The organism is Streptomyces sp. NPDC096079 (assembly GCF_040303145.1).
In the GTDB taxonomy this organism is placed as follows: domain Bacteria; phylum Actinomycetota; class Actinomycetes; order Streptomycetales; family Streptomycetaceae; genus Streptomyces.
This window is the reverse complement of sequence record NZ_JBEOST010000010.1, coordinates 1-224,243: the sequence shown is the minus strand read 5'-3', so window position 1 is coordinate 224,243 and position 224,243 is coordinate 1. Positions and strand designations below refer to the sequence as shown.

The window sequence follows — 224,243 nt, the reverse complement described above, 5'->3', positions numbered from 1 at the left end:
CACGAGCACCGCACCACGGCGCTGCGGATCAGCGGCCCCCGCGACGGACGCCAGCGGGTCTGGCTGGCGGGCACCGCCGTCCCCCTCCTCGTCGACCTCGTCGTCCTCACCGTCGGCCACCTCGACGCCGAGCCCGATCCGGAGCAGCGGGAGCTCACCGGCTTCGCCGCGCGCCACGGGCTGGTCCACCTCCCGCCCGACTTCACCGCCGACACCGACCTCGCCGCCCTGCCCGCCGGCGAGCCCGTCCTCGTCCGCGGCTTCGGCCTCGCCTTCGTCGACCTGATGGTGCTGCTCACCGAGGGCCGCGGCGGACGGTACGAAGGGGAGGGCGACGCGCTCGTGTACGTGCCCTCCGGCAAGGAGCCGGTGCTGCACGTCGGATCACGGCGCGGGGTCCCGTACCACTCGAAGATCGGCTACGTCCTCGACGGCGAACGGCCTCCGCTGCCCCGCTTCTTCGGCAGCGAGCAGACCGACGCCCTGCTCGCCCGCCCCGGGCCGGTCGACTTCCGGCGCGACGTGTGGCCGCTCATCGACAAGGAACTCGGCTGGGCCCACTACCACCGGCTGTTCTCCACCCACCCCGAGCGGACCGCGCTCGCCTGGAGCGACTTCGAGCGGGCCTACGAGCAGGCGCCGCCGCGCGGGGCCGAGCTCGCCGCGGTCGTCGCCGCCGCCGTCCCCGACCCCGCCGACCGGCTCGACCTCGACGCCCTCGACCACCCCCTGGACGGCATCCGCTACGCCTCCGCCGAAGCCCTCCAGCAGGGCCTGCGCGACTACATCACGGAGGACCTGAGCCGCCGTCACGACCCCGCCCACAGCCCCGACGCCGCCGTCTTCGCCGGTCTGCTCTCCGTCTACGGCCAGCTCCTGCGGCTGAGCCGACGACTGGACCCCGGCAGCTGGTGGCACGGCTTCTTCAGCTACCTCGCCTCCGGCCCGCCCGGACCCCGGCTGCGGCAGCTCCTCGCGCTCTCCCGCGCCGGGGTCGTCCGCTTCCTCGGCCCCCAGGTCACCGTCGAGGCCGACGAGGAACGGGGCGTCTTCCGGGCCGAGTCCGCCGCCGTACCGGGGGCGTGGACCGAGGCCCGCGCCCTGGTCGAGGCCCGGATCCCCGACCCCACCCTGGAGCTCACCGGCAGCCCGCTGCTGCGCGCCCTGTACGAGGAGGGGACCAGGGCCACCAACGGCGGCCTCCTCGTCGTCGACCCCGTCGACGGCCGGCTCCTGGAGCGCGACGGGCGTCCGCACCCGCGCCGTTTCGCCCTCGGCCCGCACACCACCGCCCGTACGGGAAGCGCCTTCACCCGGCCCCGCACCGGCGGGGTCGCCTTCGGGCAGAACGACGTCGCCGCGCGGGCCGCCCTGGCCTTCCTGCGCGACCGGGAGTGTCGCCTCCCGGCCCCGCTCAGCGCCTGAACGACCGCGCCCCCTTTCCGGCTTCGTGCCGTGCGCGCCCCCGTTCCCCCTCCCCGTGCCCCGTTCCCGAGGAACCGCCATGTCTCTCACCAGCGATCCGCCCGCCGCCGAAGCCGTCACGAAGGGCCCGGCCACCGCGCCGCCCGTCTCCGCCGCGCTCGTGGTCGTCCCCGTGCGCCACCCCTGGCGCTGGGTGGCCGTCGCCGCCACCGCCGTGCTGCTCGTCCAGTTCGTCCACGGGCTCGTCACCAATCCCGGCTGGGAATGGGACGTCTTCGCCGCCTTCTTCCGCACCGAGACGATCCTCCACGCCGTCTGGGTCACCCTCCAGCTCACCTTCTACGGCACCGCGCTCGGCTTCGCGATCGGCATCGTGCTCGCCTTCATGCGCCTGTCCGCCAGCCCCTTCCTGCGCTCGGTCGCCTTCGGCTACATCTGGGCCTTCCGCTCCATCCCCCTCATCGTCCAGCTGCTCTTCTGGTTCAACCTGGCCTACCTCTACAAGGAGCTGAGCATCGGCGTCCCCTTCGGGCCGAGCTTCCTCTCCTTCGACACGACGGGCCTCGTCGGCGAGATGGGGGCCGCCGTCCTCGGGCTCGCCCTGCACCAGGCGGCCTACGCGGCGGAGATCGTCCGGGGCGGGGTGCTCGCCGTGGACGAGGGCCAGGTGCAGGCAGCGGCCTCGCTCGGCATCCCCCGGCTCCGGCAGGTGCGGCGGATCGTGCTGCCGCAGGCGATGCGCTCGATCCTGCCCAACGCCGCCAACGAGATCATCTCGCTCTTCAAGGGCACCTCGATCGTCTCCGTCATGGCGATCGGCGAACTCTTCTACCAGGTCCAGGTCGTCTACGGCCGCAACGGACGCGTCGTCCCGCTCCTCATGGTCGCCACCGCCTGGTACGTCCTGCTCACCACCGCGCTCTCCGTCGTCCAGCACTACGTCGAACGCCACTACGCGAAGGGGAGCACCCGATGAGCTCCGTCACCGCCACCGCCAAGGTCGAGATCCGCGCCGTCCACAAGCGCTTCGGCGCCCTCCACGTCCTGCGCGGCATCGACCTCGACGTCCGGGCCGGCGAGGTCACCGTCGTCCTCGGCCCCTCGGGCTCCGGCAAGTCCACGCTGCTGCGGACCATCAACCACCTGGAGAAGGTCGACGGCGGCACCGTCGGCGTGGACGGCGTCCTCGTCGGCTACCGCCGCTCCGGGAACAAGCTGTACGAGCTGCGCGAGCGCGAGATCCTCAAGCAGCGCACCCGGATCGGCTTCGTCTTCCAGAACTTCCACCTCTTCCCGCACCTCACCGTCCTGGAGAACATCGTCGAGGCGCCCGTCTCGGCCCTGAAGCGCCCCCGCAAGGAGGCCGAGGCGGCCGCCCGGAAACTGCTCGAACGGGTCGGGCTCGCCGACAAGGCGCAGGCGTACCCCAAGCAGCTCTCCGGCGGACAGCAGCAGCGCGTCGCCATCGCCCGCGCGCTCGCCCTGGAACCGGGCCTGCTGCTTTTCGACGAGCCGACCTCCGCGCTCGACCCCGAGCTCGTCGGCGAGGTCCTCGACGTCATCAAGGACCTGGCCGCCTCCGGCACCACCATGATCGTCGTCACCCACGAGATCGGCTTCGCCCGCGAGGTCGCCGACACCGTGGTCTTCATGGACGAGGGCCGGATCGTCGAGCAGGGATCGCCGGCCGAGGTGCTCGACAGTCCGCGCCACGAGCGGACCCGCGCCTTCCTCTCCAAGGTCCTCTGAACCCCCACCCACCCACAGGAGTCGTACCGCCATGACGTCCCGTCGCACCCTGCTCACCGCCCTCGCCTCGCTCACCGCCCTCGGCGTCCTCACCGCCTGCGGCGCGGGCGACGCCGCCGTCGGAGAGATCAGGCCCGAGGGCCAGAAGGACACCGGCATCAACGTCGGCCCGGACCAGAACCGCGTCCACACCGCCAAGGTCGACGCGATCGCCGCCGAACTGCCGGAGGCCGTCCGCAAGAGAGGCACCCTGATCCTCGGCGTCTCCGCGAAGAGCAACCCGCCGCTCACCTTCCGCGCCACCGACGACACGACGCTCATCGGCGTCGAGCTCGACCTCGCCGTCCTGGTCGCCGACACCCTCGGCCTGAAGCCCGAGTTCAACCCGGTCTCCTGGGAGAACCTCTTCGTCGGCCTGGACAGCGGCAAGTACGACGGCGTCTTCTCCAACGTCACCGTCACCGAGGAGCGCAAGGACAAGTACGACTTCGCCACCTACCGCCTCGACGACCTCGCCTTCGAGGCGAAGAAGGGCTCCGGCTGGACGGTGAAGGGCCCGGAGGACGTCTCGGGCAAGCGGATCGCCGTCGGCAGCGGCACCAACCAGGAGAAGATCCTCGTCGACTGGTCCCGGCAGAACGAGAAGGCCGGCCGCAAGGGCGTCGACATCAAGTACTACGACAACACGACCGACTACTACCTGGCCCTCCAGTCCGGCCGGATCGACGGCTTCCTGGGCCCCAACCCCAGCGTCGCCTACCACGTGGCCGCCGCCGGACAGACCGAGGCCGTCGGGAAGTTCTCCGGGGCGGGCGCCGGACTCCAGGGCAAGATCGCGGCCACCACGAAGAAGGACAGCGGTCTGGTCGCCGCCTACGCGGCCGCGATCGACCACCTCATCGAGAACGGCACCTACGCCCAGGTCCTCAAGCGGTGGGGCCTCGGCGCCGAGGCGGTGCCGAAGTCCGAGATCAACCCGCCCGGCCTGCCCCGCACCGGGAACTGACCCGCGCCCCCTCCGCTCCGAGAGAGACCGCATGACCGACAGCACCCGTCCGCTCCACCTCGCCGCCGAGCTCGCGCCAGGGCCGGGACGGACCGATCCCGGTCCGGACACCACCGCCCGTACCGTCGCGCTCGCCCGGCTCGCCGAGGCCGCCGGACTCGACTTCCTCACCCACGACGACTCCTTCGCCGGGCCCGGCCTCGACGCGCTCGCCGTGCTCGCCCGGGTCGCCCCCGAGACCCGCTCCGTCGGTCTCGTGCCGACCGTGACCACCACCCACACCGAGCCGTTCCACGTCCAGGCCGCCGTCGCCACCCTCGACTGGGTGAGCCGGGGCCGGGCGGGCTGGCGGATCGCGGTCTCCCCGACCGGGGCCGAGGCGCGGCTCGTCGGCCGCCGTCCGGCTCCGCCCACCGCCGAACTCTGGCAGGAGGCGGCCGAGGTCGCCGAGGTCTCCAGGAAGCTGTGGGACAGCTGGGAGGACGACGCCGAGATACGGGACGTGGCGACCGGCCGGTTCGTCGACCGCCGCAAGCTGCACCACGTGAACTTCCAGGGGGCGACCTTCTCCGTCAAGGGCCCCTCGATCGTGCCCCGGCCCCCGCAGGGCAACCCGGTGACCGTCGTCGACGCCACCCGCCCGGCCGCCCGGGACACCGCGGCCCACCACGCCGACGTGGCCCTCGTCCGGGCCTCCTCGGCCGAGGAGGCCGCCGCTCTCCGCGCCGAGCTGCGCCGGGCGGCCCGCGCGCACGGCCGTGACCCCGGGCAGCTGCGCGTGCTGCTCTCGCTCACCGTCGGCCTCGACGCGTACGAGGGCGGACCGGGGGCGCTCGCCGAGCTGATCGCCGGCTGGCACGGGGGCGGCGCCGTCGACGGTTTCCACCTCGTGCCGGCCGTGCCGGAGCGGGACCTGGAGCGGTTCGCCGGGGAGACCGTGCCCCGGCTCCGGGAGCGCGGCCTGTTCCGTACGGCCTACGAGGGCGCCACCCTCCGCGACCGTCTGGGACTCGCCCGGCCGGTCAGCCAGTACGCGACGACGGGGGTGACCGCGTGAGCCGGAACAGGAGGCGGATCCATCTCGCCGCGCACTTCCCCGGCGTCAACTCCACCACCGTCTGGGCCGATCCGCGGTCCGGTTCGCAGATCGACTTCTCCTCGTTCGAGCATCTGGCGAGGACCGCCGAGCGGGGTCTCTTCGACTTCTTCTTCCTGGCCGAGGGGCTGCGGCTGCGCGAGCACGCGGGGCGGGTCCACGACCTGGACGTCGTCGGCCGGCCCGAGTCGATCACCGTCCTGAACGCCCTCGCGGCCGTCACCGACCGGCTCGGTCTGGCCGCCACGGTCAACGCCACCTTCAACGAGCCCTACGAACTGGCCCGGCGGCTCGCCTCGCTCGACCACCTCAGCGCGGGCCGGGCCGCGTGGAACGTGGTCACCTCGTCCGACGCCTTCACCGGCGAGAACTTCCGGCGCGGCGGCTACCTGGACCGCGCCGACCGGTACACCCGCGCCGCCGAGTTCCTCGGCGCCGTCCGGGAGCTGTGGGACTCCCGGATCCCGGACGGCGGGCGGCGGCCCTTCGCGCACAGCGGGCCGCAGTTCCGGATCGAGGGCGAGTTCCCCGTGCCGCGCTCCCCGCAGGGGCAGCCGGTCGTCATCCAGGCCGGGGACTCCGCCGAGGGGCGGGAGTTCGCCGCGTCGGCCGCCGACGTGATCTTCACCCGGCACTCCACCCTGGAGGCCGGCCGGGAGTTCTACGCCGACGTCAAGGGCAGGCTCGCGCGGTACGGGAGGGACCCCGGCGACCTGAAGATCATGCCGGGGGTGACGTACGTCCTCGGCGACACCGACGCCGACGCGCGCGAGCGGGCGGCCGGGATCCGACGGCAGCAGGTCTCCCCGCAGAACGCGATCCTCGCCCTCGAACAGGTCTGGGGCCGCGACCTGTCCGGCTACGACCCCGACGGCCCGCTGCCGGACGTCGACCCGGATCCGGAGTCCACGCTCGTGCAGGGCCGGGTGCGGGTCGCCGACCCCGTCGCCGTGGCCCGGAGATGGCGGGCGCTGTCCGAGGCGAAGGGACTCTCGATCCGTGAGACGGTCATCGAGTCGACGGGCCGGCAGTCCTTCGTGGGCTCCCCGGCGACGGTCGCGGCGGCCCTGGAGGAGTTCGTGACCGCGGACGCCGCCGACGGCTTCATCCTGGTGCCGCACCTCACCCCCGGCGGCCTCGACGACTTCGTCGACCGGGTCGTCCCGCTGCTCCAGGAACGCGGGGTCTTCCGTACGGAGTACGCGGGCACCACGCTGCGGTCGCATCTGGGGCTTCCCGAGCCCGTATGGAAGGGTGGGACACCATGACCACGGATCCCCAGCAGGACTGGCAGCACTGGCACGGGCAGCGCGAGGCGGCGGTCGCCTCCTCGTACGGCCCGCTCTCCCTCACGGGCACCCACTGGCTCGCGGACCTTCCCGAGGGCCGTGTCCCCGGCGTTCCCGGCGAGTGGCGGGAGGACGACGACGAGGTGGTCCTGACGGCCGCTGCCGAGGACGGGCTCACCGTCGACGGCAAGCCCTTCGCCGGTACGGTCCGGCTCACCGCCGACCACGGTCCGATCCACGAGTCCCGCGTCGAGTCGGCGGGCCGGCGGCTCGTGGTGCTGCGGCGCGAAGGGCTCTGGGCCGTGCGGGACTTCGACCCCGGCTCCGAGGCGCGGCGCGCCTTCCGGGGCATCGAGGCCACCCCGTACGACGAGCGCTGGGTGGTGCCCGGCGTGTTCCGTCCGTACGAGCGGGCGCGCAGCGTGCGGGTCGAGAACGCCGACGGCCGGGAGCGCGGCCTCGGTCTCTCGGGGGAGCTGGTCTTCGAGCTGCACGGCGGTGAGCACGTCCTCCAGGTGGCCGTCGAGGACGACGGTTCCCTGTGGGCGGTCTTCGCGGACGCCACCAGCGGGCGGGACAGCTACCGCTTCCGTTTCCTGCGGCCGGAGGCTCCGGCGGCGGACGGTTCGGTGACGGTCGACTTCAACCGCGCGCTGCTGCCGCCGTGTGCCTTCGCGGACCACTTCATCTGCCCCTTCCCGCCGCCCGGGAACACGCTGGACACGGCGGTGCCGGCCGGGGAGCGGCGATTGAAGGGGGTCTGACCAGGCCTTTCGCGGTACAGGTACGGATGACGGGCGCCCCCGGCCAGGACGGCCGGGGGCGCCCGTGCGTACGGCGGTCTTGTGCGTCCGCTCCGGGAGGGCCACTATCACAAGCGGCGCATGTCAGGGACACGTCACTTGACGGCGCCTCATGGGCCCACCACCCGGGGCCGCTCCGCTTCCCGGCAGGACGGGAGACCGCCGGCACCGAGGTGACCCGCACGGACACCCACTGATCCCCCCCACAGGAGGAACAAGAAGTGACCACCCCCACGAAGAAGTTCCGGCTGCTCGCCCTCGCTGCCGGCCTCGTCGCCGCCGCCGCGACGCTCGGCGTCCCCACCGCCAGCGCCGACTCCGCACGGACGTTCAGCGCCACCCGGCTCTCCGCCGCGAGCGACGCCGTCCTCGCCGCCGACGTGGCCGGCACCGCCTGGCGCGTCGACACCGTGACCGGCCAGGTCGTCGTCACCGCCGACTCCACCGTCTCCCCGGCCGAGATCGCCAAGATCAAGCGCCAGGCCGGAGCCGACGCCGGAGCGCTGCGCATCGAACGCACCCCCGGCACCTTCAACAAGCTGATCTCCGGCGGCGACGCCATCTACGCGAGCAGCTGGCGCTGCTCGCTCGGCTTCAACGTCAAGGACAGCGCGGGGAACTACTACTTCCTCACCGCCGGCCACTGCACGGACGGCGCGGGCACCTGGTGGTCCAACTCCTCGCACACCACCGTCCTCGGCACCACCGCCGGGTCGAGCTTCCCGACCAACGACTACGGCATCGTCCGCTACACCAACACCTCGGTGACCAAGTCCGGCGCGGTCGGCAGCGTCGACATCACCAGCGCCGCCAACGCCACCGTCGGCATGTCCGTCACCCGCCGCGGCTCCACCACCGGCATCCACAGCGGCACGGTCACCGGGCTGAACGCCACCGTGAACTACGGCGGCGGCGACATCGTCTACGGCATGATCCAGACCAACGTCTGCGCCGAGCCCGGCGACTCCGGCGGCCCGCTCTACTCGGGCAGCCGGGCGATCGGCCTCACCTCGGGCGGCAGCGGCAACTGCTCCTCGGGCGGGACGACCTTCTTCCAGCCCGTGACGGAGGCGCTGAGCGCCTACGGGGTCAACGTCTTCTGATCCCCGGCACCGAGAAGGCCCCCGCCGCCGGCGGGGGCCTTCCCGCCTTCCTCTACGCCTGGGGCTCGCCCACCTCCGAGGCGATCGGCTCCGCCTTCGGCGTCCGCTTCACCGAGGACAGCACCAGGGTGACGGCCGCGCCCACGATCGCCCAGACCGACAGGACCACCATCGAGGCGGTCATGCCGTTGCCCTTGAAGTACGCGATGGAGCGCGCCGCCCAGGTGCCCGCGCCCGGTGGCAGGTAGGGGCCGATCGCGCGCCAGAACGGCGGCAGCATGGGCAGCGGGAAGGCGCCGCCCGCGCTGGGGTTGCCGGCGATCACGATGAGCAGGATCGCCAGGCCGATGCCGACGATCCCGAAGACGGACTGGAGGGCGAGGGTGGCGGCGCCGACGGCGAAGACCACCAGGGTGCCCAGGCCCCACAGGGCCGCGATGCTGCCGGGCAGGGCGCCGAGGATCGGGCCGACGATGATCGCGCCGCCGAGTCCGCCGAGGGCCGAGTAGAGCGCCAGCACCCCGAGCCGGATGATCGCCCGCTCCCGGTTCGCGGGGCGGGAGCCCGCGCTGATCGCCAGGATCGCGGCGCAGATGTAGCCGCCGACGCACCAGCCGATGACCAGGTAGAAGGCGGAGAGCCCGTTGAAGTCCTGGGAGGAGGAGGGGGCCACGTCGACGGTCCGCACGAGACGCTCGTTGGCCGCCTCCAGCTTCGTGATCATCGCCTGCAGCGTCGCGGAGAGCACCTTCCCGCCGCCGGAGGCGACGAGCAGGGTGTCGGTGCGGCCCCGCGGGTCGACGATCAGGGCCCCGTCGATGTCACGGTCCAGGATCTGGTCCCGGGCCTCGGCCTCGTCCGCGACCACGCGCGGGTCGAGGGGGTCGCCGGGCAGCTGCTCCATCCGGTCCTTCAGGACGGTGGCGACCTGCTGCTGGGGGGCGACCACGCCGAAGGGGACGTCCGTGGGTTTCGGGTTGTGCAGGGCCCCGACGTACGAGGTGATGAACAGGAGCTGGAGGGCGAAGACGCCGACGACGAGCAGGGCGGCTCGGGGGGTCACGGCGCTTTTCAGTTCGTCGACGAGGCTCATGCCCCCCAGGCTCCGAGGCGGCGGGTGTTTCCGCAGGTGGGAGGCGCCCGAACGGGTTATCGTACGGATGTTCGAAAGTAGGCTACGCTGGTTCCGGGGGGTGGGAACACTTGTACGAATTCGATGCGGGAGTGCGGGAGGTGCACCGGCCGTGCCAGGTTTCACCCATCTGCACACCGCCTCGGGCTACTCCCTGCGCTACGGCGCCTCGCACCCCGAGCGCCTCGCCGCCCGCGCCGCCGAGCGCGGCATGGACGCCCTCGCCCTGACCGACCGCGACACCCTCTCCGGCGCCGTCCGCTTCGCCAAGGCGTGCGAGAAGGAAGGCGTCCGCCCCCTGTTCGGCGTGGACCTGGCGTACGAGACCGCCGTCCCCGAGCAGGCCCCCGCCGACCGGGGGTCCGCCCGCCGGGTGCCCGTCAGGGGCGGGGCCTTCGTCGACGAGTCCGCGCCCCGCGCCCTCTTCCTCGCCCGCTCCCGCACCGGCTGGGCCACCCTCTGCGCGATGATCACCGCCGCCCACGCCGGGGAGGCGGAGCGCCCCCTGCTGCCCGCGGCCGCCCTGGGCGGCGACGGCGTGTCCGTCCTGCTCGGTCCCGCCTCCGACGTGGGCCGCGCCCTCGCCGCCGGCCGCCCCGACCGGGCCGCCCGGCTGCTCGCCCCCTGGCGCGAGCGGTACGGCGACGGGCTCTGCCTGGAGGCCGTCCACCACGGGCGCCCGGGCACCGGGCCCGGCTCCCTGCGGCTCGCCGCCCGCACCGTCGGCTTCGCCGCCGAGCAGGGCGTCCGGCCCGTCCTCGGCAACGCCGTCCGCTACGCCGACCCCGGCCAGGGGCCGGTCGCCGACGTCCTCGACTCCGCCCGCCGCCTCGTCCCCGTCGACCCCCGCAAGGAGCTCGACAGCGGAGAGGCCTGGCTCAAGGGCGCCGACGACATGCGGGCCGCCGCCGAGCGGATCGTCGAGGCCGCGGGCTTCCGCCGGGACGCCGCCCACCGGCTGCTCGACCGGACCGCGGAGGTCGCCGCCGCGTGCCTGGTCGACCCCGAGGACGACCTCGGCATCGGATCCGCGCACTTCCCGGAGCCGTACCTCGTCGGCGCGGAGCACCGCACCGCCCAGCGCGTCCTCGCCTCCCGGGCCGCCGCCGGGATGGTCCTGAAGGGGTACGAGAAGCGGCGCGGCTACTGGGACCGGATGCACCGCGAGCTGGACGTCATCGCCCACCACGGCTTCGCCACCTACTTCCTGACGGTCGCCCAGGTCGTCGACGACGTCCGGTCCATGGGGATCCGGGTCGCCGCCCGCGGTTCCGGCGCCGGTTCCCTGGTGAACCACCTCCTCGGCATCGCCCACGCCGACCCGGTCGAGCACGGCCTGCTGATGGAACGGTTCCTCTCCAAGCGCCGCACCGCCCTGCCCGACATCGACATCGACGTGGAGTCCGCCCGCCGCCTGGAGGTCTACCGGGCGATCATCGACCGCTTCGGCACCGAACGGGTCGCCACCGTCTCCATGCCCGAGACCTACCGGGTCCGCCACGCGGTCCGGGACGTGGGCGCCGCCCTCTCCCTGGACCCGGCCGAGACCGACCGGATCGCCAAGGCCTTCCCGCACATCCGCGCCCGGGACGCGCTCGCCGCCCTCGACGAACTGCCCGAGCTGCGCGAACTCGCGGGCGAACGGGAGAAGTTCGGCCGGCTCTGGGAGCTGGTCGAGGCGCTCGACGCACTCCCGCGCGGCATCGCCATGCACCCCTGCGGAGTGCTGCTCTCGGACGCCTCGCTGCTCACCCGCACCCCCGTGGTCCCCACCAGCGGCGAGGGGTTCCCCATGTCCCAGTTCGACAAGGAGGACGTGGAGGACCTCGGGCTGCTCAAGCTCGACGTCCTCGGCGTGCGCATGCAGTCCGCGATGGCCCACGCCGTCACCGAGGTCGAGCGCGCCACCGGCACCCGGCCGGACATCGACGCGGTCCCGGAGGGCGACCCCGAGACGTACCGGCTGATCCGCTCCACCGAGACCCTCGGCTGCTTCCAGATCGAGTCCCCGGGCCAGCGCGACCTGGTCGGCCGGCTCCAGCCCGCGACCTTCCACGACCTGGTCGTCGACATCTCGCTCTTCCGGCCGGGCCCGGTCGCCGCCGACATGGTCCGGCCCTTCATCGAGGCCCGGCACGGCCGCGCCCCCGTCCGCTTCCCGCACCCCGACCTGGAGGAGGCCCTGAAGGAGACGTACGGCGTGGTCGTCTTCCACGAGCAGATCATCGAGATCGTACGGATCATGACCGGCTGCGACCGGGCCGAGGCCGACCAGGTCAGGCGCGGGCTCTCGGACCCCGGGTCGCAGGGCCGGATCAAGCTCTGGTTCGCCGGGCGGGCCTCGGCCCGGGGGTACGCCGACGAGGTCGTCGCCCGCACCTGGGAGATCGTCGAGGCCTTCGGCTCGTACGGCTTCTGCAAGGCGCACGCGGTGGCCTTCGCCGTGCCGACCTACCAGTCGGCCTGGCTCAAGGCCCACCACCCGGCCGCCTTCTACGCGGGACTGCTCACCCACGACCCCGGCATGTACCCCAAGCGGCTGCTGCTCGCGGACGCCCGGCGGCGCGGGGTGCCGGTGCTGCCGCTCGACGTGAACCGCTCGGCGGTCGCCCACCGTATCGAACTGGTGTCCGAGAAGCCCTCGGTGTGGGGCCTCCGGCTCGGCCTCGCCGACGTCCACGGCATCAGCGAGACCGAGAGCGCCCGCATCGAGGAAGGACAGCCCTACGCCTCCCTGCTCGACTTCTGGGAACGGGCCCGCCCGCGCACCCCCGTCGCCGAACGCCTCGCCCAGGTCGGCGCCCTCGACGCCTTCGGCGCCAACCGCCGCGACCTCCTGCTCCACCTCACCGAACTCCGCCGCATCCACCGCGGAGCCGCCTCACACGGCGGCCAACTCCCGCTCGCCCAGGGCGGGAAGACCGCCCCCGTCGGCCTGCCCGACCTCGACGACACCGAACGCCTCAGCGCCGAACTCGGCATCCTCGGCATGGACGCCTCCCGCCACCTCATGAGCGACCACCACGCCTTCCTGCGCGAACTCGGCGTCGTCTCCGCACAGCGACTGCGCTCCACCGCGCACGGACAGACCGTCCTCGTCGCGGGAGCCAAGGCCGCCACCCAGACCCCGCCCATCCGCTCCGGGAAACGCGTCATCTTCAGCACCCTCGACGACGGCACGGGCCTGGTCGACCTCGCCTTCTTCGACGACGCCCACGAGCGCTGCGCCCACACCGTCTTCCACTCCTGGCTGCTCCTCGTCCGGGGCGTGGTGCAGCGGCGCGGACCGCGCAGCCTCAGCGTCGTCGGCTCCGCCGCCTGGAACCTCGCCGAACTGGCCGAACTGCGGTCCACCGGCGGCCTGGACGCGGTGGGGGAGCGGCTGTCCGAGACGGCCCCCGCCGGCGGGAGCGCCGACACCGGCCGCCGGATCACGATGTCCACCGGCTACGAGATGAACCCCTGGGCCGACCTCAGACCGGCCGGGGAAGGCGCCGCGACGCCGTCGCGGAAGCTGTGGCACAGCAGCCCGGGGAGCGCGGGATGATCCTCTGCGTACGGTTCCGCCTGGAACCGGCGGACGAAGCGGTACTGCCCCGACTGGTCGACCTGCTCGGCGCGTTCACCCCCGTCGTCGAGGCCGCCCCGCCCTGCGAGGCGCTCGCCGACGTGCGCGGCGCGCTGCGCTACTTCGACCGGAGCCCCGCCGAACTCGCCTCGGTCATCCGGGTCCGCGCGCTCGCCCTGCACGGCGTCGACTGCGTCATCGGCGCCGGGCCCAACCCGATGCTGGCCCGGCTCGCGGCCCGCGAGGCCAGGCCAGGCGCCACCCTGGTCGTCGAGGACCCGGCGGCCTTCCTGCGCGACCGGCCGGTCGCCGTCCTCGACGGCGTCGGCCGCGCCACCGCCCGTACCCTCTGCGGCTACGGACTCGACTCCGCGGGCCGTGTCGCCGACGCGCCGCTCGCCGTGCTCCAGCGGCTCGTCGGCGCGAAGGCCGGCCGCGAGCTGTGGGAGAAGGCGCGGGGCATCGACCGCACCCCCGTCGTCCCGAACGCGGTCTCCCGGTCGATCGCCGCCGAACGCGCCTTCCCGCACGACGAGACCGACCGGACCGCGCAGCGCAGGGCCCTCCTCTCGCTCGCCGGGGAGCTGGGCGCCCGGCTGCGGACCGAGGCCCAGGTCTGCCGCTCGCTCGCGGTCACCGTGCGGTACGCCGACCGCAGCAGCACGACCCGGAGCCGCACCCTGCCCGAACCGACCGGCCACACGGCGGCGCTCACCGCCCTCGCGTACGCCGTCCACGACTCCCTCGGCCTCCAGCGGGCCCGGGTGCGGGGCATCGCGCTGCGCGCCGAGGGCCTGCGGGACGCCGAGGGCGCCGCGCACCAGCTCTCCCTGGACCCGGCGGACGAGAAGACCCGGCGGATCGAGGCGGTGGCGGACCGGGCACGGGCGAGGTTCGGCCCGCGGGCGATCCTCCCGGGCTCACTGGCGGCCTGAACGCGCCGGCGATCCTCCCGGGCTCACTGGCGGCCTGAACGCGCCCCCGTGACGACACCTCACTTTTTACCGACGCGTAACTTCCCAGCCGAGGCTACCCGTGCGTAATTTGGCTGGAGAGCATCCCCCACTTGTGGTCCGGACCGCAGGGCACAGCACCCCCACCTTCCCCTTGAGCCGCAAGGAGATCGCCCGATGCTGTCCGCGAAGTACTGGAAGCGCACGGTCAGAGCGCTGTCCGTCCTGCTCCTGACCGCCGCCGCCACCCTCGCCCCCACCGCCGCCGCCCAGGCCGCCGCCGCCCCCAGCCGCGGCTGGAACGACTTCTCCTGCAAGCCGTCCGCCGCGCACCCGCGCCCCGTCGTCCTCGTCCACGGCACCTTCGGGAACTCCGTCGACAACTGGCTGGCCCTCGCCCCCTACCTGGTCAACCGGGGCTACTGCGTCTTCTCCCTCGACTACGGCCAGCTGCCGGGCGTCCCCTTCTTCAACGGGCTCGGCCCCATCGCCGCGTCCGCCGGGCAGCTCGACACCTACGTCGACCGGGTCCTCGCCGCCACCGGAGCCCCCGAGGCCGACCTCGTCGGACACTCGCAGGGCGGCATGATGCCCCGCTGGTACCTCAAGTTCCTCGGCGGGGCCGAGAAGGTGAACACACTCGTCGGCATCGCCCCCGACAACCACGGCACCACCCTCCTCGGCCTCACCAAGCTCCTGCCGTACTTCCCCGGCGCCGAGGACCTCATCAGCTCCACTACCCCGGGCCTCGCCGACCAGATCGCCGGCTCGGCCTTCATCACGCAGCTCAACGAGGGCGGCGACACCGTGCCGGGGGTCCGCTACCACGTCATCGCGAGCCAGTACGACGAGGTCGTCACCCCGTACCGCTCCCAGTTCCTGAACGGCCCGAACGTCACCAACGTCCTCATCCAGGACAAGTGCGCGCTCGACCTCTCCGAGCACGTGGCGATCGGCACGGTGGACCGGGTCACCTTCCACGAGGTGGCCAACGCCCTCGACCCGGCCCACGCGACCCCGACGACCTGCCTCTCGGTGGTCGGCTAGCCGCGGGTCCGGCGCCGCCGGGCCGTCGAGAACAGCAGCGCCGCACCCAGCGCGAGCCCGGCGGCGCCGCCCACCGCGACGAACGGGGTGGCGGCGTCGCCACCCGTCTCCGCCAGCTCCACACCCGTGGCGGGGGCGGGCGCGCCGGACACCGGAGCGGGCGCGGAGGCGCCGGCCGTCGTCCCGTGCCCACCGTGCCCGCCGTGCTGGACCGTGGACTTGTCCGCACCGGCCTGGATCTGCTCGTCGGTGGGCGCGGAGGGGGTCGGGGCCGGCGCGGTCGAGGCGGGCGGGGCCGAGGCCGGCGCGGTCGTCGCGGGGGCCTTCGTCGCCGGGGGCGTACCGCCGCCGGTGTCCTTCCCGAACACCACGTCGGAGCAGGTGTAGAAGGCCTCGGGGGAGTCGGAGCGCTGCCAGATCGAGTAGATGAGGTGGCGGCCGGACTTCTTCGGCACGGTCCCCCGGAACACGTAGTCGCCGCTCTGCATCCCCGGGTCGGTCACCGTGACGAACGGCTTCGCCTCCAGGTCCGACCACCTCAACGGCTTCGACGGGTCGTACCCGTCCTTCGTGACGTACAGCTCGAACGAGCCCTTGTGCGGGGCGGTCCCCTTGTACCGGAAGGTGTGCGCACCGGCCGCCATCGGGCTCGCCGGCCAGTCGGCCCGCGCGAGGTCGAGCCCCCGGTACTTGTCGTTGCCCGCGCTGCACAGCTTGCCGTCCGGGATCAACTGCCGGTGCTGCCCGGCCGCGTTGGCGATGTTCACCGCGTTCCAGTCGTAGAACGCCTGCGTCCCGCTCGCCGCCACGGCCGCCTTGCACGCCGCCGACTTCGGCGCCTCGGGCCCCTCCGCGTAACAGGCCGCGACCCGGCTCACCGGATCGGTCATCGACCCGTGCGCGAACGCCCCGGGCGCCCCGGCGATACCGGACAGGACCAGAGCGGCGGTGACGACGGCCGTGGCCGTACGACGAGAGGTCATGGGGGGACAGCTCCTTCACGAGGGCGGTGTGGGGGGTTGTGAGGAAACTAGCCCCGGAAGAAGCACTGATGGCGGCCCTTAGGGCGGCGTTAAGGCGCAGGAAAGAGGCCCCTGAGGAACACCTACCCGAGCCGGCGGTAGCGGCGTTCCGGGCGGCCCGTGCCGCCGTAGCGGAGGGTGACTTCCGCGCGGCCCGTCTCCGCGAAGTACTCCAGGTAGCGGCGGGCGCTCACGCGGGAGAGGGAGCCCGCCTCCGCGCACTCCGTGGCCGACACGCCCTCCGGGTGGGCCCGGAGCACCGAGTCGACCAGGTCCGCCGTGTGCGCGGCGAGGCCCTTCGGGAGCTCGCGGGAGCCGCGGGGCCGGGCGCCGAAGATCTGGTCGACGTCCTCCTGGCGGGCCTCGTCGAGCTCGTCGAGGCGGCTGCGGAGGGAGGCGACGTGCCGCAGCTGCTCGTGCAGGGCGGCCTGGGTGAACGGCTTGATCAGATAGTGCAGGGCGCCCGCGCGCAGCGCCGAGCGGATCGTGCCGACGTCCCGGGCGGCGGTGATGAACAGCGCGTCCATGCCCAGGCCCGCCGCGCGCAGCTCCCGCAGCACCCGGACCCCGTCCATGTCGGGCAGGAACACGTCGAGCAGCACCAGGTCGGGGCGGAGCCGGTCGGCGGCGCGGAGCGCCTCGGCGCCGCTGTGCGCGACCCCGGACACGGTGAAGCCCGGCACCGCCGACACATAGCGGCAGTGCAGCCTGGCGACCATGAAGTCGTCGTCAACGACCAGCACCTTCGTCACGCCGACCCACGCTAGGTCCCGACCACAACGACCACAACGTCCGTTGATTGCGGAAGAGAGACAGCTTGTTCACGCGCGGGCAACATGTGGGCCACCTCACACCCCCTTCCCCTGCTATCAGAGAGGCGGCTGCACGTGCGGTTGCGCACCCCCTTCGCCCTCCTCGGGGCGGCCCTCCTGGTGCTCGTGGGCCCACCGCTGCTCAGCCCGGGCACCGGCTCCGACACCGGAACCGCCATACCCGGCCTGCGCTTCATGGTCCCCAACACCCCCGGCGGCGGCTACGACATCACCGCCCGCACCGCGGCGAAGAACGCCGAGGAAGCCGGTCTCACCGGCGACATCGAGGTCTTCAACCTGCCCGGCGCGGGCGGCACCGTCGGCCTCACCCGGCTCGTCGGCGAGCGCGGCGACGGCCGCCTCGCCATGTCCATGGGCCTCGGTGTCGTCGGCGCCGTCCACACCAACAAGACCCCCAGGACCCTCGCCGACACCACCCCGATCGCCCGGCTCACCGAGGAGCAGGACATCGTCGTGGTCGGCAAGGACTCCCCGTACAGGACGATCCAGGACCTGCTCGCCGCCTGGAGGAAGGACCCCGGCAAGCTGCCCGTCGGCGGCGGCTCCTCACCCGGCGGCCCCGACCACCTCGCCCCGATGCTGATGGCGCAGGCCGCCGGGATCCCGCCGAAGGACGTCAACTACGTGCCCTTCGACGGCGGCGGCGAACTCCTCGCCTCCCTCCTCGGCGACAAGGTCGGCTTCGGCGTCTCCGGCGTCGGCGAGTACCTCGACCAGATCAAGGCCGGGGAGCTGCGCCTCCTCGCCGTCACCGGCGCCCAGCGGGTCCCCGGCCTCGACGCCCCCACGCTCCGCGAGGCCGGGCTCGACACCGAGTTCACCAACTGGCGCGGCATCGTCGCCCCGCCCGGTCTCTCCGACGCCGAGCGCGACAGGCTCGTCGCCCTCGTGACCGAGCTGCGGGACTCCCCGCAGTGGCGCGAGTCGCTGCGGGCCCACGGCTGGAACGACGCCTTCCTGCCCGGCGCGGAGTTCGGCACCTTCCTCACCGAGCAGGACCGGCGGGTCGGCTCCGTCCTCAAGGAGCTCGGACTGTGACCACCGTGAAGAACGTGTTGCGCGGGAGGTCCGAACTCGGCGTCGGCGTCCTCCTGTTCCTCCTCGGCGTCCTCGTCCTCACCGACGCCCTCACCCTCGACGCCGACGTCGTCGGCCGCGGCCCGGTCGGCCCCGCGACCGTGCCCCTCGTCGTCGGCTGCGGCCTCCTCGTCGTCGCCGTCCTCCTCACCGTCGACGTACTGCGCGGCGGCCGCGGCGAGGCCGAGGGCGGCGAGGACGTCGACCTCTCCGAACCCGCGGACTGGCGCACCGTCCTGCTCCTGACCGGCGTGTTCCTCGCCTTCGCCGTCCTCATCGGCCCCCTCGGCTTCCCCGTCGCCGGCGCCCTCCTCTTCTGGGGCGCGGCCCACGCCCTCGGCAGCCGCCACCTCACCCGCGACCCGCTGATCGCGGCCGCCCTCTCGCTCCTCACCTACGCCGTCTTCGACAGGCTGCTCGGCGTCCCCCTGCCCGGCGGCCCGCTGATGGGAGTGATCTGACCCGTGGATTCCCTGAACTCCCTCATCGACGGCTTCGGCACCGCCCTCACCCCGATGAACCTGCTGTGGGCCGCGATCGGCGTGCTCCTCGGCACCGCCATCGGCGTCCTGCCGGGCATCGGCCCGGCCATGGCCGTCGCCCTGCTCCTCCCGGTGACCTACGGACTCGAACCGACCGGTGCGTTCATCATGTTCGCGGGCATCTACTACGGCGCCATGTTCGGCGGCTCCACCACCTCGATCCTCCTCAACACCCCCGGGGAGAGCGCGGCCGTCGTCGCCGCCATCGAGGGCAACCCCATGGCCAAGGCCGGGCGCGGCGCACAGGCCCTCGCGGCCGCCGCCATCGGCCACTTCGCCGGCGGCATGATCGGCACGATCCTGCTCGTCGTCCTCGCCCCGACCGTCGCCGCGCTCGCCGTCGACATCGGCGCCCCCGACTACCTGGCCCTCATGGTCCTCGCCTTCATCGCGGTGACCTCGGTGCTCGGTTCCTCGCGCGTCCGCGGCCTCGCCTCGCTGCTCATCGGCCTCACGATCGGTCTGGTGGGCCTCGACCAGATGACCGGGCAGCAGCGCCTCACGTTCGGCTCCCTCCAGCTCGCCGACGGCGTCGACGTCGTCATCGTCGCCGTCGGCCTGTTCGCGATCGGCGAGGCCCTCTGGGTCGCCGCGCACCTGCGCCGCACGGCCGGCGAGGCCATCCCGGTCGGCCGCCCCTGGCTCGGTCAGGACGACGTACGGCGCACCTGGAAGTCCTGGCTGCGCGGCCCCCTCATCGGCTTCCCCTTCGGCGCGATCCCGGCCGGCGGCGCGGAGATCCCGACCTTCCTCTCGTACGTGACGGAGAAGCGGCTCTCGAAGCACAGGGACCAGTTCGGCAAGGGCGCCATCGAGGGCGTCGCGGGACCCGAGTCCGCCGCCTCGGCCTCCGCCGCCGGCACGCTCGTCTCCATGCTGACCCTGGGCCTCCCCACCACCGCCGTCGCGGCCGTGATGCTGGCCGCGTTCCAGCAGTACGGCATCCAGCCCGGCCCGCTGCTCTTCGAGCGGGAACCCGAGCTGGTGTGGGGCCTGATCGCCTCGCTGTTCGTCGGCATGGTGCTGCTGCTCGCGCTCAACCTGCCGCTCGCGCCCGTCTGGGCCAAGCTGCTGCGCATCCCGCGCCCGTACCTGTACGCCGGCATCCTGTTCTTCGCCGCCGTCGGCGCGTACGCGGTGGGCGGCGAGGCGCTCGACCTGGTCGTGCTGCTCGTGATCGGCCTGATCGGCCTCGGCATGCGGCGCTACGGCCTGCCGGTGCTGCCGGCCGTCATCGGGGTCATCCTCGGCCCGGCCGCCGAACAGCAGCTGCGCCGCGCCCTCCAGATCAGCGACGGCTCCCTGACCGGCCTGGTGGACACCCCGTTCGCGGTCACCGTCTACTCGGTCGTCCTCGTGCTGCTCGCCTGGCCGCTGGTGAGGAAGGTGACCGCCCGGCGTGCCCCGCACTGATACGACGGTATGCGCGGTGGTGTCCAACTCGCCCCCGATGGGGTGAGATTCGGACAGGAGGCGACCGGATCCGGTATCCCTGGCGGGCAGCACCTTCCCCCCACCCCCGAAGGGACCCCCACCATGCGCGTCCGACTCGTCCTCGCCGCAGCAGTCCTGCTGACCGCCGCCGTCGCCCCTCTCGCCCACGCGCGAGGGGCCGACGGCCTCACCGTCGACGAGTACGGCACCCTCGCCGCCGACGCCACGGTCACCGTCTCCGGCACGTACCGCTGCCTCGACGACAGCGAAGGCCCCGTCTTCGTCAGCTCCACCCTCAAGCAGAGCAGCCGCTCCATCGGGATCGGCGGCACCCGCGCGGTCTGCGACGGGCACGTCCACACCTGGGCCAACAGCGCCGTCGTGAAGGACCCCGTCTACAAGCCGGGCGCCGCCCGCGTGGAAGCCACCCTCCTCCAGCTCGCGGCCGGCGAGTCGGGCCTGCCGCTGCCCGGCTTCCTCGCCGCCGAGCAGGCGGACGTCGAACTGCGCTAGGGGGTGTCTTGTCGATCAGGCCGGATCGGCAAGAAGTCCCTCAGGCGAGCAGCTCGACCAGGCCGGATCGGCAAGACATCCCTCAGGCGAGCAGCTCGATCAGGCCCTGCCGGCCCAGCGCCTCCAGCTCGTCGAGGGCCACCACGGCACGTTCCGCCGCCTCCGGATCGGAGGCGGCGAGCCCGCTCGCCGCGAACTCGTCCTCGTCGAGCCGCAGCACCTCGCTGCCGTCCGCCGACACCCACAGGTCCAGGTCGAGGTCCTCGACCAGCACCCCGGAGCCGTCGATCACGGCCGGCCTGGTGATGTCGCAGTACCAGCCCTTCAGGGCGCCCTCGGCCGACCACACCTCCTTGACCGTGAACCAGCGGTCGCTCCAGTAGTGCTCCACGAACACGTCACCCGGCTCGAACCGCACGAAGCCGAAGTCCCGCACCCCCTCGGCCGCCCACGGGGCGCGCACGGACAGCCGGGCACCCTCCTCCGCCAGCACCTCGGCCGGGTAACGGATCTTCGTCCGACCCGCCTTCGTCAGGGTGATCTCAACCGATCGTCCGGACATGCCGCACCTCCGTCGCGCCGATCTCGTAACCGAACCACTCGTTGATCGCCAGCATCGGGCCGTTGCCCGCGTCGTTGCTCGTGAAGGCCTCCACGCAGCCCGCGGCCCGCGCCCGGTGCAGCGAGGCGTTCTTGGCGAGCTTCGCGAGCCCCCGCCCCCGGAACGCGGGCGCGGTGCCGGTCATCCCCGAGGAGTACCGGCCCAGGCCGTCCGACTGCGCCGCGCTGAACGCCGCCGGCACCCCGTCGACCAGGACGACCGTCGTCAGCGCCCGGTCGAGCAGCGGATGGCCCCAGGTGGTCTCCAGCCAGTGGGCGTAGTCGTCCAGCTCCGCGCCCACGTCGCCCGGCTCGTCCGCCGTCGTCACCGCGTCCAGCTCGAACAGCGGCCGGGGATCGGCCGCGAAGTGCTCGGCCGTACGCAGCTCGACGCCGGCCGGCGGCTCCTCCAGCGGCGGCAGCGCGGCCGTCGTCAGGTCGAGCCGCAGGAAGTGCGCGCTGCGGCTGGGAGCGTACCCCCGCCGCTCGGCCCACGCCCGGCTCGCCGGCTCGTCCAGGACCCAGCTGTACAGCGTCCGCGCGCCCCGCTCGGCGAGGTGCTCCTCGGCGGCGCGCAGCAGCAGCGTCCCCGCGCCCAGGCCCAGGCGCTCGGGGTCCACGTACACGTTGACGGAACCGATCCCGGGCTCCGGGGCGTCGTGGGCGATCCTCAGCTGGACGGTCCCGATGACCTCGTCGTCCCCGGTCACGGCGACGAGGGGGCGGGCGTGGCTGTCGGGGTGGGCGTGTGCCCAGTCGAAGGCGAGTTGCTCGGCGGTCGCGAGCATGTAGGGCACCGCGGCCCGGCGGACCCGGGCGAAGCCCTCGGTGTCCCGGGGCCGTGCGTCACGGACGATCACAGTCATGTGGTGGCACGCTACGGGCGAGGGACGCACCGCCGCCTCCCCTTTTCGTGGGGGGTGGGGGCAGAATCGGCGGGGTGACACTCACCATCGCCGTGGACCACGGATCCACCACCGCTCCCTACGAACAACTGCGGGCCCAGATCTCGGAGCGGGCCCGGTCGGGCAGACTGCCGGTCGGATACAAGCTGCCGACGGTTCGGGGGCTCGCGGAGCAGCTCGGCCTCGCAGCGAACACGGTCGCCAAGGCGTACAAGGCACTGGAGGCGGACGGCGTCATCGAGACGCGCGGACGCCACGGCACCTTCGTCGCCGCCGCCGGTGACGCGGCGACCCGCAGGGCCGCCTCGGCCGCCGCCCAGTACGCCGAGGAGGCCCGCCGGTTGGGCCTCAGCCGCGAGGCCGCGGAGGCGGCCCTGAACGAGGCCCTCCGGGCGGCGTACGACGACTGAGGGCCGCTACAGGTAGAGCCCCGCCCCCGCGGTGCGGGGCTCGGGGAGGTCCGCCGGGGGCGTGCCGCGGCGCAGCGCGAACAGTTCCGCCAGCGTCGCGCCCTCGCGCGGCACGTCCTCCTCGCGGCCGAGCCACTCCACCGACTCGGCCCGGCTCAGCGGTCCGACCTCGATCCGGGCCAGGCAGCGGCCGGGCCGCACCACCGCGGGGTGCAGCCGCTCCAGGTCCTCGTTGGTGGTGACCCCGACCAGGACGTTGCGCCCCTGGCCGAGCAGTCCGTCCGTCAGGTTGAGCAGCCGCGAGAGGGCCTGCCCCGCCGTGTGCTTCGCCCCGCCCCGGATCAGCTCGTCGCAGTCCTCCAGGAGCAGCAGCCGCCACCGCTCCTTCGACGTCCCGTCGTCCTCGCCGATGGCGATGTCCATCAGGTACCCGATGTCGTTGAAGAGCCGCTCCGGGTCGAGCACGCAGTCCACCTGGCACCAGTCCTGCCACGACCGCGCCAGGGTCCGCAGCGCCGAGGTCTTGCCGGTGCCCGGCGGGCCGTGCAGCAGCAGGAGCCGTCCGGTGACGTCCTCCGGGGTGATCTTCATCAGCCGGTCCATCGAGTCGGCCACCGGCGCCGCGTAGTTGGGCCGCACCTCCTCCCAGGTCCCGGCGCTGATCCGGCGGGTCATCCGGCGCGGGCCGCGCTGCGGAGCCACGTACCAGAAGCCCATGGTCACGTCCTCGGGCTCCGGCTCGGGCTCGTCCTTCGCCCCCTCCGTGGCCTCGTCGAGGATCCGCTTCGCGAGCTCGGGGTCGGTGGCCGTGACGGTCACGTCCGCACGCCGGTTCCAGCGCGAGGAGAGGATCGTCCAGCCCTCGCCCTCGGCGAGCACCGAGCTGCGGTCGTCGTCCTTCGAGGCCCGCAGCACCCTCGCGCCCTCGGGGAGCAGCGTGGCGTCGGGTCTGGCCCGGTCGAGGGTGGTGCTGTGCGCGTGCGGCTGCTCCCCGGTCGCGAAGCGGTCGAGGAACAGCGCGTCCAGGACGTCCCCGGGCGAGTCGCTGTCGTCGAGGTTGACGATGACGGGCAGCGACGCGGCCGGCGGCTGCCGAAGTGCGGACGGTACGGCGGGGGTGTCAGACATGGCGCCCATGATCCGACACGGCACGGGGCCGCGCACCGGGTTTTGCGAGCCGGCCGTGAGCGGATGACCCGCCGCGTGAAGTGGCTGGATCTCGATGGTCCCTGACGGAGGATCGGGAGCTGTTCACCCCCAGTTTTGACATGAACACTTCCGGTCCGGTGGATCCGATGCTACTACCTGGTAACGCAGAGATCCTGCTACAGGGAGGTTCCATGAGACTGTCCCGTTTTGCCGCCCTTTCGTCCTCGCTCCTGCTCGGTGCCGTCCTCGCCCTCACCGGGGCGGGCGCGGCCCAGGCGGCCGAGAGCGCCGCACTCGACTACGTGGCCCTGGGGGACTCGTACTCCTCCGGTGTCGGCTCCGGGAGTTACGACAGCGCCAGCGGCGACTGCAAGCGCTCCACGAAGGCCTTCCCGGTCCTCTGGAAGAACGCGAACGCCCCCTCCTCCTTCGCGTTCACCGCCTGCTCGGGCGCCCGAACGGGTGATGTGACCGCGAATCAGCTCGGACCCCTCTCGGCCGCCACTGACCTGGTGTCCATCACGATCGGGGGAAATGACGCCGGTTTCGCCGACGTCATGACGACCTGTGTGCTCCAGTCCGAAGCCACCTGCATCAGCCGTGTGAATCAGGCCAAGGCCTATGTGGACAGCACGCTCCCCGGCAAGCTCGACTCCGTCTACAACGCCATCAGCGGCAAGGCGCCCTCGGCCCACGTCGTCGTCCTCGGCTACCCGCGCTTCTACCAGCTCGGCGGCAGCTGCGTCGCCGGCCTGAGCGAGAACGAGCGCAGCGCGATCAACGGCGCCTCCGACTACCTCAACGCCGCCGTCGCCAAGCGCGCGGCCGACCACGGCTTCACCTTCGCCAGTGTCGTCCCGGCCTTCACCGGACACGAGATCTGTTCGGGCTCCGCCTGGCTGCACAGCGTCAACTGGCTGAACATCGGCGAGTCGTACCACCCGACCGCCGCCGGACAGTCCGGCGGCTACCTGCCCTCCTTCAGGAGCGCGGCGTAGCCGTCCCGCCCCCGGCGCCCGAGGCGCCGGGCCGCGCCGGAGCGGTGCTCGCGCCACCGCCCGGCCCCGGCCCGGTGTCCGGTCCCTCGTCCCGCACCGCCTGATACGTCAGCACGCCCGCGATCAACAGCGCCCCGGCGATCCCGGCCGCAAGGACCGGCCCCCGTCGGGGCGCCGTCCGTCGCGGCGCCTTCCGCGGCGCCGGCGCCGGCGGCGTCCCGGCCCACGCCGCGCTACCGGTGTCCTCGCCCCGCCCCGTCCGGGCCGGGGTGGCGGAGGGCCCCGAAGGCGGCGTGGACCTCGGGGCGGCGCCCCCCGCCACCCGGCGCAGCTCGCGCTCCACCTGATCGGCCGTCATGGCGGGCTCCTCGCCCGTCAGCGCGTCGACCACGGCGCCCAGCGGGCCGGAGCGGTCGTCCGCCGCCGCGTCGAGGAGCACGCCGAGCGCACGCAGATCCGACTCCGGGCCGGTGTCCCCGGGGGCGCCGCCGAAGCCGGTCACGACGACCCGCCCGTCGTTCGCGAGGAGCACCTGTCCCGGCCGCACGCCCCGGTGCGGCGCGCCCGCCTCCCGGGCGGCCCGCAGCCCGGCCAGGACCTCGGCGCCCATCCGCGCGGCCTCGCGCGCGGGCAGCGGGCCGCCCGCGTCCAGGGTCTCGGCGAGGGAGAGGCCGCGGACCAGCTCGGTCACCACCCAGGGCCGGCCGTCCTCGGTGGCCACCCCGAGGACCCGTACGACGGAGGGGTGGGAGATCCGGGCGGCGGCCCGCGCCTCGCGCTCCCGGCGCGCGTACAGCAGGAGCGCCTCGTCGGCCGGAAGGCCGGCCGGGGCGCGGAGCTCCTTGACCGCCACCTCGTGCCGGTCGGTCTCGTCCAGGGCGCGCCAGACGGTGCCCGTCGCACCCTCCGCGAGGACGTCGAGAAGCCGGTAACGACCCGCGATCACCGTCATGGATCCACGGTAGCCGAGGGGAGCCCTCCCGGCCCCGCTCCTGCGAGGGCCGCCCGCCGCCGGCCCCGGACGATCTTGGTGGTGGAGATCACACCGGTCCTCGTGGCCATGGGCGGCGGTCCGGAGTGCAGGATGGTTCGTGACGGTTCGGCAGGTGTTCGAGCGCTGTCCAACTCGCCCTGGAATCAGATGGATTCGGACAGTCACCGTCAACCCCCGTACGAGTGCGGTGAATCCCGCCGCCGGGATACACGGGTGTCACGATGGGGCGATAGGGTTAACCTGCCCGGGCCGGGTGCCCTTGTACGGGTGGGGAGTGACATGGAACAGATAGCAATGCGCAGCAGGCCGCGAGTGCCTGCCATCACCTGCGGGAGCAGCGCGACCAGTTCGCGACTCGACCGCCATCTCGCGGTGCTCGGCGGTCCCGCCGTGCCCCAGCGCGAGGTGGCCGAGGCGACGCTGCTCATGAGGGAACTGACGGCGCGTACGCACGAGGCACCGGTGCACAGTCACCGCAGCCGCAGCGCGCGGGTCTCGCTCTTCGCCCCGCTCCGTCGCCTGCGCCGCTCGCTCTTCGGCACGCGCCACTAGCCGTACGGCCCGGCCAGCCCGTACGGCCCGCTTCCCGTACGACCCGGCCGCCCGTACGGCCCCGACCACGACCCCGCCGGACGTGTCCCCGCCCGTCCGGCGCTCCGTCGTGCCCCGGGGGCCGTACACCCCGCAATCGAGCCCGGAGGCGCGAGGCCGTACCTTCCCGCGCCCTCCCCGTCAGGCGATCACCCCCGCGCTCCGCAGCTCCTTCACCTCCGCCTCCGGCACCCCGAGTTCGGCGAGCACCTCGTCCGTGTCCTGGCCGAGGGCCGGGATCCGGTCCATCCGCGGCTCCGGCGCGTCCGGGAACACGATCGGCGGGAGCAGCGAGCGCAGCGGACCGGCCGGGGACTCCACGTCCCGCCAGCGGTCACGTGCCGTCAGCTGCGGATGGTCCGCGAGCTCCGCGACCGAGTTGAGCCGGGCGCAGGCGATGCCCGCCGCGTCCAGCCGGGCCAGCGCCTCGTCCGCCGTCAGCGGCGCCAGCGCCGCCGCGACCGCCGCGTCCGTCGCCGCGCGCCCCGCGACCCGTGCCGTGTTCGTCGCGAACTCCGGCGCCTCGGCGAGTTCGGGCCGGCCGAGGACCTGTTCGGCGAGCCGCCGCCACTCGCGGTCGTTCTGTACGGAGAGCAGGACCAGGCCGCCGTCCGCCGTCGGATAGGCGTCGTACGGCGCGATCACGGCGTGCGCGAGCCCCGTGCGCGCCGGGGCCGCGCTCCCGTGCGTCCCGTGGTGCAGCGGATGCCCCATCCACTCGGCCAGCGAGTCGAGCAGGGAGACCTCCACCGGGCCGCCCCGGCCGGTCGTGCCGCGCCGTACGAGGGCCGCGAGGACGCCGGAGAACGCGTACATCCCGGCCGCGATGTCGGCGGCCGGGATGCCGGACTTGACGGGCTGTTCGGGCGTGCCGGTCACCGACACCAGGCCGGCCTCGCACTGCACGAGCATGTCGTACGCGCGCCGGTGGGCGTACGGTCCCTCCGCCCCGTACCCCGAGACGTCCACCGCGATCAGCCAGGGGTGCGCGGCGCAGAGGGTGGCGGCGTCGAGGCCGAGACGGGCCGCCGCGCCCTGGGCCAGGTTCTGTACGAAGACGTCGGCGCCGGCGACCATCCTCCGGACGAGCGCCAGGCCCCGGGGGTCCTTGAGGTCGACCGCCACCGACTCCTTGCCGCGGTTGCACCACACGAAGTGGGAGGCGAGTCCGCGGGCGGCCGTGTCGTACCCCCGGGCGAAGTCGCCGCCGTCGGGGCGCTCGATCTTGACGACGCGGGCGCCGAGATCGGCGAGCTGGCGGGTGGCGAAGGGCGCGGCGACGGCCTGCTCGACGGCGACGACGGTGACCCCGGCGAGGGGGAGGGGCTGACCGCCGTGCGAGAGGGGCTGAGAGTTCATGAGCGTCTGCCTACCGCCCCCGTGTGCCTCCTGTCATCAGGGCCTGCGTCACGCGGGCCCCGTCAGCCCCGGGCGTAGCGCCGCACGGCGAGCGGGGCGACGACGGCGAGGAGGCCGAGGGACCAGAGCAGCGCGCCCGCGACCGGGTGGGCGACCGGCCAGGCCGCGTCCGCCGGGACCGCCGCGTTCCCGAAGAGCTGCCGCACCGCCGTGGTGACGGCCGAGATGGGGTTCCACTCGGCGACGGTCCGCAGCCAGCCGGGCATGCCGTCGGTGGGGATGTACGCGTTCGACAGCAGCGGCAGCATGAAGGTGGCGCTGCCCAGCTGCCCGGCAGCCTCCTCGCTCTTCGAGGCGAGGCCCAGCAGGATGCCGGCCCAGGTCGTGGCGAAGCGGAAGAGCAGCAGCAGGCCGATGGCGCCCAGGGCCTCCGGGAGCGTGCCCTCGATCCGCCAGCCCATGGCGAGGCCGACGAGGAGCAGCGGCACCGTGCCGACGGCGCTCGCGAGGAGGTCGGCGAGGGCCTGGCCGAGGGGGACGGCGGCCCGGCTCACGGGCATGGTCCGGAAGCGGTCCATGACGCCCCGGTGCGCGTCCTGCGCGGCCTGGAACATGCCGGTCATCAGGCCGCCCGCCGCCGTCGCCACGAGCATGCCGGGCACCAGGAAGGCCCGGTACTCGGCGCCGGGAGCGGCGAGCGCGCTGCCGAACACGTACCCGAAGAAGAGCAGGAACACGATCGGCATCGTCTGGGTCAGGACGGTGATCGCGGGCGCGTGCCGGATCCGCTGGAGGTGGCGGCCGAGGACGGCGGTCCCGTCGTGCACGAGGGCGCTCACGCGACGAGCTCCTTCCGGTCGGTGAGGCGCAGGAACACCTCGTCGAGGGTGGGCGGACGCAGGGAGGCGTCGATGATGTGGACCCCGGCCGCGTCGATCTCGCGGACGATCCGGGGGAGGGTGAGCGTGCTGTCCGTGGTCACCGCGCCGACCGTGCGCCGCTCGGCGTCCAGGACGGGGGCGGAGCCGGTCAGCTGGTCGAGGACGGCGGCGGCCGCTCCGAGGGAGGACGGGTCGGCGAGGACGACCTCGGCGTAGCTGCCGACGAGCGCCTTCAGTTCGGCCGGGGTGCCGTGCTGCGCCGCCCGCCCCTCGTCGACCAGCACGATGTCGTCGGCGAGCCGGTCGGCCTCCTCCAGGTACTGGGTGGTGAGCAGCACGGTCGTGCCGTCGTCGGCCAGCTCCCGGACGGCGTCCCAGATCCCGTTGCGGCTGTGCGGGTCGAGCCCGGTCGTGGGCTCGTCGAGGAAGAGCACCCGCGGCGGTACGAGGAGGCTCGCGGCCAGGTCGAGGCGGCGCCGCATGCCGCCGGAGTAGGTGCGGGCGGGCCGTCCGGCCGCCTCGGTCAGGCCGAACCGCTCCAGGAGCAGGTCGGCGCGCGAGCGCGGGGCGCGCAGCAGCCGGGCGAAGAGCCGCAGGTTCTCGGCGCCGGTGAGGTCGCCGTCGACGGAGGCGTACTGCCCGGTGACGGCGATCCGCTTCCGTACCCCCGCCGGATCGCGCACCACGTCGTGGCCCGCGACGAGGGCGCTGCCCCCGTCCGGCCTGACCAGGGTGGTCAGGACGCGGACGGCGGTGGTCTTCCCGGCGCCGTTGGGGCCGAGGACGCCGCAGACCGTCCCCTCGGGCACGGCGAGGTCGAGCCCGCTGAGGGCGTGGACGTCGCCGTAGCGCTTCCGCAGACCTTCACTAAGTACAGCGTACGTAGTCGTCATGGCGCGACCCTACCCCACTACGTACGGCGTACGTAACTACGATGGTGGGCGAGGTGATGATCCATGGCGGGCCGAGCGGCCGAACCGGAAGTGATCTGGGCGCGGCCCGAGCGCACGGGCCGAGGCCCGAAACCGGCCTACAGCCGGCGGGACATCGTGGACGCGGCCGTCCGCGTCGCCGACACGGACGGCATCGACGCCGTCTCCATGCGCCGCCTCGCCGCCGAACTCGGCTGCGGCACCATGTCGCTCTACAACTACGTCCCCCGCAAGGAGGACCTCCACGAGCTGATGGTCGACGCCGTCAGCGGCGAGTACGAACTCCCCGCGGAACCGAGCGGCGACTGGCGGGCCGACATGACCGCCATCGCCCACCAGAGCCGCGCGATCATGTACCGCCACCCCTGGCTGCCCCGGGTCATGACCACCGCCTACGGCTTCAGCCCCAACGCCCTGCGCTTCCTGGAGTGGTGCCTCGGCTGCCTCGCCCCCCTGGACGTGCCCGCCGGACTCAAGATGCAGCTGATCGCCATGGTCAACGGCACGGTCATGGCGACCGTCGCCAACGAACAGGCCATCGCCGAACGCGCCCGCGGACTGCCCTGGTCCGAGGCGGAAGAGCAGGCGGTACGCGGCGCCTACCTGCGGGGACAGGTGGCCACCGGTCGCTACCCGCACCTCGCCGGACTGCTCGCCGCCGCGCCCGCCGCGCCCGTCGACGCCGACGAGGTCTTCGCGATGACCATCGCCCGCCTGCTGGAGTCCTTCGCACCGGGCACCTGATCAGAGCAGCATGATCAGAGCAGCATGAACTGGCCCTCAGGGCCCTCCTCCTGATGGTCCAGTACGGACGCGGGACGCCGGGCCCGGTCCGGCGGCGGCAGCACCCCGGCCGCGCGCAGTTCGGCCCGGCCCGCCGTCCGCCCGGAGAAGGCCGCCCGCTCCGGCTCCCGCGCCCCGAGCAGCGCGAGCACGGTGACCAGGTCGAGCAGCTCCGAAGTCCACTCCTGCGGCCAGGCCGCCGGGCCGATCGCCTCCAGGGAGCCGGGCTCCGCCGGGGCCGTCCGGTGCGCGAACCACTGGTCCAGGACCCGCACCCCGCCGACCCGGTACTCCCAGGCCTCCGCCGGTACGGGGGAGACCACACCCCCGCCGACGTCGAGCACCTCCGCCTCGGCGTCGTACGCCAGCGCGGCCGGCCGCGCCGGGACGGCCGCCCGCACATAGGGCCGGCGCCCGCCCGGCAGCCGGGGCCGCGTCCCGCTCAGGGCGCCGCGCAGCTGTACGTCGGCGAGCTCCCGGCCGAGCGCCACGCCCGCCGCCCACACCTCCGGGTCCCCCGGGAGCGGCACACGGCAGCCGGCGGGGGAGGGGAGGGCCGCCGCCACCGTCCACGCCAGCCAGTCCCGGGCGTCGACCCGGCACCCGTACCGCTCCCCGAGGAACTCCAGGAGCCCGGGCGCCAGATTGGGCTCGCGGCCCCCGGGACGCCGGAACAACGGCCGGATGCGGCCCGGGCGGCCCGCCGGGGAACGCCCCTCCGGAAGCGCGGCCGTCACCAGGAGCGCCGGTCCCGCCGCCCCCGGCACGTACCCCTGCTCGACCGCGAACAGCTGCGGCTCCCCGGCGACCCGCCACAGCTCCGGGCGGGCGGTGTCGATCAGCCGGTGGTCCGGCAGCAGCCACTGCTCGTCGAACGGCCCCTGCGCCACCCGTACCGGCTCCGGGCACGGCCCCGACTCGCGCGCGAACCTCGCCGTGCCGGTCCGCTGCCCGGGCAGCGCGCCCACCGCGCTCGCCGGGGTCCGCGCCCGGCTGGGCCGGAACAAGGCCTCCCGCTCGGCGCCCTCGGCGGCCACCAGCCGGTCCCAGCGGGCCCGCAGCGTCCGCGCGTCCGGGGCGACGATCCAGGACCGCCCGAACCTCAACGGAGCCACGGACCACGGCATCAGCTCGTCGAGGAGGGGCGCGTCGTCGACAGCTCCCGGGGCTTCCGTCACGCCCCGCATGCTAACGACAGCCTTCAGTGCGCTTCCACCGTCACCGTGAAGGAGAAACGGTCGCCGCGGTAGCGGATGCGGGCGACGTCGACGACCCGGCCGTCCTCGTCGTAGGTCACGCCCGTGTAGTGCAGGATCGGGGAGAGCAGCGGGACCTGGAGCAGTCCCGCCGTCTCCGGGTCCGCGAGGCGGGCCTCGACCGTGTCCGTGATGCGGCTGATCCGCACCCCCACCACGTCCCGCAGCACCTTCGTCATCGGCCAGCGCTCCAGATCCGCCGGGTCGATCGCGGCGGCGAGCTCGGGCCGCACCGCGTTCTCCGCCCAGTTCGTCGGCTCCCCGCTCTCCCCGTCACTGCGCAGCCGCCGGTACGCCACGACCTCCGGCACGTCCGGGAAGAACTCCGCCAGCTCCCCGGGCACCGGCTCGGTGCCGTGCCCGAGGACCGTCGTCCGCTCACCCGACTGCTGCGCCACGATCGCGTCGATCGAGCCGAGCAGCCGGCGCGGGGTGGACCGCCGCGCCCCCGGCTCGATGAAGGTCCCGCGCCGCCGGTGCCGGCTGATCAGGCCCTCCTCCTCCAGCTCCTTGAGGGCCTGGCGCATGGTCAGCACGCTCACGCCGTAGTGGGCCGCGAGCTGCTCCTCGGTGGGCAGCCGCAGCGAGGCGTCGGGCGTGCGGCCCAGTATCGAGGCGCGCAGCGACTGCGAGACCTGATACCAGAGCGGCAGCTTGCGGTTCAGGACCAGCGAGTCGGGGGCGAAGGCGGTCACGGGTTCTCCGTACGAAGGCTACGGGCTTACGGCCGAGACACTACGGCCGGAAGTGGCGCTCAAGACCCTGCCATACGTCGTCGTATCCCTTCTGCAGATGGTCGGCGGCCGCCGCCTGCGGGGTCGCGGTCACCGGCCAGCGGGTCTCGAACATGAAGGCGAGGCCGTCGTCGATCTTCTGCGGCTTCAGCTCGGCGGCGCTCGCCCTGTCGAAGGTCTCCCGGTCCGGGCCGTGCGCGGACATCATGTTGTGCAGCGAGCCGCCGCCCGGCACGAAGCCTTCCGCCTTGGCGTCGTACGCGCCCTCGATGAGGCCCATGTACTCGCTCATCACGTTCCGGTGGAAGTACGGCGGGCGGAAGGTGTCCTCGCCGACCAGCCAGCGCGGGGCGAAGACCACGAAGTCGACGCCCGCGAGCCCCGGCGTGTCGGAGGGCGAGGTGAGGACCGTGAAGATCGACGGATCGGGGTGGTCGTACGAGATCGTCCCGATGACGTTGAAGCGGCGCAGGTCGTAGACGTACGGGGTGTGGTTGCCGTGCCAGGCGACGACGTCCAGCGGCGAGTGGCCGTACGTCGCCGACCAGAGGTTGCCGCAGTACTTGTTGACCACCTCGACCGGGCCCTCGACGTCCTCGTAGGCGGCGACCGGCGCGCGGAAGTCACGGGCGTTGGCGAGGCCGTTGGCGCCGATCGGGCCGAGGTCCGGGAGCTGGAACGGCGCGCCGTAGTTCTCGCAGACGTACCCCCGGGCCGTCTCGTCGAGGAGCTCGACGCGGAAGCGGACACCGCGGGGGATCAGCGCCACCTCGCCCGGATGCGCGGCGAGCAGGCCCAGCTCGGTGCGGAGGAGGAGGCCGCCGCGCTCCGGGACGATCAGCAGCTCGCCGTCGGCGTCGCCGAAGACCCGCTCCATGGAGGCGTTGGCGTGGTACAGGTGCACGGCCATGCCGGTGCGCTGCGTCGCGTCGCCGTTTCCGCCGAGGGTCCACAGGCCGGCCAGCCAGTCCGTGCCCGGGGCCGGCTCGGGCAGGGGGTTCCAGCGCAGCCGGTTGGGGTCGGGCACGGTCTCGGTGAAGGGCGCGCCGGCGAGCGCGCCGTTGTCGATCCGGGCGAAGGGCGGGTGGGCGGCCGAGGGGCGGATCCGGTAGAGCCAGGACCGGCGGTTGTGGGACCGGGGCTCGGTGAAGGCGCTGCCGCTGAGCTGCTCGGCGTAGAGGCCGAGGGGGGCGCGCTGCGGGGAGTTCCGGCCGTCCGGCAGTGCGCCGGGGACCGCCTCCGAGCTGTGCTCGTTGCCGAAACCGGTGCTGTACGTGAGCGCCTCGGCCGTCTTCCTGGCCTGCTCCGTGGTCATCGCCCGCTCCTGTCCTGAGGCCTTCGTGAGGCCCTGTCCTGAGGCCCTGCACTGAGTCCGCAAGGGAATCCTATGGATGACCGTAGGATTCCGCGCGTCCTACGTCAACGGGCACTCCTTCGCCGTGGTCGATCCGATGCGTGCACGACGGGGTCAGAAAGATGAACATTGCTCTACTCTCACGCGCATGTCGTGGACCCGAAGGTTCGTCTCCGTGCTCTCGGTCGTGCTCGTGGCGCTCGCCGCAGCCCTGTTCACCGCTCCCGGCGCCTACGCCCACGAGGAGCGGCCCGTCACCCTTCCCGACGGAACCGGCAGCGTGCCGACACTCCGCACCGGCGAACCCGACCTCCTCGTCTGCAAGACCGACCGGGCCGACTTCGAGCGCCGGATCTCCGGCTTCCCGGCCGCCCTCAAGGCCCGCAACCTCGCCCTCTTCGAACGCTGCGCCCGCACCGGCCACCGCCACCTCCAGCAGGCCGTCGACGCCGTCCGACGACCCGGCCTCACCATCGCGATCCTTCCCGGCCTCTACGAGGAGGAGCCCTCCCTGCCGCCGCCCACCGGCGCCTGCGCCACCCTCAAGGCCCCCAAGTCCGCGCTCGGCTACCAGATCCTCAGCTACGCGCAGCAGCTCCAGTGCCCGCACAACCAGAACCTGGTCGCGATCCTCGGCAAGAAGAACCTCCAGATCGAAGGCACCGGCGCCTCCCGCCTCGACGTCATCGTCGACGCCAAGTACCAGAAGCTCAACGCGATCCGCGCCGACGGCTCCGACGGCGTCTACTTCCGCAACTTCACCGCCCAGCGCACCACCTTCAACTCGCTGTACGTCCTCGCCGCCGACGGCTTCGTCATCGACGACGTCCTCACCCGCTGGAACGACGAGTACGGCTTCCTGACCTTCGCCTCCGACCACGGCCTCTACAAGAACTGCGAGTCCTACGGGAACGGTGACTCCGGCATCTACCCCGGCTCCGCCTCGAACATCAACGACGGCTTCGGCTACGACGTCCCCCGCTACTCCATCGAGATCACCGGCTGCCGCAGCCACCACAACATGGTCGGCTACTCCGGCACCGCCGGAGACTCCGTCTGGGTCCACGACAACGAGTTCGACCACAACATGGGCGGCGCCTCCATGGACTCCGCCTTCCCCGGCCACCCCGGCCTCCCGCAGAACCACGCCCGCTTCGAACGCAACCTGATCCACGACAACAACCAGAACTACTACCCCCACGTCGCCGACGGCACCTGCGCCAGACCGCCCGTCGACCGCGGCTACGAACAGGGCGTCGTCTGCCCCCAGATCTCCATGCCCCCCGGCACCGGCATCATCACCGCCGGCGGCAACTGGAACCTCTACGAGGACAACTGGGTCTACGGCCACCAGCGCACCGCCTTCTACCTCAGCGCCGTCCCCGCCTTCATCCGCGGCGAGTCCGCCTGGGGCAAGCAGACCGACACCTCCCACCACAACCGCTACGCCGGCAACCACCTCGGCGTCGACAAGGCCGGCAACGCCCGCCCCAACCGCACCGACGTCTGGTGGGACGGCCAGGGCGGCGGCAACTGCTGGCAGCCCGACGCCGGCGCCGCCACCCCCGGCGCCCCGCCCAGCTGCGGAACCCGCCGCGGCGAGGTCTCCGGCGGCACCGACCGCCTCATCGGCGAACCCGTCAAACTCGCCCAGCTCCTCGTCTGCGCCGACTACAACGTCCAGGCCCGCCGCCTCCCGGCCGGCTGCGACTGGTACGGCGCCCGCGGCCTCCAGCGCGTCGAGACCCAGCTCGCCCTCGGCAGCGCCCTCGTCCTCGCCCTCGCCGGCGGCGCCCTCTGGTGGCGCCGACTCCGCGGCAACCGCCTCGCCGGGGCGGCCACCCTCATCGGCTTCCTCGGCCTGGCCCTCGACGTCGCCGGCTCGACCCTCGCCCTCACCCCGACCCTCCTCCCCGCCGTCGCCCTGCTCCTCACCGGCGTCTGGTGGACCCTCATCGGCCTCGCCCTGCACCCCACCCGCCCCGTCCTCGCCTGGACCACCGCGGCCCTCGGAGCCCTCACCCTGCTCGACGCCTTCGACAAGGCGGTCCTCATGGTCCCCGGCATCCCCGTCAGCCCCGCCTGGCTCCGCCTCCTGCTCGGCACCGTCTGGGTGCTGTGGGCCGTGATCGCGGCCGGCACCCGCACCACCGCCCCTTCCCCCGCCGCCGGCACCCCCGAGCCCACACCGGAACCCCCGGCCGACCACACCCCGGAAGGAGCGACGGCATGAGGCCCCAAGGCCCCCCGCCCCCAGCCCCCGCCCCGCGCCGCGCCGGGCGCCGGAGGGCCGCCGTCCTGGCCGGGGTCGCCGACCCGGCCCCCGCCCCGCGCCGCGCCGGGCTCGGGAGGGCCGCCGTCCTGGCCGGGGTCGCCGACCCGGCCCCCGCCCCGCGCCGCGCCGGGCTCCGGAGGGCCGCCGTCCTGGCCGCCGCCGGGCTCCTCCTCGTCGGCTGCGGCGGCCGGGCCACCACCCACCACAAGCCCGGCACCAGTCACCAGGAGGCCACCGGGAGCAGCGGCACCCTGCTCCCGGTCCGTGACGAGAGCGGGCACCGGCTCCGTGAACTCCCCGCGGCCGACGCGCCGACCGTCAGGGCCGAGGCCGCCCCCGACTCCGAGGGCGGCTGGAACGTCCACCTCACGGTGGAGAGGTTCCGCTTCACCCCGGAGAGCACCGGCGGCGCGGCGCTCCAGGGCCGGGGGCACGCCCGCCTCCTGGTCGACGGCCGGGAGACCGCCCGCCTCTACGGCCCCTGGGGCTACGTGCCGCCCGGCGCGCACACCCTGACCGTCCGCCTCCACGCGGACGACCACACCGTCTGGGCCGTCGCCGGCACCCCCGTCCAGGCCACGGTCCGCCTCGCCGACACCCCCACCGCCTCCGGCACCACGTCCGGCACCACCTCCGGGTCCGCCTCCGCCCGGCCCTCCGTCTCCCCTCCGTCGCCGTCGGCCGCCCCGCCCGCCGACCCCGGGCGGACCGTCACCCTCACCATCACCGGAACGAGCGTCCAGCCGCCTCCCTCCCGCATCGAGCTGAAGAAGGGCGAGCGCCTCACCCTCCGTGTCACCAGCGACCGCGCCGACACCCTCCACGTGCACGGCTACGACCGTGAACTGCCCCTCTCTCCCGGCACGCCCGCGACCCTCACCCTCACCGCGGACCGCACGGGCCTCTTCGAGGTCGAGACGCACGAGTCCGGACTCGTGCTGACCCAACTCGTCGTCCGATGAGGGCCGTCCCCTTCGCGGCCCACGCCCACGCCGGTTCCCCAGGGCTTCCCCTCGCCCACGGCGTGGGCTCCCAGCACGACCTCCCCCTCTCTCCCTTCTACGCCTACGCCGGCGCCTTCACCGCCCTCCTCGTCTCCTTCCTCGCCCTCGGGCTGCTCTGGTCCTCCTCCCGCTTCCGCGGCGACCTCTCCGGCCGCCCGCTCCCCGCCGTCCTCCAGCGGACGGCCGACGCCCCGGCCACCCGTACCGCCCTCCGCCTCCTCGGCGCCGCCGGCGCCCTGGTCTTCCTGCTGCACCTCCTCCTCGGCCCCGACGACCCGGACCGGAACCCCGCACCGGGCGCCCTCTACGTCCTGCTCTGGGTCGGACTCGTCCCCGCCTCCCTCCTCCTCGGCCCCGTCTGGCGCCTCCTCAACCCCCTGCGCGCCCTCCACGCGCTCCGACCGCCACGGGACCCCCGCCCCCTGCCCGAGGCACAAGGCATCCGGCCGGCCGCCGCCGGACTGCTCCTCTTCACCTGGCTGGAGCTCGTCGCCCCCGACAACACCTCCTCCACGACCCTCCTCCTCGCCCTCGGCGTCCACACCGCCGCCCAACTCGCGGGCGCCGCCCGCTACGGCGACCGGTGGTTCGCCCACGCCGATCCCTTCGAGGTGTACTCCTCCCTTCTCGCCCGGCTGTCCCCCCTCGGCCGCCGCGCCGACGGCCGCCTGGTCCTGCGCTCCCCCTTCCACGGCCTCGACTCCACCCCGCAGACCCCCGGTCTCGTCGCCACCGTCTGCGTCCTCCTCGGCTCCACCGCCTACGACGGCCTCTCCGACAACCCCCGCTGGATCACCACCCTCCAGACCTCCTCCCTCGGTCCCGTCCCCACCGCCACGCTCGGCCTCCTCGCCTCCGTCGCCCTCGCCGCCGCCTGCTACGGCCTCTGCGCCGGCGCCCTGCGTCTGTTGAACCCCGGACTCGCCACTCCGCTCACCTCCTTCGCCCACTCGCTCCTGCCCATCGCCCTCGGCTATCTCGTGGCCCACTACTTCTCGCTCCTCGTGACGGAAGGACCACGCACAGTCATCTTGGCAGGGGGCACTGACAACGCCCCCTCGCCCGCCCCACCACTGGGCCCCGGGGGCCTCGCCACCCTCCAGGTCACCGCGATCGTCACCGGTCACGTCCTCGGAGTCGTCGCCGCGCACGACCGGTCCGTGCGCCTCTTCCCGCCCGCCCGGGCCGTGGCCGGCCAACTCCCGCTGTTCGTGCTGATGATCGCGTACACCCTCGGCGGCATCGGCCTGCTCATCGCCTGAAGCCGCGACCGCGATCGGCGGCCACCCCAGCCGTGTGCCCCACGTGATCGCCTCGACCGGACCGGAACGGCATCATGGACCCCGTGCCCCAGACCCGACCCCGAACCCAGCCCGCGCTCCGCCGCGCACCCGTGCAGCAGCGGAGCGCCGAGCGGCTGGCCCGGATCCTCGACGCCTGCGCCGTCCTCCTCGACGAGACCGGGTACGAGCAGTTGAGCACCCGCGCCGTCGCCGCCCGGGCCGGCGTCCCGATCGGCTCCGTCTACCGCTTCTTCGGGAACAAGCGGGCGATGGTCGCCGCCCTCGCCCACCGCAACCTCGACCGGTACGCCGAGCGGATCTCGGACCGCTTCGCGGCGGCGCCGATCCTCGACGCGCACGGCGCCATCGACGGTGTCCTCGACGAGTTCATCGAGATGAAGCGGACCGTCCCCGGCTTCGCGCTCGTCGACTTCGGCGTGCCCGCCGCCGCACCCGGGGAAGCCGTGGCGGAGCACCCGGGGGACGGCTCCGCGGAGGCCGCCGTCGAGGACCCCAACCGGCTCGTCGCCGAACGGATCTGCGCGCTCCTCGCCACCCATCTGGGCCGCACCGCCGACGCGGACCTGCACCGGAAGGTGCTCGTCGGGGTCGAGACCGCCGACGCCCTGGTGCGGCTCGCGTTCCGTGCCGATCCCGCGGGGGATCCGGCGCTCGTCGCCGAGACGCGGACGCTGCTCCACGCGTACCTGGCGCCCTCGCTGACGTGACCTCGCGCAGGGCCCTCCCGCCCGTGCCTACCGGTCGGTAGGCTCGGCGTCACCCGACGCACCCAGGGAGACGCCATGTCCACCGCCCTGCGCATCTGCCCCCTCTGCGAAGCGACCTGCGGACTGACCCTGACGCTCGACGGGAGCCGCGTCACCGGGGCGCGCGGCAACCGCGACGACGTCTTCAGCCGGGGGTTCATCTGCCCCAAGGGCGCCTCCTTCCCCGAGATCGACGCCGACCCCGACCGGCTCCGCACGCCCATGGTCCGCAAGGACGGCAGGCTCCAGGAGTCCACCTGGGCCGAGGCGTTCGACGTGATCGCCACCCGAATCCGACCTCTCGTCGAGGAGTACGGACCGGACTCGGTGGGTATCGTCCTGGGCAACCCCAATGCGCACACCGTCGCCGGCGCCCTCTACCCGCCCCTGCTGATCGGCGCGTTGCGCACGCGGAACGTCTTCACCGCCTCCACGCTCGACCAGATGCCCAAGCACGTCTCCAGCGGACTGCTCTTCGGGGATCCCTTCGCCGTCCCCGTGCCGGACCTGGACCGCACCGACCACCTGCTGATCCTCGGAGCCAACCCCCTGGACTCCAACGGCAGCCTGTGCACGGCCCCCGACTTCCCCGGCCGGCTCAAGGCGCTGCGCCGGCGCGGCGGCACCCTCACCGTCGTCGACCCCCGGCGCACCCGCACCGCACGCCTCGCCGACCGGCACGTCGCGATCCGCCCCGGCGCCGACGCGCTGCTCCTCGCCGCCCTCGTGCACACCCTCTTCGACGAGGACCTCACCGACCTCGGCACGCTCGCCGCCCATGTGGAAGGCGTCGAGGAGGTACGGGCCGCGGTGCGGGACTTCAGCCCCGAGGCCGTCGCGGCCGCCTGCGACGTGGACGCGGACACCGTCCGGGTCCTCGCCCGGGAGCTCGCCGCCGCGCCCACCGCCGCCGTCTACGGGCGGATGGGCAGCTCCACCGTGGCCTACGGCAGCCTCGCCAACTGGCTCGTCGACGTCCTCAACGTCCTCACCGGCAACCTCGACCGGCCCGGCGGCGCGCTGTTCCCGCTCTCCGCCACTGCACCCGCTCCGCGTCCCGCCGGGCCGGGCCGGGGCTTCGCCCTCGGGCGGCGGCACAGCCGGGTCTCGCACCACCCCGAGGCCAAGGGCGAGTTGCCGCTCGTCGCCCTCGCCGAGGAGATCGAGACGCCGGGGGAGGGGCGCATCCGCGCGGTGATCACCGTCGCCGCCAACCCCGTCCTCTCCGCGCCCGACGGGGACCGCCTCGACGCGGCCCTCGGTTCCCTCGACCTGATGGTCGCCGTCGACCCGTACCTCAACGAGACCACCCGCCACGCCGACGTCCTGCTGCCCCCGCCGCCGCCCTCGCGGAGCGCCCACTTCGACTTCGCCTTCAACGCCTTCGCCGTCCGCGACCAGGCCCGCTACACGCCGGCGGCCGTCCCCCTCGAAGCGGACCGCATGGACGAGTGCGAGATCCACGCCCGGCTGATCCTCGCCGTGTCCGGGATGCACGGCGCCCCGCCGTCCGCCGTCGACGACCTCGCCATCGGCACGACCCTCGCCAAGGCCGTGACGCAGGAGCACTCGCCGGCGTTCGGGGCGGATCCCGAGGAGTTCACCGCGCGGCTCAGCGGGGCCACCGGGGCCGAGCGGCGACTCGACCTGATGCTGCGGCTCGGACCGTACGGCCTCACCCTCGACGAGCTGAGGGCGCACCCCCACGGCATCGACCTCGGGCCGCTGAAGCCGCGCCTGCCGGCGCTCCTCAAGACCCGCAGCGGACGGATCGAACTGTTCCCGGCGCCCCTCGCCGCGGACCTGCCCCGGCTGCGGGCCGCCCTGGACGCCGTACCGGAACCCGGGACCCTCCAGCTCGTCGGACGCCGGCACCTGCGCTCGAACAACAGCTGGCTGCACAACACCCCGGCCCTGGGCGGGGGTTCGAACCGCTGCACCCTCCAGGTGCATCCCCGGGACGCCGAGCGGCTCCGGCTGGCCGACGGCGGGATGGCCAGGGTCAAGGGGGAGGGCGGTGAGGTGGAGGTGCCGGTGGAGGTCACCGACGGCGTCCGGCCGGGCGTCGTCAGCCTTCCGCACGGCTGGGGGCACGACCGGCCCGGCACCCGCCTCGCCGTCGCGGCGGCGCGCCCCGGAGTCAACGTCAACCAGCTGCTCGACGGGTCCCGGATCGACCCCCTGTCCGGCACCGCCGTTCTGAACGGCTTCCCCGTCGAGGTCTCGCCCCTGGAGCCTCTGGAGACCCTGGAGCTCGCGACCCCTTCGTGACCTGGGGTTTTGCTCGTATTGCTCACGCGTCAACGTCTTGTTAACGGCGGAAGGGGGCACCTACGGTCATCCGGACCGCCGCTCGGCGGCAGTTCAAGGGTGAACGTGAGGTGTCCTCCATGCTGACCGTCCTCGGCTTCGCCATGATCGCGACCTTCCTGGTGCTGATCATGCTGAAAAAGATGTCGCCGATCGCGGCGCTTGTCCTGATCCCCGCGCTGTTCTGCGTCGCGGTCGGGCAGGGGGCCCAGCTCGGCGACTACGTCATCGACGGCGTCGGCAAGCTGGCGCCGACGGCCGCGATGCTGATGTTCGCCATCGTCTACTTCGGCGTCATGATCGACGTGGGTCTCTTCGACCCGATCGTCCGGGGCATCCTGCGCTTCTGCAAGGCCGACCCCGTGCGGGTCGTCGTGGGGACCGCGGTGCTGGCGGCGATCGTCTCCCTGGACGGCGACGGCTCCACCACGTTCATGATCACCGTCTCGGCGATGTATCCGCTCTACAAGCGGCTCGGGATGAGCCTGGTCGTCATGACGGGCGTGGCCGCCACGGCCAACGGCGTCATGAACACCCTGCCGTGGGGCGGCCCCACCGCCCGCGCGGCGACCGCGCTCAAGCTGGACGCCGGTGACATCTTCGTGCCGATGATCCCCGCGCTCGGTGCGGGCCTGCTCTTCGTGTTCGTCCTGGCGTACGTGCTCGGGCGCCGCGAGCGCAAGCGCATCGGCTACCTCACCCTCGACGAGGCCCTGGTCCCGGACGGCGACGCGGTGCTGGTCACGGCGGGTGGCGGCGGCGACGCCACCCGCCGGGGCGAGGGCGCGGGCAAGGGCCGGATCGCGGGCACGGGCGCCGGAACGGGCACGGGGGCGGGCGCCGGCAAGGGCGGGAGCGCCGCCGCCGGGGAGACGGCCGGTGCGGTCGGTGGAGTCGGTGCGGCCGGTGTGGTCGGCGGGGCGGACGCGGGTGAGGGGGACGGGTTCCAGGGCCTCGACCCGAACCGTGCGACGCTGCGGCCCCGGCTGTACTGGTTCAACGCCGGCCTGACGGTCGCGCTGCTCGCCGCGATGATCCTCGAACTGCTGCCGATCCCGGTCCTGTTCCTCCTCGGGGCCGCCCTCGCGCTCACCGTCAACTACCCGAAGATGACCGAGCAGAAGGAGCGTCTCGCCGCCCACGCGGACAACGTCCTCAACGTCGCCGGCATGGTCTTCGCCGCCGCGGTCTTCACGGGCGTCCTCACCGGCACCGGCATGGTCAAGCACATGGCCGACTGGCTGGTCGGCGCCATCCCCGAGGGCATGGGTCCGCACATGGCCCTGGTCACCGGTGTGCTGAGCCTGCCGCTCACGTACTTCATGTCGAACGACGGCTTCTACTTCGGTGTGCTGCCGGTCCTCGCGGAGGCCGGCGCGGCGCACGGCGTGTCGCCCCTGGAGATCGCCCGGGCCTCGCTGGTCGGCCAGGCCCTGCACATGTCGAGCCCCCTGGTGCCCGCGGTGTACGTGCTCGTCGGCATGGCGAAGGTGGAGTTCGGCGACCACACCCGGTTCACGGTGAAGTGGGCCGCGCTGACCTCGCTGGTCGTGCTGGCCGCGGGGATCCTCTTCGGGATCATCTGACCGGTCGTCCGGACCCGGTCCGGACGCGCGCGGCGCCCTGGGGTGCGCCGGACGGGTGGAAGTCGGAGGGTGGTGCGGTCAGGTTGCCACCCTCTGTACCCATGTCGTGACAGATAGTCGGATTATCGCAGTAATGCCCGACGTGATCACGACTGGAGGACCTCCCCCATGGCGACACCCCCCACCCGTACCCTGCTCCGCGCGACGCTCGCCTCCCTGGCGCTCGGCGCCGTGACCCTCGCGGGTGCCCCGCAGGCACTCGCGGCGCCGGGCGACAACGGCGACGTGAAGGTCCACCGGCAGGGGACCCCCGACACCGACCAGAGCAACCAGCCGCAGGTCGGCTGTGTGTTCCGCTTCGCCGCCTTCAACTTCGACGGTCTGCAGAGCATCCAGTGGAACATCTACGAGCAGCCGGGCCAGCCAGGCAACCAAGACCCGTCGCTGAAGAACGGCAGCATCGCCGTCGACAGCAACGGTGACGGGCACACGGACGACATCACCGGCCTGCCGACCGGCATGTACAAGGTCGAGTGGACCTGGGTGGGCCAGAACGGCGCGGCGAAGTCGAAGGTGTTCCGCGTCGACTGCCCGCCGGACAACGGGAACGGCGGCAACGGGAACGGCGGGAACGGCAACGGGGGCAACGGCAACGGGGGCAACGGAAACGGCGGCAACGGAAACGGCGGCAACGGAAACGGCGGCAACGGAAACGGCGGGAACGGCAACGGCGGCAACGGCGGCCACGGCCACGGCAAGCCCCCGCACGGTCCGGTCGGTGCCGGCGGCGGCGGCAGCGCGCAGATCGCCGCCGAGGACTCCTCCGCCTTCGGCGTCGGGGCGGCCGTCGCCGCCGGCCTCGCCGGTACGGCCGGACTCGTCCTGATCCGCCGCTCGCGCCGCCGCGACAATGGCGCCGCGTAGGTCCCGCTTCACGCGCAGGCAGCGGCGTCTGCTCCGGCTCACCAGGACCGTGGCGGTGACCACGGTCCTGGTGACCGGGGGCGTCTGGTGGGCCGGTGACGGGGAGCCGGCCGGCCAGCCGATCGCCGCGGCCCCGGCCGCATCCGGCACGGCCGCCCCCGGCCGGGCCGGGCCGGCGGCCGGAGCGCACGCCGCCCGGGGCCCCGAGGCGGACCACAAGGCGAAGACCAGGACGCTGCCCAAGGCCGCGCCCGCGCCGCGGCCCGCGCCCGCCCCCGCGCCGCTGTCCCGCTCGCGCCCGGTCACGGTCGCCGTCCCCGCCATCACCATCGAGGCCCCCGTGATCGAGCTCGGCCTCGACGCCACCGGGCGTCTCGGCACCCCGCCCGTCGACGACCCCCGCGTCGTCGGCTGGTACGCCAAGGGGCCCGCCCCCGGCGAGCGCGGGACCGCCGTCGTCGTCGGCCACCGCGACACCCGCACCGGGCCCGCGGTCTTCCTCAACCTCAACTCGCTCAGCGCCGGCAACACCGTCCGGGTCGCCCGCGCCGACGGCAAGGTCGCCGTCTTCACGGTCGACCGCGTCCGGACGTACGCCAAGGACGACTTCCCCGACAAGGAGGTGTACGGAGACACCGGGCGGCCCGAACTCCGGCTGCTCACCTGTGGCGGGACCTTCGACCGGGGCAAGGGCTACGAGGCGAACATCGTCGTCTTCGCCCACCTCACCGAGATCGCCCAGAAGATCTGACGCGGCCGGAGCAGGCCCTCCGCTCCGGCACCCGCGCCCCGGCCGACGGAATCCAGCCGCTCCGTCGACCGGGGCGCGTCGCGTGTCCGCGTGCCCCGGCCCGGGAGGCAAGGGGGGTTCCGCCAGTTCCGGCGGCGTACGCCTGTGCGGGCCCGACGTGGACATTCCGCGGGCCGGGGCGGCACGATCGAGCGGCACCCCCCCGCCGGCTCCCGGGTGAGACCGGGGGCACTCCGGCGGACCCTGGCGCCGAAAAACTAACAGCGCTAGTTTGGGTCGGACGACGAACCGGCCGGTGGCGTGCCGGTCGGCAGGCAGGCAGGCACGTGAGGAGACAGCGGATGAAGGCCCACGACGCGATGTACATCGGCGGGGAGTGGCGCCCCGCCTCCTCCACGGACACCATCCCCGTGCTGAACCCGGCGGACGAGCAGGTCATCGGCCACGTCCCCGCGGGCACCGCCGAGGACGTCGACGCCGCCGTGCGCGCGGCCCGCGCCGCGCTCCCCGGCTGGGCCGCCACCCCGCCCGCCGAGCGCGCGGCCCGCATCGCCGCCCTCCGCGACGCGCTCGCCGCCCGCGCGGAGGAGATAGCCGCCACCGTCACCGCCGAACTCGGCGCCCCGCCGCAGCTCGCCGCCGCCGTCCACGCGGGGCTCCCGATCGCCGTCGCCGGCTCGTACGCCGAACTCGCCGCCACCCACCCCTTCGAGGAGAAGGTCGGCAACTCCACCGTCTACGCCGTGCCCGTCGGCGTCGTCGCCGCGATCACCCCCTGGAACTACCCGCTCCACCAGATCGTCGCCAAGGTCGCCCCGGCCCTCGCCGCAGGCTGCACGACCGTCCTCAAGCCCGCCGAGGACACCCCGCTCACCGCGCAGCTGTTCGCGGAGGCCGTCCACGAGGCCGGTCTGCCCGCCGGGGTCTTCAACCTGGTCACCGGCCTCGGCCCGGTCGCCGGGCAGGCCCTCGCGGAGCACCCCGACGTCGACCTCGTCTCCTTCACCGGCTCCACCGCCGTCGGCCGCCGCATCGGCGCCGTCGCGGGCGGGGCGGTCAAGCGGGTCGCCCTCGAACTCGGCGGCAAGTCCGCCAACGTGATCCTGCCGAGCGCCGACCTCCCCAAGGCCGTCGCCGTCGGCATCGCCAACGTCATGTCCAACTCCGGCCAGACGTGCAGCGCCTGGACCCGGATGCTGATCCCCGCCGACCGCTACGAGGAGGCGGTGGCGCTCGCCGCCGAGGCCGTCGCCAAGTACGTCCCCGGCGAGCGCGTCGGTCCGCTGGTCAACGCGAAGCAGCAGCAGCGCGTGCGCGGCTACATCGAGAAGGGGATCGAGGAGGGCGCCCGGCTGGTCGCCGGCGGCCCCGAGGCCCCGCGCGAGACCGGCTACTACGTCTCGCCGACCGTGTTCGCGGACGTCACCCCCGAGATGACCATCGCCCGGGAGGAGATCTTCGGCCCGGTCGTCTCGCTGCTCCGGTACGAGGACGAGGACGAGGCCCTCGCCCTCGCCAACGGCACCGTCTACGGCCTCGCCGGAGCCGTCTGGGGCGAGCCCGAGGCGGCCGTCGCCTTCGCCCGCCGCATGGAGACCGGCCAGGTCGACATCAACGGGGGCCGTTTCAACCCGCTGGCCCCCTTCGGCGGGTTCAAGCAGTCCGGCGTCGGGCGGGAACTCGGCGCGCACGGCCTCGCCGAGTACCTCACGACCAAGTCCCTGCAGTTCTAGGAATCCAGGAACAGAGGAGAGACGCGTGATCCGCGCCGCCGTCCTGCCCGCCGTCGGCTCTCCCCTGGAGATCACCGGCATCGAACTCCCCGAGCCCGGACCCGGCCAGGTCCGGGTCCGGCTCGCCGCCGCCGGGGTCTGCCACTCCGACCTCTCCCTCTCCAACGGCACCATGCGCGTCCCGGTCCCCGCCGTCCTCGGCCACGAGGGCGCCGGCACCGTCGTCTCCGTCGGCGAGGGCGTCACGCACGTCGCCCCCGGCGACGGAGTCGTCCTCAACTGGGCTCCTTCCTGCGGCGGCTGCCACCCGTGCTCGCTGGGCGAGGTCTGGCTCTGCGCGAACGCCCTGACCGGCGCGGCGAACGTCCACGCCCGCACCGAGGACGGCACCGAGCTCCACCCCGGGCTCAACGTCGCCGCCTTCGCCGAGGAGACGGTCGTCGCCGCGAACTGCGTCCTGCCCGTCCCCGACGGCGTGCCGCTCACCGACGCCGCCCTGCTCGGCTGCGCCGTGCTCACCGGCTGGGGCGCCGTGCACCACTCCGCCCGGGTCCGGGAGGGCGAGACCGTCGCCGTCTTCGGCGTCGGCGGAGTGGGCCTGGCGACCCTCCAGGCAGCCCGGATCGCCGGCGCGTCGACGATCGTCGCCGTGGACGTCTCCCCGGAGAAGGAGGCGCTCGCGCGGGCCGCCGGGGCCACCGAGTACGTCGTCGCCTCCGAGACCACCGCCAAGGAGATCCGGCGGCTGACCGGCGGTCAGGGCGTCGACGTGGCCGTCGAGTGCGTCGGCCGCGCGGTCACCATCAGGACCGCCTGGGAGTCCACCCGGCGCGGCGGCCGGACCACGGTCGTCGGCATCGGCGGCAAGGACCAGCAGGTCACCTTCAACGCCCTGGAGCTCTTCCACTGGGGCCGCACCCTGGCCGGCTGCGTCTACGGCAACTCGAACCCGGCCGAGGACCTCCCGGTGCTCGCCGGGCACATCCGGGCCGGCCGGCTCGACCTCGGCGCGCTCGTCACCGAGCGGATCGGCCTGGACGGCATCCCCGGCGCCTTCGAGAACCTGCTCGCGGGCAAGGGCGGTCGCGCCCTGGTCGTCTTCTGATCCACGGCACGCGGAAGCCCGTACCGGCGGGGGTGTCCGGTACGGGCTTCCGAGGTCCGACCCTCGGGAGCGGGTCAGAGATCGAGGACGAGCCGCTCGCCGCGCGAGCGGCCCACGCAGATCATCATCGTCGCCCCCGCAGCCTTCTCGTCCTCACCGAGGACGGTGTCGTGGTGCTCGGGCGTCCCGGCGATCACCTTCGTCTCACAGGTGCCGCACCAGCCCTCCTCGCAGGAGTACGCCACACCCGGCACCACCTCCCGCACGGTGTCGAGCAGGGTCCGGCCGGGCTCCACGCGCAGCGTCCGCCCGGTCCGCCGCAGCTCGACCTCGAAGCCCTCCTCACCGGACGGCGACGCGTCCGGCGCGGCCGCCGGCGCCGGGGCCGCGCCGAACCGCTCCAGGTGCAGCGGCCCGGCCCACTTGTCCTCGACCGCCCTCAGCAGCCCCTCCGGGCCGCAGCAGTACACGGCCGTGTCCGCCGGCAGCCCGGCGAGGACGCCGTCCAGGTCGGGCAGCCCCGCCGTGTCCTGCGGGACCAGCGTGACCCCGGGGAGGGCGGAGAGCTCCGCGCGGTACGCCATGGAGGCGAGGCTCCGGCCGCCGTACAGCAGGGACCACGACCCCGGCGGCAGGGAGCGCAGCATCGGCAGCAGCGGGGTGATGCCGATGCCGCCCGCGAGGAACAGGTACCGCTCGGCCGGCACCAGCGGGAACCGGTTGACGGGACCCCGGACCTCCAGGACCGTCCCCTCCCCGACGGAGGTGTGGATCTCCTCGGAGCCGCCCCGGCCCGCCGGCTCCCGCAGCACGCCGAGCCGGTACGTGCTCCGGTCCGCCGGGTCGCCGCAGAGCGAGTAGTGCCGGACCGCCCCGGACGGCAGCGTCACCTCCAGGTGCGCGCCGGGCTCCCAGGGCGCGAGGTCGGCGCCCGTGGGATCCGCCAGGAGCAGGCCCCGTACGCCTTCCGCCTCGTCGACGACGGACCGGACCGTCAACCGGACCGCTGGCTCAGACATGACATCACCTCGACGTTCGTGAAGGCGGCAGCAGGGGTTCCGGCCACACCCGGCACAGGGCCCCGTACAGCACGGCGGCGACCACGAAGGAAGCGGGCAGGCTCAGGTCGACCCCACCGGTGACGCCCGTCAACGGGCCGGTGTACAGCGGGTTGTCGACCCACAGGATCCCGACGGCCGCGCCGGCCACGAAGGCCGCGGCGGCCCTCGGGTTGACCCCGCCCGTGTACCAGTACCGGCCGCCGCCGCCCGTGGTGAACGAGCGCAGTGCCTCCGCGTCGTACCGGCCCCGGTGCAGCACGTACCCGACGGAGAGCACGGCCGCCCACGGGGCCACGACCGTGAGGAGCAGCGTCACGAACGCCGACATGGCGTCCATGGCGTCGTACACCACCGCCCCGAGGTACAGCACGGCCGCCGCGAGCAGCGCGACCACCGTGGTCACGGCGGCCCGCGAGGAGCGCCAGAACACCGAGTTGGCGGACAGACCGGCCGCGTACAGACACAGTCCGGCCTGCGGCAGCGTGCCCAGGAAGCCGAACACGACCACCGCCACGGCGAACCAGCCCGGCACCGCGTCCGTGAGCCCCTGCAGCCACGGCTCGTCCGGCACGGGGAAGAGCGTCGTCACGTACGCGCCGGTGAGCAGCGCCGCGAGACTGCTGAGGAACATCGAGACGCCGCTGGCCCGTACCACCCGGCCCGTGGGGGTTCCGGCCGGCATGTAGCGGGTGTAGTCGCCCTGGAAGGTGGCGTACGACAGGGGCACGGTCGCGGACGCGGTCGCCGCGAGCAGCCAGGTCTGCAGGGTGCTGTCCAGCGCCAGGCTCCCGCCGGCGTACCCGGCGTCGAACTTCGGCGCGAGCACGAGCGCGGTGCCGAGCAGGACCGCGCCGCCGGTCACGGCCGTGATCTTGTACGTGCGGACCAGCGTCTCGTGGCCGCGCACGGCGACCAGCGCGACCGCGGCCGCCGTCACGAACATCGCGAGGGTCAGCGCGCCCGGACCCGTCGGCGTGCCGAACAGCCGGTGGCCCGCGACCATCACGGCCGTGCCGCCCGTCCACACGGCGATCGCGAAGAACCCGAGTGCCGTGACCACCGTGATGACGTTGCCGACGACCCTGCCCCGCACTCCGAAGTGCGCCCCGCTCGACACCGGATCGTTGGTGCCGGTGCGGACGCCGAAGCGGGCGAGCGGCGCGAGCAGCGCCGTCCCGACGGCGACGCCGGCGGCGATCGCGCTCGCCGCCGCCCACCAGCCGAGGCCGAAGACCACGGGCAGCGCGCCGAGCACCACGGTGCCGAACGAGAACTGCGCGGAGGGCCAGATCCAGCCGAAGTCACCCGGCGTGGAGGTGCGCTCCGCCTCGGGCACCGGCGCGATGCCGTCGTGGTCGACCGCCGCACGGGGCGGCGTCACGCCGGACGCCGCCCCGGTCGGAGTGGTGGTCATGAGGCGCCCCCGGCGAGCTCTTCGGGACGGTCCTGACCGGGCAGCACGTCGACCACCCGGAGGGCGGCGCAGGCCGCCCCCGAGGTGCGCTCGCCGCTGGTCAGGTCGAAGGTCGTGTGGTGCAGGGGGCAGGTGATCCGCAGCCTGTCCCCGTCGACCCTGCCGTACTTCAGCCGGCCCCCGCGGTGGGGGCACAGGGCGGCCGCGAGGACCTTGCGGCCGCCGACCTCGACCAGGACCAGGTCCTCGGTCACCTGGCGGACGACGGGCTCGCCGGAGCTCCGCCGCCCGGCGGGCACGGCCGTCATGCGACGGTCTCCCGCGCCCGCGCGATCGCGGTCTCCTGGGCCTCGCCGACGATGTCGGAGGCCAGCCGCACGCCCGCCCAGATCTTCGCGAAGTCGGGCTCGTCGAGCGCCCGGATCGCCGTACGCATGTGGTTGCTGTGGTACGAGTCGATGTACAGGTGCTCGGTGTAGTAGGCGTCGTGGACGATGCCGAGCCGCCGCGCGGCCCGCGCGAAGGCCTGGAAGGCGTACAGGACGCTGGTCTCGAAGTAGGCGTACGCCCCGAGGAAGTACTGCGGGGACGACGCCCGGCTCGCCAGCCAGTGGAACATGTTGACGTACGCGTAGCACTCCGGCGACGTGTCGTCGAGGTAGTCGTCGAGCTCCAGGCTCATCCCCAGCTCGGTGAGCAGGTCCCGGTAGAGCTGGGAGTGCGCCTTCTCCTCGTTGCCGCAGCCGAGTTCGTCGATGAGGACGCGGAAGACCGCCATCGCCGAGCGGTACGGCAGCCGGGGGACGACCGGGAGCAGCGACTCGGACTCGGTGAGCCCGTCGAGCGCGAACTCCCGCACGATCACCTTGAACTGGTCGAGCGTCGCGTGCTCCGCGAGGAAGGTCGCGCTCTCCGGGAGCGCGGCCTCCTCCTCGGCGAGGAACTCCTTGAGCGCCTGGAGCAGTTCGCCGGCCGAGCCGAACTTCGGCGCGGAGGCCTCGTACGCCCGCGCCTTCGGCAGGATCCACCGCTCCTCGATCGCGGTCATCGAGCCGTAGTCGCCGAGGTTGGGCACCCGCCGGTAGAGGGCGTGCAGTTCGCGCTGCGCGGTCGCGGCCGGGGCCGCGATCGAGTGCGCGGCCACCGGGACGGAGGAGGCGGTGGGGGAGGCGGGGGTGGTGCTCATGCCGCCTCGACCTCCTCGTGCGTGGTGGGGGAGCTGATCACACCGCGCGCGTGCAGTTCCTTCTTGACCCAGCGGTACCAGTCGTCGCGGAAGACGCCGTACTTCTCGCAGACGGTGTTGATCTCCGCCTGGCGGTCCGGGGTCGGGTCGACGAGCATCGCGTTGCACAGGCTGGGCTCGAGGTTGGCCAGCGGGCCGATGAAGCCCTGGATGCCGCGGGCGTCGACGAGGAGGTTCTCCCAGCCCTCGAAGACGGGGATGCCCGTGCCGGCCTCGGCCATCCGGCGGGTGAAGGCGGCGTCGCCGCTCGACTCCTTGATCCCGACGATCCCGGGGATCTCCTTGCAGATCCGGATCAGGGTCTCGAACTCGATGCGATTGCCCGACAGCGCCTCCTCGTTGTAGAGGAAGATCGGTATGTCGAGGGCCGCGCGGATCGTCCGGTAGTGCTCGACGATCTGGTCCTGCGTGACGTCGGCGCCGAAGGGCGTGGTGACGACGACGGCGTCGGCGCCGATCTCGGCGGCCGTGCGGGCCCGGTCGACCACCGAGGCCGTGTCGGGGAGCTGGATCCCGGCGAGCACCGGGAGGCCGCCGGCGTGCTTGACGGTGTACGTGACGACGTCCTGCCACTGCCGGGCGTCGAGCTTCCAGCCCTCGCCGGAGGTCAGCGCCGGCATCAGGCCCGTGACCTCGGCCCGGATGTGGTCCAGGAGCCGGACGACGCTCTGCTCGTCGACGGTGCCGTGCTCGTCGAGAGGGGTGATCAGGGGGACGACGGTCCCGGAGTAGGACTCAGGCATGAGTGGAGTGCCCTTCGGAGATGTTCAGAGGGTGTCGGAGTCGACCGTCAGCACCAGCGAGCGCTGGTAGAGGTCCTCCAGGTACGCGGGGAACGAGGGCTCCGCGCCGGCGCCCAGTGGCACGACGGGCAGTCCGTCGGCCGCCTTCAGCAGCCGGGGACTCGCCGTGTGCAGTACGCCCCCGTGGCCGATGACCTGGGCGATCAGCAGGCGTTCGTGCGTGGGCAGTCCGTCGAGCTCGGGGGTGGTGAAGGCCCGCCGGAGGTCCTCCAGGTCGTACGGGACCCGGTCGATGGCCAGGTCGGTGTGGAGGACGTCCATGAACGGGTAGTAGTCGTCCTGCACGCCCCGCTCGTAGCCCCACACGAGGTCGTCGCAGCGGCCGACCTGCTCCCAGTTCATGACGACCCGGCCGGCGTCCCCGGCGGCGAGCCGGTCCGCGAAGAAGGCCTTGGCGGCGGTGCGGACCTGGTCGTCCCGGCTGTGCATGCCCATGAAGAGCGTGGCGTCGATGAACACCGTGGGGGCGTGCTCGGTCGCCTCGGGCGCGGTGGTGGTGGCGTCAGCCGGCATAGCGCTCGAGCACCTTCCGCATCCGCTCCATGGCGCCGGCGAACACCTCGGGCTCGCGGGCCAGGGCCAGGCGGACGAAGCGCTCGCCCTTCTCCTTGGTGTTCCAGTAGAAGAAGGTGCCGGGCAGGACGTACACCTCCTCGTCGAAGAGGACGGCCTGGAGCTGGGTGGCGGTGAGGTCCTCGGTCTTGATGCGGAACCAGGCGACGCTGGTGCCGACGACCGGCTCCTGGAACTCCAGGATGGTGCCGTTGAGGGCGGCGCGGGCGGCGTCGCCGTTGGTCTTGATGATGTCGCGGACCGAGGCGAAGCCGTCCTCGATGGAGTCCTCGATGTACTGCGTGACCATGTTGAGGACGAAGGGCGACACGTTCAGGAGGACGCTGGTGTGGAGGTTGTAGACCTCCTCCTGGATGTCCCGGCTGGCGGTGATCATGGCGCACTTGGCGTCCTGGATCGGCCAGGTCTTGCCGGTGTCCTCCATGACCATGTAGGTCACGCCGGACTCCTCCAGCAGCTTGTAGATGTCGACGCGGCCGATGCCCTCGTCGCAGAGCGCGAAGGAGGCGAAGCAGAAGTCCATCACCAGGACCTTGTTGTGGTCCACGCAGTAGCGGACGACCTCGGCGAAGCCCTCCAGCTTCTCGGCGAGCAGGGTGAAACCGGTCGGGTTGTTCGGGTCGACCAGGTAGATGGCGTCCGCGTCGATCGCCTCGACCAGACGCTCGTAGATGGCGCCCTTGTCGTGCAGCACGGACTCGTCGACCGGCCCCAGCGGCACCTGCATGTTGCGCAGCAGGTCGACCAGGTTGTCGAAGCAGGGCTCCACCAGCTGCACGGACATCCCGCGCTGCTTGAGGAACATGCCGGCCACCATCGTGGAGACGCTCGCGGAGTACGACAGCAGGGTCCGGTCCATCGCCCGGGCGGTGGGCTGCTGGTGCAGACGGAAGAAGGCGTCGACGAACTGGCGCTCGAAGTGGGCCTGCTGCTTGGACTCGGACTCGTGCCAGAGCTCGGGGAGCCGGGAGACGATCCGCTCCTGCGAGGCGGACTGGCGCTGGTGCGTGTGCGCGTCGGCCAGGTTGAACCGGGTCTTCAGAGCCTCGATCTCGTGCTGGGTGAGGTCGACGAAGGTGCTGACGTCTGCCTTGTCGGTCAACGACATGAAGAACTCCCGCTGTCGATACGAATCTCCGTCCGGAATTCCGGCGGCGTGAACGACTTTAAGAGCTTCGAGCGGCCTTGCGAATAACGGCCGGGTCACGCAATTAATAATCACCGCGATGTTCTGCGGAGGTGAAAAAAGGAACGACGGCCAGGCATTCCTGTCACAGGAATGCCTGGCCGTCGTTCCTTTTATGCGGCCGCTTTTGGCGGCTTGTTCGACTATTCAGTGGCGGCCCGCAGCAGGATGTCCTCGAACACCTTCGGGTCGTCCGAGGCGATGACCGGCCAGCCGATGCCGTACGCGCCCTCCCAGCCCACGTCGATGCCGGGGTTGGCGTGGTCGGAGCCGTCGGGCAGGAACAGGTGGGGGCTGCAGTTCACGCGGTCGCTCTTCGACAGCGCGGCCTGGTCGGAGAGGGTCCTGCGGGCCCGACCGTCGTCCAGCGCCTCGGTGAGGGCGTCGACGTCGACGGCGCCCGTCTCGGCGGCCACGTCCAGGATCACCTTGCGGTGGCTGATGCAGCGCGACTCGGCCCAGAAGGCCCGGCGCAGTCCGAGGTCCAGCTGCTCGGAGGCGTTGAGGCTCTGCTCCTTCGCGGCGAGCACCGCCTCCAGGGCGGGCAGCGTCGTCGACGGGTACAGCCAGTCCTTGGCCTGCCACAGCTGCCATCCGGCGGCCGGCTCCAGGCTGGCCATCCGGGCGACCTCGCTGTCCGTGCCGGGGCGCGGGCTCGGGGCGTCGTTCAGCAGCTCAAGGGGGAAGGCGCGCAGGTCGAAGGAGACCTGCTCCTCCAGGCCCAGGCGGGCCCGGGTGGCGTGCAGCCGGTGGATGGCGATGTGCGCGAACGAACACCAGATGTCGGAGAAGACGGTGACGACTCCGCGCGGCGGGGTCAGATCGGCGGTGGTCGGGTCGGACATGGTTCTCCTCTGTTCAGGTGTGCGGGCCGAGGGGGGCTCAGCCGGCGTCGGACTCATGGGCGTCCAGTGCCGCCTCGAGGTCGAGGTCGGCGTCCGGCAGCCAGGCGGGCAGGGACGGGATGCGGGCCATGGCGTCGAAGAGGCGGGGTACGGAGGCCTCCTCGACGGTCGGCCCGTGGGCGCTGAGCAGCCGCGTGGGGCGCAGTGCGGCCAGCTCGTGCACGGGGCGGAGGAACTTGGCCTCGTCGACCAGTGCGGTCCACGGGGCAATGGCACGGTTCAGGACCTCGAAGCCGTGGAAGAATTCCTCCTCGGAAAGGTCGGTGAAGTCCTGGCGAATTTCTTCGACGACGGTGCCGAAACTGTCGGAGCTGTAGAGCGTTCCATCGGAATGGTCGAACACTGCGAGAGTTCCGGGTGAATCGAAGGTGGGCGGCCGGTGAAAACTCAGCTCACGATCGCCGACTTTCACGCGACTTCCCGGGTTCGCGGTTACTACCCGTTCCTGCGGAATGCTGAACTCTTCCGATATTCGCGTCACTGATATCGCGTTGGCCAGCACCTTCGCCCGCGGCGCGGCCTCCAGGATCCGGGCCAGGGCGCCGGTGTGGTCGCGGTCGTCGTGGGTGACGACGACCCAGCGGAGGTCGGCCGGCTCGATGAGCGACCAGAGGGAGTCCAGGAAGCCCTCCCGGTCGACGGGCATGCCGGTGTCCACGAGGATCGGCTGTCCTGACCGGAGCAGGAAGGCGTTCACCGGCTGGTCGCCGAGGCCGGGGATGGGCAGGGCCGAGGGGAGGACGTGGATGTCCGGCCCGGCGGTGTAGGGCGTCTTCATGAGCAGCCTTTCGCGAGGCGCCGAGGGGCCGGGTCCCCCGGGCGGGGGCCCGGGGGAGGCGCCGGCCTCGGTCAGACGAGCTGGATGGTCAGGGATCCGGCGATCAGCAGGGCGAGGCCCAGGGCGCGCGGCTTGGTCAGGGAGCGCTGGGGGAGCTTGAACAGGCCCTTGTGGTCGATCAGTGCCGAGGTCAGCTGCTGTCCCGTCACGGTCAGGGCGATGGTCACGGCGGCGCCGATGGTGGGGATCAGCAGGAAGGTGCCGGTGACGTACGCGGCGGCGCAGGCGCCACCGAGCCAGCCCCACCAGGGCATCTTCTTCAGCGGGGCGATCTTGGGCTTCGGGGTCTTCCGGGTCGCGTAGAGCACGAGCAGGACGACGGCGATGGTGAAGGTCGCCACGGCGAAGCTGATCACGGCGACGGTGATGGGCTCCTTCAGCTGGGCGCGCAGCTGGGCGTTGACGGCGCCCTGGACCGGCAGCACACCGCCGGCCACGATGCCGAGGGCGAGCCAGCCGGCGCGGCCGGCGCTGGACATCTTGGGGGCGCCGGGAGGGGCCGCGGCCTTCATGCCCCGGATGATCACGACGATGCCCGCGAGGACGGCGAGGGCGCCGATGACGATGCCGGCGCTCAGGTCCTTCTGCTTCAGGCCGAGGAGGCCGAAGAGGTCGAGGGCGAGCGAGGCGAACATCTGGCCGGTGACGAAGAGTCCGACGGCGGCGAGGGCGCCGAGCCGTGGGAACAGCAGGATGCCGCTGGTGATGTAGAGGGGGCTGGCGAGTCCGCCGAGCAGCTGCCACCACTCCACGTCGGGCAGCTTGCCGAGTGCGCCGAGCGCGCCGGCGGCCACCGCGAGCACGACGAGCAGCGTGGTCGCCACGCCGAGCTGGATGGTCGAGGCGCCGTACGGGGTGCCGACGGCCGAGTTGAGCTGGAGGTTCACCGAGGCCTGGACGGCCAGGAGGCAGCCGACCAGCAGGGCCGCGGCGAGAAGCGCGGTGTGCATCTGGATCTCCCTGGGGCGGGATGGCGAGCGGGTAAGTGGACACTGAGTCCGTTTAGCATGCCATGCAACATGGCAAACGGACAAGGTGTCCACTTAGCCCCAGGGGAAGTAAGGTCTGGTCCATGAGCGAGGAAGAGCAGCGAGGTCGAGGAGCCGGCTCCGTGCACCGGGTCGGCGGACTCCTCGGTGATCTGCAGGCCGCGGACGACCAGCCGGTCGCCCCGCGCAGACGCGCGGACGCGGAGCGCAACCGTGCCCAGATCCTGGCCGCGGCCGAGCGGCTCTTCGCCGAGCAGGATCCCCGGTCGGTCACCATGGACCGGATCGCCAAGGCCGCGGGCGTGGGCCGCGCCACGCTCTACCGGAGCTTCCCCGATCCGTCCTCGGTGGCCGTGGCGCTGCTCGACGAGCACGAGCGCCGGCTCCAGGGGCAGCTCATCTACGGGCCGCCGCCGCTCGGCCCCGGCGCACCGGCGGGGGAGCGGCTCGCGGCGTTCTATCTGGCGATGCTCGACCTGCTGGAGCGGCACCTGCCGCTGGCGCTGGGGGCGGAGACCGGCCCCGCGCGGTTCCGGACGGGCGCGTACGGCTTCTGGCGCGTCCACGTCCGGACCCTGCTGGTGGACCACGGGATCGAGGACCCGGATCCGCTGATCGACATCGCGCTCAGTCCGCTGTCGCCGGAGCTCTTCCAGTTCCAGCGGCACGAACTCGGCCTGTCGGCCGAGCGCGTCGGGCGTTCGCTGACGGTCTTCGCGCGTCAGCTGCTGCAGTCAGGAGGCGGTCGCTGACGGTCTTCGCCCGTCAGCTGCTGCAGTCAGGAGGCGGTCGCCGACCGGCCGGGCGACGGCGCCTTCGACGGCTTCGGGCGCGCCGGGGCCGCCGGGTGGACCAGGCCCGGCAGGATCAACTCCCAGATGCGGCGCAGCCGTTCCTCGGCCGGGTCGTGCAGGGCGCCGCTCTCCGCGGCCCACAGGGCGTCGTCGGGGGCGCTCGGGTTGCGCATCTCCAGCTCGACCCCGGTGATCACGTAACCGATCAGTGCCGCGACCGCCGTCGCGTCCACGCCCGGCCGCAGGGCCTTCTCCGCGACCGCGTACCGGGCCAGCCGGCCCACCTCGCGCCGCCAGGGGCACTCCTGGCCCGGCCCGGGGCCGGGGGACTGCAGCTCGCGGGAGAGGCGCTCTCCGGCCCGCGCCACGTGATCGGTCTCGAAGAGCCGGATCAGCGCGTGCGTGGTGATCACCAGTTTGTCGATCGCGGTGCCGCCCACTCCCTCGGTGGATAAGCAGGCCGACTCGACCGTGACCCGGGTGGCCGCGCGGGCCCGCCCGCGCACCGCGGTCGCCAGGTCCGACTTGGTCGCGAAGTGGAAGACCAGGGCGCCGGTCGTCACCCGCGCCTCGCCGGCGATCCGGGCCAGCGAGGCCCGCTCGTAGCCCACCCTGTCGAACACCCGTGCGGCCGACGACAGGATCTCCTGTCTCGTGCGTTCCGCCCGCTGCTGAATCGCCATGAGCTCCCCCGTGGACTCGCGAGAAGGTGCCGGAGCGTTATCTTCCGGCCCGCGCCTGTGACCGACTCGAAACTATCCGGCCGGGGACCGGCGAAACGTGGCTTCTCCCGGCACCGGCCGGAACTGGGGCTTGACGCGGCTCTTCGTCCCAGGTCGCGGGCGCACGGCCCGCGCGGGCCGCCCGTGAACTGACCGGAACAAGGGGTATGGCCTGTCAGGTGGATTCAGCCGTTCCGGCGGCCACGGAGGCCCGTGCCCGGGAGCGGGATACGGCCACGCCCGCGAGGCACAGCGCACCCCCGGCGAGGGTGAGCGCACCCGGCAGCTCGCCCAGGAACCCCCACGCGAGGAGCACCACCAGGGCGGGCACGGCGTAGGTCGTCGCGCCCATCCGCCCCGCGGTCGTACGGGCCAGGGCGTAGGCCCAGGTCGTGAAGGCGAGCGCGGTCGGGAACACCCCCAGGTAGACCATGTTCAGGGTCGCCGGCAGCGGAGCCCGCCCGGCTTCCTCGACCAGCTGTCCGGCGAAGGGCAGACAGGCCGCCGCCCCCACCAGGCACCCGAAGGTCGTCACCTGGAGCGCGCTGCCGTGCGCGAGCGCCGGCTTCTGGGCGACGACCCCGCCCGCGTACGCGATCGCCGCGAGCAGACAGAGGAGCACCCCGAGCACCGAGGCGTGGCCGCCCCCGCCGCCGGACATCGACAGGCCGACGGTCACCGCGCCCGCGAAGGAGACCGCCATGCCGGCCAGCAGCCGGGGCGGCAGCGACTCCTTGAGGAACCGGGCGCCGAGCAGCGCGATCAGGATCGGTCCGATGTTCACGACCATCGCCGCCGTGCCCGCGTCCACCTCCTGCTCGCCCCAGTTCAGGACGACCATGTACACCCCGAACCAGAGCAGGCCCGAGACCGTGATCCCCGGCCAGGCGGCCCGCGGCGGCAGCCCCTCCCGCCGCACCAGGAGCACGGCCCCGAGGACCAGCGACCCGGCGAGCAGCCGGCCGAGCGCGAGCGCGCCGGGAGAGTAGGCCGCCCCGGCGCTGCGGATGGAGACGAAGGCGGAGGCCCACAGGACGACGGTGACGGCGGCGGCGCCCAGCGCGAGCCGGGAGGGTTGCTTCTGCATGGTCCGACGGTAGGGCGTGGACGCTTCGGCGCTCACCGCAATATCGGGGCGCTCAGCGCAGTGCGTCCGCCGTGATGCCCAGGTACGTCCGCAGGGCGGTCTCGCCCTCGGGCGTCACCTTCACCGCCCGCTCGGACCCGATCCGTACGCACCAGCCGGCGTCCAGCGCGTGCCGGCACAGCGCGGCACCGGCGATCCCCGCGAGGTGGGGGCGGCGCTCGGTCCAGTCGAGGCAGCCGCGCGCGACGGGCCGCCGCCCCTTCCGTTCGAGGGCGATGCCCTGTGCGTCGAACCAGGCCAGGCCCCGGTCCGTGAGCGCGAACCCGGTGTCCTGGCGCAGCAGTCCGCGCTCCGTCAGGGCATCGGTGATCGTGATGCCGAGCCGTCCCGCGAGGTGGTCGTAGCAGGTCCGGCCGCGCGCCATCGCCCGCCCGGCGCTCGCCGCCCGCAGCGAGCGCGGCGCCGGGGGCACCGCGGGCTCGGCCCGGGCGGCCAGGTCCTCGACGAGGTGCGCGATGCCGGGATCGGCCAGGCGGACGTACCGGTGCCGGCCCTGCCGCTCCTCCGCGAGCACCCCGCCCGCGACCAGTTTCCCGAGGTGCTCGCTGGCGGTGGAGGGGGCCACCCCGGCGTGCCGGGCGAGCTCCCCGGCGGTCCAGGCCCGCCCGTCGAGCAGGGCGAGGAGGAACGCGGCGCGGCTCTCGTCCGCGAAGAGCGCCGCGAGCGCGGCGAGGTCACTGGCTGCCATGGGTCAAGCCTGGCGCACTCACGCTTCGGCGGAGGCCGAACCGTGCGCCGCGCCGGGGCGGGCGGGGATCGCCTCGTACTGGAGGCGCAGACCGTCGAGCAGCGCCCGCAGACCCGTCTCGAAGGCGCCCTCGTCGACCTTCTGGCGGCGCTCCGCGAGGAGGTGGGCCTGGCCGAGGTGGGGGTAGTCGGCCGGGTCGTAGGCCGTCTCGTCGTCGACGAAGCCGCGGGCGAAGGAGCCGAGGGCGGAGCCGGTGACGAAGTACCGCATCAGCGCGCCGATGGAGGTGGCCTGCGCCGGGGGCCAGCCCGCGCGCACCATGGCGCCGAAGACCGCGTCGGCGACCCGCAGGCCGGCCGGGCGGCGGCCGGGGCCCTGGGCGAGCACGGGGACGATGTGCGGGTGGTCCGCGAGGGCGGCCCGGTAGGAGACCGCCCAGTCGTGGAGCGCGGTCCGCCAGTCCCGTCCGTCGTCCGCGGCGAACATCGACAGGTCGATCTTCGCGCTCACCGCGTCCGCGATCGCGTCGAGGATCTCGTCCTTGGTGCGGAAGTGGTTGTAGAGCGAGGGCCCGCTCACCCCGAGTTCGGCCGCGAGCCGCCGGGTGGACAGCGCCGCGAGGCCCTCCGCGTCCACGAGCGCGCCCGCCGTCTCGACGATGCGTTCTCGGCTGAGCAGGGGCTTGCGCGGTCGGGCCATGGCGCACATAGTAGGCCCGCGAAGATAAAACTAGCAGTGGTAATTAAATGGCCGAGTGGGGTGGCACCGCATGAATCTGGAACTGAGCGAGGAGCAGGAGGCCGTACGGCGGCTCGCCGAGGACTTCGTCGCACGTGAGGTCACCCCGCACGCCGTCGCGTGGGACCGCGCCGAGGAGGTGGACCGCGGCATCGTGAAGAAGCTCGGCGCCGTCGGCTTCCTCGGACTCACGATCCCGGAGGAGTACGGCGGTTCGGGCGGCGACCACCTCGCGTACTGCCTCGTCACCGAGGAGCTCGGCCGCGGTGACTCCTCCGTGCGCGGCATCGTGTCCGTCTCGCTCGGCCTGGTCGCCAAGACGATCGCCTCCTGGGGCACCGAGGAGCAGAAGCGGGAGTGGCTGCCCCGGCTCACCTCCGGCGAGGCGCTCGGCTGCTTCGGCCTCACCGAGCCCGGCACCGGCTCCGACGCCGGGAACCTCGCCACCCGCGCCGTCCGTGACGGCGACGCGTACGTCGTCAACGGCAGCAAGATGTTCATCACCAACGGCACCTGGGCCGACGTGGTGCTGCTCTTCGCCCGCACGAACGACACTCCCGGCCACAAGGGCGTCTCCGCCTTCCTCGTCCCCGCCGACACCCCCGGCCTCACCCGCCGCCCCGTCCACGGCAAGCTCGGCCTACGCGGCCAGGCCACCGCCGAACTGGTCCTGGAAGACGTCCGGGTCCCCGCCGCCGCCCTGCTCGGCCCCGAGGGCAAGGGCTTCGCCGTCGCCATGTCCGCCCTCGCCAAGGGGCGGATGTCGGTCGCCGCCGGCTGCGTCGGCATCGCCCAGGCCGCCCTCGACGCCGCCGTGCGCTACGCGGGGGAGCGCGAGCAGTTCGGCAAGCCCATCGCCTCGTACCAGCTGGTCCAGGAGCTCCTCAGCGACATCGCCGTCGACGTGGAGGCCGCCCGGCTGCTCACCTGGCGGGTCGCCGACCTGATCGACCGCGGCCGGGACTTCGCCACCGCCGCCTCCCAGGCCAAGCTGTACGCCTCCGAGGCCGCCGTCCGCGCCGCGAACAACGCCCTCCAGGTCTTCGGCGGCTACGGCTACATCGACGAGTACCCGGTCGGGAAGCTGGTGCGCGACGCCCGCGTGATGACCCTCTACGAGGGCACCAGCCAGATCCAGAAGCTGATCATCGGCCGGGCGCTGACCGGGGTCTCGGCCTTCTGAGTACCTCGCTGAGTACGCGGACGGATGTGGCCCGTGCCACATCCGTCCGATGCTGTGCGGCATGAGCGACACACCGGTCAAGCAGCAGAACACCGCCGCCTACTACGCCCAGGCCGTCCTCTCCTTCGGGATCGCGATCGCCGCCGTGGGCATCGGCGTCTACCAGCTCGACGCGAGCGCCTGGGTGCGGGCCTTCCTCGCCGTCTCGGTCCTCTACCTCACGACCTCCGCGTTCACGCTCGCCAAGGTCGTCCGCGACCGACAGGAGGCCGGCCAGATCGTCAGCCGGGTCGACCAGGCCCGACTGGAGAAGCTCCTCGCCGAGCACGACCCGTTCCAGAAGCTCGGATGAGCACCCGCGGGATCTAAGCGCTTGCTCACCCTCGTTGTATGGTGTTCGTCCTGACGGGGTCCGAGAAGGAGTGTGGGATGAGCGCGGCGGAGGAGACGCCCGTGGGCGAGGACATGCCCTGGGGCGAGGTCACGCCCGAGGCGGCCCGGCGGCTGCTCGTGGCCGCCGTCGAGGCGTTCGCCGAGCGCGGGTACCACGCCACCACCACCCGGGACATCGCGGGCCGCGCCGGGATGAGCCCCGCCGCGCTCTACATCCACTACAAGACCAAGGAAGAGCTGCTCCACCGGATCAGCCGCATCGGTCACGACAGGGCCCTGGAGATCCTCCGGGCCGCCGCCGACGGGGGCGGCACCCCCGCCGAGCGCCTCGCCGACGCCGTGCGCTCCTTCGTCCGCTGGCACGCCGAGCGGCACACGACCGCGCGCGTCGTCCAGTACGAGCTCGACGCCCTGGGCGCCGAGCACCGCGCCGAGATCGTGGAGCTGCGCCGCGAGTCCGAGGCGGTGATCCGCCGCATCATCAACGAGGGCGTGGCGGCGGGCGAGTTCGCGGTGCCGGACGTGCCCGGCACCACCGTCGCCGTGCTCTCCCTGTGCATCGACGTCTCGCGCTGGTTCAACACGCAGGGCCGCCGGACCGCCGACGAGGTCGGCGCGCTCTACGCCGACCTCGTCCTGCGGATGGCCGGAGCTCAGAAGTAGTAGCGGGAGACCGACTCGGCCACGCAGACCGGCTTCTCGGAGCCCTCGCGCTCCACGGTCACCGCCGCCGTCACCTGCACGCCGCCGCCCGCCTCCTCGACCTTCGTCAGGACGGCGGTGGCGCGCAGCCGCGAGCCGACCGGCACCGGGGCGGGGAAGCGCACCTTCTCCGTCCCGTAGTTGAGGCCCATCTTCATGCCCTCGACGCGCAGCACCTGCGGGACGAACAGCGGCAGCAGCGACAGCGTGAGGTAGCCGTGCGCGATCGTCGAGCCGAAGGGGCCGGTGGCGGCGCGCTCCGGGTCCACGTGGATCCACTGGTGGTCCCCGGTCGCCTCGGCGAAGAGGTCGATCCGCTTCTGGTCGATCTCCACCCAGTCGCTGTGCCCCAGCTGCTCGCCGACCCCCGCGCGCAGCTCCTCGGCGGAGGTGAAGATCCTCGGCTCGGCCATGTTCGCCCGTCCCTTCTCGTACGGCATACCTGATGGTCGGTATCTAAGCGCTTGCTCAGCATGTGGGGTGCGGGGGCCGCTGTCAACGGCCGCCGACCACGGACCAGTAGGGTTCCCCGGGTGCCGCAGATTCCAGAGAAGATCCACGAACTCACCGTCGGCCAGCTCTCCGCCCGCAGCGGGGCCGCCGTCTCCGCCCTGCACTTCTACGAGGCGAAGGGGCTCATCAGCAGCCGCCGCACCAGCGGCAACCAGCGCCGCTACGGCCGCGACACGCTCCGCCGGGTCGCTTTCGTCCGGGCCGCGCAGCGGGTCGGGATCCCCCTGGCGACCATCCGGGAGGCGCTCGCCCAGCTCCCCGAGGAGCGCACGCCCACGAACGAGGACTGGGCCCGGCTCTCCGGGGCCTGGCGCACCGAACTCGACGAGCGCATCAAGCAGCTGGGCCGGCTCCGCGACCACCTGACGGACTGCATCGGCTGCGGCTGCCTCTCCCTGGAGACCTGCGTCCTGTCCAACCCCGACGACCGCTTCGGCGAACGCATGGCGGGCTCCCGCCTCCTCCCGGTACGCCCCGCGTCGGACGAGGACACGGCCTGAGGCCGTGTCGGGAAAGTCCCGCCTGGCCCGCGACGCCTGGCACCCCCCAGGGGGTGTTTCGGAAGTCCCGCACAGCACCCGCGGCGCCCGGCACGCCCCCTCGCCCCACCGGCCAAAGACCCGAGCAGCTCCGCTACGAGGGCCTTCGTCCGGCACGCCGAGGGCACGCACCGGACACCGCGGGCACCGCACAGGACTTTCGAAACACCCCCTAGTCCGCCAGCGCCGCCGCGACCAGTTCGGCGTTGGAGCGCGCCCGGGTGCCGTCCGGCAGGAACACCGTGTCCTCCAGGCCGATCCGGGCTCCGGCGCCCAGCCGGCGGGCCAGCCGCAGCACCGGCCAGACGCCGTCCCCCTCGCCGTGCAGCAGCACCGGCACCCCCGCCGGGACGGCGAGGGACGCGAGCAGCGCGCGGGCGGTGGCCACGGGATCGCCGCCTCGGCCCGCGGCCTTCGCGAGGACCCGCTCCACCCGGGCGGCCGACGGCGAGCCCGCGAAGCGGTCGGCGCCGTCCGTGCCGGACCACAGCGCGGCCTCGACGCCGATCCCGCGCTCCAGGAGCGCGGCCGCCACCTCCTCGGCGCCCGGCTCGTGCCAGTCGACCGACACCAGGTCGGGGAGGTCCGTCCAGGAGCGGATCCGCTCCACGAGGCGGTCCGGATCGGGCTCGGCCGAGGCCGCCGTCGTGACCCGCACCGGGGTGTCGAGGGCCGAGCGGACCGCCGCCAGGACCGGCCCGAGCACCCGGGGCGACAGCGACGTCCGGCCGCACGGGGTGCGGGGATGCACCCGCACCTCCCGGGCCCCCGCCGCCACCGCACGCGCCGCCGACCGGGCCAGGGACTCCGGCGACATCGGGACCGCCGCCGAGTCCGCGGGACCCCGCGCGCCGTTGAGGCAGACCTGGAGCACCGGGGGCGACGCGCCCCTCACGCCACCGGGGCCGGCGGCGGGTGCCGTGCTCCTCACGCCGCCGAGGCCAGCGGCCGTCGCCGGTCCCCGCGGGCCCGGGCCAGTGCCCCCGAGGTCAGCACCGCCCGCGGGACGCCCACCCCGCAGTCCCCGCACACCGGGCCCAGCCACGGCTCGTACGGGTCGCCCGGTCCGGCCCATTCGATCCGGGGCCCCGAGCACACCGGGCACGCCTCGCCCGGGCCCCGCTCCAGGGCGCCGATCAGCCGCCGCAGCACCTCCGGCAGCGGGTCCGAGGGGTGCACCGCCGGGTCGCCGCAGCGGACCACGCCGTTCCCGCCCCAGACGCGCCGGTGCCAGTCGTCGAGCGCGCCGAGCCCGCGCAGGCCCTCGTGCTTCTCGCGCCGCCGCCGGGCGGCGAACCGTTCCTCGTACGCGAGCCACACGGCCCGCGCCTCCTCCAACTCGTCGAGCGCGGCCACGAGCCGCCCCGGGTCGAGCTCCCGGTCCTCGGGACCGAATCTGTGCCGCCGGCACAGATGGTCCCAGGTCGCGCGGTGCCCGTACGGCGCGAACCTCTCCAGACACTTGCGCAGGGAGTACCTGCGCAGCGCCGTGTCGCACGCCGGATCACGCACCTGTCTCGCGAGACTCCGGAAACCGGCCATCCCTCGCCACCTCCGCCGCTGGTCCTTCCGCGATATCAGAGGGACGAACGAGCGCCCCGCGGTGTTCCATCGAAATTCCGATGGGAGGCATCAGCGGGGCGGAAGAGGCACCCGTCACCCACCGGAACCAGCGCGTCCGGTGGGTTCTACCGGCCCGTCCGGGCCGCCGCGACCACCACCTCCGCCAGTTCGGACCGCCGGATGTCGCTGTGCGAGCGGACCACCTCGGCCGTGTCCACGCTCACACACCCCGAGGCCGGCACACCCGCGCGCAGGGCCTCCGCGAGGCTCAGCCGCGCCGCCCCCGGCACCGCCTGCACGCCGTCGTGCCCGATCGCGCCCCAGCGCGGATCGTCCGTGCCGAGGAGCTCCGCCGCGGCCCGGGTCAGCGAGTCGGAGTCGTTCGCCAGGCGGGACGCCAGCGGATACATCACCCCGAGCGCCGTGTCGTGCCGCGAGTGGCAGGCCACCACCGGCCCGCGCACCCGGTTCTGCAGGTCCCGCAGCGCACCGGAGCGCCCGGGATCGTGCGGCAGCCGCGCCGCGAACGCGTAGTGCGAGAAGGCGCCCTGGAGGAGCGTCACCGAGGCGACCGGACGCGCCCCGGCGGGCAGCCCCCGCAGCGCGTACGCGACGAGCCGGGCGCCCATGCTGTGCCCCACGAGGTGGACGCGGAGTCCGGGCGCGGCGCGCGCCACCTGGCCGAGCAGCGGCCCGAGCCCGTGCTCGCCGACCTGCCCGGCCCGCTTCTTCATCAGGTAGTACGTGGCCTGCCGCAGCGCCTCCCTGGCACCCTTCCAGTACCTCCCCAGGCCTCCGCCGAAGGCCTGGGCCGGGACACCGTCCACGCCCTCCGCGGCCGCGGTGAACAGGGCGCAGACGGCCAGCGGATCGGCGACCAGGAACTCCGGCACCGGCTCCCCGGCGGCCACGGACTCCCCGCGCACGTCCGTCAACTCCCGCAGCAGCGCCCCGAACTCGTCGAACGCCGCCTCCGTCGCGGGCGCCGCGTCCAGCAGATCCGTGAGGCTCCCGATGACCCGCTCCTTCTCCGGCAGGACCGTCACGAGGGCCCGGTAGTCGGGGACGGGCTCGTCCGTGAACATCATCGAAGGCCAGACCAGCCCCGCGTACCCCGCCTCGACCCCCGGAGCGAGCAGCCCCGGGAAGGGCGCGAAGAAGTCGGAGCAGAGGCGGGTGGCGCCGGACGGGGAGCTGTTCCACCCGTGGGCGAACACCACCAGGTCGCGGACGCCCCGCCGGGCGAGCGCGACGAGTTCCGAGGCCTGTCCCGGCGGCCCGTCGCCGTCCTTGTCGAAGGTGATCTCCCGGTACGGCTCCACACTCATCCCGGTCACGGCCAGACCGTCCCTCCACGTCGAGGGGGCCGCGACGCCGGGTGCGCCCCGTGCGCGGGCGGCGGCTCCTTGGCGAGCATGCCCGCGCACGGGCCCGTCCAGACGTCCGACGGACCGTCAGCGCAGCCGCGCCGCCGAGACCCGGGGGAAGTGGATCAGCAGGTCGTACGCGGTGGAGTAGCGCACGGCCGCGACGTCACCCGGCCACGGGTAGGCCGTCCCGATGTGCCGGGTCGGCCTGCGCACGGCCAGCCAGTCGCGCGCCGCCGGGGTCGTATGCCGCAGGTCGAGGGCGAAGGGCCCGGGCGCGACCCGGTCCAGGGTCTCGGCGCTGCTGCCGGGGCCGAGCGGGGCCACGGTGAAGGTCCGCAGCGGCTCGCCGGGAGCTCCGGTGTCGTGCGCGTTGAAGGAGCCCTGCCCGAAGGAGGCGCCCACGCTCACGTAGTCCCGGCCCAGGGCGTCCCGCAGGAACGCGCCCTGGGTCCGCGGGTACTGCTCCGGCGTCGTCGACTCGTACCCCACGTGCCCGTTGTGCGCGGAGAGCACCATCCGGTCGCCGGTCGTCCGCTGCCACCACACGGTGTTCTCGGCCATGATCCGGTCGCGGTAGAGCATCGCCGCGGCGACGCCCTCCGGTGTCGCCAGGTCGTGGGCGTACTCCGTGCCGACCTGGGCGATCGCGCGCGCGTGCTGCACCGCCCACAGGTGCGCCTCGCGCGCCCCGGGGCCCTTGCCGGGGCTCTGCCGCTCCAGGAGGGCGAGGGCGCGGTTCACGTCCCCGGCCATCCGCTGCCGCTCGGCGCGCGTGCGGTCCATGTACTCCTTCATCCAGTTCTCGACCGTGCCCGTGGGCCGCGAGTCCCGGTACAGCTCCCGGAAGCGGGGGAGCAGTTCCGGGTGGACGCGGGAGACGTACGAGGTGACGGCGTCGAAGACGTTCCGTCCGGCGTAGCCGAGGTCGTTCCCCATGAAGTGGACCGGGCGATCGGGGTGCAGCAGGTTGTACCCGCGCATCCACCGGAAGAGGTCGAGGTACTCCTCGGTGTTCCAGAGGCGGTACGACTCCTGGAACTCGTCGCGCATGATCGCCCGGATGTCGCCCCGGCCGGTGCGGACCCACGCGTCGACGAGGAGACCGGTGGACCAGGGGGCCTCCAGGGCGAAGGTGGTGAAGCCCCGCTCCTCCACGAGGTGTTCGAAGATCCGGTGCTTCGCGGTGAAGAAGTCGGCCGAGCTGTGGGTGGCCTCGCCGATGCCGACGACCTCCGCCGAGCCGATCATCCGGTCGAGCGGGCGCAGATCCGTCAGGGGCGCCGCGGAGCGGGCGAGTTCCCGCGCGGGATCGGGGGCGGGCGGGCTCGCGGTGGCGCTCGCGGCGGGTGCCAGGGAGCCCAGGCAGGCCGCGAGGAGGAGTCCGACGAGCGGAAGGCGGCGGCGTCGTAAGGAGTGGTTCACGGGACAAGCGTGATCGGCGGGACGCCCGGGGGACATCCCGCCGACCCCCGTGCCGTACGGGGGACAACCCCCGTCACCGGTAGAGGAGGTACTCCTCGCGCACCGACCGGAACGCCGCCAGGTCCGTCTCCCAGGCCCCGACGACGTCCTCGACGCCCGCGCCCGCGTCGATCAGGGTGCGCACCCGCGCCGAACCGGTCAGCTTGTCGATCCAGTGGTCGGCCCGCCAGGCGAAGCCGGACCACGAGCTCCGGGCGGTGACCAGGAGCCCGATGCCGGCCCGTACGGGGTCGAAGGCCTCCCGGTCGTGGACGTGCAGCTGCACCCCGCCGACCGTCTTCCCCTGGAACTTGGAGAACGTCGGGGCGAAGTACGCCTCGCGGAACCGGACCCCGGGCAGCCCGAGGGCGTTCGCCGCCTCCGCCCACCGCCGGTCGATCCCCTCGGCGCCGAGGAGCTCGAAGGGCCGGGTGGTGCCCCGTCCCTCGGAGAGGTTGGTGCCCTCGAAGAGACACGTGCCGGAGTAGACGAGCGCGGTGTCGGGCGTCGGCATGTTCGGGCTGGGCGGCACCCACGGAAGGCCGGTCGCGTCGAAGAACTCCGACCGCCGCCACCCCGTCATGCGGACGGCCTCCAGGGCGACGGGCGTCGTCAGGAACTCCCGGGCGAACAGACCGGCCAGCTCGGCGACCGTCATGCCGTGCGCCTGCGCGATGGGCTCCCGCCCGACGAACGTCGCGAACGCCCGGTCCAGGACGGGGCCGAGCGCCGCGCGCCCGGTCACCGGGTTCGGCCGGTCCAGGACCACGAACCGCTTCCCGGCGAGGGCGGCGGCCGCCATGCAGTCGTACAGCGTCCAGATGTACGTGTAGAAGCGGGCGCCGACGTCCTGGATGTCGAAGACGACCGTGTCCACCCCGGAGGCGGTGAAGACGTCCGCCAGCGGCTGCCCGCTCTTCAGGTACGTGTCGTAGACCGGCAGCCCGGTCGCGGGGTCGTCGTACCGTCCCTCGGAGCCGCCCGCCTGGGCGGTGCCCCGGAAGCCGTGCTCGGGGCCGAAGACGGCGACCAGGTCCACCCGCTCGTCGGCGTGCATCACGTCCACGACGTGGCGCGCGTCCGGGGTGACGCCGGTCGGGTTGGTGACGACGCCGACCCGTTCGCCCGCGAGGAGCGCGTACCCGTCGGCCGCGAGCCGCTCGAAGCCGGTCCGCACGCGGCCGTGGCCGCCGCGCCCCCCGGGGGCTGCGGAGGCGGGGCCGGCGGTGGCCGCGGCCGCCCCCAGCGCGCCGCCCGCGGCCAGCAGACTCCGTCGCGACAGGCTCATGCGGGACCTCCTCGCCAGTGACATGGGCACGCACGCTAGCGCTCCTGACCGCTCCGGGGAACGAGGCGTGCGGAACGGGTCTTCCGCCGTTCCATACCGACCGGTTAGTCTGTGCCGGTCCTCGCGGCGCGTCGCCGCGGCGCGTCGTCACAGCCGAGAGGTGGGTCCATGACCGCGGACACGAACGAGCTCCACGGCGCCGGTGTCGTCGTCACCGGGGCGGGCGGCGGCATCGGCGCCGCCCTCGCCCGCCGCTTCGCCGCCGAGGGCGCCCGGGTCGTCGTCAACGACCTCGACCCCGGACGCACCAAGGCCGTCGCCGAGGAGATCGGCGCGGTCGCCGTCCCCGGCGACGCCTCCGCCGTCGTCGCCGAGGCCCGCGAGGCCCTCGGCGGCACCGTCGACATCTGGTGCGCCAACGCCGGACTCTCCTCGCCCGGCGACGCCTTCGCCGACGAGGACGTCTGGGCCGCCGCCTGGGACGTCAACGTCATGGCCCACGTCCGCGCGGCCCGCGCGCTGCTCCCCGAGTGGCTGGAGCGCGGCAGCGGCCGGTTCGTCTCCACCGTCTCCGCCGCCGGACTCCTCACCATGATCGGCGCGGCGCCGTACAGCGTCTCCAAGCACGGCGCGTACGCCTTCGCCGAATGGCTCTCCCTCACCTACCGCCACCGCGGTCTCAAGGTCCACGCCATCTGCCCGCAGGGCGTCCGTACGGACATGCTGACCGCCGCCGGATCCGCCGGGGAACTCGTCCTCGCCCCCACGGCCATCGAGCCCGAGGACGTGGCCGACGCGCTCCTCGACGCCATCGCGGCCGACCGCTTCCTGGTCCTGCCCCACCCCGAGGTCGCCGGCTACTACCGCAACCGCGCCACCGACCCCGAGCGCTGGCTGAGCACCATGAACCACGTCCAGCGGACCTGGGAGACGGGCACCGGTCACCCGTAGGCCCCGGCGGATGGGAAGATCTCACGGCGGGAACACGTTCCCGTGACCGAAAACGATCAGCGAGGAAGGTGGCGGAGCATGGCCAGGACGACGGACGGGAGCGGCGCCCCCGTCCCCCAGCGACTCCTCGCCGCCGCCACCCGGCTCTTCGCCGAGCGGGGCTACGACCGCACCTCCGTGCAGGAGATCGTCGAGGCCGCCGGAGTCACCAAGGGCGCGCTCTACCACTACTTCGGCTCCAAGGAGGACCTCCTCCAGGAGGTCTACTCCCGCGTCCTGCGGCTCCAGCAGGAGCGGCTCGACGCCTTCGCGGACGCCGACGCCCCCGTCGAGGACCGGCTGCGCGAGGCCGCCGCCGACGTCGTGGTCACCACCATCGAGAACCTCGACGACGCCGCCATCTTCTTCCGCTCCATGCACCACCTGAGCCCCGAGAAGCACAAGCAGGTCCGCTCCGAGCGGCGCCGCTACCACGAGCGCTTCCGCGCCCTGATCGAAGAGGGCCAGCGGACCGGGGTGTTCTCGTCCGCGACCCCCGCCGACCTCGTGGTCGACTACCACTTCGGCTCGGTGCACCACCTGTCGACCTGGTACCGCCCGGACGGCCCGCTCACCCCGGAAGAGGTGGCGGGCCACCTGGCCGACCTGCTGCTGCGGGCCCTGCGCCCCTAGGGCCCGTCTTTCGGATCGTGCCGGGCTCGCGGGGCCCGGGGCCTGTCCGGCCAGGCCCCGGCGGCCTACAGGTACTTCTTCAGCTCCCGGCGGGCCAGCGACCGCTGGTGGACCTCGTCCGGGCCGTCCGCCAGCCGCAGCGTCCGCGCCGCCGCCCACAGCTCGGCCAGCGGGAAGTCCTGCGAGACGCCGCCCGCCCCGTACGCCTGCACGGCCTTGTCGATGATGTCGACGACCGCGCGCGGGGTCGCGATCTTGATGGCCTGGATCTCCGTGTGCGCGCCCCGGTTGCCGACGGTGTCCATCAGCCAGGCCGTCTTGAGCACGAGGAGCCGCAGCTGCTCGATCGTCACCCGCGCGTCGGCGATCCAGTTCTGCACGACGCCCTGCTGGGCGAGCGTCTTGCCGAAGGCCGTACGGGAGAGCACGCGCCGGCAGGTCAGCTCGACCGCACGCTCCGCCATGCCGATGAGCCGCATGCAGTGGTGGATGCGGCCGGGACCGAGCCGGGCCTGCGCGATGGCGAAACCGCCGCCCTCCTCGCCGACGATGTTCGCGGCCGGGACCCGGACCCCGTCGAAGACGACCTCGGCGTGGCCGCCGTGGTAGTGGTCCTCGTACCCGTACACCCGCATCGCGCGCCGGACCTCGACGCCCGGGGTGTCGCGCGGCACCAGGATCATCGACTGCCGGCGGCGGACGTCCGGCCCGTCCGGGTCGGTCTTGCCCATGACGATGAAGACCTTGCAGTCGGGGTTCATCGCCCCGGAGATGTACCACTTGCGTCCGTCGACGACGTACTCGTCGCCGTCGCGCCGGATCAGGGTCTCGATGTTCGTCGCGTCGGACGAGGCGACCCCGGGCTCGGTCATCGCGAACGCCGAGCGGATCTCGCCCGCGAGGAGCGGCTCCAGCCACTGCTTCTTCTGCGCCTCGTCGCCGAACTGGGCGAGCAGCTCCATGTTCCCGGTGTCCGGAGCGGCGCAGTTGAGGGCGGTGGGGGCGAGCTGCGGGCTGCGGCCCGTGATCTCGGCGAGCGGCGCGTACTGGAGGTTGGTCAGCCCGGCACCGTGCTCGGCGTCCGGGAGGAAGAGGTTCCACAGCCCCTGCCGCCTGGCCTCGGCCTTGAGGTCCTCCACGACCTGCGGGGTGTCCCACGGTGAGGCGAGCAGGGCGCGCTGCTCCTCGGCGACGGCCTCGGCCGGGTAGATGTGCTCGTCCATGAAGGCGAGGAGCTTCGCGCGCAGCTCCTCGGTGCGGGCGTCGTAGGAGAAGTCCATGGTGGTTCAGCCCTCCTGAAGGGTGGTCAGGCCGTGCTCGATGAAGAAGGGGACGAGTTCGCCGATGCGGTCGAAGCCGGCGCCGACGGTCTGCCCGAGGGTCCAGCGGTAGTGGATGCCCTCCAGGATCACGGCGAGCTTGAACCAGGCGAAGGCCGTGTACCAGGCGAGCGCGGAGGTGTCGCGGCCCGAGCGGGCCGCGTAGCGCTCGACCAGCTCGGCGGCGCTCGGGTGCCCCGGGGCCGTCGCGGTCGTGGAGATGGGGGAGTTCGGCAGGTCGAGCGGAGTGCTGTACATGACGAGCAGGCCGAGGTCGGTGAGCGGGTCGCCCAGGGTGGACATCTCCCAGTCGAGGACGGCCCGGATCCGGTCGTCCTCGCCGACCAGGACGTTGTCGAGCCGGTAGTCGCCGTGGATCACGGTGGGCGGGGGAGAGGCGGGCAGCGCGCGACCGAGGGCCGCGTGCAGCTCCTCGATCCCGGGCAGTTCGCGGCCGCGCGAGGCGTCGAGCTGCTTGCCCCAGCGGCGCAGCTGCCGGTCGAGGAAGCCCTCGGGACGCCCGAAGTCGCCGAGTCCGACGGCCTCCGGGTCGACGGCGTGCAGATCGACCAGCGTGTCGACCAGGCCGAGGACGGCGGCGCGGGTGCGCTCGGGGCCGAGCGGGGCGAGCTGGCGGGCCGAGCGGTACGGCGTGCCGTCGACGAACTCCATGACGTAGAACGGCGCGCCGAGCACGGACTCGTCCTCGCAGAGCAGCACGGTCCCGGGGACGGGCACGCCGGTCCCGGCCAGGGCGCTGATGACCCGGTGCTCGCGCCGCATGTCGTGGGCGGTGGCGAGGACGTGGCCGAGCGGGGGCCGGCGGACCACCCAGCGGCCGGTGCCGTCGCCCACGACGTACGTGAGGTTCGACCGGCCGCCCTCGATCAACCGGGCTTCGAGGGGGCCGGACACCAGGCCGGGCCGCTCGCGGTCGAGGAAGCGGCGCAGCTGCTCGGGGTCGAGGCCTGGCGGCGGGGCGGAACTCATAGGGGCGTACCTCCGGATCGGCTTCGGTCGGCGTTCATGATGACCGACCAGTCGGTATGTCGTCCAGGGGGAGGGGGTGAAAGCGTGTCCGGCCCTCTGGTGGCGGATCGCACTCCTGAATAGGGTTCACATATGGATGCGAAGCTGATCGTCGACGAAGTCCGGCTGACCCCGATCCTCATCTCCGACCCGCCCCTCCTCAACACCCAGGGCGTCCACCAGCCCTTCACCCCCCGACTCGTGGTGGAGGTGGTCACGAAGGGAGGGGTGAGCGGCCTCGGCGAGACCTACGGGGACACGGTCTACCTGGGCGCCGCGCGCGCCCTGGCGGAGGCGCTCCCGGGCCGCTCGGTCACAGATGTGAACGGTCTCTTCGTCCTGGCGACGGACACCGGCGGCACGCCGGAGCCGGCCCCGGCCGCGGGCGACGACGCGGAGGGCGACGCGGGCGTCGACGCGAGCGGCCTCCGTGGCGTCCGGACCGCCGAGAAGCTGTACCTCTCCGTCGTCTCCGCCTTCGAGACCGCCTGCCTCGACGCGCTCGGCAAGACCCTCGGCCTGCCCGTCCACGCCCTCCTCGGCGGCAAGGTCCGCGACGAGGTCGAGTACAGCGCGTACCTCTTCCACAAGCGGGCCGGCACGGACGGCTGGGGCGAGGCCCTCGACCCGGCGGGCATCGTCGCCCAGGCCCGCCGATTCGACCGGGAGTACGGCTTCCGCTCCTTCAAGCTCAAGGGCGGCGTGTTCGCACCCGAGCGGGAGATCGCCGCGATCCGGGCGCTCGCCGAGGAGTTCCCCGGCCGGCCGCTCCGCCTCGACCCCAACGGCGCCTGGTCCGTGGAGACCTCACTCGCCGTCGCCCGCGAGCTCAAGGACGTCCTGGAGTACCTGGAGGACCCGGCGAGCGGCACGGCCGCCATGGCCGAGATCGCCGCCCGCACCGACGTCCCCCTCGCCACCAACATGTGCGTGACCACCTTCGGCGAGGTCCCGGAGGCCTTCGCGGCGCACGCCGTACGGATCGTCCTCTGCGACCACCACTACTGGGGCGGACTCCGGCGCACCCGCGAACTCGCCGCGCTCTGCCGGACGTACGGCGTCGGGCTGTCCATGCACTCCAACACCCACCTGGGCATCAGCCTCGCCGCGATGACCCAGGTGGCCGCGACCCTGCCGGGGCTCCACCACGCCTGCGACACCCACTACCCGTGGCAGACGGAGGACGTCGTCACCCCCCGCCCCGTCTTCCGCGAGGGCCGCCTCACCGTCTCCGACGCCCCCGGCCTGGGCGTCGACCTGGACCGCGAGGCGCTGGCCGTCCTGCACCGCCGCTGGCGGGAGGACGACGGCACGTACCGCGACCGGGACGACGCGGCCGCGATGCGGGCGGTGGATCCGGACTGGACCCCGAGTCGCTGGTGAACGACGCCGTCGGGGGCAGACGGCGGGCCCGGGCCGGACCGGGTCCGACCTGGGCCTCCGAAGGTGTGCTCCTTCTCAGGGTGTTACTTCTTGCAGAGCGCCGACGCCAGGACGGCCGCCGCCCCCGCGTTGTAGCCCTTCTCGTAGTTCGGGTCCAGCGCGGCCACGCCCTGCTTGGGCGCGTCCTTCTTGCAGTCCGCCTTCGTGTCGGCGACACCCTGCCGGTAGCCCATCCGGTACTGCTCCTGGGCGTCCTTCTGTTCGGTCTCCTTCGCCGTGCCGCAGGTCGCCTCGGGGACGCCCGGCTGGAGTGCCGTGATCGTGGCACCCGCGGGGAAGAAGTCCGTGCTCGAGAACTCGCCGTTGGCATTCGTCTTCAGGGACGCGGTGTGGGTGTTGTTGGCTTCGAGGAAGACCGTCTTCCCGGGCTTCCAGCCCTTGCCCGAGACATCGAACTTCCCGGCCGTCTTGCTGTCCGTCACCGTGCAGGTGGCCGACGGCGCTGCCTGCGCCGAACTCATGGTGAGCGCCACGGACCCGAGCAGCAGCGAGGAGATCGTCAGCGGAGCCAGCACGGCCATGCGGATGTTTCTGTTCACTTCTCTTCCCTCCAGTGGCAGGCCCGCACCCTCGGGCACGGGCCGAGAGGTTGAATGCACGGAGGGGCACAGCGATGAACAGGCGTCCGCGTCTCTTCCACGCGAGCCCGGTAGGGGGCCGTCCACGGCCCCGTCCTCGTACGGCTGCCAATCCCGTCCGTGGCGGCCCTGGGGGACCTCAGCCCTTCCATCCTCTCGCGGCCCACCTGGCCTGTCGATTCGGGACCGGCCCGGCCCCTACGCGTGGCAGGCCACCGGTACCCCGCCGTTCATCGTCGCCATGTCCCCGAAGACCGCCACCGGATCCAGCGGCGACCCCTCCGGCAGCCCCTCCAGTTCCGCGTACGCCCGGTGCAGGTTCGCCACCAGCCGCTCGCTCTCCCGCCACGCGGCGAACTCGCCGAGCTCCGCCCCCCGCGCCGTCTCCAGGGGCGTCGCGCCCTTCGCGTACCCCTCGGCGGCCAGTTCGCCCACCCAGCGCAGGTACCGCTCCGTGGTGTCGTACGCCGAGGGGTCGGTGACCCGCCCGTGCCCCGGCACCACCGTGGGCGCGTCCAGGGAGCGCAGCAGGTCGAGCGCGCGCAGCGAGCCGGCGAGCGAGCCCATGGGAAGGAACGGCGTCCCGCCGTGGAAGACCAGGTCGCCGGTGAAGACGACGCCCTGCTCCGGCAGGTGGACGATCGAGTCGCCCGTCGTGTGCGCGGCCCCCGGGTGGAGCAGCCGCACCTCGATCCCGCCGACGTACAGGGTGAGCCGGTCGCTGTACGTGAGGGAGGGCGGCAGGATGTCGACTCGCCCGAAGTCGGTCCGGGGCCACAGCAGATGGAGCTGGTGTCCGGCCGCGAGCTGCTCGGCGCGGCAGTTCTCGTGGCCGACGATCCGCGCCTCCGGCTGGAACACGCCGTTGCCGTAGGTGTGGTCGCCGTGGTGGTGGGTGGAGACGATGGTCCGCGGCAGCGGCAGCCCCTCGGCGAGCACCGCCTCGCGCAGCAGCCGCGCCCGCCGCTCGGTGGCGGCGGTGTCGACGAGCAGCGACTCGTCCGTGTCGCCGATGAACCCGGCGTTGTTCAGGCACCAGCCGCCGTCGGGCTGGACGAAGGCGTGCACGTGCGGAGCGAGCGTGACCACATAGGGATCGGTGGCAGACAAAGGGATTCCCCCGGATGAGAGCCCGACTGGACAGAGGAAGAGTGCCAGCCGCCGCCCGCCGCTGAAAACCCGGAACGGATCACCCCGCTTCCTCCTCGTCCTCCCACCCCCGCACCGCCGCGAACGCGTCCCCGTACTCCGCCGACCACCGGCCCAGCGCCTCGATCGGCCCGAGCAGGGACCGCCCGAGCGGGGTCAGCGCGTACTCGACCCGGGGCGGTGTCTCCGCGAACGCCCGCCGCTCCACCAGCGCGTAGCCCTCCTGCCGCCGCAGCGTCTCCGTGACGCCGGCGGCCACGCCCGGCTTGCGGGCGGGCCCGGACGGGACGAGGGTCGGGAGCATGAAGGCGATCAGCTACAGCCGGTACGGCGGCCCCGAGGTCCTGGAGTACGGCGAGCTGCCCGAGCCCAAGATCGGCCCCGACGCGGTGCTGGTCGAGGTGCGGGCGGCCGCCGTCAACCCGGTCGACTGGAAGTGCCAGGCCGGGTACCTCGACGGCATGATGGACGCGGTCTTCCCGGTGGTGCCGGGCTGGGACGTGTCCGGCGTCGTCGTCCGGCTCGGCGTCTCCGTCCCCGAGTTCGCCGTGGGCGACGAGGTCATGGGGTACGTGCGGGAGGACTTCCTCTCCCGCGGCACCTTCGCCGAGTACGTCGCCGCCCCCGTCCGCACCCTCGCCCGCAAGCCCCGCACCTTCGACTTCGAGGAGGCCGCGGCCCTCCCGCTCGCCGGCCTCACGGCGTACCAGGCGCTCAAGGCCCAGGCACTCGCGGTCCGCCCCGGAGAGACCGTCCTCGTGCACGCGGCGGCCGGCGGGGTCGGCTCGATGGCCGTGCAGATCGCCCGGCACCTCGGCTGCCGGGTCATCGGCGCGGCCAGGGACGCCGGTCTCGAGCGGGTCGCGGAGCTCGGCGCCGAGCCCGTCCGCTACGACGAGGAGACCTTCGCCGACCAGGTCCGCGCCCTCGCCCCGCTGGGCGTGGACGCCGTCCTCGACACGATCGGCGGCCCGTTCCTGAAGCTCTCCGCCCGGCTCCTCTCCCCGCACGGACGCCTCGCCTCGATCGCGGACGGAGAGGTCCTCGCGCTGGGCGGGCGCTACTTCTGGGTCCGCCCCGACGCCGCCGACCTCGCGGACCTCGCCGACCTGGCCGACGCGGGCGTCCTCACCGTACGGGTGGCCAGGTCGTTCCCCCTGGAACAGGCGGCCGAGGCCCAGCGCGCCAACGCGGCCGGCGGCCTCAACGGCAAGGTCGTGGTGACCGTCCCGTAGGCCGGGCCGGCCCCGGGCCGCCTCACCAGATCACCGCCGCCCCGAAGACGGCGAGCGCGATCGTGCACGCCGCCGCGAGCAGCGCGCCCCGGTGCGAGAGCGGTTGCGGCCGGGCCGCTCCCAGGGCGTGGATCCGGCGGTGGGCCACGGCCAGGAACGCGACCCACACCAGGGAGGAGAGCGCGAGCCCGGTCAGCTCCTTCGCCGTGATCTCGTCGCTGACGGTCAGCTTCACCGCGAGCACCGCGACCACCGTGCACGACAGGGTCGTACGCCGCCACGCGAGCCGGGTCCGCTCCGGCTGGAGTCCAGGGTCCCGGGCCTCGGCGGCGGGGTTCACCGCCCGGCCCAGCCGAAGACGACGAGGACCACCATGGCGAGCGCCACCACGGCCACGGCGAGGCTGAGCACCGCGGGGAAGCGGGACACGGGCAGGTCCTCGCCGCGCCGCATCGCCCGCTCGCAGCGCACCCAGTGGTTCACCGCGCGCAGGGCGCACAGCACGCCGCCGACGAGCAGCGCCATCGCGAGTCCGACGCGCACGCCCCACCGCAGGTCCGGCAGGAACTGGTCGACGGCGAAACCACCGCCGACCAGGGCGAGCGCGGTCCGGATCCAGGCCAGGAAGGTCCGCTCGTTGGCCAGGGAGAAGCGGTAGTCGGGGGTCTCGCCCTCGTCCCGGATCCGCTGCGGCGCGAACCACAGCCGCAGGCTCTGCACGAAATCGCTCACCCGTGCACCCTAACGGCCGGGTGATCACCCCGCCGGGCGCGCGGCGCGCAGCAGCTCGTACGCGGCGCGGCCGTCCGGGACCCACTCCCAGGTGCCGAGGCGCTCCTCCAGCTCCCCGTCCGTGAGGAAGCCGTGCCAGGCGACCTCCTCGACCTGAGGGCTGACCGGCAGCTCGCAGCGGACCTCGTAGACCGCCGACCACCACTTCCCGGCGACGCCCCCGGAGTCGTACAGGAACCGCAGCACCGGTTCGGGCCGGGGCAGCCCGGACACCCCGAGCTCCTCCTCGGCCTCGCGCAGCGCGGCGTCGTCGTAGGACTCGCCCGCGCCGACGACCCCGCCGACGAACATGTCGTACCGGGAGGGGAAGACCAGCTTCGTCGGCGTCCTGCGGTGGACGAAGACCCGGCCCTCGCCGTCCCGGACCCGGACGAAGACGCAGCGATGGATCAGGCCCCGCGCGTACACCTCACCGCGCGGGGCCTGCCCGATCACCACGTCGTTCTCGTCGACGACGTCGAGGATCTCTTCAGAGGCGCTCATGCGCCCATGAAATCACTGACCCATGACGTACTTGACGGTCGGACCGGTCGTCCAGCCGCCGTCCACGGCGAGCTCCGCGCCCGTCACGTACGAGGCGGCGTCCGAGAGCAGGAAGACGACGGCGCCCGCGATCTCGTCGGCCTCGCCGACCCGGCCCATCGGCGTGTTCGGGTACTTGCCCTCGCCGCGCTCGATGCCGACGGACGCCGTCATCGGGGTGTAGGTCATGCCGGGGTGGACGGAGTTGACGCGGATCCGCGCCGTGCCGAGCTCCACCGCGCCGATCTTCGTCAGGCCGCGCACGCCCCACTTGGAGGCGCCGTATCCGGCGGTCAGGGCGAGGCCCATCAGGCCGGCGGCCGAGGAGATGTTGACGATCGAGCCGCCGCCGGCCTCCTTCATCGCGGGTATCGCGGCCTTCATGCCGATGAAGACACCGGTCAGGTTGATGTCGAGGACCTTGCGGAAGTGCTCGACGGACTCGGTCTCCAGGAGGGCGCCGGTGGAGATGCCCGCGTTGTTCACCAGGCCGTGCAGTCCGCCGAACTCCGCCACGGCGAAGGCGACGGCCGCCGCCCACTCCTCCTCGGAGGTCACGTCGTGGTGGAGGAAACGGGCCCGCTCGCCGAGCGCCTCCGCCGTGGCCTTGCCGTCCTCGTCGAGCACGTCGGTGATCACGACGTTCGCTCCGGCGGCCACGGCCAGCTTCGCGGCCTCGGCGCCCAGGCCGCGGGCGCCGCCGGTGATGAGCACGGTCTTGCCGGTGAGGTCGTTCATGAGGGGTCCCTTCGGGGGGTCTGCGGGGGTGGTGTTCAGACGCTCCGGGGCTGTGCGGCCCGGAGCAGCGCGGTGGTCGTCTCGACGAGGTCGGCCAGGAAGAGCGGCTCGTCCGTGAGGGGCTCGGTGCCGTCGAGGTACTGCCGGGCCCGGTCCGCCATGGCCGCGCCGACCACGGTCAGCGCCAGGTCGAGGCGCTCCAGGAGCAGCGGCTCGGGGAGCCCGTCGGCGGCCAGGCGGTCGGCGATCCGCTCGATGAGCCGCCAGTACGCCGTGCCGGCGAGCGTGGGGTGGGGGGTGCGGGTGCGGACACCGCTCTCGTGGCTGAGCTGCGCCGAGATCCGCAGGCAGCGGCGGCCCCGGTCGGTGCGCAGCTCGCCGGCCTCGGCGGTGACGAGCGCGGCGACCAGCTGCCGCGGGTCGTCGCCGGCGCCGTCGAGGAGGGAGGCGAGCACCTGTTCCGTACGGGCCTGGCGGCCGGCCATGACGGCGTCGCGCAGTCCGGTCCGCGAGCCGAAGTGGTACTGCACCGCGGAGGGGTTGGCCTGACCGGCCAGCGCCACGATGTCCCGGAGCTGTGCGCCGTCGACGCCCTGTGCGGCGAACAGTTCCTCCGCCGCGCGGATCAGTTTCTCCCGGGTCTCGGGTCCCGACGTCCTCGCCATACGTTCATATTAATGCTCGACATTAGAAAAGCGAAAGACCGGGAAAACAGGGCGGACGGTTGACTCGATACATCCGTGTATCCAAGATGCGGTCCATGTCCTACGACGCTGATGTGATCGTGATCGGGGCGGGCCTCGCCGGCCTCGTCGCCACCGCCGAGCTGGTCGACGCCGGCCGCACCGTGATCCTCCTCGACCAGGAACCCGAGCAGTCCCTCGGCGGTCAGGCCCACTGGTCCTTCGGCGGCCTGTTCCTCGTCGACTCGCCCGAGCAGCGCAGGATGCGCGTCAAGGACAGCCACGCCCTGGCCCTCCAGGACTGGTTCGGCACCGCCGGCTTCGACCGTGCCGAGGACCGCTGGCCGCGGAAGTGGGCCGAGGCGTACGTCGACTTCGCCGCCGGCGAGAAGCGCGCCTGGCTCCACGCACGCGGGGTGCGCTTCTTCCCCGTCGTCGGCTGGGCCGAGCGCGGCGGCTACGACGCGAACGGCCACGGCAACTCCGTACCCCGCTTCCACATCACCTGGGGCACCGGACCCGGCCTCGTCGCCCCCTTCGAGCGCAGGGTCCGCGCGGGCGCCGCACGCGGCCTCGTCGACCTCCGCTTCCGGCACCGCGTCACCGGCCTCGGCCGCACGGCCGGAGCCGTCGACACCGTCTCCGGCGAGATCCTGGCCCCGTCCACGGCCGCCCGCGGCACCGCGTCGGGCCGCGAGGTCACGGGCGCCTTCGAGCTCCGGGCCCAGGCCGTGATCGTCACCTCCGGCGGCATCGGTGGCAACCACGACCTCGTCCGCGCGCAGTGGCCCGCCCGGCTCGGCACCCCGCCCGCCAAGCTGCTCTCCGGAGTCCCCGCCCACGTCGACGGACTCATGCTCGGCATCGCCGAGAAGGCGGGCGCCCACCACATCAACCGCGACCGGATGTGGCACTACACCGAGGGCATCGAGAACTGGAACCCCCTCTGGGCCCGCCACGGCATCCGCATCCTGCCCGGCCCGTCCTCCCTCTGGTTCGACGCGACCGGCAAGCGCCTGCCCGTCCCGCTGTTCCCGGGCTTCGACACCCTGGGCACCCTCGAACACATCATGCGCACCGGCCACGACCACACCTGGTTCGTCCTCGACCAGCGGATCATCGGCAAGGAGTTCGCCCTCTCCGGCTCCGAGCAGAACCCCGACCTCACCGGCAAGTCCGTCCGCGACGTCCTCGGCCGCGCCCGCGCCGACGTACCGGCCCCGGTCCGGGCCTTCATGGACCACGGCGTCGACTTCGTCGTCGAGAACGACCTCTCCGCCCTGGTCCGCGGCATGAACGCGCTCACCGACGAGCCCCTCATCGACGAGGCCGACCTGCGCCGCGAGATCACCGCCCGCGACCGCGAGATCGCCAACCCCTTCACCAAGGACCTCCAGGTCACGGCGATCCGCGGCGCCCGCAGGTACCTGGGCGACAAGCTGATCCGCACGGCGGCCCCGCACCGGATCCTCGACCCGAAGGCGGGACCGCTGATCGCCGTCCGGCTCAACATCCTCACCCGCAAGTCCCTCGGCGGCCTGGAGACCGACCTCGACTCCCGCGTCCTGACGGAGGGCGGCGAGCCCCTGGACGGCGTGTACGCGGCGGGGGAGGCGGCCGGCTTCGGCGGAGGCGGGGTCCACGGCTACCGCTCCCTCGAAGGCACCTTCCTCGGCGGCTGCATCTTCTCGGGCCGCGCGGCGGGCCGGGCGGCGGCCAGGGCAGTGGGCTGAGGCGGTGACGCGAGGCGGTGGCTGGGGCCGTGGGCTGAGGCCGTGAGGCGAGGCGGTGGCTGGGGCCGTGGGCTGAGGCCGTGAGGCGAGGCGGTGGGCTGAGGCCGGTGGGCTGAGGCGGTGACGCGAGGCGGTGGGCTGAGGCGGTGGCTGGGGCCGTGGGCTGAGGGACCGCCCGGCCTGTGGCGCGGCTCACACGCGCACCCCTTCGTGTCGCGCGCCGCCCCGCTGTCCAGGATGAGGCCATGGAGATAGGCATCGCACTGCCCCAGTACGGCACCCACGCCCGAGCCGACCGCATCGCCGCCTTCGCGCGGGACGCCGAGGACGCCGGGTTCGACTCGTTCTGGGTCGGCGACCGCGCCCTGACCCCGGTCGCGCCCGGCGACGTCTACCCGGGCCACACGCCGGAGAACCCGTACCCCCACCAGTACAAGACCTTCCTCGACCCGCTGACCGTGCTCACCGTCGCCGCGGGCGCGACCTCCCGCGCCCGCCTCGGCACGAGCACCCTCAACGGCCCCTGGTACCCGCCGGCCCTGCTCGCCCGCTCCCTCACCTCGCTCGACCAGGTCAGCGGCGGACGCCTCGACGTCGGTCTCGGCATCGGCTGGCTGCGCGACGAGTACACCGCCGTCGGGGCCGACTTCGGCCGGCGCGGCGCCCTCCTCGACGAGCTGCTCGACGTCCTGCACGGCTTCTGGACCCAGGAGGAGTTCGGCCACGAGGGACCCCGCTGGACGATCCCCGTCGCGTACGTCGGCCTCCGCCCCGTCCGGCCCGCCGGACCGCCCGTCTACCTCGGCGGCTTCAGCCCGGCCGCCCTGCGCCGGGTCGGCCGCCGGGCCGACGGCTGGGTCGGCGCCGTCCTGCCGCCCGGGGCGGCCGAGGGCCTGTGGGACGTGGCCCGGCGCGCCGCCGAGGAGGCCGGCCGCGATCCGGACGCCCTGCGCCGGCAGGTCCGCTGCAACCCCGCCCCCGGAGCCACGGCGGACGCGATCGCCGGTGTGCTCTCCGGCGTGCGGGACACCGGCGCGGACGGCTGCTTCGTCGACCTCCAGCAGTCGGTCGAGTCGCCCGGCGAGGCCCTGGAGCTCGGGGTGAAGGTCCTGAGCCTGCTGCGGGGCTGAACACGACGGAGGGGCCCCGGAGATCCGGGGCCCCTCGTCGCGTACGGAATCGGCTACAGCACCAGCGACAGCAGCAGCACGAACACGATGCCGACGACCGAGATGATCGTCTCCATCACCGACCAGGTCTTGACCGTCTGACCGACGCTCATGCCGAAGTACTCCTTGACCAGCCAGAACCCTGCGTCGTTCACATGGCTGAAGAAGAGCGAACCGGCACCGATGGCGAGGACGAGCAGCGAGACCTCGCCGGTCGACATGCCTTCGGCGAGCGGAGCCACCAGGCCGGCGGCCGAGATCGTCGCCACCGTGGCCGAGCCGGTCGCCAGCCGGATCGCGACCGCGATCAGCCAGGCGAGCAGCAGGGCCGGGATCGACCAGTTCTTCGAGAAGTCGAGGATCATCTGGCCGACGCCGATGTCGATCAGCGTCTGCTTGAAGCCGCCGCCCGCGCCGACGATCAGCAGGATGCCGGCGATGGGAGCGAGGGACTTCTCGACGGTCGAGTTCAGCCGCGCCTTGGTGAAACCGGCCGCGCGGCCCAGCGTGAACATCCCGACTATGACGGCCGCGAGCAGGGCGATCAGCGGGGAGCCGATCACGTCCGTGACCTTCTGCACCCCGTTCTCGGGGTCGTCGACCACGATGTCGACGAGCGCCTTGACCAGCATCAGGACGACGGGCAGCAGGATGGTCGCGACCGTGGCGGCGAAGCCGGGGCGCTTCTCCAGGTCCTCGGAGGGGCGGGCCGGGATCATCGCCTCCGGGGCCTGGATGTCCACCCAGCGGGCGGCGTACCGGGAGAAGACCGGACCGGCGATGATCACGGTGGGGATCGCGACGACGAGGCCCAGCGCGAGCGTCACGCCCAGGTTGGCTCCGACCGCGTCGATCGCGACGAGCGGGCCGGGGTGCGGCGGGATGAGCCCGTGCATCACGGACAGACCGGCCAGGGCGGGGATCCCGATCCGCATGAGCGAGTAGTTGCCGCGCTTGGCGACCATGAGCACCACCGGGATCAGCAGCACGATCCCGACCTCGAAGAAGAGCGGCAGGCCGATCACGGAGGCGATCAGGACCATCGCCCACGGCATGGCCTTCTTGCCGGTCCGCGCCAGGATCGTGTCGACGATCTGGTCGGCGCCTCCGGAGTCGGCGAGCAGCTTGCCGAGGATGGCGCCGAGCGCGATGAGCACGCCCACACCGGCGACGGTGTTGCCGAGTCCGGTGCTGAAGGACTTGATGGTGTCCGCGAGCGGGGCACCCGCGAACGCGCCGAGGGCCAGCGACCCGATGGTCAGCGCCAGGAACGCGTGCAGCTTGAACTTGGTGATGAGCAGGACGATGACGGCGATGCCGGCGAGCACGGCGATCCCGAGCTGGGCGTTGCCTGCCGAGGTGATCGGTTCGGCGGCGTCCGCTGCCAGGGTCTCGACGCTGAGACTGGTCACGGTGGTGTCCTTCGTACGGGCAGGTGGGGGACGGGGGCGCGGGGGGTTGCGGGGAGGGTCAGCCGGCCAGGCCGCGCAGGGCGGCGACCGCGCGGCCGGTGATCTCCTCCGGGGTGCCGGAGACGTCGACGGCGACGCCGGCCTCGTCGTCCTGCAGCGGCTGCAGGGTGGCGAACTGCGAGTCGAGGAGCGCCGTGGGCATGAAGTGCCCCTTGCGCGCGGCCATCCGCCCCTCGATCAGCTCCCGGCCACCGGTCAGATGCAGGAAGACGACCCCGGGCGCGGCGGCGCGCAGCCGGTCCCGGTACCTCCGCTTGAGCGCGGAGCTGCTCACGACCCCGCCGAGCCCGGCCCGGCTGTGCGCCCACGCTCCGATCGCGTCGAGCCACGGCTCCCGGTCCGTGTCGTCCAGCGGCGTGCCGGCCGACATCTTGGCGACGTTGGCCGCCGGGTGGAAGTCGTCGCCCTCGGCGTACGGCAGGCCGAGCGCCTCCGCGACCAGCGGACCGATGGTGGTCTTGCCGGTCCCGGCGACGCCCATCACGACGACGACCGGGGGAGCGGAGAGGGGGGTGGTGCTCATGGGGGTGCCTCGCTGTCTTCTTCGACATCGATTCGGTGGATCCGTCGCGCTCATGAAACCCATTGGGTACGACGTATTCAAGAGCCTGTGACATAAAAGTCGTACTTTTAATTCCCGGGTGTGATCATCCGGGCCCGCGCGCATAGGCTGATCGCCATGACGACACCGGCCCAGGGACTCCACTCACACGTCCTGGCCACCCTGGGTCTCGCGATCACCGCGGGGGAGTACCCGCCGGGCACCGTGCTGCGCACCGACGAGCTCGCCCAGCGCTTCGACGTCTCCCGGACCGTGGTCCGCGAGGTCGTCCGCGTCCTGGAGTCCATGCACCTCGTCGAGTCCCGCCGCCGCGTCGGCGTGACCGTGCTCCCCACGGCCAGCTGGAACGTGTACGACCCCCAGGTCATCCGCTGGCGGCTGGCGGGCGCCGACCGCCCCCGCCAGCTCCGCTCGCTCACCGTGCTCCGCTCGGCCGTCGAACCGGTCGCGGCGGGCCTGGCCGCCCTGAACGCCACCCCCGAGCAGTGCCGCGAGCTCACCGAGCAGGCCCTCGGCATGGTCGCCACCTCGCGCGGCCGGCGCCTGGAGGACTACCTCGTCCACGACATCGCCTTCCACCGCGTCGTGCTCAACGCCTCGGGGAACGAGATGTTCGCCCGCCTCGGCGACGTCGTCGCCGAGGTCCTCACCGGCCGCACCCACCACCACGTGATGTTCGAGGACCCCGACCCCGCCGCCGTCACCCTCCACGTCCAGGTCGCCGAGGCCGTCCGGGAGCGGGACGCGGCCCGCGCCGAGGAGCTCACCCGCCAGATCGCGGTCGGTGCCCTCCGGGAACTGGACGTTCTCGCCCCCTAGGGGGCCATAAGCCCCCCGTAAAGCTCTGAACTAGCTCAAATATGGGCGTTCAGTGACATGCGCCACAGTCTGTGGGCGCCGTTTGCCGTGAGGATGTCCGCTGGCCGTGCCGGGGACACCCCCCAGCCAGGTACGGCCGGGCACCGCACAGCTCCCCTCACGAAGGCGAACAACTCCATGACTGACCGCGTCATCGCGGCCGAGCCGCTGTCCGCCGCACCGGCGAACCCGGCCGCATCCCCCCACGTCGACGCAGGCGACGCCGGATACCGCAAGGACCTCAAGTCCCGGCACATCAACATGATCGCCATCGGCGGAGCCATCGGCACCGGACTCTTCCTCGGCGCCGGCGGCCGCATGTCCCAGGCGGGCCCCTCCCTCTTCATCGCGTACGCCGTCTGCGGCGTCTTCGCCTTCTTCGTGGTGCGCGCGCTCGGCGAGCTGGTGCTCTACCGCCCGTCCTCCGGCGCCTTCGTCTCCTACGCCCGTGAGTTCATGGGCGAGAAGGGCGCCTACACGGCCGGCTGGCTGTACTTCCTCAACTGGTCGACCACGGCCGTCGCCGACATCACCGCGGCCGCCACCTACGCCCACTTCTGGGCCATGTTCAGCGACGTCCCGCAGTGGGTCCTCGCCCTGATCGCCCTCGCGGTCGTCCTCGCCGCCAACCTCATCTCCGTGAAGTACTTCGGCGAGATGGAGTTCTGGTTCGCGATCATCAAGGTCGCCGCCCTGGTCGCCTTCATGCTCGTCGGCATCTTCCTCGTGGTCACCTCCCACGACGTCGGCGGCCACACCCCCGGCCTCGCCAACATCACCGACAACGGCGGCATCTTCCCCAACGGCATGATGCCGATGCTGCTGCTCATCCAGGGCGTCGTCTTCGCCTACGCCTCCGTCGAGCTCTGCGGCGTCGCCGCCGGCGAGACCGAGAACCCCGAGAAGATCATGCCGAAGGCGATCAACTCGATCATGTGGCGCGTGGGCCTCTTCTACGTCGGCTCCGTCGTCCTGCTCGCGCTGATCCTCCCGTACACCGCGTACTCCGGCGACCAGAGCCCCTTCGTCACCGTCTTCGACAAGCTGGGCATCCCCGGCGCCGCCGGCGTGATGAACCTCGTCGTCCTCACCGCCGCCCTCTCCAGCCTCAACTCGGGCCTGTACTCCACCGGCCGCATCCTGCGCTCCATGTCGCTCTCGGGCTCCGCGCCCAAGTTCACCGGCGTCATGAACAAGGGCGGCGTGCCGTACGGCGGCATCCTGCTCACCGCGGGCTTCGGCGTCGCCGGTGTCTTCCTCAACTACGTCATGCCGGGCGAGGCCTTCGAGCTGGTCCTCAACTTCGCCTCCATCGGCATCATCGGCACCTGGGCCATGATCATGGTCTGCTCGCTGCTCTTCTGGCGCAGCGCCGAGCAGGGCAAGGTCACCCGCCCCGGCTACAACCTGCCCTGGGCCCCGTACACCCAGATCGTCACGCTGGGCTTCCTCGCCTCCGTCCTCGTCCTGATGTGGATGGACGGCGGCATCAGCCGCACCACCGTGAACTGCCTGCCGCTCATCGCGGCGGCCCTCACCGGCGGCTGGTTCCTGGTCCGCCGCCGCGTCCGCGCCACCTCCGCGGCACCGCAGGACTGAGACTCCCCCCACGGGAGACGGCGGGACCCCCACAGGCACGGCCTGCGGGGGTCTCGCCTTTTGTCAGGAGATAGTGGTACGCAAGAGCCTTACAAGATCCGGTCGGAGGAAGGGAAGTTCGCGATGCCGCAGCACGTCCAGGGGGTCATCGCCCCCGGCAGGAACGAACCGGTACGCGTCGAGACCATCGTGATCCCCGATCCGGGCCCCGGCGAGGCCGTCGTGAAGATCCAGGCCTGCGGCGTCTGTCACACCGATCTCCACTACAAGCAGGGCGCGATCAACGACGAGTTCCCCTTCCTGCTCGGCCACGAGGCCGCCGGAATCGTCGAGTCCGTCGGCGAGGGCGTCACCGACGTCACCCCCGGCGACTTCGTGATCCTCAACTGGCGTGCCGTCTGCGGCACCTGCCGCGCCTGTCTGCGCGGACGCCCCTGGTACTGCTTCGCCACCCACAACGCCAAGCAGAGGATGACCCTGCTCGACGGCACGGAGCTCTCCCCGGCCCTCGGCATCGGAGCCTTCGCCGAGAAGACCCTCGTCGCCGCCGGCCAGTGCACCAAGGTCGACCCGGCCGTCGCCCCCGAGGTCGCGGGCCTCCTCGGCTGCGGCGTGATGGCCGGCATCGGCGCGGCGATCAACACCGGGAACGTCGGCCGCGGCGACACCGTCGCCGTCATCGGCTGCGGCGGTGTCGGCGACGCGGCGGTCGTCGGCTCCCGCCTCGCCGGAGCCGCGAAGATCATCGCCGTCGACATCGACGACCGGAAACTGGCCAAGGCGACGGAGATGGGCGCCACCCACACCGTCAACTCCCGCACCGCCGACGCCGTCGAGGCGATCCGCGAGCTCACCGGCGGCTTCGGCGCCGACGTCGTCATCGAGGCCGTCGGCCGCCCCGAGACGTACGAGCAGGCCTTCTACGCCCGCGACCTCGCCGGCACCGTCGTCCTCGTCGGCGTCCCCAGCCCCGAGATGAAGCTCGAACTCCCGCTCCTCGACGTCTTCGGCCGCGGCGGCTCGCTCAAGTCCTCCTGGTACGGCGACTGCCTGCCGTCCCGCGACTTCCCGATGCTCATCGACCTGCACCAGCAGGGCCGCATCGACCTCGCCGCCTTCGTCACCGAGACCATCGGCCTCGGCGACGTCGAGAAGGCCTTCGCCCGCATGCACGAGGGCGACGTCCTGCGCTCGGTGGTGGTCCTCTGATGGCCGCCCGCATCGACCACCTCGTCACCTCCGGCACCTTCAGCCTCGACGGCGGCACCTGGGACGTCGACAACAACGTCTGGATCGTCGGCGACGACACCGAGGCCATCGTCATCGACGCCGCCCACGACGCCGACGCGATCCTCGCCGCCCTCGACGGCCGCGCCCTGCGCGCCATCGTCTGCACCCACGCCCACGACGACCACATCGACGCCGCCCCGGCCCTCGCGGCCGCCACCGGCGCCCGCATCCTGCTCCACCCGGCCGACCAGCCGCTGTGGAAGCTCACCCACCCCGACCACAGCCCGGACGGCGAGCTCGCCGACGGTCAGGTCCTCACCATCGCCGGCACGGACCTCACGGTCCTCCACACCCCGGGCCACGCCCCCGGAGCGGTCTGTCTGCACGCCCCCGAGCTGGGCACCGTCTTCACCGGCGACACCCTGTTCCAGGGCGGCCCCGGAGCGACCGGCCGGTCCTACTCGGACTTCCCGACGATCGTCGACTCGATCCGCGAGAAGCTCCTCGTCCTGCCGCCGGAGACGGTCGTCCGCACCGGCCACGGCGACACGACGACGATCGGCGCGGAGGCACCGCACCTGGAGGAATGGATCACACGGGGCCACTGAGGGCCAGCCGGCTCTCGAACCGCACCTCGTCGCCCGAGAACGGGTCGGTGAACTCCAGCGTCCGCGCGAGCAGTCGCAGCGGACGCGCGAAGTCCTCCGGCCCGTCCTCCCGCACGACCGGATACACCGGGTCGTCGAGGATCGGCAGCCCCAGCGCGTTCATGTGCACCCGCAGCTGATGCGTCCGCCCCGTCACCGGCAGCAGCCGGTACCGCCCGAGCCCTCCGGCGTGCGCGAGCAGCTCGATCCGGCTCTCGGCGTTCGGCTCGCCCGGCACCTCGCGGGCGGCCATCACGCCGCGCTCCTTCTCGATCCGGCTCCGCACGGTCACCGGCAGCTCCACCGCCGGGTCGTACGGCGCCACCGCCTCGTACTCCTTGCGCACCACCCGGTCCCGGAACAGCGTCTGGTACGCCCCCCGGTCCTCCTCCCGCACCACGAACAGCACGAGCCCCGCCGTCAGCCGGTCGAGCCGGTGCGCGGGCTGGAGCCGCGGAAGGCCCAGATCACGCCGCAGCCGGGCCAGCGCGGTCTCGGTCACGTGCCGCCCCCGGGGCATGGTCGCCAGGAAGTGCGGCTTGTCGACGACCACGATCCGCTCGTCCCGGTGCACGACCCCGAGGGGGAAGGGCACCGGCGTCTCGGCGGGAAAGTCCCGGTGGAACCAGAGGTGACGCCCCGCGACGTACGGCTCGTCCGCGTCCACGGGCCCGTCGACCCCGACGAACCGCCCCTCCCGCAGCATCTCCTCGATCCGCCCGGCGCCGACCGCGGCCCCGTACCGGTCGGCCAGGTAGGCCCCGACGGTCGTCGGGTCACCCTCGGGATCCTCCGGAAGCCGCACCCGCACGGGGTCGATCCCCATCCGCTGGGGGAGGGGCGATGAGGGGCCCTTGGATCTGCGTCGCACCGGTCCTGCCGCCGTGATTCCTGCTGCCGTGAATTCTGCCGAAACGAGAAAGACCCCACGTGGTGTGGGGTCTTCCGGTGGTGTCCGAGGGGGGACTTGAACCCCCACGCCCGATAAAGGGCACTAGCACCTCAAGCTAGCGCGTCTGCCATTCCGCCACCCGGACAAGGTGTCTGTCTTCCTGGCCGCTCGGCCCTTCCGACGAGGAAAACCATAGCAAACATTCGGAGGGGGCGATCACCACCCCCGGACGGACCCCGGGCATGTGACGGCGGCGTGTCGGCCGACCGGCGCCCTTGGGCGCCGAGGGGGCCACGCGGGAGGATGGGGGAGATCACCTGGAAGCACGTGGGGCACGTAGTGGGAGGAAGCAGCGTGAGCGAGTCGAACACGGCCCGGACCGTCAGCGGTGAGGACGAGGTGGTGGACCTCTGCCGTGACCTCATCCGCATCGACACCAGCAACTACGGCGACCACTCCGGACCCGGCGAGCGGGCGGCGGCGGAGTACGTCGCCGAGAAGCTCGCGGAGGTCGGACTCGAGCCGAAGATCATCGAGTCGCACAAGGGGCGCGCCTCCACCGTCGCCCGCATCGAGGGGGAGGACCCCTCGCGTCCGGCCCTGCTCATCCACGGCCACACCGACGTCGTCCCGGCCAACGCCGAGGACTGGACCCACCACCCGTTCTCCGGCGAGATCGCCGACGGCTGCGTCTGGGGCCGCGGGGCCGTCGACATGAAGGACATGGACGCGATGACCCTCGCGGTCGTCCGGGACCGGCTGCGCAGCGGCCGCAAGCCCCCGCGCGACATCGTCCTGGCCTTCCTCGCCGACGAGGAGGCCGGCGGCACCTACGGCGCCCGGCACCTGGTCGACAAGCACCGCGACCTCTTCGAGGGGGTCACGGAGGCGATCGGCGAGGTCGGCGGCTTCTCCTTCACCGTCAACGAGAACCTGCGGCTCTACCTGGTCGAGACGGCCCAGAAGGGCATGCACTGGATGCGTCTGACCGTCGAGGGCACGGCCGGCCACGGCTCCATGACCAACAACGACAACGCCATCACGGAGCTCTGCGAGGCGGTGGGCCGTCTCGGCCGCCACGAGTGGCCGGTGCGGGTCACCAAGACCGTGCGGTCCTTCCTGGAGGAGCTCTCGGACGCGCTCGGCACCCCCCTCGACCCCGAGGACATGGACGGCACCCTCGCCAAGCTCGGCGGCATCGCCAAGATGGTGGGCGCCACCCTGCGCAACTCGGCCGCCCCGACCATGCTCGGCGCCGGCTACAAGGTGAACGTGATCCCCGGCCAGGCCACGGCGCACGTCGACGGCCGTTTCCTGCCCGGGTACGAGCAGGAGTTCCTCGCCGACCTCGACCGGATCCTCGGGCCCCGCGTGAAGCGCGAGGACGTGCACGGCGACAAGGCCCTGGAGACCAGCTTCGACGGCGCCCTGGTCGACGCCATGCAGCTGGCGCTGCGCGCCGAGGACCCGATCGCCCGCGCCGTGCCGTACATGCTCTCCGGCGGCACCGACGCCAAGTCCTTCGACGACCTCGGCATCCGCTGCTTCGGCTTCGCGCCGCTCCAGCTGCCGCCGGAGCTCGACTTCGCCGGCATGTTCCACGGCGTGGACGAGCGGGTCCCGGTCGACGGCCTCACGTTCGGCGTCCGCGTCCTGGACCGGTTCCTCGACGCCTGCTGACGACGCCGTCGAATTCGTCCGCGCGTTTGCATGTGACCGGAAAGAGTGAATGAACCTGGGCGCTCGTAGCCCCCACCATTCCCCCTCGTTACAGGTGATGCGGTCCGCGGCTGGGGCCGCATTGCCAACTAGGAGGAATAATGATCAAGAAGGTCGTCGCTGCTGCGGCTGCCACCGGCGGTCTCGTTCTCGCGGGTGCGGGCATGGCCGTTGCCGACGCGGGCGCCCAGGGTGCCGCCATCGGTTCCCCCGGCGTGCTCTCGGGCAACGTCGTCCAGGTGCCGGTTCACGTCCCCGTGAACGTGTGCGGCAACACGGTCTCCGTGATCGGCCTGCTGAACCCCACCTTCGGCAACACCTGCGTCAACGCCTGACGTTGTGTCTCGCCCCGTGAGGGTGTGAGCCGGTCCGGCCCCGGAGTGCGTGCCATGCACTCCGGGGCCGGTGGCCATTTCCGCCCCGGGCCGATCGCCCGGTGGCACCTTTTCGAAGCCGAGCAGGCAGGGAACAAGCTATGCGACAGGTCACGCGCAAGGGCCTTATCACCGTCGCGGCCGCCGGAGGCGTTTTCGCCGCCGTCGGCGGCGGATATGCGCACGCCGATTCCGGCGCGAACGGTACGGCCATGAATTCCCCGGGCGTCGCGTCCGGAAACTCCGTCCAGGTCCCGGTGCACGTACCGGTGAACGCCTGCGGAAACACCGTCAATGTCGTCGGAGTGCTGAATCCGGCCTTCGCGAACAAGTGCGCCAACACCTCCTCGTACGGCGGCGGCTCCTCCGCCGGCGGACACACGAGCAACTCTCCGGGCGTGGGCTCCGGCAACAACGTCCAGGTACCGGTCGACGTCCCGGTGAACGTCTGCGGCAACGGCGTCACGGGCGTCGGCCTGGGCAACGCCGTCACGGGCAACGACTGCGCGAACGGCGGCGGGGACACGGGGTACGGGGAGGAGGAGCCGGGCAACCCGGGGAATCCGGGCAACCCCGGTAACCCTGGGAATCCGGGTAACCCCGGGAACCCCGGGAACCCCGGGAACCCGGGTAACCCTGGGAATCCCGGTAACCCTGGGAATCCTGGTAACCCGGGCAACCCCGGCACCCCGGGCACCCCGGGCACCCCCGGTAACCCCGGCACCCCGGGTCACCCCGGCACGCCCGGCAACCCCAGTTCCGGGGGCGGGTCGAACACTCCCGGTACGCAGATCGTCACCCCGCCGCAGGCCGTCGAGGAGCTCGCCGAGACCGGCTCCGGTCCGCTCGGCCTCATCGTCCCGGCCGGTGCCGGACTGCTGCTCGCCGGCTCGCTGATCTACCGTCGCGCCCGGAGCGCCGCCTGAGCCGTAGCGGCCGCACCACGCACAGGGGCCCCGCACACCGCGGGGCCCCTTCTCGCTGTCCTCGTCGCCCTACCAGGTCGCCCTGACCTGGCGGATGATCCGCCGCTTCAGCCGCACTCTGCGGCTCCCGTCCCTGTGCAGGCTCAGGCGGTCCAACTCCCAGTGTCCGTACTCGGCATGGTCGGTCAGGAGCCGCGTCGCCTCCTTGCGGGAGACGCCGCGCGGCACGTACACGTCGACAAATTCGTATTCCGGCATCGCATCTATTGTGCGGGCACGGGCCCGGTACGGATAGCGTCTGTCCCATGTCTGATGCTGCGCAGCCCACCGCTGCCGAGGTACGTGCCGCCGCCGAGGCGGTCAAAGCCGCACTGGACCGTCACCTCGCGGCGGTCGAACGCCGCACGGGAGACGACGACACGGACGTCTACGAGGCCTTCAACGCCCTCGCCACGGCGGCCGAGGCGTACGACGAACTCCTCTACGACCGCTACGACGAAGTGACCCCCTTCGAGATCCCCGGAGCCGACGGCAACCTGCCGCCGTACCACGGACCTGACGAACCTCACGCCCTCAGCCTCCTGATCCGCCGCGACTACGCCGTCGCCGAACCGCAACGCCTGCTCGCCCAGGCCCGCCGTGTCGCCGAGCTCGGCGACGACGCGGACACCCGGGCGGCCGCCAAGGCCGGAGTCTCGCCGCTCGCCGCGCTCGGCGTGCTCTTCGGCGAGTACGAACCGGACGAGATCGCCTCCCGGCACAAGGAGTTCGGCCTGGAGGAGGGCGACTCCACGCTCTGGGTCACCGCCGCCGAGGAGCTCCCGGAACCGGGGGAGTGGCTGAGCGCCCCCTTCGACCACGCCGATCCCGAGCGGATCGTCTGCCGCTTCGACGTCAGCTCCGTCTTCGACGAGGAGGAGGACGGGGAGGAGCCCGCGGACGCGGCGTTCCGCGGCGCGGACGCCTGACCTGGCGCGGACGCCTGACAGGACGCGGACGCCTGACAGGACGCGGACGCCTGACGGGACGCGGAGGTCACGGGCGACGCGTGGGAGGGCCGGGACACCGTGCGTGGTGTCCCGGCCCTCCGCCGTGCCGTGTCCGCCGCGGTCACTCCTCGTCGGCGGCGAGCAGTCCCTCCAGGAGCGGCCGCAGCCGCGTCGTGCGCTCCGGGGCCACGACCTCGGCCACCGCGCGGGCCAGTGCCTGGTCCACGCCGTGCACGACCGACAGGTGGCGCTCCGCACGGCCGAAGGCCGTGTACACCCACGGCCGGCTCAGGCCGCCCGCGGCGTCCCCGGGCAGCACCACGACCACCGCGGGCCAGCGCGTCCCGGCCGCCTGGTGCGCGGTGAGCGCCCAGCCGTGCCGCAGCGCCGACTCCACCCGCTCCTTGGGTACGACGAGCTCCTCGTCCCCGCAGCGCAGCCGCAGCCCCTCGGCGTCGGCCGACAGGACCGTGCCCGTCACCGTGCGCCCCGGCGCGGGCGCGTACGCCACCCGGTCCCCGGGGTCGTAACCGCCGAAGCGGCCGGGGCCGGGGTTGAGCCGCTGCTTCAGGGCGGCGTTCAGCGCGCGCGTGCCGGCCGAGCCGCCGTGACCGACCGTGACCACCTGCGTCTGCTCGGGCGGCACCCCGATCGCCCGGGGCACCGAGTCCGCCACCAGCTGGACCGTGCGGTGCACGGCCTCGCCCGCGTCCCGCACCGGGACGATCACGACCTCCTTGCCGGGGGCCTCGACCTGGTTCAGCTCACCCACCCCGATCCCGGACACCAGCTCGCCCAGGGGGCCCGGGTCCGGGACGCGGGACGCGACCCTCGGGCACACCCGGGCCGCGAGGACGTCCGCGAAGACCCGGCCCGCGCCCGGCGCGCCGAGCACCTCCGGGTCGCCGCTCAGGACCAGCCGGCAGCCGTCCGGGAGCGACTCGACGAGCATCGCGCCGGTCTCCACGTCCAGGTGCGGAGCGTCGAGGACCACGAGGAGGTCCAGGGCGAGGGCGCCGTCCTCGTCGCGGCCGGGACCCGCCGTGCCGGACAGCAGCGCGGCGACCGTCACGGCGTCCGGCCCCGCGGCGCGGCGCCCGCCGTCCGCGTGGACGGAGACCAGGGCGCGCAGCCCGCGCGCACGGGCCGCGGCGGCCAGCGCCACCGGCTCGGCGCGGGAGGCCTCGCCGCCCGTGTGCAGCACGAGACCGTGCGCCCCGGCGGCGCGCTCCAGCTCGGGACCCTCCCAGGTGTCGGCCGTCGCCGTCCTGACCAGCCGGGCGAGACCGTCGGCGAGGCTCTCCTCCGCGAGCGCGTACCGGTCGAGCCCGAGGAGCACGGGACCGGCGGGCGCGGCGGTCTCCTCGACGTCCTCGTCGCCCTCGCTCTCCTCCTCCGCCGTCTCCTCCTCCTGGAAGACGAGGACCGCGCCCTCGGAGACCGCCGTCTCCACGGCCTCCTCCGCGTCGGGCACCGCGTGCCGGCCGAGTCCGGCGCGGACGGCCTGGAGCTCCAGGGCGGTGTGTCCCTGGAGGGCGGCCTGCTCCAGGAGCCACACGGTCAGCGCGACCACGCGGCGCGGGTCGCCCGGACCGCACGCGGGGCCGAGCAGCGCCCTCGCGAAACCGTCGGCCTGTTCCGGCCGGACCCCGGGCACGGCCAGCAGCTGCCACGGGTCCTCCCGGAGCGCCGCGGCCGCGCCCTCGCCGAGCGCGGCGGCGACCGGAGCGGCCAGCGCCTCCGGGGCGCCGCCCTCGGCGAGGACCTCGCGGACGGCGGCGGTGGTGCCGGGCGCGGGGGCGGCGGGGCGCTCCGGCGCGGGGGGCCGCACGGTCATCGCCGGGGCCGTCTCGGCGGCCGGGCGGCGGGGGGCGGGTGCCTCGTCGTAGAGGGCGCGGCCCGATGCGGCGCCGCCCTCCACGGCCCGGACGGCCGCGAGGAGGTCGGCGGCGGTGCCGCTCAGCTTGGCGCCGCTCGCCACCGGGCCGCTCTTCTCGGCCTTGCGCGCCGCGATCTTCGCCCGCAGGTCCCGCTGCGCGGCGAGCTCGGCCTGCGCCTCGCTCAACCCGGCGGCGTCACCCGCGCCGGCCTCCGCACCGGCGACGTCCCCGCTCGCTCCCGGCTCCGCGTCGCCGCCGGCCTTCTCGGGGGCGTGCGGCTCGTCACCCGCGCCGGTCTCCGCCGGGCCCGTGGAGTCTTCCGGCTCCGTGTCGGTGCCGGGCTCCCCGGCCGTGCCCGTCTCCTCGGCGTCCCCGGCGGAGCCGTCCTCCGCCGGGGCGGCGGCGCCTTCGACGTCTCCCGTCTCCTCGACGCTCCCGGCCGCGCCGTCCTCCGCCGGGCCTGCGGCGCCTTCGGCGCCCCCCGGCTCTCCGGTCGTCCCGGCCGCGTCGGCCGGTCCCGTGGCCCGGTCCTCGGGGGCCGGGGGCTCGGCGGGGGCCTCGGGCGTGGTCTCCCCGGAAGGCTCGGTCACAAGGTGCTCCAGTCGTGATCCGGATAGCGGTGCACGGGCGCCGACACATCGTCCAGCGCCCGACAGATCTCGTCAGGAAGACTAAGCGCCTCCACTGACAACGCGGTCGTGAGCTGCCGCGCCGTGCGCGCGCCGACGATCGGAGCCGTCACCCCGGGGCGGTCGCGCACCCACGCGAGGGCGACGTGGAGAGGGGTCGTCGCCAGCCCGTCCGCCGCCGTCGCCACCGCGTCCACGATCCGGCTCGCCGCCTCGTCCAGGTACGGCTCGACGAAGGGCCCCATCCTCTCCGACGCGCCCCGCGAGTCCGACGGCGTGCCGCTCCGGTACTTCCCCGTGAGGACCCCGCGCCCCAGCGGGGAGGAGGGCAGCAGGCCTATGCCGAGGTCCCGCGCGGCCGGCAGCACTTCCCGCTCGACGCCCCGCTGGAGCAGCGAGTACTCGAGCTGGGCGCCGGCGAGCCGGGTCCGGTCGCCGGCCAGCTGCCAGGTGCCGGCCTTGGCGAGCTGCCAGCCGCAGAAGTTGGCCACGCCCGCGTAGCGCGCCCGGCCGCTCCGTACGGCGATGTCGAGGGCCTGGAGCGACTCCTCAAGGGGCGTGTACGGGTCGAATGCGTGGAGCTGCCACAGGTCCACGTGGTCGGTGCCCAGCCGGGCGAGGGAGGCGTCGAGGGCGGCGAGCAGGTGCCCGCGCGAGCCGTCCGTGCGCCGGTCCGGATCCGGGACGCTGCCCGCCTTCGTCGACAGGACGACGTCCTGCCGGGGTACCAGGCGCTCCATCAGACGCCCCAGCAGATACTCCGCCTCGCCCCCGCCGTACACGTCGGCGGTGTCCACGAGCGTGCCGCCCGCGTCCCAGAACGCCTTCAACTGCTCGGCGGCGTCGTGCTCGTCGGTGTCCCGGCCCCACGTGAGGGTGCCGAGTCCGATGCGCGACACACGCAGGCCGGTACGTCCGAGATGCCTCTGCTCCATGGGCGCGAGAGTACTGGCCAGGGCACCACGCGGAGAGAGCCTGTGGACAACCGTGTCCTGACGGATGGCCCACGCGCGCGCTAGAGTCCGCCCCAAGTGACGTTACCGATGGGTAAGGGGTGCGTGGAATGCGGCTCGGCATCAACCTCGGCTACTGGGGCGCCGGCATGGACGGCGACAACCTCGCCGTCGCCCAGGAGGCGGACCGCCTCGGCTACGACGTCTGCTGGGCCGCCGAGGCCTACGGCTCCGACGCCCCCACCGTCCTCGCGTGGGTCGCCGCCAAGACCGAGCGGATCGACGTCGGCTCCGCGATCATGCAGATCCCGGCCCGCCAGCCCGCCATGACGGCGATGACGGCCGCCACCCTCGACTCGCTCACCGGCGGACGCTTCCGCCTCGGCCTCGGCGTCTCGGGGCCGCAGGTGTCCGAGGGCTGGTACGGCGTGAAGTTCGACAAGCCGCTGGCCCGGACCCGCGAGTACGTCGAGATCGTCCGCAAGGCCATGACCCGGGAGCGGCTCAGCTACGACGGCGAGCACTGGACCCTGCCGCTCCCCGGCGGCCCCGGCAAGCCCATCAAGCTCACCGTCCACCCGCAGCGCGAGCACATCCCGCTCTACATCGCCGCGATCGGGCCGAAGAACCTGGAGCAGACCGGCGAGATCGCCGACGGCGCCCTGCTGATCTTCCCCTCCGCGGACCACCTGGAGGAGACCGCGCTGCGGCACCTGCGCGCGGGCCGCGAGAAGGCCGGGCTGACCCTGGACGGCTTCGACGTCTGTCCCACCCTGCCGCTCGCCCTCGGCGACGACGTGAACGCGCTGGCCGACGTGTTCCGGCCGTACACCGCGCTGTACGTCGGCGGCATGGGCAGCCGCAAGCAGAACTTCTACAACCAGCTCGCCCAGCGCATGGGGTACGAGAAGGAGGCCGCCGAGATCCAGGACAAGTACCTCGCCGGCGACAAGGCCGGGGCCGCGGCCGCCGTGCCGCACTCCCTGATCGACCAGACGACGCTGCTCGGGTCCGTCGAGCGGATCGCCGAGCGGATGACGGCCTACGCGGAGGCCGGGGTCACCACCCTCACCCTCGCCCCGGCCGGCTTCACCCTGGACGAGCGGGTGGCGGCCCTGCGGGCGGGCGTCGAGGCGATGGAGCGAGCCGGACTGGCCTAGGGCCCGCCCGGAACGCTCCTACGGGCCCTAGGCCTGTCCGGAACGTCCCGACCGGCCCGGCCCGGTCCGGAAGTCCTGCGGCCGTGGTGGGGGCTCGGGGGTCTCCCCGCCACGGCCGTCATGCAGCACAACGCTCCACGGGACCCCCGGTTACGCCCTCGGGACTCACTCTTTCGGCCGAGCCGTCCGGCCCCTCCTGTTGCCCGCCGCCCGGGACCGGACTTGACTCGTTCTCCCCGGACGTACCGGAGTACGGGCGTCCGCACGGAGGTGGCGGCGATGCTCACGGCCAAGGGCCTGTTCCAGGAAATCATCGACAACGACGAGTCCTTCCGGCTCTTCTGTTCCATCGCCGCGAGCGGCGAGTCCCAGGGCGGCTGGGAGAACGCCCGGATCGCGGCCCTCGTCGCACCCGGCATGCGCTCCCTCGCGCCCAAGATCAGCCGGCACGGCGCCGACGAGGACAAGCACGGCCGGATCTTCAACGCGCTGATGAGGAAGCGCGGCCTCGAACCCGTCCCCGTGCCCCCCGACACCGACTACACGATGCTGCTCGAACACCGCGGCATCGGCCTCGCGCACGAGAAGCTCCGCGCCGACCGCCCGCTCACCGAGGAGGACGTCGTCGTCTACCTCGCGCACAGCCGGGTCACCGAGCAGCGCGCCGCCGACCAGATGGACATGCTCGTCACGTACTTCGGGGACCACCCGGAGCTGGGCAAGGCCATCCACATGATCGACAACGACGAGGCGAACCACCTCGCCTACTGCCACGAGGAACTGCTCCGGCTCGCCCGGCAGGGCCACGGCCGGCTCATCCAGCGGACCCTGCGCGAGTCCGCCCTCGCCGAGATCCGGATCTACCGTGACGTCAGCCTCGCCGTGATGCGGCACATGGGACGCATCCTCAACTGGCCGAAGCCCAAGGCGGCCGTCCTCACCGCCGGGATCCACGCCATGTACGTGTACGAGCGCGCCGCCGGCTGGCACAAGATGGTCTCCCTGCGGATGCCCGACCGGCTCGACGCCCTCGGCGGCCCCGCCGCACCCGCCCCCGCCTTCTGAGTCCCCGCGCGGCCCCCGCGCTCCGAGAGCGCCCTCCGCGGGGGCGGCTCACATCCAGCCGCGCCGCTTGAACACCCGGTAGAGCCCGACGACGATGGCCGCCATCACCACGATCACCACCGGGTACGAGCCCTCCCAGCGCAGCTCCGGCATGTGGTCGAAGTTCATCCCGTAGATCCCCGCGACCATCGTGGGGACCGCGGCCATGGCCGCCCACGCCGAGATCTTCCGCATGTCGTCGTTCTGCCGGACCCCCATCTGCGCGAGATGGGCCGACAACACGTCGGACAGGAGCCGGTCGAGCCCCTCGACCTGCTCGTTGGAGCGCAGCAGGTGGTCGTTGACGTCACGGAAGAAGGGCTGCGAGCGCTCGTTCACGAACGGTACGGAACCGGAGGTCAGCCGGGCGATCGGCCCGGCCAGCGGACCGCTCGCCCGCCGGAACTCCAGGACCTGCCGCTTCGCCGTGTAGATCCGCTCCGCGGTGTTGGCCGGATTGCCCCCACTGGGCGCGAACACGTCCGCCTCCAGCTCCTCCAGGTCGACCTGGAGTTCGCCCGCCACGTCCAGGTAGTGGTCCACGATCGCGTCGCTCACCGCGTACAGCACCGACGTCGGCCCGTGCTTCAGCACCTCGCGCTCGGCCTCGAGACGCCGCCGCACCTCCGCGAGGGGAGCGCCCTCGCCGTGCCGGACCGTCACGACGAACGAGTCGCCCATGAACACCATCAGCTCGCCCGAGGAGACCCGGTCGCTCTCCGGCTCGTACACGACCGGCTTGAGCACCACGAAGAGCGAGTCGTCGTAGACCTCCAGCTTGGGCCGCTGATGGGCCTTCAAGGCGTCCTCGACGGCCAGTGGGTGCAGCGCGAACTCCGAGGCGACATGGGCGAACTCCGCCTCCGAGGGCTCGTGCAGCCCCACCCACAGGAAGGCGTCGCCCGTCGCCCGCGCCTCCTCCAGCGCGTCGGAGAGGTCCGCGGGTCCGTCGGTACGGCGCCCGTCCCGGTAGATGGCTGAGTCGACGATCACGCCGCGCATTCTCCCCCGAACGCCCCCGCCGCGCACGCGCGCGGCCGCCCCGGACGCCCGGCGCCCCCGCACCGGTACCGCCTAGGCTGGCCCGCATGGCCACGCTGATCCTCGTCCGGCACGGACGTTCCACCGCCAACACCTCCGGGGTCCTCGCCGGGCGCATGCCCGGGATCGCGCTCGACGAGCGCGGGGCCGCCCAGGCCGCCGCGCTCCCCGCGCGCCTCGCGGACGTCCCGCTCGCCGCCGTCGTCACCAGCCCCCTCCAGCGCTGCCGGGAGACCCTGCGGCCGCTCCTGGACGCCCGCCCCGCGCTCCCGCTGCACGTCGAGGACCGCATCAACGAGTGCGACTACGGCGACTGGTCGGGCCGCAAGCTGGCCGAGCTGGGCGACGAACCGCTCATGGAGGTCGTCCAGGGCCATGCCTCCGCCGCCGCCTTCCCCGGCGGCGAGTCGATGCGCGCCATGCAGAACCGTGCCGTCGAGGCCGTGCGCGACTGGAACGCGCGCGTGGAGGCGGAGCACGGCGAGGACGCCACGTACCTCATGTGCTCCCACGGCGACGTCGTGAAGGCGATCGTCGCCGACGCCCTCGGCCTCCACCTGGACCTCTTCCAGCGCATCCACGTCGACCCGTGCTCGGTCACCGCGATCCGCTACACGCGCCTGCGTCCCTTCCTCCTGCGCCTCGGCGACACCGGGGACTTCGCGGGATTCGCCCCCCGGGAGCGCCCTGGTGACGGAGGGGCGGCGGAGGTCGGTGGCGGTGCGGGCGCACCGTGATCGCTTCGCGCAGTAGGGTGGACGCGCCGCTGTAGTACGACTGTCGAGACGCAAGGGAGCCGGGAACGTGTCCCGTCAGGTGTTCCTCTACGACCCACCGGAGCGTTTCGTGGCCGGCACGGTCGGGCTGCCTGGCCGCCGCACCTTCTTCCTGCAGGCGTCCGCCGGCGGCCGGGTCACCAGCGTCGCCCTGGAGAAGACCCAGGTCGCGGCCCTCGCCGAGCGGATCGACGAACTCCTCGACGAGGTCGTCCGCCGCACCGGGGGCAACGCGCCCGTGCCCGCGGTCGCCCCCGCCGAGATCGCGGACACGGCCCCCCTCGACGCGCCCGTCGAGGAGGAGTTCCGGGTCGGGACCATGGCCCTCGCCTGGGACGGCGAGGAGCAGCGCATGATCGTCGAGGCGCAGGCGCTCGTCGAGCTCGACGCGGATTCCGAGGAGGATCTCGCCGAGGCCGAGGAGCGGCTGCTCCAGGACGAGGAGAACGGCCCGCCGATGCTCCGGGTCCGGCTCAGCGGGGCGCAGGCCCGGGCGTTCGCCAAGCGGGCCCTGGACGTCGTCAACGCCGGCCGGCCGCCGTGCCCGCTGTGCAGCCTGCCGCTCGACCCCGAGGGGCATGTCTGCCCGCGCCAGAACGGATACCGCCGCGGAGCATGAGCAGCCCCGAGAGCCCGCGCGACACGGAGCTGCTCGCGCGCGGTGAGCTGACCGTGCGCGGCAGGGTCCGCGAGGCGTCCAACGCCGTGCTGTACTGCTCCGTCGCCCACGAGGGCCGGGAGGCGGCCTGCGTCTACAAGCCGGTCGCGGGGGAGCAGCCCCTGTGGGACTTCCCCGACGGCACCCTCGCCCAGCGCGAGGTCGCCGCGTACGAGATCTCCGAGGCCACCGGCTGGGGTCTGGTGCCGCCGACGGTGCTCCGTGACGGGCCCTACGGGGAGGGCATGGTCCAGCTGTGGATCGAGGCCGACCCCGGGGCGCGGCTCCTGGCGCTCACCGAGGACGAGGAGGCGGGCGAGGGCTGGAAGGCCGTGGGGCCCGCGCAGATCGACGAGGACCGCACCGCCCTCCTCGTCCACGCCGACACGCCCGAGCTGCGCCGGCTCGCCGTCCTCGACGCCGTCATCAACAACGGCGACCGCAAGGGCGGACACCTGCTGCCGGGGCCCGGCGGTCGGCTGTACGGGATCGACCACGGGGTGACCTTCCACGTCGAGGACAAGCTGCGCACCCTGCTGTGGGGCTGGGCGGGCGAGGAGCTGCCCGCCGAGGCGGTCGGCGTGCTCGACTCGCTGGGCGGTGCGCTGGCCCCGGAAGCTCCGCTCGCCACCCGACTGGCGGAACTCCTGACCGGTGCGGAGGTCGCGGCGGTACGCGCCCGCGTGGAGGCGCTGCGCGCCACCGGGCGGCACCCCGAGCCCTCGGGGCGGTGGCCGGCGATCCCCTGGCCGCCTGTCTGAGCCGCCAAAAGGTTTCGGCCAAGACCCCGGGAGGCGCCAGGACCCCTGGGGGGTATGCACGCAAGCCTCCGACCCGCAAGAGCGCCTAATCGGTCAAGATCCCGGATCCGGTTCGTATCCGGAACACCTGTCCGGTTACGCTCGGGTCATGCATGCCTGGCCCGCTTCTGAGGTCCCCGCCCTTCCTGGCAAGGGCCGCGACCTCCGGATCCACGACACCGCGACCGGCGGACGAGTCACCCTCGCCCCCGGCCCCGTCGCCCGTATCTACGTCTGCGGCATCACGCCGTACGACGCGACCCACATGGGTCACGCGGCGACCTACAACGCGTTCGACCTCGTTCAGCGCGTGTGGCTCGACACCAAGCGGCAGGTGCACTACGTCCAGAACGTCACGGACGTCGACGATCCGCTCCTGGAGCGCGCGATCCGTGACGGCATCGACTGGGTCGGCCTCGCCGAGCGCGAGACCGCGCTCTTCCGCGAGGACATGACCGCCCTGCGGATGCTGCCGCCGCAGCACTACATCGGCGCCGTCGAGGCCATACCGGGCATCGTCCCGCTCGTCGAGCGCCTCCGGGACTCCGGCGCCGCCTACGAGCTGGACGGCGACATCTACTTCTCCGTCGAGGCCGACCCGCACTTCGGCCAGGTCTCGCACTACGACACCGAGCTGATGCGGCACCTGTCCGCCGAGCGTGGCGGCGACCCGGACCGTCCGGGCAAGAAGAACCCGCTCGACCCGATGCTCTGGATGGCCGCCCGCGAGGGCGAGCCGAGCTGGGACGGCGGCAGCCTCGGCCTCGGCCGCCCCGGCTGGCACATCGAGTGCGTCGCCATCGCCCTCGACCACCTGGGCATGGGCTTCGACGTGCAGGGCGGCGGCTCCGACCTGATCTTCCCGCACCACGAGATGGGCGCCTCCCACGCCCAGGCCCTCACCGGCGAGTTCCCCATGGCCAAGGCGTACGTCCACGCCGGCATGGTCGCCCTCGACGGCGAGAAGATGTCGAAGTCCAAGGGCAACCTGGTCTTCGTCTCGAAGCTCCGCCGTGACGGCGTCGACCCGGCCGCCATCCGGCTCGCGCTGCTCTCGCACCGCTACCGCGACGACTGGGAGTGGACCGACCAGGTCCTGGAGACGGCCGTGGAGCGGCTCGACCGCTGGCGCGCCGCCGTCTCGCGTCCCGACGGTCCGTCCGCCGACGCGCTCGTCGAGGAGCTCCGCGAGGCGCTCTCCGACGACCTCGACACGCCCACCGCGCTCGTCGCCGTCGACCGCTGGGCCGCGCTCCAGACGGCCGAGGGCGGCACGGACGAGTCCGCCCCCGGTCTCGTCTCGCGCGCCGTCGACGCACTGCTCGGTGTGGCCCTGTAACGAGCAGGACCACGCAACCCGCTTTCAGGCAACCGCCCTTGGACTTCTCGCCGAAGTCCGAGGGCGGTTCCGTTTTGTCCTGGCGGGGTTGCTCGTTCCTGCGCTAAACAACCTCCATGCAATCATCATCGCGCATGAAAGTTGCACTGGCCGGAGCCGTCCTCGGACTCCTCACCGCCTTCGCGGGACCCGGCACCACCGCGTCGGCCGACCCCTCCGACACCACGGTCGGCGCTGTCACCGGCTTCGCCGCCGACGGGGCCGTCTACCGGCTGACCGCCGGCTCCACGGAAGCCCGCGTCTCCTTCGTCACCGCCGACACCTTCCGCATCGAACTCGCCCCCGACGGCAGGTTCACCGACCCCACCGGCACCGACATCACCCTGCCCCAGGGCCCGCCGCCGGCCACCCGCTGGCGCGACCTCGGCGACCGCTACGAGCTCGCCACCGCCAAGGTGACCCTGCGCGCCACCAAGTCACCGCTGCGCTTCTCGGCCGTACGGGCCGACGGCACCCCGCTCTGGACCGAGTCCCAGGGCCTCACCTGGAACCAGGACCGCACCGTCCAGACCCTCGCCCGCGGCGCCGACGAGCAGTTCTACGGCGCCGGCATGCAGAACGGCCGCGGCAACACCTCCCACCGCGGCAAGACCGTCGAAGTCGGCGTCGACTACAACTGGAACGACGGCGGCCACCCCAACTCCGTCCCCTTCTACGTCTCCTCCGCCGGGTACGGCGTCTATCGCAACACCTACGCGCCCAACACCTACGCCTTCGCCGAGCCCGTCACCACCAGCGCGAAGGAACGGCGCTTCGACGCGTACTACTTCGCCGGCGACGGGAAGGACGCCCTCAAGGACGTCATCGGCGAGTACACCCGGCTCACCGGCAAGCCCTTCCTGCCGCCCGTGTACGGCCTGGAGATAGGCGACTCCGACTGCTACCTCCACAACGCCAACCGCGGCGAGCGCCACACCCTCGACGCCCTGGAGGTCGCCGACGGCTACGTCGCCCACGACATGCCCAACGGCTGGATGCTCGTCAACGACGGCTACGGCTGCGGCTACGAGAACCTCGCCGAGACCTCCGCGGGCCTGGGCGAGCGGGACATGAAGCTCGGCCTGTGGACCGAGGACGGCATCGACAAGCTCGCCGACCAGGTCAAGGCCGGCCAGCGGGTCGCCAAGCTCGACGTCGCCTGGGTCGGCGAGGGCTACAAGTTCGCCCTCGACGGCTGCAAGGACGCCCACGCCGGCATCGAGGCCAACAGCGACGCCCGCGGCTTCACCTGGGCCCCCGAGAGCTGGTCCGGCGCCCAGCGCTGCGGCGTCCAGTGGTCCGGCGACCAGTCCGGCAGCTGGGAGTACATCCGCTGGCAGATCCCCACCTACGCGGGCGCGTCCATGTCCGGACTCGCCTACACCACCGGTGACGTCGACGGCATCTTCGGCGGCAGCGCCAAGACGTACACCCGCGACCTCCAGTGGAAGACCTTCCTCCCCGTCACCATGACGATGGACGGCTGGGCGGCCGCCGACAAGCAGCCCTTCCGCTACGGCGAGCCGTACACCGGCATCAACCGCGCCTCGCTCAAACTCCACGAGGCCCTGCTCCCGTACATCTACAGCCACGCCCACAAGGCGACGAAGACCGGCGTCGGCCTCGCCCGGCCGCTCGCCCTCGAATACCCGGACGACCCGAAGGCCGCGACCGAGGCCGCGAAGTACGAGTTCCTCAGCGGTGAGGACTTCCTCGTCGCCCCCGTCTACCAGGACGCGGTGGAGCGCGACGGCATCTACCTGCCCCGGGGCACCTGGATCGACTACTGGAGCGGGCGCACCTACCAGGGCCCCGTCACCGTCGACGACTACAGCGCGCCGCTCGACACCCTGCCGCTCTTCGTACGGGCCGGGGCCGCCGTCCCCATGTGGCCCGGCTCCATCCGCTCGTACAAGGACCGCGCCCCCGGCGACCCGATCGCCTGGGACGTCTACCCCCAGGGCAGCTCCTCCTTCGAGCTGTACGAGGACGACGGCGTCACCCGCGAGCACCGCACCGGGAGGTCCGCCACCCAGCGTGCCGAGGTCCGCGCCCCGCAGTCCGGCCCCGGTGACGTCACCGTCCGCGTCGGCGCGAGCAAGGGAACGTACACCGGGAAGCCCGCCGCCCGGCCGTACGCCTTCACCGTCCACACCGGCGACGCCCCCGGCGCCGTGCGGCTCGACGGGCGCAGGCTGCCCGCCCTCGCCTCCCGCGCCGCCTTCGACGCCGCCTCCGCGGGCTGGTGGTACGACCGCGACGAGCGCGGGGGAGTGGTCCGCGTCAAGACCCCCGCCCAGTCCACCGGCCGCGCCTTCGAACTGCGCCTGACCGACACCAGCGCCGTCGGCGGGGCCGTCCCCGGCGCCTCCGCCGTCCTCGCCGCCCCCAGCGGGCAGGAGCTCGGCGCGGGCACCCCCGGCACCGTCGCCGTGGACGTCACCGCCGGCACCCGGGACGCCACCGACGTACGCGTCTCCCTCGACGCCCCCGCCGGCTGGCAGGTCACCCCGGCCGCCCCGATCGCGCGCGTCCCGGCCGGCACCACCCGCCGGGTCGAGGTCGCCGTCACCCCGGCGGCCGACGCGAAGCCCGGCGAGGCGACCCTCACGGCGACCGTTCGGCACCGCGCCGCGGGCACCGACCGCACCGCCGTCCAGCGGTTCGCGCTCGGGGTGATGCCCCCGGCGCCGACCGCCGACGCCTGGGCGAGCGACCTCACCTGGCTGCGCGCGACCAACGGCTGGGGACCGCCCGAGCGCGACCGCTCCAACGGCGAGTCCGGTGCCGCCGACGGCCGGGCGCTCACCCTGGCGGGGACGACCTACGAGAAGGGCATCGGCGGCCACGCCGACTCCGACATCGAGGTCTACCTCGGCGGCCGCTGCACCACCTTCACCGCCGACGTCGGAATCGACGACGAGATCAACGGCTACGGGGACGTGGCCTTCTCCGTCGAGGCGGACGGCCGGGTCCTGTGGACCTCGCCCCGGCTCACCGGGGCCTCCGCGACCCTGCCCGTGAACGTCGACGTGACCGGCGCCCGGCACGTCCGGCTCCGGATCACGGACACCAACGGGTCGAAGAGCGGCGACCACGGCGACTGGGCGGCGGCCCGGTTCGGCTGCGCCTGACGCACGGACGGGAGGGGTGCCCTCGGGCGCCCCTCCCGTTCCGTCCGGCTACTTCCCGGGCTCGCCGTCAGACCCTTCCGGCTCTCCGGACTCCTCGGGGCCTTCGCCGGAACCCTCGGCCGGTCCCTCGTCGGGCTCCGCCCCGGCATCCGCCCCCGGGACCGACTCCGCCCCCGGGACCGACTCCGGGCCCGGCTGCTCCGGCTTCGGCGGGCGGGTCCGGCCGCTGCCGGAATCCCTCAGGAACTCACCGCCGTCCGTCGCCACCCCCGGCCCGGACCCCGGGCCCGTGCCCGGCTCGCGCCGCCGCAGATACCGCTCGAACTCGCGGGCGATCGCCTCGCCCGAGGCCTCCGGAAGCTCCGCGGTGTCCCGCGCCTCCTCCAGGGTCTGCACGTACTCCGCGACCTCGCTGTCCTCGGCCGCCAGCTGGTCCACGCCCAGCTGCCACGCCCGCGCGTCCTCCGGCAGCTCGCCCAGCGGGATGCGCAGCCCGATCAGGTCCTCCAGGCGGTTGAGCAGCGCCAGCGTGGCCTTCGGGTTCGGCGGCTGCGACACGTAGTGCGGCACGGCCGCCCACAGGCTCACCGCCGGCACGCCCGCGTGGGTGCACGCCTCCTGGAGGATGCCCACGATGCCCGTCGGGCCCTCGTACCGGGTCTCCTCCAGGTCCATCGTGCGCGCCAGGTCCGGATCGGAGGTCACCCCGCTGACCGGGACCGGCCGGGTGTGGGGGGTGTCGCCGAGCAGCGCGCCCAGGATCACCACCATCTCGACGCCCAGCTCGTGCGCGAAGGCGAGCAGCTCGTTGCAGAACGAGCGCCAGCGCATCGAGGGCTCGATCCCGCGCACGAGCACCAGGTCGCGGGGCTTGTCGCCGCCGACCCTGACCACCGACAGCCGGGTCGTCGGCCAGGTGATCTTTCTGACCCCGTTGTCCAGGAAGACCGTGGGGCGGTTGACCTGGAAGTCGTAGTAGTCCTCGGCGTCGAGCGCCGCGAAGACCTCGCCCTTCCATTCCCGGTCGAGATGGGCGACCGCGGTGGAGGCGGCGTCGCCGGCGTCGTTCCAGCCCTCGAACGCGGCCACCATGACCGGGTCGATCAGCTCGGGTACCCCCTCGAGCTCGATCACCCAGCGCCTCCTTATTCGAAGTTCCTGTCGTACGGCCCCACCTTACGGCTTTCCGGCGGGCCGCCCGCAGTTCCCGGACATCACCGAAAACCCGTGCGGCCTTGATCGACTACCCAGGAACTCGTCTCCGCACACGACGGAGTCACTCCTCCCACAGCGTGCTCGGCGCCTCCCTCCGCACGACCGGCGCGATCTCCTCGGCGAAGCGCTGGAGGGTCTCCTGCTGCTCGGCGGTCGTCTGGCCGAAGGTGTCGACCGTGACGGACTGCAGGTCGTGTCCGTAGTGCTCGTGGTAGCCGAGGATCTTGTCGATGATCTGCTGCGGCGAGCCGATCAGCTGGGGGCCGTCGGCGATCGCGTCCTCGATGGTGCGGAAGGGGGTGTTGTAGCCGGCCTTGCCCTCCAGGTGCGGCTTGAAGCTCTGCCGCACCTTCGCCTCGTACAGCTCCTTGTACCGGCTGACGGCCCGCTCGGGGGTGTCGGCGATGAGCAGCCCGCCGGAACCGGCCGCCACGCGCGCGTGGGCGGGGTCGTGGCCGTACTCCTCGAACTTCTCGCGGTAGTGGGCGATCAGCCGCGCGTACGCCTCGCGGGGCTGGATCGCGTTGGCCGTGAACAGCGGGTCGCCGTGCTTCGCCGCGAGCTCGGGGGAGTTGAGGCTGGTGGCCGAGCCGTGCCAGATCCGGGGCGGACCGGCGTACGGGCGGGGGACCGTGGTCACGTTCTTCAGCGGGGGCCTGAACTCGCCCTCCCAGTCGACGCCCTCCTCCGTCCAGAGGCGGCGGAGCAGCTCGTACTTCTCCTTCTGGAGGTCCCACTGCCGCTCCTCGTCCAGGCCGAAGAGGTCGAAGTGGCCGGCCTCCGCGCCCTTGCCGACGACGAGTTCGAGCCGGCCCCGGGACAGCTGGTCGAGCGTCGCGTAGTCCTCGGCGACCCGGACGGGGTCGAGGATCGCGACGACGGTGACCCCGGTGAGCAGCCTGATCCGGCGGGTGCGGGCGGCCAGCGCGGCGAGCAGCACGGTCGGGGAGGAGGAGAGGAACGCGCCCGCGTGCCGCTCGCCGACGGCGTACGCGTCGAAGCCGAGCCGTTCGGCGGTCTCGCCGAGCGTGACGACCTGCTCCAACCGGTCGGCGGCGGACAGCAGTTCGCCGGTGAGCGGGTGCGGGGAGTGGTGGACGATCGACAGCACCTGAAACTTCATGCGCCCACTCTGCGCGCCGAGTGTTGCGTGCGTGTGGACGGCGCATGGCACGCGTCAGGGGCGGCCCCTCGACGAGGGACCGCCCCTGCTCGTGGCGGAGTTACTTCCGCAGCATGGCCTCGACCCCGGCGCGGACCTCGTCGGTCGCGAGACCGCGGATGGTCAGCGTCGTACGGCGGCGCAGGACGTCGTCCGCCGTCTCGGCCCACTCGTGGTCACGGGCGTAGGCGACCTGCGCCCAGATCTCCGGGGCGTCCGGGTGGATCCGGCGGGCGAGCTCGGGGTTCTCGTTCGCCATCCGGGCGATGTCGAAGGAGAGCGAGCCGTAGTGCGTGGCCAGGTGCTTGGCGGTGTCGGCGGCCATGCGGGGGCCGGGGGCCGGGCCGTCGACGAGCAGCCGGTGCGCGACCGCGTTCGGGTTGGCTATGCCGGGCAGCGGCAGCCGCTTCGGCAGCGCGGACACCGGCTCGTAGTCCTCGCCGAGGGGGTGACCGGGAAGCTGCTCCAGCTTCTTCATCACCGTGCGGCCGATGTGGCGGAAGGTGGTCCACTTGCCGCCGGCGACGGACAGCATGCCGCCGCGGCCCTCGGTGACGACCGTCTCGCGCTTGGCCTTGGACGTGTCGCCGGGACCGCCCGGGAGCACCCGGAGTCCGGCGAAGGAGTACGTGATCAGGTCGCGCGAGAGCTGCTGGTCGCGGATGGAGAAGGCGGCCTCGTCCAGGATCTGGGCGGTGTCCCGCTCGGTGACCTCGACCTGGCCGGGGTCGCCCTCGTACTCCTCGTCGGTGGTGCCGAGGAGGAGCATGTCCTCCCAGGGGAGGGCGAAGGTGATGCGGTACTTGTCGATCGGGGTGGCCAGGGCGGCCTTCCACGGCGAGGTCCGCTTGAGGACCAGGTGCGCGCCCTTGGAGAGGCGGATGGAGGGGGCCGCGTTGGGGTCCTCCATCTTCCGCAGGTGGTCGACCCACGGGCCGGTGGCGTTGAGCACGAGGCGGGCGCTCACGCCGAACTCGTCGCCGGTGGTGCGGTCCTTCAGCTCCGCTCCGGTGACCCGGCCGCGGGTGAAGCGCAGGCCGGTGACCTCGGCGTGGTTGAGGACGGTGGCGCCGGCGTCGACGGCGGCGCGGACCGTCATCAGCGCCATGCGGGCGTCGTTCATCTGGTCGTCGCCGTAGACGGCGACGGCCTTCAGGTTGTCGGTGCGCAGCTCCGGCACGTCCTGCGCGGCCTTGGCGGGGGAGAGCAGGTGACCGACGCCGTCGCCGAAGGCCGAGAGGGCGCTGTAGGCGAAGACACCGGCACCGAGCTTGGCCGCGCCGTGCGGGCCGCCCTTGTAGACGGGCAGGTAGAAGGTGAGGGGGTTGGCGAGGTGCGGTGCCACCTGGCGGGAGACCGCACGCCGCTCGAAGTGGTTCTCCGCGACCAGCTTGACCGCGCCGGTCTGCAGGTAGCGCAGGCCGCCGTGGAGGAGCTTGGAGGAGGCGGAGGAGGTGGCGCCGGCGAAGTCGCCGGCGTCCACCAGGGCCACCCGCAGGCCCGACTGCGCGGCGTGCCAGGCGGTGGAGATGCCCAGGATGCCACCGCCGATCACCAGGAGGTCGTACGTCGCCTTGGAAAGCTGTTCCCGGGTCTCGGCGCGGCTCGGCAGGGAACCGGCAGCCGGGTGCGTCCCGAGGGCAGGGACGCTCTGCAGGGTGGTCATGTGTCTTACTCCTCGTCCTCGATCCAGCCCATGGTCCGCTCCACGGCCTTGAGCCAGCTCTTGTACTCGCTGTCACGCCTGTCGGCGTCCATGCGAGGGGTCCATTCCGCAGCCCGGCGCCAGTTGGCGCGCAGCGCGTCGGTGTCCGGCCAGAAGCCGACGGCCAGACCGGCGGCGTAGGCGGCGCCGAGGCAGGTGGTCTCGGCGACCATCGGACGCACGACGGGCGCGTCCAGGAAGTCGGAGAGGGTCTGCATCAGCAGGTTGTTGGAGGTCATGCCGCCGTCGACCTTGAGCGCGGTCAGCTCGACGCCGGAGTCCTTGGTCATGGCGTCGGTGATCTCGCGGGTCTGCCAGGCGGTGGCCTCCAGGACGGCGCGGGCGATGTGCGCCTTGGTGACGTACCGGGTGAGACCGGCGATGACACCGCGCGCGTCGGAGCGCCAGTACGGGGCGAACAGGCCGGAGAAGGCCGGCACGAAGTAGGCGCCGCCGTTGTCCTCGACCGAGGAGGCGAGGGTCTCGATCTCGGCGGCGGACTTGATCAGGCCCATCTGGTCGCGCATCCACTGCACCAGCGAACCGGTGACGGCGATCGAGCCCTCCAGGGCGTAGACCGGCTTCGCGTCGCCGATCTGGTAGCCGACCGTGGTCAGCAGGCCGCTGTAGGAGTTGATGATCTTGTCACCGGTGTTCATCAGCATGAAGGTGCCGGTGCCGTACGTGGACTTGGCCTCGCCCTCGGAGAAACACGTCTGGCCGAACAGGGCGGCCTGCTGGTCGCCCAGCGCGGAGGCGACCGGGACGCCGTCGAGGATGCCGCCCTTGACCGTGCCGTACACCTCGGCCGAGGAACGGATCTCCGGCAGCACGGCCGCCGGGATCTCCATGGACTGGAGGATCTTCTCGTCCCAGCCCATGGTGTGGAGGTTCATCAGCATGGTGCGGGAGGCGTTGGTGACGTCGGTGACGTGGTGACCGCCGTCGACGCCGCCCGTGAGGTTCCAGATGACCCAGGAGTCCATGGTGCCGAAGAGGATGTCGCCGCGCTCGGCGCGCTCGCGCAGCCCCTCGACGTTGTCCAGCAGCCAGCGGACCTTCGGGCCGGAGAAATAGCTCGCGAGGGGGAGACCGGTCTCGCGGCGGAAGCGGTCCTGGCCGACGTTGCGGCCGAGTTCCTTGCAGAGGGCGTCGGTGCGGGTGTCCTGCCAGACGAGGGCGTTGTGGACGGGCTCACCGGTGTTCTTGTCCCAGAGGAGGGTGGTCTCGCGCTGGTTGGTGATGCCGATGGCCTTGACGTCGGCGGCGGTGATCTCCGCCTTCTCCAGGGCGCCGGCGACGACCTCCTGGACGTTGGTCCAGATCTCGGTGGCGTCGTGCTCGACCCAGCCCGGCTTCGGGAAGATCTGCTCGTGCTCCTTCTGGTCGACCGAGACGATCCGGCCGTCCTTGTCGAAGACGATGCAGCGCGAGGAGGTGGTGCCCTGGTCGATGGCCGCGATGAAGGGGCCGGAGGTGTGTGCGTCGGTCACGGTGTGCTCCTGGGAAAGTCTGGAAGAAGGACGGCTCAGGCGAACGCGATGTTGTAGATACCCGCGGCGAGGGCGCCACCGATCAGCGGACCGGCGACCGGGATCCAGGCGTAGCTCCAGTCGGAGCCGCCCTTGTTCGGCAGCGGGAGCAGGGCGTGCACGATGCGCGGGCCGAGGTCACGGGCCGGGTTGATGGCGTAACCGGTCGGGCCGCCGAGCGAGAGGCCGATGGAGACGACGACGAACGCGGTGATCAGGGCGCCGATGACGCCGAGGCCCTTGCCGCTGTCGTTGAGGCCCTGGGTGAGCACCGCCAGGACCAGCACGACGGTGCCGATGATCTCGGTGGCCAGGTTCTGCCAGGTGTTACGGATCTCGGGGCCCGTGGAGAAGATGCCGAGCACCGGGCCGGGGCCCTCGATCGGCTTCTCGCCGACGGTCTCCGGGTCCGTGAGGTGGGCCTGGAACTGGCCGTAGTAGGCCACCCAGACCAACGCCGCGCCGATCATCGCGCCGAGCATCTGGCCGGCGATGTAGACGGGGACGTTGCCCCACTCCCCGTCCTTGATCGCGATTCCGACCGTGACGGCGGGGTTCAGATGGGCGCCCGAGAGGGAAGCCGTCATGTAGACGGCCGTCATGACGGCGAAGCCCCACCCGAAGGTGATCGCGAGCCAGCCCGCGTTGCGGGCCTTGGAGCTCTTGAGTGTCACGGCGGCGCACACACCGCCGCCGAGCAGAATGAGAACGGCGGTACCGATGGTCTCGCCGAGGAAGATGTCGGAGCTGGACACCCGCGACTCCTTTGTCCTTCGTCCAGGGGAAGGCGAACCCCGGGTCCCTCCGGTGGTCCGCGCCCTCGTGTGAGGGCGTTGCCGGCCCTTGGCACTGCCACACTCTAGCGTGTATTGCCGTTAGGTGTTCGACAATGCCGACCGATGAACGGAAGTTTTGCCCCCGGGTTAACAGCACGTCAAGGGTCTGGGAAGTGAAAAACCCGCCGATAACGCGATCGTTACCGGCGGGTTCGGTTCGGTACGGAGGGACGGCGGCCGCCGTCCCCGTGGAGGGTCAGAAGCGGCCGGCCCCCAGGTCCCGGGAGACCGCGCGGGCGCAGTCCCGCACCGCGGCCACCAGCTCCGGACGCAGCTCCCCGTCCGGGCAGACCCGCTCGACGGCGCCCGTGACCGCCACCGCGCCCACCGGCATCCGCCGCCGGTCGTGGATCGGCGCGGCCACCGACGCCACGCCCTCCCAGGTCTCCTCCACGTCCGCGGCCCAGCCCCGGGCCCGCGTCATGTCGAGCAGCGACTCGAAGTCGACGAGCTCCGTGGTCGTCCTGGGCGTGAACGCCTCCCGCTCGACCTCCAGCACCTCGCTGTGCGCCACCGGGTCGTACGCCGACAGGACCTTGCCGAGCGCCGTGGAGTGCAGCGGCTGCATGGCCCCCACCTCCAGGACCTGACGGCTGTCGTCCGGCCGGAAGACGTGGTGCACGATCAGCACGCCCTTCTGGTGCAACACCCCCAGGTGCACGCTCTCGCCGCTGGACCGCGCCAGGTCGTCCGTCCACACCAGGGCGCGCGCCCGCAGCTCGTGCACGTCCAGATAGCTGTTGCCGAGCCGCAGCAGCTCCGCGCCCAGCTGGTAGCGGCCCGAGGCCGCGTCCTGCTCCACGAAGCCCTCCGCCTGGAGGGTGCGCAGGATGCCGTGGGCCGTCCCCTTGGCGAGTCCGAGCGAGGACGCGATGTCCGACAGGCCGAGCCGGCGCTCGCCGCCCGCGAGCAGTCGCAGCATGGCCGCCGCCCGTTCAAGCGACTGGATGTTCTTCGCCATCGCCCGGCCCCTCACCCTTCTCACACTGTTCGACAATGCTGAACACTATCGGTCGATGCCGACCTCGCGTCACACCACTCAGTGTCGGCCAAGGAGGGGCAGAACCGGGAGTCCCCGCACACAGGATGCCGTCCGGCCCGTGGGACGCCGTGTCCACCCCGGCGCCCACGCGGTTACGCTGGCCCCGTGCACCCTCCCCCGAGGGTGCAAAGCCGACAGCCGTCGCATCCCAGGGAGCTCATCCATGGCCTCGTCGCCGACCCCTTCCGCTGACAGCCGGACCCGCGCCGCCGCCCTCCGCGAGGCACTCGCCAGTCGAGTCGTCGTCGCCGACGGAGCCATGGGCACCATGCTCCAGGCCCAGGACCCCACCCTCGAGGACTTCCAGGACCTCGAAGGATGCAACGAGATCCTGAACGTCACGCGGCCCGACATCGTCCGTTCGGTGCACGAGGCGTACTTCGAGGTCGGCGTCGACTGCGTCGAGACCAACACGTTCGGCTCCAACCACTCGGCCGCCGGCGAGTACGAGATCGCCGACCGGATCTTCGAGCTCTCCGAGGCGGGCGCCCGGATCGCCCGCGAGGTCGCCGACGAGTTCGGCGCCAAGGACGGCCGCCAGCGCTGGGTGCTCGGCTCCATCGGCCCCGGCACCAAGCTGCCCTCCCTCGGCCACATCGCGTACGACGTGCTGCGCGACGGCTACCAGCAGAACGCCGAGGGCCTGCTCGCCGGCGGCGCCGACGCCCTGATCGTCGAGACCACCCAGGACCTCCTGCAGACCAAGTCCAGCATCGTCGGCGCGCGCCGCGCGATGGACGCCCTGGGCGTGGACGTGCCGCTGATCTGTTCGCTCGCCTTCGAGACCACCGGCGTCATGCTCCTCGGCTCGGAGATCGGGGCGGCGCTGACCGCCCTCGAACCCCTCGGCATCGACCTGATCGGCCTGAACTGCTCCACCGGCCCGGCCGAGATGAGCGAGCACCTGCGCTACCTCGCCCGCCACTCCCGCACCCCGCTCATGTGCATGCCGAACGCCGGCCTGCCCGTGCTCACCAAGGACGGCGCGTACTTCCCGCTCACCGCGTCCGAGATGGCCGACGCGCAGGAGAACTTCGTCCGCGACTACGGTCTGTCCCTGATCGGCGGCTGCTGCGGCTCCACGCCCGAGCACCTGCGCCACGTCGTCGAGCGGGTCCAGGGCCTCACGCCCCCCGAGCGCTCCCCGCGCCCCGAGCCGGGCGCCGCGTCGCTCTACCAGACGGTGCCGTTCCGGCAGGACACCGCGTACCTGGCGATCGGCGAGCGGACCAACGCCAACGGCTCGAAGAAGTTCCGCGAGGCGATGCTGGAGGCCCGCTGGGACGACTGCGTCGAGATGGCCCGCGACCAGATCCGCGAGGGCGCGCACATGCTCGACCTGTGTGTGGACTACGTGGGCCGGGACGGCGTCGCCGACATGGAGGAGCTGGCGGGCCGGTTCGCGACCGCCTCCACCCTGCCGATCGTCCTCGACTCCACCGAGGTGGACGTCCTGCGCGCCGGCCTGGAGAAGCTGGGCGGCCGGGCCGTCATCAACTCCGTCAACTACGAGGACGGCGACGGACCCGAGTCCCGTTTCGCGAAGGTCACCCGACTGGCCCAGGAGCACGGCGCCGCTCTCATCGCGCTGACCATCGACGAGGAGGGCCAGGCCCGTACCCCCGAGCACAAGGTCGCGATCGCCGAGCGACTGATCGAGGACCTCACCGGCAACTGGGGCATCGACGAGTCGGACATCCTCATCGACACCCTGACCTTCACGATCTGCACCGGCCAGGAGGAGTCCCGGAAGGACGGCATCGCGACGATCGAGGCGATCCGCGAGCTGAAGCGCCGCCACCCGGACGTCCAGACGACCCTGGGCCTGTCCAACATCTCCTTCGGCCTCAACCCGGCCGCCCGCATCCTGCTGAACTCGGTCTTCCTCGACGAGTGCGTGAAGGCCGGCCTGGACTCGGCGATCGTGCACGCGTCGAAGATCCTGCCGATCGCCCGCTTCGACGAGGAGCAGGTCACCACCGCGCTCGACCTCATCTACGACCGGCGTGCCGAGGGCTACGACCCGCTGCAGAAGCTGATGGCCCTGTTCGAGGGCGCCACCACCAAGTCGATGAAGGCCGGCAAGACCGAGGAGCTCCTCGCGCTGCCGCTGGACGAGCGCCTCAAGCGCCGGATCATCGACGGCGAGAAGAACGGCCTGGAGGCCGACCTCGACGAGGCCCTGGAGACCCGCCCGGCCCTGGACATCGTCAACGAGACCCTCCTCGACGGCATGAAGGTCGTCGGCGAGCTGTTCGGCTCCGGTCAGATGCAGCTGCCGTTCGTGCTCCAGTCCGCCGAGGTCATGAAGACGGCCGTGGCCTTCCTGGAGCCGCACATGGAGAAGTCGGACGCCGAGGGCAAGGGCACGATCGTCCTCGCCACCGTCCGGGGCGACGTCCACGACATCGGCAAGAACCTCGTCGACATCATCCTGTCCAACAACGGCTACAACGTCGTCAACATCGGCATCAAGCAGCCGGTCTCCGCGATCCTCGAAGCCGCCGAGGAGCACAACGCCGACGTCATCGGCATGTCCGGCCTCCTCGTGAAGTCCACCGTGATCATGAAGGAGAACCTGGAGGAGCTCAACCAGCGCGAGCTGGCCGCCAAGTACCCCGTGATCCTCGGCGGCGCCGCCCTGACCAGGGCGTACGTCGAACAGGACCTCCACGAGATCTACCAGGGCGAGGTCCGCTACGCCCGCGACGCCTTCGAGGGCCTGCGCCTCATGGACGCCCTCATCGGCGTCAAGCGCGGCGTCCCGGGGGCCGTCCTGCCCGAGCTGAAGCAGCGCCGGGTCGCCAGGACCGGCGCTGCCGCCGCCCTCCAGGTCGACGAGCCGGAGCCCGGCGGCCGTTCCGACGTGGCCACCGACAACCCGGTGCCGGCCCCGCCCTTCTGGGGCACCCGTGTCGTCAAGGGCATCCCGCTGAAGGACTACGCGTCCTGGCTCGACGAGGACGCCCTCTTCAAGGGCCAGTGGGGCCTCAAGCAGAACCGGGCCGGCGACGGACCGGCGTACGAGGAGCTGGTGGAGACCGAGGGCCGCCCCCGGCTGCGCGGCTGGCTGGAGCGCCTCCACACCGAGAACCTCCTTGAGGCGGCCGTCGTCCACGGCTACTTCCCCTGCGTCTCCAAGGGCGACGACCTGATCATCCTGGACGAGGCGGGCAACGAGCGGACCCGGTTCTCCTTCCCGCGCCAGCGCCGCGGCCGCCGCCTGTGCCTCGCGGACTTCTTCCGCCCGGAGGAGTCCGGCGAGACCGACGTCGTCGGCCTCCAGGTCGTCACCGTCGGCTCGAAGATCGGCGAGGCCACGGCCAAGCTCTTCGAGTCCGACTCCTACCGCGACTACCTGGAGCTGCACGGCCTGTCCGTCCAGCTCGCCGAGGCCCTCGCCGAGTACTGGCACGCCCGCGTCCGGGCCGAGCTCGGCTTCGGCGGGGAGGACCCCGCCGACGTCCAGGACATGTTCGCGCTCAAGTACCGCGGTGCCCGCTTCTCGCTGGGCTACGGCGCCTGCCCCGACCTGGAGGACCGCGCGAAGATCGCGGACCTGCTGCGCCCGGAGCGGATCGGCGTCCACCTCTCCGAGGAGTTCCAGCTGCACCCCGAGCAGTCCACCGACGCCATCGTCATCCACCACCCCGAGGCGAAGTACTTCAACGCACGGTGACCCCACGATGACCGGCGGGTGTAAATCCGCGCGTTCGCGGTGATCGCGACGTACACTTGTCGGTCCAGTGCAGGCCGGTCTTCCTCCCCGTACCGGGGAGGGGGGCCGGCCTTCTCGTCCCTCCATGGAGGTGTGCCGGATGACCAGTACGGTCCCCGCGTCCCTGTTCCGTACCAACGGCAGCTCCGCCCTGCAGGCGGTCTTCCTCGACATGGACGGGACCCTCGTCGACACGGAGGGGTTCTGGTGGGACGCGGAGGTGGAGGTCTTCGCCGACCTCGGGCACCGGCTGGACGAGGCCTGGCGGGACATCGTCGTGGGCGGGCCGATGACCCGCAGCGCGGGCTACCTGATCGAGTCCACGGGCGCCGACATCACCCTCGAAGAGCTGACCGTCCTGCTGAACGAGAAGTTCGAGCAGCGCATCGAGCGGGGCGTCCCCCTGATGCCGGGCGCCGAGCGGCTGCTCGCCGAGCTGGCCCGGCACTCCATCCCCACCGCCCTGGTCTCCGCCTCGCACCGGCGGATCATCGACCGGGTCCTCGCCTCGCTCGGCCGCGACCGCTTCACGCTCACCGTCGCCGGTGACGAGGTCGTCCGCACCAAGCCCCACCCCGAGCCGTACCTGACGGCCGCCCAGGGCGTCGGGGCCGACCCCGCGCTGTGCGCCGTCATCGAGGACACCGCGACCGGGGTGGCGGCCGCCGAGGCCGCCGGCTGCCGCGTCGTCGCGGTGCCGTCCGTCGCCCCGATCGCGCCGTCCCCGGGCCGGGTCGTCGTGCGCTCCCTCGAAGAGGTCGACGTGCCGTTCCTGCGGACCTTGATCACGGGAATTTGAGCTTTCCCTGAGGAAAGCGATCCGATAAAAGCGATCGGGCCATTCACCGAAAAGCGCTTACGTGACGTTGGTCACTCAGAGTGCCGGACGGCGGGTGGCCCGTTCTCGTTCCCTGTCTCAAAACCGGACGTTTCGACGCCCCCTGTGTCCTGATTGGGTAACCGTCGTCCCCAACGTCCGGCGCATGGTTATCGAGCCCCGTGCATCCATGATCACTCTTCGATTACGCCCCCGCACGGCCTCGGTCAAGGGATACCGGCGCCGCCCACTAATCTTTCGCGAGTACTTCGCCGCATAACCGCGTGCACCGGCGCACACCCAAGTCGCCGTGAACACAGGACCGATCGCAACACCCGGCCCGATCGCTCCCGCCCCGACCGGGCGGCAGGCGGCGGAGTTCCCCAGACCGCTGTACCCCAGTGCCGGATGAGGAGATCGTCCCTGATGAACCGCAAGACCCTGGTGCTGCCGGCCGTGGCCGGACTGCTCGCCCCTCTGCTCGCCGCCTGCGGCGGCGGGGAGGAGGCCAGAGCGATCGCCGTCGGCACCACGGACCAGTTCATCGTCACCGCGGACGCCCCCGCACCGCTGGACCCGGCCTACGCCTACGACACCGGCGCCTGGAACATCCTGCGCCAGACCGTCCAGACCCTGCTGCACGTGCCCCGCGGCGGCGGCGAGCCCGTCCCCGAGGCCGCCCAGAGCTGCGGCTTCTCCGACAAGGCCAGCGAGAGCTACCGCTGCACGCTCCGCTCCGGCCTCACCTTCGCCGACGGCACGCCGATCACGGCCGAGGACGTCAAGTACTCCATCGAGCGCGTCCTGAAGATCAAGTCGGACAACGGCACGGCCGCCCTCCTCGCGAACATCGACACCGTCGAGACCCAGGGCACCGACGGGATCGTCTTCCACCTGAAGACCCCCGACGCGACCTTCCCGTACAAGCTCTCCACGCCCGTCGCCGGCATCCTCAGCAAGGACAAGTACGCCGCCGACAAGCTCCGCGACGGCTTCGACGTCGACGGCTCGGGCCCGTACACCCTGAAGGTCGAGCGCGAGGGCGACAAGGCCACCCGCTTCGTCTTCACCAAGAACCCGGCCTACAAGGGCGACATCACCCTGCGCAACGACCAGGTCGAGCTGCGCCCCTACGCCGACGCCGGCGCCATGGGAGCGGCCCTGGAGGGCGACGACATCGACATGATGGCCCGCTCCCTGTCGCAGAAGCAGATCAAGGACCTCACCGAGACGCCCAAGGACGGCATCCGCGTCACCGAGGTCCCGGGCCTGGAGATCCGCTACCTCGGCTTCAACACCAAGGCCCCCTCCGTCCAGGAGAAGGCCGTGCGCCAGGCCATGGCCGCCGTCGTCGACCGGGGCGCCCTCGTCAACCTGGTCTACGGCCCCACCGCCGAGCCGCTCTACTCGCTGATCCCCTCCAGCATCACCGGCCACGCCACCCCGTTCTTCGACCAGTACGGCGAGCCCGACCCCGAGCGCGCCGCGAAGATCCTCAAGGACGCGGGGGTCAAGACGCCGGTCAAGGTGACCCTCAACTACACCACCGACCACTACGGCGCCGAGACCGCCCAGGAGTTCGAGGCGCTCAAGAAGCAGCTCATCGCCAGCGAGCTCTTCGACGCCAGCGTCAAGGGCGCCGAGTGGTCCACCTTCCGCACCGCCCAGAAGCGCGGCGACTACGCCGTCTACGGCCTCGGCTGGTTCCCGGACTACCCGGACCCGGACAACTACATCGCGCCCTTCCTGGACAGCGACAACTTCCTGAACACCCCCTACGTGAACAAGACCGTTCGCGAGAAGCTCATCCCGCGCTCGCGCCGCCAGGCCGACCGCAACGCCGCCACCCCCGTCTACGCGCAGATCCAGAAGATCGTCGCCGAGGACGTCCCCGTCCTGCCGCTGTGGCAGGGCAAGCAGTACGTCGCCGCCCGCGACGACCTCAACGGAGTCGAGTACGCGCTCAACACCTCCTCCGACCTGCTGCTGTGGGAACTGGGCCGCGGCACCGCCTGACCCCTTCGTTGTCCCGGCCGCGCGCCCCTGCGCGGCCGGCCTGACAAGAGATCAAGAGGCAAGTTCTGTGAAGGCACACAACAAGTGGCTGACGGCTCCGCTCGCCGCGGGCCTGTCCGCCGCCCTCCTCGGCGGCTGCGGCACCGAGCAGGGCAGCGGCTCCGGGGGATCCGGAGGCGGCGTCCGCGTCGGCATGTCCGACGAGATCCTCGCCACCGACCCCGCGGCCGGCTACGACCCCGGCTCCTGGCTGCTGTTCAACAACGTCTTCCAGTCCCTCCTCGCCTTCCCCAAGGGCGGCCTCGACCCCGAGCCCGAGGCCGCCAAGGAGTGCGAGTTCTCCGCGGGCAGCAAGGTCTACACCTGCACCCTGCGCGACGGCCTCACCTTCTCCAACGGCAACAAGCTGACCTCGGAGGACGTCAAGTTCTCCTTCGAGCGCTCCCTCAAGATCGCCGACCCCTCCGGCCCGGCGCCGCTGCTCTCCACCATCGACACCATCGAGACCCCGGACGAGCGGACCGTCGTCTTCCGCCTGAAGGTCCCGGACGCGACCTTCCCCAGCAAGATCGCCTCCGGTGCCGGCTCCATCGTCGACCACCGCGACTACCCCGCCGACGCGCTGCGCACCGACGGCAAGGCCACCGGCTCCGGCCCCTACAAGCTGGACTCCTTCAGCGACTCCGAGGCCACCTTCTCCGCCAACGCCGGCTACCGCGGCAACGCCAAGCCCAAGAACGGCGCCGTCACCCTCAAGCTCTACCGCGGCGACCGCGCCGCCCTCTCCAAGGCCCTCACCGACGGCGACATAGACGTGGCCTACCGAGGCCTCTCCGCCGACGACATCGCCGCCCTCGAGAACTCCGCCACCACCGCCGACAGGGGCATCGAGGTCGTCCAGGGCAGCAGCGCCGAGGTCCAGCACCTCGTCTTCAACACGAAGGACCCGGTCGTCGGCAAGCTCGGCGTCCGCAAGGCCATCGCCCACCTCGTCGACCGCGAGGCCCTCGTCGAGAACGTCTACAAGTCGACGGCCACGCCGCTCTACTCGATCGTCCCCGCCGGCATCGCCGGGCACAACACCGCCTTCTTCGACACCTACGGCGCCCCCGACCCGGCCCAGGCGAAGAAGGCCCTCCGCGCCGCCGGCATCACCGACAAGGTCAAGCTCACCCTCTGGTCCACGCCCAGCCGCTACGGCCCGGCCACCGACCAGGAGCTCAAGGCCATCGCCAAGCAGCTCAACGAGAGCGGCCTGTTCGACGCCGACGTCAAGTCCGTCCCCTTCGAGCAGTACGAGAAGGACATCGCCGCCGGCAAGTACGGCGTCTACGTCAAGGGCTGGGTCCCCGACTACCCCGACGCCGACAACTTCACCGGCCCCTTCTTCGGCGAGGGCAACGTCCTCGGCAACCACTACGAGAACGCCACCATCACCGGCACTCTCATCCCGAAGACCGCCGGCACCGCGGACCGCGCCGCCACCACCGACGAGTACGGCCGGATCCAGGACATCGTCGCCGAGGAGCTCCCGCTGCTGCCGCTCTGGCAGGGCAAGCAGTACGCCGTCGCCCGCGACGACGTCACCGGCCTCGAATGGACCCTCGACGCCTCGACCGTCTTCCGGTTCTGGGAGATCCGCAAGGGCTGACCCCCTCCGGCCCACGCACAGGGGCCCGGCGCGCACCCCGCGCGCCGGGCCCCTCGTCGTCCCGGCGGCCCACCGGCCGCCGCCCGCGGCTACTGGCCGCCCGCCCCCGGCCGCACCAGACCGCTCTCGTACGCGTACACCGCGGCCTGCACCCGGTCCCGCAGCCCCAGCTTCGTCAGCACATGACCCACGTGCGTCTTCACCGTCGTCTCGCTGACGAACAGGTCCGCCGCGATCTCCGCGTTCGACAGACCGCGGGCCACCAGCTTCAGGACCTCCACCTCGCGGTCCGTCAGGGTGTTCAGCGTGTCCGGGACCTGCTCCTCGCCCGTCGGCAGGTGCGCCGAGTACTTGTCGAGCAGCCGGCGCGTGATCGACGGCGCCAGCATCGCCTCACCGGCCGCCACCACACGGATCGCCTGCACCAGCTCGTTCGCCGGGGCGTCCTTGAGGAGGAAGCCGCTCGCACCCGCGCGCAGCGCCTCCACCACGTACTCGTCCAGGTCGAAGGTCGTCAGGACCAGCACCTTCGCCGGACCGTCCCGCCCCGGCCCGGTGATCTGCCGGGTCGCCTCCACCCCGTCCATCCGGGGCATCCGGATGTCCATCAGGACCACGTCCGGCTGCAGCGCGCGCACCTGCTCCTGCGCCTGCAGACCGTCCCCGGCCTCACCCACCACCGCGATGTCCTGCTCCGCCTCCAGAATCATCCGGAAGCCGGTCCGCAGCAGCGGCTGATCGTCGACCAACAGGACGCGGATCGTCACAAGGGCTCCTTCACGGTGCTGAGCTCACGCGGTACGCCCGCCACGGGACGGGCGGGGCTCAGGAAGACGGCTGGGCCGGGTCCATTCTGCCCTGCCCGGATTCACCCGACTCCGCCGGGCGCACGGAAACGATCTTCAGCGGATAGACCGGGGGAGTACCCCCGAACTCCGGACAGACCGCCTGATGATCACACCAACCGCACAGCTTCGTCGGCCGCGGCCGCCAGTCACCCGACTCCGTCGCCAGCCGGATCGCGTCCCACAGCGCGTGCAGCCTCCGCTCCACCCGCAGCAGATCCGCCTCCACCGGGTCGTACGTCAGCACCTCGCCGCTGCCCAGGTACACCAGCTGCAGCCGCCGCGGGATCACCCCCTTCAGCCGCCACACCACCAGCGCGTAGAAGGTCATCTGGAACAGCGCGCCGTCCCGGTACTCCGGGCGCGGCGCCTTCCCCGTCTTGTAGTCGACGATCCGGACCTCGCCCGAGGGCGCCACGTCGACCCGGTCGATCACCCCGCGCAGCCGCAGCCCCGACGCCAGCTCCGTCTCCACGAACAGCTCACGCTCGGCCGGCTCCAGACGCGTCGGGTCCTCCAGCGTGAACCACCGCTCGACCAGCGCCTCCGCCTCGCCCAGCCAGCCCGCGAGCCGCTCCCCGTCCGGATCCTCCGCGAACAGCTCGCCCAGCTCCGGCTTCGACTCCAGGAGACGGTCCCACTGCCCCGGCACCATCGACCGGGCCCGCGGCGCCGTCCGCTCCGCCGCCGGATCGTCGAAGAGCCGCTCAAGGACCGCGTGCACCAGCGTGCCCCGCGTCGCCGCCGCACTCGGCTTCTCCGGCAGCCGGTCGATCACCCGGAACCGGTACAGCAGCGGACACTGCATGAAATCGCTCGCCCGCGAGGGCGACAACGACATGGGTGCCCGCGGCTCCGCCGGCACCTGCTCGCTCGTACTCATGACGAAGACCCTACGACCCGCCACCGACAACGAGCGGCATACCATCGACCTGGGACCCCGTCGCACTGCATGATCGAACCGTGACGCACCGACGCGGGGTCACACCACGCGACGAAAGGAACCCGTGAACCAGGACGAGCCCAAGCCGCAGCGGACCGAGGAGCCCGGCGGCGGGATCCTCATGGGACGGCCCTTCGGCGTGCCCGTCTACGTCGCCCCCAGCTGGTTCCTCGTCGCCGCCCTCATCACCTGGGTCTTCGGCGACCAGATCGACCGGGTCCTGCCCGAGCTCGGCGCCGCCCGCTACCTCGTCTCCCTCTTCTTCGCCATCGCCTTCTACGCCTCCGTGCTCGTCCACGAACTGGCCCACACCATCGCCGCGCTCCGCTTCAAACTCCCGGTGCGCCGCATCCAGCTCCAGTTCTTCGGCGGCGTCTCCGAGATCGAGAAGGAGAGCGAGACCCCCGGCCGCGAGTTCGTCCTCGCCTTCGTCGGCCCCCTCCTCTCCCTCGTCCTCGCCGGCGTCTTCTACCTCTCCCTCTACGCCGTCGAACCCGGCACCGTCCCCGGCGTCCTCCTCGCCGGCCTGATGATCTCCAACCTGATCGTCGCGATCTTCAACCTGCTCCCCGGCCTCCCCCTCGACGGCGGCCGCATGCTCCGCGCCGTCGTCTGGAAGATCACCGGCAAGCCCATGAGCGGCACCGTCGCCGCCGCCTGGGTCGGCCGCGCCCTCGCCGTCCTCGTCCTCGTCGGCCTGCCCCTGCTGACCCGCACCGGGCTCCTCGGCAACTCCACCGACGACATCGGCGGCTTCGAGACCGTCACCGACGCCCTCCTCGCCGCGATCCTCGCCGCGATCATCTGGACCGGCGCCGGCAACAGCCTCCGCATGGCCCGCCTCCGCGAGCACCTCCCCGAACTCCGCGCCCGCGCCCTCACCCGCCGCGCCATCCCCGTCGAGCCCGCCACCCCGCTCTCCGAGGCCCTCCGGCGCGCCAACGAGGCCGGCGCCCGCGCCCTCGTCGTCGTCGACGGCGCCGGCGAACCCACCGGCATCGTCCGCGAGGCCGCCATCGCCGCCGTACCCCAGCACCGCCGCCCCTGGGTCGCCGTCAGCACCCTCGCCCAGGACCTCGCCGACGGCATGCGGGTCCCCGCCGAACTCACTGGCCAGCCCCTCCTCGACCACCTCCGCGCCAGCCCCGCCACCGAGTACCTCGTCGTCGAGGAGTCCGGTGAGATCTACGGCGTCCTCGCCACCACCGACGTCGAGCGCGCCTTCGTCCAGGCCATGGCACGACCGTCCGCGTAACCCCGGTACTCTGGTCACATGTCCGAACCGACCGGTGCCGCCCGCCGACGCGGGCCCTTCAAGGTCGGGGACCAGGTTCAGCTGACCGACCCCAAGGGCCGTCACTACACGTTCACGCTCGAAGAGGGAAAGAACTTCCACACCCACAAGGGTTCTTTCCCGCACGACGAACTGATCGGCGCCCCCGAGGGCAGCGTTGTCCGTACCACCGGAAACGTCGCCTACCTCGCGCTGCGCCCCCTGCTCCCCGACTACGTCCTGTCCATGCCCCGCGGCGCAGCCGTGGTCTACCCCAAGGACGCGGGGCAGATCCTGGCCTTCGCCGACATCTTCCCCGGCGCCCGCGTCGTGGAGGCGGGAGTGGGCTCGGGATCGCTGAGCAGCTTCCTCCTGCGCGCCATCGGAGACAGCGGCATGCTGCACTCCTACGAGCGCCGCGAGGACTTCGCCGAGATCGCGAAGGGCAACGTCGAGCGCTACTTCGGCGGCCCGCACCCCGCGTGGCAGCTGACCGTCGGCGACCTCCAGGACAACCTGTCCGACACCGACGTCGACCGCGTCATCCTCGACATGCTCGCGCCCTGGGAGTGCCTGGAGGCCGTCTCCAAGGCCCTGGTCCCCGGCGGCATCCTCTGCTGCTACGTGGCGACCACGACCCAGCTCGCCCGCACCGTGGAGTCCATCCGCGAGTTCGGCTGCTACGCCGAGCCGCAGCCGTGGGAGTCCATGATCCGCAACTGGCACGTCGAGGGCCTCGCCGTCCGCCCCGATCACCGCATGATCGGCCACACCGGCTTCCTCGTCACCGCCCGTCGCCTCGCGGACGGGGTCGAGCCCCCGATGCGCCGCCGCCGCCCCGCCAAGGGCGCCTACGGCGAGGACTACGAGGGCCCCAACAAGGGCTGACGTCCCGACATCCCCAGCACGCCGCCGTCGAGTTCCCCGCCCACGCGGAAGAACTCGACGGCGGCGTCCTCATGTTCGCCGCCCCTCGCCGCCCCTCGCCGCCCCTCGCGGCTCCGTCGCGGCCGCCGCCGCGAGGGGCGCCGCTGCCCCCGGCACCGGCCGTGCGGTCCCCACCCCAGCTGTTCCGTCCCCCTGTGACGTGTGGCACGATGCCCGGAAACCACGCCGCACCACCCCACAGGAGACGTCTCGCGTGCTGCACTCCGCCGCCCCGGACCTCGCGGACCTCGCCCACACCCACGCCCGGCCGGCCCACTGGCTGGCCACCGCCACCGCGACCGCCGCGGTCGTCGCCCTCGCCGGGCTGCTCCAGCCCGGCCCCGCCGGAGCCTCCGCCGCCCCGGCGACGGCCCCGCACCCGGCGCCCGCGCCCGAGGCCGCCGGAGCCGACTACCCCCTGGAATGCGGAGGAGGCCCCCGGACGGTCGCCAAGCGGGCCACCGGGGACCTCGACGGGGACGGGAACCCCGAGACCGTTGCGGTCGTGCACTGCGAAGCCGGCTCCGGCACGCCCCCGAGCGGCGTCTACGTCCTGACCCGGGGCAAGGAGAAGGGCCACCCCGCGCGCGTGGTCGCCACGCTCGTCGCACCCGACCAGCACCGAAGCGTCACCGAGCTATCCGTACGCGACGGGGCCGTGCGCGCCACCCTGCTCGGCTACTCGTCCCCCGACGTGCCCAGCTGCTGCCCCGACGAGAAGGAGCAGGTCAGCTGGCGCTGGCAGAGCGGCGCCTTCGTCCGCGGCGGCCGGCCGGACGCGCGCGGCGTCTGAGCCGTCACTCGGCGTCGGGGCCGTCACTCGGCGTCGGGGCCGTACACCTCGACCTTGTCCGCGACCCGGCGCACATGGATGCAGTCGCCCGGGCACTCCTTCGCGGAGTCCACCACGTCCTGGAGCAGCGGCAGCGGCACCCGCGTGGTGGCGCCCGCGTCCTGGAGCAGCTCGTCGTCCGCGCTCTTCACATAAGCGAGCCCGTCGATGTCGAGCTCGAACACCTCGGGAGCGTACTGCGCGCAGATCCCGTCCCCGGTGCACAGGTCCTGGTCGATCCAGACCTCGAGCGCCTCGTCGGCGCCCGTCCCCGGAGCCTCGTGCTGCACGGTCATATCTCCTGCCGTTTCTGCTTCGCGCGATAAGTCGGGCCACCCCTGACGGGTGTTGGCCAATGACGACGATACAACCGCCCGCTTTCAGACGGTGAAGGGTGGGTATTCCCCTGGCGAGAGGGGAAGCGCAAGGGTGAAGATCGGACACACCCCGGAGTCTTTTTGATCTAGGGGTTTCAATCACCACCCACGCAGGTAGGGTCAGGAAGCGTCCAGCTCCCCTTGGAGGAGGTGAGGACCGTGGCAGCCCACGACGACGACATCAACCGCGGCATCCGGCCGGGGCGGGGGTCTGAAGACCCCGCCGGTCAGGTTGCCTATCTCGAGCAGGAAATCGCCGTCCTGCGCCGCAAGCTCGCCGACTCTCCGCGCCACACGAGGATTCTCGAAGAGCGGATCGTCGAGCTGCAGACCAACCTGGCCGGCGTGTCCGCGCAGAACGAACGTCTGGCGAACACGCTCCGTGAGGCCCGCGACCAGATCGTGGCCCTCAAGGAGGAGGTCGACCGGCTCGCGCAGCCGCCGGCCGGCTTCGGTGTCTTCCTGCAGGCCAACGAGGACGGCACGTGCGACATCTTCACCGGGGGCCGCAAGCTCCGGGTGAACGTCAGCCCGAGCATCGAGCTCGAAGAGCTCAAGCGCGGCCAGGAAGTCATGCTCAACGAAGCGCTCAACGTGGTCGAGGCCATGGAGTTCGAGCGCGCCGGGGACATCGTCACCCTCAAGGAGATCCTTGAGGACGGCGAGCGCGCCCTGGTGGTGGGGCACACCGACGAGGAGAGGGTGGTGAGGCTCGCCGAGCCCCTGCTGGACATCACCATCCGCGCCGGCGACGCCCTGCTGCTCGACTCCAGGTCCGGCTACGTCTACGAGGTGGTCCCCAAGAGCGAGGTCGAGGAGCTCGTTCTGGAGGAGGTCCCGGACGTCGACTACGACAAGATCGGCGGTCTGGGCAACCAGATCGAGCTGATCCGCGACGCGGTCGAGCTCCCGTACCTCTACCCGGACCTCTTCAAGGAGCACGAACTGCGGCCGCCCAAGGGCATCCTGCTCTACGGCCCGCCCGGCTGCGGCAAGACGCTGATCGCGAAGGCCGTGGCCAACTCCCTGGCCAAGAAGGTCGCCGAGGTGACCGGCCAGCCCGCGGGGAAGTCCTACTTCCTCAACATCAAGGGCCCCGAGCTCCTCAACAAGTACGTCGGCGAGACCGAGCGGCACATCCGCCTCGTCTTCCAGCGTGCGCGGGAGAAGGCGAGCGAGGGCACCCCCGTCATCGTCTTCTTCGACGAGATGGAATCCCTCTTCCGCACCCGCGGCTCCGGTGTCAGCTCCGACGTGGAGAACACCATCGTCCCGCAGCTGCTCGCCGAGATCGACGGCGTGGAAGGCCTGGAGAACGTCATCGTCATCGGTGCCTCCAACCGCGAGGACATGATCGACCCCGCGATCCTGCGACCCGGCCGGCTCGACGTCAAGATCAAGATCGAGCGTCCGGACGCGGAGGCCGCGAAGGACATCTTCGCGAAGTACCTGACGGCCACCCTGCCGCTCCACGCGGACGACATCTCCGAGCACAGCGGCTCGAAGGCCGCCGCCGCCCACGGAATGATCCAGTCCGTCGTCGAGCAGATGTACGCGGAATCCGAGGAGAACCGCTTCCTCGAAGTCACGTACGCCAACGGCGACAAGGAAGTCCTCTACTTCAAGGACTTCAACTCCGGCGCGATGATCCAGAACATCGTCGACCGGGCCAAGAAGATGGCCATCAAGGCCTTCCTCGACCACAACCAGAAGGGCATCCGGGTCTCCCACCTCCTCCAGGCGTGCGTGGACGAGTTCAAGGAGAACGAGGACCTGCCCAACACCACCAACCCCGACGACTGGGCCCGGATCTCCGGAAAGAAGGGCGAGCGGATCGTGTTCATCCGCACGCTCGTCACCGGAAAGCAGGGCGCGGACACCGGACGCTCCATCGACACGGTGGCCAATACCGGTCAGTACCTGTAAAACGCCCACCGGCTGCGGATGTCCGGAAACCGGGCATCCGCAGCCGTCGCATTCCATCCAGCATTTCCCCCGGCATCACAGGGAAACAGGGAAATACTGCAACTGATCTCCCCACCAGCGCGGAGCCGTTCTAGGCTCATCGGTACCGCCGAGTCGCGCACAGTGAGCGCCGCCGGGCAAGGAGGGCCGCATGACCGTACGGCGAGTAATGGGCATCGAGACGGAGTACGGGATCTCCGTCCCCGGACACCCGAACGCCAATGCCATGCTCACCTCGTCCCAGATCGTCAACGCCTACGCGGCGGCGATGCACCGGGCGCGCCGCGCCCGCTGGGACTTCGAGGAGGAGAACCCGCTGCGGGACGCCCGCGGCTTCGACCTCGCCCGCGAGGCCGCCGACTCCAGTCAGCTCACCGACGAGGACATCGGCCTGGCCAATGTGATCCTCACCAACGGGGCCCGCCTCTACGTGGACCACGCCCACCCCGAGTACAGCGCGCCCGAGGTCACCAACCCGCGCGACGCCGTCCTCTGGGACAAGGCCGGCGAGCGGATCATGGCGGAGGCGGCCGAGCGGGCCGCCCAGCTGCCCGGAGCCCAGCCGATCCACCTCTACAAGAACAACACCGACAACAAGGGCGCCTCCTACGGGACGCACGAGAACTACCTGATGAAGCGGGAGACCCCCTTCTCGGACATCGTGCGGCACCTGACCCCCTTCTTCGTCTCCCGCCAGGTCGTCACCGGCGCGGGACGGGTCGGCATCGGCCAGGACGGGCGGGAGAACGGCTTCCAGCTCAGCCAGCGCGCCGACTACTTCGAGGTCGAGGTGGGCCTGGAGACCACCCTGAAGCGGCCCATCATCAACACCCGGGACGAGCCGCACGCCGACGCCGAGAAGTACCGCCGGCTCCACGTGATCATCGGCGACGCGAACCTCTCGGAGATCTCCACCTACCTCAAGCTCGGCACCACCGCCCTCGTCCTCTCGATGATCGAGGACGGCTTCATCACGGTCGACCTCGCCGTCGACCAGCCGGTGCGCACCCTGCACCAGGTCTCGCACGACCCGTCGCTGCAGTACCTGATCACGCTCCGCAGCGGCCGGACGCTCACCGCGGTCCAGCTCCAGATGGAGTACTTCGAGCTGGCCAGGAAGTACGTGGAGGAGCGGTACGGCTCCGACGCGGACGAGCAGACCATGGACGTCCTCACGCGCTGGGAGGACACCCTGGGGCGCCTGGAGACCGACCCGATGAGCCTCGCCGGCGAGCTGGACTGGGTCGCCAAGCGGGAGCTCATGGAGGGCTACCGGCGACGCGACGGCCTGGACTGGGACGCGGCCCGGCTGCACCTGGTGGACCTCCAGTACGCGGACGTGCGCCCCGAGAAGGGCCTCTACAACCGTCTGGTGGCCCGTGGGCGCATGAAGCGGCTCCTGGACGAGACCGAGGTGGAGCGGGCCGAGACGGCGCCTCCGGAGGACACCAGGGCCTATTTCCGGGGCCGCTGCCTGGAGCAGTACGCCGATGACGTCGCCGCGGCCTCCTGGGACTCGGTGATCTTCGACCTGCCCGGCCGGGACTCCCTCCAGCGGGTCCCGACCCTGGAGCCGCTGCGCGGCACCAAGGCCCACGTGAAGTCGCTCCTGGACCGCTGCCGGACCGCCGAGGAACTGGTCCGCGTGCTGTCGGGCGGCAGCTGAACCGAGGGCCCGGTTCGGGCCTGAAATACCCCGGCACTGGGAATCATGGAATCAGTGCCCGGGCGTTGTGGAAACCGCGGGGCCGAAGTCGGACCCGACCTATAGGGTCTGATCTTGTACGGACTCAACCGAGCGGGCCGATTCGAGCGGGGTGAGGGATATGGCGACCAAGGACACCGGCGGCGGACAGCAGAAGGCGACGCGATCCACGGAGGAGGTCGAGGAGACCACCACCGAGGCGAGCTCCGACCTCAAGGAACGCCAGGAGAAGCTGAGCGACGACGTGGACTCCGTCCTGGACGAGATCGACGACGTCCTGGAGGAGAACGCCGAGGACTTCGTCCGGAGCTTCGTGCAGAAGGGCGGCGAGTAGCCGCATCGCGCGCCTGTCGTCCTCCGTCCCCGGAGCCCCGGAGAAAGCCGCGGGTCCGGGGACGGATGACAAGCGGTGGCACGGGTAAGGTCCGTGCACAGCAACCAAGATCGCCCCGCGCTTCCCACGGCGGGCCGACTCTCCCACCCGGAAGGAATCGCGTGGAAGCCAACCCTCGTAGCACCGGGCGTCTGCCGGCGGCCTTCCTGACGCCGGGCTCGTCCTCCTTCATGGACTTCCTGGCCGATCACTCGCCCGAGCTGCTTCCGGGGAACCGGAAGCTGCCGGAGGGGATCGTCGAGGCGCCGCACGGCACCACCATCGTGGCCGCCACGTTCCCCGGCGGCGTCGTGCTCGCCGGTGACCGGCGGGCGACGATGGGGAACATGATCGCGCAGCGGGACATCGAGAAGGTGTTCCCGGCCGACGAGTACTCGGCGGTCGGCATCGCCGGCACCGCCGGTCTCGCCGTGGAGATGGTCAAGCTGTTCCAGCTGGAGCTGGAGCACTTCGAGAAGGTGGAGGGCGCGACGCTCTCCCTGGAGGGCAAGGCGAACCGCCTCTCCACCATGATCCGGGGCAACCTGGGCATGGCGATGCAGGGGCTCGCCGTCGTCCCGCTCTTCGCGGGCTGGGACGAGGGCAAGGAGAAGGGCCGGATCTTCTCGTACGACGTGACCGGCGGCCGCTCCGAGGAGCACGGCTTCGCCGCCACCGGTTCCGGCTCGATCTTCGCGCGCGGCTCGATGAAGAAGCTGTACCGCGCCGACCTCACCGAGGAGCAGGCCACCACGCTGGTGGTGCAGGCGCTCTACGACGCGGCGGACGACGACTCGGCGACCGGTGGTCCCGACATGGCCCGCCGGATCTTCCCGATCGTCACCGTCATCACCGACGAGGGCTTCCGCAGGCTCAGCGAGGCGGAGTCCTCCGAGCTGGCCCGATCGGTCACCGAGCGGCGTCTGGAGCAGCCCGACGGGCCGCGCGCCGCCCTCCTCTGACCCGTCGTCGCCCGTAGCAGCCCTTCAGACCGGAAGAAAGGGACGGTAGCCGGTGTCCACGCCGTTCTATGTCTCACCCCAGCAGGCCATGGCGGACCGGGCGGAGTACGCCCGCAAGGGCATCGCCCGCGGCCGCAGCCTGGTCGTCCTCCAGTACACCGACGGCATCGTCTTCGTCGGTGAGAACCCGTCCCGTGCCCTGCACAAGTTCAGCGAGATCTACGACCGGATCGGCTTCGCCGCCGCCGGCAAGTACAACGAGTACGAGAACCTCCGCATCGGCGGCGTGCGCTACGCCGACCTCCGGGGCTACACCTACGACCGGGACGACGTCACCGCGCGCGGCCTGGCGAACGTCTACGCCCAGACCCTGGGCACGATCTTCTCCAGCGCGGGGGAGAAGCCGTACGAGGTGGAGCTGGTCGTCGCCGAGGTCGGTTCCGAGCCGGAGGGCGACCAGATCTACCGGCTGCCGCACGACGGCTCGATCGTCGACGAGCACGGCTCGGTCGCGGTCGGCGGGAACGCGGAGCAGATCAGCTCCTTCCTGGACCAGCGGCACCGGGACGGCATGACGCTGGCCGAGGCCCTGAAGCTGGCCGTGCAGGCGCTGTCGCGGGACACCAACGGCACCGAGCGGGAGATCCCCGCGGAGCGCCTGGAGGTGGCGGTCCTGGACCGCACGCGTCCGCAGCAGCGCAAGTTCAAGCGGATCGTCGGCCGTCAGCTGTCCCGTCTCCTGGAGGCGGACAACGCGGCGGCGGCGAAGACGGACGAGCCCTCGGACGAGGCTCCCGAGGAGTAGTCGCGACCGTACGAGGGAGGGGCCCCGGTCCGGGTGGACCGGGGCCCCTCCGTCGTACCGGTGCCGTCGTACCGGTGCTCAGACGGCCGGTGCGGGGCCGGTGGAGCCGCGTCGGACCACCGTGACGGGCAGGGTGGCCGGCCCGACCGGTTCGCCCGCGAGGACGGCGAGGAGCGCTTCCATGCCCCGCCTGCCGAACTCCTCGGCGGGGAGCCGGACGGTGGTGAGCTCGGGTTCGACCGCGGTGGCCAGGGCCATGTCGTCGAAGCCGGTGAGGGAGAGGTCGTCCGGGACGCGCAGGCCGAGGGCATGCGCGGCCTTGCCGACGCCGACGGCGAGAATGTCGTCGTCGCAGATCACCGCGGTGGGGCGCGGGCCGGGGGCGGAGAGGGCGCGGTGCGCGGCCTCCCGCGCGTCGGCGACGTTCAGCCCGGCCCGTACGGTGCGGAGCCCGGTTCCGCGCAGGGCGTCGGCGAGGGCGGCGGCCCGGACGTCGAAGGTCCAGGACGGGACGGCGGACGCCACGTGCAGGAAGCGGCGGTGGCCCAGGTCGAGCAGGTGGTCCGTGATCCGGCGCATGCCGTCGGCGACGTCGAGGTTCACATGGGCGGAGGCGCCGGGGGCGGCCGGGTCGCTGTCGAGCATGACGAGGGGCAGGTCGGCGCCCCGGAGGGCCTGGAGGGCGTCGGCGGCCATAGAGGAGGCGATGACGCCGTCCAGGGCGGCCTGGGCCGAGGCGAAGGGGTCGCGGGCGGGGCCGACGCCGTCGGGGGAGGGGTAGAGGACGACGCCGAAGCCGTGCCGGGCCGCCACGGCGGCGGCGCCGGTGTACACGTGGGCGAAGAACTCGTTGGTGAGCGCGGGCACCACGAGCAGGGCGGTGCGGGTGCGGCCGAGGCGCAGGTTGCGGGCGGCGAGGTTGGGCCGGTAGCCCAGCTCCTGGGCGGCGAGGCGCACCGATTCGGCGGTGCGCTCGGAGACGCGGCCGCGCCACTTGTCGCCGAGGACGAGGGAGACGGTGGCCTGGGAGACGCCCGCGATCCGGGCGACGTCCCGGCTGGTGGGGCGGGCGCCGCCGCCGAGCGGGTCGGGGGACTGCACGGGGGGCCTCCGCGTGGGACGGTGGTTCGGGGCGGGGGTGCGGGGTGGACCCGCGTACAGGCGACATGGTACGTATGACCCTGGACGTTATACGTAAAACCTCGGCGTGGTTCCGAGGTGACGGGAGAGTGACATGGCCACCGAGGCCCCCGCGCACGGCGGCTATCTCGACATACTCAGGGCGCCGCACGCCGCCCGGCTGCTCGCCGGCACCCTCGTCGGACGGCTGCCCAACGGCACCGGCCCCATCGCGATGACCCTGTTCGTCCGGGACCAGGGCGGCAGCTACACCCTGGCCGGCGGGCTCATCGCGGCCTACGGCGTCGCCAACGCCGTCGGGCAGCCGCTCCTCGGCCGCGCCGTCGACCTCAAGGGCCAGCCCCGCGTCCAGCTGCCCGCCGCCGTGCTGTCCGCCCTCGGCATGGCCCTGTTCGCCCTCACCGGCATCGGCCACCTGGCCCTGGCCTACGCCGCCGTCGTGGTCGCCGGGCTCTTCACCCCGCCCCTGGAGGGCGGCCTGCGCGCCCTGTGGCCGAGCGTCCTGGGCCGCGAGGACCGGGTCCACCGGGCGTACGCCCTGGACGCCGTGGCCCAGGAGGTCATGTTCACGGTCGGTCCGCTCCTGGTGACCCTCCTGGTCGCCCTGCGCTCGCCCGCCGCCGCCCTCCTCGTGATCAACGTTCTGGGAGTCCTCGGCGCCCTCGCCGTCGTCCTCTCCGAGCCGTCCCGCGCCTGGCGCTCCGCCGCCCGCGAGGCCCACTGGCTCGGGGCCCTGCGCTCGCCCGGGCTCCTCGCCCTCCTCGGCTCGTTCTTCTTCGTCGGCCTCGCGCTCGGCTCCATCACCGTCGCCGCCGTCGCCTACGCCGACGACCGGGGCGCCCCCTCCGTGTACGGCTGGCTGATGGCCGCCCTCGGCCTGGGCGCGCTGGCCGGCGGAGTGCTCTACGGCGCCCGGCAGTGGTCCGGGGCGCCCGAGCGGCGGCTGAGGGTCCTCGTGGGCCTCCTCGCCGTCTGCTACCTGCCGCTCATGCTCACCCCCGGCCCCGTCGCCATGACCGGCCTCTCCGTGCTCTCCGGGGTCTTCCTCGCCCCCGCCCTCGCCTGCGCGTTCATCGTGGTCGACCGGCACGCCCCGAGCGGCACCGTCACCGAGGCCTTCTCCTGGCTCGTCACCACCTTCGGCGTGGGCGCGGCCCTGGGCTCCGCCGTCGCCGGACCCGCGATCGAACTGGCCGGAACGGTGGCCGGGTTCGCGGTGGCCGGGGCGGGCGGCCTCGTCGCCTTCCTGGTGCTGCTCGCCACCGGGCGTGTCCTCACCGTCCCCCAGGTGGCCGAAGGCGCCGTGCGACACGCCGTGGCGGAGACGGTCCCCAGCGCCGTACACACGGAAAAGAACACGCACTGATCGGAAAATGATCGAAACGGGAACGGCCAACCCGGTTTCAGCGCACGCCGTCAGGCGTAATGTTCAGACATGGACCGCCGCATTTTCGGGCTGGAGAACGAGTACGGCGTCACGTGCACGTTCAGGGGACAGCGCCGACTGTCTCCTGACGAAGTGGCGCGCTACCTCTTCCGCCGTGTCGTGTCATGGGGCCGCAGCAGCAATGTCTTCCTGCGGAACGGCGCCCGCCTGTACCTCGACGTGGGTTCGCATCCGGAATACGCCACACCGGAATGCGACAACGTGACCGAACTGGTCACCCACGACAAGGCCGGCGAGCGCATTCTCGAGGGCCTGCTCGTCGACGCCGAACGCCGCCTGCACGAGGAGGGAATCGCGGGCGACGTCTACCTCTTCAAGAACAACACCGACTCGGCCGGAAACTCCTACGGCTGCCACGAGAACTATCTCGTCGCCCGTCACGGAGAGTTCTCCCGGCTCGCGGACATCCTCATTCCGTTCCTCGTGACGCGGCAGCTCATCTGCGGCGCGGGAAAGGTCCTCCAGACCCCGCGCGGCGCGGTCTACTGCGTCTCCCAGCGCGCCGAGCACATCTGGGAGGGCGTCAGCTCGGCCACCACCCGCTCGCGCCCCATCATCAACACCCGGGACGAGCCGCACGCCGACGCCGAGCGCTACCGTCGGCTGCACGTCATCGTCGGCGACTCCAACATGTCCGAGACGACCATGCTCCTCAAGGTCGGCGCCACCGACCTCGTGCTCCGCATGATCGAGGCGGGCACGGTCATGCGCGACCTGACCCTGGAGAACCCGATCCGGGCGATCCGCGAGGTCAGCCACGACATCACCGGACAGCGCAAGGTCAGGCTCGCCAGCGGCCGTGAGGCCTCCGCCCTGGAGGTCCAGCGCGAGTACTACGAGAAGGCCGTGGACTTCGTCGACCGCCGCGGCATCCGCTCCGGCACGGTCGCCCAGGTCCTGGAGCTCTGGGGACGCACGCTCGACGCGATCGAGAGCGAGCAGCTCGACCGGATCGAGACCGAGATCGACTGGGTCATGAAGCACCGGCTCATCGAGCGCTACCGGGCCAAGCACAACATGACCATGTCGAACCCGAGGGTCGCGCAGATAGACCTCGCCTACCACGACATCCACCGTCGTCGCGGGCTGTACTACCTGCTCCAGAAGAACGGGCAGGCGGCCCGGATCTGCAACGACCTGAAGATCTTCGAGGGCAAGTCCGTGCCCCCGCAGACCACTCGGGCCCGGCTGCGCGGCGACTTCATCCGCCGCGCGCAGGAGCAGCGGCGGGACTTCACCGTCGACTGGGTCCACCTCAAGCTCAACGACCAGGCCCAGCGGACGGTGTTGTGCAAGGACCCGTTCCGGTCGGTCGACGACCGGGTGGAAAAGCTGATCGCCGGAATGTAAGCAGGTCGGATCGACCGTCAGGGCCCCGCACGTTCGGCGTGCGGGGCCCTCGACGTGACGGGAGGAGCGCCTAGAGTGTCGGCACAACTACTGTGCCGTCTGAGATCTGAGGAACACGTGCGCCGACTTGCCGGCCTTCTCGTCGTCCCACTGCTGCTGCTCACCACAGCGGCGTGCGGCAGCGACGACAAGGGCTCCGATTCCGCCTCGATGACGAACGGGCTGCCCACCATCACCGCGGGGCAGAAGTTCGGGGAGAAGCCGACCCTCGCCAAGGGCGAGGGGGACCCGCCCAAGGAACTCAAGGTGAACGTCATCAGCGAGGGCGACGGCCCGGTGACGAAGAAGGGCGACGCCCTCTCGGTCAACTACCTGGGCCAGGAGTGGGACGAGACCACCCCCTTCGACAACAGCTTCGACCGGGGGCAGCCCTTCTCGCTGACGCTCGGCGAGGGGCAGGTCATCCAGGGCTGGGAGAAGGGCCTGGAGGGCCAGAAGGTCGGCAGCCGCATCGAGATCGGCATCCCGCCGGCCCTCGGTTACGGCGCGCAGGGCCAGGGTGACATCAAGGGCAACGCCACCCTCGTCTTCGTCGTGGACATCCTGAAGGCCGTGACGATCCCCAAGTCCGCCACGGGCACCCCGGTCGCCCAGGACGACAAGGACCTGCCGAAGGTCGGTACGAACACCGACGGCAAGGCCCCCTCGCTGACGGTCCCGAAGACGGACCCGCCGACCAAGCTCGTGTCGAACTACGTGCTGGAGGCCGACGGCGAGGCCGTCAAGGCCACCGACACGGTCGTCGTGAACTACGTCGCCGCCCTGTGGAAGGACGGCAAGGTCTTCGACTCCACGTACACCACGGGCAAGCCCGCGAACTTCCCGCTCCCGCAGCTGACGCTGAAGGGCCTCAAGGACGGTCTCGTCGGCAAGAAGATCGGCAGCCGCGTCCTGATCGTCGCTCCGCCGTCGGAGGCGTTCGGCGACAAGGAGCAGCAGGGCATTCCGAAGAACTCCACGCTGGTCTTCGCCGTGGACATCCTGACGAAGGTGTAAGACTGTCCCGATCGCGCAGTTCATCATCGCGACGTTCATCAGTTTGAGGAGCAGTTCAGTGAGCATCGAGAAGCCCGAGATCGACTTCCCGGGCGGCGAGCCGCCGAAGGACCTGGAGATCAAGGACCTCTGGGAGGGCGACGGCGAGGTCGCCAAGGCCGGCCAGTTCGTGCAGGTCCACTACGTGGGTGTGGCCTTCTCCACCGGCGAGGAGTTCGACGCCTCCTGGAACCGCGGCAGCGCGCTCGAGTTCAAGCTCGGCGTCGGTCAGGTCATCGCCGGCTGGGACCAGGGCGTCCAGGGCATGAAGGTCGGCGGCCGCCGCCAGCTGATCATCCCCGCGCACCTCGCCTACGGCGACCGCGGCGCCGGCAGCGCGATCGCCCCGGGCGAGACGCTGATCTTCGTCTGCGACCTCGTGGCCGTGAAGTAGCACCGACCCGATCCGGGTCGCTCCGAGGGCCCCCGCCGTCCATGGCGGGGGCCCTCGGCTTTTGTCCCGACACCCCGGGGCGGTACGGTCGGACGTCCGAGAAGTGGAACCGGCGGAAGGGTGCTGGGCGTCGATGGCGATTGCCAAGTCCGAGCGGCTGATGAATCTCGCGCTGTGCCTGCTCGGGACGCGCCGCCCGCTGAGCAAGCGGGAGCTGCGCGGCTCCATCGAGGCGTACTTGGAAGCCAGCGGCGACGAGGCCTTCAACCGCATGTTCGAGCGGGACAAGGACGATCTCCGCGAGCTCGGCCTGGTCATCGAGACCGTCGAGAACCTGGACGGCGAGACCGGCTACCTCGCCCGCCGCGACTCCAACCGGCTGCCGCCGATCACCCTCGACGCCGAGGAGGCCGCCGCGCTCGGCCTCGCCGCCAAGGTGTGGCAGCAGGCCCGGCTCGCCGGCGCCGCCAGCGGCGCCCTCCAGAAGCTCCGGGCGGCCGGCATGCCCGAGGCCGAGGACTCGTACGACACCCAGCCCAGCGCCCTCGAACCGCGCATCCCGGTCCACGAGGCCGCCTTCGAGCCGCTCATGCTGGCCTGCCGCGACCGCCGGCCCGTCGTCTTCGACTACCGCAAGGCCAACGCCGCCCGCCCCGAGACCCGCCAGGTCGAGCCGTGGACGCTGGAGTGCTGGCGCGGCCACTGGTACCTGGCCGGCTGGGACCGCGACCGCGGTGCCGAGCGCGTCTTCCGGCTGTCCCGCATCACCGGCAAGGTCCGCTCGCGGGCCGGCGCCTTCACCGCGCCCGTGCCCGACGTCTCGACCGTCCGGGAGACCGTCGAGAGCTGGGCCGGCGAGACCGCCACCCGCTCCGCCAGGATCCGGCTGCGCGCCGGCTGCGGCTACCCGCTGCGGGCCCGCGCCCAGTCCGTGACCGAGGGCGACGACGGCTGGGACGAACTGGAGATCCCGTACGGGCACGGGCTCGACGCCTGGCTCGTCGAGTTCGGCCCGGACGTGGTCGTACGGGAACCGGCCGATCTGCGGGCCGACGTGGTGGAGCGGCTGCGCGCCGTGGCCAAGGGCTGAGGGGGAGACGTACCGCATGGCTGCCAACGCGATCGACCAGACGAGGCGGATGCTGTCCCTCGTCACCTATCTCCGTGAGCGCCCCGGCGCGCACGTCGCCGACGTGGCGCGTGCCTTCGGGATCACCGAGGACGAGCTGATCTCCGACCTGGACGTGCTGCCGATGTGCGGCACCAGCTTCCGGGGCGGCGACCTGCTCGACATCGACACCGACGGCGACCGGATCTGGTGGCACAACCCGGACGACGTCGCCGAGCCGCTGCGGCTCGCCGCCGACGAGGCCACCGCGCTGCTCGTCGCCGCCCGGGCCGTCGCCACCCTGCCGGGGCTCCGCGAGAGCGACCGGGACGCCCTGGTGCGCGCCACCGCCAAGCTGGAGGCGGCCGCCGGTGAGGCGGCCGGGGCCAGCGCCCGGCTCTCGGTGACCTTCGAGTCCGAGGGCGGGGTCTTCGCCGAGGTCGACCGGGCCATCTCGGAGCGCAGACGGCTGTGGGTGCGGTACTACTCGCCCGCGCGGGACGAGCTCACCGAGCGCGAGGTCGACCCGATCCGGCTCTTCGCCGTCGGACACACCTATATGGAGGCGTGGTGCCGGCTCTCCGAGGCGCGCCGCACCTTCCGTCTCGACCGGGTCGTCGAGATCCGGATCCTCGACGAGCACGCGGCACCGCCCGAGCTGGAGCTGCGCGACCTGTCCGAGGGGCTGGTCCAGCCGTCGGCGGGCGACCCGGAGGTCGTGGTCGAGGTGGGGCCCGGCGGCCGCTGGGTCGCCGAGTACTACCCGCACGACCGGGCCGAGGAGCTGCCGGACGGCGGGCTGAGGATCACGCTGCGGACGCCGGACCCGGCCTCGCTGCGCAGGCTGGCGCTGCGTCTCGGCAGCGACGGGCGGATCGTCGCGCCGGTGGAGCTGGCCGACAGCGCGCGGACGGCGGCGGCGGCCGCGCTCGCCGCGTACGAAGGCGCGTGACGCCTTCTGTGTAGGGGGACGGGTGACGTCCTCGGGCACGGGGTGGGTGTGACGTCCTCGGGCACGGGGTGGGTGTGACGTCCTCGGGCACGGGGGGTGTGACGTCCTCAGGCACGGGGGCGTGTGAGTCCCGGGTGCGGGGCGGGGCGTTCCTGTGACGTTCTCCGCCCTCGGGACGCAGTTACTGACGTGATGCCAGAGTCGAGAGAGATGAGGGAGATGTCCGCGATGCAGGGTTTTGCGGCGTCCATGGCCCCGGTCCTCTTCAAGGCCGCCTGCCCCGACTGCCGCTCGCGCTTCGAGCTCGCCGCGAGCGCCCTGCGCCTCGCCATCGGAGCGAGCCGCCGCACCACCTTCTACTCCTTCACCTGCCCCGAGTGCGGCAGCTCCGTCCGCAAGCCGGCCGGTGAGCGCATCGTCGAACTCCTCACCGGCGGCGGTGTGCGCACCCTGCGCCTCCACACCACCGTCTGAACGATCCGTACGCACCCAACGTCTAGGCTCAGCACATGTTCTGGCCCATGCTCGCCATCGCCCTCGGCTTCCTCGGCCTCGCCGTCCTCGGAGTCCTCGCCGTCAAGGTCTTCGTCGAGGTCCAGCGCCTCGGGCGTCAAGTGGCGCATACCACACAGCGCATCCAGCAGGCCGCCGAAGAGCTCGAATCCGCCGCCGTCGGCCTCGCCAGGACCGGTGAGACGCTCCGCTGAGCCCGTGCCGTACGCTGCGTGAAGCGTCCCGGATCAGGGCATGCGGGACGCAATCGGGAGTATGCACGGGCATTGCCCCACGTTTACTCCTGCGGGTTACGATCGCAGGCAGCGCGGTGGCCGGACGCATGTCCGATCCGCCGGGCCCGCACTCCATGTCGCCTCGGTGAAGAAGGTAAACAGCTATGGGTAGGCTCGGCCCCACCGAGATCATTCTCATCCTCGTCGTCGTCATCCTCCTGTTCGGCGCCAAGAAGCTTCCGGACATGGCGCGCTCCCTGGGCAAGTCGGCTCGCATCCTCAAGAGCGAGGCCAAGGCGATGAAGTCGGACGACCAGCAGTCCGCCCCCGCCGACCCGCCGCACGCCGGCGCGCAGGAGCCCGCTCCGCGCACCATCCAGGCCGCTCCCGGCGACGTGACCAGCGCGCGTCCCGTGACCGAGCCCTCGGACACCACCAAGCGCTGACCCGGTCCGCCGCGGCCGCCGCACCGTGCGGCGGCTTGCCGCACGAGATGAGGACGTGGGTTGCCCAAGTCTGCCCGCAAGCAGGAGAAGGATCCCGAGGGCCGGATGCCCCTCGTGGAGCACCTGCGTGAACTCCGCAACCGACTGGCGAAGGGCCTCCTCGCCATCACGGCGGTGACGATCGTCGCCCTCGTGTACAGCGAGGAGCTGCTCCAGTTCCTGTCGAAGTCGGTGCCCAAATGCCCTCAGGGCGTCACCAGTGACGGCGGCAACTGCGCGGTCGTCACCTTCAACACGCTGATGGCCCCCTTCAGCACCACGATCCAGGTGTCCCTGACGGCGGGCCTCGTGGTCGCGAGCCCGGTCTGGCTCTACCAGCTGTGGGCGTTCGTCGCCCCGGGCCTGCACAGGAAAGAGAAGAAGTACACGTACGCCTTCGTCGGCGCGGCCGTGCCGCTCTTCGGCGCCGGCGCCTACCTCGCGTACCTCATCCTCCCCGTCAGCGTGAAGGTCCTCATCAGCCTCACGCCCAGCGGCTCCGCGAACCTCCTGGCGCTGAACGACGTCCTCGACTTCACCCTGCGCATGGTGCTCGTCTTCGGCCTCGCCTTCGAGCTGCCGCTCGTCCTGGTGATGCTCAACCTGACCGGAGTCCTCTCCGGCCGCCGGATGGCCGGCTGGTGGCGCGGCGTGATCATGGGCGTCTTCGTCTTCGGCGCCGTCATCACCCCGACCACCGACCCGGTCGGCATGCTCGCGCTCGCCGGGCCCATCACCATCCTGTACTTCGGGGCCGTCGGCTTCTCGCTCCTCAACGACCGGCGGCGCAGGCGCGCCAACCCGGACGCCGAACTCGACGACGACGAGGCCTCCTCGCTCGACCTCACCCCGGAGCCCGTGGGCGCCGCGCGCGCCCTGCCCGAACAGGCCACCGGGGAGCACGGCGGAACGAGCGCGCAGCGCCTCAACGGCTACGACGACATCACCTGATCCCGTACGGTCCCCCGGGCGCGGCCCGGGGGACACGCCCCGGCATCCTTCGGGGCTGGTGCCCCGGCACCCTCCGGACACGCCCCGGCACCGCCTGGAATCGGGCCCTCCGCATCCCCTCGATAAAGATCGCGTCACTGTCAGAGGTGGCGGGTAGGCTCGACAACAAGATGACAGAGGACCTCACACCAGCCGAGGCGTACGCGGCCGCCCTCGCCCGCAACGCCGAGCAGCGCACCGCACTGGCGCCCTTCCGCGAGATGTACGACTTCGGTCTGGACCCCTTCCAGATCGAGGCCTGCCAGGCACTCGAAGCGGGCAAGGGCGTGCTCGTCGCCGCGCCCACGGGATCCGGCAAGACCATCGTCGGCGAGTTCGCCGTCCACCTCGCCCTGACCCAGGGCCGCAAGTGCTTCTACACCACCCCCATCAAGGCGCTGTCGAACCAGAAGTACGCCGACCTCGTCAAGCGCTACGGCGCCGACAAGGTCGGCCTCCTCACCGGTGACAACAGCGTCAACGGCGACGCCCCGGTCGTCGTCATGACCACCGAAGTCCTCCGCAACATGCTGTACGCGGGGTCCCAGGCCCTCTCCGGCCTGGGATACGTGGTGATGGACGAGGTCCACTACCTCTCCGACCGCTTCCGCGGCGCGGTCTGGGAGGAAGTGATCATCCACCTCCCCGAATCCGTGACGCTCGTCTCACTCTCCGCGACCGTGTCCAACGCCGAGGAGTTCGGCGACTGGCTCGACACGGTCCGCGGCGACACCGAGGTCATCGTCTCGGAGAGCCGCCCCGTGCCCCTCTGGCAGCACGTCCTCGCCGGACGCCGGATGTACGACCTCTTCGAGGAGGAGACCGACCACGGCGGCCGCGGCGCCTCCCGGCGCGAGGTCAACCCCGACCTCATCCGCCTCGCCCGCACCGAGAACACGCGCACGTACAACCCGCGCGACCGGCGGCGCGGCAAGATGGTCCGCGAGGCAGACCGCGAGCGCGAGCGCCGCCAGCGCTCCAGGATCTGGACCCCCGGCCGCCCCGAGGTCATCGAGCGCCTCGACGCCGAGGGCCTCCTGCCCGCCATCACCTTCATCTTCAGCCGCGCCGGCTGCGAGGCGGCCGTCCAGCAGTGCCTCTACGCCGGACTCCGGCTCAACGACGACGACGCGCGCCTGCGCGTCCGCGAGATCGTCGAGGAGCGCACCGCCGCCATCCCCAGCGAGGACCTCCACGTCCTCGGCTACTACGAATGGCTCGAAGCCCTGGAGCGGGGCATCGCCGCCCACCACGCCGGGATGCTCCCGACCTTCAAGGAGGTCGTCGAGGAACTCTTCGTGCGGGGCCTGGTCAAGGCGGTCTTCGCCACCGAGACCCTCGCCCTCGGCATCAACATGCCCGCGCGCACCGTCATCCTCGAGAAGCTCGTCAAGTGGAACGGCGAGCAGCACGCGGACATCACCCCCGGCGAGTACACCCAGCTCACCGGCCGCGCCGGGCGCCGCGGCATCGACGTCGAGGGCCACGCCGTCGTGCTCTGGCAGCGCGGACTCGACCCCGGTCACCTCGCCGGACTCGCCGGCACGCGCACGTACCCGCTGCGCTCCAGCTTCCGGCCCTCGTACAACATGGCGGTCAACCTCGTCGACCAGTTCGGCCGGCACCGCTCCCGCGAGCTCCTGGAGACCTCCTTCGCGCAGTTCCAGGCCGACCGCTCCGTCGTGGGCATCTCGCGCCAGGTCCAGAAGAACGAGGAGGGGCTCGACGGGTACCGCGAGGGCATGACCTGCCACCTCGGGGACTTCGAGGAGTACGCGCGGCTGCGCCGCGACCTCAAGGACCGCGAGACGGAACTGGCCCGGCAGGGCGCCGCCCAGCGGCGCGCCCAGGCCGCCAGCTCCCTGGAGAAGCTCAAGCCCGGCGACGTCATCCACGTGCCCACCGGCAAGTTCGCGGGCCTCGCCCTCGTCCTCGACCCGGGCATCCCGGCCGGCCGCACCAACGGCCACCGCGGCTTCGAGCACCACGACGGGCCGCGCCCCCTCGTCCTCACCGCCGAGCGGCAGGTCAAGAGGCTCGCCTCGATCGACTTCCCGGTTCCGGTCGAGGCGCTGGAGCGCATGAGGATCCCCAAGTCCTTCAACCCGCGCTCCCCGCAGTCCCGCCGCGACCTCGCCTCCGCCCTGCGGAGCAAGGCCGGGCACATCAACCCCGAGCGTCACCAGCGGCAGCGCTCCGCCGCCGCCGACGACCGCGAGATCGCCCGCCTGCGCACCGAGATCCGCGCGCACCCCTGCCACGGCTGCGACGAGCGCGAGGACCACGCCCGCTGGGCCGAGCGCTACCACCGGCTCCAGCGCGACACCCAGCAGCTGGAGCGGCGCATCGAGGGCCGCACCAACACGATCGCCCGCACCTTCGACCGGATCGTCGCGCTCCTCACCGAGCTGGACTACCTGCGCGGAGACGAGGTCACGGACAACGGCAAGCGGCTCGCCCGGCTCTACGGCGAACTCGACCTGCTGGCGAGCGAGTGCCTCCGCGACCGGGTCTGGGAAGGCCTCACCCCGGCCGAACTCGCTGCCTGCGTCTCGGCGTTGGTCTTCGAGGCGCGTCAGTCCGACGACGCCGTCGCGCCCAAGCTGCCCACGGGCAACGCCAAGGCGGCGCTCGGCGAGATGGTCAGGATCTGGGGCCGTCTCGACGCCCTCGAAGAGGAGTTCAAGATCAACCAGGCGGAGGGCGTCGGCCAGCGCGAGCCCGACCTCGGCTTCGCCTGGGCCGCCTACCAGTGGGCCTCCGACAAGAGCCTCGACGAGGTGCTCCGGGAGGCGGAGATGCCTGCGGGCGACTTCGTCCGCTGGTGCAAGCAGGTGATCGACGTCCTCGGGCAGATCGCCGCGGCGGCTCCCAAGGAGAACAGCACGGTCGCCAAGAACGCCCGCAAGGCGGTGGACGCGCTGCTGCGTGGCGTCGTCGCCTACAGCTCGGTCGGCTGACGGCTCGACAGTTCCTCCCGAAGGGCCCGTGGCGTGTGCGCCACGGGCCCTTCGGCATGCCCCCGACAGGGGTTGTCCACAGGTCCTCGTCCACAGGGGTGGCGCGGGGGCCCGGGCTTCCGCTTGCATGGACTCGGAAGCAGGGGACGCCAGTTGGGGAGGGACGCGCATGACCACGCAGGCCGGTCCGGACGCCGGGACGCGAGACGAAGGGCAGCCCGCGGGCCGGGCACCCGCCCCGGTCTTCGCGGAAGGACCGCGAGGTGTGCCCCTCCTCGGGAACCTGCCGGCCTTCGGCAAGGACCCCCTTGCCTTCTTCGAACAGCTCAGGGAGCGCGGGGACTTCGTCCGCTGGCGCTTCGGCCGCGGGCCGGCCCTCTTCATCGCCCACCCCGAGAGCATCGGCGAACTCCTCACCGAGATCGAGCGCAGCTTCGACCAGCCCGATCTCGGCATCGCCTTCCGGACCCTCCTGGGCAACGGCGTCATCGTCTCCAAGGGAGCCGACTGGCGGCGCAAGCGCTCCCTCGTCCAGCCGTCCGTCCGCCCCAAGCAGGTCCGCTCCTACGCGGCGACGATGGCCGAGTGCGCGGTCGACCTCGCCGACCGCTGGGCCGACGGGCAGCGGGTCGACATCAAGAAGGAGATGGCCGCCCTCACCCAGCTCATCGCCGTCCGCACCATCTTCGGCGTCGACACCGCCGCCGACGCCGAGGCCATCGGGCGGGCGATGGACATCGCGCAGCGGGAGATCGGCGCCGAGTTCAGCGGCATCGGGGCGGTGCTGCCCGACTGGGTCCCCACCCCCGGGCGCGCCCGAATCAAGCGAGCTACGGCCGTCATCGACGCGGAGGTCTCCCGTGTCGTCTCCCGCCACCGCGACGGCGACACGGACCGGCCCGACCTCCTCAGCAGGCTGCTCGCCGCCCGGGACGAGACGGGCGCGCCGCTCTCCGACCAGGAGATCCGCGACGAGACCGTCACGCTGTACATCGGCGGTCACGAGACCACCAGCTCCACCCTCGTCTGGGCCTGGCACCTGCTGTCCCGCAACCCCCGGGTCCGTGACGCGCTCGGCGAGGAGCTCGACCGGGTCCTCGCCGACCACGAGCCCGGATACGAGGACTACGCCTCCCTCACCTACACGCAGGCCGTCATCAAGGAGACCCTCCGGCTCTACCCCACGATCTGGCTCCTCACCGGCATCGCCAAGGAGGGCGCCACCCTGGGCGGCACCCCCGTCCCCGCCGGGACGCGGGTCTGGTCCAGCCAGTGGTCCACCCACCGCGACCCCCGGTGGTACGGGGACCCCGAGGCCTTCCGGCCCGAGCGCTGGCTCACCGGGGAAGACGGCGAACCGGCCGAACAGATACCGGAGTACGCCTGGTTCCCCTTCGGCGGCGGACCCCGCGTCTGCCTGGGCACCCGGTTCGCGCTCGTCGAGGCGGTCCTCGTGCTCGCGGTGCTCGCCCGCCGCTACCACCTGGACCTCACCACCGAGGAGATACGCCCGGTCCCCAGCCTCACCCTCCAGCCGGACCGCGACGTCCTGGCCGTGGTCCACGCCCGGAAGTGACGTCCGGCCGCCCGCGGAGGACGGCTATCGTCGCCGAATGGCTCAGGAAACCGAGAAGTTCGACACCGCGATGGCCACCTGGCAGGAATGGCAGGAAGCCCCCTGGGGCCGTCTCCGCTACACACTTGCCGAGGCGAACCTCATGCGTCACCTCGACGAGGGCACCGGGGTCGGGCCGCTGCGGATCCTCGACCTGGCGGGTGGCGACGGCGGCGACGCGATGCGGCTGGCCGCGCGCGGGCACCACGTCACCGTCGTCGATCTCGCACCGGCCATGCTGGCCGCCGCCGAGGCACGGGCGGCGGAGCGGGGGCTGTCGGAACGAGTGACCTGTGTCCGGGCCGATGTGCGCGCCCTGCCGGTGGACATCGCCACGGGCGGCTTCGACGTGGTGCTGTGTCACAACCTGCTGCAGTACGTGGACGACGTGTCCGGCACCCTGGCGACGGCGCTCTTCCCGCTGGTGGAGGGAGGGCTCTTCTCCGTGATGGCGATCAACCGGCACTCGGCGCCCCTGAACGTCGCCGTCCGGTCGCTGGACCCCGCCGCGGCCCTGGCCGCACTCGACAGCGACCGGCTCCGGAACGAGATGTTCGACTCCGAACTGACCCTCCACGCGGCGGAGGAGATCATCCCGCTCCTCGGGAACCTCGGCTGCCGAGACGTCCGGCACTACGGCATCCGCAGCTTCTGCGACTACCTCACCGACGACGCGCGCAAGTACGACCCGGAGTACTACGCCGACCTCGAACGGCTGGAACTGGCCACGACCGCGCGAGCCCCCTACGTGCACACCGCGCGCCTCTTCCAGCTCACGGCCCGGAAGGGGAAGGCCTCCTGACGGCCCGGTGACCCCGGCGGGTGCACCCCTACCCGACCAGGGACCTGGCGAGGGCCCCCAGGTCCACGGCGCGCAGGACCCGACCGGCGGAACCGGGAAGGGGGACGTGGAGAGGGGCCGTCCAACGCGCGGGGATGGCGCCGGGACCGTACACCGCGCCCGCGAGGGTGCCGGTCACGGCGGCCACGGTGTCAGTGTCGCCGCCGAGGTCGACCGCCGCGGCGAGAGCCTCCTCGAAGGAGTCCGTGGTCCGCAGCGCCCAGATCGCCGAGCCGAGGCAGGGCCAGACGGCCCCGTTGAACTCGGTCGCGTCGTCCGGGCGCCAGCGCGGGTCGAGTACCCTCGCCCACCGTTCCCGGTGTGCCGGGTCCACCTCGGCCAGCGCGGCGGTCACGGCGGCGAGCGGGTCCTCGCCGAGGAGGGCGACCCGGACCAGCTCGTGAAGGATCGCCGTGCCCTCCCAGGCGGCCCCGTCCCCGTGCGTGAGCGCGGCGATCCGGCGAGCGGCGTTCATGGTTTCCGTTCGGCCCCGTGCCGCGAAGTACACCGCGGAGGTCGAGGCCCTCATCAGTGAACCGTTCCCGGCCGCGCGCCCGTTGATCTGGAAGTGCAGCGCGGCGGCCACGTCCCAGGCGTCGCCGCCCAGCAGGACCTGCTCGGTCTGGAGGCCGATGTCCTTGGGATCGGCCGCCGCCCAGCGCCGGAACCGGTCGAAGACGTCCGGCAGGTCGAGGCCGCCCCGTTCGAGGAGTGACTCCCCGAGCAGGACGGCCATCTGTGTGTCGTCCGTCGCCTCGCCCGGATCCCAGCCGCCGCCCCCGCACAACTCCCCGGCTCCGTCCGGGAACCGCTCCCGGAACACGCCCGGCAGGGCGAACTCGAAGGGCGCGCCCAGGGCGTCTCCCACGGCGGAACCCAGTACGGCGCCCACGGCCCGGTCGGTGTTCGGCATCCGGTCAGACTAGGGCGCGCGGTGCCGGCCGGGGGGCCTTTCGGGGCGTCCTGACCGCGCGGGCGATCAGGAACAGGGGCAGGCCGACGGGGGAGAGGAGGATCGTCAGGAGCAGCAGCGGGCCCATCAGGAGGGGTGAGATCGAGAGGCGGCGGGCCTCGCGGTACATCCACTGGCCCAGGAGGAGGTCCCAGGCGATGACCTGGGCCCAGAGCGCGCCGGCGCCGTTCGCGAGGGCGGTGAGTTCGCGGAACGTGTCGATGTCCGGGCTGCTGACCGCCGCCCACAGCTCGGGCAGGACGGGAGCGGCGAGGACGGCCCAGACGGCCAGGATCGGCAGGACGGTCAGCGGGGAGGCCGCGAGCCGCTCCGTGCCCCGCCAGCGCGGCGCGAAGATCATGAGCAGCCAGACCGGTGCCGCGAGGAGGAACGACAGCTCGAAGAGGAAGCCGGTCATGCCGAGGCCTTCCGGGTGAGGGCGGGGGCGGGGGCGCCGGCGGTGCGGAGCGACAGGGCCGTCGCCGCGCCGGTCAGCAGCGCGATCGCTGCCGCGCCGGCGAGCGTCGCGCCGTCCGGTGCCAGGAGTGCCTGGCCGCGCAGGGCCTGCCAGGTCAGCAGGACGAAGGTCGCGGCGTACGCCGCCGAGGCCGTGAGCGTGAGGCGCAGCCGGATCCGTTCGTCCGCCAGGCGTGCCAGCGCGGGGAAGCGGGCGGAGCGCGCGGCGAGGGCGGCCAGGACGATCAGCAGCAGCGGGAGCAGCTGGAGCGCGTGCATGCCGAAGAAGTGGGCGATGCGCAGGTCGCCGCCGGTGGTCGCCCAGCCGGTGAGCGGCATCGACGGGCCGCCGTCCGGGACGCCGACGCTGTGCGCTCCGCTGATCGGCGGGTTCTCGGCCGCCAGCTGCTCGGGCGTCGGACGGACCATCAGGAAGCCGACGGCGGCGCCCGCGAGGGCGATCAGGGAGGAGAGGCGGACGGCCCAGGCCATGGCCCGGTCCAGGATCCTGGCCCGCAGCAGGAGCACGGCGATGACCAGGGCGCCCAGCCACAGCACGGCGACGGTGGCGCCCATGATCTGGAAGACGGCGCCGTCGAAGGGGGTCGCCTGGTTGAAGTGGCTCTGGGTGCCGCGGATCACCTGGAGCGTGATGAGCGCCATCTCGACCACGCTCGCGACGGTGATCACGGTCCCGGCCCACCAGCCGGCCCGCCTGCCCCGGGGGAGCAGCGAGAGCATCCAGGCCAGCGAGAGGCCGTAGGCGATGAACGAGACGGAGAACTTGAAGGGTTTGGTCCAGATCGGCACGCCGACCAGGACCCGGTCGTCGACGAGGATGCCGACGGCGGAGACGAGGGCGAGGAGGCCCATCGAGGCGGAGAACCAGAGCAGCGGGCGGTGCAGCCGCGGACGCGTCGCGGATGAGGTCTGTGGGCTCGACGAAGGCATACGGATCCCCCCGTGGGAAGGTATGGATAGTGGCACTCGCCGCTATCTGATAGCGCCACTATCTATGATGGGGTGTCGGTCGGCAAGGCCGGGGGAGCATGTGGAAGGTGAACACGCGGTGCGCATCGGAGAGTTGAGTCGCAGGACCGGGGTGTCGGTGCCGACGATCAAGTTCTACGTACGGGAAGGACTGCTGCCCGCCGGGGAGCTCACGAGCCCGAACCAGGCCTCGTACGGGGAGACGCACGTGCAGCGGCTCCGCCTGATCCGGGCGCTCCTCGATGTGGGCGGACTGTCCGTGGCGGCGGTCCGCAGCGTGGTCGTGGCGGTCGACGACCCGGAACAGGCGGTGCACAAGGTGCTGGGCGAGGCCACCGGGCCCCTGGTGCCGCGCTACGAGCGGGACCCCGGCGACGGCATCGGCGAGGCCCGCGAGACGGTCGCGGGGCTGATCGCGGCCCGGGGCTGGCACGCCGATCCGTCGAGCCCGGCGGCGGAGGCCCTCGCGGTGGCGATCGTGGCGCTCGACGACCTCGGGCACGGCCGGTTCGTCGAGGTGCTGGACACGTACGCGGACGCGGCGGAGGGGGTCGCGCGGGCCGACCTGGACTACGTGGCACACCATGTGGCGCGCGAGGAGCTGGTGGAGAGCGCGGTCGTCGGCACGGTCCTCGGCGACGCGATCTTCTCCTCGCTGCGCCGCCTGGCCCACATGGACGCCTCGAACAGCACGTTCGGCCGGGCGGCGGGGCGAGGCGGGGACGCGGGATGACGAAGGGGCCCGGGGCTCACGTCGCCCCGGGCCCCTCGGCTCAGTTCTCCTGCTCGCGCTCCACCTGGTCGTTCCACTCGCGCTTGATCGCGCGCCACGCCTCGTCCGACTTGCCCAGGCGCCAGTAGCCCGAGATCGACAGGCGCTCACGCGCCACGTCCCGGTCGAGCCGCAGGTGCCGGCGCAGCTCCTTCACGAAGCCCGCCTCGCCGTGGACGAAGGCGTGCACGTCACCCGCCGGGAACTCCAGCGCCGTGACCGCCTCGACCAGCGCCTCGCCCACCGGGCGGTCGCCCCGGTGCAGCCAGGTCACCTCGATGCCCTTCGCCGTCGCGAGCTTCTGCTCCTCGGCCGCGTCCGGGATCTCGACGAAGACGTGCGCCTCGGCCCCCTCGGGCAGCCGCTCCAGGGCCACCGCGATCGCCGGGAGGGCGCTCTCGTCGCCCACGAGCAGGTGCCAGTCCGCCGCCGGATCCGGCGTGTAGCCGCCGCCGGGGCCGAGGAAGCGCACCGTCTCGCCGGCCTGGGCGCGCGCCGCCCAGGGGCCCGCGAGGCCCTCGTCGCCGTGGACCACGAAGTCGATGGTCAGCTCGTGGTGGACCGGGTCCCAGGCCCGCACGGTGTACGTCCGCGTCGTCGGCCACTGGTCCCGGGGGAACTCCGCCCGGATCCGCTCCATGTCGAAGGGCTCCGGGTAGGCGACGCCCTCCGGGGCGAACAGCAGCTTCACGTAGTGGTCGGTGTATGTGTCCGCCGCGAAGCCGGCGAGCCCGGGGCCGCCCAGCACGACCCGCACCATGTGCGGAGTGATCCGCTCGGTGTGCACCACGCGGGCTTCGGTGGCCTTCGGTGCCTTGCGGGCCGGCTGCTCTGCCACGACGGGCTCTCCTGACTCTGCGTACTTAGGTATGCCTAAGCTAGCATCCCTCGGCGTCGGAGGCCCAGGGGTCACCCGAGTGGCCCCTGGCCGCAGCACCCGGCCCGGCCCCCGGAACCCTCCCGTCAGCGCTCCAGGACCGGCAGCAGCCGGCCCACCGCACCGCCCAGGTTCCACCGCTTCACCAGCGCCTCCAGGGCCGCCGGGTCGCGGGGCGCGGTCGGCAGGGCCGGGGTGAATTCCGGCAGCGGGGCGTCCGAGGCGACCCGCACCACCGTCGGCGCCACGTCCAGATATCCGGCGGCCTCCACGATCCCGCGCCGCTTCGCCGGCGTCAGCCGCGACGTCCGGTCCTCCGCCGCCGCCCGGACGCCCGCCAGGTCGCCGTACTCCGTGATCAGCTGGGCCGCCGTCTTCTCGCCGATGCCCTTCACCCCGGGCAGTCCGTCGCTCGCGTCCCCGCGCAGCGCCGCGAAGTCCGCGTACTGGTCGGGTCGCACCCCGTACTTCGTGCGGATCAGCTCCGCGTCCACCAGGTCGCAGTCGCCGACGCCCTTGCGCGGGTACAGCACGCGGATGCCCCGGGCGTCGTCCACCAGCTGGAACAGGTCACGGTCGCCGGTGACGATGTCCACCGGCCCCTCGGCGCGGCCGGCCAGCGTCCCGATCACGTCGTCCGCCTCGTACCCCGCCGCTCCGACCCGGGCGATGCCCAGCGCCGCGAGGACCTCCTCGATGACCGGGACCTGCGGGGCGAGCGTGTCCGGGACCTCCTCCTCGTCCGGGCCCGTCTCCGTCTCCACGGCCACCCGGTGCGCCTTGTACGAGGGGATCAGGTCCACGCGCCACTGCGGCCGCCAGTCCTCGTCCCAGCAGGCCACCAGGTCGTCGGGGTGGTGGTCCTGGACGAGCCGGGTGATGAAGTCGAGCAGCCCGCGCACGGCGTTCACCGGGGTGCCGTCCGGTGCCCGGACGGAGTCCGGCACGCCGAAGTAGGCGCGGAAGTAGAGGCTGGCGGTGTCGAGGAGCATCAGGCGTCGCGTCACACCCCGATCATGCCGCACCCCACCGACAGGACCTCCGTCCCGCGCGCGGGACCCCCTTCCCCGCCCCTCGCGTGACCCCCGTCACCTTTGCGTTTGCACCCGGTGAAGCCGGGCAGGCGCGAGCCCGGAGCGGAACCCGGTACGGGATTCAACGAAAAATCCCCCGTACGCGACGGGCCCGCGGGCCGATCCCGCCCGCTCCACGGCCGGCCACGCGGGGGTGGTGGGGCCGTTCCTCGTTCCAACCCGTGAGGTGTATGTGTCCAGGCTCCAGGCCGACCACCTGTACAAGGTGTTCGGCAGACGACCCGACGAGGCCGTCCGCCGGCTCGCCGACGGCGCCGACCGTGACGAGCTGCGCGCCGAAGGGACGACCGCCGCGGTCGTCGACGCCGGCTTCACCGTCGACCCCGGCCAGATCTTCGTCGTGATGGGCCTGTCCGGCTCCGGGAAGTCCACCCTGCTGCGCATGCTCAACGGCCTGCTGGAACCCACCGCGGGCCGGGTCCTCTTCGACGGCCACGACCTCACCGCGCTCTCCCCCCGCGAGCTGCGCGAAGTCCGCTCCACCAAGATCAGCATGGTCTTCCAGCACTTCGCGCTCTTCCCGCACCGAAACGTCCTGGAGAACGCCGCCTACGGCCTGGAGGTCCAGGGCGTGCCCCGCGCCGAGCGCGAGACCCGCGCCGCCGAGGCCCTCGCGCTGTGCGGCCTCGCGGGCTGGGAGAAGTCCTGGCCGGACGAGCTCTCCGGCGGCATGCAGCAGCGCGTCGGCCTGGCCCGCGCCCTCGCCACCGACGCCGACCTGCTCCTGATGGACGAGTCCTTCAGCGCGCTCGACCCGCTGATCCGACGCGACATGCAGGACCAGCTCCTCGTGCTCCAGCAGCGCCTGAAGAAGACCATCGTCTTCATCACCCACGACCTCAACGAGGCCATGCGCCTCGGCGACCGGATCGCCGTCATGCGCGACGGCAGGATCGTCCAGCTCGGCACCGCCGAGGACATCCTCGTCCGCCCCGCCGACGACTACGTCGCCTCCTTCATCCAGGACGTCGACCGCTCCCGGGTGCTCACCGCCGCCGCCGTCATGACGGAGTCCGCCGCCCCGGCCGACTGCCCCGAGGACTGCGCCTGCCGGCCCGTCGGACCCGACACGCTCGTCGCCGACCTGTGCGCCGTCGCGGCCCTGGCCCCGCACCCCGTGACCGTCGAGGACACCGACGGCTCCGTCCTCGGAGTCGTACCGACGGAACGCCTCCTCGCCGTCATGGGGGGAATCGGCGCGACGAACGTCCCGTTCCCCACGGCCCAGGAGGTGACCGCCGGTGCCTAGGCTCCCCCTCGGCGAGTGGGTCGACAGCTCCGTCGACTGGCTCCAGGCCCAGTTCTCCTGGCTGTTCGACGCCGTCAGCACCGGCGTCACCGGCCTCTACGACGGCATCGACGCCGTCCTGTCCGCGCCCCAGCCGCTGCTCTTCGCCGGCATCCTCGCCGTCGTCGCCTGGTGGCTGCGCGGCCTCGCCGCCGGCGTCCTCGCCTTCGCGGGCTTCGCGCTCGTGGACTCGGTCCAGCTGTGGGACGAGGCCATGGCGACGCTCTCCCTCGTCCTCGTCGCCACCCTCGTCACCCTGGTGATCGCCGTCCCGCTCGGCATCTGGGCGGCCCGGTCGAAGCACGTGAGCGCCGTCCTGCGGCCCGTCCTCGACTTCATGCAGACGATGCCGGCGATGGTCTACCTCATCCCCGGCATCATCTTCTTCGGCGTCGGCGTGGTCCCCGGCATCATCGCCACCATCGTCTTCGCGCTGCCCCCGGGCGTGCGCATGACCGAACTCGGCATCCGCCAGGTCGACGGCGAACTCGTCGAGGCCGCCGAGGCGTTCGGCACCACCCCGCGCAACACGCTGCTGCGCGTGCAGCTGCCGCTCGCCCTCCCGACGATCATGGCCGGTGTCAACCAGGTCATCATGCTCGGCCTCTCCATGGTCGTCATCGCCGGCATGGTCGGCGGCGGCGGGCTCGGCGGCGCCGTGTACCGCGCCATCGGCAACGTCGACATCGGCCTCGGCTTCGAGGCAGGCGTCTCCATCGTCGTCCTCGCCATGTACCTGGACCGGATGACGGGCGCCCTTGGCCGCCAGGTCTCCCCGCTGGGCCGCCGCGCCGCCGCCAAGGCCCGCGCCGCGCTCGGCGCGAAGCGGCCCGGGGCGAAGCTCTGGGCCCACCGCCCGCAGCCCGTCGCCGCCCTCGTCGGCGTCGTCGTCCTCGCGCTCGTCGCCGGCGGCATGGGCTTCCTCGGCAACGGCGGCGCGACCTCCACCACCGCCTCCGGCGGCGGCGGCCACGGCAAGAAGGTCAGCATCGGCTACATCCCCTGGGACGAGGGCATCGCCTCCACGTACCTCTGGAAGGAGCTCCTGGAGCGCCGCGGCTACGAGGTCGAGACCAAGCAGCTGGAGGCCGGCGCCCTCTACACCGGCCTGGCCGGCGGGCAGCTCGACTTCCAGACCGACTCCTGGCTGCCCGTCACGCACCAGCAGTACTGGGACAAGTACAAGAACAAGCTGGAGGACCTCGGCTCCTGGTACGGCCCCACCTCCCTGGAGCTCTCCGTCCCCTCCTACGTCAAGGGCGTCGACTCGCTCGCCGACCTCAAGGGGAAGGCCGGGCAGTTCAAGGGCCGCATCGTCGGCATCGAGCCCAGCGCCGGAATGATGGGCATCCTCAAGGACAAGGTCCTCAAGGACTACGGCCTGGAGGGCGAGTACAAGGTCGTCGACGGCTCCACGCCCGGCATGCTCGCCGAGCTGAAGCGCGCCTACGAGCGCAAGGAACCCGTCGTCGTCACCCTCTGGTCCCCGCACTGGGCCTACTCCGCCCACGACCTGAAGAAGCTCGACGACCCCAAGGGGTCCTGGGGCAAGGGCGACGGCGTCCACACCCTCGCCCGCAAGGGCTTCGCCGCCGAGAACCCCGAGGTCGGCGCCTGGCTGAAGAACTTCTCGCTGACCGAGAAGCAGCTCACGGACCTGGAGGCCGTCATCCAGGAGACCGGCAAGGGCAAGGAGCAGGAGGCCGTCCGCACCTGGCTCGACCGGAACCCCGGCCTCGCGGAGAGGCTCGCCCCGCAGTAACCCTCCCCGGGCCCTCGGGGGCTCACTGGCCGAAAAGGGGTGGTCGCCGAACGTGATCGGCGACCACCCCTTTTCGGCACGACGCGAAACCCCACCCGAAAGCTGCGTAAGGTTCAGGTAACCGACCGGTACGAGCAGAGGGAGGGAGTCGACATGGACGAGAAGGAAGCGCCCCGCGTGGGCGCGGCCGTCAAGAGGCGCCGCAGAGCGCTCCAGCTGACCCTGGCCGTCGTCGCCACCCGCAGCGGCCTCTCCGTGCCCTTCCTCAGCCAGATCGAGAACGAGCGCGCCCGCCCCAGCCGCCGCTCCCTCGAACTCGTCGCGGAGGCCCTGGAGACCACGGCCGGCGAACTCCTCGCCGCCGCCGAGGCCTCCCGCACCGTCGACGTCGTACGGGCCGGGGAGCGCTCCCCGGGCATGCCCCCGGGCGTCCGGGCGCTCGTCCGCGGCCGTCACCAGCTGCACGCCCTGGAGTTCACGGGCGAGCAGGACGCCGGACGCGAGTTCCAGCACCGCAACGACGAACTCCTGTACGTCGCCGACGGAGCCGCGGAGGTCGAGGCCGAGGGCCGCGCCCACCGTCTCGGCCGCGGCGACACGCTCTACCTCTCCGGCGGCGTACGGCACCGCTGGCGCGCCACCGAACCCGGCACCCGGCTCCTCGTCGTCGCCGTCGCCGAGCACGTCGAGGCCGAGGAACAATGAGCCTCGCGGGTCCGAGGGTCGTCTCCCTCGTGCCGTCCCTCACCGAGGCCGTCGCCGTCACCGCGCCCGGCGTGCTCGTCGGCGCGACCGACTGGTGCAGCCGCCCCGCCGGAATCGACGTCGTCCGCGTCGGCGGCACCAAGAACCCCGACACCGCCGCCATCACCGCGCTCCGACCCGACCTCGTCCTGGCCAACGAGGAGGAGAACCGCGCCCCCGACCTCGCCGCCCTCCGGGCCGCCGGCGTCGACGTCCTCGTCACCGAGATCCGCACACTCGACCAGGCGCTGCGGGAGCTGGAGCGGGTCCTCGCCGCCTGCGGCGCGCCCCGGCGGCCCCGCTGGCTGGCGGAGGCCGAGGCAGCCTGGGCGGCCGTGACCCCGGGGGAGCCGCGCACCGCCGTCGTGCCGATCTGGCGGCGGCCCTGGATGGTCCTCGGCCGCGACACCTTCGCCGGCGACCTGCTCGCCCGCCTCGGCGTCCGGAACCTCTACGCGGACCATGACGAGCGCTATCCGAGGATCCCCCTGGACGAGCTGCGCGCCGCCGCGCCCGACCTCGTCGTCCTGCCCGACGAGCCCTACCGGTTCACCCGGGACGACGGCCCCGAGGCCTTCCCCGGGACCGCCGCCGCCCTCGTCGACGGGCGCATGCTCACCTGGTACGGGCCGTCACTGGCCGAGGCCCCGCGGGCCCTGACCCGGGTCCTGCGAGCAGCACACCGCTGACCAGACCCCGCAGGGTGTGGAAACCGGCCACCAGCCAGGCCGCCACGAGCAGCACGTACAGACCGATCGCGAGCCACCGGAACACGGCCAGACCGGTGTGCTGGGCCAGCCCCTCCGCGCCCGTGACACAGGTGCCGACCGGGAACGTGAACGCCCAGAACGTCATCGCGAAACCCATGCCCTGCCGGCGCGCCCGCAGCACCATCGCCGCGGCGAGCGCCAGCCACAGCAGCGCGAAGCCCGTCACGGGCACCCCGTACAGGACGGCGAAGGCGGCGAAGCCTTCGGCGTACGGGGCGGGCAGCACGCCCGCCGCCGTGTCGGCGAACTTGTTCGCGGCGGTCGTCGACTGGCCCAGCGGGCCCAGGACCAGGAACAGGGTGGGAGTGAGCGCGAGCGGGAGCGGGCCGCCGGTGACGAGGCGCCCGAAGACCAGGGGCAACATGACCAGGGTGGCGAGCAGGCTGACGCCGAACATCGCGTAACAGCCGATCAGCAGGGTCTGCTGGGCCTGCCCGGCGGGCAGATGGGGCACGAGGAGGGGACCGAGCGCGGCGGAGACCATGGGGGCGACGACCGGCAGCAGCCAGACCGGCGAGGCGCTCTCGATCCGGTGGTGCACCACCATCAGGTACGGGACGGCCACCGCGGCCACCAGGCCGATCAGCGTTCCGGCCGTGAACAGGACCGTGTCGAGGGCGACCGCCGCCGGCAGGCCGATCCAGTCCCGCCCCACGATCACCGCCCCGCCGCCGACGGCGAGCAGGGCCATCGACAGACAGCCGTAGAACGGCGCCATCGCCGGGTCCATGAGATGCGCCCGGGCCTGGTCCCGGTGGCGGACCCAGTGCGCGGCGCGCGCGACGACCAGGGTGAGCAGCATCGCGAGGGACAGGACCCAGACGGCGGCGCAGGCCGTACGGAGGCCGGGGACGTCCAGCGGGAGTGCGGCGCCCGCGTTGGCGACGATGGCCGTGCCCATCACGGAGGCGTACCAGTTGGGCCCGAGGTGACGGACGGAACGGGTCGCCCGGGCGCCGGGGGTGGTGGCGCGGAGAGCGGGAAGAGAAGGTGCGAGGCTTGCCATGTCCCGATCGTTTCGCGCCGGAACGGCCCCCACCAGGGACGTTGCGGCTATGAGGCCATAAGCTGCCTTTATGAGCAGTGAGCAGGGCGTGACACCGACCCCCCTCCACCACCGGGTCCCCGACCTCGGGGCGCTGGAGCTGCTCCTCGCCGTCGCCCGGCACGGCAGCCTCGGCGCGGCCGCCCGCGAGGTCGGTGTCACCCAGCCCGCCGCCAGCAGCCGGATCCGCTCCATGGAACGGCAGCTCGGCGTCGCCCTGCTCGACCGCTCGCCGCGCGGCTCCCGACTCACCGACGCCGGAGCCCTCGTCACCGACTGGGCACGGCGGATCGTCGAGGCCGCCGAGGCCTTCGACGCGGGCGCGCAGGCCCTGCGGGGGCGCCGGGACTCCCGGCTGCGGGTGGCCGCGTCCATGACGATCGCCGAGTACCTGCTGCCCGGCTGGCTGATCGCACTGCGCGCCGAGCGGCCCGACACGGCCGTGTCCCTCCAGGCCGGGAACTCGGCCGCCGTCGCGGAACGCCTCTTCGCGGGCGAGGCCGACGTCGGCTTCGTCGAAGGGCTCGCCGTCCCGGACGGCCTCGACGGGGTCGTCGTCGCGCACGACCGGCTCGCGGTCGTCGCCGCGCCCTCCCATCCGTGGGCCCGGCGCCGCAGCCCGCTCGACCCGGCCGAGCTCGCCGCGACCCCGCTGGTCCTGCGCGAACGCGGCTCGGGCACCCGGCAGGTCCTGGACGCCGCGCTCTCCGCGCACGGCGGGCTCGCCCAGCCGCTCCTCGAACTCGCCTCCACCACCGCGGTGAAGGCGGCGGCGGTGAGCGGCGCGGGGCCCGCGGTCCTCAGCGAGCTCGCCATCGCGGAGGAGCTGGCCTCGCGCCGGCTCGTGGCGATCCCGGTGGACGGCGTGCTGCTCCGCCGCGACCTCCGCGCGGTCTGGCCCTCGGGCCACCGCCCGACGGGACCGGCGCGCGACCTGCTGTCGCTCACGCGGGGGTGAGCGCGGCGCTTCCGGCGGCTGGACCCGGACCGACTGCGCACCGTCACTTCGGTGCGGGTCCAGGCCCGGAGCGCGGAAGCGCCGCGAAAGGGCGCCGTCCCCTGTGCCCACCCCTCCCTCCCCCAAGGACTTCGTCCAGGGGGACCCCCCTGCGGGACACCTGCCCACACGGAGGTGGACACCAGCCCACAACGGCGGGGCACGGGCTCACAACTGCGGGACGCGGGCCCGTGACCGCGGAACGCCCGCCCGCGACGGCGTGGCGGTCCGTCAGACGTCCGTCGCGCGGAACGTCACCCGTCCCGACACCGTCGTCAGGCGGACCGGGACGTCCGGGAGTTCCAGGGCCGGCGTCGTCAGCGGGTCCGCCGCCAGGGCCGTCAGGTCGCCGCGGTGGCCGACCGCGAGCCGGCCCGCCGTGTGCTCCTCGCCCGCCGCGTACGCCGGCGCCGTCGTCATGCCCCGCAGCGCCTCCAACGCCGTGAGCGCCTGCTCAGGACCGTGCGGCGCCTGCCCGAGGTCGCGGCTCGGGCGCCGGTGCCGCGCCCCGGCCATCACACCGAGCGGGGGGAACGGCGCGATCGGCCAGTCCGAGCCGAGGACCACCGTCGCGCCCGAGTCCGCCAGGTCCCGGCAGCGCCACGCGCGCGCGGCCCGCTCCTCGCCGAGGCGCCGCGACCAGTTGTCGGTGTGGTCGGCGCGGGTGAAGTCGCAGCAGTGCGTGGGCTGCATCGACGCCAGGACGCCCAGCTCGGCGAAGCGGCGCAGCGTGTCGTCCGGCACCGTCTCGATGTGCTCGACCCGGTGCCGCACCTCGCCCCCGTCGCTCCGCGCCTTCTCGACCGCGTCGAGCACGTGCCGTACGGCCGCGTCGCCGATGGCGTGCGTCGCCGTCGCCACGCCCGCCCGGTGCAGTTCCCCGATGATCCGGGTGTACGCCTCGGGGTCGGGCCAGAACGCGTGCGTGGACTCGCCGTGGCAGTCGGGCCGCTCCAGCCATGCCGTGCCGTTGTCGATCGTCCCGTCCATGAACAGCTTCACGCCGGCGACCCGCCACAGGTCGCCGCCCCTGCCCTGGAGGGCGATCAGCTCCCACACCCCCTGCTCGTCGGTGCCCGGCTGGCACCAGGGTGCCACCCGGAGCCGCAGCGGCAGCTCGCCGGCCGCGTCGAGCTCTCCGTACAGGGCCAGGCTGTCGCCGTTGGCGTCCATCGCGTGCCCGCCGGTGAGCCCCGCCGCCGCCATCGAGCGCAGCGCCGCCCCGAGCCGCTCCCTGCTCTCCTCCCGCGTCGGCCGCGGAGCGACCCGCTCGACCAGTTCGCAGGCGGCGTCCTCCTGGAGCAGTCCGGTGGGGCGCCCGTCGGCGTCGCAGACGACCTCGGCGGAGGCCTGGTCGAAGGTGCGGGGGCCGTCGACCCCGGCGAGTTCGAGGGCCCGCCGGCTGGCCAGGGCCGAGTGGGCGTCGAAGAGGAGCAGGAAGGCGGGCACGCCGTCGAGCACGGCGTCGAACGGCGCGGTGCCGACGGGCAGGTCCCCGAACACGTTCGGGTCCAGTCCCCAGCCGAACAGCCACTGGCCCCGGTCGAGCTTCCGCACCTCGCGCGCCAGGGCCTCCCGGACGTCGTCGACGCCGGCGCAGTACGACAGGTCGAGGCCGTGGGTGAGTTCGGCGCCCGACACGGGGTGCAGATGGCCGTCGACGAAGCCGGGGGTGACGACCCCGCCCCCGAGGTCGACGACGGTGGTCGCCGGTCCGGCCAGCGCCCGGATCTCGCGGTCGTCGCCCAGGGCGGAGATCCGGCCGTCCTCGGCGACGGCGAGCGCGGTCTCCGGCAGGAACGTCCCCGTGCCGGGGTCGAGCAGACGGGCGGAGAGCAGGACGAGTCGGGTGGTGCGCACGAGGTCTCCAGGAGATCGCGGATGGGGGAGGGGGAGTGGGGGCGTGGAGGGGGGAAGGTGTGCCGGCGGGTGACGTGGTGAACCGCCGCCCGCTCCGACGTCAGCGCGCCTCGGCGTCCCGGGTGTCCCCGGGTTCGTCGGCCGGCTCCGCCCACCCCTCCGGCAGCGGTACGTCCGTCAGGGCGCCGGGTGGCAGGCCGAGTTCTCGTTCCGCCGTCGTCACCGCCATGCGCGTCACCGCCTCCGGGAGGTCGCTGCGGTCGGTGTTGGCGTGGGAGCCGAGGCCGTCGAGGACCACCAGGATCTGGATCGCCGCCAGGTGCGGGTCGTCCGTCCGGAACTCGCCGCGCTCGACGCCCTCGCGGATGAGGCCCTCGATGCGCTCGTCGGAGGCGAGTTCCTGCGCGGAGACCCGGTCGCGCAGGACGGGCCGGTAGCGGCTGAGGTGCCGGGCGTTGATCCAGAGGCGGCTGATGTCGTCGTACGCCTCTCCGGCCGAGAGGGCGAAGTAGCGCGCGAGGTACTGCGTGGGGGTCCCGTCGGGCCGCTCGGCGGGCAGCAGCGCGTCCAGCTCGCCGGTGGCGGCGACGCTGAACGCCTCGGCCACCAGATCCTCGGCCGAGGGGAAGTAGTGGCTGATCAGTCCGGGGCGTACGGCGAGCTCGTCGGCGATGCGCCGGAGCGTGACGCACTCCAGGCCCTCGGTCAGGGCGACCCGGGCCGCGGTCTCCACGATCTCCGCCCTGCGGGCTTCGGGAGTTTTCCGGATTCTCTTGCGCTGGACGCTTGACGGCATACCGGCGACACTATTGAGTGTGCGACCAATAAGCAACCAGGTGGGCACCACACGCATCCGGAGGGCCGCATGGCTTCCACGATCCCCGACCACGGCGCCGTCCGCGCCGAGGCCGCCCCGCCGTCCGACCGCCCCGGTCGCATCGAGGCCCACGGCATCGATCACATCGCCGACAGCGAGCGCCACGGTCATCCGCGCGAGCTGTTCTCCGTGTGGGCCGCGGCGAACGTCAACTACCTCAGCCTCGTCATCGGCGGCGCCCTCGTCCTGATGGGCCTCAGCCTGTGGCAGGCCGTCGGCGTGATCGTCGTGGGCAACCTCTTCTGGGTGCTGACCGGCCTCCTCGCCACCTCGGGACCGGCCGCGGGCGCGCCGAGCGAGGTGATCACCCGCGCGCTCTACGGCGTCATCGGCAACCGGGTGAACAACGCGATCGGCGGCTGGCTGGTCTCCGTCTGCTACTTCGCGCTCAACCTCGCGGCCGCCGCGACCGCCGCCTTCGCGCTCGTCGAGAAGGCCGGCATCACCGCGAGCGTGCCCGTCAAGGTGGTGGTGATCGTCGTCATCGCCGCGCTCACCCTCGCGATCAGCGTCTACGGCCACGCCCTGATCATCAAGCTGTACCTGCCGATCACCCTGGCCCTGGCAGGTGCCTTCACCGTCGTCGCGCTCGCGGTCTTCCGCCACGCCGACTTCTCGTACACGCCCGCACAGCCGGCCCACGGCGTCGGGCTCTGGGCCCTCCTCCTCGCGGGCACCACGATGATCGCCTCGGGCCCGCTCTCGTACACCACGAGCGCCGACTTCTCCCGCTACCTGCCCCGTACGGCCTCGAAGAAGGCGATCGTCGGATGGACCGCGCTCGGCGCCTTCGTGCCCAGCGTCGTCGTCTGTTCGCTCGGTGCCTTCGCGGCCACCGCCGTCGACATGACGGACCCCCAGACCGCGCTCCAGGAGATCCTGCCGGGCTGGTTCGTGCCCGTCTTCCTGCTCGCCCTGGTCCTCGGCACGATCTCCATCAACGCCCTGACCGCGTACAGCGCCGGACTCGCCCTCCAGGCCGTCGGCCTGCGCGTCCGGCGTACCGTCAGCGTCCTCTTCGACGGCACCGTCGCGGTCGCGCTCACCCTCTACGGCCTGCTGGTCTCCAACTTCCTGGACACCGTCAGCAACGCCCTCCAGGTGATGGTCGTCCTGAGCGGCCCGCTCATGGCCGTGTACGCCACGGACATCCTGCTGCGCCGCAACCGCTACGACGGCCTCGCGCTCTCGGACGAGACCACCGGCAGCCCCTTCTGGTTCACCGGCGGCGTCAACCGTGCGGGCGCCCTCGCCCTGATCGCCGGCGTGGCCGCGGCCGCCCTCTGCGTCGACACCCTCTACACCGGTCCGGTCGCCTCGGCGCTCGGTGGCGTCGACCTCTCCCTTCCGGTCGGCATGGTCGTCGCCTCGGGCCTGTACGTGCTCCTCGGCCGCCGCGCGGTGGCGGCGACGAGCTGACCCGTCCCCGCCGAGCCCCCGAAGCCGCGGGGCGACCGGAGCCCACCCCGGTCGCCCCGCCCCTCATCGGCGCCTCACCGGCGGGCGGCCGCCTCCACCAGGCCCCGCATCACCCGCAGGTCCTCGCCCATCTCCGGGTGCCACTGCACCCCGAGCGCCCAGACCGGGGCGGCCAGTTCCACCGCCTCCACCGTGCCGTCCTCCGCGTGCGCCGAGGCCGCGAGCCCCGTGCCCAGCCGGTCCACGGCCTGGTGGTGGTAGGTCGGCACCTCGGTCAGCTCCGGTACGAGGGAGGCGTACCGGGTGCCCGGCACCGGCTTCACCGCGTGCCGGCCGATCACCCCGACCGCCTCCACGTGTCCGTCGAGGTGCTGGACCAGGGTGCCGCCGAGCGCCACGTTCAGGAGCTGCATGCCCCGGCAGATGCCGAGCAGCGGGGTTCCGGAGGCGAGGGCCGCGTCGATCAGGGCCAGCTCCCAGGTGTCCCGGGCGCGGGCCGGCGGGCCGGTACGGGGGTCGGGCTCGGCCCCGTACCGTACGGGCTCGACGTCCGCCCCGCCCGCGACGACCAGACCGTCGAGCCGGGCCACGACCGCCGCCGCGTCCTCCGGCCCGCCGGGCGGGAGCATCACCGGGAGCCCTCCGCCCTCCCGTACGAGACGCGGGTACTGCGCGGGAAGCAGCGCGGCGGTCATGTCCCACACCCCCCAGCGCGCCTGGTCCAGGTAGGTGGTCACGCCGATGAGCGGCTTGGTCACGGAAACGTCCTCCAGGAAGGGAAGGGGCATCAGTCGCGTTCGAGTTCGGCCTCGGCCGCCGCGAGCGCCGCGAACTCCTCCTCGGGCGCCCTGGCCACCAGATGGTGCCGACTGTAGAACGCGAAGTAGGCGAGGGCGATCACGTACACCCCGAGCGCCATGAAGGCCGCCGTCCGGTCCACCAGGAAGGTCGCGACCAGCGCCGAGAGGGCCAGGACGAAGGCCACCGACGAGGTCACGATCCCGCCGGGCGTGCGGTACGGGCGGTGCAGTCCCGGCTCGCGGCGGCGCAGCACGATGTGGGAGAGCGCCATCAGGGCGTACGAGATGGTGGCGCCGAAGACCGCGATGTTCAGCATCCGGGCGCCGTTCCCGGTCCCGGCGGCGAGCGCGAAGCCGAGGGCGCCCGGGATGAGGAGCCCCAGGTAGGGCGACTTGCGGCGGCTGGTCAGGGAGAGGAACCGGGGCAGGTAGCCCGCCCGGGAGAGGGCGAAGAGCTGACGCGAACCGGCGTAGATGAGGGAGAAGAAGGACGCGACCAGGCCCGCGAGGCCCGCGTAGTTCACGAAGCGGCTGAGGGCCGTGGGGTCCCCGTCGCCCTGGAGCGCCACGACCAGCGGGTTGCCGGCCTCCTGCACGGCGGCCGAGCCGCGCGCCCCGGTGGCGGCGAAGAAGGTCATGACGGCGAGGAGCACCAGGATCCCCATCGCGATCGCGAGCGCTCTCGGCATCGACCGCACCGGGTCCTTCGCCTCCTCCGCGGCGAGCGGCACGCCCTCGACGCCGAGGAAGAACCACATGCCGAAGGGGAACGCGGCCCAGATCCCGAGGAGCCCGAAGGGCAGCCAGGAGTTCGACCCGACGGCGTCCGTGTCGACCGGGATGTCGTTCAGGCCGTCCACGTGGAAGTCGGTGAACGCGCCGAGCGCGAAGACGATCAGGGCCGCGACCGCGATCGCCGTGACGATCAGGCTGAAGCGCAGCGCCTCGCCCACGCCCCACAGGTGGATGCCGATGAAGAGCGCGAAGCAGACCAGGTAGACCGGCCAGCCCGACTCCAGGCCGAAGAGTCCGAGGGACTCCACGTAGTCTCCGATGAAGATCGAGATCGCCGCCGGGGCGAGGATGTACTCGATGAGGATCGCGGTGCCGGTGAGGAAGCCGCCCCAGGTGCCCAGGGCCCGGCGCGCGAAGCCGTAGCCGCCGCCCGCCGTGGGCAGGATGGCGGACAGCTCGGCGAGGGCGAAGACCAGACAGGCGTACATCGCGCCCATCAGGACGGTGGCGACGGCGAGCCCGCCGAAACCGCCCTTCGACAGACCGATGTTCCAGCCGGAGAAGTCCCCGGAGACGACGTACGCCACGCCGAGACCGGTCAGCAGCAGCCAGCCGGCGCTGCCGCGGCGGAGCGCCCGCCGCTCCAGATAGTCGTCCTTCGTCGGCGTGGTGTCTTCGAGCGTCATGGCAGCGTCAGCTCCCCGCAACGGGCCCAATGGATTGGAGCCATACCTTTGCGGTGGCCGACGGGGGAGCGCAACCCCCGTGCGTTACTTTCGGGTTACGCCGCCGTCCGCTCCCCGGTCACGTCAGGAAGCCCCGCAGCAGCGCCGCCGTGCCCGCGCAGTGCTCCCGCATCACCTCGCGCGCCGCGTCCGCGTCCCCGTCGAGGACCGCCTCCACCAGGGCCGTGTGCTGGTGCTGGGAGTGCTCCAGGTTGCGCACGAGCAGGGGGATGCAGTCGAGCAGGTCGTTCACCGTCGCGCGCACGGCGGCGTACTGCGCCGTCAGCGTCGGCGAGCCGGAGAGCTCCGCCAGCGTGAGGTGGAGCAGGGTGTCCTGGCGGCGGTAATCGGCCAGCGGGGCGTCGTGCGTCGACGCCACGGCCCTCCGCAGCCGCTCGGCGCCCGCCGCGTCCAGACCGTGCGCCGCGCACAGCCCGGCGGCGCCCACCTCCAGGACCTCACGGAAGCGCAGGGTGTCCTCCATGTCGACGCTGGCGATCCGGCGCCGCAGCTCGTCCTCGTCCGCCGTCTGCGTCCGGGGCAGCACGAACGTCCCGCCGTACCGGCCGCGCCTGCTCTCCACGAGCCCCTGCTCCTGGAGGACCTTGAGGACCTCGCGCAGCGTCACCCGGCTGATCCCCATCCGGTCCGCGAGCTCCCGCTCGGCGGGCAGCCGCTCCCCGCCGGGCACCAGGCCGAGCCGTACCACCTGGAGGATCTGCTCCAGGGCCTCCTCGAACCCGTTGCCCGCCCGCACCGGCCGCAGCACGGGCGTCAGCCGGTCCGCCGATTCACTCGTACTGGCCACGTTCTCGTTTCCCTTCCTCCAGCACTTCCCAAGCAATGGTCTTCCGCAATACCTTATGGCTCCCGGCACGCCGAAGGAGGAGCAATCCCGTGGCAGACCGCACACCCCCGCTCACCGTCGAGGAGCTCCGCGCCCTCGTCGCGAGCGGCGAGATCGACACCGTCGTCCTGGCCTTCCCCGACATGCAGGGACGCCTCCAGGGCAAGCGGTTCGCCGCACCGTTCTTCCTGGACGAGGTCCTCGGTCACGGCACCGAGGGCTGCAACTACCTCCTCGCCGTCGACACCGAGATGAACACCGTCGACGGCTACGAGATGTCCTCCTGGGACCGCGGCTACGGCGACTTCGCGATGCACCCCGACCTCACCACCCTCCGCCGCCTCCCCTGGAACGACGCCACCGCCATGGTGACGGCCGACCTCGCCTGGGCCGACGGCACCCCGGTCGTCGCGGCGCCCCGCCAGATCCTCCGCCGCCAGCTGGAGCGCCTCGCGGAGCTCGGCCTCACCGCCCACGTCGGCACCGAGCTCGAGTTCATCGTCTTCAAGGACAGCTACGAGCAGGCGTGGGACGCGAACTACCGCGGCCTCACCCCCGCCAACCAGTACAACATCGACTACTCCGTCCTCGGCACCGGACGCATCGAACCCCTCCTGCGCCGCATCCGCAACGAGATGACCGGCGCCGGACTCACCGTCGAGTCCGCCAAGGGCGAGTGCAACCCCGGCCAGCACGAGATCGCCTTCAAGTACGACGAGGCCCTCGTCACCTGCGACCAGCACGCCGTCTACAAGACGGGCGCCAAGGAGATCGCCGCCCAGGAGGGATGCTCGCTCACCTTCATGGCGAAGTACAACGAGCGCGAGGGCAACTCCTGCCACATCCACCTCTCCCTCCAGGACGCCGAGGGACACAACGTGATGGCCGGCGACGACGCCCACGGCATGTCCGAGACCATGCGGCACTTCCTCGCCGGACAGCTCGCGGCCCTCCGCGACTTCTCCCTCCTCTACGCCCCCAACATCAACTCCTACAAGCGGTTCCAGCCCGGCTCCTTCGCCCCCACCGCCGTCGCCTGGGGCCACGACAACCGCACCTGCTCGCTCCGGGTCGTCGGCCACGGCCGCTCCACCCGCTTCGAGAACCGCCTCCCCGGCGGCGACGTCAACCCCTACCTCGCCGTCGCCGGCCTGGTCGCCGCCGGCCTGTACGGCATCGAGCAGCGCCTCGAACTTCCCCCGCCCTGCACCGGGAACGCGTACACCGCCGAGTACGCGCACGTCCCCACCACCCTGCGCGAGGCCGCCGAACTCTGGGAGACCAGCGAGATCGCCAAGGCCGCCTTCGGCGCCGAGGTCGTCGCCCACTACCGCAACATGGCCCGCGTCGAACTCGACGCCTTCGACGCGGCGGTGACCGACTGGGAGCTGCGCCGCTCCTTCGAACGCCTGTGACGAAGACGAAAGAAGAGGAAGAGTTGCTCCAGGTACTCAACCCGGCGACCGAGGAACCGGTCGCCACCGTCCCCGCCGCCACCCCGGCCGACGTCGACGCCGCCGTCGCCCGCGCCACCGCCGCCCAGCGCGGCTGGGCCGCCGCCGCGCCGGCCGACCGGGCCCGGCTGCTCCGCCGCTTCGCCGCCGTCGTCGACGACCACGTCGAGGAGCTCGCCCGCCTGGAGGTCACCGAGGCCGGCCACACCCTCGGCAACGCCCGCTGGGAGGCCGGCAACGTCCGCGACCTGCTCGACTTCGCCGCCGGGGGAGTGGAAAGGCTCAACGGCCGCCAGATCCCGGTGGCCGGCGGCCTCGACATCACGATCCTCGAACCGCTGGGGGTCGTCGGCGTCATCGCCCCCTGGAACTTCCCCATGCCGATCGCCGCCTGGGCCACCGCGCCCGCGCTCGCCGCCGGCAACGCCGTCCTCCTCAAGCCGGCCGAGACCACCCCCCTCACCGCGCTCCGCCTCGCCGAACTCGCCCTGGAGGCGGGCCTCCCCGAAGGCCTCTTCCAGGTCCTCCCCGGCACCGGCCCCGTCGCCGGGAACGCCCTCGTCGAACACCCCGGCGTCGCCAAGATCGTCTTCACCGGCTCCACCCGGGTCGGAAAGTCGATCATGGCGAAGTGCGCCGACCAGGTGAAGCGGGTCACCCTCGAACTCGGCGGCAAGAGCCCCAACATCGTCTTCGCCGACGCGGACCTGGAGGCCGCCGCCGCGGCCGCCCCGATGTCCTTCCTCGACAACAGCGGCCAGGACTGCTGCGCCCGCACCCGCATCCTCGTCCAGCGGAGCGCGTACGACCGCTTCCTGGAGCTCCTCACCCCCGCCGTCGAGGAGATCGTCGTCGGCGACCCCGCCGACGAACGCACGCAGATGGGCCCGCTCATCTCCCGCGCCCAGCTCGACCGCGTCCGCTCCTTCGTCACCGACGATCTCGAAGGGATCCGCGGCAAGGCCCCCGAGGGCCCCGGCTTCTGGTTCCCGCCGACCGTCCTCACCGGCGTCCCCGAGGACGCCCCCTGCGCCGTCGAGGAGATCTTCGGACCCGTCGCCGTCGTCCTCCCCTTCGAGGACGAGGCCGACGCGATCCGCCTCGCCAACGCCACCGAGTACGGCCTGTCCGGCTCGATCTGGACCCGCGACGTCGGACGCGCCCTGCGCGCCTCCCGCGCGGTCCGGGCCGGCAACCTCTCCGTCAACTCCCACTCCAGCGTCCGCTACTGGACCCCGTTCGGCGGCTACCGGCAGTCCGGCCTCGGCCGCGAACTCGGCCCCGACGCCCTGACCGCCTTCACCGAAACCAAGAACGTCTTCCTCAGCACGGAGGCCTGAACCGCATGAGCACCGAAGAGATCGTCTGCCGCCGCCTCGTCGGCCGCACCGCCGTCATCACCGGAGCCGGCAGCGGCATCGGCCTCGCCACTGCCCGCCGCCTCGCCTCCGAGGGCGCCAACGTCGTCTGCGCGGACATCGACGAGACCGCCGGCAAGGCCGCCGCCGAGGAGGTCGGCGGCACCTTCGTCAAGGTCGACGTCACCGATCCCGAGGAGGTCGAGGCCCTCTTCAAGACCGCCTTCGACACCTACGGCTCCGTCGACATCGCCTTCAACAACGCCGGCATCTCGCCCCCCGACGACGACTCCATCCTGGAAACCGGCCTGGAGGCCTGGAAGCGCGTCCAGGACGTCAACCTCACCTCCGTCTACCTCTGCTGCAAGGCCGCCCTGCCCTACATGCGCCGCCAGGGCAAGGGCTCCATCATCAACACCGCCTCCTTCGTCGCCATCATGGGCGCGGCCACCAGTCAGATCTCCTACACCGCGTCCAAGGGCGGCGTCCTCGCCATGTCCCGCGAGCTGGGCGTCCAGTTCGCCCGCGAGGGCATCCGCGTCAACGCCCTGTGCCCCGGCCCCGTCAACACCCCGCTGCTCCAGGAGCTCTTCGCCAAGGACCCCGAGCGGGCCGCGCGCCGCCTCGTCCACATCCCCGTCGGCCGCTTCGCCGAGGCCGAGGAGATCGCCGCCGCCGTCGCCTTCCTCGCGAGCGACGACTCCTCCTTCGTCAACGCCAGCGACTTCCTCGTCGACGGCGGCATCTCCGGCGCGTACGTGACCCCGCTCTAACCGTTCACCCCGAATCCCCCCACCCGACAGCCGGGCGTCGCATGGCGCCCGGCTGTCCTGCGTACACCCAGGAGAGTGATCATGAACGACAAGCTCCGCACCTCCGCCGCCGCTGCCGCCCTCGCCCTCGCCGCCACCGCGCTCATCCCCGCGACGAACGCCGAGGCCAAGCCCGCCGCCTGCGCCGCCCTGAAGACCTCCGAGGGCTGGTACGGAGACAACGAGGCCCGCATCGACGCCCTCATCGCCGACCACTGCGAGGACCGTCGCAAGGGCGGCAGGAAGCCCGTCGCGGTCTTCGACTGGGACAACACCGTCATCAAGAACGACGTCGGCGACGCCACCTTCTACTGGCTGCTGCGCAACGACCGCGTCCGGCCCCCGAAGGACGGCGACTGGTCCACCACCAGCCGGTACCTCACCCCCGAGGCCGCCACCGCCCTCGGCGACGCCTGCCCCACCGGGGTCCGCACCCTCCCCACGGCCACCGACACCCGCTGCGCCGACGAGCTCCTCTCCGTCTACGGCTCCGGCACCACCACCGGCGGGAAGACCGCCTTCGCCGGCCACGACCACCGCCGGATGGAGCCCCAGTACGCCTGGCTCGCCCAGCTCCTGCACGGCTGGACCACCCGCCAGGCCGCCTCCTTCGCGGCCGCCGCCCGCGCCGAGAACCTCGCCGCCCCGCAGGGCACCACCCAGCAGGTCGGCACCGCGCGGGTCACCGGCTGGGTCCGCTACTACGACCAGCAGCGCGACCTCATCCGCGCCCTCCGGGACGGCGGCTTCGACGTCTGGATCGTCTCCGCCTCACCCGAACCCGTCGTCGACGTCTGGGCGAAGGGCGTCGGCGTCGACGCCTCCCACGCCCTCGGCATCCGCAACACCACCGACCACGGCCGCCTCACCAGCCACCTCAAGGGCTGCGGCGGCGTCAGGGACGGGGAAGACGCGATGATCACCTACATCGACGGCAAGCGCTGCTGGATCAACCAGGAGATCTTCGGCGTCCGGGGCCCCGCCGCCGAGCGCGTCCAGCCCGCCTCCCGCCGCCAGGTCTTCGCCGCCGGCGACTCCGACACCGACATCTCCTTCCTGCGGGACGCCACCGGCCTCCGTCTGGTCCTCAACCGCAACAAGAACGAACTCATGTGCCGGGCGTACGAGAACGGCGACGGCCGCTGGCTCGTCAACCCCATGTTCATCGAACCGAAGAAGCGGAAGACCGGCGCGTACCCCTGCTCGACGACCGGCTACACCGCGGCCGACGGCACGGCGCAGCCGGTCCGGCGGACGGACGGCAGCATCGTCCCGGACCAGCTCGACACGGTCTTCTAGAGGAAGGTGCGCCCTTCACCCCGGTACGTGGGCACCGTCGCCGTGACCCGGTCGCCCACCACCAGGGACAGGCTCTCGAAGCGCTCGCACAGCTCCCCGGCCTTCGCGTGCCGGAACCAGACCTTGTCACCGATCCGCAGATCGTCGGCCGGGGAGCCGAGCAGCGGGGTCTGCACCTCGCCGGGCCCCTCCTGGGCGTCGTACCGGAGACCCTCCGGCAGATACGGGACGGGCAGCCGGTCCGGGCCGGCCGCCCCCGACGCCGGATACCCGCCGCCCAGCACCGTCACCACGCCCACGCCCGGGCGGCGCACCACCGGCTGCGCGAACAGCGCGGCCGGGCGCCCGCTGAAGGACGTGTAGTTGTCGAAGAGACGCGGCACGAAGAGGCCCGACCCGGCGGCGATCTCCGTCACCGCGTCCTCCGCGGCCGTGTGCTGCACGCTGCCGGTGCCGCCGCCGTTCACGAACTCCAGGTCCGGCTCCACCGCGCGGACGGCCCGCACCACCGCCGCCCTGCGCTCCGCCAGCTCCCTCCGGGCGGCGGACTGCATCACCCGGATCGCCCGCGAGCGCAGCGGCCGGCCGGCGACGGCGTCCCCGACCCCGGCGACGTGCCCCTCGTACGCCATGATCCCGACCAGCCGGAAACCGGGACGGCGCACCACCGAGCGGGCCAGCTCGGCCAGGTCGGCAGGGGTCCGCAGCGGCGAGCGCCGCGCCCCGACCCGTACCCGCCCGCCCCACAGCCGGAGCGCGGTGTCCATCTCCAGACAGACCCGCACCTCCTCCGTCCCGCCCGCGCGGGCCGCGTCGATCAGGTCGAGCTGCACCACGTCGTCGACCATGACGGTCACGGCGGCGGCCAGCTTCGGGTCCCGCGCCAGCTCCCCGAACCCGGAACGGTCGGCGGAGGGATACGCCAGCAGCACGTCCTCGAACCCGGCCCGCGCCAGCCACAGCGACTCGTCGAGCGTGAACGACATGATCCCGGCGAAGCCGTCCCGCGCGAGGACCCGTTCGAGCAGCGCCCGGCACCGCACGGACTTGCTCGCCACCCGGATCGGCTTGCCCCCGGCCCGGCGCACCAGGTCCGCCGCGTTGTCGTCGAACGCCTCCAGGTCGACGATCGCCACCGGCGCGTCGAGATGAGCGGTGGCCCGGTCGTAACGGGCCCGGTCGGCGGCACGGGGAGTCATGGCCCGAGCTTGCCAGACCGGTTTCGGGGTGGGTAGCCCCTGGGTTCCCGTGCCCGGGGGAACAGCCCGTAGAGTGACGGGCATTGTCGACACGAGCGGGGGGACGGGGATGACGGGCGAGCACGGCCCCACGACCTCCCGGATCACGGACGCGCTGCTCTCCACCCCGGACGTCCCCGAGGTGGAACGGACCACCCGCCTCCGCCCGGTCCCACCCCACGGACCCCGCCCCGGCACGCCGGAGCGGCCGCCCGCCCCGGCGGAGCAGGCGGCCGCGCCGCTGCCGCCGCGACCCACGACGGCACCGGCCGGAACGACCCGCGCCGGATCCCCGGGCGTCCCGCCCAGGCCCACGACGCCTCCCGGCGGGTCCGCCGCCGACCCCGGCGGGTCAGCCCGCCCCGCTCGGCCGGTGGCCGCCGCCCGGGGGACCGCGGTCCCCGCCCGCCCCGCGGCTGCCGCTGGCGGGTCCGCCGTTCCCGCTCGCCCCGCGGCTGCTCCCGGCGGGTTCGCCGTTCCCGCTCGCCCCGCGGCTGCTCCTGGCGGGTTCGCCGTTCCCGCCCGCCCCGCGGCTGCCCCTGGCGGGTCCGCCGTTCCCGCTCGCCCCGCGGCTGCTCCCGGCGGGTCCGCCGTCGCGCGCCCCGTGCCCGGCCGGCCGGCCGGCTTCCCTGCCTCCGGGCCCGCCCCGACGAGTGGTCCGCGCGCGACGGGGCTGCCGTCGTACGGGCCCTCCCGGGGGCCCGGCGCCCTGCCGCCCGAGCTGCCCGTCGAGGTCACCACGCGGTTGCGGCCCGTGCGTGAGCGGCGGCACCCCGGACGGACCGTCGCGGTCGCCGTCTGCGCTGTCCTCGGGTTCGGGCTCATCGGCGGTGCCCTCGCCGGGGTCTGGCTGGCCGCCGCCGAGCAGGACGGTCCCGCCGAACCCCTCGGCTACGTCGAGGCCAAGGACCTCTGGCACAACGCCCCCGTCGACACCCTCTTCCCCCGCACCCTGACCGGCCCCGCCGCCGGCCCCGGCGGCGCCGCCCGCACCTGGACCCGGATCGTCGTCGCCCCGGACGCCCCCTGCACCCCCGCCGTGCTCGCCAAGGGCCTCCTCGCCACCGTCGAACCCCTCGGCTGCGAGCGCGTCCTGCGCGCCACGTACACCGACGCCACCTCCAGCAGCGTGATCACCGTCGGCCTCGTCTTCACCCGCGCCGACTCCGCCACCCAGCGCACCCTCGGCCCCCACCTCACCACCCGGCTCGGCGCCGACGTCCCCCCGGCCCTCGCGGGGCCCGGCACCGTCGCCGAGCGCTTCGGGCCGGCCCAGCGCGCCGCCTGGTGGCTGAACGCCCCCGCCGACCTCCCCGTCGTCGTCACCGCCGTCTCCGGCTTCGCCGACGGCCGGACCGTCGACGGCGGCCCCGTCCCCGCCGACCGGGCCATGACCGCGAACCGTACCGACGCCACCGCCCAGTCCGGCCTCGGCCACGAGGCCAAGGGCATCACCGAACGCCTCGCGCGCCTGCTGGGCATGGCCTCCGTGAAGGCCGTCCAGGAGAAGAGCGCCCGGTGATCCGACCCGCCCACCGCCGGACCCGCGGCCCCGCCGTCGCCCTCCTCGCCGCCGCCTTCTCCGTCCTGCCCGCCACCACCGCGCCCGCGCACGCCGACACCATCCGCGCCCGCCAGTGGGGCCTCGAAGCCCTCCACACCACGGAGGCCTGGCGCACCACCAAGGGCAAGGGCATCACCGTCGCCGTCCTCGACACCGGCGTCGACGCCGACCACCCGGACCTCGCCGGCTCCGTCCTCACCGGACGCGACCTCATCGGCTTCGGCGCCTCGAAGGGCGACCGCTCCTGGGCCCGGCACGGCACCGCCATGGCCGGCATCATCGCCGGGCACGGCCACGGCCCCGGCGCCCAGGACGGCGTCCTCGGCGTCGCCCCCGACGTCCGCGTCCTGCCCGTGCGGGTCATCCTGGAGTCCACCGACTCCGCCCGCGACAAGGCCCGCAAGACCCGGGGCACCGCCCTCGCCCAGGGCATCCGCTGGGCCGCCGACCACGGCGCCGACGTCATCAACCTCTCCCTCGGCGACGACTCCAAGTCCGCCCATCCCGACGCGGGCGAGGACGCCGCCGTCCAGTACGCCCTCGCCAAGGGCGTCTCCGTCGTCGCCTCCGCCGGCAACGGCGGCGAGAAGGGCGACCACATCTCGTACCCCGCCGCCTACCCCGGCGTCATCGCGGTCACCGCCGTCGACCGCTACGGCACCCACGCCTCCTTCTCCACCCGCCGCTGGTACGCCACCGTCAGCGCCCCCGGCGACGACATCGTCATCGCCGACCCCGACCGCCGCTACTACGAGGGCTGGGGCACCAGCGCCGCCGCCGCGTTCGTCTCCGGCGCCGTCGCCCTCGTCCGCTCCGCGCACCCCGGCCTCACCCCCGCCCAGATCAAGCGGCTGCTCATCGACACCGCCCGCAACCGGCCGAAGGGCGGACGCAGCGACGCCAAGGGGTACGGGACGGTCGACCCGGCCGCCGCCATCGCGGCCGGCGGCAGGATCAAGGGCGGCGACCCCAAGAACACCGCCACCGGCTACCAGGGCCGCCACTTCGGGCCGGGCCCCCTCCCCGCCGTCGAGGAGAGCCGCCCCCTCGGCCTGCTCGCCCCCGTCGCCGGCGGACTCGGCGCCCTGCTCCTGCTCACCGCCGTGATGCTCCGGCGCGCCCACCGGACCTCCTAGCCGGGGGCACGGGACCGCCGGTTAGGCTCGTCGTGTGGCGCTCAAGAACATCCCGGACCCCGGTTTCTCCGAAGACGACGGCACCGCCGACCCGCGGCTCACAGCGGCCCTCGCGGCCTGGGCGGAGGACAGGACCGCCCACGGTCCCGTCCTCGAAGCCCTGAAGGAGGCCCGGCTGCTCGTCCCCGTGGTCGCCGTACTCGGCGAGGTCGAGATCGACCCCGAGACGGGCCTGAAGCAGGAGAAGACGAGCGACATGGCCGTCCCCACCCTCACCGCGGGCGACCGCCGGGCCCTTCCGGCCTTCACCTCGATCGCCTCCCTCGCCCTCTGGGACCCGGCGGCGCGTCCCGTCGCCGTGCCCATGCGGCAGGCGCTGGCCGCGCTCGTCCACGAGAAGGCCGACACCCTGGTCCTCGACCTCGCGGGCCCCGTCCCGTACCAGGTGACCGGCTCCGCCCTGCTCGCCCTCGCCGAGGGCCGCTCCAGCGCCGACCCGCTCGACGACCCGGCCGTGCGGGAAGCCGTGCGGGCCGTCGTGGCCGCCGAGCCCGCGGTGCTCCGCGCCCACCTGGGGCCGGGCACCGCAGACGGCACCGTGGCCCTGGTCCTCGACGCCGACGCCGCACCGGCGGAGGCCGCCCAGCGCGTGGCCCGCGCCCTGGCCGCCGACGAAACACTGAGGGCCCGCCTGGTGCGGGGCCTCGACCTGGCACTCCTGCCGGCCTCGGCCACGCCTCCGGGCGAGCCCTTCTACGTGAGGTAGTTCTAGCCGTACACGGGACCGGTGTACTTCTCGCCAGGACCCTGACCCGGCTCGTCCGGGATCAGGGAGGCCTCGCGGAAGGCGAGCTGGAGGGACTTCAGGCCGTCCCGCAGGGGAGCCGCGTGGAAGGAGGAGACCTCCGTCGCGCCGGCGTCCAGGAGGCCCGCGAGCGCGTGGATCAGCTTGCGCGCCTCGTCGAGGTCCTTGTGCTTCTCGCCCTCCTCGGTGAGCCCGAGCTTCACGGCGGCGGCGCTCATCAGGTTGACGGCGACGGTGACGATCACCTCGACCGCCGGTACCTCCGCGATGTCGCGGGTCATGCTTTCGAAGTCGGGGGAGTCCGTGGACTCGTTCTGGGGCGTCTCGCTCATGCCCACACGATAAGCGGACGTACGGTTCGCGCCGACCGCCGGGTCCTGCTAACCTTGTGTAACGACCGGCCGGACATCTCTGTGTCCGGCCCACAAGTGGAGGCTCCGTACTCCCACCTGACCACCCTCGCGGGTGGCGGGTCACCGGTCAGGTGGCGCCCATCGTTCCGTACGGACGATGGAGCCGCCCGATGTGCGCCCCGCGGTTCACCGTGGTGGTGCTCCGGTTTTCCGTGGAGCCCCGCCTGTGTACCGTCCGGGGCATTTTTCATGTGCCGGCCCGGTTGGTCTCAACTGTTTCACGTGACGTGTCCGTCCGCCAAGGCGGTCGCGTGGTGCTACCGAGGAGGATCCATCAGCGCCGAGCCCCGCATCAACGAGCGGATTCGCGTTCCCGAGGTGCGTCTTGTCGGCCCCAGCGGCGAGCAGGTGGGCATCGTCCCCCTTGCCAAGGCCCTGGAGCTCGCTCAGGAGTACGACCTCGACCTGGTCGAGGTCGCGGCGAACGCCCGCCCGCCCGTGTGCAAGCTCATGGACTACGGGAAGTTCAAGTACGAGTCGGCCATGAAGGCCCGTGAGGCGCGCAAGAACCAGGCGCACACGGTCATCAAGGAGATGAAGCTCCGGCCGAAGATCGACCCGCACGACTATGACACCAAGAAGGGTCACGTCGTCCGGTTCCTCAAGCAGGGCGACAAGGTCAAGATCACGATCATGTTCCGTGGTCGTGAGCAGTCCCGCCCGGAGCTCGGTTACCGACTTCTGCAGCGCCTCGCCGAGGACGTCCAGGAGCTTGGGTTCATCGAGTCCAACCCGAAGCAGGACGGCCGGAACATGATCATGGTTCTCGGTCCGCACAAGAAGAAGACCGAGGCCATGGCCGAGGCGCGCGAGGCCCAGGCCGCGCGCAAGGCGGAGCGCCAGGGCGGTTCGCCCGAGGCCGCCGCCGAGCCCTCGACCGAGACCCCGGCCGAGAACGCCGAGGCGTGATCCGAGGGGGCTGCCCCGCGGCAGCCCCCGGATTCCGCACGGTTCCACCCAATCGAAGAATGACGCTCCCGGCTGACCGGTGCCCGCACCGGGGGGAGCGCCACTGACGAGGAGAGAACGGCGCTATGCCGAAGAACAAGACGCACTCCGGTGCCAAGAAGCGCTTCAAGGTCACCGGCTCCGGCAAGATCCTGCGCGAGCGCGCCGGTAAGCGCCACCTGCTCGAGCACAAGTCGTCCAAGCTGACGCGTCGCCTCACCGGCAACGCCGAGATGGCCCCGGGTGACGCCGCCAAGATCAAGAAGATGCTGGGCATCTGAGTTGATCTCCCGCCCTCGGCGACGAGGGCATCCGGCACAGACCGGGACCCATCCGTTTTTCGGGTCGTGTGAGGACCACCGCGACCCCGCTACAAGGAGTTAAGAAGTGGCACGCGTCAAGCGGGCAGTCAACGCCCACAAGAAGCGCCGGGCGATCCTCGAGGCGGCCTCCGGCTACCGCGGTCAGCGTTCGCGCCTGTACCGCAAGGCCAAGGAGCAGGTCACCCACTCGCTGGTCTACAACTACAACGACCGCAAGAAGCGCAAGGGCGACTTCCGTCAGCTGTGGATCCAGCGCATCAACGCCGCTGCCCGCCAGAACGGCATGACGTACAACCGCCTCATCCAGGGTCTGAAGGCCGCCAACATCGAGGTGGACCGCAAGATCCTCGCCGAGCTGGCCGTCAACGACATCAACGCGTTCGCCGCGCTGGTCGAGGTCGCGCAGAAGGCCCTCCCGGCCGACGTCAACGCCCCGAAGGCCGCCGCCTGATCTTCCAGGCCGCAGTACTTCTGCCCGGACCCGCAGGCCTCGCGCCTGCGGGTCCGGCGCGTTGACCGCCCCGGGCCTGTCCGAGCGTTCGCCTCGGACCAGGCCGCCGTACCCGACGAGTCAGAGAGCCGCAGGCACATGTCCACCCCCGAGCTGATCTCCCCGCGTTCCCCGCGCGTCGTCGCCGCCCGACGGCTCGCCAAGCGCAACTTCCGGGGCAAGGACCGCCTCTTCATCGCCGAGGGCCCGCAGGCCGTCCGCGAGGCCGTCGAGCACCGCGGCCCCGGCGGAGAGCCCACCCTCGTCGAGCTCTTCACCACCGTCGAGGCCGCCGAGCGCTACACCGCCATCGTCGACGCCGCCCGCGCCGCCGGCGCCCGCGTCCACTTCGCCCCCGACACCGTCCTCGCCGAGGTCTCCCAGACGGTCACCCCGCAGGGCCTCGTCGGCGTCTGCCGCTTCCTCGACTCGCCGTTCGAGGAGATCATCGCCGCCCGGCCGAAGCTGGTCGCCGTCCTCGCGCACGTCCGCGACCCCGGGAACGCCGGCACCGTCCTGCGCTGCGCCGACGCGGCCGGCGCCGATGCCGTCGTCCTCACCGACGCCTCCGTCGACCTCTACAACCCCAAGTCCGTCCGCGCCTCCGTCGGCTCCCTCTTCCACCTGCCGGTGGCCGTCGGCGTCCCCGTCGAGCAGGCCGTCGCCGGACTGAAGAGCGCGGGCGTACGGATCCTCGCCGCCGACGGGGCAGGTCAGGACGACCTCGACGACGAGCTCGACGCCGGCACCATGGGCGGCCCCACCGCCTGGATCTTCGGCAACGAGGCCTGGGGCCTGCCCGAGGAGACCCGGGCGCTCGCCGACGCCGTCGTCCGCGTCCCCATCCACGGCAAGGCCGAGTCCCTCAACCTCGCCACCGCCGCCGCGGTCTGCCTCTACGCCTCGGCCCGCGCCCAGCGCCCCCGCGCCTCCGCCTGAGAGGTCCACGACCTCGGCCTGAGAGGTCCACAACCTCAGCCCGAGGGGTCCATTCCGCCGCCCCCGCCCAGTAGAGTGACGCACTCGGGGGCCCACTGCGCGCCACGGAGGGTGGGGACGGGGATGACGGTCGGCACGGACAGTCCCGCGGAGGCACGGAGCGCCGCGCCGCACGCCCCGGAAGCGCCGGCCCCGGCGCCACCCGCCGAGTTCGCCGGCGTCGGCCCCGACGACCTGCCCGACGGACTCGTCATCGCCGACGAGACCGGCCGCGTCGTCTGCTTCAACGCCGCCGCCGCCCGCATCACCGCCGTCCCCGCCGAGCGGGCCCTCGGCCTCCCCCTCGACCAGGCGCTGCCGCTGGAGGACCTCAAGGGACGCCGCTGGTGGGCGCTGACCGACCCGTACGACGGCCTCTCCACCCGGCGCGGACAACCCGAGCGGAACCTGCTGCTCCCCGGCGGCCGCGAGGTCCTCGTCTCCGCCCGGTACGTCCGCGAGCACCCCACGGGGCCCGTCCGCCGGGTCGTGGTCTCCCTGCGCGGCACCGAGGCGCGCCGCCGCACCGAGCGCAGCCACGCCGAGCTGATCGCCACCGTCGCCCATGAACTGCGCTCCCCGCTCACCTCGGTGAAGGGCTTCACCGCCACCCTCCTCGACAAGTGGGAGCGGTTCAACGACGAGCAGAAGCGGCTCATGCTGGAGACGGTCGACGCCGACGCGGGCCGCATCAAGCGGCTCATCGCCGAGCTCCTCGACATCTCCCGGATCGACTCCGGCCGCCTCGAAGTGCGCCGCCAGCCCGTCGACATCGCCGCCGCCGTCGGCCGGCACATCCAGGTGCACACCACCGGCGGGCAGTCCCCGGACCGCTTCTTCGTACGGATCAGGCCCCAGCTTCCCGCGCTCTGGGCCGATCCCGACAAGATCGACCAGATCCTCGGGAACCTCCTCGAAAATGCCGTGCGCCACGGCGACGGAACCGTCACCATCGAGGTGGCACCCACCACGCTGGGCGACGACGGAGAAGAGGGGACGGAGGTCACCGTGAGCGACGAGGGACCCGGCATCCCCGAGGCGTCGATGAGCCGCGTCTTCACCCGCTTCTGGCGGGGCAGCAAACGCGGCGGCACCGGTCTCGGCCTCTACATCGTCAAGGGCGTCGTCGAGGCCCACGGCGGCACCATCACCGTCGGACGCGGCCCCCGTGGCGGGGCCGAGTTCCGATTTATCCTGCCCGTCGGCACCCCGGCCCACCTCCTCTGACGTCTCAGCAGTCGAGACCGTACGAGATCAGGAGCCGCCCGGGCCGCCCACGGGCTCATTCGCGTCCCCGCGCCCCGTTAGACTCGTCCTTTGGCACGTTTGCGCCCTTGACGTCGAGCGGGGCCGCCCAGCCAGCCAACGGAAGCACGGGAAGAGATGTCCGCACCCAATAAGTCGTACGACCCGGTTGAGGTCGAGGCACTGAAACCGGAAGAGATCGAGCGCATGCGGGACGAGGCGCTCGCCGCCTTCGCCGCCGCGGGCGACCTCGACGCGCTCGCGCACGCGAAGACGGCGCACACCGGCGGCACCTCGCCGCTGGCGCTCGCCAACCGGGAGATCGGCGCCCTGCCGCCGCAGGCCAAGGCCGCCGCCGGAAAGCTCGTGGGCCAGGCCCGCGGCATCGTCTCCAAGGCGCTCGCCGCCCGCCAGGTCGAGCTGGAGGCCGAGCGTGACGCCCGCGTCCTCGTCGAGGAGGCCGTCGACGTCACCCTGCCGTACGACCGCGTCCCGGCCGGTGCCCGGCACCCGCTGACCACGCTCATGGAGCGCGTCTCCGACGTCTTCGTGTCCATGGGGTACGAGATCGCGGAAGGCCCCGAGGTCGAGGCGGAGTGGTTCAACTTCGACGCCCTCAACTTCGTCCCGGACCACCCGGCGCGCCAGATGCAGGACACCTTCTTCGTCCAGGGCCCTGAGGGCACCACGGGCGACGAGTCCGGCGTCGTGCTCCGTACGCACACCTCGCCGGTCCAGGCCCGCACCCTCATCGACCGGGAGCCCCCGGTCTACGTCGTGTGCCCCGGCCGCGTCTACCGCACCGACGAGCTCGACGCGACGCACACCCCGGTCTTCCACCAGATCGAGCTGCTCGCCGTCGACGAGGGCCTGACCATGGCCGACCTCAAGGGCACCCTCGACCACATGGTCCAGGCGCTCTTCGGTCCGGACATGAAGACCCGGCTCCGGCCGAACTTCTTCCCGTTCACCGAGCCGTCCGCCGAGATGGACATGCTCTGCTACGTCTGCCGCGGCGAGTCCGTCGGCAACCCGGACCGTCCCTGCCGCACCTGCGGCAGCGAGGGCTGGATCGAGCTCGGCGGCTGCGGCATGGTCAACCCCAAGGTGCTGACCGCCTGTGGTGTGGACCCCGAGAAGTACAGCGGATTCGCCTTCGGGTTCGGCATCGAGCGGATGCTGATGTTCCGCCACAACGTGGAAGACATGCGAGACATGGTCGAGGGTGACGTCCGGTTCACCCGGCCGTTCGGGATGGAGATCTGATGCGGGTCCCGCTTTCTTGGCTGCGGGAGTACGTCGACCTGCCGGCGACGGAGACCGGCCGCGACGTCCAGGCCAAGCTCATTTCGGCAGGCCTCGAGGTCGAGACCGTCGAGCGGCTCGGCGCCGGGCTGACCGGCCCGCTGGCGGTCGGCAAGGTCCTCACCATCGAGGAGCTGACGGAGTTCAAGAAGCCGATCCGCTTCTGCACCGTCGACGTCGGCCAGGCCAACGGCACCGGCGAGCCCCAGGAGATCATCTGCGGCGCCCGGAACTTCGCCGAGGGCGACAAGGTCGTCGTGGCCCTGCCCGGCGCCGTACTCCCCGGAGACTTCCGGATCGCCGAGCGCACGACGTACGGCCGCGTCTCCCGGGGCATGATCTGCTCCGGCGACGAGCTCGGCATGGGCGACGACGGCACGCACGGCATCATCGTGCTGCCGCCGGAGCACGAGGTCGGCACCGACGCCACGGTCCTCCTGGAGCTGTTCGACGAGGTCCTCGACATCGCCGTCACCCCGGACCGCGGCTACTGCCTCTCGATGCGCGGTGTCGCCCGCGAGACCGCCACCGCCTACGGCCTGCCGCTGCGCGACCCGGCGCTCCTCGACGTGCCCGCGCCGAACTCGTACGGCTACCCGGTCCAGATCGCCGACCCGATCGGCTGCGACCGCTTCACCGCCCGCACCGTCGTCGGCCTCGACCCCGAGGCCCGCAGCCCGATCTGGCTGCAGCGCCGCCTGCAGAAGGTCGGCATGCGCCCGATCTCGCTCGCCGTCGACATCACCAACTACGTGATGATCGAGCTCGGCCAGCCGCTGCACGCCTACGACCGCAGCCGGATCGACGGCCCCATCGGCGTCCGCCGGGCCGCCGCCGGCGAGAAGTTCACCACGCTCGACGGCACCGCCCGCGTCCTCGACTCCGGCGACCTGGTCATCACCGACAACCGCGGGCCGATCGGCCTCGCCGGTGTCATGGGCGGCGCCAACACCGAGATCGCCGACCCGATCACCGACCCGGAGACCGGCATCGTCACCGGCACCACCGAGGTCGTCATCGAGGCCGCGCACTTCGACGCGATCTCGATCGCCCGCACGGCGCGCCGGCACAAGCTGTCCTCCGAGGCGTCCAAGCGCTTCGAGCGCGGTGTCGACCCGCAGGCCGCCGCCGCGGCGGCGCAGCGCACGGTCGACCTGCTCGTGCTGCTCGCGGGCGGCACCGCCGAGGCCGGCGTCACCGAGATCGCCGCCCCCTCCGCGCCGCACACGATCACCATGCCGGCGAACCACCCCGACAAGGTGGCGGGCGTGGAGTACGGCCGCGAGATCGTCGTCCGCCGCCTCCAGGAGGTCGGCTGCGACGTCTACGGCCAGGACGAGCTCGTCGTCACGGTCCCGTCGTGGCGCCCCGACCTCTACGTGCCGAACGACCTGGCCGAAGAGGTCATCCGCCTGGAGGGCTACGAGAACCTGCCCTCCACGCTGCCGAAGCCCCCGGCCGGCCGCGGGCTCACCCAGCGCCAGCGCGTCCACCGCCGGGTGGGCCGCGCCCTGGCCGGCGCCGGCTACGTCGAGGCCCTGAACTACCCGTTCATCGGCGCGCAGGCGCTCGACCAGCTCGGTCTCGACGCCGACGACGCCCGCCGCAGCCTCGTCACGCTGGTCAACCCGCTCTCCGACGAGGAGCCCGCGCTCCGTACGACGCTGCTCCCGGGCCTGCTCGGCGCGCTCCGTCGCAACGACAGCCGCGGCAGCCACGACCTGGCGCTCTTCGAGACCGGTCTGGTCTTCCGGCCCACCGAGGGCCAGCCGGGCGTCGCCGTCCGTCTGGGCGTCGACGGCCGCCCCTCCGACGAGGAGATCGCCCGCGTCAACGCCGCGCTGCCCGCGCAGCCGCGTCGCGCCGCCGTCGTCCTCGCCGGTGCGCGCGAGCAGGCCGGCTGGTGGGGCAAGGGCCGTCCGTCCGACTGGGCGGACGCGATCGAGGCCGGCCGGACCGTGGCCGCCGAGGCCGGGGTCGAGCTGATCATCAGCGCCGACCAGCACGCGCCCTGGCACCCGGGCCGCTGCGCCGCGTTCCACGTCGAGGTGGACGGCGAGAAGGTCCTCGTCGGCCACGCCGGCGAGCTCCACCCGCGCGTGGTGAAGGCGTTCGGCCTCCCGGCCCGCGCCTGCGCGATGGAGATCGACCTGGACCTCCTGGAGAAGGCGAACGAGGGCCCCCTGAAGGCCCCCCGGATCTCCTCCTTCCCGGTCGCCACCCAGGACGTCGCCCTGGTCGTCGCCTCCGGCGTCCCGGCCGCCGAGGTCGAGGCCGCCCTCGTCGAGGGCGCGGGCGAACTGCTCGAGTCCATCCGGCTGTTCGACGTCTACACGGGCGACCAGCTGGGCGAGGGCAGCAAGTCCCTGGCGTACGCGCTGCGGTTCCGCGCCGCGGACCGCACGCTGACCGTCGACGAGGCCACCGCGGCCCGCGACGCCGCGGTCGCCCTGGCCACGGAGCGCACGGGCGCCACCCTGCGCGGCGCCTGACCGCCGCGGCACGCACCACCAGGAGGGCCGTCCCGGGGAACCCCGGGGCGGCCCTCCGCCGTACCCGCCCGGCCTGACAAGCCCCGGGTCATGCGGTCCAATGGTGGTGGGAGCCTTCATGGACGTGGCCGCGGAAGTGGAACGGGGGCGGGACGCCTTCGCCGTGCTCTCCGGCGCCGATCGGGCGGAGCCGCTGGGCCCCGACGACCTCGTCCGCCTCGCGACCGCCGCCTACCTGGTGGGACGTGACGCGGAGAGCGGCGCGGCGACCGAGCGCGCCCACCACGCGTATCTGGGCCTCGGGGAGACCGCACACGCCGTGCGCTGCGCCTTCTGGACGGCGATGCCGCTGCTGCTGCGGGGCGAGACGGCCCGGGGCGGGGGCTGGCTCGCCCGGGCCCGGCGGCTCCTCGACGACGGCCGGCTCGACTGCGTGGAGCGCGGCTACGTGCTGTTCCCGCAGGGCCTGCGGCTCGTCCACAAGGACCCACGCGCCGCCCACGCCCTGTTCGGCGAGGCCGCCGCGATCGGCGACCGCTTCGGCGACGAGGACCTCGTGACGCTGGCCCGGCACGGCCAGGGCCGGGCGCTGGTCTACGCGGGCGAGACCGCCGCCGGCACGGCCCTGCTCGACGAGGCCATGGTCGAGGTCAGCTCCGGCCGGCTGTCGCCGCTCGTGACGGGCCTCGTGTACTGCAGCGTCATCGAGGCCTGCGAGGAGCTCTTCGACCTGCGGCGTGCCCAGGAATGGACGGCGGCGCTCTCCCACTGGTGCGCTGCCCAGCCCGATCTCGTGCCCTACCGGGGCTCGTGCCTGATCCACCGTTCCCATGTCCTGCAGACGCACGGCGCGTGGCCGGACGCCCTGGACGAGGCGCGCCGGGCCCGCGAGCGGCTCGCCGCGACGCCGGGCCGGGGCGTCCTCGGCATGGCGCTGTACCAGGAGGCGGATCTGCACCGGGTCCGCGGTGCCTTCGACCGGTCCGAGGAAGCGTTCCGGCAGGCCGGCGAGTGCGGGCACCGCGTGCAGCCCGGCCTGGCGCTGATGTGGCTGGCCCAGGGCCGGGTCGGGGCGGCGGCTGCGGCGATCAGGAGCGCCCTGGAGGAGACGCCGGACCGGCTGCGCCGGGCGCGGCTGCTCGCTCCGTACGCGGAGATCATGCTGGCCGCCGGCGACGTGCCGGCCGCCCGGGAGGCCGCCGACGAGCTGACGGGCACGGCCGACGAGCTCGACGCGCCCCTGCTCCGGGCCGTCGCCGCCCATGTCCGCGGCGCCGTGCTCCTGGCGGAGGGCGAGGTGGGCGAGGCCCTGGACGCCCTCCTCGTGGCCGACGGGATCTGGGGCGAGATCGAGGCCCCGTACGACCGGGCCCGCACCCGGGTGCTCGTGGGGCTCGCCCGGCGGCGGCTCGGTGACGCGGGCACCGCCCACCTCGAACTGGCCGCGGCGCGCAAGGCGTTCAGGGAGCTCGGCGCGGTGCCCGACCTCGCCCGCCTCGATTCGCTCGCCGGCGTCGCGCCGGGGGCCGACACCGGTCTCAGCCCCCGTGAGATCGAGGTCCTGCGGCTGGTCGCCACCGGTCGGACCAATCACGCGATCGCCGCCGATCTGGTGCTGAGCGAGAAGACCGTGGCCCGGCATCTCAGCAACATCTTCGGGAAGCTGGGCCTCTCCTCCCGCGCGGCGGCCACCGCGTACGCGTACGAGCACGACCTGGTCGGCCGGCGATGGGCAGAATGACCCATCGCCGCCGTACCGCGTGATTGGGGCGTTCGCCCGAAGCGGGCAGCCCCGACGCGTCCCTACCGTCGTGTTCAGGAACGGACGAGGAGGCCGCGATGAACCCCACCGACCACAGGGAACGCATCGAGACGGTGGTCATCGGCGCAGGCCAGGCCGGGCTCGCCACCGCCTACCACCTCGCCCGCCGCGACCGGCCGTGCCTCGTCCTCGACGGCGGTGCGCGCGTCGGCGACAACTGGCGCCGCCACTGGGACTCGCTGCGGCTGTACAGCCCGGCCAAGGTCGCCTCCCTGCCCGGGATGCGCTTTCCGGCACCGCCGATGTCCTTCCCCACCAAGGACGAGATGGCCGACTTCCTCCAGACGTACGCCGAGACCTTCGCCCTGCCCGTCCGCACCGGCGAGCGCGTCGTCCGCCTCACCGGGACGGACGGCGGGTACGCCGTCGAGACGGGCACCACGACCTACGACTGCGACCACGTCGTCGTCGCGTCCGGCACCTTCGGCAGGACCCCCCACGTCCCCGGCTTCGCCTCCGGACTCGACCCGCGCATCACCCAGCTGCACTCCAGCTCCTACAAGAACCCCGGGCAGCTGCGGCCGGGCGGTGTGCTGGTCGTCGGTGCCTCGCACTCCGGCGGGGACATCGCGTACGAGGCCGGAAAGGCCGGCCACCCGACGGTGCTGAGCGGGACGATCCACGGCGAGATCCCCTTCGACATCGAGGGGCGGCCGGCGCACGCGATCTTCCCGGTCCTGTGGTTCCTGGCCCAGCACGTGCTGAACCTGAGGACGCCGATCGGCCGCAGAATGCGCCCGGAGGTCAGGGCGCACGGCGGGCCGCTGATCCGGGTCAAGCGGGCCGACCTGACCGGCGCCGGGGTGGAGCTCGTGCCGGAACGGACCGTCGGCCTCCGCGACGGGCTGCCCGTCCTCGACGGCGGACGGGTCCTCGACGTCGCCAACGTCGTCTGGTGCACGGGCTTCCGCCAGGACTTCTCCTGGATCGACCTGCCCGTCACGGACGAGGACGGCTGGCCGCTGGAGCGCCGTGGCGTGGTCGCCTCCTCGCCCGGGCTCTACTTCGCCGGCCTGTCCTTCCAGTACGCCTTCGCCTCGATGCTCGTCGGCGGCGCGGGCCGGGACGCGGAGTACGTCGTGAACCACCTGGTGAAGCACCGCGGCACCCGCGCCGCCGCGCGGGAACGCGAGGCGACGCCCGTCTGACGACCGCGCCCGCCCGAAGCCCGCACACCCGCTCGGGCCCGGTCCACGCGTGCGCGTGGCGCAGCCCTGGCGGAGGGCGGCGGGGAGGAGGCACTCACTCCTTCGGGTGAGATCGCCGGGGGCTGTTCCGTGGTGGTCCGTCAGGTCGGCAGAATCGACGCGGCCGCAGGGGCGGACCTGTGTGCCGCAGGGCCTTCGGGCGCTGTCGGGGCTCGGGAAGGGCCGTGCATGCTCCGTACCAGGTCGTTGCCCGTCGATGGCTCCCGGCTCCGCCGGCTGGCCCCGCTCGCACTTCCCACCGCGTGGGGCGCCGTGGCCGTGGCGTGGAAGTTCGGCTGCCCGCTGGCGCGGCAGCCGGGGCTGCCCATGCGGATCGCCACCAGCGTCGTCTTCCTCACCGTCGGCATCGGCCTGGTGCTGGGCCTCCGCCACGGGCTCGTCAGGGAACTGGCGCGGGCCCGGGCCGTCGCGGCCGCCACGCAGCGGGTCCTGCTGCGCCCGCCGCCGGCCCGTCTCGACGGCCTCGCGCTGGCCGCCGGGCAGCTGTCCGCCTCGCGGGGCGCCGTCGTCGGCGGCGACCTGTACGAGGCGGTGGCGACCCCCTACGGGGTGCGGATCGTCATCGGGGACATCCGGGGCCATGGGCTCGCCGCGCTCGGCGCGGTGGTCGCGGTGCTCGGGAGCTTCCGCGAGGCCGCTCACGACGAGCCCGAACTCGGCGGTGTGCTGCGCCGGCTGGAGCGGGCCCTGGAGCGGCACCTGCGGGAGCGGGCGCGCGACGAGCATCCGGCGCGGGCGGACGCGGAGCCCGAGCATCCCGCGGCGGAGGAGTTCGTCACCCTGCTCCTCGTGGAGGTCCGCGCCGACGGGCGCCTCGCCGTCCTCAACTGCGGCCACCCCGGCCCGTACCGCCTCGGACAGCGGGTGGAGCGGCTCCCGGTGGGGGACCCGCTGCCCCCGCTCGGGGTGCTGCCGCTGCCCGTCGGCCTCGTGCCGTACGCGGCGGCCCGGCTGCTGCCCGGCGAGACGCTGGTGCTGTACACCGACGGCGCGGAGGAGGCCCGTGACCACCGTGGCCGGTTCTTCGCGCTCGACGCCGCCCTGGCGGGGGTGCCCGGCGAGGCGCCCGCCGCCCTGGTACGCCGGGTCCAGGCGGCGCTGCTGCGTCACACGGGCGGCCGGCTCGCCGACGACATCGCGCTGCTCGTCGTGCGCAACGACCGTGTCCGGGTGCCGGCGCAGCCCGCCGAACCCGGGCTGCGCCGCCCCCGGCCGGCCCCCTCCACGCACTGCTGAGCGGAGGGGGTCCGGGACCGGCGCCGCCCGCCCCGCCACGGAGTGTCGGGCAGATCAGCGGGGCGGACGGCGCGGACCGGGCGGCCGCACTGTACGAGGGGGAGCCGGCGGCCCGGTCGTCGCCTTGCGGCGAGAAGCACAGTCAACCGGGGCCGGGGCGGGCGTGACAGAGTACGCGGACCGGGAGAACGGGTACTTCGTTCACACCCCGTGCGAAATCACCGGTACGGGCGGCTTCCGTTCGCTTCGACCCATACGAATTCGGCCACCGCTACGCTGAGTTCACCCAGCGCGCGGAGCGGCCAAGCGAGCCACCGGAGCGGCCATGCAGCCCAACACCCTGCTCGACGCCCTGCTCGACGAGGCGGGCGTCTCGAACGCCGGTCTGGCCGCCCGTGTGAACCGGGCGGGCCGGGCCAGGGGCCTCGCCCTGCGGTACGAACACACCGCCGTGGCCCGCTGGTTGAAGGGCCAGCGGCCGCGCGGCCAGGTGCCGGACCTGATCTGCGAGGTGCTCGCCGCCCGGCTGCACCGGCAGGTGACGCTGGACGACATCGGTCTCGGGGTGCCGGGCGGACCGCCGCCGGGCGACGGATCGCCGCTGTCCGGTTTCGTCGAGCGGGCGGCGGCCCTGTGGCGCTCCGACGAGCAGCAGCGGCCGCACATCGTCGCCGCCCCGGCCGTGACGGGCACCCCGGCGGTGATGCCGGTCTGGGAGTGGGAGAACCCGCCGGAGGACGCGGACGTCTCCCGTACGGGCCGGACGACGGTCTCGGCCGCGGACATCAGCGTCCTGAGCGCGGCCCGGTCGCACTACGAGCAGATGTACCGCAGGGCCGGCGGGATCGCGACCCGTGCGCGGATCGTCGGCTTCCTCACCACCGAGACCGCGCCGCTGCTGCGGGGCACGTACGGCGACGCGCTGGGGCGGCGGCTGCACCGGGCCACCGGCGGGCTCGTCGCGGTGGCCGGGATCTGCGCGTACGACGCGGACGCGCACGGCCTCGCCCAGCGCTACTTCCACCAGGCGCTGCGGTTGGCGAAGGCGAGCGGGGACCGGGGCCTCGGCGCGTACGTGATCGCGCTGCTCGTCAACCAGTCGCTGTTCATGGGGGAGTACCGGCAGGCCGTGGCGTTCGCGGAGGCGGCGCTGCGGGCGGCGGGGCGGCAGATCACCCCGGCGCTCGCCGCCGATCTGACGGCGATGCAGGCGAAGGCGTACGCGCATCTGGGGGACGGGGCGGCGGCGTTGGCCTGCATCCGGCGGGCCGAGGCGGCAGCGGGGCGGATCAGTCCGGGGGAGGAGCCGGTCGAGACGGGGTACGTCCAGCCGGGCTTCGTCAACGTCCAGGTCGCCGAGGCCCTCCTCGGTCTGGGTGATCTCGCGGCGGCCCATGAGCATGCCGCGGCGGCGGTCGGGATGCCCTCGCACGACCGGGGCCGGGTGCACCGGCTCGCCATGCTGTGCCAGATCGAGCTGCGGCAGGGGGAGGCCGACCGGGCGGCGCGCACGGCGGTGGAGATGACGGAGCGGGCGCGGGGGATGGAGTCGCGGCGGCTGCGGGACCGGCTGACGCAGGTGCGGGAGGGTCTCCTGGCGAGCGGCGCCGTGGACGCCCGGGAGGCGGCCGCTCTCATCGACGGGGCGCTGCGCGTTCCCCTGTGAGGCGTCAACTGCTGCGATATTGCCACCAAACAAGCACCGACCGATCGGAAGGTGGCAAGAACGTGCAGTGGACGAAACTGAGTGAACGCTCCGTCTATGAGAACCGCTGGTTCCGGGTGAACCTCGCGGACGTCGAACTCCCCGACGGCCGCCACCTCGACCACTATCTGATCCGGCTCCGCCCGGTCGCCGTCGCGACGGCCGTCAACGAGGCCGACGAAGTCCTGATGCTCTGGCGCCACCGCTTCATCACCGACAGCTGGGGCTGGGAGCTCGCCGCCGGCGTCGTCGAGGACGGCGAGGACATCGAGGCCGCCGCCGCCCGCGAGATGGAGGAGGAGACCGGCTGGCGGCCGGGGCCGCTGCGCCATCTCCTCACCGTGGAGCCGTCGAACGGTCTCACCGACGCCCGCCACCACCTCTACTGGGCGGACCGGGCCACGTACACCGGACCGCCCGAGGACGCCTTCGAGTCCTCGCGCAGGGCGTGGGTCCCGCTGAAGCAGATCCCCGACATGATCGGCCGGGGCGAGATCCCGGCGGCCAACATGGCCGCCGGGCTGCTGATGCTCCACCATCTGCGCCTCGGCTGAGACGGCGGGGACACCTGTGCCGGACGGCCCGTACCTGTGCGGGTGTACGGGCCGTCCGGCCGGAGCGCGGCGTCAGGGGTCGGACGCCGGACTCCGGGTCTGGGGGGCGGGTCCTCAGGCGTACGGGTAGAAGCCCGAGCCCGTCTTCCGGCCCAGCCGGCCCGCGTCCACCATGCGCTGGAGCAGCGGGGGAGCGGCGTACAGCGGCTCCTTGAACTCGGAGTACATCGAGTCGGCGATCGACGCGATCGTGTCCAGGCCGATCAGGTCGGAGAGCTTCAGCGGGCCCATCGGGTGGGCGCAGCCGAACTCCATGCCGTTGTCGATGTCCTCGCGGCTCGCGATGCCCGACTCGAACATCCGGATCGCCGAGAGGAGGTACGGCACGAGCAGCGCGTTGACCACGAAGCCGGAGCGGTCCTGGGCGCGGATCGCGTGCTTGCCGAGCATCTTCTCCGCGAAGGCCTGCGCCCGGCTGATCGTGCCCTCGGAGGTGGTGAGGGCCGGGATCAGCTCGACGAGCTTCTGCACCGGGGCCGGGTTGAAGAAGTGGATGCCGATGACCTGGTCGGGGCGGGAGGTCGCCACGGCCAGCTTCACCAGCGGGATGGAGGAGGTGTTCGAGGCCAGGATGGCGTCCGGCCGGGTCATCACCTGGTCGAGGACCTGGAAGATCTCGGTCTTGACCTGCTCGTTCTCGACGACCGCCTCGATGACGAGGTCGCGGTCGGCGAACTCGCCCAGGTCGGTGGTGAAGCTGAGACGGGCGAGCGTCGCGTCCCGCTCCTCCTCGCTGATCTTGCCGCGTTCGGCGGCCTTGTTCAGCGAGTTGTAGAGCCGCGTGCGGCCGATCTCCAGCGCCTCGCCGGTGGTCTCGGCGACCTTCACCTCGAGCCCGCTCCGGGCACACACCTCTGCGATGCCCGCGCCCATCTGGCCGCAGCCCACCACTCCGACGCGCTCAATGTCGGCCATGGAGTCCGTCACCTCGTGCCTTTCGCTCTTCTCCGGCGGCGGGAGCCCGTGTGATTCCGGGTGCGTCCGCCTCTACCCCCACGACGTTACCGCTCATTAACCGATGATCGATCGTCCAGGGCGGGCATGCTCTCCGGGTGGGTGTGACGTATCCGACAGCGGAGGGGTACAAGTGCGGCCAATCGGCAGAAGAGGGTTCGTCGCCGGCGCAGGCGGGGCGGCGCTGGCCGTGACGGGAACGACAGCGGCGGGGGTCTCGGCTTCCGCAGCCGCCCGGCCGGCAGACGCGGGGCCGAGGCCGCACCGCGGACGGGAGTTCCGGGGCATGTGGCTCGCGACGGTCGCCAACCGCGACTGGCCCTCCCGTGCCGGCCTCACCGCCGAGCAGCAGCGCGCCGAGCTCCTGCGGCACCTGGACACGGCCGTCGAGCGGCGGCTCAACACGGTGGTCCTCCAGGTCAGGCCGACCGCAGACGCGCTGTGGCCCTCGCCGTACGAGCCGTGGGCCGAGTACCTGACGGGCACGCAGGGCCGGGACCCCGGCTGGGACCCGCTGGGCACGGCCGTCGACGAGGCCCACGCGCGGGGTCTGGAGCTGCAGGCCTGGTGCAACCCGTACCGCGTGGCGAACCACACCGACCCGAGCCGGCTCGTCGACGGTCATCCGGCCCGGCGCCACCCGGAGTGGGTCCTGCCGTACGGCGGCAGGCTCTACTACGACCCCGGGCTGCCCGAGGTCCGGAGCTTCGTCCAGGACGCGATGCTGGACGCGGTGCGCCGGTACGACATCGACGCCGTGCACTGGGACGACTACTTCTACCCGTATCCGGTGGCCGGGCAGGTCTTCGCCGACGACGAGGCCTACGCCCGCCACGGCGGCGGCTTCCCCGACAAGGCGTCCTGGCGGCGGAACAACATCGATCTGCTCGTCTCGGAGATGTCCGCCAGGATCAAGGAGACGGGCAGGCGCACGGCCTTCGGCATCAGCCCGTTCGGCGTCTGGCGGAACGTCGCCACCGATCCGGAGGGCTCGGACACCCGCGCCGGCGTCCAGACGTACGACGACCTGTACGCCGACACCCGGACCTGGGTCCGGGAGGGCTGGATCGACTACGTGGTCCCGCAGCTCTACTGGAACATCGGGCTGCCGGCCGCCGACTACGCCAGGCTGCTGCCCTGGTGGGACGCCGTGGTCCGGGACACCGGTGTCGCCCTCTACGTCGGAGAGGCCCTCTACAAGGCGGGCGATCCCGCCCAGCCCGCGGCCTGGCAGGACCCGGGGGAACTCTCCCGCCACCTGGACCTGGCCCGCACGTACGCCTCCGTCGGCGGTCACTGCTTCTTCTCCGCCAAGGAGGTCGCCGCGGACCCGATCGGGGCGATGACCACCGTCGTGGCCGATCACTACCCGACCAGGGTCCGTCCGCCGAGGTAGGGGCTCAGCCGGCCCCCGCCTGCGGGTGATGGCGTACGACGGTGTCGGGGCCCGGCGACATCAGGGCCTCGTGGCCGTCGTCGTCGAACTTCACGCGGTACGGGGGAGTGCCGTTCTCCCCCAGTACCTGAAGGACCTCGGCCGTACGGTCGTGGTGACCGACGGTCCGGCCGTGTACCAGCAGCTTGTCGCCCACGCTCGCCTGCATCGGGCTGACCTCCTCGCGACCGGGCTTCTCCTGGCCTGTACTGCGCAGGGTCTCTGTCTGCCATTGTGACCCGTTCCGCCCGGATCCGTCGCGTCAGCTCTTCGCCCGCTGGGTCACCGCGATGCACACCAGGACCGCGACGGCGGCGACCGCGGCGGCCACCGGGAGGGTCTCGCCGAGGAGGAAGACCGACCAGAAGAGGGTGAGCAGCGGCTGGGCGAGCTGGAGCTGGCTGGCCTTGGGGATGCCGATGGAGGCCATCCCGCGGTACCAGACGTACAGGCCGAAGAAGGTGGAGCCGGCGGCGACCCACACGAGGCCGACGACGCCGTGGACGTTCAGGTGGACGGGCTCGAACGACAGGGCGACGGCGGAACCGGCCACCATCAGCGGCAGGCAGAGGACCAGGGCCCAGCCGACGACCTGCCAGCCCGGCATGAGCGCGGCGAGCCGGCCGCCCTCGGTGTACCCGGCCGCGCACACCAGGAGCGCCCCGAACAGGTACAGGTCGCCCGTGGAGAACGAGCCGCCGCTCTGCTGGAGCGTGAAGCCCAGCACCACGACGGCGCCCGAGACGGCGGCGATCCAGAAGGTACGGGACGGGCGGCGGCCGGTCCGCACGGCGGCGATGGTCGCCGTGGTGAGCGGCAGCAGGCCCACGACCACGGCGGCGTGCGAGGTCGTGGAGGTCTGCAGGGCCAGCGTGGTCAGGAGCGGGAAGCCGATGACGACACCGCAGGCGACGACCGCCAGCCCCGCCCAGTGGCGGCGCTCGGGCAGCGGCACCCGGCCGGCGAGGAGGAAGGCGCCGGCGATCAGCGCGGCGAGGGTGGAGCGCACGGCCACCAGCGACCAGGGCCCGAAGCTCTCCAGGCCCCAGACGGTCGAGGGGAAGGTGAGGGAGAAGGAGATCACGCCGAGCCCGGCGAGGAGCGTGCCCCGGGTCCGGGGGTCGGCGGTGGCGCGGGCCCCGGAGGTGGCGCCGACCGCCGTCGCGGTTCCGGAGGCGGGGGCCGGGGAGGACCCGGTGCGCGGGGCTCCCATCCGCGGGGATCCGGTAGCGGTGACCGCTATCGTGGTGGAGGCAGTAGCGCTATCCTGTGTTCTCATGCATGAGCGTAGCAGTGTCGCGGAATTGGCGAAATCCCTGCGAGCGGAACTGGACCGCTACTCTCCCGGTGGAAAACTGCCATCGAGTCGGGCGCTCGTCGAGCGCTTCCACGTCTCCCCGGTCACCGTCACCCGGGCCCTCGCCCAGCTCGCCGCCGAAGGGCTCGTCGTCACCCGGCCCGGCGCCGGCGCCTTCCGCGCCGAACCGCGCACCCCCACCCCGGTCGCCGGCGACACCTCCTGGCAGGAGGTCGCCCTCAGCGCCGACAGCGCCACCGAACTCGTCCCCCGGGCCGTCGACGCCTCCGGAGTCCTCGTCAGCCTCTCCGCGCCCCCGCCCGGCGTGATCGAGTTCAACGGCGGCTACCTCCACCCCTCCCTCCAGCCCGAGAGCGCCCTCGCCGCCGCCCTCGCCCGGGCCGGCCGCCGCCCGGGCGCCTGGGGCCGGCCGCCCACCGACGGCCTGCCCGAACTGCGCGCGTGGTTCGCCCGCGAGATCGGCGGCAGCGTCACCGCCGCCGAGATACTGATCACCGCGGGCGGCCAGTCCGCCATCAGCACCGCGCTGCGCGCCCTCGCCCCGCCCGGCACCCCCGTCCTCGTCGAATCCCCCACCTACCCCGGCATGCTCGCGGTCGCCCGTGCCGCCGGACTCCGCCCCGTCCCCGTGCCGACCGACGCCGACGGGGTCCGCCCCGAACTCCTCGAAGCCGCCTTCCGCGCCACCGGCGCTCGCGTCTTCGTCTGCCAGCCGCTCTTCCAGAACCCGACCGGGACCGTGCTGCGACCCGAACGCGGCCGCGAGGTCGTCCGCATCGCCCGTGCCGCCGGGGCCTTCGTCGTCGAGGACGACTTCGCCCGCCGCCTCGTCCACGAGGACGCCGGACCGCTTCCCGCGCCGCTCGCCGCCGACGACCCCGACGGCGTCGTCGTCCACGTCCGCTCCCTCACCAAGATCACCTCGGCGAGCCTGCGCGTCGGTGTCCTCGCCGCCCGCGGGCCCGTCCTGGAGCGGCTGCGGGCCATCCAGGTCGTCGACAGCTTCTTCGTCCCCCGGCCCCTCCAGGAGGCCGCGCTCGAACTCGTCGGCTCCCCGGCCTGGCCGCGCCACCTCCGCGCCGTCTCGCAGGAGCTCAGGAACCGCCGGGAGGTCATGACCGGCGCCCTCGCCCACCACCTCCCCGAGCTCGCCCTGCCGCACATCCCGTCCGGCGGCTACCAGCTCTGGCTGCGACTCCCCGACACCCTCCCCGAGGCCTCCCTCCTCGCCGCGGGCCTGCGCGCCGGGGTCACCGCCGCCCCCGGCCGCCCGTACTTCTGCGCCGAACCCCCCGCCGGCCACATCCGGCTGAGTTTCGCGGGTGTCGCGGGCGCCACGGAGATCGTCGAGGGCGTGCGCCGCCTGCGGACGGCGGTGGACGAGCTCACCGGCTGACCCGGCCGCGGGCCGCGTCCCTGGCCGACGGCACATGCCCGGGACGAGATCTCGGCCCCGCCGACGGGCACGGCGGACGCGAGAAGGTGGGTTTCTCGCCACGGCGGAATCCGGACAAGTGGACGGCTCTCGGGCACCCGCGGGCCACACCCCCGCAGACCCCGTCACGCGACCCCTTGACCAGCGGAGTCACCGGCCTCACGATCGCGGCCATGAGTCTTCGGGTGACGCTCGTCACGGCGGCACGCAGCTCCTCCCTGCTCGCCGAACGCTTCGACGACGACCGGCCGCTGGACGAGGCCGGCTGGTACGAGGTGCAGCAGGCCGCGCCCGCGCTCATCCCGCTCGGCGCGGCCGAACTGCGCTACTGCTCCCCGACCCCGCGCAGCCGCGCCACCGGCACCGCCCTCGGCTACGCGCCGCTCGCCCAGCCCGCGCTCCGCGACTGCGACATGGGCCGCTGGCGCGGACTCACCCTCGCCGAGGTCGCCGCCCTCGAACCGGCCGCCGTCGACGCCTGGCTCACCGACGCCCGCACGGCCCCGCACGGCGGCGAACCGCTCCTCGCCTTCATCACCCGGGTAGGGAACTGGCTCGACACCCGTCCCGCCGAGGACGGCTCCATCGTCGCCGTCGCCGAACCCTCCGTCGTACGGGCCGCCCTCGTGTACGCCCTCAAGGCGCCACCCGCCACGTACTGGAGCGTCGACGTCCGCCCCCTCTCCACGGTCACCCTCACCGGCCGCCCCGGCCTCTGGCACCTCCACCTCGCCACCGCCCCGCACTGACGGCCCACCGGGGCGCGCGAAGGTGGGGAACCCGGCCCCGGACCGGCTAGCCTGAGACCACGATGAACCGTTTGAGCACGTCATGGGGCGCCTTCACGCTGACCCGCTTCCCCGAGGACCCGCGCGACCAGCTGCGCGCCTGGGACGCGTCCGACGAGTACCTCCTCGGACACCTCGCCGAGAGCGGCACGGACCTGTCCGGCACCGTCGCCGTCCTCGGCGACCGCTGGGGAGCCCTCGTCACGGCGCTGCAGGCCGCGGGCCCCCGCGAACTCGTCCAGATCACCGACTCCTACCTCGGCGGGCAGGCCACCCGGGCCAACCTCGCCCGCGCCGGCGCGGCCCCGGACGCCGTCCGGCTCCTCACCACCCAGGACCCGCCGCCCGAGCGGATCGACGTGCTCCTCGTCCGCGTCCCCAAGAGCCTCGCGCTCCTGGAGGACCAGCTGCACCGGCTCGCACCCGCCGTGCACGAGGACACCGTCGTCGTCGGCACGGGCATGGTCAAGGAGATCCACACCTCCACGCTCAAGCTCTTCGAGCGGATCCTCGGCCCCACCCGCACCTCCCTCGCGGTGAAGAAGGCCCGGCTCATCCACACCACGCCCGACCCGGCCCTCGCGCCCCGGCCGAACCCGTGGCCCCACCGGTACGCGCTCCCTCAGGACACCCCCGCGCCCGGCCTCCCCGGACTGACCGTCACCAACCACGCCGGCGTCTTCTGCGCCGACCGCCTCGACATCGGCACCCGCTTCTTCCTCGCGAACCTGCCCGGCGGCCTCGGCCGCGCCCGGGTCGCCGACCTCGGCTGCGGCAACGGCGTCGTCGGCCTGGCCATCGCCCTCCACGAGCCCGAGGCGGAACTGGTCTTCACCGACGAGTCGTACCCGGCCGTCGCCTCCGCCGAGGAGAACTTCCGGACCCACCTGGGCGCGGACCGCAAGGCCGAGTTCCTCGTCGGCGACGGGCTCGCCGACCTGGCTCCCGGCTCGGTGGACCTCGTCCTCAACAACCCGCCGTTCCACAGCCACCAGGCCACCACCGACCGCACCGCCCGCCGGATGTTCAGCGACGCCCGGCGCGCGCTGCGCCCCGGCGGCGAACTGTGGGTCATCGGCAACCGGCACCTCGGCTACCACGTGACGCTCCGCCGGATCTTCGGCAACAGCGAACTCGTCGCGAGCGACGCGAAGTTCGTGGTGCTCCGCGCCGTACGCCAGGCCTAGGCCGTGTCCGGACACGGCCTAGGGGCCGGTCCGGCGGGGTGTCCGGCCGGTCCGGCCGGACACCCCGCACCTCATATGCTCCAGGACCGGGAGCACAGCACGAGCCGGTACCCGTCCGGGTCGGCGACGGTGACGCCCCACTCGTCCCAGTACGGGTTGTGCGCGGGCACCCGGGTCCCGCCGGCGACGAGGAGCCGCTCCACCTGCTCCTCCTCGACGGGGGCGCCGAGGTAGACCACGAACAGGTCGTCGACGGTCGGGGTGGGCTCCAGCGGCTGCCGCGGATCACGGGTCAGCTCGAAGTGCCAACCGCCGCCCGCGGGGCCGACCATGAGCAGCTCGTGCTCCCCGGGAGCCGGGTCGGTGCTCCGCCACTGGACCTCAAGGCCCAGCCCGTCGACGTAGAACCGCTCGGCGGCGGCGAGATCCCGTGAGGGGCGGGCGACCCGTACATGGTTCTGAGCATGGACGATCATGCCTCAAGGCTAGGGCGTCCCTGGGGCGCCGGACGTCGGGGACTTCCCCTGTCCGCCCCGGAGCCGACCCTGACACGCGGGTCAGGGGCTGCGGTCGGCGTGACCAGCAGCGGCGTCGTACGCGGCGAGCGCCCGGGCGTCGGGGGACTCGCCGAGCCGCCGGGCGGCCTCCGCGAGCCGCCGGACCGCCCGGTCGAGCCCGCGCGCGGACAGGGTCCGGTCGGTGACGGTCACGTCGGGGTCGGCGGCCCGCGCGTCCTGGGCGAGATGGCCGACGGAGCCGGTACGCGTGACGGTGCCGGCGGCCGGGGCGCGCAGCCCGGCCAGGGTGTCGAGGAGGGTGGTCTTGCCGGCGCCGCTGCGGCCGACCAGGCCGATCCGGTCGCCGGGGGCGACGTGGAATGACGCCGCACGGCCCCTCAGGAGTCGGGGAAGGCCAGGTCGAGGGCGCGCACCCGGTCCTCGCCGGAGGTGAGGGAGAGCGTGACGATCCGGTCCCGGCGGAGGGTGGCCGCGAACGCCGAGACCGGCCGGCCGGCGGCGAACCCGACCGCGCCGACGGCCCCGTCGACCAGCGCGGGCCGGGACACCTCCACGCGCCGCGCGAAGCCCGCGGCCGCCTCGGCGACCGCGGCGACGCCGTGCACCGGGCCGCCGTCGGAGTAGGCGACGACGTCCGGATCCAGGACGGCCGCCAGGGCGCGGGTGTCACGCGCGCGTGCCGCCGCCACGAACCGGTCCACCACCGCGCGCTGCCGTCCCCGCTCGCCCTCGGTACGGGTCGACCCGCCGCCCCGGATCCGCTCCCGGGCGTCCCGGGCCAGCCGCGCCACGGCCTCGGGCGAGCCGCCGACGATCCGTGCGGTCTCGTGGGGCGGCAGCCCGAACACGTCGTGCAGCACATAGGCGAGCCGCTCCTCACCCCCGAGCCGCTCCAGCATCACGAGCAACGCCAGCCACAGCGGCTCGACCTCGCAGAACCCGGGCCCGAAGCCCCCGGCCTCGGCGCCGCCCACGACCGCGGCCGCCCCGCGCTCCGCGTCTCCGGGGCCGGGGGACCCCCGCTCCTGGAGCCCGTGGCCCGTGAACCCCGGCTCCTGGAGCCCGTGGCCCCTGGACCCCCGCTCCTGGAGTCCCCGGACACAGGCCCGGCCCACCGCGGCCGTCAACCAGGCGCGTACCGTCGCGCCGTCGTCCCGCCCGAGCTCCGCCCGGGCCGCCGCGAGCGCCGCCTCCGCCTCCACGGGCGAGCCCGTGATCCGCAGGGCGACGGCCCGCAACTCCTCCTCGTGGGCGTCGAACCGCCCGGTCAGGGCCGTCAGAAACGTGTCGTCGTGCATGGCGTCCCACTCTCGTCGGTACCTTCACCGCGTTGACGCGAGGACCCGCGACGATGTGACAAGCCCACCCCGGAACGGTCGTGAGCAGCGGAAAGGCCGGTCCGACACGAGGTGTCGGACCGGCCTTTCACCGGTCGTGAGGTCGGGCGTCAGTCCGTGCCGAACTCCATCGCGGCACGGTCCAGCATCTCCTCGTCCTCGGAGACCTCGCCGCGGGAGGCGATGGCCTCGGCGCCGCCCTCGGGCATCTGCGGCATGGTGCCGATCAGACCGGTCGCGGCCGCCTGGGCGGCACCGATGGCGGGGCTGCCGGTGCCGATCAGGCCGAGGCCGGCGTACTGCTCCAGCTTGGCGCGCGAGTCGGCGATGTCGAGGTTGCGCATGGTGAGCTGGCCGATCCGGTCCACCGGGCCGAAGGCCGAGTCCTCGGTGCGCTCCATGGACAGCTTGTCCGGGTGGTAGCTGAACGCCGGGCCCGTGGTGTCGAGGATCGAGTAGTCCTCGCCGCGCCGCAGCCGCAGCGTGACCTCGCCGGTGACGGCGGCGCCGACCCAGCGCTGGAGCGACTCGCGGACCATGAGGGCCTGCGGGTCCAGCCAGCGGCCCTCGTACATGAGGCGGCCGAGACGCCGGCCCTCGTTGTGGTACTGGGCGAGGGTGTCCTCGTTGTGGATCGCGTTGACCAGGCGCTCGTACGCGGCGTGCAGCAGCGCCATGCCGGGGGCCTCGTAGATGCCGCGGCTCTTGGCCTCGATGATCCGGTTCTCGATCTGGTCGGACATGCCCATGCCGTGGCGGCCGCCGATGGCGTTCGCCTCCATGACCAGGTCGACGGCCGAGTGGAACTCCTTGCCGTTGATCGTCACCGGGCGGCCCTGCTCGAAGCCGATCGTGACGTCCTCGGTGGCGATCTCGACCGACGGGTCCCAGAACTTCACGCCCATGATCGGGTCGACCGTCTCGACACCGGTGTCCAGGTGCTCCAGGGTCTTGGCCTCGTGAGTGGCGCCCCAGATGTTGGCGTCGGTGGAGTACGCCTTCTCCGTGCTGTCCCGGTAGGGCAGGTCATGGGCGAGCAGCCACTCCGACATCTCCTTGCGGCCGCCGAGCTCGGTCACGAAGTCCGCGTCGAGCCAGGGCTTGTAGATCCGCAGGTGCGGGTTGGCCAGCAGGCCGTAGCGGTAGAACCGCTCGATGTCGTTGCCCTTGAAGGTCGAGCCGTCGCCCCAGATCTGGACGTTGTCCTCGAGCATCGCGCGGACCAGCAGGGTGCCGGTGACGGCGCGGCCGAGCGGGGTGGTGTTGAAGTAGGCACGGCCGCCCGAGCGGATGTGGAACGCGCCGCAGGTGAGTGCGGCAAGGCCTTCCTCGACGAGCGCGGCGCGGCAGTCGACCAGGCGCGCGATCTCGGCACCGTAGTTCTTCGCGCGGCCGGGCACCGACGCGATGTCGGGCTCGTCGTACTGGCCGATGTCGGCGGTGTAGGTGCAGGGGATGGCGCCCTTGTCGCGCATCCATGCGACGGCGACGGACGTGTCGAGGCCGCCGGAGAAGGCGATGCCGACGCGCTCGCCGGCGGGCAGGGAGGTGAGGACCTTGGACATAGGAAGAGTATGCATCAACTCGCATGGTCATGCAAAGGGGGGTTCGGATGCTCGCCCACGAGACCTCGGTGACGAGGCTCCGCGCGTGCCCTGAGCCATCAGACCGGTGACGAGGCTCCCGCGTGCCCCGGGCCGCGAGACCGGTGACGAGGCCCCCGCGTGCCCCGGGCCGTGAGGCCGGGTGGCGAGGCTCCCGCCCGCTCCCGGCCCCGGTGCCCGCTCACTCGGCCGGCCCGTCCTTGAGGTCGGGGACGCCCGCCCGGTCGAGCAGCGCCCGCATCTCCGAGACCGGCAGCGCCCGGTTGCAGGCCGCCGACGACCCCACACTCGGATCCTCCAGCAGCTCCACGATCCTGGCCACCGGAAGCCGCGCGTCGCAGGCGGCCGCGTACCGCACCCACTCCGCCCGGTCCCTGCTCAGCCGCTCGACGAGCTCCGGCGTCGCAGCGGGATCGCGCAGGGCCAGCGCGCGGGCCCTCGGGTCCGGCGCGTCCGCGAACCGCGCCGCGAGCCCCGCCGCGGGGAACCCCGGCCGGGACGTCAGGGAGCCGGCGGCCCGGTGGGCGCCGTCCAGGTACAGAGCGAGCAGCAGCTCCGGCGGCGCCAGCGGGTGACGCTCGGCGAGCAGCAGCCGTACGGCGAAGTCCGCGTCCCCGGCCAGCCGCTCCACGCAGTCCTCGGGCAGCCCCGGGCACACCGCGGCGCTGCGCCGCAGCCAGGTGTGCGCGGAGCCGGCGCAGCGGCGGAGGACCTCCGGGTCCTCGCGCGCGTCCCACACCCACCTCAGGGTGTCGAGCCGGTCCTCGCTGTCGACCTTCCAGTCGATCGAGGCCCTTTCCTCCTCCGACAGTTCGGGGCGGGCGGAGACCGCGAGCCGCACGGCGGGGTCCTCGTGCCCGGCGAGACCGGCCGCGAGGTCCGGGGGGAGCGTGGGGTTGCGTGCGAGCCGGTCGAGCCACGCGCCCTCGGCGAGGAGCCTTTCGGCGAGGGCGCGTCCGAGCCGGCCCCGCTCCAGCACGTCGCCGAGGCGCCAGTCGTCCGCGAACGTCCCGACGAGTTCGGCCGTGCGCTCCTCGTCCTCGTGCATGACCTGCAGGGAGGCGGCCGTGCGCACCGCCGGGTCCCCGTCGTCGAGGAGCGCGGCGCGCACGTCGTCGGAGAGCGCGTCCCAGGCGCGCCGGCAGGCGGCGAGCCGGAAATGCGGGTCCTCGTGCACGGCGAGCGGCACGAGGACGTGCGTCGGCACGCCGGCCGAGTTCACCGCCTCGTACCGGACCACGTCGCGCTCGTGGTGCAGCAGCCGCTCGTACGCCTCGTCGGGCAGGGGCGGTACCGGGGTCCCGTACGGCGTCGGGCCGATGGCGACCGCGATGGCGTCGGAGGCCGGGCCGTCGAGGAGACGGGCGCGCAGCTCGGGGGAGGCGGTGGCGCTCTCGGCGAGCAGGAGCCGCACGCGCCGTTCGGGGTGGTGGAGCAGGGCCTCGGCCACGCTGTCGGGCAGGGAAGGACGCGAGGTGAGCCGCCGCGCGATCCAGTTGTCGCCGTCGTACAGTGCGAGGAGCCGCAGCAGTACGTCGGCCGGAGCCGCCGGATTGCTCGCCAGCCCGTCCACCGCGTGATGTGCCGCCATGAGTTCCCCCGTTCACCGTTCCCCGTGCGTTCCGCAGGAGCTTACGTCCGCGCGAGGGGACGCGTGCCCTCCGGTGTGCCCCCTAGTACGGACCGCCCCGGAACAGCAGGCTGCCGTGGTGGCGCGGGCGGTCGCCCCGTTCGTGGGCCGCGTCCGAGCGGTCGGCGGGGGTCGTCCGGCCGGCGAGGGTGCGCAGCGCCGCCAGGCCCGCCAGGACCTCCTCCCGGCGGTTCGCGGACTTCATCCAAGCGGGCAGGCGGGCGAACATCGACATCGTGGGGGAGGCGTGGCGCACGCGGTGCCGCGCCCGGACGTACGCGGCGAGCGCGTCGACGTGCTCGTCGGCGTAGGCCCAGAGGATCCGCCCCGCGCAGCGGGTCTGGAGCCAGAGCGGACGGCGGAAGAAGGGGTCCTCGGTGCCGCCGAGCACCGCGCCGACCAGGGCGTGGCCCCGCTGCGGGGCGGTCCACTCGGCGACCGCGCCGCAGCCGCCGCAGGTGAGGCGGCGGGGCTCGAACAGCGGATGCCGGTGTCGCGACTCCGGGAGTCCGGGCCGGGGTGTGACCAGTGCCCGGCCGCCGCACCTCGGGCAGACGACGAGCATCCGCCCGGCGAACGCGGCGAGCCAGACGCCGCGGTCGTGGTGACGGAGCGGTCCTGGGCGTGCCGGCCCGGGCGGGGACGCGGGTGTGGGCTCGGCGCTCATGGGGGACACCTTGTCAGGCCGTACGCCGGTGGGCGACCGAATAGGGGGCGCCGGGCCCGTGGCCCCCGGCACCCGTCGATCACCCTCGTTGCATAAAAGTTCGGCGGCACGTATAGTCATGCCATTCATGAGGAGGGTTTCGATGACGGTACGAGTAGCAGTGGCGGGTGCGAGCGGATACGCGGGCGGAGAGCTCCTGCGTCTCCTCCTCACCCACCCCCACGTGGAGATCGGGACACTGACCGGGCACTCCAACGCCGGCCAGCGACTCGGGGCCCTCCAGCCCCACCTGCTCCCGCTCGCCCACCGCGTCCTCGCGCCCACCGCGCCCGAAGAGCTCGCGGGACACGACGTCGTCTTCCTCGCCCTGCCGCACGGCCAGTCCGCGGCCGTCGCCGAGCAGCTCGGGCCCGACGTCCTCGTCGTCGACATGGGCGCCGACTTCCGTCTCAAGGACCCGGCCGACTGGGAGACGTACTACGGCTCCGCGCACGCCGGGACCTGGCCCTACGGCCTCCCCGAACTGCCGGGTGCCCGCGCCGCCCTCGAAGGGTCCAAGCGCGTCGCGGTGCCGGGCTGCTACCCGACGGCCGTCTCGCTCGCCCTCTTCCCGGCGTACGCGGAAGGCCTCGCCGAGCCCGAGGCCGTGATCGTCGCCGCCTCCGGGACCTCCGGCGCGGGCAAGGCCGCCAAGCCGCACCTGCTCGGCAGCGAGGTCATGGGCAACATGTCCCCGTACGGCGTCGGCGGCGGCCACCGCCACACGCCCGAGATGATCCAGAACCTCAGCGGCCCCGCGGGGGAGCGCGTCACCGTCTCCTTCACGCCGACCCTGGCGCCGATGCCCCGCGGCATCCTCGCCACCTGCACCGCCACCGCGAAGCCCGGCGTCACCGCCGAGACCGTGCGGGCGGCGTACGAGAAGGCCTACGCGGACGAGCCCTTCGTCCACCTGCTCCCCGAGGGGCAGTGGCCGGCCACGTCGTCCGTCTACGGTTCCAACGCCGTTCAGGTGCAGGTCGCGTACGACGCGAACGCGAACCGGATCATCGCCATCAGCGCCATCGACAACCTCACCAAGGGCACGGCAGGCGGCGCGGTGCAGAGCATGAACATCGCACTCGGACTCCCCGAGACCACTGGACTTTCCACGATTGGAGTCGCTCCGTGAGCGTCACCGCAGCGCAGGGATTCACGGCGGCGGGCATCGCCGCCGGGATCAAGCAGAACGGCAACCCGGACCTGGCCCTCGTGGTCAACACCGGGCCCCGCCGCGCCGCCGCGGGAGTCTTCACCTCCAACCGCGTCAAGGCCGCGCCCGTCCTCTGGTCCCAGCAGGTCCTCGCCGACGGCGAGCTGACGGCCGTCGTCCTCAACTCCGGCGGCGCCAACGCCTGCACCGGTCCGCAGGGCTTCCAGGACACCCACGCCACCGCCGAGAAGGTCGCGGAGGTGCTGGGGATCGGCGCCGGCGAGGTCGCCGTCGCCTCCACCGGCCTCATCGGCGTCCTGCTCCCCATGGACAAGCTGCTCCCCGGCGTCGAGACGGCCGCCGGCGAGCTCTCCGCGCACGGCGGCGAGAAGGCCGCCATCGCCATCAAGACCACCGACACCGTCCACAAGACCTCCGTCGTGACGAAGGACGGCTGGACGGTCGGCGGCATGGCCAAGGGCGCGGGCATGCTCGCCCCGGGCCTCGCCACCATGCTCGTCGTCCTCACCACCGACGCCGACGTCGACGCCAAGGGCCTCGACTCCGCCCTGCGGACCGCCACCCGGCTCACCTTCGACCGGGTCGACTCCGACGGCTGCATGTCCACCAACGACACCGTCCTGCTCCTCGCCTCCGGCGCCGCCGGCGTCACGCCCGGCCAGGATGAGTTCGCCGAGGCCGTCCGGACCGTCTGCGACGACCTCGCCCGCCAGCTCATCGGCGACGCCGAGGGCGCCAGCAAGGACATCCGCATCGAGGTGATCAACGCCGCGACCGAGGACGACGCCGTCGAGGTGGGCCGCTCCATCGCCCGCAACAACCTCCTCAAGTGCGCCATCCACGGCGAGGACCCCAACTGGGGCCGGGTGCTCTCCGCCATCGGCACCACCCGGGCGGCCTTCGAGCCCGACCGGCTCAACGTCGCCATCAACGGCGTCTGGGTCTGCAAGAACGGCTGCGTCGGCGAGGACCGCGACCTGGTCGACATGCGCTACCGCGAGGTCACCGTCACCGCCGACCTCGCCGCCGGCGAGGAGTCCGCCGTCATCTGGGCGAACGACCTCACCGCCGACTACGTCCACGAGAACAGCGCGTACTCGTCATGAGCAACACCGCGCGGAAACACACCGCCCTCCCGAAGGCGCAGACCCTCATCGAAGCCCTGCCCTGGCTCACCCGCCACCACGGCAAGACCGTCGTCGTCAAGTTCGGCGGCAACGCCATGATCGACGAGGACCTCAAGTCCGCCTTCGCCCAGGACATCGTCTTCCTGCACCACGCCGGCCTCAAGCCGGTCGTGGTGCACGGCGGCGGCCCCCAGATCAACGCCGCCCTCGACCAGGCGGGCCTGGTCAGCGAGTTCAAGGCGGGTCTGCGGGTCACCACCCCCGAGGCGATGGACGTCGTCCGCATGGTGCTCGCCGGCCAGGTCCAGCGCGAGCTCGTCGGCCTGCTCAACCAGCACGGCCCGCTCGCCGTCGGTCTCACCGGCGAGGACGCCCACACCATGACCGCCACCAAGCACCAGCCGGTGATAGACGGCGAGACGATCGACATCGGCCGCGTCGGTGAGATCACCGCCATCGACACGGGCGCCATCAAGGCGCTCCTGGAGGACGGCCGGATCCCGGTCATCTCCTCGATCGCCCGCTCCCAGGACGACGGACATGTCTACAACGTCAATGCTGATACGGCGGCTGCGGCACTCGCTGCGGCGCTGGGTGCCGAGACCCTGATGGTCCTGACCGACGTCGAGGGCCTCTACGAGGACTGGCCGAACAGCGACGAGGTCATCAGCAGGCTCACCGCGAGCCAGCTGGAGAAGCTGCTGCCCGACCTCTCCAGCGGCATGGTCCCCAAGATGGAGGGCTGCCTGCACGCCGTACGGAACGGGGTCACCACGGCCCGCGTCATCGACGGCCGGGTCCAGCACTCGATCCTGCTGGAGATCTTCACGGACGAGGGAATCGGCACGATGGTCGTGCCGGACGAGCAGGGGGCGAAATGAGCGGCAACACGGAGCTGACCCAGCGGTGGCAGGGGTCGCTGATGAACAACTACGGCACCCCCCGGCTGCCGCTCGTCCGCGGTGAGGGCGCCAAGGTCTGGGACGCCGACGGCACCGAGTACCTGGACTTCGTCGGCGGCATCGCCGTCAACGCCCTCGGCCACGGGCACCCGGCGGTCGTCGAGGCCGTGTCACGGCAGATCGCCTCCCTCGGCCACGTCTCCAACCTCTTCGTCGCCGAGCCGCCCGTCGCGCTCGCCGAGCGGCTCCTCAGCCACTTCGGCCGCCCCGGCAAGGTCTTCTTCTGCAACTCGGGCGCCGAGGCCAACGAGGCCGCGTTCAAGATCGGCCGGCTCACCGGCCGCTCCCACATGGTCGCCACCGACGGCGGCTTCCACGGCCGGACCATGGGCTCCCTCGCGCTCACCGGCCAGCCCGGCAAGCAGACCCCCTTCCTGCCGCTCCCCGGCGACGTCACCCACGTGCCGTACGGGGACGTGGAGGCGCTGCGGGCCGCGGTCACCGAGGACACCGCCTTCGTCATCATCGAGCCCATCCAGGGCGAGAACGGTGTCGTCGTCCCGCCCGCCGGCTACCTCCGGGCCGCCCGGGAGATCACCCGCGCCACCGGCACCCTGCTCGTCCTCGACGAGGTGCAGACCGGCATCGGCCGCTGCGGCCACTGGTTCGAGCACCAGGCCCACGAGGGCGTCGAGCCGGACGTCGTGACCCTCGCCAAGGGACTGGGCGGCGGGCTCCCGCTGGGCGCGACCGTCGCGTTCGGCGAGGCCGCCGAGCTGTTCGCGCCCGGCCACCACGGCACCACCTTCGGCGGGAACCCGGTCGCCTGCGCCGCCGGACTCGCCGTCCTGGACACCCTCGCCGCCGACGCGGCCCTCGACCACGTGAAGGCGGTCGGGGAGCGGTTGCGCCAGGGCATCGAGGGTCTGGGCCACCCGCTGGTCTCCCACGTCCGTGGTGCGGGCCTCCTGCTGGGTATCGTGCTCACCGGGCCCCTCGCACCCCAGGTGCAGCAGGCGGCCCAGGACGCCGGCCTCCTGGTGAACGCGCCCGCCCCCGACGTCGTACGGATCATGCCTCCGCTGGTCCTCACCGACGCCGAGGCGGACGCCTTCCTCCAGGCGCTGCCGGGCGTCCTGGACGAGGCGAACGGGCAAGGACGAACCGGAGAATGAGACGACGATGACCGACGCGCAGGAGAACGAGCACTGGGGGTCCCCCCAGGCGGAGCCTGGGGGAGGGCCGTCCGTCCCGCAGACCCGCACCGCACGCCACCGCAGGATCGTCGACATCCTCAACCGGCAGCCGGTGCGCTCGCAGAGCCAGCTCGCCAAGCTCCTCGCGGACGACGGGCTGAGCGTCACCCAGGCGACGCTCAGCCGCGACCTCGACGAACTCGGCGCGGTGAAGATCCGCAACACCGGTGGCGAACTCATCTACGCGGTGCCCAGCGAGGGCGGTTTCCGCACCCCGCAGGCGCCGCTGGGCGAGTCCGCCAAGGAGGAGCGCATGCGCCGCCTCTCCGGCGAACTGCTGATCTCCGCCGAGGCCTCCGCCAACCTGGTGGTGCTGCGGACCCCGCCGGGCGCCGCACAGTTCCTCGCGTCGGCCATCGACCAGGCCGAACTCCACGCCATCCTCGGCACCATCGCGGGTGACGACACCCTGCTGCTCATCAGCCGCGACCCGGCAGGCGGCCAGGCACTCGCCGACCACCTGCTGAAGCTGGCCCAGAAGTAGACCCAGAAGTAGACCCGGCCGTCCCGGAAGGACCGCTGGGCCCCTTCCCGCACGGACCCTGATACCGGTCAGCAGCCGCCGACCGGTATCAGGGACACCAGCGCCGTGTGCGGCACCACGCGCAACGCCCTCGCCGAACCCCGCCCGGTCCGGACGGCGATCCCGTGAGGATCCGCGCCGACCAGCTCACCGCACAGTTCCTCGTACGCCGTGGCGACGCGGACCGTGTACGGCGCGGGCTGCGCGGGCGTCGCCGACCAGACCACACACGTCGCGGCCACGACCAGCGCGATCCCGGACAGACAGCACACGGCCGCCCAGCGGAGCCTGAGTCCGACGCGCCGTATCTCCTGCGAGGTCCAGCGCCGCAGGGCCTGGCCTCCGAGCACGATGTCCCGCTCCGGGCGGCCGTGCGACGCCCCGACGGCGAGGAGCGTCCCGCAGACCAGCACGACGAAGGCCGAGAGCACCAGGGCCGCCACCCCGCGGGCGGTGGCATCCGAGAGGCCCGACAGCTGGTCCTGGCCCTTCACCACGGCGAGGACCCCGAGGAGCGCCGTGAGCCCGGTCAGCGCCGTGCGCCAGCCCTCGGCCTGCCGGCGCAGCTCGGGCAGCTGACTGAACTCCAGGTCACGGGCGAGCTCCGCCCAGCGCCGGTCCGAACGGTCCGTCATGACGGCGCCTCTCCCGTCGGCTCCGTCCGCACCCGCCAGCTGGCCCCGCAGCCGACGAAGGCGGCGTCCGACGGCATCGACGGATGGGGGTGCCCGCACTCGCAGAAGTGGACCTCGCCCCCGACGACATCGGGGACGCCCTCCGGCCGCCGGGCGCGGAACGGCCACGGGCCCTTGGTGCCGACCCCCGGCATGCCGTACGCGTACCGCGACACCGTGCGGCCGGAACAGCGCGGGCACACACCGGTGACCGAGACGGTCCGGCCGTCCTCGGCGATCCGCTGCGCGAAGGAGAGCCGCAGCTCCCCGAGAGAGGTCTCCGCGTACGGCAGTTCGGCGTCGTGCGGGGCGGTGGGGGGTTCGGCCATCCCCGTCGCGGCAGGTGTCTCAGCCATCCTCGTCCTCTCCTTCCGGGGCCCCCGGAGCCGGCAGTTCGAGCGCGAAGAGCGACGCGTAGCGCCGCAGGCGCTGCGCCGTCCGCTCCTCGCTCTCGCCCGTGGCGCGCGCCGCGAAGGCGATCTGTTCCGAGCCGACGGGGCCGCGCAGGGCGGGCAGCACGCCATCGCCGCGCGCGGACAGCACGACCAGGTCCTGCCACTCCGGCACGACGTCGGACACGTCCGACAACCGGGGCGCCGGGGACTCCCACGACGGCGCCCGCAGCGCGAGATAGGGCTCGACGCGCCGCCACGCGGTGCCGACGTCCTCGCCCAGGCGCGCGGCGACGCTCACGAGGTCGAGTGCGTGGAGCGGCCGCCCCTCGGGGGAGACGTGGTGCTCCGGGGCGAGCGCGGCCTCGTCCGCCGCCGTCGGCACGTCCTCGGGGAGGGCCTCCACCTCCTCGTCCGTCAGGGCCGGCACCAGCGCGCCGAGCGCGCGCAGGGGTTCGAGGCGACGGAAGGCGTCGCGGGCGCCGAGGCGCAGCGAGCGCGCGTAACGGGCGAGCCGGGCCCCCGTCAGCGGGGTCCACCGGGGCGGCTCGAACCACTCGCCGTCGAAGACACCGTCCTCGTCGACGTCACCGCTGTCGAGAAGAGCGAAGCCCGCCTCCCGTTCGGGCCGCAGTTTCGCGAGGTCGGCGGGGAGCGGGGGAACCGTCAGGCCGACCTTCTCGGCTTCCCGGCGGGCCCTCTTCCACGTGCTGCCCAGCGACGCCTTCAGCATGACGCTCGCCGAGAACAGGACGTCCGCGGTGGGGAGCACCGGATAGTCGGCCCCGACGAACGAGGGGTCCTGTCCCGAGAACAGGCACTGGTCGGCCAGCGAGAGCCCGTCCCAGGCCAGGAGCAGCTCCCGCGCCGGAGGCACGTCGAAGCCGGCCACCGCCAGTTCGTCGACGATCTCGGCGAGCTCCTCCCCGTCCAGGCGGTCGGGGCGCAGGTACGCCAGGTCCCGCAGGGTCAGACCGTCCTCCGGACGGACCCCGGCGCCGTGTGCGAAGGCGAGGACGCGCGAGGGCTCCGTTTCCAGCCAGATCCCCTTCCAGGCCTTTCCCCGGTACCGGCGGTGGTGGCGCCATCCCAGGTGCGCGGCCCAGCGGGCCAGTTCCTTCTCCGCCGCGCGCAGGCCCAGCCCGGCGCGCTCGGCGTGCTCGATCGTGGCCGCCCAGGCGAGTTCGGGGACGCCGTCCTCGTCCTCCCGTACGTAGCCCTCCAGGACCGGGCCGACGTCGTGGGGCACCGCGCACCACCGCTCGACCTCCTCGGCGGAGGGAACCGTCCACCCCAGCCAGGCGAAGCCGGCCATGCGGTCGCGCAGCATGACCGGGTCCGTCCCGAGCAGCCGAGCGGCCCGCGCCACGTCCCAGGGCCACCGCGCGCGGCGCCAGGTGCCCCCGTCCTCGACGTACAGCATGCGCAGGTCGTCGGGGCCGCACACATGGTCCTCGTGGTGGGGAGGGACGGAGGGCACCGGACGGGTGAGGAACGGGGCGTAGCGGCGGCAGCGGTCCGTCAGTTCGCCGAGCGTCCGGTGCGTGGCGGCCGAGGCCCGCACGAGGCCGCCGAGGTCGTCGGGCGCGTGCCGGTACGTGTTCCCCTTCGGTGTCGCCCACGAGCGGGTGGAGTCCTCCCCCAGCAGGCCCTGCGTGATCTCCGCGTCCTCCCGCTCGGGAACCCAGTCGAGGGCGTCGTCGCTCAGGACGGGGGGCGGAGCGAGCCGCGCGTGCGCCACCCGCATCGCCCGGGCGGCGCGCAGGACCGACCCGACCGTGACACCGCGGGCGCGGGCGGCCCCGACGGCCGTGCGCCAGTCCCGCGTCACCGTCGACACGACGGACGCCCAGCCCGGCTCGGGCACGGGGTAACCGGTGAGCGAGGCCGGCGCGGCCTCGTCCCGGGACAGATAGGGCTGGCCGAGGGCCGCCGCCCGCCACGCGCGGGTGTAGGCCCAGCGGTCCTTGTTCCGGTAGGGCGCCGGCTCGCGCTTCAGGACGTGCGCGTCCCAGAGGAACCAGCCGAGCTCGTCGAGAGACGCGTCGGGCCCCCAGACCTCCCTTCGGGCCCAGAGCCCCCGGCCTCGCCAGACCTCCCAGACCTGGCGCGCGGCCGACGGCTGGTGCGTCTCCAGCGACCACAGCCAGTCGAAGGTCAGTCCCCGCCAGCCCGCCAGCGCCTCGGCGCCCTCGCGGTGCACGGAGCGGGCCCAGCGCCGGTCGTAGGACTTCAGCTTCTTGCGGTTGACGCTCAGCTCCCCGGCGAACCTTCCGGACAGGTTGAGCACATAGCCGAACGGCCTCTGGTCGGTGACGATGCCGTCGCAGAGCACCGCGCCCCGGTCGGGCACCCACCACAGCACACCGGGAACGGCCTCCAGCGCTCCGCCGGGCTCCGCGTCCTGCTGGAGGCGTCCCGGAAGCCAGTGGTGGGCGTACCCCGACGCGTCGCGCACCCGCAGGTCGAACTCGCTGACGAGGACGAGCTCGCGGAGGGTCGCCACGCAGGAGAGGGCGGACGCCGTGGACGCGTTCCGCAGGTACAGGCGCACGCGCGTGCCGCCCTCCGGCAGCGCGGACTCGGCGGGAGCGGTCTCCTGGATGCGGAACAGACTGCCGCTGCTGGAGATGTCGACCCGCAGCGCCCGGGGGGCGAGGCTGCCCTCCGGAGTGACCGGACGGGTGACGATCGACATCTCGTCGGCCAGCATGAAGTAGCTGAAGACGCCGATGCCGAAACGGCTGTTGGGGTAGAGGCGCAGCGCGCGGTCGTGACGGAGCCACGCGGCCTGCTCCCGGCGGAAGGAGCGGGTCTGGCCGAAGCGGCGGCCGGCCTGGGTGAAGGTGTTCGTGAGCTGCTCCACGTCCATGCCCACGCCGTTGTCACGGCATTCCACGTAGGGGCCGCGCTCGTCCTCGCCCGCCTCGATGGAGATGCGGCCCTCCCACGCCGTCGGTTCGCAGTTCCGGCCGCTCAGGTACCGCCAGCGCATGGCCCGGTAGCGGCAGGCGTCCATGGCGTTCTGGTACAGCTCGCGCAGGGCCAGCGCCGGCTCGTGGTCGTACAGCCGCTCGCCCATGAGGAGGTCGCGCACCTCGGTCTGGGCCAGGCTGAACCGCAGCAGCGGCACGTCGTAGGCCGCGCCCCGGCCGTTCCCCGCGGGCCGCAGCGAGCGGTCCGTCACCCGCTCCGGCACCCCCTCCAGGAGGGCGGCCCGACCGGGCGGGAGGGCCTGGGCGGACTCCCGCAGCGCGCGGGCGAGTTCGTCCGCCTGCTCGACGGTTCCCGCGAAGGCCGCGTGCGTCGCCGGGTGCGCGCAGGCGACGTCCAGGTGCCACCCGCGGGCGTCACGGTCCCAGGCCGCGCCGCGGGCCGCGTCGACGAGCTCCGACGGGGTCACGGGGTCCGAGACCGCCAGGTGCTCGGCCACCACGTCCGGCAGCGTCCGCACGTCCAGGGAGAGGACTCCGGCCAGCCGCAGCAGCGCCGCGAGTTCCCGCGTGCGGAGCGTCTGGTGGCCCCCGGGCAGCAGGACCCTGTCCGGCTTGTCCATGGTCCCCGCGTCCTCGGGCGCGCCGAGGGAGATGCCCGCGGCCACGGTGCACAGGGCCCGCGCCAGGATGCCCACCCGGTCGCCGCCGGAGGTTCCCGTCATGAGCGCGGCCGCCAGTTGCCGGGCCTCCGTGTCGGGTACGGGTACCTCGTCCGTCTCGAAGAGCTCCGCGATCCAGCGGTGCACCAGCCACAGCGCGATGTCGTCGGCGTCCTGACGCCGGTCGTCCAGCCAGGCCGCGGCCAGCTTCCGCCGGATGTGGGGATGGTGCTCGGTGACCTGCTCGTAGTGCCGACGGCCCCCGTCGCCGTCGTCCCGGCGGCGCGTCAGGTGCGGCCGGACGTCGTGGGCCCGGCTGAGCCGGCGCGCCCAGGCGGCCTCGTGGAGGAAGGGCGCGGCCACCAGGGCCGCGGCCTCGACCTCGGACAGCTCCGCCGAGGCGGGCAGGAGACCGGGCAGCCGGTGGAGGAGACGTACGGGATAGGAGTCGTCGGCCCACGGGTCGGGCATCCGCTCCCAGGCGTGGTGGGCCACCGCCGCGCAGGATTCGGCGAGGGCCTCCAGCCGGTCCCGGAGCTTCCCGGTCCGTTCCGGGTCGCCGCCGGCGACCCGGGCCCACACCTCGCTGTCGCGGGCGGCCTCCCGCCAGGTGTCCAGGAGCGGCCGGCCCTCGCAGATCACGCCGGCGCGGGCCTCGGCCTCCAGCTCGGAGCCGTAGCGCACCTGTGGCTCCTGGCGCTCCCCGCGGTGCCGGTGGGCCAGGCGCAGGGTCTGCCGCTTCGTCGCCTCGTACACCTCTTCCGCCGTCCGGGCCCGGCTCATGGGGCCGAGCGCCTCGGCGAGCGCGAGGCTGAAGAAGCTGCCCTCCCGGGTGCAGCCGGCGCGCTGACCCGCGGCGCACGAGGTCATCAGCACGAACCGGCCGGTCGGATGGCCCCGGAGGATGCGGCTGCCGAACAGCGGCTGCGCGGTCCCGGGGTCGCTGCGGCAGGCGTCGATCGACCAGAGCACCGTCCGGGCCGCGCAGGCGGACAGGGAGGGGCTGATGTCGGCGGGCAGGAGCGTGTCGACGTACGGCCCGAGCCACGTGTCGTCCTGCGGGGCCCGGGCGTCGAAGGGGACCAGGTAGTCCGTGTCGCCGATCCGGACGCCGTGACCGGAGAAGTGGATGAGGAGGGTGCCGTCCGGCGGAACGTCACGGGACACCTCGTGGATCTTCGTGCCGATGTCCGCGCGCGTCGCGTTCCACAGGGACACCACGTCGTACCCCGAGGCGCGCAGCGCGGCCTCCAGCTCCCGACGGTCGGCCGCGACCGTCTCCCCGAGGTCCTCGAACCGGTGCGCGGCCTCCGGTGTGCTCGCCACGGCGATCAACAGCGCGGTGCGGTCCCCTGCCATTTCCGTCCCCCCTCACAGCGGAGATCCATAGTGGCATCCGGGTCTGACAGCGGGAGTTCGCGCGCTCGACGGAGGAGGTCGACGGGGGAGGTCGACGGGGGAGGCCGACGGAGAGCCGCTGTGGGAGGCCGACGCCGGCGGCGGTTCAGTACCGCGTGATCGCCGTCGGACCGCCGCGCGTTCCGACGGCGATGTGGGGTCGGCGGGCGGGGTCCGCCCAGGCGAGGACCGCGCGCATCGCGTCGAGGGGCACGGACACGCAACCGGCGGTCGCCCCACGCCCGTTGACGTGCAGGAAGATCCCGGCTCCGCGGCCGCGCACCGGGCGGTCGTAGTTGAAGCCGATGACGAGGGCGTACGCGTACTGCGTGGCGTACGAGGCGAGGTGCTCGGCCTCCGTGGCCCGGCAGTCCCGGGGGAGTCCCTCGACCCAGCGGTTGTACGCGCGCGAGGCGTTGTCCTGGCACCACCAGGAACGCTCGGTGACCCGGAGGTACGGGAAGCGGGTCCCGGCCGGCCGGGACCGCCCCCCGAACGCGTACGGCAGGCGGTGGAGGCCGGTCGGCGTGGTGTCGGTGCCCTGGCGCCGCGAGGAGCCCTCGGCGAGCCCGTTCGCCCCGAAGCGGGCGGCGGCGGACCCCGCCACGACCCAGCGCCCGCCGCGCCGGTCCCACCAGGTCAGCGTGCCCGTGGTGGAGTCCGCGGCGGACGCCTCGGCGGTGATCAGCTGGGAACCCCCGCCGGTGTCGGCCATCCGCTCGGGCAGCGGTACGGGGACGGGCGCGGGCGCGGTGCCCAGGGAGAGCAGGGCGGCGCCGAGGACGAGCAGGGTTCGCATGGCCGCGAGGCTAGGTCCGTACGGCGGTCCGCGCCCGTCGTGCGGGGCTATTCGGCGGGCAGCGCGGGCAGCGGGAGCGGCAGCGCGGGCAGCCCGTCGAGGCTGCTCGCGATGTGCTCCTTCCGCTCGCAGTACGCGTTGAACTCGTCGTCCGTCTTCCGGTTGAAGTACTCGGCGTGCAGCGCCCGGTCCTCCCGGTACTCCATCAGCGGCACGGCGAAGCCGCACGCGTCGCTGACCCTGCGCGCGTGGACGAGGACGATGGCCCGTGCGCTGCCCTGCCCCTCGACGGCCTCGGCGGGGAAGCGGGCGAACAGCTCGCGCCACCGCGGATCGTCCCGCAGCACGGCCTCGCCGGTCCCGTGCACCCGTACGACGGTCGGCGGCCCGGAGAACGCGGTCCACATGAGTGTGATCCGGCCGTTCCCCGGCTCTCGGAGATGGGCGATCGTCTCGGCGCTGCTGCCGCCGAAGTCGACGTAGGCGAGGGTCAGTTCGTCGAGGACCACGAGCGTGCCCCGGCGGCCCTTGGGGGAGAGGTTGACGTGACCGTCGCCGCTGAGGGGAGCGGTGGCGGTGAAGAACACCGGCTGCTCCTCGATGAAGGCGCGCAGCCGCCCGTCGATGTGTTCATATGTTTTGCCCATGCCAGGCATTCTGCCTACTCCCCGCCCCTCGGGGGACCCTCCGTCTCACGCCCTGGGCGCCGAACGGCGGCGCCACCCGCGCACGAGGCCGAGCACCCGGATCGCCCCCGCGCGCACACCCGGGACGGCCGCTTCCCCGCGCCCGGCCGCCTCCTCGTGCCCGGCTGCTTCCCCGTGCCCGGCCGCGTCCCCCCGCAGGGCCGCCTCCTCGTGCCCCGCCGGCTCCCGGTCCGGCCCGGTGCGGACGAGGGCGCCGTCCGGCAGGTGGTCGGCCCAGGGGGCCAGCGTCCTCGCGGCTTCGCGCGCGACCCGTGGCGCGGCGTCGTCCAGCAGCGGGCGGAGGCGCGCGAAGCCGGCCGCGTCGAACCGCACGGCGTCGAGCGCGCGCAGCCCGGCGACGGCGCCCGCCCGGACCCCGGGCCGCTCGTGGCCGGTGAGCCTCCAGAGCACCGCGCCGTCCGTGGCCCGGTCGCCGCACTCGGCGAGGCCGAGCGGGGCGTGCGCAGGGACCGCGTCCCCGGCCGCGCAGGCGGCCCGATAGAGAGGCAGGGGGTCCGTGCCCGCCTGGCGCAGGACCCAACGCGCGCAGGCGCGCACCAGCCGGGAGCGGTCGTACAGGAACGGCTCGGCGTCGCCGGCCCGGTCCGTCCCGCGGAGCGCCGTGACGCCCGCCGACCGGACCCGGCCGAGCCGGGAGCCGAGCAAGGGGTCGAGGACGGCCGCGTCGGCGGGCCGGCCCGCCGCGGCGATCGCCGCGGCGGCGCAGAGGTCACGGACGACCACGTCGGGGCCGGTGGCGGCGATCGCCGCGAGCCGGGCGGGGGCGAGGAGGCCGCGCTCGACGGCGATCCGGTGGGCGAGCCGCCGGACGGCCCTGTCCTCGCTGTCGAGCAGGGCGAGGGTCCTGGCCTCGGGCCCTTCCCTGAGGGCGGCGGTCAGCAGTTCCGCCGCGGCGGCCCCGCGCAGCCGGTCCGCGGTGCGCAGGGCCACCGCCACGAGGCGGTCCAGGGTCTCGGGCGCGAGGTCCGGCAGTTCCGCGCGCAGTACGGCGCGGGCTCGTTCCCGTACCGGTTCCGCCCAGTCGGAACACCGGACGACGGCCAGGGGGAGCAGTGCGGGGGAGCGGCTCACGTGGTGCAGCGCCGCCTCCCTGATCCGGCCGTCGGGCCCGCACAGGGCGACGGCCAGCTCGGACGCGGTGGGGCCGCGGTCCGCGGCGGCGGGGAACCGGTTGGCGGCGGGCGCGACGCCGTCGCCGTGCCGGAGGGCGCCCCGGATCCGGTGGTCGAGGTCGATCCACGCGCCCGCGTCGGAGCCCTTGAGGGCCTGGGCGAGCCGCTCGGCGAGGTCGTCGAAGGGGGTGCTCGGCATGGCGTGGAGCCTAGATCCGGGGCCGGGCGGGTGTCGCCGGATATAAGGGGACGACCCCAGAGGCGCATTGACAAAACATACGGAGGATTGCATAGTTATGCCAGCGGTACACCCCACCCTTCCGAGGAGCAGTAGCTGTGAGCAGCAACAACGGTGACGTCCGGCTCTGGGGCGGACGGTTCGCCGACGGCCCCGCCGAGGCCCTGGCGAAGCTCTCCGCTTCGGTCCACTTCGACTGGCGCCTCGCGCCGTACGACATCGCGGGTTCCCGTGCCCACGCGCGCGTGCTGCACAAGGCCGGCCTGCTCACCGAGGACGAGCTGACCCGCATGCTCGGCGGTCTCGACCGGCTGGAGGCGGACGTCGCCGACGGTTCCTTCGTCGGAACCATCGCCGACGAGGACGTCCACACCGCCCTGGAGCGGGGCCTCCTGGAGCGCCTCGGCCCGGACCTCGGCGGCAAGCTGCGCGCGGGGCGGTCCCGGAACGACCAGGTCGCGACCCTCTTCCGGATGTACCTGCGTGACCACGCCCGGATCATCGGCGGCCTCGTCGCCGACCTCCAGGACGCCCTCGTCGGCCTCGCCGAGGCCCACCCGGACGTCGCGATGCCCGGCCGCACGCACCTCCAGCACGCCCAGCCGGTGCTCTTCGCCCACCACGTCCTCGCCCACGCCCAGTCCCTCTCCCGGGACGCCGAGCGGCTGCGGCAGTGGGACACCCGGACCGCGGTCTCCCCGTACGGCTCCGGCGCCCTCGCGGGCTCGTCCCTCGGGCTCGACCCGGAGGCGGTCGCCAAGGACCTCGGCTTCGAGCGGGGCTCGGCGGGCAACTCGATCGACGGCACGGCCTCCCGTGACTTCGTCGCGGAGTTCGCCTTCATCACGGCGATGATCGGCGTCAACCTCTCGCGGATCGCCGAGGAGATCATCATCTGGAACACGAAGGAGTTCTCCTTCGTGACGCTGCACGACGCCTTCTCCACCGGCTCGTCGATCATGCCGCAGAAGAAGAACCCCGACATCGCCGAGCTGGCGCGCGGCAAGTCCGGCCGGCTCATCGGCAACCTCTCCGGTCTGATGGCCACCCTGAAGGCGCTCCCGCTCGCGTACAACCGGGACCTCCAGGAGGACAAGGAGCCGGTCTTCGACTCCTGCGACCAGCTGGAGGTCCTGCTGCCCGCCTTCACCGGCATGATGGCGACGCTCACGGTCCACCGGGAGCGCATGGAGGAGCTGGCCCCGGCCGGCTTCTCGCTCGCCACGGACATCGCCGAATGGCTGGTCAAGCAGGGCGTGCCGTTCCGGGTGGCGCACGAGGTGGCCGGCGAGTGCGTGAAGGTCGCGGAGTCGGAGGGCAAGGAGCTGGACGAGCTCACGGACGAGCAGTTCGCCAAGATCTCCGAGCACCTCACCCCCGAGGTCCGTACCGTCCTCAACGTCCCCGGCGCGCTCGCCTCCCGCAACGGCCGCGGCGGCACCGCCCCCTCGGCGGTCGCCACCCAGCTGATCGAGGTCAAGGCGGACCTGGTCATCCAGCACGCCTGGGCTGAGGCCAAGAAGTAGCACCCGTCACGTCACAGCGCCGCCGCCCACTCCGCGAGCGCGTCGAAATCAGGCCGGATCAGTCCGATCCGGGGGTCGACGCGCAGGAGCAGGGCGGCGGCGAGGTGTTTCTGCTCCAGGTACGCGCGGTCGATGAACGGTAGCCGGGGCAGCCGCGGCCGGGGCCCGATCCAGCCGTTCGAAACTATTGAATGAGACATTGATGTCTCATTCGGTGTATAGTCGTCTCATGTCAGTCGACCGCACCCAGGTGCTCCATGCCGCCGCCGCCCTGCTCACCCGCAAGGCGACCGCCACCATGGACGAGGTCGCGCGGGCCGCCGGAATCGGGCGCGCCACGCTGCACCGCCACTTCGCCGGGCGGGACGCCCTGGTGCGTGCGCTCGAAGAGCTCGGGATCCAGGAGCTGGAGGCGGCCCACGACCGGGCCCGCACCGGCGAGGGCCCCGCCGACGAGGCCGTGCGACGGCTCGTCGCCGAGGTCGAGGACGTCGCCCCGCTGCTCTCGTTCCTCGTCACCGAGAACCAGCTCTTCGAGGGCGACCAGCAGAACGACGGCTGGGAACGCCTCGACGCCCGCGTCTCCGCGCTCTTCCGGCGCGGCCAGGAAGAGGGCGTCTTCCGCATCGACCTGACCCCCGCCTGGCTCACCGAGGCCTTCTACGGGCTCATCGGTTCCGGCGCCTGGGCCGTGCAGGACGGCCGGGTCGCCGCCAAGGACTTCCACTACATGATCGTCGAGCTGTTGCTCGGCGGAGCACGCAGGAGCGTGGAGAAGTGATCACCGACACGATCAAGACGGAGAGTCATACCGAGGGCGTGCACCGCCCCGGCCGGTGGCTCGCCCTCTCCGTGCTCGTCCTGGCCGTCCTCCTCGTGGCGGTCGACGCCACGGTGCTGGGCCTCGCCACCCCCTTCCTCTCCGAGGACCTCAAGCCCTCCGGCACCCAGCTGCTCTGGATCGGCGACGTCTACTCCTTCGTCATCGCCGGACTCCTGGTCTCCATGGGCAGCCTCGGTGACCGCATCGGCCGCAAGAAGCTGCTGCTGATCGGCGCCACCGCCTTCGGCGCCCTCTCGGTCCTGAACGCCTACGCGACCAGCCCCGAGATGATGATCGTCGCCCGCGCCCTGCTCGGCGTCGCCGGCGCGACCCTGATGCCGTCGACCCTGGCGCTCATCCGGAACCTCTTCCACGACCCCCGCGAGCGCAGCCTCGCCATCGGCATCTGGGGCGCCATGGCCTCGGCCGGCGCCGCCGTCGGCCCGGTCGTCGGAGGGTTCCTCCTGGAGCACTTCTGGTGGGGCTCGGTCTTCCTCATCAACCTGCCCGTCATGGCCGTCCTGGTCCTCGTCGGCGTGAAGCTGATCCCCGAGTCGAAGAACCCGAACCGCGGCCCCTGGGACCTGCCCAGCGTGGGCCTCTCCCTCGTCGGCGTCATCGGAATCGTGTACGCCGTCAAGGAGCTGGCCTCGCACGGCCTCGCGCTCGACGCCGGCGTCGCCGCCCTCGTCGGTGTGGCCGGCCTGACCTGGTTCGTCCGCAGGCAGCTGACCCTGCCGGCGCCGCTGCTCGACATGCGGCTCTTCCGCCACCGCGGCTTCTCCGGAGCCGTCCTCGCCGACCTGCTGACCATCCTCGGCCTCTCCGGCCTGGTGTTCTTCCTGTCCCAGTTCTTCCAGCTGGTCCAGGGCCGCCAGCCCCTGGAGGCCGGACTCGCCGAACTCCCCGCCGCGATCGGCGCGGTGACGGCCGGTCTGATCGCCGGTGTCGCGGCCCGCCGCTTCTCCGTACGGTCCGTGGTGTCCGCCGGACTCGCGGGGGTCGGACTCTCCCTGGCCGTCCTGACGACGCTCGACCAGCACACCGGGTACCCGCTGCTGGGCGCGGCCCTGCTGGTCGTCGGCGTGGGCGCGGGCTTCGCCTTCACCGTGACCGCCGACGTGATCCTCTCCAGCGTCCCGAAGGAGCAGGCCGGTTCGGCCTCCGCGGTCTCCGAGACCGCGTACGAACTCGGCGCCGCGCTCGGCATCGCCGTCCTCGGCTCCATCGTGACCGGAATCTACCAGGGCTTCGTCACCCCGGCCGGGGTCCCCTCGGACATCGCCTCGGCCGCCCACGAGTCCCTCGGCGGCGCCGTCGAGGCCTCCGCGGGCCTCGACCCCGCGACGGCGACCGCCCTGGTGTCCTCCGCCCAGGAGGCCTTCGTCGACGGCCTGCGGATCGCGGCCGGAGTCGGTGCGGCCGTCCTCCTGGCGACCGCTTTCGCGGCCTGGTTCCTGTTGAAGGGCCAGAAGCTGGAGGAGGGCGTCGAGCACTGACGCGCCCCCGCACAGGGAAGTGCCCCGTACGGCCGACGGCCGTACCCGGACGTCCAGGGCGAGCGCGACCGCGCTCCCGGCGGACGCGAGCCCGCCGGCGTACGCGATCCATCCGAGGGCGGTCCCGGGCGCGGGCGCC

General features: G+C 72.9%; 206 protein-coding genes, 1 tRNA gene and 1 pseudogene (1 of these 208 running past the window's edge). 118 read left to right on the top strand and 90 right to left on the bottom strand.

Going from position 1 to position 224,243, the window contains the following annotated elements:
• From ABTY59_RS21875 to ABTY59_RS21840, 8 genes are all read left to right on the top strand, one after another.
• Positions 1–1,425 carry the 3' portion of an FAD/NAD(P)-binding protein gene (locus tag ABTY59_RS21875; protein WP_352020671.1) on the top strand. It extends 381 nt beyond the left edge of the window, so the window shows 1,425 of its 1,806 coding nt (coding positions 382–1,806); its start codon lies beyond the left edge, outside the window; its stop codon occupies positions 1,423–1,425.
• 79 nt (positions 1,426–1,504) lie between these two features.
• Positions 1,505–2,401: an amino acid ABC transporter permease gene (locus ABTY59_RS21870; protein WP_352020670.1), complete on the top strand. Its 897-nt coding sequence runs from the start codon at positions 1,505–1,507 to the stop codon at positions 2,399–2,401.
• Positions 2,398–3,174: an amino acid ABC transporter ATP-binding protein gene (locus ABTY59_RS21865; RefSeq protein ID WP_352020669.1), complete on the top strand. Its 777-nt coding sequence runs from the start codon at positions 2,398–2,400 to the stop codon at positions 3,172–3,174. Before ABTY59_RS21870 ends, ABTY59_RS21865 begins: the two co-directional genes overlap by 4 nt.
• A gap of 31 nt (positions 3,175–3,205) precedes the next feature.
• A complete protein-coding gene (locus tag ABTY59_RS21860; protein WP_352020668.1) occupies positions 3,206–4,180 on the top strand; it encodes an ABC transporter substrate-binding protein in 975 nt (324 codons plus the stop codon).
• A 31-nt stretch (positions 4,181–4,211) separates the two neighbouring features.
• Complete coding sequence (locus tag ABTY59_RS21855) at positions 4,212–5,237, top strand: LLM class flavin-dependent oxidoreductase (RefSeq protein WP_352020667.1); 1,026 nt, start codon at positions 4,212–4,214, stop codon at positions 5,235–5,237.
• A 17-nt stretch (positions 5,238–5,254) separates the two neighbouring features.
• Positions 5,255–6,544 carry an NtaA/DmoA family FMN-dependent monooxygenase gene (locus tag ABTY59_RS21850; protein ID WP_352020735.1) on the top strand — a complete coding sequence of 430 codons (1,290 nt, stop codon included), beginning with the start codon at positions 5,255–5,257 and terminating at the stop codon, positions 6,542–6,544.
• Positions 6,541–7,329 carry a DUF1684 domain-containing protein gene (locus ABTY59_RS21845; RefSeq protein ID WP_352020666.1) on the top strand — a complete coding sequence of 263 codons (789 nt, stop codon included), beginning with the start codon at positions 6,541–6,543 and terminating at the stop codon, positions 7,327–7,329. The genes ABTY59_RS21850 and ABTY59_RS21845 overlap by 4 nt, the downstream gene beginning before the upstream one ends.
• A 260-nt stretch (positions 7,330–7,589) precedes the next feature.
• Positions 7,590–8,471, top strand: coding sequence for a S1 family peptidase (locus ABTY59_RS21840; protein WP_352020665.1), 882 nt, complete (start codon positions 7,590–7,592; stop codon positions 8,469–8,471).
• Positions 8,472–8,523: 52 nt separating this feature from the next.
• On the opposite strand, the gene ABTY59_RS21835 is transcribed toward ABTY59_RS21840, so the two are convergent.
• Entirely contained in the window at positions 8,524–9,564 is a 1,041-nt protein-coding gene (locus ABTY59_RS21835) for an ABC-2 transporter permease (RefSeq protein WP_352020664.1), read from the bottom strand.
• A gap of 151 nt (positions 9,565–9,715) precedes the next feature.
• Here ABTY59_RS21835 and ABTY59_RS21830 point away from each other — a divergent pair, with 151 nt between their 5' ends.
• The 3 genes from ABTY59_RS21830 to ABTY59_RS21820 all read left to right on the top strand — a co-directional run bounded on the left by ABTY59_RS21830 (position 9,716) and on the right by ABTY59_RS21820 (position 15,171).
• Entirely contained in the window at positions 9,716–13,150 is a 3,435-nt protein-coding gene (locus tag ABTY59_RS21830; RefSeq protein WP_352020663.1) for a DNA polymerase III subunit alpha, read from the top strand.
• A complete protein-coding gene (locus tag ABTY59_RS21825) occupies positions 13,147–14,106 on the top strand; it encodes a DNA polymerase Y family protein (RefSeq protein ID WP_352020662.1) in 960 nt (319 codons plus the stop codon). The genes ABTY59_RS21830 and ABTY59_RS21825 overlap by 4 nt, the downstream gene beginning before the upstream one ends.
• A 195-nt stretch (positions 14,107–14,301) precedes the next feature.
• Positions 14,302–15,171, top strand: coding sequence for an esterase/lipase family protein (locus ABTY59_RS21820; protein ID WP_352020661.1), 870 nt, complete (start codon positions 14,302–14,304; stop codon positions 15,169–15,171).
• On the opposite strand, the gene ABTY59_RS21815 is transcribed toward ABTY59_RS21820, so the two are convergent.
• Both ABTY59_RS21815 and ABTY59_RS21810 read right to left on the bottom strand, forming a co-directional pair.
• Complete coding sequence (locus ABTY59_RS21815) at positions 15,168–16,154, bottom strand: lytic polysaccharide monooxygenase auxiliary activity family 9 protein (protein WP_352020660.1); 987 nt, start codon at positions 16,152–16,154, stop codon at positions 15,168–15,170. The two genes, ABTY59_RS21820 and ABTY59_RS21815, sit on opposite strands and share 4 nt — an antisense overlap.
• Positions 16,155–16,276: 122 nt before the next feature.
• The gene (locus ABTY59_RS21810) at positions 16,277–16,945 is read right to left on the bottom strand and encodes a response regulator (protein ID WP_352020659.1); all 669 of its coding nucleotides are present in this window, start codon (positions 16,943–16,945) and stop codon (positions 16,277–16,279) included.
• 135 nt (positions 16,946–17,080) lie between these two features.
• Between ABTY59_RS21810 and ABTY59_RS21805 the strand changes: the two genes are divergently transcribed.
• The 4 genes from ABTY59_RS21805 (at position 17,081) to ABTY59_RS21790 (ending at position 20,592) form a co-directional block, all read left to right on the top strand.
• On the top strand, positions 17,081–18,064 hold the full coding sequence (locus ABTY59_RS21805; protein WP_352020658.1) for a Bug family tripartite tricarboxylate transporter substrate binding protein: 984 nt from the start codon (positions 17,081–17,083) through the stop codon (positions 18,062–18,064).
• On the top strand, positions 18,061–18,564 hold the full coding sequence (locus ABTY59_RS21800; protein ID WP_352020657.1) for a tripartite tricarboxylate transporter TctB family protein: 504 nt from the start codon (positions 18,061–18,063) through the stop codon (positions 18,562–18,564). The genes ABTY59_RS21805 and ABTY59_RS21800 overlap by 4 nt, the downstream gene beginning before the upstream one ends.
• 3 nt (positions 18,565–18,567) lie before the next feature.
• Complete coding sequence (locus ABTY59_RS21795; protein ID WP_352020656.1) at positions 18,568–20,058, top strand: tripartite tricarboxylate transporter permease; 1,491 nt, start codon at positions 18,568–18,570, stop codon at positions 20,056–20,058.
• A 123-nt stretch (positions 20,059–20,181) separates the two neighbouring features.
• Positions 20,182–20,592, top strand: a complete 411-nt coding sequence (locus tag ABTY59_RS21790) for a DUF6299 family protein (RefSeq protein WP_352020655.1) — start codon at positions 20,182–20,184, stop codon at positions 20,590–20,592.
• A gap of 82 nt (positions 20,593–20,674) precedes the next feature.
• Here ABTY59_RS21790 and ABTY59_RS21785 read toward each other — a convergent pair whose 3' ends face one another.
• Both ABTY59_RS21785 and ABTY59_RS21780 read right to left on the bottom strand, forming a co-directional pair.
• The gene (locus ABTY59_RS21785) at positions 20,675–21,154 is read right to left on the bottom strand and encodes a ribonuclease FAU-1 family protein (RefSeq protein ID WP_352020654.1); all 480 of its coding nucleotides are present in this window, start codon (positions 21,152–21,154) and stop codon (positions 20,675–20,677) included.
• A complete protein-coding gene (locus tag ABTY59_RS21780) occupies positions 21,135–22,058 on the bottom strand; it encodes a GNAT family N-acetyltransferase (RefSeq protein WP_352020653.1) in 924 nt (307 codons plus the stop codon). The genes ABTY59_RS21785 and ABTY59_RS21780 overlap by 20 nt, the downstream gene beginning before the upstream one ends.
• Positions 22,059–22,132: 74 nt before the next feature.
• Here ABTY59_RS21780 and ABTY59_RS21775 point away from each other — a divergent pair, with 74 nt between their 5' ends.
• The gene (locus ABTY59_RS21775) at positions 22,133–22,507 is read left to right on the top strand and encodes a GntR family transcriptional regulator (protein ID WP_352020652.1); all 375 of its coding nucleotides are present in this window, start codon (positions 22,133–22,135) and stop codon (positions 22,505–22,507) included.
• 6 nt (positions 22,508–22,513) lie between these two features.
• Here ABTY59_RS21775 and ABTY59_RS21770 read toward each other — a convergent pair whose 3' ends face one another.
• Positions 22,514–23,635, bottom strand: a complete 1,122-nt coding sequence (locus ABTY59_RS21770) for a DUF5925 domain-containing protein (RefSeq protein ID WP_403538835.1) — start codon at positions 23,633–23,635, stop codon at positions 22,514–22,516.
• A 212-nt stretch (positions 23,636–23,847) separates the two neighbouring features.
• On the opposite strand from ABTY59_RS21770, the gene ABTY59_RS21765 reads away from it, so the two are divergent.
• On the top strand, positions 23,848–24,654 hold the full coding sequence (locus ABTY59_RS21765; protein ID WP_352020650.1) for an SGNH/GDSL hydrolase family protein: 807 nt from the start codon (positions 23,848–23,850) through the stop codon (positions 24,652–24,654).
• Here the strand turns inward: ABTY59_RS21765 and ABTY59_RS21760 are convergent.
• Positions 24,638–25,606: a protein kinase domain-containing protein gene (locus ABTY59_RS21760; protein WP_352020649.1), complete on the bottom strand. Its 969-nt coding sequence runs from the start codon at positions 25,604–25,606 to the stop codon at positions 24,638–24,640. The genes ABTY59_RS21765 and ABTY59_RS21760 overlap by 17 nt on opposite strands.
• Before the next feature lie 321 nt (positions 25,607–25,927).
• Between ABTY59_RS21760 and ABTY59_RS21755 the strand changes: the two genes are divergently transcribed.
• Positions 25,928–26,200 (top strand): hypothetical protein, encoded by a 273-nt coding sequence (locus tag ABTY59_RS21755; RefSeq protein ID WP_352020648.1) that lies wholly within the window; start codon positions 25,928–25,930, stop codon positions 26,198–26,200.
• Positions 26,201–26,380: 180 nt separating this feature from the next.
• On the opposite strand, the gene ABTY59_RS21750 is transcribed toward ABTY59_RS21755, so the two are convergent.
• From ABTY59_RS21750 to ABTY59_RS21740, 3 genes are all read right to left on the bottom strand, one after another.
• The gene (locus ABTY59_RS21750; RefSeq protein ID WP_352020647.1) at positions 26,381–27,598 is read right to left on the bottom strand and encodes a CaiB/BaiF CoA transferase family protein; all 1,218 of its coding nucleotides are present in this window, start codon (positions 27,596–27,598) and stop codon (positions 26,381–26,383) included.
• 62 nt (positions 27,599–27,660) lie between these two features.
• The gene (locus tag ABTY59_RS21745; RefSeq protein ID WP_352020646.1) at positions 27,661–28,437 is read right to left on the bottom strand and encodes an ABC transporter permease; all 777 of its coding nucleotides are present in this window, start codon (positions 28,435–28,437) and stop codon (positions 27,661–27,663) included.
• A complete protein-coding gene (locus tag ABTY59_RS21740) occupies positions 28,434–29,372 on the bottom strand; it encodes an ATP-binding cassette domain-containing protein (protein ID WP_352020645.1) in 939 nt (312 codons plus the stop codon). The genes ABTY59_RS21745 and ABTY59_RS21740 overlap by 4 nt, the downstream gene beginning before the upstream one ends.
• 63 nt (positions 29,373–29,435) lie before the next feature.
• On the opposite strand from ABTY59_RS21740, the gene ABTY59_RS21735 reads away from it, so the two are divergent.
• Positions 29,436–30,155, top strand: coding sequence for a TetR/AcrR family transcriptional regulator (locus ABTY59_RS21735; protein WP_352020644.1), 720 nt, complete (start codon positions 29,436–29,438; stop codon positions 30,153–30,155).
• A 14-nt stretch (positions 30,156–30,169) separates the two neighbouring features.
• Here the strand turns inward: ABTY59_RS21735 and ABTY59_RS21730 are convergent, their stop codons facing one another.
• Genes ABTY59_RS21730 through hmgA form a run of 3 tightly spaced genes read right to left on the bottom strand, consistent with a single transcriptional unit; the run spans position 30,170 to position 33,499 of the window.
• Positions 30,170–31,381, bottom strand: a complete 1,212-nt coding sequence (locus ABTY59_RS21730) for a type ISP restriction/modification enzyme (RefSeq protein WP_352020643.1) — start codon at positions 31,379–31,381, stop codon at positions 30,170–30,172.
• Positions 31,382–31,395: 14 nt separating this feature from the next.
• Positions 31,396–32,145 carry a GntR family transcriptional regulator gene (locus tag ABTY59_RS21725; protein ID WP_352020642.1) on the bottom strand — a complete coding sequence of 250 codons (750 nt, stop codon included), beginning with the start codon at positions 32,143–32,145 and terminating at the stop codon, positions 31,396–31,398.
• A gap of 40 nt (positions 32,146–32,185) precedes the next feature.
• Complete coding sequence (gene hmgA / locus ABTY59_RS21720) at positions 32,186–33,499, bottom strand: homogentisate 1,2-dioxygenase (protein ID WP_352020641.1); 1,314 nt, start codon at positions 33,497–33,499, stop codon at positions 32,186–32,188.
• A gap of 187 nt (positions 33,500–33,686) precedes the next feature.
• On the opposite strand from hmgA, the gene ABTY59_RS21715 reads away from it, so the two are divergent.
• The 10 genes from ABTY59_RS21715 (at position 33,687) to ABTY59_RS21670 (ending at position 47,276) form a co-directional block, all read left to right on the top strand.
• Positions 33,687–35,771, top strand: coding sequence for a right-handed parallel beta-helix repeat-containing protein (locus ABTY59_RS21715; RefSeq protein WP_352020640.1), 2,085 nt, complete (start codon positions 33,687–33,689; stop codon positions 35,769–35,771).
• Positions 35,768–36,775 (top strand): hypothetical protein, encoded by a 1,008-nt coding sequence (locus tag ABTY59_RS21710; protein ID WP_352020639.1) that lies wholly within the window; start codon positions 35,768–35,770, stop codon positions 36,773–36,775. Before ABTY59_RS21715 ends, ABTY59_RS21710 begins: the two co-directional genes overlap by 4 nt.
• Positions 36,772–38,079 carry a hypothetical protein gene (locus ABTY59_RS21705; protein ID WP_352020638.1) on the top strand — a complete coding sequence of 436 codons (1,308 nt, stop codon included), beginning with the start codon at positions 36,772–36,774 and terminating at the stop codon, positions 38,077–38,079. Before ABTY59_RS21710 ends, ABTY59_RS21705 begins: the two co-directional genes overlap by 4 nt.
• Before the next feature lie 74 nt (positions 38,080–38,153).
• The gene (locus tag ABTY59_RS21700; RefSeq protein ID WP_352020637.1) at positions 38,154–38,828 is read left to right on the top strand and encodes a TetR/AcrR family transcriptional regulator; all 675 of its coding nucleotides are present in this window, start codon (positions 38,154–38,156) and stop codon (positions 38,826–38,828) included.
• 75 nt (positions 38,829–38,903) lie between these two features.
• A complete protein-coding gene (locus tag ABTY59_RS21695) occupies positions 38,904–41,138 on the top strand; it encodes a molybdopterin oxidoreductase family protein (RefSeq protein WP_352020636.1) in 2,235 nt (744 codons plus the stop codon).
• Between the two features lie 119 nt (positions 41,139–41,257).
• Positions 41,258–42,763, top strand: coding sequence for a CitMHS family transporter (locus ABTY59_RS21690; protein ID WP_352020635.1), 1,506 nt, complete (start codon positions 41,258–41,260; stop codon positions 42,761–42,763).
• Positions 42,764–42,931: 168 nt separating this feature from the next.
• Positions 42,932–43,687, top strand: a complete 756-nt coding sequence (locus tag ABTY59_RS21685; protein WP_352020634.1) for a hypothetical protein — start codon at positions 42,932–42,934, stop codon at positions 43,685–43,687.
• Positions 43,674–44,438 (top strand): class F sortase, encoded by a 765-nt coding sequence (locus tag ABTY59_RS21680; RefSeq protein WP_352020633.1) that lies wholly within the window; start codon positions 43,674–43,676, stop codon positions 44,436–44,438. The genes ABTY59_RS21685 and ABTY59_RS21680 overlap by 14 nt, the downstream gene beginning before the upstream one ends.
• Before the next feature lie 341 nt (positions 44,439–44,779).
• A complete protein-coding gene (locus ABTY59_RS21675; protein ID WP_352020632.1) occupies positions 44,780–46,171 on the top strand; it encodes an aldehyde dehydrogenase family protein in 1,392 nt (463 codons plus the stop codon).
• A 25-nt stretch (positions 46,172–46,196) separates the two neighbouring features.
• Positions 46,197–47,276: a Zn-dependent alcohol dehydrogenase gene (locus ABTY59_RS21670; protein ID WP_352020631.1), complete on the top strand. Its 1,080-nt coding sequence runs from the start codon at positions 46,197–46,199 to the stop codon at positions 47,274–47,276.
• Between the two features lie 74 nt (positions 47,277–47,350).
• On the opposite strand, the gene ABTY59_RS21665 is transcribed toward ABTY59_RS21670, so the two are convergent.
• The 10 genes from ABTY59_RS21665 to ABTY59_RS21620 form a co-directional block, all read right to left on the bottom strand.
• The gene (locus ABTY59_RS21665) at positions 47,351–48,295 is read right to left on the bottom strand and encodes a PDR/VanB family oxidoreductase (RefSeq protein WP_352020630.1); all 945 of its coding nucleotides are present in this window, start codon (positions 48,293–48,295) and stop codon (positions 47,351–47,353) included.
• Between the two features lie 4 nt (positions 48,296–48,299).
• Positions 48,300–49,751, bottom strand: coding sequence for a purine-cytosine permease family protein (locus ABTY59_RS21660; protein ID WP_352020629.1), 1,452 nt, complete (start codon positions 49,749–49,751; stop codon positions 48,300–48,302).
• Positions 49,748–50,059: a Rieske (2Fe-2S) protein gene (locus ABTY59_RS21655; protein WP_352020628.1), complete on the bottom strand. Its 312-nt coding sequence runs from the start codon at positions 50,057–50,059 to the stop codon at positions 49,748–49,750. Before ABTY59_RS21655 ends, ABTY59_RS21660 begins: the two co-directional genes overlap by 4 nt.
• Positions 50,056–50,937, bottom strand: a complete 882-nt coding sequence (locus ABTY59_RS21650) for an iron-containing redox enzyme family protein (protein ID WP_352020627.1) — start codon at positions 50,935–50,937, stop codon at positions 50,056–50,058. The genes ABTY59_RS21655 and ABTY59_RS21650 overlap by 4 nt, the downstream gene beginning before the upstream one ends.
• Positions 50,934–51,740, bottom strand: a complete 807-nt coding sequence (locus ABTY59_RS21645; RefSeq protein WP_352020626.1) for a dihydrodipicolinate synthase family protein — start codon at positions 51,738–51,740, stop codon at positions 50,934–50,936. Before ABTY59_RS21645 ends, ABTY59_RS21650 begins: the two co-directional genes overlap by 4 nt.
• Before the next feature lie 24 nt (positions 51,741–51,764).
• Complete coding sequence (locus ABTY59_RS21640; protein WP_352020625.1) at positions 51,765–52,313, bottom strand: DUF6190 family protein; 549 nt, start codon at positions 52,311–52,313, stop codon at positions 51,765–51,767.
• Positions 52,303–53,481, bottom strand: coding sequence for an aminotransferase class I/II-fold pyridoxal phosphate-dependent enzyme (locus tag ABTY59_RS21635; RefSeq protein ID WP_352020624.1), 1,179 nt, complete (start codon positions 53,479–53,481; stop codon positions 52,303–52,305). The genes ABTY59_RS21640 and ABTY59_RS21635 overlap by 11 nt, the downstream gene beginning before the upstream one ends.
• A gap of 221 nt (positions 53,482–53,702) precedes the next feature.
• Positions 53,703–54,404 (bottom strand): DsbA family oxidoreductase, encoded by a 702-nt coding sequence (locus ABTY59_RS21630; RefSeq protein WP_352020623.1) that lies wholly within the window; start codon positions 54,402–54,404, stop codon positions 53,703–53,705.
• Positions 54,405–54,441: 37 nt separating this feature from the next.
• On the bottom strand, positions 54,442–55,242 hold the full coding sequence (locus ABTY59_RS21625; RefSeq protein ID WP_352020622.1) for an oxygen-binding di-iron domain-containing protein: 801 nt from the start codon (positions 55,240–55,242) through the stop codon (positions 54,442–54,444).
• A 71-nt stretch (positions 55,243–55,313) separates the two neighbouring features.
• Positions 55,314–56,252 carry a DMT family transporter gene (locus ABTY59_RS21620; protein ID WP_352020621.1) on the bottom strand — a complete coding sequence of 313 codons (939 nt, stop codon included), beginning with the start codon at positions 56,250–56,252 and terminating at the stop codon, positions 55,314–55,316.
• A 122-nt stretch (positions 56,253–56,374) separates the two neighbouring features.
• Between ABTY59_RS21620 and ABTY59_RS21615 the strand changes: the two genes are divergently transcribed.
• Complete coding sequence (locus ABTY59_RS21615; protein WP_352020620.1) at positions 56,375–57,043, top strand: TetR/AcrR family transcriptional regulator; 669 nt, start codon at positions 56,375–56,377, stop codon at positions 57,041–57,043.
• 26 nt (positions 57,044–57,069) lie between these two features.
• Here the strand turns inward: ABTY59_RS21615 and ABTY59_RS21610 are convergent, their stop codons facing one another.
• From ABTY59_RS21610 to ABTY59_RS21595, 4 genes are all read right to left on the bottom strand, one after another.
• Positions 57,070–57,768: a TetR family transcriptional regulator gene (locus tag ABTY59_RS21610; protein ID WP_352020619.1), complete on the bottom strand. Its 699-nt coding sequence runs from the start codon at positions 57,766–57,768 to the stop codon at positions 57,070–57,072.
• Positions 57,769–57,982: 214 nt separating this feature from the next.
• A complete protein-coding gene (locus tag ABTY59_RS21605; RefSeq protein ID WP_352020618.1) occupies positions 57,983–58,894 on the bottom strand; it encodes a DMT family transporter in 912 nt (303 codons plus the stop codon).
• A gap of 52 nt (positions 58,895–58,946) precedes the next feature.
• Positions 58,947–59,642: an ArsR/SmtB family transcription factor gene (locus ABTY59_RS21600; protein ID WP_352020617.1), complete on the bottom strand. Its 696-nt coding sequence runs from the start codon at positions 59,640–59,642 to the stop codon at positions 58,947–58,949.
• Between the two features lie 18 nt (positions 59,643–59,660).
• Positions 59,661–60,350, bottom strand: coding sequence for a TetR/AcrR family transcriptional regulator (locus ABTY59_RS21595; RefSeq protein ID WP_352020616.1), 690 nt, complete (start codon positions 60,348–60,350; stop codon positions 59,661–59,663).
• A 61-nt stretch (positions 60,351–60,411) separates the two neighbouring features.
• Here ABTY59_RS21595 and ABTY59_RS21590 point away from each other — a divergent pair, with 61 nt between their 5' ends.
• The 3 genes from ABTY59_RS21590 (at position 60,412) to ABTY59_RS21580 (ending at position 62,619) form a co-directional block, all read left to right on the top strand.
• Positions 60,412–61,563, top strand: coding sequence for an acyl-CoA dehydrogenase family protein (locus tag ABTY59_RS21590; RefSeq protein WP_352020615.1), 1,152 nt, complete (start codon positions 60,412–60,414; stop codon positions 61,561–61,563).
• A gap of 61 nt (positions 61,564–61,624) precedes the next feature.
• Positions 61,625–61,915 (top strand): YiaA/YiaB family inner membrane protein, encoded by a 291-nt coding sequence (locus ABTY59_RS21585; protein WP_352020614.1) that lies wholly within the window; start codon positions 61,625–61,627, stop codon positions 61,913–61,915.
• Between the two features lie 77 nt (positions 61,916–61,992).
• Positions 61,993–62,619, top strand: a complete 627-nt coding sequence (locus tag ABTY59_RS21580; RefSeq protein WP_352020613.1) for a TetR/AcrR family transcriptional regulator — start codon at positions 61,993–61,995, stop codon at positions 62,617–62,619.
• Here the strand turns inward: ABTY59_RS21580 and ABTY59_RS21575 are convergent.
• On the bottom strand, positions 62,610–63,071 hold the full coding sequence (locus tag ABTY59_RS21575; RefSeq protein WP_352020734.1) for a MaoC family dehydratase: 462 nt from the start codon (positions 63,069–63,071) through the stop codon (positions 62,610–62,612). The genes ABTY59_RS21580 and ABTY59_RS21575 overlap by 10 nt on opposite strands.
• Positions 63,072–63,191: 120 nt before the next feature.
• On the opposite strand from ABTY59_RS21575, the gene soxR reads away from it, so the two are divergent.
• Positions 63,192–63,671 carry a redox-sensitive transcriptional activator SoxR gene (soxR, locus tag ABTY59_RS21570; RefSeq protein WP_352020612.1) on the top strand — a complete coding sequence of 160 codons (480 nt, stop codon included), beginning with the start codon at positions 63,192–63,194 and terminating at the stop codon, positions 63,669–63,671.
• Between the two features lie 211 nt (positions 63,672–63,882).
• Here soxR and ABTY59_RS21565 read toward each other — a convergent pair whose 3' ends face one another.
• From ABTY59_RS21565 to ABTY59_RS21545, 5 genes are all read right to left on the bottom strand, one after another.
• Positions 63,883–64,584, bottom strand: coding sequence for a 3-keto-5-aminohexanoate cleavage protein (locus tag ABTY59_RS21565; RefSeq protein ID WP_352020733.1), 702 nt, complete (start codon positions 64,582–64,584; stop codon positions 63,883–63,885).
• Between the two features lie 53 nt (positions 64,585–64,637).
• Positions 64,638–65,252: a hypothetical protein gene (locus ABTY59_RS21560; RefSeq protein ID WP_352020611.1), complete on the bottom strand. Its 615-nt coding sequence runs from the start codon at positions 65,250–65,252 to the stop codon at positions 64,638–64,640.
• Between the two features lie 146 nt (positions 65,253–65,398).
• Positions 65,399–66,601 carry a lipase family protein gene (locus ABTY59_RS21555; RefSeq protein ID WP_352020732.1) on the bottom strand — a complete coding sequence of 401 codons (1,203 nt, stop codon included), beginning with the start codon at positions 66,599–66,601 and terminating at the stop codon, positions 65,399–65,401.
• 126 nt (positions 66,602–66,727) lie between these two features.
• Positions 66,728–68,101, bottom strand: a complete 1,374-nt coding sequence (locus tag ABTY59_RS21550; protein WP_502995404.1) for an erythromycin esterase family protein — start codon at positions 68,099–68,101, stop codon at positions 66,728–66,730.
• A gap of 37 nt (positions 68,102–68,138) precedes the next feature.
• Positions 68,139–69,392, bottom strand: a complete 1,254-nt coding sequence (locus ABTY59_RS21545; protein ID WP_352020609.1) for an exo-beta-N-acetylmuramidase NamZ family protein — start codon at positions 69,390–69,392, stop codon at positions 68,139–68,141.
• Positions 69,393–69,560: 168 nt separating this feature from the next.
• On the opposite strand from ABTY59_RS21545, the gene ABTY59_RS21540 reads away from it, so the two are divergent.
• Positions 69,561–70,343, top strand: coding sequence for an SDR family oxidoreductase (locus ABTY59_RS21540; protein WP_352020608.1), 783 nt, complete (start codon positions 69,561–69,563; stop codon positions 70,341–70,343).
• A gap of 78 nt (positions 70,344–70,421) precedes the next feature.
• Positions 70,422–71,015: a TetR/AcrR family transcriptional regulator gene (locus ABTY59_RS21535; RefSeq protein WP_352020607.1), complete on the top strand. Its 594-nt coding sequence runs from the start codon at positions 70,422–70,424 to the stop codon at positions 71,013–71,015.
• A gap of 65 nt (positions 71,016–71,080) precedes the next feature.
• Here ABTY59_RS21535 and ABTY59_RS21530 read toward each other — a convergent pair whose 3' ends face one another.
• Both ABTY59_RS21530 and ABTY59_RS21525 read right to left on the bottom strand, forming a co-directional pair.
• Positions 71,081–72,295 carry an acyl-CoA dehydrogenase family protein gene (locus ABTY59_RS21530; protein ID WP_352020606.1) on the bottom strand — a complete coding sequence of 405 codons (1,215 nt, stop codon included), beginning with the start codon at positions 72,293–72,295 and terminating at the stop codon, positions 71,081–71,083.
• A 6-nt stretch (positions 72,296–72,301) separates the two neighbouring features.
• Positions 72,302–73,324: a phosphotransferase gene (locus ABTY59_RS21525; protein ID WP_352020605.1), complete on the bottom strand. Its 1,023-nt coding sequence runs from the start codon at positions 73,322–73,324 to the stop codon at positions 72,302–72,304.
• A 132-nt stretch (positions 73,325–73,456) separates the two neighbouring features.
• Here ABTY59_RS21525 and ABTY59_RS21520 point away from each other — a divergent pair, with 132 nt between their 5' ends.
• Complete coding sequence (locus tag ABTY59_RS21520) at positions 73,457–74,746, top strand: enolase C-terminal domain-like protein (RefSeq protein ID WP_352020604.1); 1,290 nt, start codon at positions 73,457–73,459, stop codon at positions 74,744–74,746.
• A gap of 83 nt (positions 74,747–74,829) precedes the next feature.
• On the opposite strand, the gene ABTY59_RS21515 is transcribed toward ABTY59_RS21520, so the two are convergent.
• The 3 genes from ABTY59_RS21515 to ABTY59_RS21505 all read right to left on the bottom strand — a co-directional run bounded on the left by ABTY59_RS21515 (position 74,830) and on the right by ABTY59_RS21505 (position 76,837).
• Complete coding sequence (locus tag ABTY59_RS21515) at positions 74,830–75,345, bottom strand: hypothetical protein (protein ID WP_352020603.1); 516 nt, start codon at positions 75,343–75,345, stop codon at positions 74,830–74,832.
• A 237-nt stretch (positions 75,346–75,582) separates the two neighbouring features.
• On the bottom strand, positions 75,583–76,494 hold the full coding sequence (locus ABTY59_RS21510) for an MBL fold metallo-hydrolase (protein ID WP_352020602.1): 912 nt from the start codon (positions 76,492–76,494) through the stop codon (positions 75,583–75,585).
• A 79-nt stretch (positions 76,495–76,573) separates the two neighbouring features.
• Positions 76,574–76,837 carry a winged helix-turn-helix transcriptional regulator gene (locus tag ABTY59_RS21505; protein WP_502995403.1) on the bottom strand — a complete coding sequence of 88 codons (264 nt, stop codon included), beginning with the start codon at positions 76,835–76,837 and terminating at the stop codon, positions 76,574–76,576.
• Here ABTY59_RS21505 and ABTY59_RS21500 point away from each other — a divergent pair.
• Entirely contained in the window at positions 76,836–77,768 is a 933-nt protein-coding gene (locus tag ABTY59_RS21500; protein ID WP_352020601.1) for an NADP-dependent oxidoreductase, read from the top strand. The genes ABTY59_RS21505 and ABTY59_RS21500 overlap by 2 nt on opposite strands.
• A gap of 22 nt (positions 77,769–77,790) precedes the next feature.
• Here ABTY59_RS21500 and ABTY59_RS21495 read toward each other — a convergent pair whose 3' ends face one another.
• Genes ABTY59_RS21495 through ABTY59_RS21475 form a run of 5 tightly spaced genes read right to left on the bottom strand, consistent with a single transcriptional unit; the run spans position 77,791 to position 80,485 of the window.
• Positions 77,791–78,108 (bottom strand): DUF202 domain-containing protein, encoded by a 318-nt coding sequence (locus tag ABTY59_RS21495; protein ID WP_352020600.1) that lies wholly within the window; start codon positions 78,106–78,108, stop codon positions 77,791–77,793.
• On the bottom strand, positions 78,105–78,500 hold the full coding sequence (locus tag ABTY59_RS21490; protein ID WP_352020599.1) for a YidH family protein: 396 nt from the start codon (positions 78,498–78,500) through the stop codon (positions 78,105–78,107). The genes ABTY59_RS21495 and ABTY59_RS21490 overlap by 4 nt, the downstream gene beginning before the upstream one ends.
• A gap of 24 nt (positions 78,501–78,524) precedes the next feature.
• Entirely contained in the window at positions 78,525–79,043 is a 519-nt protein-coding gene (locus ABTY59_RS21485; RefSeq protein WP_352020598.1) for an NUDIX hydrolase, read from the bottom strand.
• Positions 79,044–79,055: 12 nt separating this feature from the next.
• Complete coding sequence (locus tag ABTY59_RS21480; RefSeq protein ID WP_352020597.1) at positions 79,056–79,820, bottom strand: glucose 1-dehydrogenase; 765 nt, start codon at positions 79,818–79,820, stop codon at positions 79,056–79,058.
• A 35-nt stretch (positions 79,821–79,855) separates the two neighbouring features.
• On the bottom strand, positions 79,856–80,485 hold the full coding sequence (locus ABTY59_RS21475) for a TetR/AcrR family transcriptional regulator (protein ID WP_352020596.1): 630 nt from the start codon (positions 80,483–80,485) through the stop codon (positions 79,856–79,858).
• Positions 80,486–80,580: 95 nt separating this feature from the next.
• Between ABTY59_RS21475 and ABTY59_RS21470 the strand changes: the two genes are divergently transcribed.
• Positions 80,581–82,236, top strand: a complete 1,656-nt coding sequence (locus ABTY59_RS21470; RefSeq protein ID WP_352020595.1) for an FAD-binding dehydrogenase — start codon at positions 80,581–80,583, stop codon at positions 82,234–82,236.
• Between the two features lie 245 nt (positions 82,237–82,481).
• Positions 82,482–83,366, top strand: a complete 885-nt coding sequence (locus tag ABTY59_RS21465) for a TIGR03619 family F420-dependent LLM class oxidoreductase (RefSeq protein ID WP_352020594.1) — start codon at positions 82,482–82,484, stop codon at positions 83,364–83,366.
• 53 nt (positions 83,367–83,419) lie between these two features.
• On the opposite strand, the gene ABTY59_RS21460 is transcribed toward ABTY59_RS21465, so the two are convergent.
• Positions 83,420–84,817 (bottom strand): GntT/GntP/DsdX family permease, encoded by a 1,398-nt coding sequence (locus tag ABTY59_RS21460; protein WP_352020593.1) that lies wholly within the window; start codon positions 84,815–84,817, stop codon positions 83,420–83,422.
• Positions 84,818–84,875: 58 nt separating this feature from the next.
• Positions 84,876–85,400 carry a gluconokinase gene (locus tag ABTY59_RS21455; protein ID WP_352020592.1) on the bottom strand — a complete coding sequence of 175 codons (525 nt, stop codon included), beginning with the start codon at positions 85,398–85,400 and terminating at the stop codon, positions 84,876–84,878.
• 156 nt (positions 85,401–85,556) lie between these two features.
• On the opposite strand from ABTY59_RS21455, the gene ABTY59_RS21450 reads away from it, so the two are divergent.
• The 4 genes from ABTY59_RS21450 to ABTY59_RS21435 all read left to right on the top strand — a co-directional run bounded on the left by ABTY59_RS21450 (position 85,557) and on the right by ABTY59_RS21435 (position 89,734).
• Positions 85,557–86,258: a FadR/GntR family transcriptional regulator gene (locus ABTY59_RS21450; protein WP_352020591.1), complete on the top strand. Its 702-nt coding sequence runs from the start codon at positions 85,557–85,559 to the stop codon at positions 86,256–86,258.
• A gap of 177 nt (positions 86,259–86,435) precedes the next feature.
• A complete protein-coding gene (locus ABTY59_RS21445) occupies positions 86,436–87,896 on the top strand; it encodes an amino acid permease (RefSeq protein WP_352020590.1) in 1,461 nt (486 codons plus the stop codon).
• Positions 87,897–88,019: 123 nt separating this feature from the next.
• Positions 88,020–89,105 carry an S-(hydroxymethyl)mycothiol dehydrogenase gene (locus tag ABTY59_RS21440; protein WP_352020589.1) on the top strand — a complete coding sequence of 362 codons (1,086 nt, stop codon included), beginning with the start codon at positions 88,020–88,022 and terminating at the stop codon, positions 89,103–89,105.
• Positions 89,105–89,734 carry an MBL fold metallo-hydrolase gene (locus ABTY59_RS21435; RefSeq protein WP_352020588.1) on the top strand — a complete coding sequence of 210 codons (630 nt, stop codon included), beginning with the start codon at positions 89,105–89,107 and terminating at the stop codon, positions 89,732–89,734. Before ABTY59_RS21440 ends, ABTY59_RS21435 begins: the two co-directional genes overlap by 1 nt.
• On the opposite strand, the gene ABTY59_RS21430 is transcribed toward ABTY59_RS21435, so the two are convergent.
• Entirely contained in the window at positions 89,718–90,644 is a 927-nt protein-coding gene (locus ABTY59_RS21430) for a pseudouridine synthase (RefSeq protein WP_352020587.1), read from the bottom strand. The two genes, ABTY59_RS21435 and ABTY59_RS21430, sit on opposite strands and share 17 nt — an antisense overlap.
• 78 nt (positions 90,645–90,722) lie before the next feature.
• Positions 90,723–90,810, bottom strand: a tRNA-Leu gene (locus ABTY59_RS21425).
• 209 nt (positions 90,811–91,019) lie between these two features.
• On the opposite strand from ABTY59_RS21425, the gene ABTY59_RS21420 reads away from it, so the two are divergent.
• The 3 genes from ABTY59_RS21420 (at position 91,020) to ABTY59_RS21410 (ending at position 93,684) form a co-directional block, all read left to right on the top strand.
• On the top strand, positions 91,020–92,345 hold the full coding sequence (locus ABTY59_RS21420; protein ID WP_352020586.1) for a M20/M25/M40 family metallo-hydrolase: 1,326 nt from the start codon (positions 91,020–91,022) through the stop codon (positions 92,343–92,345).
• 140 nt (positions 92,346–92,485) lie between these two features.
• The gene (chpH, locus tag ABTY59_RS21415) at positions 92,486–92,719 is read left to right on the top strand and encodes a chaplin ChpH (protein ID WP_318107813.1); all 234 of its coding nucleotides are present in this window, start codon (positions 92,486–92,488) and stop codon (positions 92,717–92,719) included.
• Positions 92,720–92,859: 140 nt separating this feature from the next.
• The gene (locus tag ABTY59_RS21410; protein WP_352020585.1) at positions 92,860–93,684 is read left to right on the top strand and encodes a chaplin; all 825 of its coding nucleotides are present in this window, start codon (positions 92,860–92,862) and stop codon (positions 93,682–93,684) included.
• Positions 93,685–93,753: 69 nt separating this feature from the next.
• Here the strand turns inward: ABTY59_RS21410 and ABTY59_RS21405 are convergent, their stop codons facing one another.
• Complete coding sequence (locus ABTY59_RS21405; RefSeq protein WP_015032473.1) at positions 93,754–93,942, bottom strand: DUF5703 family protein; 189 nt, start codon at positions 93,940–93,942, stop codon at positions 93,754–93,756.
• Between the two features lie 47 nt (positions 93,943–93,989).
• Between ABTY59_RS21405 and ABTY59_RS21400 the strand changes: the two genes are divergently transcribed.
• Complete coding sequence (locus ABTY59_RS21400) at positions 93,990–94,652, top strand: hypothetical protein (RefSeq protein WP_352020584.1); 663 nt, start codon at positions 93,990–93,992, stop codon at positions 94,650–94,652.
• Positions 94,653–94,794: 142 nt separating this feature from the next.
• Here ABTY59_RS21400 and ABTY59_RS21395 read toward each other — a convergent pair whose 3' ends face one another.
• On the bottom strand, positions 94,795–97,143 hold the full coding sequence (locus tag ABTY59_RS21395) for a helix-hairpin-helix domain-containing protein (protein WP_352020583.1): 2,349 nt from the start codon (positions 97,141–97,143) through the stop codon (positions 94,795–94,797).
• A complete protein-coding gene (locus ABTY59_RS21390; protein ID WP_352020582.1) occupies positions 97,140–98,117 on the bottom strand; it encodes an aldo/keto reductase in 978 nt (325 codons plus the stop codon). Before ABTY59_RS21390 ends, ABTY59_RS21395 begins: the two co-directional genes overlap by 4 nt.
• Positions 98,118–98,245: 128 nt before the next feature.
• Between ABTY59_RS21390 and ABTY59_RS21385 the strand changes: the two genes are divergently transcribed.
• Positions 98,246–99,295, top strand: coding sequence for an LLM class F420-dependent oxidoreductase (locus ABTY59_RS21385; RefSeq protein WP_352020581.1), 1,050 nt, complete (start codon positions 98,246–98,248; stop codon positions 99,293–99,295).
• 279 nt (positions 99,296–99,574) lie between these two features.
• Positions 99,575–100,360 (top strand): ferritin-like domain-containing protein, encoded by a 786-nt coding sequence (locus ABTY59_RS21380; protein WP_352020580.1) that lies wholly within the window; start codon positions 99,575–99,577, stop codon positions 100,358–100,360.
• A 48-nt stretch (positions 100,361–100,408) separates the two neighbouring features.
• Here the strand turns inward: ABTY59_RS21380 and ABTY59_RS21375 are convergent, their stop codons facing one another.
• Positions 100,409–101,401 carry a magnesium and cobalt transport protein CorA gene (locus tag ABTY59_RS21375; protein WP_352020579.1) on the bottom strand — a complete coding sequence of 331 codons (993 nt, stop codon included), beginning with the start codon at positions 101,399–101,401 and terminating at the stop codon, positions 100,409–100,411.
• 86 nt (positions 101,402–101,487) lie between these two features.
• On the opposite strand from ABTY59_RS21375, the gene ABTY59_RS21370 reads away from it, so the two are divergent.
• The 5 genes from ABTY59_RS21370 (at position 101,488) to ABTY59_RS21350 (ending at position 108,186) form a co-directional block, all read left to right on the top strand.
• The gene (locus tag ABTY59_RS21370) at positions 101,488–102,177 is read left to right on the top strand and encodes a histidine phosphatase family protein (RefSeq protein WP_352020578.1); all 690 of its coding nucleotides are present in this window, start codon (positions 101,488–101,490) and stop codon (positions 102,175–102,177) included.
• Between the two features lie 67 nt (positions 102,178–102,244).
• Positions 102,245–102,835: a DUF3090 domain-containing protein gene (locus ABTY59_RS21365; RefSeq protein ID WP_352020577.1), complete on the top strand. Its 591-nt coding sequence runs from the start codon at positions 102,245–102,247 to the stop codon at positions 102,833–102,835.
• On the top strand, positions 102,799–103,635 hold the full coding sequence (locus tag ABTY59_RS21360) for an SCO1664 family protein (protein ID WP_352020731.1): 837 nt from the start codon (positions 102,799–102,801) through the stop codon (positions 103,633–103,635). The genes ABTY59_RS21365 and ABTY59_RS21360 overlap by 37 nt, the downstream gene beginning before the upstream one ends.
• A gap of 148 nt (positions 103,636–103,783) precedes the next feature.
• Complete coding sequence (mshC, locus tag ABTY59_RS21355; RefSeq protein WP_352020576.1) at positions 103,784–105,013, top strand: cysteine--1-D-myo-inosityl 2-amino-2-deoxy-alpha-D-glucopyranoside ligase; 1,230 nt, start codon at positions 103,784–103,786, stop codon at positions 105,011–105,013.
• Positions 105,014–105,129: 116 nt separating this feature from the next.
• On the top strand, positions 105,130–108,186 hold the full coding sequence (locus ABTY59_RS21350) for an NPCBM/NEW2 domain-containing protein (RefSeq protein WP_352020575.1): 3,057 nt from the start codon (positions 105,130–105,132) through the stop codon (positions 108,184–108,186).
• 48 nt (positions 108,187–108,234) lie between these two features.
• Here ABTY59_RS21350 and ABTY59_RS21345 read toward each other — a convergent pair whose 3' ends face one another.
• The 6 genes from ABTY59_RS21345 to ABTY59_RS21320 form a co-directional block, all read right to left on the bottom strand.
• Positions 108,235–109,320, bottom strand: coding sequence for a PAC2 family protein (locus ABTY59_RS21345; RefSeq protein ID WP_352020574.1), 1,086 nt, complete (start codon positions 109,318–109,320; stop codon positions 108,235–108,237).
• Between the two features lie 142 nt (positions 109,321–109,462).
• Positions 109,463–110,524, bottom strand: a complete 1,062-nt coding sequence (locus ABTY59_RS21340; protein WP_352020573.1) for an LLM class flavin-dependent oxidoreductase — start codon at positions 110,522–110,524, stop codon at positions 109,463–109,465.
• A 100-nt stretch (positions 110,525–110,624) separates the two neighbouring features.
• Positions 110,625–112,229, bottom strand: coding sequence for a glycerol-3-phosphate dehydrogenase/oxidase (locus tag ABTY59_RS21335; RefSeq protein ID WP_352020572.1), 1,605 nt, complete (start codon positions 112,227–112,229; stop codon positions 110,625–110,627).
• 5 nt (positions 112,230–112,234) lie between these two features.
• Complete coding sequence (gene glpK, locus ABTY59_RS21330; RefSeq protein ID WP_352020571.1) at positions 112,235–113,761, bottom strand: glycerol kinase GlpK; 1,527 nt, start codon at positions 113,759–113,761, stop codon at positions 112,235–112,237.
• 35 nt (positions 113,762–113,796) lie between these two features.
• Entirely contained in the window at positions 113,797–114,555 is a 759-nt protein-coding gene (locus ABTY59_RS21325; RefSeq protein ID WP_352020570.1) for an MIP/aquaporin family protein, read from the bottom strand.
• 277 nt (positions 114,556–114,832) lie between these two features.
• Positions 114,833–115,597: an IclR family transcriptional regulator gene (locus ABTY59_RS21320; protein ID WP_352020569.1), complete on the bottom strand. Its 765-nt coding sequence runs from the start codon at positions 115,595–115,597 to the stop codon at positions 114,833–114,835.
• Between the two features lie 244 nt (positions 115,598–115,841).
• Here ABTY59_RS21320 and metH point away from each other — a divergent pair, with 244 nt between their 5' ends.
• The 4 genes from metH to ABTY59_RS21300 all read left to right on the top strand — a co-directional run bounded on the left by metH (position 115,842) and on the right by ABTY59_RS21300 (position 123,880).
• A complete protein-coding gene (gene metH / locus ABTY59_RS21315; RefSeq protein ID WP_352020568.1) occupies positions 115,842–119,357 on the top strand; it encodes a methionine synthase in 3,516 nt (1,171 codons plus the stop codon).
• A gap of 139 nt (positions 119,358–119,496) precedes the next feature.
• Entirely contained in the window at positions 119,497–120,195 is a 699-nt protein-coding gene (locus ABTY59_RS21310) for an HAD family hydrolase (RefSeq protein WP_352020567.1), read from the top strand.
• Positions 120,196–120,639: 444 nt separating this feature from the next.
• A complete protein-coding gene (locus ABTY59_RS21305; protein ID WP_352020566.1) occupies positions 120,640–122,229 on the top strand; it encodes an ABC transporter substrate-binding protein in 1,590 nt (529 codons plus the stop codon).
• Between the two features lie 67 nt (positions 122,230–122,296).
• The gene (locus tag ABTY59_RS21300) at positions 122,297–123,880 is read left to right on the top strand and encodes an ABC transporter substrate-binding protein (RefSeq protein ID WP_352020565.1); all 1,584 of its coding nucleotides are present in this window, start codon (positions 122,297–122,299) and stop codon (positions 123,878–123,880) included.
• 89 nt (positions 123,881–123,969) lie between these two features.
• Here the strand turns inward: ABTY59_RS21300 and ABTY59_RS21295 are convergent, their stop codons facing one another.
• Together ABTY59_RS21295 and ABTY59_RS21290 are read right to left on the bottom strand one after the other, a co-directional pair.
• Positions 123,970–124,647, bottom strand: coding sequence for a response regulator (locus ABTY59_RS21295; RefSeq protein ID WP_030691890.1), 678 nt, complete (start codon positions 124,645–124,647; stop codon positions 123,970–123,972).
• Positions 124,648–124,705: 58 nt separating this feature from the next.
• On the bottom strand, positions 124,706–125,608 hold the full coding sequence (locus tag ABTY59_RS21290; protein WP_352020564.1) for a RecB family exonuclease: 903 nt from the start codon (positions 125,606–125,608) through the stop codon (positions 124,706–124,708).
• A 181-nt stretch (positions 125,609–125,789) separates the two neighbouring features.
• Between ABTY59_RS21290 and ABTY59_RS21285 the strand changes: the two genes are divergently transcribed.
• The 3 genes from ABTY59_RS21285 (at position 125,790) to ABTY59_RS21275 (ending at position 128,661) form a co-directional block, all read left to right on the top strand.
• On the top strand, positions 125,790–126,923 hold the full coding sequence (locus ABTY59_RS21285) for a site-2 protease family protein (RefSeq protein WP_352020730.1): 1,134 nt from the start codon (positions 125,790–125,792) through the stop codon (positions 126,921–126,923).
• 18 nt (positions 126,924–126,941) lie between these two features.
• Positions 126,942–127,829: a tRNA (adenine-N1)-methyltransferase gene (locus ABTY59_RS21280; protein WP_015032448.1), complete on the top strand. Its 888-nt coding sequence runs from the start codon at positions 126,942–126,944 to the stop codon at positions 127,827–127,829.
• Between the two features lie 253 nt (positions 127,830–128,082).
• On the top strand, positions 128,083–128,661 hold the full coding sequence (locus tag ABTY59_RS21275) for a hypothetical protein (RefSeq protein WP_352020563.1): 579 nt from the start codon (positions 128,083–128,085) through the stop codon (positions 128,659–128,661).
• Between the two features lie 23 nt (positions 128,662–128,684).
• On the opposite strand, the gene ABTY59_RS21270 is transcribed toward ABTY59_RS21275, so the two are convergent.
• A complete protein-coding gene (locus ABTY59_RS21270; RefSeq protein ID WP_352020562.1) occupies positions 128,685–128,996 on the bottom strand; it encodes a ferredoxin in 312 nt (103 codons plus the stop codon).
• Positions 128,997–129,236: 240 nt separating this feature from the next.
• Between ABTY59_RS21270 and arc the strand changes: the two genes are divergently transcribed.
• From arc to prcA, 5 genes are all read left to right on the top strand, one after another.
• Complete coding sequence (gene arc / locus ABTY59_RS21265) at positions 129,237–131,003, top strand: proteasome ATPase (RefSeq protein ID WP_352020561.1); 1,767 nt, start codon at positions 129,237–129,239, stop codon at positions 131,001–131,003.
• Between the two features lie 190 nt (positions 131,004–131,193).
• A complete protein-coding gene (dop, locus tag ABTY59_RS21260) occupies positions 131,194–132,708 on the top strand; it encodes a depupylase/deamidase Dop (RefSeq protein ID WP_352020560.1) in 1,515 nt (504 codons plus the stop codon).
• A 160-nt stretch (positions 132,709–132,868) separates the two neighbouring features.
• Entirely contained in the window at positions 132,869–133,081 is a 213-nt protein-coding gene (locus ABTY59_RS21255; protein ID WP_015032443.1) for a ubiquitin-like protein Pup, read from the top strand.
• A 161-nt stretch (positions 133,082–133,242) separates the two neighbouring features.
• The gene (prcB, locus tag ABTY59_RS21250) at positions 133,243–134,082 is read left to right on the top strand and encodes a proteasome subunit beta (protein WP_352020559.1); all 840 of its coding nucleotides are present in this window, start codon (positions 133,243–133,245) and stop codon (positions 134,080–134,082) included.
• Positions 134,083–134,134: 52 nt separating this feature from the next.
• A complete protein-coding gene (gene prcA / locus ABTY59_RS21245; protein ID WP_093876954.1) occupies positions 134,135–134,887 on the top strand; it encodes a proteasome subunit alpha in 753 nt (250 codons plus the stop codon).
• A 78-nt stretch (positions 134,888–134,965) separates the two neighbouring features.
• On the opposite strand, the gene ABTY59_RS21240 is transcribed toward prcA, so the two are convergent.
• Positions 134,966–135,988 carry a LacI family DNA-binding transcriptional regulator gene (locus ABTY59_RS21240; protein WP_352020558.1) on the bottom strand — a complete coding sequence of 341 codons (1,023 nt, stop codon included), beginning with the start codon at positions 135,986–135,988 and terminating at the stop codon, positions 134,966–134,968.
• 133 nt (positions 135,989–136,121) lie between these two features.
• Here ABTY59_RS21240 and ABTY59_RS21235 point away from each other — a divergent pair, with 133 nt between their 5' ends.
• The 13 genes from ABTY59_RS21235 to ABTY59_RS21175 all read left to right on the top strand — a co-directional run bounded on the left by ABTY59_RS21235 (position 136,122) and on the right by ABTY59_RS21175 (position 149,953).
• Positions 136,122–137,393, top strand: coding sequence for an MFS transporter (locus tag ABTY59_RS21235; protein WP_352020557.1), 1,272 nt, complete (start codon positions 136,122–136,124; stop codon positions 137,391–137,393).
• Between the two features lie 69 nt (positions 137,394–137,462).
• A complete protein-coding gene (pafA, locus tag ABTY59_RS21230) occupies positions 137,463–138,824 on the top strand; it encodes a Pup--protein ligase (protein WP_116161892.1) in 1,362 nt (453 codons plus the stop codon).
• Positions 138,825–138,941: 117 nt separating this feature from the next.
• The gene (locus ABTY59_RS21225; protein ID WP_352020556.1) at positions 138,942–139,880 is read left to right on the top strand and encodes an FKBP-type peptidyl-prolyl cis-trans isomerase; all 939 of its coding nucleotides are present in this window, start codon (positions 138,942–138,944) and stop codon (positions 139,878–139,880) included.
• Between the two features lie 58 nt (positions 139,881–139,938).
• Complete coding sequence (locus ABTY59_RS21220; protein WP_352020555.1) at positions 139,939–140,313, top strand: FKBP-type peptidyl-prolyl cis-trans isomerase; 375 nt, start codon at positions 139,939–139,941, stop codon at positions 140,311–140,313.
• 133 nt (positions 140,314–140,446) lie between these two features.
• Positions 140,447–141,403 (top strand): helix-turn-helix transcriptional regulator, encoded by a 957-nt coding sequence (locus tag ABTY59_RS21215; protein WP_352020554.1) that lies wholly within the window; start codon positions 140,447–140,449, stop codon positions 141,401–141,403.
• Positions 141,404–141,419: 16 nt separating this feature from the next.
• On the top strand, positions 141,420–142,373 hold the full coding sequence (locus ABTY59_RS21210) for a helix-turn-helix transcriptional regulator (protein WP_352020553.1): 954 nt from the start codon (positions 141,420–141,422) through the stop codon (positions 142,371–142,373).
• A gap of 210 nt (positions 142,374–142,583) precedes the next feature.
• Positions 142,584–142,847, top strand: a complete 264-nt coding sequence (locus ABTY59_RS21205) for a CpXC domain-containing protein (RefSeq protein ID WP_352020552.1) — start codon at positions 142,584–142,586, stop codon at positions 142,845–142,847.
• A gap of 35 nt (positions 142,848–142,882) precedes the next feature.
• The gene (locus ABTY59_RS21200; protein WP_352020551.1) at positions 142,883–143,080 is read left to right on the top strand and encodes a hypothetical protein; all 198 of its coding nucleotides are present in this window, start codon (positions 142,883–142,885) and stop codon (positions 143,078–143,080) included.
• Between the two features lie 185 nt (positions 143,081–143,265).
• Positions 143,266–143,547 (top strand): Sec-independent protein translocase subunit TatA, encoded by a 282-nt coding sequence (tatA, locus tag ABTY59_RS21195; protein WP_352020550.1) that lies wholly within the window; start codon positions 143,266–143,268, stop codon positions 143,545–143,547.
• Positions 143,548–143,607: 60 nt separating this feature from the next.
• On the top strand, positions 143,608–144,537 hold the full coding sequence (gene tatC / locus ABTY59_RS21190; protein WP_502995400.1) for a twin-arginine translocase subunit TatC: 930 nt from the start codon (positions 143,608–143,610) through the stop codon (positions 144,535–144,537).
• Between the two features lie 170 nt (positions 144,538–144,707).
• Complete coding sequence (locus tag ABTY59_RS21185; RefSeq protein WP_352020549.1) at positions 144,708–147,536, top strand: DEAD/DEAH box helicase; 2,829 nt, start codon at positions 144,708–144,710, stop codon at positions 147,534–147,536.
• Between the two features lie 169 nt (positions 147,537–147,705).
• Positions 147,706–149,112, top strand: a complete 1,407-nt coding sequence (locus tag ABTY59_RS21180; RefSeq protein ID WP_352020548.1) for a cytochrome P450 — start codon at positions 147,706–147,708, stop codon at positions 149,110–149,112.
• Positions 149,113–149,149: 37 nt separating this feature from the next.
• On the top strand, positions 149,150–149,953 hold the full coding sequence (locus ABTY59_RS21175) for a methyltransferase domain-containing protein (RefSeq protein WP_352020547.1): 804 nt from the start codon (positions 149,150–149,152) through the stop codon (positions 149,951–149,953).
• A gap of 28 nt (positions 149,954–149,981) precedes the next feature.
• Here ABTY59_RS21175 and ABTY59_RS21170 read toward each other — a convergent pair whose 3' ends face one another.
• Genes ABTY59_RS21170 through ABTY59_RS21160 form a run of 3 tightly spaced genes read right to left on the bottom strand, consistent with a single transcriptional unit; the run spans position 149,982 to position 152,273 of the window.
• Complete coding sequence (locus ABTY59_RS21170) at positions 149,982–150,905, bottom strand: ADP-ribosylglycohydrolase family protein (RefSeq protein ID WP_352020546.1); 924 nt, start codon at positions 150,903–150,905, stop codon at positions 149,982–149,984.
• A 4-nt stretch (positions 150,906–150,909) separates the two neighbouring features.
• The gene (locus ABTY59_RS21165) at positions 150,910–151,362 is read right to left on the bottom strand and encodes an ABA4-like family protein (protein WP_352020545.1); all 453 of its coding nucleotides are present in this window, start codon (positions 151,360–151,362) and stop codon (positions 150,910–150,912) included.
• Complete coding sequence (locus ABTY59_RS21160; protein WP_352020728.1) at positions 151,359–152,273, bottom strand: hypothetical protein; 915 nt, start codon at positions 152,271–152,273, stop codon at positions 151,359–151,361. The genes ABTY59_RS21165 and ABTY59_RS21160 overlap by 4 nt, the downstream gene beginning before the upstream one ends.
• A 196-nt stretch (positions 152,274–152,469) precedes the next feature.
• Here ABTY59_RS21160 and ABTY59_RS21155 point away from each other — a divergent pair, with 196 nt between their 5' ends.
• The gene (locus tag ABTY59_RS21155; protein ID WP_352020544.1) at positions 152,470–153,123 is read left to right on the top strand and encodes a MerR family transcriptional regulator; all 654 of its coding nucleotides are present in this window, start codon (positions 152,470–152,472) and stop codon (positions 153,121–153,123) included.
• A gap of 40 nt (positions 153,124–153,163) precedes the next feature.
• Here the strand turns inward: ABTY59_RS21155 and ABTY59_RS21150 are convergent, their stop codons facing one another.
• Positions 153,164–154,000: a siderophore-interacting protein gene (locus ABTY59_RS21150; protein WP_352020543.1), complete on the bottom strand. Its 837-nt coding sequence runs from the start codon at positions 153,998–154,000 to the stop codon at positions 153,164–153,166.
• A gap of 125 nt (positions 154,001–154,125) precedes the next feature.
• Positions 154,126–155,031 carry a 5'-3' exonuclease gene (locus tag ABTY59_RS21145; protein WP_352020727.1) on the bottom strand — a complete coding sequence of 302 codons (906 nt, stop codon included), beginning with the start codon at positions 155,029–155,031 and terminating at the stop codon, positions 154,126–154,128.
• A 268-nt stretch (positions 155,032–155,299) separates the two neighbouring features.
• Between ABTY59_RS21145 and ABTY59_RS21140 the strand changes: the two genes are divergently transcribed.
• The 4 genes from ABTY59_RS21140 to ABTY59_RS21125 all read left to right on the top strand — a co-directional run bounded on the left by ABTY59_RS21140 (position 155,300) and on the right by ABTY59_RS21125 (position 159,616).
• A complete protein-coding gene (locus ABTY59_RS21140) occupies positions 155,300–156,382 on the top strand; it encodes a quaternary amine ABC transporter ATP-binding protein (RefSeq protein WP_403541440.1) in 1,083 nt (360 codons plus the stop codon).
• On the top strand, positions 156,375–158,183 hold the full coding sequence (locus ABTY59_RS21135) for an ABC transporter permease/substrate binding protein (RefSeq protein ID WP_352020541.1): 1,809 nt from the start codon (positions 156,375–156,377) through the stop codon (positions 158,181–158,183). Before ABTY59_RS21140 ends, ABTY59_RS21135 begins: the two co-directional genes overlap by 8 nt.
• Before the next feature lie 153 nt (positions 158,184–158,336).
• The gene (locus ABTY59_RS21130) at positions 158,337–158,888 is read left to right on the top strand and encodes a helix-turn-helix domain-containing protein (protein WP_352020540.1); all 552 of its coding nucleotides are present in this window, start codon (positions 158,337–158,339) and stop codon (positions 158,886–158,888) included.
• Positions 158,885–159,616 carry a helical backbone metal receptor gene (locus ABTY59_RS21125; protein WP_352020539.1) on the top strand — a complete coding sequence of 244 codons (732 nt, stop codon included), beginning with the start codon at positions 158,885–158,887 and terminating at the stop codon, positions 159,614–159,616. Before ABTY59_RS21130 ends, ABTY59_RS21125 begins: the two co-directional genes overlap by 4 nt.
• On the opposite strand, the gene ABTY59_RS21120 is transcribed toward ABTY59_RS21125, so the two are convergent.
• Positions 159,543–160,703 carry a TDT family transporter gene (locus ABTY59_RS21120; protein ID WP_352020538.1) on the bottom strand — a complete coding sequence of 387 codons (1,161 nt, stop codon included), beginning with the start codon at positions 160,701–160,703 and terminating at the stop codon, positions 159,543–159,545. The genes ABTY59_RS21125 and ABTY59_RS21120 overlap by 74 nt on opposite strands.
• A gap of 70 nt (positions 160,704–160,773) precedes the next feature.
• On the opposite strand from ABTY59_RS21120, the gene ABTY59_RS21115 reads away from it, so the two are divergent.
• Positions 160,774–161,700: a LysR family transcriptional regulator gene (locus tag ABTY59_RS21115; RefSeq protein WP_352020537.1), complete on the top strand. Its 927-nt coding sequence runs from the start codon at positions 160,774–160,776 to the stop codon at positions 161,698–161,700.
• 270 nt (positions 161,701–161,970) lie between these two features.
• Here the strand turns inward: ABTY59_RS21115 and ABTY59_RS21110 are convergent, their stop codons facing one another.
• Both ABTY59_RS21110 and ABTY59_RS21105 read right to left on the bottom strand, forming a co-directional pair.
• Positions 161,971–163,599, bottom strand: coding sequence for an amidohydrolase (locus ABTY59_RS21110; RefSeq protein ID WP_352020536.1), 1,629 nt, complete (start codon positions 163,597–163,599; stop codon positions 161,971–161,973).
• A 100-nt stretch (positions 163,600–163,699) separates the two neighbouring features.
• Positions 163,700–164,395 carry a TetR/AcrR family transcriptional regulator gene (locus ABTY59_RS21105; protein WP_352020535.1) on the bottom strand — a complete coding sequence of 232 codons (696 nt, stop codon included), beginning with the start codon at positions 164,393–164,395 and terminating at the stop codon, positions 163,700–163,702.
• Positions 164,396–164,464: 69 nt separating this feature from the next.
• Between ABTY59_RS21105 and ABTY59_RS21100 the strand changes: the two genes are divergently transcribed.
• A complete protein-coding gene (locus ABTY59_RS21100; RefSeq protein ID WP_352020534.1) occupies positions 164,465–165,895 on the top strand; it encodes a purine-cytosine permease family protein in 1,431 nt (476 codons plus the stop codon).
• Positions 165,896–165,969: 74 nt separating this feature from the next.
• Here the strand turns inward: ABTY59_RS21100 and ABTY59_RS21095 are convergent, their stop codons facing one another.
• From ABTY59_RS21095 to ABTY59_RS21085, 3 genes are all read right to left on the bottom strand, one after another.
• Positions 165,970–166,653, bottom strand: a complete 684-nt coding sequence (locus ABTY59_RS21095; RefSeq protein ID WP_352020533.1) for a gamma-glutamyl-gamma-aminobutyrate hydrolase family protein — start codon at positions 166,651–166,653, stop codon at positions 165,970–165,972.
• 29 nt (positions 166,654–166,682) lie between these two features.
• A complete protein-coding gene (gene eat, locus ABTY59_RS21090; protein WP_352020532.1) occupies positions 166,683–168,116 on the bottom strand; it encodes an ethanolamine permease in 1,434 nt (477 codons plus the stop codon).
• Between the two features lie 118 nt (positions 168,117–168,234).
• Positions 168,235–168,963 (bottom strand): FadR/GntR family transcriptional regulator, encoded by a 729-nt coding sequence (locus ABTY59_RS21085; protein ID WP_352020531.1) that lies wholly within the window; start codon positions 168,961–168,963, stop codon positions 168,235–168,237.
• A gap of 89 nt (positions 168,964–169,052) precedes the next feature.
• Here ABTY59_RS21085 and ABTY59_RS21080 point away from each other — a divergent pair, with 89 nt between their 5' ends.
• From ABTY59_RS21080 to ABTY59_RS21065, 4 genes are all read left to right on the top strand, one after another.
• Positions 169,053–170,417, top strand: a complete 1,365-nt coding sequence (locus ABTY59_RS21080; protein WP_352020530.1) for a glutamine synthetase family protein — start codon at positions 169,053–169,055, stop codon at positions 170,415–170,417.
• Positions 170,418–170,440: 23 nt separating this feature from the next.
• Positions 170,441–171,796, top strand: a complete 1,356-nt coding sequence (locus ABTY59_RS21075; protein WP_352020529.1) for an aldehyde dehydrogenase family protein — start codon at positions 170,441–170,443, stop codon at positions 171,794–171,796.
• A gap of 5 nt (positions 171,797–171,801) precedes the next feature.
• Positions 171,802–172,587, top strand: coding sequence for a 3-oxoacyl-ACP reductase (locus tag ABTY59_RS21070; protein ID WP_352020528.1), 786 nt, complete (start codon positions 171,802–171,804; stop codon positions 172,585–172,587).
• Between the two features lie 81 nt (positions 172,588–172,668).
• A complete protein-coding gene (locus tag ABTY59_RS21065; RefSeq protein ID WP_352020527.1) occupies positions 172,669–173,925 on the top strand; it encodes a haloacid dehalogenase-like hydrolase in 1,257 nt (418 codons plus the stop codon).
• Here the strand turns inward: ABTY59_RS21065 and ABTY59_RS21060 are convergent.
• Positions 173,922–175,124, bottom strand: a complete 1,203-nt coding sequence (locus ABTY59_RS21060) for an amino acid deaminase/aldolase (RefSeq protein ID WP_352020526.1) — start codon at positions 175,122–175,124, stop codon at positions 173,922–173,924. The genes ABTY59_RS21065 and ABTY59_RS21060 overlap by 4 nt on opposite strands.
• Before the next feature lie 793 nt (positions 175,125–175,917).
• On the opposite strand from ABTY59_RS21060, the gene ABTY59_RS21055 reads away from it, so the two are divergent.
• The 3 genes from ABTY59_RS21055 to ABTY59_RS21045 are packed head-to-tail and all read left to right on the top strand — an operon-like array spanning position 175,918 to position 178,629.
• Positions 175,918–176,685, top strand: a complete 768-nt coding sequence (locus ABTY59_RS21055) for a hypothetical protein (RefSeq protein ID WP_352020525.1) — start codon at positions 175,918–175,920, stop codon at positions 176,683–176,685.
• Positions 176,682–177,863, top strand: a complete 1,182-nt coding sequence (gene mycP / locus ABTY59_RS21050; protein WP_352020524.1) for a type VII secretion-associated serine protease mycosin — start codon at positions 176,682–176,684, stop codon at positions 177,861–177,863. Before ABTY59_RS21055 ends, mycP begins: the two co-directional genes overlap by 4 nt.
• Before the next feature lie 34 nt (positions 177,864–177,897).
• On the top strand, positions 177,898–178,629 hold the full coding sequence (locus ABTY59_RS21045; protein WP_352020523.1) for an SseB family protein: 732 nt from the start codon (positions 177,898–177,900) through the stop codon (positions 178,627–178,629).
• Positions 178,630–178,631: 2 nt separating this feature from the next.
• On the opposite strand, the gene ABTY59_RS21040 is transcribed toward ABTY59_RS21045, so the two are convergent.
• Positions 178,632–179,000 (bottom strand): DUF1844 domain-containing protein, encoded by a 369-nt coding sequence (locus ABTY59_RS21040; RefSeq protein ID WP_189804492.1) that lies wholly within the window; start codon positions 178,998–179,000, stop codon positions 178,632–178,634.
• A gap of 270 nt (positions 179,001–179,270) precedes the next feature.
• Between ABTY59_RS21040 and infC the strand changes: the two genes are divergently transcribed.
• The 12 genes from infC to ABTY59_RS20980 all read left to right on the top strand — a co-directional run bounded on the left by infC (position 179,271) and on the right by ABTY59_RS20980 (position 193,387).
• Positions 179,271–179,990, top strand: a complete 720-nt coding sequence (gene infC / locus ABTY59_RS21035; RefSeq protein WP_403541407.1) for a translation initiation factor IF-3 — start codon at positions 179,271–179,273, stop codon at positions 179,988–179,990.
• Between the two features lie 125 nt (positions 179,991–180,115).
• Positions 180,116–180,310 (top strand): 50S ribosomal protein L35, encoded by a 195-nt coding sequence (rpmI, locus tag ABTY59_RS21030; RefSeq protein ID WP_015032399.1) that lies wholly within the window; start codon positions 180,116–180,118, stop codon positions 180,308–180,310.
• Between the two features lie 106 nt (positions 180,311–180,416).
• Positions 180,417–180,803 (top strand): 50S ribosomal protein L20, encoded by a 387-nt coding sequence (gene rplT, locus ABTY59_RS21025; protein ID WP_017241732.1) that lies wholly within the window; start codon positions 180,417–180,419, stop codon positions 180,801–180,803.
• Positions 180,804–180,941: 138 nt separating this feature from the next.
• Positions 180,942–181,781, top strand: a complete 840-nt coding sequence (locus ABTY59_RS21020; protein WP_352020521.1) for a TrmH family RNA methyltransferase — start codon at positions 180,942–180,944, stop codon at positions 181,779–181,781.
• Positions 181,782–181,904: 123 nt separating this feature from the next.
• Positions 181,905–183,047 (top strand): sensor histidine kinase, encoded by a 1,143-nt coding sequence (locus ABTY59_RS21015; RefSeq protein ID WP_352020520.1) that lies wholly within the window; start codon positions 181,905–181,907, stop codon positions 183,045–183,047.
• Positions 183,048–183,203: 156 nt separating this feature from the next.
• Entirely contained in the window at positions 183,204–184,331 is a 1,128-nt protein-coding gene (gene pheS, locus ABTY59_RS21010; protein WP_352020519.1) for a phenylalanine--tRNA ligase subunit alpha, read from the top strand.
• The gene (gene pheT, locus ABTY59_RS21005) at positions 184,331–186,862 is read left to right on the top strand and encodes a phenylalanine--tRNA ligase subunit beta (RefSeq protein WP_352020518.1); all 2,532 of its coding nucleotides are present in this window, start codon (positions 184,331–184,333) and stop codon (positions 186,860–186,862) included. The genes pheS and pheT overlap by 1 nt, the downstream gene beginning before the upstream one ends.
• 118 nt (positions 186,863–186,980) lie before the next feature.
• Positions 186,981–188,603, top strand: coding sequence for a LuxR C-terminal-related transcriptional regulator (locus ABTY59_RS21000; RefSeq protein WP_352020517.1), 1,623 nt, complete (start codon positions 186,981–186,983; stop codon positions 188,601–188,603).
• Positions 188,604–188,701: 98 nt separating this feature from the next.
• Positions 188,702–189,832: a flavin-containing monooxygenase gene (locus ABTY59_RS20995; protein ID WP_352020516.1), complete on the top strand. Its 1,131-nt coding sequence runs from the start codon at positions 188,702–188,704 to the stop codon at positions 189,830–189,832.
• Positions 189,833–190,060: 228 nt separating this feature from the next.
• Entirely contained in the window at positions 190,061–191,128 is a 1,068-nt protein-coding gene (locus ABTY59_RS20990) for a PP2C family protein-serine/threonine phosphatase (RefSeq protein WP_352020515.1), read from the top strand.
• Between the two features lie 325 nt (positions 191,129–191,453).
• A complete protein-coding gene (locus ABTY59_RS20985; RefSeq protein ID WP_352020514.1) occupies positions 191,454–192,794 on the top strand; it encodes an NsdA family TPR-like regulatory protein in 1,341 nt (446 codons plus the stop codon).
• Positions 192,795–192,856: 62 nt separating this feature from the next.
• Positions 192,857–193,387 carry an NUDIX hydrolase gene (locus ABTY59_RS20980; RefSeq protein WP_352020513.1) on the top strand — a complete coding sequence of 177 codons (531 nt, stop codon included), beginning with the start codon at positions 192,857–192,859 and terminating at the stop codon, positions 193,385–193,387.
• Between the two features lie 114 nt (positions 193,388–193,501).
• Here the strand turns inward: ABTY59_RS20980 and ABTY59_RS20975 are convergent, their stop codons facing one another.
• Positions 193,502–194,362 carry a 3-hydroxybutyryl-CoA dehydrogenase gene (locus tag ABTY59_RS20975; protein ID WP_352020512.1) on the bottom strand — a complete coding sequence of 287 codons (861 nt, stop codon included), beginning with the start codon at positions 194,360–194,362 and terminating at the stop codon, positions 193,502–193,504.
• Between the two features lie 103 nt (positions 194,363–194,465).
• Between ABTY59_RS20975 and ABTY59_RS20970 the strand changes: the two genes are divergently transcribed.
• Complete coding sequence (locus ABTY59_RS20970; protein WP_502995399.1) at positions 194,466–195,797, top strand: glycoside hydrolase family 10-like protein; 1,332 nt, start codon at positions 194,466–194,468, stop codon at positions 195,795–195,797.
• Between the two features lie 4 nt (positions 195,798–195,801).
• Here ABTY59_RS20970 and ABTY59_RS20965 read toward each other — a convergent pair whose 3' ends face one another.
• Together ABTY59_RS20965 and ABTY59_RS20960 are read right to left on the bottom strand one after the other, a co-directional pair.
• Positions 195,802–196,005 (bottom strand): DUF1918 domain-containing protein, encoded by a 204-nt coding sequence (locus ABTY59_RS20965; protein WP_352020511.1) that lies wholly within the window; start codon positions 196,003–196,005, stop codon positions 195,802–195,804.
• A 93-nt stretch (positions 196,006–196,098) separates the two neighbouring features.
• Entirely contained in the window at positions 196,099–197,115 is a 1,017-nt protein-coding gene (locus tag ABTY59_RS20960; RefSeq protein ID WP_352020510.1) for a DMT family transporter, read from the bottom strand.
• Between ABTY59_RS20960 and ABTY59_RS20955 the strand changes: the two genes are divergently transcribed.
• The 3 genes from ABTY59_RS20955 to ABTY59_RS20945 all read left to right on the top strand — a co-directional run bounded on the left by ABTY59_RS20955 (position 197,114) and on the right by ABTY59_RS20945 (position 200,564).
• Positions 197,114–198,550, top strand: a complete 1,437-nt coding sequence (locus ABTY59_RS20955; protein WP_352020509.1) for an aminotransferase-like domain-containing protein — start codon at positions 197,114–197,116, stop codon at positions 198,548–198,550. The two genes, ABTY59_RS20960 and ABTY59_RS20955, sit on opposite strands and share 2 nt — an antisense overlap.
• Positions 198,551–198,762: 212 nt before the next feature.
• Positions 198,763–199,338 carry a histidine phosphatase family protein gene (locus ABTY59_RS20950; RefSeq protein ID WP_352020508.1) on the top strand — a complete coding sequence of 192 codons (576 nt, stop codon included), beginning with the start codon at positions 198,763–198,765 and terminating at the stop codon, positions 199,336–199,338.
• Positions 199,339–199,400: 62 nt separating this feature from the next.
• Positions 199,401–200,564, top strand: coding sequence for a methyltransferase (locus tag ABTY59_RS20945; RefSeq protein WP_352020507.1), 1,164 nt, complete (start codon positions 199,401–199,403; stop codon positions 200,562–200,564).
• Positions 200,565–200,635: 71 nt separating this feature from the next.
• On the opposite strand, the gene ABTY59_RS20940 is transcribed toward ABTY59_RS20945, so the two are convergent.
• From ABTY59_RS20940 to ABTY59_RS20915, 6 genes and pseudogenes are all read right to left on the bottom strand, one after another.
• Positions 200,636–201,040 (bottom strand): VOC family protein, encoded by a 405-nt coding sequence (locus tag ABTY59_RS20940; protein ID WP_352020506.1) that lies wholly within the window; start codon positions 201,038–201,040, stop codon positions 200,636–200,638.
• Positions 201,041–201,225: 185 nt separating this feature from the next.
• Positions 201,226–201,463: pseudogene (locus tag ABTY59_RS20935) on the bottom strand (ATP-binding cassette domain-containing protein); the annotation flags it as partial.
• The gene (locus tag ABTY59_RS20930; protein WP_352020505.1) at positions 201,460–202,380 is read right to left on the bottom strand and encodes a sigma factor-like helix-turn-helix DNA-binding protein; all 921 of its coding nucleotides are present in this window, start codon (positions 202,378–202,380) and stop codon (positions 201,460–201,462) included. The gene ABTY59_RS20930 and the pseudogene ABTY59_RS20935, both read right to left, overlap by 4 nt.
• Positions 202,381–202,529: 149 nt before the next feature.
• Positions 202,530–203,984 carry an argininosuccinate synthase gene (gene argG / locus ABTY59_RS20925; RefSeq protein ID WP_352020504.1) on the bottom strand — a complete coding sequence of 485 codons (1,455 nt, stop codon included), beginning with the start codon at positions 203,982–203,984 and terminating at the stop codon, positions 202,530–202,532.
• A 220-nt stretch (positions 203,985–204,204) separates the two neighbouring features.
• Positions 204,205–205,614: a type 2 periplasmic-binding domain-containing protein gene (locus ABTY59_RS20920; protein ID WP_352020503.1), complete on the bottom strand. Its 1,410-nt coding sequence runs from the start codon at positions 205,612–205,614 to the stop codon at positions 204,205–204,207.
• 82 nt (positions 205,615–205,696) lie between these two features.
• Complete coding sequence (locus tag ABTY59_RS20915; RefSeq protein ID WP_352020502.1) at positions 205,697–206,320, bottom strand: hypothetical protein; 624 nt, start codon at positions 206,318–206,320, stop codon at positions 205,697–205,699.
• Positions 206,321–206,462: 142 nt separating this feature from the next.
• On the opposite strand from ABTY59_RS20915, the gene argC reads away from it, so the two are divergent.
• The 5 genes from argC to ABTY59_RS20890 are packed head-to-tail and all read left to right on the top strand — an operon-like array spanning position 206,463 to position 211,302.
• Positions 206,463–207,491, top strand: coding sequence for an N-acetyl-gamma-glutamyl-phosphate reductase (gene argC / locus ABTY59_RS20910; protein WP_352020501.1), 1,029 nt, complete (start codon positions 206,463–206,465; stop codon positions 207,489–207,491).
• The gene (gene argJ / locus ABTY59_RS20905; protein WP_352020500.1) at positions 207,488–208,639 is read left to right on the top strand and encodes a bifunctional glutamate N-acetyltransferase/amino-acid acetyltransferase ArgJ; all 1,152 of its coding nucleotides are present in this window, start codon (positions 207,488–207,490) and stop codon (positions 208,637–208,639) included. Before argC ends, argJ begins: the two co-directional genes overlap by 4 nt.
• On the top strand, positions 208,636–209,541 hold the full coding sequence (argB, locus tag ABTY59_RS20900) for an acetylglutamate kinase (RefSeq protein WP_352020499.1): 906 nt from the start codon (positions 208,636–208,638) through the stop codon (positions 209,539–209,541). The genes argJ and argB overlap by 4 nt, the downstream gene beginning before the upstream one ends.
• The gene (locus ABTY59_RS20895; protein ID WP_352020498.1) at positions 209,538–210,737 is read left to right on the top strand and encodes an acetylornithine transaminase; all 1,200 of its coding nucleotides are present in this window, start codon (positions 209,538–209,540) and stop codon (positions 210,735–210,737) included. Before argB ends, ABTY59_RS20895 begins: the two co-directional genes overlap by 4 nt.
• A gap of 7 nt (positions 210,738–210,744) precedes the next feature.
• A complete protein-coding gene (locus tag ABTY59_RS20890; RefSeq protein ID WP_352020497.1) occupies positions 210,745–211,302 on the top strand; it encodes an arginine repressor in 558 nt (185 codons plus the stop codon).
• A 68-nt stretch (positions 211,303–211,370) separates the two neighbouring features.
• Here ABTY59_RS20890 and ABTY59_RS20885 read toward each other — a convergent pair whose 3' ends face one another.
• The 6 genes from ABTY59_RS20885 to ABTY59_RS20860 form a co-directional block, all read right to left on the bottom strand.
• Positions 211,371–211,976: a hypothetical protein gene (locus ABTY59_RS20885; protein ID WP_352020496.1), complete on the bottom strand. Its 606-nt coding sequence runs from the start codon at positions 211,974–211,976 to the stop codon at positions 211,371–211,373.
• Positions 211,973–212,371 (bottom strand): hypothetical protein, encoded by a 399-nt coding sequence (locus ABTY59_RS20880; protein ID WP_352020495.1) that lies wholly within the window; start codon positions 212,369–212,371, stop codon positions 211,973–211,975. Before ABTY59_RS20880 ends, ABTY59_RS20885 begins: the two co-directional genes overlap by 4 nt.
• Complete coding sequence (locus tag ABTY59_RS20875; RefSeq protein WP_352020494.1) at positions 212,364–217,361, bottom strand: HD domain-containing protein; 4,998 nt, start codon at positions 217,359–217,361, stop codon at positions 212,364–212,366. Before ABTY59_RS20875 ends, ABTY59_RS20880 begins: the two co-directional genes overlap by 8 nt.
• 145 nt (positions 217,362–217,506) lie before the next feature.
• The gene (locus ABTY59_RS20870) at positions 217,507–218,199 is read right to left on the bottom strand and encodes a L,D-transpeptidase family protein (RefSeq protein ID WP_352020493.1); all 693 of its coding nucleotides are present in this window, start codon (positions 218,197–218,199) and stop codon (positions 217,507–217,509) included.
• Between the two features lie 47 nt (positions 218,200–218,246).
• Complete coding sequence (locus ABTY59_RS20865) at positions 218,247–218,846, bottom strand: pyridoxamine 5'-phosphate oxidase family protein (protein WP_352020492.1); 600 nt, start codon at positions 218,844–218,846, stop codon at positions 218,247–218,249.
• Between the two features lie 45 nt (positions 218,847–218,891).
• Entirely contained in the window at positions 218,892–220,217 is a 1,326-nt protein-coding gene (locus ABTY59_RS20860) for a hypothetical protein (protein ID WP_352020491.1), read from the bottom strand.
• A 137-nt stretch (positions 220,218–220,354) separates the two neighbouring features.
• Between ABTY59_RS20860 and argH the strand changes: the two genes are divergently transcribed.
• The gene (argH, locus tag ABTY59_RS20855) at positions 220,355–221,782 is read left to right on the top strand and encodes an argininosuccinate lyase (RefSeq protein WP_352020490.1); all 1,428 of its coding nucleotides are present in this window, start codon (positions 220,355–220,357) and stop codon (positions 221,780–221,782) included.
• Between the two features lie 11 nt (positions 221,783–221,793).
• Here the strand turns inward: argH and ABTY59_RS20850 are convergent, their stop codons facing one another.
• On the bottom strand, positions 221,794–221,982 hold the full coding sequence (locus ABTY59_RS20850) for a hypothetical protein (protein ID WP_352020739.1): 189 nt from the start codon (positions 221,980–221,982) through the stop codon (positions 221,794–221,796).
• A gap of 29 nt (positions 221,983–222,011) precedes the next feature.
• On the opposite strand from ABTY59_RS20850, the gene ABTY59_RS20845 reads away from it, so the two are divergent.
• Together ABTY59_RS20845 and ABTY59_RS20840 are read left to right on the top strand one after the other, a co-directional pair.
• Positions 222,012–222,563, top strand: coding sequence for a TetR/AcrR family transcriptional regulator (locus ABTY59_RS20845; protein WP_352020489.1), 552 nt, complete (start codon positions 222,012–222,014; stop codon positions 222,561–222,563).
• Positions 222,563–224,104, top strand: coding sequence for an MFS transporter (locus ABTY59_RS20840; RefSeq protein WP_352020725.1), 1,542 nt, complete (start codon positions 222,563–222,565; stop codon positions 224,102–224,104). The genes ABTY59_RS20845 and ABTY59_RS20840 overlap by 1 nt, the downstream gene beginning before the upstream one ends.
• The last annotated feature ends 139 nt before the right edge of the window (positions 224,105–224,243 follow it).

Excerpts from the sequence above, each read along its gene's own strand:
- ABTY59_RS21825 (WP_352020662.1), top strand. The coding sequence starts at position 13,147 with ATGATCCTCTGCGTACGGTTCCGCCTGGAACCGGCGGACGAAGCGGTA.
- ABTY59_RS21000 (WP_352020517.1), top strand. The coding sequence starts at position 186,981 with ATGGACGTGGCCGCGGAAGTGGAACGGGGGCGGGACGCCTTCGCCGTG.
- ABTY59_RS21750 (WP_352020647.1), bottom strand. The coding sequence starts at position 27,598 with ATGAACTCTCAGCCCCTCTCGCACGGCGGTCAGCCCCTCCCCCTCGCC.
- mshC (WP_352020576.1), top strand. The coding sequence starts at position 103,784 with ATGCATGCCTGGCCCGCTTCTGAGGTCCCCGCCCTTCCTGGCAAGGGC.
- ABTY59_RS21320 (WP_352020569.1), bottom strand. The coding sequence starts at position 115,597 with ATGGCGAAGAACATCCAGTCGCTTGAACGGGCGGCGGCCATGCTGCGA.
- ABTY59_RS21215 (WP_352020554.1), top strand. The coding sequence starts at position 140,447 with ATGGCGATTGCCAAGTCCGAGCGGCTGATGAATCTCGCGCTGTGCCTG.
- ABTY59_RS20860 (WP_352020491.1), bottom strand. The coding sequence starts at position 220,217 with ATGCCGAGCACCCCCTTCGACGACCTCGCCGAGCGGCTCGCCCAGGCC.
- ABTY59_RS21765 (WP_352020650.1), top strand. The coding sequence starts at position 23,848 with ATGAGACTGTCCCGTTTTGCCGCCCTTTCGTCCTCGCTCCTGCTCGGT.
- ABTY59_RS21530 (WP_352020606.1), bottom strand. The coding sequence starts at position 72,295 with ATGGACTTCTCCTACGACGCCCGCACCGAGGAGCTGCGCGCGAAGCTC.
- pafA (WP_116161892.1), top strand. The coding sequence starts at position 137,463 with ATGGACCGCCGCATTTTCGGGCTGGAGAACGAGTACGGCGTCACGTGC.
- ABTY59_RS21235 (WP_352020557.1), top strand. The coding sequence starts at position 136,122 with ATGGCCACCGAGGCCCCCGCGCACGGCGGCTATCTCGACATACTCAGG.
- ABTY59_RS21540 (WP_352020608.1), top strand. The coding sequence starts at position 69,561 with ATGACCGCGGACACGAACGAGCTCCACGGCGCCGGTGTCGTCGTCACC.
- ABTY59_RS20970 (WP_502995399.1), top strand. The coding sequence starts at position 194,466 with ATGATCGATCGTCCAGGGCGGGCATGCTCTCCGGGTGGGTGTGACGTA.
- chpH (WP_318107813.1), top strand. The coding sequence starts at position 92,486 with ATGATCAAGAAGGTCGTCGCTGCTGCGGCTGCCACCGGCGGTCTCGTT.
- ABTY59_RS21755 (WP_352020648.1), top strand. The coding sequence starts at position 25,928 with ATGGAACAGATAGCAATGCGCAGCAGGCCGCGAGTGCCTGCCATCACC.
- ABTY59_RS20965 (WP_352020511.1), bottom strand. The coding sequence starts at position 196,005 with ATGCAGGCGAGCGTGGGCGACAAGCTGCTGGTACACGGCCGGACCGTC.
- ABTY59_RS21785 (WP_352020654.1), bottom strand. The coding sequence starts at position 21,154 with ATGTCCGGACGATCGGTTGAGATCACCCTGACGAAGGCGGGTCGGACG.
- ABTY59_RS21485 (WP_352020598.1), bottom strand. The coding sequence starts at position 79,043 with ATGAGCGCCTCTGAAGAGATCCTCGACGTCGTCGACGAGAACGACGTG.
- ABTY59_RS21405 (WP_015032473.1), bottom strand. The coding sequence starts at position 93,942 with ATGCCGGAATACGAATTTGTCGACGTGTACGTGCCGCGCGGCGTCTCC.
- ABTY59_RS21780 (WP_352020653.1), bottom strand. The coding sequence starts at position 22,058 with ATGACTGTGATCGTCCGTGACGCACGGCCCCGGGACACCGAGGGCTTC.
- ABTY59_RS20850 (WP_352020739.1), bottom strand. The coding sequence starts at position 221,982 with ATGTCTCATTCAATAGTTTCGAACGGCTGGATCGGGCCCCGGCCGCGG.
- ABTY59_RS21550 (WP_502995404.1), bottom strand. The coding sequence starts at position 68,101 with ATGTCCCCCGGGCGTCCCGCCGATCACGCTTGTCCCGTGAACCACTCC.
- ABTY59_RS21175 (WP_352020547.1), top strand. The coding sequence starts at position 149,150 with ATGGCTCAGGAAACCGAGAAGTTCGACACCGCGATGGCCACCTGGCAG.
- ABTY59_RS21160 (WP_352020728.1), bottom strand. The coding sequence starts at position 152,273 with ATGGGCCTCCTCGCCCTCGTCTCCGCCGTCGGCATCCTCGTCGACGAC.
- ABTY59_RS21730 (WP_352020643.1), bottom strand. The coding sequence starts at position 31,381 with ATGCGGGGCGTGACGGAAGCCCCGGGAGCTGTCGACGACGCGCCCCTC.
- ABTY59_RS21760 (WP_352020649.1), bottom strand. The coding sequence starts at position 25,606 with ATGACGGTGATCGCGGGTCGTTACCGGCTTCTCGACGTCCTCGCGGAG.
- ABTY59_RS21660 (WP_352020629.1), bottom strand. The coding sequence starts at position 49,751 with ATGACCACCACTCCGACCGGGGCGGCGTCCGGCGTGACGCCGCCCCGT.
- ABTY59_RS21520 (WP_352020604.1), top strand. The coding sequence starts at position 73,457 with ATGGATGCGAAGCTGATCGTCGACGAAGTCCGGCTGACCCCGATCCTC.
- ABTY59_RS21440 (WP_352020589.1), top strand. The coding sequence starts at position 88,020 with ATGCCGCAGCACGTCCAGGGGGTCATCGCCCCCGGCAGGAACGAACCG.
- ABTY59_RS21205 (WP_352020552.1), top strand. The coding sequence starts at position 142,584 with ATGAGGGAGATGTCCGCGATGCAGGGTTTTGCGGCGTCCATGGCCCCG.
- ABTY59_RS21165 (WP_352020545.1), bottom strand. The coding sequence starts at position 151,362 with ATGACCGGCTTCCTCTTCGAGCTGTCGTTCCTCCTCGCGGCACCGGTC.
- ABTY59_RS21130 (WP_352020540.1), top strand. The coding sequence starts at position 158,337 with ATGGACGAGAAGGAAGCGCCCCGCGTGGGCGCGGCCGTCAAGAGGCGC.
- ABTY59_RS21285 (WP_352020730.1), top strand. The coding sequence starts at position 125,790 with ATGGGACGGCCCTTCGGCGTGCCCGTCTACGTCGCCCCCAGCTGGTTC.
- ABTY59_RS21185 (WP_352020549.1), top strand. The coding sequence starts at position 144,708 with ATGACAGAGGACCTCACACCAGCCGAGGCGTACGCGGCCGCCCTCGCC.
- ABTY59_RS21630 (WP_352020623.1), bottom strand. The coding sequence starts at position 54,404 with ATGTCCGACCCGACCACCGCCGATCTGACCCCGCCGCGCGGAGTCGTC.
- ABTY59_RS21335 (WP_352020572.1), bottom strand. The coding sequence starts at position 112,229 with ATGACCACCCTGCAGAGCGTCCCTGCCCTCGGGACGCACCCGGCTGCC.
- ABTY59_RS21685 (WP_352020634.1), top strand. The coding sequence starts at position 42,932 with ATGGCGACACCCCCCACCCGTACCCTGCTCCGCGCGACGCTCGCCTCC.
- ABTY59_RS21595 (WP_352020616.1), bottom strand. The coding sequence starts at position 60,350 with ATGTGCGCCATGGCCCGACCGCGCAAGCCCCTGCTCAGCCGAGAACGC.
- ABTY59_RS21535 (WP_352020607.1), top strand. The coding sequence starts at position 70,422 with ATGGCCAGGACGACGGACGGGAGCGGCGCCCCCGTCCCCCAGCGACTC.
- ABTY59_RS21855 (WP_352020667.1), top strand. The coding sequence starts at position 4,212 with ATGACCGACAGCACCCGTCCGCTCCACCTCGCCGCCGAGCTCGCGCCA.
- ABTY59_RS20985 (WP_352020514.1), top strand. The coding sequence starts at position 191,454 with ATGCAGCCCAACACCCTGCTCGACGCCCTGCTCGACGAGGCGGGCGTC.
- infC (WP_403541407.1), top strand. The coding sequence starts at position 179,271 with ATGTGCCGGCCCGGTTGGTCTCAACTGTTTCACGTGACGTGTCCGTCC.
- ABTY59_RS21715 (WP_352020640.1), top strand. The coding sequence starts at position 33,687 with ATGTCGTGGACCCGAAGGTTCGTCTCCGTGCTCTCGGTCGTGCTCGTG.
- ABTY59_RS21340 (WP_352020573.1), bottom strand. The coding sequence starts at position 110,524 with ATGAAGTTTCAGGTGCTGTCGATCGTCCACCACTCCCCGCACCCGCTC.
- ABTY59_RS20940 (WP_352020506.1), bottom strand. The coding sequence starts at position 201,040 with ATGATCGTCCATGCTCAGAACCATGTACGGGTCGCCCGCCCCTCACGG.
- ABTY59_RS21835 (WP_352020664.1), bottom strand. The coding sequence starts at position 9,564 with ATGAGCCTCGTCGACGAACTGAAAAGCGCCGTGACCCCCCGAGCCGCC.
- ABTY59_RS21770 (WP_403538835.1), bottom strand. The coding sequence starts at position 23,635 with ATGTCTGACACCCCCGCCGTACCGTCCGCACTTCGGCAGCCGCCGGCC.
- ABTY59_RS21815 (WP_352020660.1), bottom strand. The coding sequence starts at position 16,154 with ATGACCTCTCGTCGTACGGCCACGGCCGTCGTCACCGCCGCTCTGGTC.
- ABTY59_RS21500 (WP_352020601.1), top strand. The coding sequence starts at position 76,836 with ATGAAGGCGATCAGCTACAGCCGGTACGGCGGCCCCGAGGTCCTGGAG.
- ABTY59_RS21470 (WP_352020595.1), top strand. The coding sequence starts at position 80,581 with ATGTCCTACGACGCTGATGTGATCGTGATCGGGGCGGGCCTCGCCGGC.
- ABTY59_RS21735 (WP_352020644.1), top strand. The coding sequence starts at position 29,436 with ATGGCGGGCCGAGCGGCCGAACCGGAAGTGATCTGGGCGCGGCCCGAG.
- ABTY59_RS21870 (WP_352020670.1), top strand. The coding sequence starts at position 1,505 with ATGTCTCTCACCAGCGATCCGCCCGCCGCCGAAGCCGTCACGAAGGGC.
- ABTY59_RS21060 (WP_352020526.1), bottom strand. The coding sequence starts at position 175,124 with ATGACTCCCCGTGCCGCCGACCGGGCCCGTTACGACCGGGCCACCGCT.
- ABTY59_RS20880 (WP_352020495.1), bottom strand. The coding sequence starts at position 212,371 with ATGGCTGAGACACCTGCCGCGACGGGGATGGCCGAACCCCCCACCGCC.
- ABTY59_RS21865 (WP_352020669.1), top strand. The coding sequence starts at position 2,398 with ATGAGCTCCGTCACCGCCACCGCCAAGGTCGAGATCCGCGCCGTCCAC.
- ABTY59_RS20885 (WP_352020496.1), bottom strand. The coding sequence starts at position 211,976 with ATGACGGACCGTTCGGACCGGCGCTGGGCGGAGCTCGCCCGTGACCTG.
- argG (WP_352020504.1), bottom strand. The coding sequence starts at position 203,984 with ATGTCCAAGGTCCTCACCTCCCTGCCCGCCGGCGAGCGCGTCGGCATC.
- ABTY59_RS20995 (WP_352020516.1), top strand. The coding sequence starts at position 188,702 with ATGAACCCCACCGACCACAGGGAACGCATCGAGACGGTGGTCATCGGC.
- ABTY59_RS20895 (WP_352020498.1), top strand. The coding sequence starts at position 209,538 with ATGAGCGGCAACACGGAGCTGACCCAGCGGTGGCAGGGGTCGCTGATG.
- ABTY59_RS21350 (WP_352020575.1), top strand. The coding sequence starts at position 105,130 with ATGCAATCATCATCGCGCATGAAAGTTGCACTGGCCGGAGCCGTCCTC.
- ABTY59_RS21465 (WP_352020594.1), top strand. The coding sequence starts at position 82,482 with ATGGAGATAGGCATCGCACTGCCCCAGTACGGCACCCACGCCCGAGCC.
- ABTY59_RS21070 (WP_352020528.1), top strand. The coding sequence starts at position 171,802 with ATGAGCACCGAAGAGATCGTCTGCCGCCGCCTCGTCGGCCGCACCGCC.
- ABTY59_RS21290 (WP_352020564.1), bottom strand. The coding sequence starts at position 125,608 with ATGAGTACGAGCGAGCAGGTGCCGGCGGAGCCGCGGGCACCCATGTCG.
- metH (WP_352020568.1), top strand. The coding sequence starts at position 115,842 with ATGGCCTCGTCGCCGACCCCTTCCGCTGACAGCCGGACCCGCGCCGCC.
- ABTY59_RS21555 (WP_352020732.1), bottom strand. The coding sequence starts at position 66,601 with ATGAGTGTGGAGCCGTACCGGGAGATCACCTTCGACAAGGACGGCGAC.
- ABTY59_RS21125 (WP_352020539.1), top strand. The coding sequence starts at position 158,885 with ATGAGCCTCGCGGGTCCGAGGGTCGTCTCCCTCGTGCCGTCCCTCACC.
- ABTY59_RS21390 (WP_352020582.1), bottom strand. The coding sequence starts at position 98,117 with ATGGAGCAGAGGCATCTCGGACGTACCGGCCTGCGTGTGTCGCGCATC.
- ABTY59_RS21650 (WP_352020627.1), bottom strand. The coding sequence starts at position 50,937 with ATGAGCACCACCCCCGCCTCCCCCACCGCCTCCTCCGTCCCGGTGGCC.
- ABTY59_RS21665 (WP_352020630.1), bottom strand. The coding sequence starts at position 48,295 with ATGTCTGAGCCAGCGGTCCGGTTGACGGTCCGGTCCGTCGTCGACGAG.
- ABTY59_RS21100 (WP_352020534.1), top strand. The coding sequence starts at position 164,465 with ATGGCTTCCACGATCCCCGACCACGGCGCCGTCCGCGCCGAGGCCGCC.
- ABTY59_RS20990 (WP_352020515.1), top strand. The coding sequence starts at position 190,061 with ATGCTCCGTACCAGGTCGTTGCCCGTCGATGGCTCCCGGCTCCGCCGG.
- ABTY59_RS20960 (WP_352020510.1), bottom strand. The coding sequence starts at position 197,115 with ATGAGAACACAGGATAGCGCTACTGCCTCCACCACGATAGCGGTCACC.
- ABTY59_RS21680 (WP_352020633.1), top strand. The coding sequence starts at position 43,674 with ATGGCGCCGCGTAGGTCCCGCTTCACGCGCAGGCAGCGGCGTCTGCTC.
- ABTY59_RS21475 (WP_352020596.1), bottom strand. The coding sequence starts at position 80,485 with ATGGCGAGGACGTCGGGACCCGAGACCCGGGAGAAACTGATCCGCGCG.
- ABTY59_RS21675 (WP_352020632.1), top strand. The coding sequence starts at position 44,780 with ATGAAGGCCCACGACGCGATGTACATCGGCGGGGAGTGGCGCCCCGCC.
- ABTY59_RS21640 (WP_352020625.1), bottom strand. The coding sequence starts at position 52,313 with ATGCCGGCTGACGCCACCACCACCGCGCCCGAGGCGACCGAGCACGCC.
- ABTY59_RS21700 (WP_352020637.1), top strand. The coding sequence starts at position 38,154 with ATGGACCCCGTGCCCCAGACCCGACCCCGAACCCAGCCCGCGCTCCGC.
- ABTY59_RS21690 (WP_352020635.1), top strand. The coding sequence starts at position 41,258 with ATGCTGACCGTCCTCGGCTTCGCCATGATCGCGACCTTCCTGGTGCTG.
- ABTY59_RS21370 (WP_352020578.1), top strand. The coding sequence starts at position 101,488 with ATGGCCACGCTGATCCTCGTCCGGCACGGACGTTCCACCGCCAACACC.
- ABTY59_RS21375 (WP_352020579.1), bottom strand. The coding sequence starts at position 101,401 with ATGCGCGGCGTGATCGTCGACTCAGCCATCTACCGGGACGGGCGCCGT.
- ABTY59_RS21310 (WP_352020567.1), top strand. The coding sequence starts at position 119,497 with ATGACCAGTACGGTCCCCGCGTCCCTGTTCCGTACCAACGGCAGCTCC.
- ABTY59_RS21480 (WP_352020597.1), bottom strand. The coding sequence starts at position 79,820 with ATGAACGACCTCACCGGCAAGACCGTGCTCATCACCGGCGGCGCCCGC.
- ABTY59_RS21580 (WP_352020613.1), top strand. The coding sequence starts at position 61,993 with ATGAGCGCGGCGGAGGAGACGCCCGTGGGCGAGGACATGCCCTGGGGC.
- ABTY59_RS21400 (WP_352020584.1), top strand. The coding sequence starts at position 93,990 with ATGTCTGATGCTGCGCAGCCCACCGCTGCCGAGGTACGTGCCGCCGCC.
- argB (WP_352020499.1), top strand. The coding sequence starts at position 208,636 with ATGAGCAACACCGCGCGGAAACACACCGCCCTCCCGAAGGCGCAGACC.
- ABTY59_RS21385 (WP_352020581.1), top strand. The coding sequence starts at position 98,246 with ATGCGGCTCGGCATCAACCTCGGCTACTGGGGCGCCGGCATGGACGGC.
- ABTY59_RS21615 (WP_352020620.1), top strand. The coding sequence starts at position 56,375 with ATGAGCGAGGAAGAGCAGCGAGGTCGAGGAGCCGGCTCCGTGCACCGG.
- ABTY59_RS21505 (WP_502995403.1), bottom strand. The coding sequence starts at position 76,837 with ATGCTCCCGACCCTCGTCCCGTCCGGGCCCGCCCGCAAGCCGGGCGTG.
- ABTY59_RS20975 (WP_352020512.1), bottom strand. The coding sequence starts at position 194,362 with ATGGCCGACATTGAGCGCGTCGGAGTGGTGGGCTGCGGCCAGATGGGC.
- ABTY59_RS21020 (WP_352020521.1), top strand. The coding sequence starts at position 180,942 with ATGTCCACCCCCGAGCTGATCTCCCCGCGTTCCCCGCGCGTCGTCGCC.
- ABTY59_RS20920 (WP_352020503.1), bottom strand. The coding sequence starts at position 205,614 with ATGGCGGCACATCACGCGGTGGACGGGCTGGCGAGCAATCCGGCGGCT.
- ABTY59_RS21305 (WP_352020566.1), top strand. The coding sequence starts at position 120,640 with ATGAACCGCAAGACCCTGGTGCTGCCGGCCGTGGCCGGACTGCTCGCC.
- ABTY59_RS21820 (WP_352020661.1), top strand. The coding sequence starts at position 14,302 with ATGCTGTCCGCGAAGTACTGGAAGCGCACGGTCAGAGCGCTGTCCGTC.
- ABTY59_RS21790 (WP_352020655.1), top strand. The coding sequence starts at position 20,182 with ATGCGCGTCCGACTCGTCCTCGCCGCAGCAGTCCTGCTGACCGCCGCC.
- ABTY59_RS20955 (WP_352020509.1), top strand. The coding sequence starts at position 197,114 with ATGCATGAGCGTAGCAGTGTCGCGGAATTGGCGAAATCCCTGCGAGCG.
- ABTY59_RS20870 (WP_352020493.1), bottom strand. The coding sequence starts at position 218,199 with ATGCGAACCCTGCTCGTCCTCGGCGCCGCCCTGCTCTCCCTGGGCACC.
- ABTY59_RS21410 (WP_352020585.1), top strand. The coding sequence starts at position 92,860 with ATGCGACAGGTCACGCGCAAGGGCCTTATCACCGTCGCGGCCGCCGGA.
- ABTY59_RS21590 (WP_352020615.1), top strand. The coding sequence starts at position 60,412 with ATGAATCTGGAACTGAGCGAGGAGCAGGAGGCCGTACGGCGGCTCGCC.
- rpmI (WP_015032399.1), top strand. The coding sequence starts at position 180,116 with ATGCCGAAGAACAAGACGCACTCCGGTGCCAAGAAGCGCTTCAAGGTC.
- hmgA (WP_352020641.1), bottom strand. The coding sequence starts at position 33,499 with ATGACCACGGAGCAGGCCAGGAAGACGGCCGAGGCGCTCACGTACAGC.
- ABTY59_RS20930 (WP_352020505.1), bottom strand. The coding sequence starts at position 202,380 with ATGCACGACGACACGTTTCTGACGGCCCTGACCGGGCGGTTCGACGCC.
- ABTY59_RS21015 (WP_352020520.1), top strand. The coding sequence starts at position 181,905 with ATGACGGTCGGCACGGACAGTCCCGCGGAGGCACGGAGCGCCGCGCCG.
- ABTY59_RS21575 (WP_352020734.1), bottom strand. The coding sequence starts at position 63,071 with ATGGCCGAGCCGAGGATCTTCACCTCCGCCGAGGAGCTGCGCGCGGGG.
- ABTY59_RS21445 (WP_352020590.1), top strand. The coding sequence starts at position 86,436 with ATGACTGACCGCGTCATCGCGGCCGAGCCGCTGTCCGCCGCACCGGCG.
- ABTY59_RS21635 (WP_352020624.1), bottom strand. The coding sequence starts at position 53,481 with ATGTCGTTGACCGACAAGGCAGACGTCAGCACCTTCGTCGACCTCACC.
- pheS (WP_352020519.1), top strand. The coding sequence starts at position 183,204 with ATGTCCGCACCCAATAAGTCGTACGACCCGGTTGAGGTCGAGGCACTG.
- ABTY59_RS21695 (WP_352020636.1), top strand. The coding sequence starts at position 38,904 with ATGTCCACCGCCCTGCGCATCTGCCCCCTCTGCGAAGCGACCTGCGGA.
- ABTY59_RS20845 (WP_352020489.1), top strand. The coding sequence starts at position 222,012 with ATGTCAGTCGACCGCACCCAGGTGCTCCATGCCGCCGCCGCCCTGCTC.
- ABTY59_RS21610 (WP_352020619.1), bottom strand. The coding sequence starts at position 57,768 with ATGGCGATTCAGCAGCGGGCGGAACGCACGAGACAGGAGATCCTGTCG.
- ABTY59_RS21450 (WP_352020591.1), top strand. The coding sequence starts at position 85,557 with ATGACGACACCGGCCCAGGGACTCCACTCACACGTCCTGGCCACCCTG.
- ABTY59_RS21655 (WP_352020628.1), bottom strand. The coding sequence starts at position 50,059 with ATGACGGCCGTGCCCGCCGGGCGGCGGAGCTCCGGCGAGCCCGTCGTC.
- ABTY59_RS21255 (WP_015032443.1), top strand. The coding sequence starts at position 132,869 with ATGGCGACCAAGGACACCGGCGGCGGACAGCAGAAGGCGACGCGATCC.
- ABTY59_RS21560 (WP_352020611.1), bottom strand. The coding sequence starts at position 65,252 with ATGGCCGGTTTCCGGAGTCTCGCGAGACAGGTGCGTGATCCGGCGTGC.
- ABTY59_RS21525 (WP_352020605.1), bottom strand. The coding sequence starts at position 73,324 with ATGAGTTCCGCCCCGCCGCCAGGCCTCGACCCCGAGCAGCTGCGCCGC.
- ABTY59_RS21270 (WP_352020562.1), bottom strand. The coding sequence starts at position 128,996 with ATGACCGTGCAGCACGAGGCTCCGGGGACGGGCGCCGACGAGGCGCTC.
- dop (WP_352020560.1), top strand. The coding sequence starts at position 131,194 with ATGACCGTACGGCGAGTAATGGGCATCGAGACGGAGTACGGGATCTCC.
- ABTY59_RS21585 (WP_352020614.1), top strand. The coding sequence starts at position 61,625 with ATGAGCGACACACCGGTCAAGCAGCAGAACACCGCCGCCTACTACGCC.
- ABTY59_RS21065 (WP_352020527.1), top strand. The coding sequence starts at position 172,669 with ATGAACGACAAGCTCCGCACCTCCGCCGCCGCTGCCGCCCTCGCCCTC.
- ABTY59_RS20865 (WP_352020492.1), bottom strand. The coding sequence starts at position 218,846 with ATGGGCAAAACATATGAACACATCGACGGGCGGCTGCGCGCCTTCATC.
- ABTY59_RS21200 (WP_352020551.1), top strand. The coding sequence starts at position 142,883 with ATGTTCTGGCCCATGCTCGCCATCGCCCTCGGCTTCCTCGGCCTCGCC.
- ABTY59_RS21180 (WP_352020548.1), top strand. The coding sequence starts at position 147,706 with ATGACCACGCAGGCCGGTCCGGACGCCGGGACGCGAGACGAAGGGCAG.
- ABTY59_RS21705 (WP_352020638.1), top strand. The coding sequence starts at position 36,772 with ATGAGGGCCGTCCCCTTCGCGGCCCACGCCCACGCCGGTTCCCCAGGG.
- ABTY59_RS21115 (WP_352020537.1), top strand. The coding sequence starts at position 160,774 with ATGAGCAGTGAGCAGGGCGTGACACCGACCCCCCTCCACCACCGGGTC.
- ABTY59_RS21600 (WP_352020617.1), bottom strand. The coding sequence starts at position 59,642 with ATGGCAGCCAGTGACCTCGCCGCGCTCGCGGCGCTCTTCGCGGACGAG.
- argC (WP_352020501.1), top strand. The coding sequence starts at position 206,463 with ATGACGGTACGAGTAGCAGTGGCGGGTGCGAGCGGATACGCGGGCGGA.
- ABTY59_RS21710 (WP_352020639.1), top strand. The coding sequence starts at position 35,768 with ATGAGGCCCCAAGGCCCCCCGCCCCCAGCCCCCGCCCCGCGCCGCGCC.
- ABTY59_RS21380 (WP_352020580.1), top strand. The coding sequence starts at position 99,575 with ATGCTCACGGCCAAGGGCCTGTTCCAGGAAATCATCGACAACGACGAG.
- ABTY59_RS21210 (WP_352020553.1), top strand. The coding sequence starts at position 141,420 with ATGGCTGCCAACGCGATCGACCAGACGAGGCGGATGCTGTCCCTCGTC.
- tatA (WP_352020550.1), top strand. The coding sequence starts at position 143,266 with ATGGGTAGGCTCGGCCCCACCGAGATCATTCTCATCCTCGTCGTCGTC.
- ABTY59_RS20890 (WP_352020497.1), top strand. The coding sequence starts at position 210,745 with ATGACCGACGCGCAGGAGAACGAGCACTGGGGGTCCCCCCAGGCGGAG.
- ABTY59_RS21455 (WP_352020592.1), bottom strand. The coding sequence starts at position 85,400 with ATGAGCACCACCCCCCTCTCCGCTCCCCCGGTCGTCGTCGTGATGGGC.
- ABTY59_RS21145 (WP_352020727.1), bottom strand. The coding sequence starts at position 155,031 with ATGCTCCTCGACACCGCCAGCCTCTACTTCCGCGCCTACTTCGGCGTG.
- ABTY59_RS21860 (WP_352020668.1), top strand. The coding sequence starts at position 3,206 with ATGACGTCCCGTCGCACCCTGCTCACCGCCCTCGCCTCGCTCACCGCC.
- ABTY59_RS21545 (WP_352020609.1), bottom strand. The coding sequence starts at position 69,392 with ATGAGCCTGTCGCGACGGAGTCTGCTGGCCGCGGGCGGCGCGCTGGGG.
- ABTY59_RS21620 (WP_352020621.1), bottom strand. The coding sequence starts at position 56,252 with ATGCACACCGCGCTTCTCGCCGCGGCCCTGCTGGTCGGCTGCCTCCTG.
- ABTY59_RS21170 (WP_352020546.1), bottom strand. The coding sequence starts at position 150,905 with ATGCCGAACACCGACCGGGCCGTGGGCGCCGTACTGGGTTCCGCCGTG.
- ABTY59_RS21105 (WP_352020535.1), bottom strand. The coding sequence starts at position 164,395 with ATGCCGTCAAGCGTCCAGCGCAAGAGAATCCGGAAAACTCCCGAAGCC.
- ABTY59_RS20950 (WP_352020508.1), top strand. The coding sequence starts at position 198,763 with ATGAGTCTTCGGGTGACGCTCGTCACGGCGGCACGCAGCTCCTCCCTG.
- eat (WP_352020532.1), bottom strand. The coding sequence starts at position 168,116 with ATGACGCTCGAAGACACCACGCCGACGAAGGACGACTATCTGGAGCGG.
- ABTY59_RS20915 (WP_352020502.1), bottom strand. The coding sequence starts at position 206,320 with ATGAGCGCCGAGCCCACACCCGCGTCCCCGCCCGGGCCGGCACGCCCA.
- ABTY59_RS20945 (WP_352020507.1), top strand. The coding sequence starts at position 199,401 with ATGAACCGTTTGAGCACGTCATGGGGCGCCTTCACGCTGACCCGCTTC.
- ABTY59_RS21435 (WP_352020588.1), top strand. The coding sequence starts at position 89,105 with ATGGCCGCCCGCATCGACCACCTCGTCACCTCCGGCACCTTCAGCCTC.
- pheT (WP_352020518.1), top strand. The coding sequence starts at position 184,331 with ATGCGGGTCCCGCTTTCTTGGCTGCGGGAGTACGTCGACCTGCCGGCG.
- ABTY59_RS21605 (WP_352020618.1), bottom strand. The coding sequence starts at position 58,894 with ATGCAGAAGCAACCCTCCCGGCTCGCGCTGGGCGCCGCCGCCGTCACC.
- ABTY59_RS21120 (WP_352020538.1), bottom strand. The coding sequence starts at position 160,703 with ATGGCAAGCCTCGCACCTTCTCTTCCCGCTCTCCGCGCCACCACCCCC.
- ABTY59_RS21645 (WP_352020626.1), bottom strand. The coding sequence starts at position 51,740 with ATGCCTGAGTCCTACTCCGGGACCGTCGTCCCCCTGATCACCCCTCTC.
- ABTY59_RS21845 (WP_352020666.1), top strand. The coding sequence starts at position 6,541 with ATGACCACGGATCCCCAGCAGGACTGGCAGCACTGGCACGGGCAGCGC.
- ABTY59_RS21625 (WP_352020622.1), bottom strand. The coding sequence starts at position 55,242 with ATGAAGACGCCCTACACCGCCGGGCCGGACATCCACGTCCTCCCCTCG.
- ABTY59_RS20875 (WP_352020494.1), bottom strand. The coding sequence starts at position 217,361 with ATGGCAGGGGACCGCACCGCGCTGTTGATCGCCGTGGCGAGCACACCG.
- ABTY59_RS21040 (WP_189804492.1), bottom strand. The coding sequence starts at position 179,000 with ATGAGCGAGACGCCCCAGAACGAGTCCACGGACTCCCCCGACTTCGAA.
- ABTY59_RS21740 (WP_352020645.1), bottom strand. The coding sequence starts at position 29,372 with ATGACGACTACGTACGCTGTACTTAGTGAAGGTCTGCGGAAGCGCTAC.
- ABTY59_RS21280 (WP_015032448.1), top strand. The coding sequence starts at position 126,942 with ATGTCCGAACCGACCGGTGCCGCCCGCCGACGCGGGCCCTTCAAGGTC.